Here is a 228,206-nt window from a genome sequence, read left to right as displayed (position 1 = left end):
GAGATGCGGGAGATCTTCACGGGCGAGAAGGGTGTCTTCCGCGGCTCGATGCGCGGTCGCACGATGTACGTCGTCCCGTTCTGCATGGGCCCCGTCGGCTCCCCGCTCTCCGCGATCGGCGTCGAGATCACCGACTCCGCGTACGTCGCCGTCTCCATGCGCACCATGACCCGCATGGGACAGGCCGTCCTGGACGAGCTCGGCACCGACGGCTTCTTCGTCAAGGCCGTCCACACACTGGGCGCACCCCTGGAGGAGGGCCAGGAGGACGTTCCGTGGCCGTGCAACTCCACCAAGTACATCTCGCACTTCCCCGAGGACCGCGAGATCTGGTCCTACGGCTCCGGCTACGGCGGCAACGCCCTGCTCGGCAAGAAGTGCTACGCCCTGCGCATCGCCTCCGTCATGGCGCGTGACGAGGGCTGGCTCGCCGAGCACATGCTGATCCTCAAGCTCACCCCGCCGCAGGGCGAGGCGAAGTACGTTGCCGCCGCGTTCCCGAGCGCCTGCGGCAAGACCAACCTCGCCATGCTGGAGCCGACGATCCCCGGCTGGACCGTGGAGACCATCGGCGACGACATCGCCTGGATGCGCTTCGGCGAGGACGGCCAGCTGTACGCGATCAACCCCGAGGCGGGCTTCTTCGGCGTCGCGCCCGGCACCGGTGAGCACACCAACGCCAACGCGATGAAGACCATGTGGGGCAACTCCGTCTTCACCAACGTCGCGCTCACCGACGACGGCGACGTGTGGTGGGAGGGCATGACGGAGACCGCTCCGGCCCACCTCACCGACTGGAAGGGCAACGACTGGACGCCCGCGTCCGACACCCCGGCCGCCCACCCCAACGCCCGCTTCACCGTCCCGGCCGGCCAGTGCCCGATCATCGCGCCCGAGTGGGAGGACCCGAAGGGCGTGCCGATCTCGGCCATCCTCTTCGGCGGCCGCCGCGCCTCGGCCGTCCCGCTGGTCACCGAGTCCTTCACCTGGCAGCACGGCGTCTTCCTCGGGGCCAACGTGGCCTCCGAGAAGACCGCCGCCGCCGAGGGCAAGGTCGGCGAGCTGCGCCGCGACCCGTTCGCCATGCTGCCGTTCTGCGGCTACAACATGGGCGACTACATGAACCACTGGGTCAAGGTCGGCGCCGACAAGGACCAGGCCAAGCTCCCGAAGATCTACTACGTGAACTGGTTCCGCAAGAACGACGCGGGCAAGTTCGTGTGGCCCGGCTTCGGCGAGAACAGCCGCGTCCTGAAGTGGATCGTCGAGCGCCTCGACGGCAAGGCCGAGGGCGTCGAGTCCCCGATCGGCATCCTGCCGGCCAAGGGCTCCCTCGACACCGACGGCCTGGACCTCTCCGAGTCCGACCTGGACTTCCTCCTCAACGTCGACAAGGAGGTCTGGCGCGAGGAGGCGGCGCTGGTCCCCGAGCACCTCAACACCTTCGGCGACCACACGCCGAAGGAGCTGTGGGACGAGTACCGCGCGCTGGTCGAGCGCCTGGGCTGACGCCCCCAGGGCGCACCCCGCGCGGGTGCGCCCCGCACGCCCCGCGGCCGGGCTCTCGGACATCCGCCCTGACCTGTGGGGGTCAACAGCCCGCCGCGGTACGGCCCCCGGAATCCCCTCACGATTCCGGGGGCCTCCCCATGTTCCGCCCCGCGCCCCGTCCTTTTCCTGCCGGTTTCATGAAGAACGGCCCGGCATCGCCCGGCCCTTGCGCACGGCACCTCCACAAGATTCTATGTTCCTTCACATGTCTCCGGCTCGGTCGGCCGGGGACCAACCGAGCCTGTGGGGGACTCAGTTGAGAAGGAATCAGCACCGCATACGTATCGCGGCGACGCTCGCCGCGCTGACGCTCGGCACCGCCGGGCTCACCGCCCTCGCTCCGTCCGCCGCCCTCGCGGCCGACGGCCCGGTGCCCGGCGACACCGTGGCCAAGCTGCCGATCTCGTCGTACTCGGCGATGGTCGTCGACTCGGTGCACGAGCGGGTCTACATCACGGACGACCGCCGGAACCAGTACGCGAACCAGGTCCACGTCTACAACTTCCAGGGACAGAAGGTGGGTTCGCTGCCCACCGGCTCCGCACCCTCCGGGATGGCCCTGAGCGTGGACAGCGGCACGCTCTACGTCTCGCAGTCCTCGGGCATCCTCGCGTTCGACACCGCGACGCAGGAGCGTGCCGGTGTCACGTACACCGCGTACGACGTGCCCTGCCCGCGCGACATCGCCTTCGCGGGCGGCAAGGAATGGCACACCGAGACGCCGTACCTCACCACCGAATGCGACAACCGCCAGACCTGGCTGTACGGCACGGCGGGCAACCAGAGCACCGACACCGGATGGAACGCGGCGGGCCGGCTGCGGCTGACGAGCGGCCCCGAGGTCCCGGACCGCATCGTGATGGCGCAGACCCGCAGCACCGGCGAGGCCAACCCCTTCCTCACCACGCTCGACGCCGGCGGCGACACACTCGTGCGCGGCCCGGAGCGCCGGTTCGCGGACGCCGAGGGCCAAGGCGCCCTCGACATGAAGGACGTGGCGCAGTCCCCCGACGGCCGGCGGATCGCCGTCGCCGACGCCGCGTACGGGACCCGGCTCCTGGACGCCACCGACCTGTCCGACGCGCCGGCCGCGTACCAGCCGCTGCCGGAGGGGGCGAAGGCGTCCGCGGTCGCCTTCAGCGGCGACGGCACCTACATCGCGCGCGGCGCCGCCGCGACCGGGAGCACGGCCGACCTGCTCGTGCAGCCGGCCGACCCGGCGGCCGGTACGGCCCCGCTGGAATTCGCCTTCGAGGGTGCGCTCGACGGGGACCGGATCGCGCCGCGAGGGCTCGGCTGGTCGAAGGACGGCTCGCGTCTGTTCGCCGTCACCGCCAACACCTCCGGCAACGAGTTCTGGCTGCATGTCATCCAGCCCCCGGCCGCCCAGTACGACTCCCGCTTCACCGGCACGCTCTCCACCACCCCGGGCCGGCCCGTCGTCGGCGAACCGGTCGGGATCAGGGGCCGGCTGGAGCTGGACGGGCCCGCGCCCGCCGAACCGGTCAGGGTGACGGCGGTACGGCACGACGCGAACGGCGACCGCAGGCTCGCCCCCGTCGAGGTCGATGCCGACGGATCGTTCACCGTCCTCGACGTCCCGTCGGTGGTCGGCGACGCCACCTACACCGTCTCGTTCACCGGTGACATCACCCACCGCCCGGCCGAGGACACCGCGCTCACCGTCACGGTCGACAAGGCCCCGACCACCATCGCCCTCACCGCACCGGCGGAGGCGACGAAGAGCGCCGGGCTGACGATCACCGGCACCCTCACCGGTCAGGGGCGGGCGCTGCCCGCCGGGATCACGGTGTCCGTGGTGCGCACCGACCGGAAGGGCACCGGCACCCTGACCTCGGCCGCCGTCGCCGCCGACGGCACGTTCACCATCGACGACCTGCCCCGGGCCACCGGCCAGGTGACGTACGAGGTCGGCTACGCCGGTGACGCCCTGCACAGCGGCTCGACGGCGTCGGCGACGGTACGGGTGCGCGTCTGACGAGAGCCGTTCCGCCACGCACGTGTGCCGTGCCCCGATCACCCGGGGCACGGCACACTTCAGATGGATCCTGACAGGGTCAGACCGCTACTGGCTCTTCGAGAGTCCTTTCTCGGCCTCGGCACCACGCAGGACGGTGCCCGGCGTCAGCCCGAGATCGAGGTTGAGGGCGTCCAGGTACTGCTGCGCCGTGTTCTCGCTGCCGGCCGTCTGGTTGGCGTCCGGCGGGTTCTGGGTCACGAACGGTCCGCTCGGCACCTCGGTGAGGTCGAGGGGGTTCCAGGGCACCGGGTTCTCGGGGCTGCCGCAGTTGAGGGTCACCCCGTTGGATGCGCACTGGAGCTCGTAGACGAAGCTGTCCGTGGTGATCACCTTGAAGTTCGTCACCTGGCCCAGGGACGAAATGGTGGCGGCACAGACAGTGGCGGGGTCGGGGTAGCCGGGGTTCTGCTCCGGCGTGGTGAGGTCCTCGAACTTGTAGGTTCCCGTCTGGGGGTCGTCACGGTGGCCCCCGTACGTGATCCCCTGAGACAGGAAGACGCTGAATTCCTCGGTGCTGTTGGAGAGGATGGAGTCGATGTCCTGACCGCACCCACTGGGACCGGTGTCGCCGGTGTCGCCCTTGGCCCCGGTGTCGCCGGTGGCCCCGGTGGCTCCCGTGGCTCCGGTGGCTCCGGTGGCTCCGGTGGCCCCGGTGGCCCCGGTGGCTCCCGTGGCTCCGGTGGCTCCGGTGGCTCCGGTGGCCCCGGTGGCCCCGGAGGCTCCCGTGGCTCCGGTGGCCCCGGTGGCTCCGGTGGCCCCGGTGGCCCCGGAGGCTCCCGTGGCTCCGGTGGCTCCGGTGGCCCCGGAGGCCCCAGTGGCCCCAGTGGCCCCGGTGGCTCCGGTGTCGCCCTGCGGGCCGGTGTCGCCGGTGTCGCCCTGCGGGCCGGTGTCGCCGGTGTCGCCCTTGGGTCCGGTGGGACCGGTGGGGCCGGTGGGGCCGGTGGGGCCCTTGCACTTGTCCTTGTCCTTGCCCTTGTCGGCCTGGACGTCGGGAGCGATGGAGCGCTTCCCTCCGTCCCTGCACTTGTCGCCGCCCTGCGCGCCCACCGTGGTCACCGTGGCCGAGTGCGAGCTCGCGGTGGTCGCCAGCGCGGGGCTGGCGAAGCCGAGCGTCACGATGGCCAGCGATGCCACCGCACTGCCGGCGAGCCACTTGCTGCGCCGGGGAAGCGGGCCCAGCCCCGACGGGGTCCCGTTTTCAGGACTCATCTGCACTGCTCCTTGGGGAAATGATTGGATTCTTCGGAAGCTCCTTCGAGCCTTCTTGGGGATCTTTCGACAGTGCACGCAATGCGGTTGAGCGGTACGCAAGTTGATCAACGCAATGGCCCAATGCAAGTGCGCCATAAGAGTTCCATTGGTGTTCCGTTGCTACTCCGGTCGGTGCACGAACTGGATTCTCGGTTTGTGAGCGTCCCGCCTGGAGCCGATCAGGCGAATGGCGGCATTCTCCGTCCGTGGTTTCCCTGGTCGGCAATGCGGTGGCGATATGACTGTATCCGGGTGGTGGCACCGGGAAATGATCCGGATCTGCTGAATAAGACCCTCCGCCGCGGGATGGCCCCGCGGGTCCATCCCGCGCCAACTCGGCGTGGCGGCATGACTCGTGTCGTGCAGTCAAGTACCTGTCCCTTTCGGCTATTTAACTCGCAGAGTCGGTGAAACCTGTGAAATCAACAGTTTGTCTGAACATGATCGTCAAGGACGAGGCCCCGGTCATCCGGCGCTGCCTCGAATCCGTGCGCCCTTTGATCGACACCTGGGTCATCCTGGACACGGGGTCGACCGACGGCACCCAGGACGTCATCCGTGACGTCTTCAGTGATCTGCCCGGCTCCCTGCACGAGAGTCCCTGGAAGGGATACGACGGGAGTCGCAGTGAGGCGATCGATCTGGCGCGCGGCGAAGCGGACTATCTGCTGTTCATCGACGCCGACGATCTGATGGAGGTGGAGCCCGGCTTCCGCATGCCTGAGCTGACTCATGACGCCTACCGCGTCGCAGTGCACAACGCGCCCATCATCCATTGGCGCCCTGCGCTGGTCTCGACCCGGCTCCCCTGGCGCTACGTCGGCGTCCTGCACGAGTACATCGACTGCGGAACGCCGTACAGCCGCGGGACGTTGAAGGGCGCCAACATCCTCTCGGTGGGCGGCGGCGCACGCCTGAGGGGGGAAGGCCAGCGGAAGAAGTACCTGCGCGATGCCGAGACCCTTCAGCAGGGTCTGATCAAGGAACCCGACAACTCCCGCTACGTCTTCTACCTCGCCCAGAGCTGGCGCGATGCCGGAGAGCCGGAAAAGTCACTCACCACCTACGACCGCCGGGCAGGCATGGGCGGTTTCGCCGAGGAAGTCTTCTGTGCTCATCTCTACGCCGCACGGCTCGCGGCACAGCTCGACCGGCCGCCGGCCGAGGTGATCGACCGCTACCTCCGCGCACACGAAAGCCGCCCCTCGCGCGCCGAGGCCCTTGGTGAACTCGCGCGCCTGTGCCGAACGGACGGAGAACGCTGGCCACTTGCGTACATGTTCGCGCGGCAGGCGGCGCGGATTCCGTACCCGAACGACATTCTGTTCGTCGAGTCCGAATGGTACGACTGGCGCGCACTCGACGAACTCGCCGTAGCCGCCTACTGGATCGGCGAATACGAGGAGTCGCAGCGCTGCGGCGAACGCCTCCTCGAAGGCGGCAAGCTGCCCCGTGACCACTACGACCGTGTGGCCCGCAACCTCGAATTCGCGCGGAGCAAGCTGAGCTCGAAAGTACTCGCGAACGCCTGACTGCGGCCGGGCCGGGGGCCGCGCTGCCGGTCGTGGGCGGCACATGGGTGGCACCCGGCCCGCGCGCCTCGACGGCGCGCGGACCGGGGCCGTCAGTGGGCGCCGACCAGCGGGGCGGCGGGGGCGGCGGCGAGCGCCGCGGTGTGCGCATCCATGCGCTCGGCCGCGAGGATCGCGACGGCCGTGTCGGCGCGGGACGCGGCCACCACCAGTGCGCGGCCCGCGAGGGCGTGGGCGCGGCGGTGCAGTGCCGGTGCGGGCGCGGCGGTCCGGCCGGCGGGCCGGGCGGGCGGCGCGCCGCGCAGCCTGGCGACCTGCTCGGCGATGCGGTCGCCCGCCTCGCCGAGGTCCAGCTCGTCGGTGACCGCGAGGAGCGCGGCCAGATGCCCGGCGAGCTGGATGTCCAGCTCTTCCCCGCGGGAGCGGTGCGGGAAGTCGTCGGCGTGGTCGGCCGGTGTGTGGACCGATTTGGTGCGGATCGGTTCGTACATGGATGGCCTCCTGGTGTTGCAGTGGGACCATCCTACCTTGGATTCAGTCTAAAGTTGTCTGCGATCGATTCTGGTGTCCGTGGAATTGTCGGCGGGCGGGGATCAGGGCTGGCCGTACCCGTCCAGGAAGTGCGCGATCCGGTTCACCGCGTCCGTCAGGTCCTCGGTCGACGGCAGCGTCACGACCCGGAAGTGATCGGGCTCCGGCCAGTTGAACCCCGTACCGTGCACGACCATGATCTTCTCGGCCCGCAGCAGATCGAGCACCATCTGCCGGTCGTCCTTGATCTTGTAGACCTTGGGGTCGAGGCGCGGGAAGAGATACAGCGCTCCCTTCGGCTTCACACAGGTCACGCCCGGGATCCGCGTCAGCAGATCGTAGGCCGCGTCGCGCTGCTCCAGGATCCGCCCGCCCGGCAGTACCAGGTCGTCGATCGACTGCCGCCCGCCCAGCGCGGTGGCCACGGCGTGCTGCGAGGGCATATTGGCGCACAGCCGCATATTGGCGAGGATCGTCAGCCCCTCGATGTACGAGGACGCGTGCGCCTTCGGGCCGCAGACCGCCAGCCACCCCGACCGGTATCCGGCCACCCGGTAGTTCTTGGAGAGCCCGTTGAAGGTGAGCACCATCAGATCGGGCGCGATCGTCGCGGTCGGCGTGTGGGTCGCCCCGTCGTACAGGATCCGGTCGTAGATCTCGTCGGAGCAGACCACCAGATTGTGGCGCCGGGCGATCTCCGTCAGCCCGCGCAGCATCTCGTCGTCGTACACCGCACCCGTCGGGTTGTTCGGGTTGATGATCACGAGGGCCTTGGTGCGGTCGGTGATCCTCCGCTCGATGTCGGCGAGGTCCGGCATCCAGTCGGACTGCTCGTCGCACCGGTAGTGCACGGCCGTGCCGCCGGCCAGCGACACCGAAGCGGTCCACAGCGGATAGTCCGGAGCCGGTACGAGAACCTCGTCGCCGTCGTCGAGCAGCGCCTGCATCGACATCTGGATCAGCTCGGAGGCACCGTTGCCCAGGTAGATGTCCTCGACGTCGAGGTCGATCCCCTTGGTCTGGTAGTGCTGCATCACCGCCCGCCGCGCGGACAGCAGCCCCTTCGCGTCGCCGTAGCCGTGCGCCCCGGAGAGGTTGCGCAGTATGTCCTCGAGAATCTCGGGCGGGCACTCGAACCCGAACGCGGCAGGGTTGCCGGTGTTCAGCTTGAGGATGCGGTGACCGGCCGCTTCCAGCCGCATCGCCTCCTCGAGCACGGGGCCCCGGATTTCGTAACAGACGTTGGCGAGCTTCGTGGACTGGATGACCTGCATGTCTGGGAGCTTACGACCGCCCCCCGCGCACCGCCCGGCCTTTCCCCTCCGGTTGCCCCACCCGGGTACCCTCCCCGTCTTCCATCGCCATGCCCCCACCGCCCGGCACCGTGGGAACGCCGGGCGGGGACGGCGATGGGGCTTCGAATGCGGTGGAACAGGGGCGTGAGGACACGGACGGGTGAGATGCGCCACGACGCGGGAGGCGTTCGGGGCGTGCGGGCGTGACTGTGTTCCGTAAGACCAGGCAGCACGAGCAGGGACAGATCGACCATGCCGTGCGCGCCCAGAAAGTCTGCGAAAGCGCGCATCATGAACCGGTGACCGCGACGTATGGGAGGAAGGCGTGATGGCCGGACAGCACAGCCGCTGGATTGCCTCGGGTGTCCGGACGGAGGATCCGGAACGGATTGCCATTCGAGAGGCCCTGGCCTTCGGTAAAGCTCTCTACGACCGCCGCACCGCGCTTGGGCGCAGCGTGGCCGAGCTGGCCGGACGTACCGGCATGGAGGAGGACGACATCGAGTGCATCGAGGAGGGCGGTACAGCGCCGACGATCGAACTCCTCAGGAGCCTCGCAGCCGCCCTGGATGCCGATGTGCGCCTCACGCCCGGCCATGACCTCGGCTCTCTCTGGTTCGAAGCTCACGCGGCCTGACCGAGGGACATACGGGTGCGGAAGGCGGAACGGAGGGGTCTTCGGGACCCCGGTGCCTCCTCCGTACCTCAGATGTGGCTCAACCCGGGTGAGAGAGCAACTCCTCCCGGGGACCATGACCGCATGATCGGAAACGGGAAGCAGGATATGGCCGTGGTCGTGGTGCGCGACGCGGAAGCCATCGGTGCGGTGCTCCGGCAGGCGCTGGAGTCGGCGGGCGCGGAGGAACGCCCCGGCCTGGAGCGGGCCCTCGCCGTGGTCGCCGGCGCGGCCGGCGCACCGGACGCCGAGGTGCGGGGCCGCTGGGCGGGGCGCCGGATCAGGGCGGGCGGTCACCAGGGTCCGCTCGACGCGGTCGCGGCGGTCAAGGCACTGCGCAGGGCCGAGCCGGGCCTGAGCCTGCGCCAGGCGGTGCGGCTGTCCAGGGAAGCGGCCGCGACGGAGGCCGCGTAGCCCTGTGGCGGCCGGTCCCGCCGCACGGGGGCGACGGCCCCGGCAGAACTCGCATGACGTGCCCGGCACCCCGTCGTAGGGTCCCCGCCATGGACTGGCGGGCCTGGCACGACGCGTACGGCATCCCCGATTCATGGCTGGCGCGGCGGCTGCGGGCCGTCCGGGGCCGTGACCTCATCGACGTACTGGCGGACCACTCCCGGCGCGACGGCGTCCGGGCCCGGCTGGTGGAGCTGGACCCCGGAAACACCGCACCGGCCCGGGAGCCGGCCCGCAGGGCCGGGCTGACGCGGGTGGAGGTGGTGACGGGCGACGCCTCGCTCGCCGACCACTACGCCCAGGCCGCGAGACCCTGATGCGCGACACCACCACATCACCGCACACCGGCCCGTCCCCTCAGGGCCGGGCACTCGGTCATGTCGCGTCCCTCTCGTCGGGCCGGCCGGTCGACGCCTCGCTGCGGCTGACGCTGAACTTCCATCCCGACCGCGAGGCGGCGGGCAGACCGGCTCTGGTCGCTCTGGCACAGGACGGTGTCTACCGCTCCCAGTTCGTGACCGGCACGAGCAACGGCGGTCTCACGGCATACCCGGGCGGGGACAGATGGCGTTGGGAGAGCCGGATCTTCGACGGCGCCTACGACGGGGTGCCCGGCGAACAGCGGCCGGTCTACGGGGCGTTGAACTTCCGTGACTCCACCGTCGGGGCCGCCCCCAGGTTCGGCTCCGCGTATTTCCGGCTGACCGCGGACACCCTCCCGCGCGCCACATTCTGCTACCCGGACAGCGCGGCCGAGCCGGTGGACTTCGGTGTCGCGTCCGGGATGCATCTCATCGAGCTGGCCGAAGCCGACGAGCGGGACGCGCTCGACGACTACGTCGAGGCGCAGATCCACGGCCCGGTCGTCCTCGGCCGCCATGTGGAGGCCCTGGTGCTCGACCCCTGCTACCGGTCCACCCCGGTCGAGGAGGCGGCCCGCCGGCTTCCCTGCCGGACTGAGTGGCACGCGGGATTCCGGCTGACCGTCGAGCAGTTGCGGCGCCATCCCGGCTACCGGGGAGCGGAGTTCGTCGAACTCGGCGCCGAGATCGCCGAGGACGGCCTCCTCGATCCGCGGATCATCGGTGACGCCGCCCGCTCCGGCCGCCACGATCCCCAGGCGCTGAAGAAGGTCTGGCACTGCCTGGCCCGCTTCGGCGCACCGCCGCGCCCGACCCGACCGCACCGGGCACAGGATGTCGGGCCCGCGGGGGTGCGCGGTTCCTAGCGTGGGTGCTCGTAAGGGAAGGAGGCCGGGGTGCTGGAGAAGCTGAACCAGGCCATGGAGTACATCGAGGGCCGTCTCGGTCAGCGGATCGAGGCGGCCGAGCTGGCCCGGATCGCCATGACGTCGGAGTACCACTTCCGGCGGATGTTCTCGGCGCTGGCCGGGATGCCGCTGTCGGAGTACGTACGGCGCAGGCGGCTGACGCTCGCGGGCGCCGAAGTGCTGCACGGGGAGCGGACGTTGCTGGAGGTCGCCGTGCGCCACGGCTACTCCTCGGGGGAGGCGTTCGCGCGGGCGTTCCGTGCCATGCACGGCGTCGGTCCCGGCGAGGCCCGGCGGGCCGGTGCGGTTCTGCGGTCGCAGCCCCGGATGTCCTTCCGTCTCGTGGTCGAAGGGAGCAGCAGCATGGAGTACCGGATCGTGACGAAGGACGAGTTCCGGGTGGTCGGCAGGAGGGCGCGGGTTCCTCTTGTGCACGAGGGGGCCAACCCGGCCATCGCCGAGTTCGTCCGGGGCATCGACAAGGAGACCGTGGCGCGCATCGCCGCGCTGTCCGACCAGCAGCCGGAGGGCATCGTCCAGGTCAGCGACAACCTCGCGGAGAGCCGTGCGGAGGGGACCGAACTCGACTACTACCACGCCGTGGTGACCGGTGCGGACGCTCCGGACGACCTGGACGTGCTGGTGGTCGCGGCCGGCACATGGGCCGTCTTCGAGAATTCCGGGCCCTTCCCGGAGGCGCTCCAGTACCTGTGGCGGGACGTGTTCACCCAGTGGTTCCCGTCCAGTCCGTACCGGAGCAGGCCGGGGCCCGAGATCCTGCGCGTCCGGGTCTCGGAGGACGGTGCGCAGGGCGATGCGGAGCTCTGGATCCCGGTGGAGCCGACCACCGCCTGAGGCCGACGGCTTGAAACCGCCCCTTGTGGGGGTCCCTTCAGTGCGCCAACATGCGCATGTCAAATCCGAAGGAAACTTCGGTGGACGGGGCCATCGGGGCCCTGTCCTGGCTACTTGAGGGGACCCCCACATGAAGAAGCCTCTCGTCGGTGCGCTGTTCGCCGTCCTGCTCCTCGGGGCAGGTGTCGCGCCCGCAACCGCGGCAACCGGCCACGAAGCGGCGGCGCCCGCCGCGGTCAAGGAGAAGGTCAGGCCGAAGGCGGTCAACTTCGCCGGGACCGTGGCGCTCAGCAACTGTTCCGGCTCCGTCGTCCGCACCCCGGACTCCCAGCCCGGCGACCCCGCGCTCGTGCTCTCCAACGGGCACTGCATGGAGACGGGATTCCCGGGCCCCGGTGAGGTCGTGTTCGACCAGCCGTCCACCCGTGGCTTCACCCTGCTGAACGCCTCGGGCAGCGGTGTCGGCACCCTGCGGGCGAGCAAGATCGCGTACGGGACGATGACCGACACCGACATATCGGTGTACGAACTCACCAGCACCTACGCCCAGATCGAGAGCAAGTACGGCATCAAGGCGCTGGAGCTCAACACCGCGCACCCGGTCCAGGGCACCGCGATCACCGTCGTGTCCGGGTACTGGAAGCGCACGTACGCCTGCAACGTCGACGGCTTCGTCTACCGCCTCAAGGAAGGGGAGTGGACCTGGAAGGACTCGGTCCGCTACACCTCCGCCTGCCGGACCATCGGCGGTACGTCCGGCTCCCCGGTGATCGACAACGCGACCGGCAAGGTCGTCGCCGTCAACAACACCGGCAACGAGGACGGCCAGGAGTGCACGGACAACAACCCGTGCGAGGTCGACGAGAACGGCAATGTGACGGTGCGCGAGGGCATCAACTACGCCCAGGAGACGTACGGCATCGTGCCGTGCATCGGCACCGGCAACAAGTTCGACCTCGACCGTGCGGGGTGTGCGCTGCCCAAGCCGTGACCGTGTGAGAGTCCCGTCGCCGCCGCGATGCCCGCCACCGGGTGCCGCGGCGGCGATTCGCGGTTCACGGGGTCGCCGTGCGTCCGATCGCCGCCTCGATCCCGTCCAGCAGCACCCCGAGTCCCACGTCGAACGTCTCCCTCGCCTCCCGCTCCGGGTACGGCACCGCCTCCTCGCCGGGCGCGGGGGCCGGGGCCGGTGGCTGCGGGGCGGAACCGGTCTCCATCGCCATCAGGTCCGGATAGCGCTCCGCGAAGTCCGGGGCCACCTCGCCCAGCAGTGCCGAGCGGGCGAACCACCACTCCTCGTCCGACTCGCCCGTCGCCGCCGCGGCCTGCCGGGCCTCGGCGACCGTGCCGGCGCAGCCGCGGACGAAGTGGGACAGCGTGCCGACCAGCCGCCGCAGCAGCCGCGCTTCGAGCCCGGTCGTTCTCAGCAGGTGTACGAGGGTGTCCAGTCCCGCGTACTCGTGCGGGCCGAGGACCGGGCGGGCCTGCGAGACCTGGAGCACCCAGGGGTGGCGGAGTTGGAACTCCAGTGTGTCCCGCGCCCAGTCGGTCAGCCCCGCACGCCAGTCGCCGGTGTCGTCGTACTCCATGGGCAGCTCGGCGTGGACCGCGTCGTACATCAGGTCCAGCAGCTCGCTCTTGCTCGGGACGTAGGTGTAGAGCGCCATCGCGGTGCGGCCGAGCCGCTCGCCCACCGCGCGCATCGACAGCGCGGCCATGCCGTCCTCGTCCGCGACGGCGACGGCGGCGGTCACGATCGCGTCGACGCTCAGCCCCGGCCGGGGGCCGGGACCGGGGCGCCGGTCCTGCTGCTCCGGCCGGTCGGAACGCCAGAGCAGGGACATCGAACGGCGGGCGTCGCCCTGTCCGGCAAAGACCACCACTTGCGACTCCTTACGTCGTAAAGTAACTTCGCCCGGATAATTCCTTACGACGTAAGCTATCAGTCGGAGAGGGCGGGAGCCGCGATGGGTCAGGCGTTGGCCGTTTCGTATGTGCGGGTCGTCGGCGTGGAGCGGATCACTCCGCGGACGGCGCGTGTCACCTTTGCCGGTGACGCACTGGCGGGGCTCATGGAGGACCGGCCCGACCAGCAGATGAAGCTCTGCTTCCCCCGGGCGGGGCAGGCGGTGCCCCGGCTGCCGGAGCCGGACGCCGACGACACGTACGGCATGCGGTGGTACGAGGCGTACCTCGCGATCCCCGAGCCCGAGCGGCCGCTGATGCGGAGCTTCACCGTTCGCGGGTACGACCGTCGGCTGGACGTGATGGCGGTCGACTTCGTGCTCCATGGCGACGACGGGCCCGCCACCCGCTGGGGACGGGCCGCGCGACCCGGTGATGTGCTCGGCATGGTCGGCCCGTCGTCGCTGTACGCCCGGCCGCTGCCCGCCGCCGGCTGGCTGCTGCTGGCCGGCGACGAGACGGCGCTCCCCGCCGTCGCGACCCTGCTGGAGTCCCTGCCGGCCGGGGCGCGGGCGCTCGTCTGCGCCGAGGTCGCCGACGTGGCGGAGGAGCAGCCGCTCGGCTCGCCCGGCGACGTGACCGTCCACTGGGTGCACCGCGACCGGGGCGGGTCGTTGGCGGACGCGGTGCGGGCGGCCCGGCTGCCCGACGGGTCCGGGGCCGCGTGGCTGGCCGGTGAGGCGGGGGCGGTACGGGCCCTGCGCCGCCATCTGGTCGAGGAGCGCGGGCTGCCCCGGGCGGCCGTGCAGTTCAGCGGTTACTGGCGGCGCAGCCTCACCCAGGACGACGCCCCGACCGGCGTCGAGCGTGCGGGGGGCACAGGGGCGCGGGCCGGAGGAGTCCTCGGGGTGGATCTCGGCGATCCGGCCGTCGGTGATGGCCACATCGGCACGGTGGCGGGGGGCGCCGGTGCCGTCGACGACGTGGGCGTTACGGATGACCAGGTCCATGAGGGGCTCCACTTCAAGCCCCTCCGGTGGCCGATAGGCAGTTCGAGCCCCTCCGGCGATTGAGGAGCGGGGGGTCCGGGGGAGGAGCCCCCGGTTACGGGAAGGGGCGGGGCAGGGGAGCAGCCCCGCAGGGCAGCTCCCCCACAGGCATCAGAAGAACGTACGGATGTAGTCCGTGACCGTCCCGTCCGCCGCGACCAGCGGAATCAGCTGCCACTTGTCGAAGCTGGTGCACGGATGCGACAGGCCCATTCCCACCCAGTCGCCGACCTCCAGCTCCGCACCCGGCTCCGTACGCACCCAGGTGTGCTGGTCCGACAGACCGGTCACCGAGACACCCGCCGCGGGCCGGACCGTGCCGTCCCGGCCGGACCGCACGACCTGCGCCTCGGGAAGGTCGAGGTCGTACGCCGCGTCCCGCTTGCCCGCGTTGAGGAAGGCCTGCTCGGCCGTCGGGCGTGACACGACCTGCGCCCACAGCCGGAAGGCGGGCTGCAGAACCCCCTCCTCCGGCACCCGGTTGAACGGGGTCAGATGGCGGTAGTGACCGTCGTCGTGCGAGACATAGGCGCCCGAGCGCAGCAGCTTCAGGACCGGCGCGGACAGCTCCGGGATCTGTGCGAACACGTCCGCCACCGCGTCGAACCACGCGCTGCCGCCCGCACTGATCAGGATCTCCTCGCCGGCCGCGAAGCGCCCCGCGCGGTCGAAGCCGACGGCCAGCGCGACGAGCCGGCGCAGCCAGTCCCGTACCCGCTCGCCGGACGCCTCCGGCACCTCGCCCTCGTAACCGGCCACGCCCACCAGGCGCAGGGTCCCGGTCGCCGCCACCGCGTCGGCCACCGCCGCGCACTCGGCCTCGGTGCGGACACCGGTGCGCGCACCCTCGCCCGCGCCCAGTTCCACCACGACGTCGACGGGGCGGGAGGCGCCCGCCGCGCGCAGCGCCTCGTCCATCAGCTCCACGCCGCGCACCGAGTCGACGTAGCAGACGAAGCGGAACTCCGGGTCGGAGTCCAGCTCGGCGGCGAGCCAGCGCAGGGCCGCGGCGTCGACGAGCTCGTTGGCGAGGAAGATCCGCCGGATTCCGTACGCTCGGTAGACCCGCGCCTGGTGCGGCACGGCCGCGGTGATGCCCCAGGCGCCGTGCTCCAGCTGGCGGGCGAAGAGCTGCGGGGACATGGAGGTCTTGCCGTGCGGGGCGAACGCGAGCCCGTGGCGCTCCGAGTACGTCTCCAGGAGGGCGAGGTTGTGCTCGACCGACTCGGCGGACAGGGCGAGCACCGGGGTGGTGAAGCCGCCCGTGAAGAGGTTGCGCCGCTCGGCGGCGAGGGCGCCGACGGTCAGGCCCTCCGCGTCGGGCGGGAGCGCCTTGAAGCGGTGGTCGACCGGCTCGTCGGCGAGTCCGGACACAGGACGGTCGGCGGCCAAGGGGGCCTCCTCGATCGAAGTCGTCGTTGCATCGTGCGCAACACCCATTGCGTATATCGCTTGACGCTGTCTAACATCCGAGCCGACGCCGGGTCAATGGCGTGCACCCCCCGCCGCGCCCCGAACCGCATCACCGAACCCGCGAGGAGCCCCGAGTGTCCGGAACCCCGGCCAGGACCACCGACGCCGCCACGGCCGCCGAAGTCGTGTGCCTCGGCGAGTCCATGGTGACGTTCCTGCCGTCGCAGCCCGGACGCCTCGCCGACGTACCCTCCTTCGGCCGTGGCATCGGCGGCGCCGAGTCCAATGTCGCCTGCGCGCTGGCCGCCGTCGGACACCGGACGGCCTGGGTCAGCCGGGTCGGCGCCGACGGCTTCGGCGACCACCTCGTCGAGGCGATCGCCGGATACGGGGTCGACACCTCCGGAGTGCGGCGCGACCCCTCGCGGCCCACCGGGATCTACTTCCGCACCGCCACCGACCGGGCCACCGATGTGCACGAGGTCGCCTACTACCGGGCCGGCTCCGCCGCCTCCGCGATGTCGCCCCGGAACATCCCGTACGAGACGCTGCCCGCGACCCGGGTCCTGCACCTGTCCGGCATCACCGCGGCGCTCTCCGCCGACTGCCTGGACCTGCTCCACGACCTGACCGCGCCCCGGCCCGGCCGCCCGCTGATCTCCTTCGACGTCAACCACCGGCCCGGCCTGTGGCGCGACGCCGACGCGTCCCCCGAGGTGCTCCTCGAACCGGCCCGCCGCAGCGACCTGGTCTTCGTCGGCGAGGACGAGGCGGAGGAGGCATGGGGAGTGACGGGCGCGGAGGCGATCCGGGCGGCGCTGCCGGAGCCGTCCGTCCTGGTCGTGAAGCGGGGCGCGGAGGGCGCGACGGTCTTCTCGGGCACCGGTGACGTCACCACCGTCCCCGCCCTGCGCGTGGACGTCGTCGCACCCGTCGGCGCCGGCGACGCCTTCGCCGCCGGGTTCCTCTCCGCCACCCTCCGCGACCTCCCCGTACGCGACCGCGTCCGGCACGGCCACCTCATGGCCGCCGCCGTCCTCACCGTCCCCGGCGACCTCACCGCTCCACCGGCCCGCGCGCACGCCGACTCCCTTGCCGCACTGGACGACGACGCCTGGGGGAGACTTCGTCTCGGCCCCGGGTGGACGGGGGACGACCAGGAGGTACGTACGACATGAGTCAGACCGTCGACCGGGCGCTGAGCATCCTGCCTCTGCTCGCCCAGGGACCCGCCGACCTCGGCCAGGTCGCCGAGCGGCTCGGTGTCCACAAGTCCACGGCGCTGCGCCTGCTCCGTACGCTCCACGAGCACGGACTCGTCTACCGCCAGCAGGACCAGCGCTACCGCCTCGGCGCCCGCCTCTTCGCCCTCGCGCAGGAGGCCGTCGAGAACCTCGACGTACGGGAGATCGCCCACCCCCACCTCGTCGAACTCAACGAGAGCTGCGGTCACACCGTGCATCTCGCGGTGTACGAGGAACAGGAGGTCCTCTACATCGACAAGGTCGAGAGCCGCTACCCGGTCAGGATGTACTCGCGGATCGGCAAGCCCGTCGCGATCACCGTCGCCGCCGTCGCGAAGCTGCTCCTCGCCGACCTCTCCGAGCCCGAGCGGCGCGCCGTCGCCGAGAAGCTCGACTACCCCATGTACACGTCCCGTTCGACCCCGAACGCCGGTGCCTTCCTCAAGGAGCTCACCGTCGTCCGCGAACAGGGCTGGGCCACCGACCTCGGCGGCCACGAGGAGTCCATCAACTGCGTCGGCGCCCCCGTCCGAGGGGCGGACGGGCGGGTCGTCGCCGCGATGTCGGTCTCCGCGCCCAATGTCGTCGTCACGGCCGAGGAACTCCTCACCCTGCTCCCGCTGGTGCGCCGTACCGCCGACTCCATCAGCCGGGAGTACTCCGGCACCACCCGACCCAGGAAAGCCTGAACAGCCATGACCGAGAAGATCGCCCTCACCCCGAGCACCCACACCACGCCCCCCGCGAAGTTCTCGCACGGGGTGAAGAAGGGGAACATCCTCCAGGTCGCCGGCCAGGTCGGCTTCCTGCCCGCCGTCGAGGGCCGGGCCCCGACCCCCGCCGGTCCGACACTGCGCGAGCAGACCCTCCAGACCTTCGCCAACGTCAAGGCGATCCTGGAGGAGGGCGGCGCGAGCTGGGACGACGTGATGATGATGCGCGTCTACCTCACGGACGTGGACCACTTCGCCGAGATGAACGAGATCTACAACTCCTACTTCGCCGAGCAGAACCTCAAGGCGGCCCCCGCCGCCCGTACGACGGTCTACGTCGGCCTCCCCAAGGGCCTGCTGATCGAGATCGACGCGCTCGCGGTGCTCGGCTGAACCAGCTGATCCACTTGCCGCACCGTTCCACCGCACCACCGCACACGGCACGGCGCTCCACCCCATGGGGACGTCGAGCCGCGTCCGGTCAGGCCGCCGAGGCGCAGATGATGCTCCGGCCGTTGTTCACCTGCCAGTACCAGAACCGCTCCCCGCGCCCGGCCGGGCAGGTCCAGTCGGTGCCGGCCGAGGGCGCCCGGTAGTACCCGGTGATCCGGAGGATCGACTGGCCGGCCCGGGGGACGGTCGACGAGTTGCAGGACAGCACCACCGTCACGGCAGGGTGCCGTGTGCGTACCGGCCGTTCGTCATGTACCGGCTGCCGGTCACCCACCGGCCGTCGGTTACGGCAGGCCGTGCACGTGCGGCGCCACCGCGTTCGACCAGGCGTTGCCCGACTTGGCGTCCCAGTTGGTCGACCAGGTCATCGCGCCCCGGATGCCGGGGTACGTCTTCGAGGGCTTGAACGTGCCGCAGTCGGTGCCGGAGGCCAGGCAGTCCAGGGCCGCGTTCACGACCGAGGGCGAGACATAGCCGCCGCCCGCGCCGCTCGTGGAGGCGGGCACCCCGAGGCCGACCTGGGACGGGTCGAGGCCGCCCTCCAGCTGAATGCAGGCGAGCGCGGTGAGGAAGTCCACCGAGCCCTGCGAGTAGACCTTGCCGTCGCAGCCGAGCATCGAACCGCTGTTGTAGTACTGCGTGTTGACGACGGTCAGGATGTCCTTGATGCCGAGTGCCGTCTTGAAGTACTCGCTCCCCGTGGACTGCATGTCGATGGTCTGCGGGGCCATCGTGATGACGAGGCCCGAGCCCGCCTTCTGCGACAGCGAGCGCAGCGCCTTCGTCATGTACGTGGAGTTGAGGCCGTTCTCCAGGTCGATGTCGACACCGTTGAAGCCGTACTCCTGGATGAGCGAGTGGACCGAGTTCGCGAAGTTGGTCGCGGAGGCGTCGCTGTTGACCGAGATGGAGCCCTTCTCGCCGCCGACCGAGATGATGACGTTCTTCCCGGCCGCCTGCTTCGCCTTGATGTCGGCCTTGAACCGGTCGACGGTGTAGCCGTTCAGGCCCGCCGTGTCCAGGTTGAAGGTGACGGCGCCCGGCGTGCTCGTGGCGTCGGCGAAGGAGACCGCGATGATGTCGTAGTTCGCGGGTACGTCGCTGAGCTTCTGCACGGTCGCGCCGTTTTTGAAATTCTGCCAGTAGCCGGTCACCGCGTGCTTGGGGACGGAGGTGCCGGGGTTGGGGTTGCCGCCGCTCTCCTTGGCCGTACGGCCGCTGACCGTCGTCGACTTGACGGACTCGCCGGCCGCGTTGGTGGCGGTCACCGCGAACTGGTACGCCGTGTCGGCGGCCAGCCCCGTGACCGTCGCCGAGTTCCCGGTGGTCGTGGTCGCCTTCTGACCGTCCCGGTAGACGGTGTAGCCGGTCGCGCCGGACACCGCGTTCCAGGACAGGGCCACGGAGGAGGAGGTGGTCGCGCCGACCGCGAGCCCGGCCGGGGCGGACGGGATGGTCGGCTCCGGGTCGGTGCCGCCCCCGCCGTCGGGGCCGTTGACCGAGACGTCGTCCACCAGATAGGCGGACTGCCCGTACCAGCCGTGCGTGTAGACGTCGACCGAGGTGGTGTTCGGGCCGGTCTTGAAGGTGGTGGTGAGCTGCGTCCAGTCGCCGGAGCCGGGGGACCAGGTCGACACGTCGGTGGTTCCGGTGCCGCTCGCGCCGAGGTACGCGTACCCGCCCTGCACCCAGGAGCTGAGCGTGTACGTCGAGCCGGGCTTCACGGCCACGGTCTGCCTGCACCGCGCGGTGTCCTGGCCGGACGGCGTGGCCTTGAGGGCGGCGGTGCCACCGTGCACGGGGGAGGAGACGGTGGTGCCGCCGCTGCCCGTACAGGACCAGTTGGCGAGCCCGGACTCGAAGCCCGCGTTCTTGGCGACGTTGATGTCGGCGGCCTGGGCGCTTCCGGCGAGACCTGTGGCGGTCAGCGCGCCGGCCGCGAGGACGGCCATGGTGGCGCCGAGCCGGATTCGGCGGCGCCCGTGGATTCTGTGGCCGCTGAGGGGGGAACGTTCCACTTGCTGCCTCCGTGGGGGAGTTGGGGATACCTGCCGGGAGTGCCCGGGGACGAGCCGGCGGGGGACCGGCGGTGCTCCGGACCGTCCGGGAGGTGACGGGGAGAAGAAAGGGGATGTGGAGTTGAGGAACGGTGGCCACCGTTGGCCGATAAGCTGGTCCAGACCAATCGAGTTGTCAAGACCTCTGGCAGCGAGACCTGCGGTGATCGTGTCCGTCGGATGGGTCCGTTCGCGCTCCGCTTGTGCCCCGCGATGCCCTCCGTGGGCCGCCGAAGTCCAGTCGGCGCGCCTGTGAATTGACGTTTTGTTGACCTCTCGGGGTCACGTGCGGGTGAAGGGGCGGAGTGCTCGGACAGTGACGATCCGGCCCCCGGTGCGAGGCCGGTGCGCAAGGTTCCGCATCCGTGCTGACGTGCGCGGATGATTTCCCGGCGCAAGGTGGCCGGGAGGTGGATCCGTAACCCTCCGCAGTTGTACAGAAGTTGACGATTTTCGATTTGATCCGATTTAGCACTCCGGTGTAACGCGGGCGCCTCGCACATGTTGTCGGACTGGCCTCCGAAAAGTGTTCTCTGCCAGGTAAGACGTGGATAAAGTGCTGAGGCAGAACCGCGGAGCAGGAGCGATTGCGGCCGACGTCATGACCGGCGTCCGGCCGGAGCCGAAACGGGGAACAGCGTGCCGACCGCAATAGCAGTGACCAGTGCTGACTTGGTACTACCTCCGACCGATCAGCAGACACCGACAGCCGCCCTGCTGCAGGCACCCGATGCCCAGGCGCTGGAGCTGGCCATCGGTGACATGCACGTGCTGCTCGAACAGCACGGCTATGTAGTCGCCGTCTACCCGTCCGGCATCTCGCCCGCGCACGAGCGCCGGCTCTACTCCGTGCGCTCGGTCCTGGAGAGCGACCGCATCGCCCTGGTCAAGGTGGACCTCCCGCCGCTGGGCGTCGCCGTACTCGTCAGGCAGCTGCGCCAGTTGTCCATCTGTGACTTCAGCCCGGGAGTGGTCGCCTCCGCCGCCCGGCTGCTGACGCACTACATCCACGCGGGCGCCCTGCTCCACTCCGTCACCAAGTTCGACCGGGTCCCGGTCGACCTCAGGACCCATGCGAAGTCCTGGGTGCCCGGTTCGCAGTTCGCCGTGGTCGCGGGGCCCGAACCGCAGCTCGTCAGGGTCGGCCCGAAGGCCGACCCGCCGACCGGTCCGGAATTCGGCACCCATCTGATGACCGCCAAGGGGCAGTCCCAGTCGGAGTGGGTGAAGGAGACCCTCGCACCCGCGTGGCAGGTCCAGTCCATTCATGAGTCCGCACTTCCGTCCGAATCCCCGGCATGGTGGGGAACCGGAAAACTGGTGGAATTCGCCGCCTACCTGCCAGACATCTCCGTCCTGTACCAATTGGTGGCCTCCGTACGCCGTGAGAACTGCCGCTGGTGCCGAATGGAACTCATCGGTGACCGCTGCGGGTTCTGCTCCTCCCCGCTACCCGCGGCCGAGAACCGAATGCACTCCGCCGGTGTCCTCAGCCATGGAGCGCTCGCACCACCGCAGTCCTAGCGCTTCCGCTTTCCTCCGTAGACGCCCTTCTGTCCGCTGCCCCAAGCATCCGAATCGAACGAGGTTGTCCGGCCCATGAACTCCCGTCAGCGCCGCGGCGTGATACTCCTGCTTTTGTCGGTTCTGTGCGCCTTCGGCGCCTTCGCCGGCGTGCTCTCGGTGATCAGCGATGTCAACTCCAAGGTCGGGCCGGAGGTCTCGGCCTACCAGCTGAAGTCCGACGTAGCCCCCTATACCGCCCTGTCCTCCGGGCAGTTCGAGAAGATCTCGATGCCCAAGCGCTGGCTCTCCACCAACGCGGTCACCGATCTCTCCGAGGTGAACGGCAAGATCGCCGTCACCCAGCTGCGCAAGGGTTCGCTGCTCCAGTCCGACATGATGCAGCGGCGTCCCGAACTGCAGCCCGGGGAGCAGGAGATCGCCATCATGATCGACGCAGCGACCGGTGTCGCGGGCAAGATCACCCCCGGCGCCACGGTCAACATCTACGCCACCTTCGAGAGTGAGAAGGACGGGGAACCGTCCCAGTCGAAGGTCATCGTCTCCAACGCCAAGGTGCTGGACGTCGGCAAGCTGACCGCCCTGGAGCCCAGCAACGACGGCAAGTCAAACATGGGTACCGAGGCTGTCCCGATCACCTTCGCGCTCAACACGCTCGACACCCAGCGCATCGCCTACGCCGAGTCCTTCGCGGCGCACGTACGCCTCGCGCTCCTTGCCTCCGGCAGCGACAGCACCATCCGTCCGGGCGACCGCACCTACACGCTCGACAAGGACAAGTGAGGATCGAATGACCACGAGGATCCTCCCGGCCGTCGGTGACGTCGACGCGGCCAGATCCGTCACCACCCTGCTCAGCCAGCTCCCCGACGCGGAGCCGGCCGCTCCGGTCAGCGACTCGACCCAGCTCATCGACACCCTCGCCCGCCTCGCGGGCGAGTCGCTCGACGATCTGCCCGAGGTCGTGCTGGTCCACGAGCGGATCGGACCGGTGCCGGCCCTGGAACTGATCCGGGAGGTCTCCCTGCGCTTCCCCGCCATCGGGGTCGTGCTGATCACCGCCGATGTCACCCCCGGTCTGTTCTCGTCCGCGATGGAGTCGGGTGCGCGTGGTGTCGTCACCCTCCCCCTGAGCTATGAGGAATTGGCCAGCAGGGTTCAATCCGCGGCCCAATGGTCCGTCGGAGTCCGACGCCACCTGACCACCGGGGCCGATGTCTTCACCGGTCCCGGCGGTACGGTCATCAGCGTCAGCGGCGCCAAGGGCGGCGTCGGGACCACCGTCACCGCCGTACAACTGGCCCTGGCGGCCCAGGCGTCCGGGCGCACTGTCGCCCTGGTCGACATGGACCTCCAGGCCGGTGACATCGGCTCGTACCTCGATGTGCAGTTCCGGCGTTCCATCGTCGACCTGTCGTCGATCACCGACATCTCGCCGCGCGTCCTGTCCGACGCCGTGTTCAGCCACGGCACCGGTCTGGCGCTGCTCCTGGCACCCAGCGAGGGCGAGAGCGCCGAGGAGGTCAGCGACCGCTCGGCCCGGCAGATCGTCAGCGCCATGCGCTCGCGCTACGAGGTCCTGATCGTCGACTGCGGCAGCCAGCTCCAGGGCGCCAGCGCGGCGGCCATCGAGATGGCCGACACGGCACTGCTGGTCACCACACCCGATGTGATCGCGGTGCGCGGAGCCAAGCGTGTCGTACGGATGTGGGACCGGCTCCAGATCCGCAAGGCGGAGGAGACGGTCACCGTCGTCAACCGCTTCATCCGCAACACCGAGATCCAGCCGCAGCTGATCGAGAAGATCACCGGCACCAGCACGGCCAACACCGCGATTCCGGCGAACTTCAAGGAACTCCAGGCCGTCGTCGACGCCGGCCGGCTGCACGAACTCGACTCCAAGAGCACGGTCAAACAGGCCCTCTGGGCCCTTGCGGGCGAGCTCGGCATCGTCAAGGTTCCTGAGAAGGAGAAGAACGGCGCGAAGACCGGCGCGAAGTTCAAGAACGACCGAGGCTCGATCGGGCGCCGACGCGACCGCGACGGCGACTCCAGGAAACGGCCGACGACCTAGGGGGCAAGTTGACCAATGGCACTTACCGAGACGAAAGACACGGAGATACGGGGAAGGCGTTATGGTGACGCCGCCCCGGTCGGGGACGGGATGCGCGCCCGCCTCCTCGGCCGCGGGCGAGACCGCGGCCAGACCGCGATCGAGTTCCTGGGCGTCACACCGCTGATCATCCTGCTGCTGATCGCGCTCTGGCAGTGCGCGCTGATCGGCTACACGTTCTCCCTGGCGGGGAACTCGGCGGACCAGGCGGCACACAAGGGCGCCATCGCGCAGGGCACGCGCGGACAGGCGTGCCGGGACGCGGCCAAGGAGGACCTGCCGACGGTCTGGCGGAAGTCCATGAAGCGGACGAAGTGCGAGAGCTCCGGCGCGCTGTACAAGGCCACCGTGAAGCTGCGGGTGCCGGTCCTGGTGCCCGGAGTACTCAACTGGCCGATGACCATCGAGGGCAACGCCGCGTCGCCGCTGGAGGCCGAGCGATGAGCATGCGCGTACACACACCGGGCCGGAAGGCCGCCGCGAACCGCCGGGACCGCGGCCAGGTCGCCATCGAGTACATGGGCTTCATCCCGCTGCTGCTCCTGGTGGGCCTCTTCGCGATTCAGCTGGGGGTCGCCGCGTACGCCGCCAACCAGGCGGGCACCGGTGCCCGTGCGGCCGCGCGTACCGCCACCCAGGACGTGCCGCGCGGGGACTCGGAGCGGGCGGGGCGCGACGCGATGAGCGACTGGCTCGGCAGCTACAAGAACTCGAAGTTCAGCAGCGACGACGGGACCGGCGAAGTGACGTACACCACTCGCGTGAGGATCCCCTCCGTTGTGCCCGGAATCGACGACTGGGGCTGGGCCAGTCGCAGTTCCACCATGCCGCGAGGGTGAGCGGGGCCCGCATCGCAACACCGGAGCACCACTAGCACGTCTGAGCGAGGAGTTACGCAATGAGTCTGCGGGCACGCATGACCGCCCCCGAGAAGAACGGCGGGGCGCGGGAGGACAGCCACATGGTGGCCACGTACCGCGCCAAGCTGCTCGAAGAGATCGACCTGGCCGAGATGTCGTCGCTCGCCGCCGCAGACCGGCGAGCGCGGCTGGAGCGCGTGCTCAGCCACATCATCAGCCGCGAAGGGCCGGTCCTCTCGACCGTCGAACGCACCCAGCTGATCCGCCGGGTCGTCGACGAGGCCCTCGGGCTCGGCATTCTGGAACCGCTTCTCGAAGACGCGTCCATCACCGAAATCATGGTGAACGGACCGGACCAGATCTTCGTCGAGCGCAGCGGCAAGGTCGAGAAGCTGCCGATGCGTTTCAGTTCGCACGAGCAGCTGATGCAGACGATCGAACGCATCGTGTCGACGGTCAACCGCCGCGTCGACGAGTCAAACCCCATGGTTGACGCGCGTCTACCCAGTGGTGAGCGTGTCAACGTCATCATCCCGCCGCTGTCGCTGACCGGTGCGACGCTCACCATCCGACGGTTCCCGAGGGCCTTCACCCTCCAGGAAATGATCAACGTCGGCTCGCTCGACGAGCAGATGCTGATTCTGCTGTCCGGGCTCGTCCAGGCAAAACTCAATGTGATCGTCTCCGGAGCCACCGGTACCGGGAAGACGACCCTCCTCAACGCGCTCTCCGGTCTGATCCCCGACAGCGAGCGCATCGTCACCATCGAGGACTCCGCGGAGCTCCAGCTCCAGCAGAGCCACGTCATCCGGCTGGAGTCCCGGCCGGCGAACGTCGAGGGGAAGGGCCAGATCAGCATCCGTGACCTGGTCCGCAACTCCCTGCGTATGCGCCCCGACCGCATCGTCGTCGGTGAGGTCCGTGGTGGTGAGTCGCTCGACATGCTCCAGGCGATGTCGACCGGTCACGACGGCTCGCTCGCCACCGTCCACGCCAACAACGCCGAGGACGCGCTCATGCGTCTGCAGACCCTGGCCTCGATGTCCGAGATCGAGATCCCGTTCGAGGCGCTGCACGACCAGATCAACAGCGCCGTCGACGTGATCGTCCAGCTGACCCGCCACGCCGACGGTTCCCGCAAGATCACCGAGATCGCCGTTCTCGACTCGCACGGCAGGGACCCCTACCGCATCGTGTCCGTTGCCCGGTTCGACGCCCAGCCCATGGACGCCGAAGGACGGATCAACGGCGAGTTCAAGTACCTCCCGATCCCGCGCAAGATCGCCGAGCGCCTCTACATGGCCAGCCAGCCCGTCCCGCAGGCCTTCGGGGTTGCCGAATCCGCCGAACAGCTCGCCACCCGAGAGGCCAACTAGGTACCGAGCCATGACGAATCTCCCTCTACTCACCATCGGCGTCACGCTGCTCGCCGGCGTCACCGGCGTCGCGGGTCTGCACGCCTACAGCGGTGGCAGGGCCGACCGGGACGCCCTGGTGGACCGGCTCTCACACACCGGGCACATACCGGAGACGGGCCGCCGTCGCCGGTTCCGGGCACTGGACAGCCGGCTGCGGAAGACCGGCCTGGGCCGGAAGCTCGAACTGAAGCTGGCCGCCACCGGCCTCGACATCACCCCGGGCGAGTTCTTCGTCTACGCCTTCGTCGCCATGGCGGGGCTCTGGATGATCGCTTCGTCCCTGCTCGCCAGCTTCTTCGGCCCGGTCGCCGCGCTCATCGGTCTCTGGGGAACCAACGCCTTCCTGAACTGGCAACGGACCAAGCGCACCGAGCACTTCATCAATCAGCTTCCCGAGCTCGCCCGCATCCTCGCCAACGCCACCCAGGCCGGCCTGGCGCTGCGTACGTCCATCGGCATGGCGGCCGACGAGCTGGAGGATCCGGCGGGCGAGGAACTGGCCCGGGTCGCCCGTCGCCTCGCCGTCGGTGAATCCCTTGATGACGCGATGAGCGAACTCACCGACCGGCTGCCCTCCCGCGAGCTCGTCGTCCTCGTGACCACCCTGGTCCTTTCCAACCGGGCCGGCGGTACGGTCGTCAGCTCGCTGCGCAACCTCACCGAGACCTTGGAGGAGCGCAAGGAGACCCGACGAGAGGTCAAGACCCAGCTGTCCCAGGTGACGGTCACGGCCTATGCCGTTCCCGCTTTCGGCCTGGGCGCCATGCTCCTGATGAACGCGGTCATGCCCGGCGCTCTCGACCGTATGACCGGTGCACTCATCGGCCAGGTCGCGGTGATCGTCTCTCTTGCCCTGTACGCGATCGGATTCCTCGTGATCCGACGCCTGTCCAAGATCGACGTCTGATGGGTGGCGCATACATGGATCTGCTGTTGGCGGGCGTCGTAGGACTCGCGGTCTTCGGAGCCATCGCGGGTGTCCGCATGTACCGGGCCGATGCGAAGCTCCCTGGTGACCTCGCGATCGCTCTGGAAGTCGGCTCGACCCGTACCGGTGCGGTCGGCTCCGGTATCGACCGTCTCGGTATGCGCTGGGCCCCCGCGGTTCTGCGGATGATGGGCCCCAAGGCCGTCAACAAGAAGCGCCGCCAGATCGACATGGCGGGTAACCCCGGCGGTCTGACCATCGACCGCTACGCTGCCCGCCGTGCCGTCTACGGCGCACTCGGCCTGCTCGGCGCCTTCTCGATGATCATTCGCGGGCAGATCTTCCTCTCCCTGGTGCTGATCGCCTTCGGACTGTTCTGGGTCGAGGTCGGCATCTGGTCCGCGGTCCGCATCCGCCGTGACCACATCGACCGGACGCTTCCGGACTTCCTCGACGTGCTCGCTGTCGTGGTCTCCGCCGGCCTCGGCTTCCGGCAGGCCCTGGCCCGGGTCGCCGACAAGTACGAGGGGCCCTGGGCCGATGAACTCCGCATCACCCTGCGTCAGATGGACATGGGCGTCAGCCGCCGCGAGGCGTTCGAGCAGCTGCGCAAGCGCAATGACTCGGAGCAGGTCGCGATGTTCGTGACCACGCTCCAGCAGGGCGAGGAGCTCGGTGCGCCGATCGTCGAGACGCTGATCCAGATAGCCAACGACATGCGGCGCACGGATGCCCAGAACGCCCGCCGGAAGGCGGCCAGGGCCGTTCCCAAGGCGACCTTCGCGGTCACCACGTTCCTTCTCCCCGGAACGCTCGTGATGCTGACGGTCGGCTTCGTCTACGGGGTCAACGTCGACTTCAGCACCCTCATGGGCGGATGACGTGAACGAGGCGGACGGTGGGCAGAACCGCCGAGGGGAGGTGAGACGCTCATGTCGTTCCAGCTCGGCAGCATCCAGACCGGACTGAATGCGCAGGTACGTCAGGCGATCGCCGATCCCGGAGCACGCCCTGCGTTCGCGATCCAGGTCAACGCACTCCAGGCTATGTGCCGCCAGGTCTTCGGCTTCCGGCTCGCCATGATCGCCGTCGCCACACCGTTCGCCATTGATCACACGGCCTCGGGCCTGGCCACCTGGCTGATCGGCTCGGCCATCCTCGTCACCTTCATGGGCAGCTACGTTCTGTTCCGTGACTGGGAGCGGTTCGGGCCGGTTCTGCTGCGCCACCCCTGGCTGCTCGGCATCGACGCCTTCTTCGGCGCCCTGCTGCTGATCACCGCCTCACCGGAATCCACTCTCGCCTACGTCACCGTGTGCACCCCGATGCTGGCCGGGCTGGTTCAGGGCTGGCGGGGCGCCGCCATCTTCGCGGCGCTCCAGACGGCGATCGTCCTCGGTGTGTACGGGACCGATCCGAGGCTGGAAGTTGCCGGCGCGACGGCGTTCCTCCTTCCGGGCTTCTGCGTGATAGCGGGAGCGGTCGGAGTCACGTTGCGCAACCTCCTCCTCCGCTTCGGCTCCGCCAGCCAGGCTCTCACCGAGACCAAGGCGCGGCTCGCCGTCAGCGAGGCGGTGGAGGGCGAACGCGCGCGCCTCGCCCGGGAAATGCACGATTCGGTGGCCAAGACCCTGCACGGACTGGCACTGGCAGCCGACGGCCTGGCGGTGTCCTCCGACCGGATGGACCCGCTCACCGTCAAGCACCAGGCCGAACTGGTCGCACGCGCCGCCCGCCGGGCCGCCGCCGAGTCCCGTGAACTGCTCTCCGACCTGCGCCGCGAGTCCGGACTGGACGGAGGCGTGGATGTGACACGCGAGCTCCGGGCCCGCGCCGACGACTTCACCCGACGCCACGAGCTCACCGCAACCTTCCGACTCCTCAACGACGTCCCGATCCCACAGGTCCCACAGGTGGTCGCCCGCCAACTGCTCACCATCGCCTCCGAAGCGATGGAGAACGCCCACCGTCACGCACAACCCACCTACCTCGTCGTACTCGCAGGTGTGAAGGGCGACGTCCTGCGCGTCAGCGTGTACGACGACGGGCGCGGCCTGCCCCCTGGCACGACGCTCGACGACCTCCGGCACGCCGGGCACTTCGGCCTGGTCGGAATGGTCGAGCGTGCCGCGTCCATCGGTGCCCGTATCCGTATCGGAAAGGGGCAGGCGGCCAAGGGCACCGAGGTCCGCCTGGAACTCCCGATCGCAGCTCTGCTCGCCACTGCCGGCGCGGAGCAGCCCGACTGAACCGCTCCGTTTTCACCCTCACCCCCCATCAGACCCTTGAGAGGAGGTCGCAGATGCCGGACGACGTCTCCCGCGCTTCGGGCCAGAACAGGGCCGCACAGCACCACGCGTCCCAGCACACGTCCCCGCACGTCACACCGCTGACCTCGGAGCCCAGCTCCAACGCGTCCCCTGTCTCCCAGCAGCCCGCGGCATCCGAGTCCATGCCCCCCTTTCCCGCAGCGGCACCCATGGCCGTTCCCGGCGCCCTGAGGGTTGTCGTCGCCGACGACAACCCAGTGGTCCGGGCCGGCCTCGGCGTCCTGCTCTCCGGCCGCGACGACATCGAAGTCGTCGCGGAGGCCGCAGACGGGCGCCAGGCCTATGACATGGCCGTCCAGCACCGTCCCGATGTCGTCCTGCTCGATGTCCGGATGCCCGGCGTGGACGGCATCTCCGCACTGCCGCACCTCGTACAGATCGCACCCGTGATGATGCTGACCTACAGCCGTGAGAACGAGATCGTGCACGAGGCGCTGCGCCTGGGCGCGAGCGGCTATCTGGTCCACGGCGAGTTCACGGCCGATCAGCTGGTGCAGGCCGTACGCGACACGAAGGACGGCCGGGCCCACTTCACCGCCACCGCGGCCAACGCTCTCCTCGCCCACATGCGCCAGGGCCCGGGGCCGCAGTCGCGACCGCTTCCGGAGGGGCTCGGAACGGCGCTGACCACAGGCGTTCCCTACCAGGGGCCCGGGTACGACGGACACCCCCCGAGTTCCGTTCAGCAACACGGTGCGCCTGCACACGCACCCAAGCCCGAACCGTCTCCACCTGCGCCGCGCCCCGTCCGGTCATCGCAGGGTCTTTCGCATCTGCAACCAGTTGTGGCACAGTCTTCCATGACCGGGGAACCGGGCACGAAGCTCAACAGGCAGCAGTACGGGCTGAGTTCACGGGAGGTGGAGGTCATGGAGCTGATCGCGTCCGGCATGAGCAATCAGCAGATTGCCGCCACCTGCTTCATCAGCGAGAAGACGGTCAAGAACCACATCAACCGCATCTTCACCAAGCTGCACAGTGCGAGTCGCAGTGAGGCCATCGCCCGCTGGCTCGGCACGGCCCCCTCCACGGGCAGTGGGGTTCGCGAGGTCGGTGGTCACCGTGGCTGAGCGAGAGAGTTCGAACGCGAGTGTGGCCGCGACGGGACATGGGCCCTTCCGGCGCGCATCGGGGGCAGAGGCCCAACTGACGCTTTGGGCCCGGGAATGGGCCCTGGGACCCTCCGGCGAGCAGGACGCGCCGCCGTATGTTTCTCATGTCGCCAGCGGCACCGGCCAGGAGGAAGCCGGTACCGCAGGCGGCACCCAAGAAACGTGCGAGTCGGCCGACTACCGGTCGGCCGAACCCGGAGGGGAACACCATGTCGGACATCACCCTGAAGACCGCCGTTCGCATCAACGGCTGGGCCAACACCGCTGTGAGCCGCATCCAGAAGCGCTACGAGAACATGGACCGCGGCCAGACGGCGTTCGAGTACCTGGGCATCATCCTGGTGGTCGTGGCGATCATCGGCGCGATCGCGGCCTCGGGTATCGGTGGCTCGATCTCGGGCAAGATCTCCAAGCTGGTGGACCAGATCAAGGCCGGCTAATGACCGCGAAACTCCGCGGCGAGGCAGGGCAGGCTTTCCCCATCTATGTTGTGATGGTGGCGGGCCTGCTCTTCCTCGCGTTTGCCTTCTTTACCGTCGGCAAGGCCTCGGCCTTGCGCAACGGGGCCCAGGGGGCAGCGGATGCTGCCGCACTCGCTGCCGCCCAGGAATCCCGCAAGCTGTTCGAGGCTCCGTTCCTCGCTTCACTTCCCGAGAGCATGTTGGACATGTTCCTGCAGGCGCACCCGGTTCTGGGGTGTCCTGCGGCCCACGCAATGGCCGCAGAGAACGATGCGAAGCTCACCCCGCCCGGATGCGTCGCTACGCCCGGCGGCGAGCGGGACAAGATCAGGGTTGACGTCAAGACGCTCAAGCCCGTGGGCGCGTCTGTGGTTCCTGGCATGAAGCGGAAGTTCGCCAAGGGACACGCCACTGCTGTCATCGAGTGGCGCTGCCCCAGGTGGAGGTCCGTCGACTACAACGACGACACCGTCCAGGACATGTACTTCTTCTCGTGCAGGGGAGGAGAGATGCTCGCAATCAGTCCGAGCAGCCCCCCTCCCTGGGAGCAGGTGAGCAAGATTCTCTTTGACGTGCACCTGGTCGACAGTTGACAGTGAACGACGAGTAAAGGAATCAGAAGCGATGAGCATTCGGCGCTCCATCAAGTCCCGAAGGGTAGTGGCAGCCGTCTCGATGACGGCGGCACTGGCCCTGGCCGTCACCGGCTGCGGTGCCGACGACGGCGGAGGAACAAAGGACACCGGTTCGCCGTCTTCCCCCGCGTCCCCGGAGTCCTCCGACGAGGGCAAGGGAACGAAGCAGGAGGACACCGCGGCCGGGGAGAACGTGGACCCGAATGTGAAGCTCGCCGAGGCCAAGGGCGAAAAGGACATGCTCTTGGTCGTCAATCAGGTGAAGAGGGACTCTGGTGGGTTCGTCACGGTCCAGGGTGAGCTGAAGAATCAGGGTGACGTCGCCGTCAACCCGTCCGTATGGGCCGGAAACGAAAACGCGATTGTCACTAACAACCTCAACTCCGTCGGTGGCGCGACACTCGTGGACAAGGCGGGCAAGAAGCGCTACTACATCCTTAGGGACACTGACGGGCGCTGCCTCTGCACGACGGGGATGTCTGCGGTTCAGCCCGGAAAGTCGGTGCCGGTATTCATGCAGTTCCCGGCGCCGCCGGCCGCGACTACCGAGGTCGACTTCAATCTGCCGACCTTCGCCACCACGTCGCTGAAGATTTCTGGGTGACTGGCGATATGACATACACCTGCATGAGGCGTGGCCCGATTCAACTGGCAGGCATGGCCATTGCGACAGCCGTGCTGCTGGCCGGGACGTCTGTCATGGGCGCCTCGGCAGCTCGGGCCGATGACGGACCGAGCGTGCCGCCTGGCACCGAGGCATCCGAGACTCCACCTGTCGCTGTGGACGGCAAGGATCCCGACCTGAAGATGGTCGACGGCGCCACGCTCGCCCCCGCCCGGGTCCTCGACGTCATCCAGGTCGTCGAGGACATGGGCGGCGAGGAGCGTCGTGAGGACAGCAACGCGAACGTCAAGTTCGCGCTCCAGGCCGAGGTTCTCTTCGGCAAGGACAGCGCGAAGCTGAGTTCCGCGGCCAACTCCCGTATCGCCGCCATCGCCGCCGAGATCAAGAAGCAGAACGCCACCAAGGTGCGCGTCTTCGGCTTCACCGACAACCTCGGCTCGTCGGCCCACGGTGACGTGCTGTCCAAGCAGCGCGCCAACGCGGTGCAGGCGGTGCTGGTGAAGGATCTCGGCTCGACCGTCACCTTCGAGATCCGTGGCTACGGCGAGCAGTACCCGATCGCCGACAACAGCACGGAAGAAGGCCGGAAGAAGAACCGGCGCGTGGAGGTCTCCTTCCCGCGCGGTACGTCTTCCTGAGGAAACGCGCCACAACAGGGCCCGTGTAGGGTCTCAAAAGCCTTGGCAGAATCTCACGGCAGTTGGCAGATGGATGGCAGAAATGCCACTGCCATGAGACTTGCAGTTCAGGGGCTTCACTCGTTTGGGTGGCTCGGGCGGTAGTCCGGGTCACCCAGGACGGGCGCTCAGCGCCTCGTCTCGTACCTGGTCAGGATCACGCCGCAGGGAAGCGTCCGCGTCTCCACCAGGCTGAGGTTCACCCAGTTGTCCAGCGCGGTGAAGAACGGCGTGCCGCCGCCCACCAGGACCGGCGCGGTGGCCAGCACGTACTCGTCAATCAGCCCGGCCCGCATGGCCGCCCCGGCGAGCGTCGCGCCGCCGATGTCCATCGGGCCGCCGTCCTCGGCCTTGAGCCGGGTGATCTCGGCGACCGCGTCGCCGGTGACCAGGCGGGTGTTCCAGTCGACCTTGTCGATCGTCGAGGAGAACACCACCTTCGACATGTCCCGCCAGCGGCGCGCGAACTCGATCTCCGCCGGGGTGGCGTTGGGCTGCTGGTCGCCGGTCGGCCAGTAGGAGCTCATCGTCTGCCACAGCTTGCGCCCGTACAGCGACAGGTCGGTCGCCTGCAACTGGTCGGACCAAAACTGGAACAGCTCGTCGCTCGGCACGCTCCAGCCGATGTCGTCGCCGGGCGCGGCGATGTAGCCGTCCAGGGTCAGGTTCATGCCGTAGATCAGTTTCCGCATGGCGCCAGCCTTCCGTGAGTCGGTCTCACGCGTACAGACCGGCGCGGCGCGGGAAACTCATCGGTGCGCGATCTGAGCTCGCATGTAGTCCTCGTGCTCGGTGGCTCAGCCGCAGACTCATCGTTCCGCCGAGGAAATGGCATCGATCTGAGACTGATCTCGGGTGACATCGCGGTGAGACAACAGAGAACCAGCAGGTCACAGAAGATCGACATGTCATCGGCGGCGAGACCCTACAGCCCGGCACCGCGAGCACGTCGCGGTGCCGGGCCCTTGGCGCTTACAGCAGGTGGTCGGCCTTGCCGGCCTTGATGTCGCGGATCATCTGCACGAGCGCTTCGCGGCTGTCGGTGAGGAAGTGCTCCTCCGTGCCGCTGACGGCGATGTAGCTGTTGCCCAGCTCATCGGTTCCTATCCGGTAGCAGGAGTTCCCTTCGCCGCAGAACGCGTCTTCCCAGTTGACGTCCGGCATGTGTCATCTCCTCAGAGTTGGCGTGCGATGGTGTGGATGAAGTCCCGCGACTTGTCCGGCGGCAGCGCGATCTCTTCCATCCAGTCCAGGTGGGCTCGGTACTTGGTCAGTTGGGCTTCCGAGTGGACGAACAAAGGCCCGTGGGAGTTGTCGATCTGTACGGTGTCGAGCTGAGACACCGGCCCCTCCGCGTAGAGAACGGTCTGCCCGGCACCGGGGAAGGCTCCTGCTTCGAAGGGGATAACCAGCAGCGTGATGTTCGTCTGCTCGGACTTCTCCAGCAGGTGTTCGAGTTGAGCGCGCGCCACAGTGCGACCGCCGAACCGCATGCGGAGTGCCGCCTCGTGCACGATTCCTGTGAACGGCGTCGGTGTGCCCCCGTCCAGAACCTCCTGGCGTTCCACGCGATGTGCCAGTCGCAGCGCGATCTCCCGCTCCGGAAGTTGGGGGATCACCACTCGGAAGAGGGCCAGTGCGTGGTCCGAGGTCTGGAGCAGGCCTGGAATATGCATGGAGTACGCAGCTCGCATACGTGTTGCGTGCATCTCCAACTCGGCGATGTCGAGCAGCCCTTGGGGCAGCAGTCCTCTGTACCTCTCCCACCATCCACGCCCGCTTGGCTGGGCCATGTCGACCAGCGCATCAACGTATTTCTCGTCGGTGCATGCGCAGTTGCACGCCAGCGTACGGAGGCGGTCCGAGCTGATGGGACGTGTGCCGGCCTCTATGTTCGAGATCTTGCCCCGGTCCACGCCGAGCAGTCCGGCCGCGAACTCGGCGGACACGTCGGCCGATGTGCGCAGCTTCCGCAGTTCGGCGCCGAGCCGCTTCTGACGTTCGGTAGGGGAGGTTCTTGCTGCCATTCCCGTTCCTTTCCGCATGCGGTCACCGGCAGTCTGCCGCGTGTGCGCGCCTCGCTGCCACGAAAGGGTTCATTTGCTGGATGAGTGGGGTAATTTTCCCCCACTGCGCTACGTTAAGTGGTGCACCGCTCACGCAACGCCGACGAGCCGGAAGTGCATCACGCGGTCCTGCCCGCAACCTCCTGCCCTGGGAGGGGCGGTCCCGCGTCAGGGAGACAGGCCACTGCTCGTCCACAGCACAACAACGTGAGCCACCCGTGCGCGCCCACGCGAAAGAGAGACACCGCCAACTCGCCACCCGTATCGGGGGAGTCAGTCATGCCTTCATCTCCACGCGTCGCACTCTGTCCGGCCGCCGCCGAGGCGCGTATGCCGGTCCCGTACCCATACCCCACCCTGCAAACGAACCCGCAGTCGTACCCCCGGCCCTACCTGCGCCCCAAGGGGCACTCGGGGCGCGGGCTCGCCCTCAGTTTCACGCTTCCCGGCGACATCCGCAGCGCGTTCATCGGCCGTACCGCCATCTCCGCCGCGCTGGAGGCGCACGGGCTCGCCCCGTACGCCTGGCCCACCGCGCATGCTGTCGCCGAACTCGTCGCGGTCACCGCCAGGATGAGCCCCGGCAAGGAGTTCTACGTATCCCTGCGCCACCGGGACGACGCGGTCCGCCTGCTTGTCTGGGACCAGCACCCCCGCCATGGAGACCCGGACGTGGCCGCCCTCTGCGAGACGCGTCGTCGGCGGGCGCTGTGGCTGCTCGCGGCTGTTGTGGACGACTGGGGTGGGGAGTGGGGCGTCAGCGAGGCCTCTTCGCCGCACGCAGGCATCAAGTCCTGGGTGGTGCTGCCGCGCTGACGGCCACGGGGCGGTCGGGGGAGCGGACGGGAGGCTGCCCGTCGGGCCGGCGGCAGGGGCTCACCGGTGTCGCCGTCGCCGACCGTGTGCGGCTGCGGGGCTTCTGTGTGACTGGCTCCGCCGTCGGAGCCCCCGGCGAAGGCGAGCAGCCTCTGGCCGAGGGGGTCCCGGCTTCCGCCCTCGCTGCGACAGACGGAGTAACGCCGATCTGTTTGCTGCAAAGTAGTGAAGGGATTTCAGGGTGGGTGAAATTTGGCCAATGATTTGGACATCCTCCCTTGTTTGCCGGTCAGCAGGTACCGGCGGCGCGATAAGTGTCGGACATGCCTCCTGGCGAGCAGGAGGAGTGCTGATGCACAACAAGATGCGCACGGTCAGGCGCGTCGAGTTTCGGCTCCTCGGCCGATGCCGGTTCGGCATTCCCTGGTACGCAGAGAGATGTCGGATCGAAGCGCATCGGCGGCGCGGCCAAGAAGGCGGTCAAAAAGATAGTCAAGAGCAGGTACGGAAAGGCTGCGATCAAGGCGCGCCCGCATACGCGATCGACGAGGATATCTCGTAATTGATCAGCAACTTCTAGCTAGTAGAGCCGTAGGGAGATCGTGTCCCCCTCCAGTAGCGAGAGGGGCGCGATCTCATTGATCCAGGAGGGTTTCGTTGTCGGAACGCCAGGAAGTGATCGAGCGCAACCTGTGGGCCACGCCGGCACTTTTTGTGTTTGTGGCATGGGCGCTGTTCAAGGTGGATACCAGTCCATTGATGCTGAAAATCGCCTGGATCGTTTATGCGGCTGGTTGGGTTCCGGTTCTGGGGATGCTTGGCCGGTCCATCGCGCAGCGCAGAAATCCTGGGATCGGTGCGGTCTTCGGCTGTGGCATCCTCTTGATCACGGGGGGCTTGTTCTGGGCAAACCATGGCTGATTCCTTGGCCTCGGCGAAAAAAGTTCCCCGTGAGCGGGCGGACCGGGAACCGCTTGTGCAGGCAACGGACGGGACTCATGACGCACGTATGGCGACCATGCGGCTGTGGATGGTGTGCGGCTGTCGCTGACCGGCGGAACGGTTACCGGTTTTCTTGGTGCGAACGGGGCCGGTAGGGCGGCGGCCGTCCGCGTCATGCTGGGCCTCATCCGAGGAGGAGGCCGGAGGACCCGGACAGCCGGGTGTACGAGTTGACGCTTACAGCAGGTGGTCGGCCTTGCCGGCCTTGATGTCGCGGATCATCTGCACGAGCGCTTCGCGGCTGTCGGTGAGGAAGTGCTCCTCCGTGCCGCTGACGGCGATGTAGCTGTTGCCCTGTTCGTCGGTTCCTATCCGGTAGCAGTTCGCTGCCTCTCCGCAGTACGGGGTCTCCCAAGTGATCTCAGGCATGGCGAGTTTCCCTAAAGGTCGTTGGCGATGGCGAGGATGAAGTCGCGGGACTGGCTTGGATTCAGGGCCACTTCACGCATGGCGCCGAGCTGGGCCCGGTACTTGCGCAACTGTTGGTCGGAGTCGTAGAACTCTGGGCCGTGGGTGCTGTCGAGCTCTACGGTGTCGAGTTCCGGCACCGGGCCCTCGGCGTAGATCACCGACTGCCCTGCGCCGGGGAATCCTCCGGCGCTGAAGGGAATGGCGTGCACGGCCACGTCGTGGCGCTCAGACATCTCCAGGACGTGGTGGAGCTGCGCCTTCGCCACTTTCGGCCCGCCGAACTGGGTGCGCAGTGCCGCTTCGTACATGATCAGCTCGATCGACGGAGGATGAGCCTTGTCCAGGACTTGGCGGCGCTCCAGGCGCAAAGCCATGCGTACTTCGACGTCGTCCGGGGAGAGCGGCGGAATGACGTGTTCGAAGACGGCGCGGGCGTGTTCCTCGGTATGGAAGAGGCCCGGCATGTGAACCGTCAGGGCGATCCTCAGGCGGCGGGCGTGCCACTCCATCTCAGCCACATCGAGGAAGCCTGCGGGGAGTGAATTTCGGTACGCGGCCCACCAGGGCGAGCGGTGTCGAGACGTCATGGCGGCCAGAGCGTCGATCAACGCCTCGTTACGGCAACCGTAGGTCGCGGCCATGGCGCGGACACGCGCGGCGCTGATTCCGGAGCGGCCGGATTCCATGTTCGGGATGTTCGTGCGTGGCACGGCGAGAGCGCGAGCCGCAGCCTCCGTAGTCATGTCGGCGGCTGTGCGCATCTTCCGGAGCTCCGCCCCCAGGCGGCGCTGACGTTCGGTCGGTGCGTTTCTCGGCGGCATCCTTGTCTCCCCTGCTGCCCGGAATTGCTCACAGTCTGCCCCTCCGGTCGGTTGAAGGTCCACCGGTCGGCGATGCGCCGAAACGTAGTACACGTACTCCCGAATGCCCTACAGTTAGTAACGTACCGCTCACACAGCGCCGACGAGCTGGAAGTGCATCACGCGGTCCTGCCCGCAACCTCCTGCCCTGGGAGGGGCGGTCCCGCGTCAGGGAGACAGGCCACTGCTCGTCCGCAACACACAACGTGAGCCACTCGTGCGCGCCCACGCGAAAAGAGAGACACCGCCAACTCACCGCCCGCATCAGGGGAGTCAGCCATGCACTCATCTCCGATCGCCGCACTCTGTCCGGCCGCCGCCGAGACACGTATGCCGGTCCCGTTCACGCACCCGTACCCGCATCCCACCCTGCGAGCGAACCCGGAGCCGCACCCCCGGTCCTACCTCCGCCCGAAGGGCCGTTCCGGGCGCGGGCTCTCGTTGAGTTTCACGCTTCCCGGTGACATCCGCAGCGCGTTCATCGGGCGGACCGTGGTCGCCGCCGCGCTGGAGGCGCACGGGCTCGCCCCGTACGTCTGGCCGGCCACGCACGTCGTGGACGAGCTGGTCGCGGTCACCGCCAGAATGAGCCCGGGGAGGGAGCTCTACGTATCCCTGCGTCACCGGGAGGACGCGGTCCGTCTCCTCGTCTGGGACCAGCACCCGCACCACGCCGACCCGGACCTGGCCACGCTCTGCGAAACACGGCGTCGGCGGGCGCTCTGGCTGCTGTCGGCCGTGGTGGACGACTGGGGCGGGGAGTGGGGCGCCGGCGCGGCCGACCCGCCGCAGCGTGGCACCAAGTCATGGGTTCGGCTGCCCAGGTGACGTCGTGAGGTGTGGTGCCCGGTCCGGCCCCGCTCGAACTCCGGGTCGGACCAGGTGGCCGTGCCGTGGCGCTCCGTCGAAGCATGAGGTGTGGATGAACGTGACACTCTGGTGGTCAGGTGTCACGTTGCGGAGCAAGGGTCTGTCCCGGCGGGGGCCGGCGGGCAGGTGCGGGCCGTGCGGATCAGTGGGCGCCGCATTCGATGAGCGGTACCTCGGTGAGGATGAGCCGAGGCCAAGGGGCACTGAGCGGCTCAGTCGTGCTTGCCGGGCGGCGGACCGTACCGTCGTTGTGCCGTGGTCGTGCATGACCAACACCAGCCCCCGCGCCTGTCCGCGCGACCTCATAAGGTGGTCCGCATGGACCGCACGCAGGATGGAAAGCCCCGTAGAACCGCAGCTCGTGGCAGCTACGCCGTGGGTGACGAGCGCCGTGCCCGGATTCTGGACGCCGCCGTCGAGCACTTCGCGCAGTGGGGGTTCCATGCCTCGTCGCTCGCGCGGATCGCGAAGGACGCGGGGATCACACAGGGTGGGCTGCTGCACCACTTCCGCAGCAAGGAGGATCTGCTGATCTCGGTGCTGCGGCGGACCGACGAGCAGGGCGGGGTACGGCTCTTCGCGCGCGAGCCGCAGTCCGTCGTCGAGACCTTTCAGACGCTGCTCGGCCTCGCGGCGTACAACGCCGAACGGCCGGGCCGCACCAAGATGTTCAACGCGCTGGTGGGGGAGGCGGGCGAGCGGGGCCACCCCGCGCACGACTTCTTCGTCGGCCGCTACCGCATGGTCATCGAGGGGATCGGCAGGGAGCTCCGGGACGCCGTCGAGCGTGGTGAGGTCAAGCCCGGCACCGACCCGGAGGCGCTGGCCGCGGAGATCGCGGCGGTGATGGACGGGCTGCAGCTGCAGTGGGCGCTCGCCCCGGAGACGTACGACATGGTGGGGCGGCTGCGGGCATACTTCGACCGGTTGCTGCGGTCGGTGACGGTGGACGGGGTGGGGCTGCCGGAACGGTCCGGTGGCGAGGAGGACCGGTCGGAGAACTGACCGGCCCGCCCCGCCGCTCGGGTCAGCCCAGCCAGATCCCGCGGACCGGGCCCAGGGGGTCGGACTCCGTGTGCGGCTCGGCGTCCCAGATCATCGTGGAGCGCTGTGAGGTGGTGTAGCGCGGCCAGCCGGCACCCGGGTCGAGATCGGTCACGAAAGCGACCCAGGCGGAGTGCATGGCGTCGGTCAAGCGCTGCGGCGGGTTCTCGCCCAGAGCGGCGGTGACACCCTCGGCGTCGGCGGGCAGGCCGAACGCGAAGGGCAGGTCGAGGCAGTGGCTCGCCAGGCCCGCGTAGGTCGCGGCGGTGGACGTGTACTCGAACTGGTACAGCCAGGTGGGGAGTTGGCGGGCGGCGCGGGCCTCGGTGATGGCAAGGGAGGGGGCGCGGAAGGTGGTGTCGGTGGCCGCCTGGCCGAGGAGGGCGCCCGGGGTGTCCTTGTTGAGGTCGAGGAAGCGCTGGGTGCGGTCCGGGTCCAGGCCCATGGCGGCCAGTGCGGCGCGCAGCATCTCCTCGCCGCCGTCCGGGGCGGGCATGAGGTTGAACTCGTGGGCGGTGAAGCCGAGCATCAGCGAGGTACCGGTGCCCGCGTCGCCGGTGGTGAGAGCGTCCATCACCGGGGCGGGGATCAGCTCGCCGTCGGCGAAGGGGGCGAGGACGACCAGCGGCAGCGACTCGCGCTCGGGGCCGGGCGCGTTCAACGCGTCCATGAGGGCGAGGTGTTCGTCGTCGGACTTGTCGCGGAGCGCGGCGGCGGTCGCCGGGACTCCGGTCCGCTCGGTGAACAGGCGGGAGATGGTCAGCGCCATCTCACGCCCCTGCGGCTGCATCACCGCTCCGGACACCGAGATCGCGCCCCGGAACAGGCCCTGCGCGGCAGGCGTCGCGAGCAGTGTCTGGACCGCGCCGCCGCCCGCCGACTGACCCGCGACGGTCACCTTGGACGGATCGCCACCGAAGGCCGCGATGTTGTCACGCACCCACTGAAGGGCCGCGATCCAGTCGAGCACGCCACGGTTGTCGGGCGCGTCCGCCAGGTGCAGGAAGCCCTCGATGCCCAGCCGGTAACCGAACGAGACCACGATCACGCCGTCCCGGTTGAAGGCCGCCCCGTCGTACCAGGGGCTGGCCGCCGAACCGGCCACGTAACCGCCGCCGTGGATCCACACCAGGACCGGGAGACCGCTCCCGGCAGGGGAGGCGACGTCCGGGGTGAACACATTCAGGTTGAGGATCGACTCGCCCGGAACGGTCGGCTCGGGAATGGTCGTGACCTCGCCGAACGGACGGCGCTGAGCGGTCGGCCCGTACGCCGTCGCGTCCATCGCCTCGGTCCACGGCTCGGGCGGAACCGGAGCCGCGGACCGCAGCTCACCGACCGGCGGCGCGGCGTACGGGATGCCGAGGAACCGCACCCCGCTCTCGCGGCGCTCGCCGCGCACGGGGCCGCTGCTGGTCAGGACGGTGGGGCTGGTGGTCATCAGGGGTGACTCCTGCTCTGTGGGGTGGAGGGCGGGGATCCGGGTGCCCGAAGCGTCTCAGAGGTCCAGTCCGGCCCCGAAGGGAAAGACCGGATCGGCGGTGTCGTGGGGCACGTCGGACCGGGACGCCTCGACAGCGGCCATCGAGCGCGGCAGCTCGTACGGCAGCCGGCCCTCCGCCCCGGCCCGCCCGAACGCCACGTCGAGCAGCGCCTCGTCGCTCGCGCCGAAGTCGACGATCAGCGCCGCCGACCGCTCGGCGATCTCCGGGATGACGGCGGGCCGCTCCAGGTTCAGACAGACGACGGTCGGTACGGCGTCGAGGAGGTCCAGGACCGGCTTCAGCTCCTCCTCGGTGAAGTCCAGGCGCCCCGAGTGGAAGAGCTGTTCGAACTTGTTCTCCCGGAACTCGTACGGGGTGAACAGGCGCAGCACCGCGAGGTCCGCGTCCGCGGGGTCGTCCACCAGCTCGCCGAACCGGGCCGCGACCCGCGCGTCGAGCCCTTCGGCGTACAGCTTCGGACGCTCGTCGGCAACCGGCAGTGTCCGCTCGTGGTTGACCAGGACGGTGAGTGAGCGGCGCTGGGCCGACTGGCCGGCCGCGCGGAACTCGCTGTTGCCGACGATCTCCTCGGCAGCGGCGGGGTCGACGTACGGGCTGTCGAAGAGGCCGAGGACGAACTTCTCGCGCAGCAGACGTCGTACGGAGCGGTCGATGCGGTCCTCGGAGAGGCGGCCGGAGCGGACCAGGTCGACGATCACCTCGGGGCAGGACTCGCCGCCGAACTGGTCGGCGCCCGCGTCGATCGCCTTCGCGGCGCGTTCGGCGACGGTCAGGTGCTCGACGCCCCAGGCGCGGGCCTGGTGCATCTCGCCGAAGATCGCCTCGTCGTTGAGCAGGCCCCAGTCGGTGCAGACGATGCCGTCGAAGCCGAGCTGTTCGCGCAACAGCCCTGTGATCACGCCCTTGTTGAAGCCGAAGCCGACCTCTTCCCAGTCGGTGCCGACCGGCTGGCCGTAGTACGGCATCATCTGCGAGGCGCCGGCCGCGATGGCCGCCTTGAACGGGGCCAGGTGGTGCTCGCGCATTCCGCCCGGGTAGATCTGCTCCTTGCCGTGCGGGAAGTGCGGGTCCTCGCCGTCCTTCTGCGGGCCGCCGCCGGGGAAGTGCTTGACCATGGTGGCCACGCTGTCCGGGCCGAGACGCTCGCCCTGGAAGCCGAGGACGTACGCCTGGACCAGCTCGGCGGTGAGTGCGGCGTCCGCGCCGAAGGTGCCCATCTGGCGGGACCAGCGGGGCTCGGTGGCCAGGTCGATCTGCGGGTGCAGGGCGACGCGGAGGCCGACCGCGAGATATTCGCGGCGGGCGACGTCGGCGAAGCGGCGGACCAGCTCCGGGTCGCGGGTGGCGGCCAGGCCGGTCGGCTCGGGCCACACAGAGAAGGCACCGGCCTCGATGGAGGCGCCGATGTTCGCGGTGAAGGAGTGACGGGGGTCGGTGGAGACGGTGACCGGGATGCCGAGACGGGTGCTCGCGGCCATCTCCTGGAGGGTGTTGTGCCACTCGGCCATCTGGCGTGGGCCCGCGGTGCCGAAGAGGTTGAAGTGGCTCATGAGCTTGGAGCGCACCATGCCGGTGGTGTCCGTGGGGGCCATGGAATCCTCGCCGGCCTCGACCGGGCGGCCGTCGGGGTGCATGGTCAGCATGGTCTGGAAGAGCAGACCGGCCTTCTCCTCCAGGGTCATCCGGGAGATGAGGTCGGCGACGCGCTCGGAGCTGGGGAGGGACGGGTCCTGGTAGGGGTGGCCGTCGTTACGGGGGGTGGGGGTGGTGCTCATGTGGTTCTCCAAGAGGGGGACCGGCCCGGCCGGGACGGTCAGCGCACGCTGCGGATCGGGACGACGGACAGGGCGCCGAGGGCCGTGACCACGGCGGCGACCACGAACAGGGCGTCGTAGCCGCCGAACGTGCCGACCACCAGGGAGGCGACGAACGGGGCGATGATCTGCGGGCCGGCGTTGGCGATGTTCAGCACGCCCATGTCGCGGGCGGCGTCCTCCGCGCTCGGCAGCACCAGGGTGACCAGGGCGGTGTCCACCGCCATGAAACAGCCGAAGCCGAGCCCGTTGATGACGGAGAAGACCAGCATGCCGGTCCAGTCCGGGCTGACCAGCGGCACCACCATGCCGACCGCGGTGAGTACGCAGGAGGCCGCGATGAACGGCTTGCGGCGGCCGATCCGGTCGGAGAGGACACCGCCGGCGACCGTCGCGAGCAGCATCGCGATCGAGTTCACGGGCGTCATGATCGTGATCGCGTCGGTCGGGCTCAGGCTCTTCGGCAGCTCGATGTGGTCCTGGAGGATGTACAGCTGGTACACCACGATCACGAAGTAGCCGAGCGTCAGCAGGAACCGGCCGACGAACGCCCACCGGAAGTCCGCCACCCGCAGCGCCGCCGCGAACGCGGCCAGCTGCTTGCCCAGCGGCACGGTGTCCTGCTCGGGCAGCTTCCGTTCCCGCGCCAGCGAGGTGAACAGCACCGCCGCGCCCGCGATGACCGCGCCGAGCACCAGATACCCGGTGGGCACGTCGTGCGGCACGAACATGGTGGCCAGCGCGACACCGACCATCGAGCCGACCGGGATGCCGATGCCCACCGTCGCCGAGGCGAGCCCGCGGCGCTCGATCGGCACCCGGTCGGGCACGACCGCGGTGATGGCCGCCTGGTAGACGTTCATCGTCGCCTGCACCAGGCACCAGCCGATGGTGACCAGGAGGATCGACTTCATCGCACCGAGCAGCGCGAGCGCGCCCAGGGCCGCGATGCCGCCGCCGAGGATCCAGGGATTTCGCCGCCGGGATCGGTCCGAGAGGACACCGGCGAGTGGGTTGAAGAGCGTCGCGAAGATCGCGGAGATGCCGGAGACCAGACCGAAGTTGGCGACCTTGTCAGCCGGGTCGATGGCCTCCACCTGGAGCGGCAGCAGAACCTGCCCGACCCCCATGTAGACCATGTACATCGCGATGTTGCCGACGGCGAGCAGCGAGAGCAGCCCGCCCAGGTTGCCGCGGCGTCCGGCCGGCGGCGTGTCCTGCGCTGTGTCCGTGACGACGTTCCGCGGGGGGTCGGACGCGTGCCGGGTCTCGGATGTGCTCATGACCAACTTCCTTGGTGGCCGTGCCCCTGCGGGGCGAGAGGGGGTGCACCTGAGCCGCGGGCCGGGCGTTCGACCTGCGGGCAAGCACAGAAAAGCACGAAAACCGAGTGGGCGCTAGGTTTGTTCGATGTGGCGAGGGTTACGCCCGTGGCGCGGGTCATATCGGGTGTTCGGGGTGATCCAGGGCGTTGCCCGGCGGGCTGGGCCTTCGCCTTCGGGCCGCCGCCCTCGCGTTCGACCTGGCCGGCCTCCATGGCCTACATGGCGCCGTTCCGTCGTCCGGCCGTCTGGTTCAGCTGCCTCGCCGAGGCTGCCCGCCGAACAGATCGGCCAGTGTCCTGGGCGAGGCCGCAACGGTGGTCGTCCGCGCCCGCTCCGGACACACGCAAGCGGGGGCCGGAGCGCTCTCGCTCCGGCCCCCGCTGTGCGATCGGGAATGCGCTCAGCTCTTCGGCTGGGTGAAGCGGATGCGGTTGCCGAAGGGGTCGCGCAGGCCGCAGTCGGTTCCGTACGGGCGGTCGGTGGGCTCCTCGGTGAACTCGACGCCCTGGGCCAGCAGCGTCTCGTACGTCTTGCGGCAGTCGTCCGTGGTGAAGATGAGCCAGCCGCCCATCGCGCCCTTGGTCACCAACTCCCGTACCTGCTGGGCCGTTTCCTCGGACATGGCCGGGGCGCCCGGCTTCTCCAGCATGATCTGGCGCTCGGGGTGGCCGGGGATGCTGACGGTCAGCCAGCGCATGAAGCCCATGTCCACATCGGCGCTGACCTCCAGGCCGAGCTTGCCGACGTAGAAGTCGAGGGCCTCGTCCTGGTCGAGGACGTAAATCTGCGATTGCGTGATGGCGTTGAACATGTGCATCACGCTACGGGGCACGCTCGAAGAAAACTTATCCAAATCTGCTCAGGTGCTCGGCCGCATCCATGTCATGGTGAAACACGTCGGGACGCCCGTGGCCGTCGCTTCCTTGCGGTACGTTCTCGGCGACCGGCCGACGATGTCGTGGAACGTACGGCTGAACGTCCCCGAGCTGCCGAAGCCGACTTCGTAGCAGATGTCCGTCACGCTGCGGTCGGTCTCCCGCAGGAGGAACATCGCGCGCTCGACACGGCGGCGTTGCAGGTAGCGGTGGGGTGTCTCGCCGAACGTGGCCCGGAACGTACGGGTGAAGTGTGCCGGGGACACATGCGCGATCCGGGCCAGGGCCGGGACGTCCAGCGGCTGCGCGTAGGCGCGGTCCATCGCGTCCCGCGCCCTGAGCATCCGGCGGTTGGTCTCCTCCACGGCGCGGCTCACGGGGTCATCACACCACACGGCATGCGCGTCTACAGACCGAAGTCTTCCTGGCGGGCCCTTGCCCACTGTTCCTCGAAGTCGTGGCGGCTGATCTCCTGGCCCGGCAGCGCCGGGTCGAAGAGGTCCACGACCGGCGGGTTGAACAGCCAGTCGTCGGGGCTGCTGCGTACGGCGGTTCCGTCCTCGGCCACCTCCACCTGGCGGAACCGGCGCCCGTCGGGGCCGACTTCCACCAGCTGGTCGACCGGTTCGCCGTCCTCGTCGTCGCCACGGAGACGCAGGTGGACGATGTCCCTGTCGGCGAGCGCGCCGAAGTTCGTACGGCCGCGTTGGGCGGCGCGCTCGGCGTGCAGGCCGTCCAGTCCCGGCGGCATCCGGGACGCGTCGATGTCGACCTCCTCCAGACCCTCGTCCCTGAACCCGGCCAGGGTCTCCGGGTCGGTGATCACCTCGACCCAGGCGAACGTTTCGAGCACCTCCCGCGCGGACCGTGCACGGACCCACCACCACAGACCGCCCATGCCGTAGTCGTGCAGCACGAGGAAGGGCTGCTTGTGTGCGACGTCTGTACCGGCCATGGAGGGTGATCCTAGCGAGGCCCGGCGCGGGGCCGGGAGGAGGCTTCAGCGGACGACGTCGAAGACGTTCTTCTGCAGGCCGTTGGAGTACGCCTCGTGCTCGACGAGCTTCAGCTTCTGGGTGTCCTTGTCCGCGTCGCTGAACAGGCGCTTGCCCGCGCCGAGGAGCAGGGGGAAGACCAGGAGGTGGTAGCGGTCGATCAGGCCGGCGTCGGAGAGGGCACGGTTGAGGGTGGCGCTGCCGTGGATGATGACCGGGCCGCCGTCGGTCTCCTTCAGGGCGGCGATCTCGTCGAGCGAGCGCAGGATCGTGGTCTCGCCCCAGTTCTGGACCAGGTCGTCCTCGGTGAGGGTGGTGGAGACGACGTACTTCGGCATCACCTTGTAGTCGGCGAAGTCCGCCATGTCCGGCCAGACCGGGCTGAACGCCTGGTAGCTGACCCGGCCCAGCATCATCGCGGTGGCTTCCTGCTGCTCGCGGCCCTTGATCTCGAAGGCCTCCGGGACGAACTCGATGTCCTTGAAGGTCCACCCCGCGTTCCGGTAGCCGGACTCCCCGCCCGGGGCCTCCACCACGCCGTCGAGCGAGATGAAGGCGGTGCTGATCAGGGTGCGCATCTGAGGTCTCCCAAGGTCTTCGCGGGTGCGGTGCACCAATCTATTGCTCAATGACCGACCGCGGAACGTGGAGAAACTCATCGGTCGTCGCCGAAACGATCAGGGCCCCATCCCCTTGGGCCAAAGGGATGGGGCCCATCGAACACACGTGCTGGTGCTGGTGCTGGTGCCGGTGCTATTAAGACGCTCCGGCGCCTTGCGATGCACCGCACCAGACGCCGCGCCCTGTCCGACCCTGATCCGCCGGACAGGCCCTGGGTCAGTCCCCGGACCCGGGGCGGGTGGCGAACGAATCGGGAAGGGAGTCGGGGAGGGAGTCGGGAAGGGTTCTGGAAGGCTGCCGCGTCGAGAGTGGCGTCTTGCCGCAGAACTCCGCCTCGATCGCGTTGACGTAGAGCGATCCGTCCTGCAGCCAGTCGCCGTTGACGTTGAACGTCAGCTGGTGCTTCCCGTCCGGCGTGCCGACCATCGCGGACAGCGAACCGTTCGTACGGCCGCTCTTGCCCACCACCTTCACGCCGCAGGACAGCTGAGCGAACTCGACCCCGAGTCCGTAGCCGGTCCCGTCGCCAGAAGGCACCTCGTCGAGCATCTCCTCCATCTGCGCGGGAGGCAGCAATTCGCCGCGTATCAGAGCGCGTTGGAAACGGTTGAGATCGCCGGTAGTGGAGATGATGTCGCCGGCCGCGCCCAGCCAGGTCATGTTCTGCTCGGTGGCGTCATGGATCTCGGCGTCCGGGGCGTCCTGGTGGAAGCGGGAGTACGCGACGGGGTGCGGGTCCGGCATCTGCGGCGACGTGCCGGGGAACGACGTACCGCGCAGCTTCAGCGGCCGGATGATGCGGCGGGTGACCTCCTGCGCGTACGAATGGCCCGTCGCCTTCTCGACGACCATCCCGGCTATCACGAAGTTGGTGTTCGAGTACGACGGCGCCTTCTCCGGATCGGGCTGCGGCGGGTACTTCAGCGCGATCGCCACCAGTTCCTCGGGCGTGTGGGTGTCGTACCGGTGCTCGGGGAAGCCGGGGCCCGCGGCGTTGTGCACGAACTCGGGGTCCGCGGTGTAGTTCGCGATGCCGCTGGTGTGGTTGAGCAGCCGGCGCAGGGTGATCCGGCTGCCGTCGTACCCGTTGCCCCGCACCAGGCCGGGCAGCCATGTCTCGACCGTGTCGTCCAGGCTCAGCCGCCCCTCCGCCTCCAGCTGGAGCAGGACGGTCGCGATGAACGTCTTGGTGATGCTGGCCCCGCGGAAGTGGTCGCCGGGGGAACGCTCGCGGCCGGTGGCGGTGTCGGCGTAACCGGCCGCCCCGTACCAACTGCCCCTGCTGTCCATGGTCTTGGCGGCGACTCCGGGCTGTCCGCCCTTCTCGACCAGATCACGCAGCGCCGACCGGGTCGCCTCGTGGCCGGGCGTCGACTGCGCCGCGTGCGGTGACCGCACCGCGTGTGCGGACGGGGCGAATGCGGATGCTCCCACGGCCGCGGTCACCGCCAGGGCGAGTGCGGAGATGCGTACAGACCGTTGCCTCATGCGTCTTGCCTCCAGGTCGCCGAGGGGGCAGGGGCTGCCCCCTCGGTGCCAGTGACGCACAACTGCGGCCTCAGGGTTGATCGTTGGGATGGTGCGCGGGGCCGCCCGCCCGGGGCGTCACCGCTTGGGAGCCCTGGCCGTGATCATCAGGCCGGCGAGCAGGCTCGCGAGCAGGGTGAGGCCGGCCGTCCACCAGAGGGCGACGGAGTACCCGCCCACGACCGCTTCGTTGACCTGGTCCAGAGTGCCGGAGAACGATGCCGGCAGGCTGTGCCTGCTGAGCGGGAATCCGGCCTTGGCCGCATTGACCAGCGGTGCGGGAATGCCCGACGCATCGGACAGCCGCGCGGAGATCGCCGATGCGAGGACGGTGCCGAACACGGGCCAGGCGGCCCAGCCGCCCAGATTCTGGGCCGCGAGGACCACCGCCGAGGTCCCGCCGGAGTCCTGCGGGGCGATTGAGCCGGTCGCGGTGGTGAAGAGCGGCGTGAAGGCCAGACCGGCACCGAAGCCGATGAGCAGCGTGCCCGGCAGCACCTGCGCGGTGTACACGAAGCTGTCGGCATCGATCCCGGTCAGGATCGCCAGGCCGACCGCCGTCAGCAGCAGGCCCGGCACGATCAGATTGCGGGGTGCCAGCCGGTCGCAGAGTCGGGCGGCGACCTGGGTGGAGGCGATGACGGCCGCTGCGGCCATCGGCAGCAGAGCCATTGCGCTCCGGCCCATGGGGTAGTCGACGACGCCCTGGAAATACCTGGTCAGGGTCAGGAACGTGACGAGCAGGACCAGGCCGAGGAAGAACAGGGCGAGGAGGGAGCCCACCCGGTTGCGGTCCCCCAGGACGTGCGCCGGGACGAGCGGGCTGGGTGAACCGGTCTGCCGCCGCACGAAGGCCACCAGCAGGAGGGCGCCGCCCACGAGGAGGATCAGGGTCAGCGGGGTGGTCCAGCCCGCCGTCCTGGCCGTGTCGCCGTCGTAGACCACCCCGGCCCTGTCGAAGCCGAGGGCGAGCGCGGTGAGCCCGCCGGTGCCGAGCAGCAGGCCCGGCACGTCGGGGCGGGCAGGGGTGCGGACCGGGTGCGGGTCGTGCACCAGCGGGGCCGCGCAGACCGCGATGAGCAGAGCGAGCCCGGCAGCGGCGTACATGCACACGCGCCAGCTCAGGGCCTCGATCAGCCATGCGCTCGTGAACATGCCGAACGTCATGCCGCTGCCGACGACCGCGGCGTAGATCCCGAAGGCCCTGCCGCGCTCCTTCGGATCGCTGAATCCGGCGGTCACCAGGGCCAGCGCGGACGACGAGAGCAGCGCGGCGGACATGCCCTGCAACGCGCCGGCGAGGATGAACAGGGCGGAGGAGGGTGCCAGGCCCGCGATCACGAAGGCCGCCGCGAAACCGGCCGAGCCGATGATGAACACCCGTTTGCGGCCCGCGAGATCACAGAGGTGCCCGCCGAGCAGCAGCAGTACGCCGAAGGCCAGCATGTTGGTGGTGGAGAACAGGCGCAGGTCGTCGGAGGAGGCGCCCAGCTCGGTGTAGATGGCCGGCAGCGCGGCGTTCGTGATCGCCGTGCCGGTCAGCACCAGCAGCTGTGCCAGCGCGGCCATCCCCAGCCCCCACCACCGCATGGGGTGCGGAGCCTGGACACCGGCCGGGAACGACGGCACCGGCGGGCCCGGGGGCGGTCCGAACCCCGCGGACGGGTGGCGGTCCGCCGGCGTCGTCGGGGTGTACGCGGGCTGCGGGGGGAGCGGCCGGGGCCGGTCGGCGTACTGCGGCTGGGCCGGGACGCGCGGGTCCGGCTGTGCGGTCCTCGTCTCCGGGGCGAAGTCAAGCAACTGGGCCGCATGACGGCCGAGTTGGGCGAGCACCGAGCCCGGAAGCCACTCGCCGCCCGGTTCGGCGGCCGTGCGCGCGGCTATGTCTGCGGGCGTGGGCCGCTGTGCCGGGTCCTTGTGCAGACACGCGCGTACGAGGTCGAGGAGCGACTCCGGTACGCCGGTCAGGTCCGGTTCCTCCTCCGCGATCCGGAAGAGGTGGGCGTTCAGGCCGGTCTCCGTGGCGCCGAAGAGAAGGCGGCCGGTGGCGGCGTGGACGAGGACCGCGCCCAGGCAGAACACATCGCTGGCCGGGGTGAGTTCGAGTCCGCGCACCTGCTCGGGCGACATGAAGCCGGGCGAGCCGATCAGCATCCCGGTGCGGGTGTGCAGGCTGTCCCCGGCGAGGCTGTCCATGGCCCGCGCGATGCCGAAGTCGATCACGCGCGGCCCGTCGACCGTCACCAGTACGTTGGACGGTTTCAGGTCGCGGTGGATCAGGCCCGCGTCGTGCACCGACTGGAGGGCCACGGCCAGGCGGTTGGCGAGGGTGCGGACCGAGTGCTCGGGGAGCGGCCCGAAGTCCTTGGCGACCACGGTGGTGAGGTCGGGCCCGGGGATGTACTGGGTCGCCACCCAGGGCACCTCGGCCTCGGTGTCGGCGTCGAGCACGGCCGCCGTCCACGTCCCGCCCACCCGGCGGGCGGCCGCCACCTCGCGTGCGAACCGCTTGCGGAATTCGGGATGCTGGGCGTGTTCGGCCTGCACCACCTTCACGGCCACGGTCCGTCCGGCCTCCGAACGGCCGAGGTACACCAGGCCCATGCCGCCCGCGCCCAGTCGGGCTATCAGACGGTACGGGCCGATGTGCAGGGGATCTTCGGTGATCAACTGGTCCACGGCAATAAGATAGTTGAGGTATCCAAGCCGTGGGGGCGAGTCGCGGTGAACGATCGGTGTATGTGTCTGCCGGGGCGCGCCCTGAACTGCGGGTCGCAGACGTGTTCCGTGCACGAGGATCCGGACCTGACCGGTCTGCCCGCGAGCCTCCTGCCCCTGGCCGCCGGCTGCCTTGCGAACGTGCTCTCCCCCTGCTGGGGGAGCGGGACCCGGAACGCTCCGAGCGGATCGCCCGGAGCCTGCCTCGTGAACACAACCGGGCGAGGGCCCTGTAGGCACGGTTCCAGGCGGGGGTGCAGGCACTGCGGCGCGGCCGGCTGACGGCGCAGGGCCTCCCGGTGCACGCCGGGCCCGGCCGCGGACCCCGTCATTCCGGCGCATCGCCCGACATGCCGACGACCGGCACCCCGCGTAGCGTGAGCGCCGACTACGCAAGGTGGTCGACGGCGTCGGACGGGAGGCGGGACATGAAGCTCGGTCTGCACTACTGGAACTACTCGACACCGGCCGACCCCGCACTCATCGCGCCCACGCTCGCGGAGTCGGTGCGGATCGCCGAGCAGGCGGAGATCGCGTCCTTCACCGTGATGGACCACTACTTCCAGATGGAGACCGGGCAGAGCGTCGCCGACGAACCGATGCTGGAGGGCTACACCACGCTCGGCTACGTGGCGGCGGTGAGCCAGCGGATGACGCTCGGCCTGATGGTCACGGGAGTGATGTACCGGCACCCCGGCCTGCTGGCGAAGATCGTCACGAGCCTCGACGTGCTGTCGGGCGGCAGGGCCAGGCTGGGCATCGGCGCCTCGTGGTACGAGCGGGAGCAGTACGGGCTCGGGGTGCCGGTGGTCCCGGTCGCCGAACGGTTCGAGCGGCTGGAGGAGGCCATCCGGATCTGCCTCCAGATGTGGAGCGACGACAACGGCCCGTTCCGGGGCAGGCACTACCAGCTGGCCGAGACGCTGTGCGTGCCCGAACCGATCGGCGGGCACCCGCCCATCATGATCGGCGGCGGGGGCGAGCAGAAGACCCTGCTCCTGGTCGCCCGCTACGGAGACGCCTGCAATCTCTTCGCCACCGGCCAGGAGGAAGTGGCCCACAAGCTCGACGTGCTGCGCGCCCATTGCGCCGCGGAGGACCGCGACTACGACGCCATCATCAAGACCGTGATGTACAACGGCCCGGTGCTGGACAAGCCGGCCGCGTTCCTCGCCGACGCCGAGGCGTACGCCGCCCTGGGCATCAGCGAGATCCAGGTGCTGCCCGACCGGCACCCGGTCAGTTACACCCACCAGATCGCCGAGCGCATCGCACCCGCCGTCGCCGCGATCGGCTAGCCGGCGGGTGCAACGCGCCGGGCGGTCCTACACGCCGGTGGTGCCGTCGACGATCTCCCGGATCAGGTCGAGATGGCCGTTGTGCCGGGCGGTCTCCTCGATCAGGTGCAGGACGATCCAGCGCAGATCGGGGTGGTCGCCGTCGCCCCGCGGACGCTTGGCCGGGGTGTCCAGGTCGTGGGAGGCGACCAACTCGCGGTAGCGGGTGGTCCGTTCCTCGTACAGCGACAGCACATCGGCGAGCGGCATGTCCACCGCGATGCGCATCTCGCGGTCGGGGTCCTCGTCCGTCCACGGGCCTTCGTCCGCACCGCCGAGGAAGGCCACCTCGAACCAGTAGTACTCGACCCAGCTGAGGTGGTTGATCAGCCCGGCGATCGTCATCAGGGGAGAGCCGGGCAGCGGGGCCCGGCGGGCGTCGTCCGGCGAGATGCCCTCGCATTTCGCGCGTGCGGTGTCGCGGACGTAGTCGAGGAAGGTGGCCAGCTGGGTGCGCTCGTCCCGTGCGGGAGGCGAATCGGTGCGTGTCATCGACGTACACGATCTGCGACGGGACGCCTCCTGTCCATCGCATTGTCCAATGGGGCCCGCCCCTGGGTCCCTGGGCCCACGCCCCGGGGGCCGGGCCTCATTAGGCTCGTGCACGACCAACTGCGAGCCACCTGGCCGGCGCCCGGAACGAGCGCCTGTCCGGCATGCCCGCACGCATCTGGAACTTCACGCTCCACCTGTCTCGCATGGGGTGATGTGTCGATGAGTGACGGATTCTTCTACTCGTACCACCTCGGCTGGAGTCGCCCGGACTCCGAGTCGCTCTTCAATGATCTCGACGCGGCGGGGCTGCGGCTCGCTCACCCGGTCACGAGGCGGGTCACGCTCCTCGGCCCGGGGCCCGGTCCGAGGGGCACCCCGTCGTGGGTGACCAGGGAGCAGATGGTGCTCCTGGCCGGACTGCAAAGGCTCGACAGCGTCGAGTTCCTGTTGTGGGTGAACAGCGGGACCGACGTGCCCGCACGGGTCCGCCGGATGCGGGACGGGGTCGTCGCGCTGGAATTCGGCTTCGGGCGGCTGACCCCGGACGAGCAGGAGGTGGCCGCGAGGGCGATCAGGGAGGCGATAGGGCGGGCCTCCGTCCTCTGCATCGGCTTCGTCGTCGACCGCGAGGGCGCCTCGGTGGCGACCGACTGGAGCGGTGTCGTCATCAACGGTACGACGTACTTCGACAGTTGGCCGGACACGCTGGCCGTGCGGCACGAGATCGCCGCGATGCAGCCGCAGTTGGCGGGGGTGGCCTCGTACGACCAGTCGCCCTGGATGCTCTTCGGGAGCGAAGTGCCCGTCCGGTAACGACGGTTCCGCCGCCCGCTGCTCCACTCCGCGACTTCCGTCGTATTCGGCAACTTTGAGCCTTGCATTGGGTCCTGAGGCCCATGCCCCGAAGGGTGCCGGTGTGGTCGGATGCGTGGAGTGGCTGAACTGTGGCCGTACACCGGCAAGCTGGGGGACTCGTCGTGTCTGGCATAGGCGGATTTGCGGTTTCGGGCGGTGCCGGCGGAGATGTCGCCGGCGGGGGCACCGCCGTGGGCCGGGCGGGGGGCAGGCAGTCCCTGCCGCGTCCGCTGCAGGCGGTGCTGATCCTCGTACGGCTGCTCTTCGCGGCCGCCGCTCTGGGCGGCATCGGTGTGCTGACGGTGGCGTCGGCGGTCGACGAGGTCGACGGCCGGCTGCTCGGGCTGCTGCTGTACGCGGCGCTGCCGAGCGTGTTCGCGTTCGTGCTCTCGCTGTATGTGCGTACCGGCGGCGTCTGGATCCGGCGCGGTCTGCTCGCCGTACACGTCTGGCTCGTCCTCGGCGCGCTGGCGACCTTCGGTGGGGACGGGGGCGGCCGCGGTGTCACGCAGCTGGTGATGCCGGTCGCCGTCGTCGTCCTGCTGTTCCGGGCGAGCTCGCGCGAATGGTTCGAGCTGCCCCTGGAGCAGCGGTTGCCGCACCGGCGGTTCAGCATCGCGCGCATGATCAGGTGGCGCCGGGACGACGCCGGTCAGACCGCGATGGAATACCTCGGCATGGTCCTGGTGGTCGTGGCCCTCATCGGCGGGCTCGTCGTCACGGGGATCGGCGCCCAGCTGACCGGCGGGATGCAGGACGCGATCTGCCGGCTCACCGGCAGCGCCTGCCCCGCGCCCGGCAGCAATGTGGAGGCGGGACACGGCAAGGACTCCGGCGGTTCGTCCGCCTCCGGCGGCACGGACGCCGGAGGTACGGAAGCGGGCGGATCGGTCGCCACGGGCGGCACGGACTCCGGGGGCTCCAACGCCGCCGGGGGTTCGGACACGGCCGGAGGCTCCAACGCGGCCGGGGGCTCCAACGCCGCCGGCGGGACCGACGCCGCCGGCGGAACCGGCTCGGCGGGCAGCGCGGGCAACGGCTCGGGCGGCTCCGGAGGCTCCGGCGGGGACGACACCGTCACCCAGGTCGACGACGGCGGCGACGACGTGGACAGCTCCGGCGAGCCGGACGGCGGCGACGGCCAGGACGACGGCGGCGGCAGCGGCGACGACAAGCCCGGCGAGAGCTGCACCTCCGGCGTCGGCGCGTTCTTCTCCTGCGCCGCGCACCAGACCGGCGGCTTCTTCAAGGGCCTGGTCGGCGACGGGCTGTGGGGCGACATCACCGGCACGATCGACACGATCTTCCATCCCGTCAAGGCGTGGGACGGCCTGAAGGACTACGGCAAGAGCCTCGGCGACAAGTGGAGCCAGGACTCCAAGGGCGCCGGGGACAAGTGGTCCAAGGGCGACTACCTCGGCGCGGTCTGGGACTGGACCAAGGCATCCGGCGACACCGGCCTCAAGGTCCTCGACGACGTGTTCATCGGCGACGACGTCCGGGACATGTGGAAGAACGGCAACGAGGGCCAGGCGATCGGCACCGGTCTCTGGAACATCGGCTCGCTGTTCATCCCCGGCTACGGCGAGGGCAAGCTCGTCGGCAAGCTCGGAAAACTGGGCAAGCTCGGGAAACTCGGCAAGCTGGGCGAGTTCGCGGAGAAGGCCTCGGAGGCCGCGAACAAGGCGAAGAAGGCCGCCAAGGCGGGCGATGTCACGGCCGCGGAGAAGGCCGCGAAGGAAGCACAGCAGCACGCCGACGACGCCGCCGAGCAGGCCGGACTCAAGGGCTGCACCGTCGGGATGGGCGGTCGCCTCCGGGTTCCGTACGGCAGCGGTGCGGGCGTCGGACTGCCCGGCTCCGGCACCGGCCTCCTGGCCGCGCCGCCCGTCTCCGTACCCGTCGGCTTCCTCATGGGGAAGTGCGACGAGGTCGACCCGGAGAAGAAGGCCGCCGCCGACGAGGCCCAGAAGCTGGCCGACGAGGCGAAGAAGGCCGCGGACGCGGCCAAGCGCCGGAAGGCCCTGGAAGACGCCCAGAACCAGCCGAAGCCGGCCTGGTACAAGGACCTCAAGGACCCGCCGGCCGGGGCCAAGGACGGCGGCGCGGGCAACTGGCAGGAGATCAAGCCCGGCGTCTGGAACTACCCGACCGAGATGGGCGCCCGCTACCAGGAGCAGATCTCCAAGGTGGGCCGCGGCAAGGAGTACCGGGTGCCGCTGGACAAACTCACCGGGAAGCCGGTCGACTTCGACGGCTGGGACGCCTCGCGGGGCACCTACCTGGAGGCGAAGTACGGGTACAAGGGCAAGGACTTCTACAACGCCGACACCGGGACGCTCACCACGAAGGTCGCCGACCGGTGGGCGGACCAGGCAAGCCGGCAGGTCGACGCGGCACGCGGCAAGCCGGTCGAGTGGCACCTGTCCGACCCGGACGTCGCCGAGGCGGCGCGAGAGATGTTCGAGGACCGGGGCATCCCGGTTAAGGTGATCCACACCCCGGGGGACGTGACCGGCTGACCGCCGGACGGGGTGTGGAACCGCAGACCGGAGCCCGAGGAGAACGTGTCGTGCTGAACGTCGTAGTCAACGGTTTCTGGGGCCTCCGCGGGGAATCGGTGCCGGGCATCGCCGAGCGCTGGTCCGGCACGCTCACCGCGCTCAAGGACATCGACGGCCCGACGTTCGACGTATGGCACGAGGCCGGTGACGACCTCCCGTCCGATCCCGTGCTGGAGCCCTCGGTCCCCGCACTGGCGGAGTACATCGAGCGGAAGAACACGGGCCCCGACCTCGACGTGGTGGGCTACACGACATCGCTGTGGGTGCAGAACCCCGCTGCGGCGCGGGTGTCCATGGCCATTCACGCGGGCAGTACCTCGCACTACGCGGTGAACTCCGTCTCGCTCGCCTTCCGGTCGCGCGAGGTGGACGAAACCGCGGAGGTGATCCGGCGCGCCCCGGAGATCCTGCGCCTCCTCGCGGAGAACTGGGAGATCGACGCCGGGCAGGTGTACGACAGGCCCCAGTACCGGGCGGTGGCCGAGCGGTTCGACCTGGCGAACAGCGACCCCCGCTGCGGCCGGGCGGTCTTCCTCTCCGCCGGCCGTGCCGCCCTCGCCCCCGAGGGGCTGCCCGGAACGTACGTCCGCACCGCACACGGTGGACTGGTCATCGACCTCACCCGTGGCGGTACGGAGTCCCCGGCCATCGAGACGATCATCGAGGCGAACACGCGGCTGCGGGAGGCCGGGGCGCTGGAGAAGCTCCCGATGCCGTTCGACCGGGCCACGTTCTGACACCCGCGCGCCCGTGAGCGGCGTGTCTCAGAGCCAGCCCCGCATCGCCGCGAACCCCAGCAGCAGCCCCACCGCGAACACCCCGAGCCCGAGCGCGAACACCGCGGGCATCACCACCGGACCCCACGCCCCGGGCCCGGCCACCGTGGCGTTCCCCGCCGGGTCCGCCGGGTCGTAACTGACCCGGACCGGCGCCCCGACCTCGAAGCCGAACGGGCCCGGGGCATGGTCGGTGAACTCGATGTCGCGGCCGTCGCGGGTGCGGAACGCGAAGACGTACTCGGTGGCGTAGCTCCGCTCCATGCCCGGACCCCGGTCGACCGTGCGGCGGTCCGCGCACCGCCCCTCGGCGTGTTCGCCGTGCCGCACCAGCCGCAGCACCCGGTTCAGGCGCAGCGCGGAACGGACCGCGAACGCGCCGAGGAACAGACCGAACAGCAGCAGGAACGTGGCCGTGCCGCCGGGCAGGATCTGCATGGAAGAGCGCTCCCGGTCCGCTACTTGACCGTGATCGAGTCGACGAACGCGTCGAGGTCCTGCGCGCTCAGCGAGCCCTTCACCGCATTGATCCGGACCGCGAACGGCACGTCCTTCGAATCGACCCCCGCCACCACGACCCCCGTCATCCGGGTGCCGGGCGCGGGCGTCCGCTCCTCGCCGCTCGACGTGAACTCGTAGTCGATCCGGTGTGCGTCACGGGCGCTCTCCGCACCCGCGAGCCGCACCTCCTCGGTCCCCTTGCGGGTCGCCCCGAGACCGATGCCGGCGCCCGCCGCGGAAGCCGCCTCGGCGGCGCTGTCCACGCCCGTGGCGAAGTCGAGCTGCACGGAGACCATTCCGGTGCGCAGCCCGCCCTCCTCCTTGAGCGCGACGGCCGCGTTGGCCTTGGCCCGGTCGGCCGCGGGCTGCTCCTTGTAGCCCTTGTCCCCGGGGTAGCCGACGGAGAGGCTCTTGGTGTCGAGCTTGCTCCAGCCCTCCGGGAGTGCGGCGGAGTCCCCGCCGCAGCCGGTGAGCAGGGCGAAGCCGATGGCGGCGGCAGCGGTCGCGCCGATCGTCCGGTACGTCTTCTTCGTCGTCATCGCCTATCGCCTCTTCGTCGTGCCCGGTCGGTGCTTCCCGTACCGCTACTTCGCGCAGTAGCTGTACGGAAGGTACGAGCGCTTGTCGCCCTGCGGAGCCCCGAGGAACTCCGCGTCCGTCAGTGTCTCCTTCTTGTGCTCGTCGGAGATGGAGAATCCCAGACTCATGCCGAGCGAGACCTCGAAGCCGAACTCCTGGGCGTCCGTCTGACCGTTGTACTTCATCTTGCTCGACAGGCCGTCCTGGTACATCAGCTGGTCGAAGGGGTCGGTTCCGGTGGGCTTCTGCTCCAGGGAATGATCGCCGAACATGTACTCGAACGGGGCGGTGTTGTTGCCGGAGCCGTCCAGCCACTGCTCGGCGATGGCCCGCTTGTCCTCGGTGGCCTTGTCGGTGTCCTTGCCGAAGACGATCGAGTTCGTCCGGACCTCGATACCGGTGTCGCCGGAGGAGTCGGAGCCGCTGACCTTGCCGCCGCGCTTGTCCTTGCCCTTCTCGCCGTTGTCGCCGCTGACGTCGCCCTTGTCGGTCGTCGAGCCGTTCTCGATGGTCTGGGTCATGTCGATGCGGACGATCTTGCCGGTCTTCTGGTCACGGGTGACGGTGACCGCCCCGGTCCGGCTGTCCTTCGCGGAGGCCGTGCCGCCCAGCGGACCGGCCGAACCGCCGACCTTGCCCTCCAGTTCGAGCTTGGCGGTGTACGTGTACGACTCGTTGCCGTTGACGTCGTCCTTGGTGATGGTGACCTCGGGGGAGAACTTCGCCTTGCCGCCGAGCTTCGCGCCGAGCTTGGCCTCGTCGCCCGAGCTGATGGAGAGTCCGCCGTCCGCGTAGACGTTGAGACCGATGGTCGAGTAGGAGATCTTCTTGTCCCCGATCTTCTTCTCGACGTCCTTCTTCTTGTCGGCCCACTTCATCCCGGAGTACCAGCCGCCGCCGTAGCCGCCGCTGTACTTCGTGGAGGTCTCCCACATCTTCATTTCTTCGATGTCGTCCCGCATCTTCTTGGCTTCTTCCTCGCTCTTGAAGACCCAGGTGTCACCGTTGGTGATCTTGATGCCGCCGCCGACGTCCACATCCGCCTTGCCCAGGTTGCCGAGCTTGACGCCGGGGGTGCTGGCGGTGGCACCGGCCGAGGCGGCGTCCGTGAACGTCATGTAGACCAGCTTGTCGTTCTCGTCGACCTTGCCGTCCTCGTTCACATCCGTCTTGGCCTGGCTGACCTTCTGCTGGAAGCCGTACTCGTTGCCCCACTCGAACCAGCCGATCTTGACCTTGTCGCCGACGGTGTCGGAGACGCTGGAGACCTGGCACATCTTGGGCTCGTAGTCGGCGTCCGTCTTCGGCTTCGCGGTGGTGTCGCCGCCGCCCGTGGAGCAGCTGCCACCGCTGCCGCCCAGCGAGCTGATGGCGCAGCGGATGCGCTCGCCGATCTGGCCGCCGACACCCGCCATGGACATCGCGCCGATCAGCGTGACGACGAGGACGACCACCCCGAGGTACTCCATGGCGGTGGCGCCGCCGTCCCGCCAGGAGTACGGCCGGTACGGAGCGGGCTCCGGCTCGTCCGCGCGGTCGTCCAGGAGCCGGTCGACGGCCAGCCCCGCCGCCGCGCCGGTCGCCAGCGCGACGAACGGCATCAACGTGCCCTCGACGTCCACGAGATGCCAGGACACGGCCAGCCCGTAGACGAGCGCGGCCAGCGGGACGGTGAGGGCGGCGGCGAGGGTCAGCAGACGCGACTCGCGGTGCTCGTCGGGCAGCACACGGGCGGAGGCCAGGACCGTGAGGACGGTCGTGATGACGCTGGGTACGTGGATCAGGGCCAGGCGCCAGCCGAAGCTCGTCAGCCGCTCGTCGGAGGCCAGCAGCTCGACCAGTCCGCGCGACACCAGATACCCGGCGGCGATGTAGACCAGGGCGCCGGCGGCCCAGCTGCGGGTCAGTGCGAAGAACACGCCACTGCTCGCGCCGGAGCCACCACCCCCGTTCCGCGGTGGTATGTGGCCCGCGCCTCCGCTTCCCCAGCCCCCGCCACCAGTCACGGTTCTTCCTCTCCGACGCCCACTTGCCATGCCTGTGCCCGCAGTTCCGCATTCGGGTCGACGTGAGCGTACGGGTGTACGAGCCGGGTGACCTGGGCCCTTGGCCCCAAACTCGGGCCCAACGGGCAATACCCCGCCCCACCCGCGGGGTGCGGGGGAGCAGGGCATCGGGGGAGGGGAGGGAAGGAGGAAGGAGGGCCGGATCGCACTCGAACCCACGGCAGCGCAGGTGCGTTGAGAGCGGTCGCGCTCCTCCTGACGCTCTTCTGCCTCCTCACCGTCTACTTCGTCGCCCGTTCCTGGATCTCGGCCCGGCGGGCCGTCGTGGTGGTCCTGCTGGTCCTCAGCGGCATGGGATTCCTGCGCAGGGTCCTGGGCGTCCAGCAGCTGGCCGACCTGAGCCGGAGCCGGGCACCCCTCATGCTCACCCTCACCGCCGCCATGGCCGTCGTCACCACGCTCGCCACCGCCCAGGTCGTCGCGTACGGGGCCATGCCAGGACCCGGCCGGCTGAGCGCGTCGACGGTGCCGGTCGCACGCCGGCTGAAGTCCGACGGCCCCTGCCTCCTGGTCACCGGGTACGCCCCCGAGCTGGGCTGGTACCCGGGCTGCGACACCGCCTCGTACGCGCACTTCCGCCGCACCCCACCGCCCCCCGGCACACGGGTCACCCTCGTGCTGTTCGAACGGGGCCGGCTCCAGCCGGACGAGGCGTCGCTGAAGCGCCTGATCGGCGACCGCGCGAGCGACACCCGGACGATCCCCACCACGGGGGAGATCGGCGACGCCACCGTGATCACACTGCGGTGAACGGCCGCACGCCGTGCGCCCGCCCGCTCATGTCCGGTCGATCCCGCTCTGGACGACCGCCACCCGGACCCCCGGCCGGATCCCCCACTTCTCCATCGCCCCGGCCTCCGCCTCCACCACGTGCCGGGCCCGCAGCCGGGGCATGCCGAGGCGGCCGGGCTTCATCGTGTGGACCGCCACGACCTTGAACTTCCGGTCCAGATAAGCCACATCGATGGTGAACCGCATCCGGAAACTGTGCACACTCCCGCACGGGGTGATCAGGAGAGCACCGTCGATCCCGTCCTGCCCGAGCAGTCCGCGACTCCGGGCCCGGTACGAGGCCGCGATCCGCAGCGGTATCTCCTCCCCCTGCCCGCCCTGTCCGTCGGTGACCGTCAACGTGCCGTTGCCATTGCGCCATTGAGCCATGGCCATGAAGGTAGCGCCAGGTGACGGCCACTGGGTCCGGAACGGGTGGCAGTGGGCCCCAGGACCCATGACCGGTGCCGGGCGCCCGCCTAGGGTCGCACCGTGGACGCCATGCTGACAGTGCTCGCCGCACTCTGGGGCGCAGCGGCCGGACTGCTGGTCCCGCGCGCCGCCTACCGGTTCTCCGTCGAGCCGGAGGACCCCTGGCGCGACGCCTGCCCCGAGGGCCACGCCCTGACCGGGGCCGCCCGCGGCTGGCTCGGCTCCACCCGGTGCGCCCCGTGCGCGGCGGTGCCGGTGACCACCACCCCGGGCGATGCGCCGGGAGACCCGGACGGCGGGACGGACCGCACGCCGCCCGCCGCGCGCTACGCCCCCGGCGTCCTCGTCCCCGTCGTCACCGCGCTCTCCTGCGCGGTCCTCGCGGCGGCCACCGGACTCCGCCCCGAACTGGCCGTCTGGCTGCTGCTGGCACCCGTCGCCGTACTCCTGGCGACCGTCGACCGCCGCGTCCACCGGCTGCCCGACCGGCTGACCCTGCCCGCCGCCGGGGCCCTCGCCGTGCTCCTCGGCGCCGCCGCGCTGCTCCCCGAGCACGCCGGATCCTGGCTGTCCGCCCTGCTCGGCGGTGCCGCCCTCGGCGGCTTCTACTTCCTGCTCTTCGTCATCAACCCGAACGGAATGGGCTTCGGGGACGTCAAGCTCGCCCTGTCACTGGGCATGGCCCTCGGCTGGTACGGCTGGGCCGTGGTGTTCGCCGGAGGCTTCGCCGGCTTCCTGCTCGGTGCGGCGTACGGGTTCGGGCTGATGGTCCTGAAGCGGGCCGGGCGCAAGACCGGCATCCCGTTCGGCCCGTTCATGATCACGGGCGCGCTGCTGGGCATGCTGCTCGGCGCCCTGGCCGCCTGACCCCGCCGCCCCGCCACAATACGGTCGCGCCGCCCGGCACCCGGCTGACACCATTCCCGCATGTCCGAAGCAGCCGAAGCAGAACGCGCGCGATTCGAAGCCCTCGTCTCGGAGGCGGCTGCCGTCTCCGTCGACGGCTGGGACTTCTCCTGGCTCGACGGCCGGGCCACCGAACAGCGCCCCTCCTGGGGCTACGCCCGCGCCATGGCGGACCGGATGGGGCGGGCCAGGGCCGCGCTCGACATCCAGACCGGCGGCGGAGAGGTCCTCGCCTCCGTACCGAAGCTGCCGCCGCTCACCGTCGCCACCGAGTCCTGGCCGCCGAACATCGCCCGCGCCACCGCACTCCTGCACCCGCTCGGCGCGGCCGTGGTCGCCGACCCGGACGAGCCGCCGCTGCCGTTCGGCGACAACGCCTTCGACCTGGTGGTCAGCCGGCACCCGGTGACCACCTGGTGGACGGAGATCGCGAGGGTGCTCGCCCCCGGCGGCACGTACTTCTCGCAGCAGGTCGGCCCGGCCAGCGTCTTCGAGCTCGTCGAGTACTTCCTCGGCCCGCAGCCACCCGAGGTGCGCGGCTCCCGCGACCCCGAACAGGCGCGGGCGGCGGCCGAGGCGGCCGGGCTGGACGTCGTCGCTCTGCGGGCGGAGACCCTGCGCACCGAGTTCTTCGACATCGGTGCCGTCGTCTACTTCCTGCGCAAGGTGATCTGGATGGTGCCGGGCTTCACCGTCGAGGAGTACCGGCCGCGACTGGCCGAGCTGCACCATCTGATCGAGACCGAGGGGCCGCTCGTCGCCCACACCACCCGATTCCTGATCGAGGCCCGCAAACCGGACGCCTGACCCCGAGTCGCACCCGCCGCTCACGGCCGGAGGATGCGACCCTGGGCGGTGAACTCCTGGGGAAGGATCTGGCACATGAGGGTGGGGAACGGAGAGGGCGCACCGCGGGTCCCGCGGCAGGGAAGGGCCGACTGGCTCAGAGGCGCGCGGATCATCGGAGTGCTCGGTGTCTTCTACCGCCCGGAGGGACGGCTGGGGGAGCCGGAGGCGGTCGAATTCCTGCTGGCCGACGGCCAGTCGGTGCTTCTGACCTGCGCCTCCGACTGGACGCTGCGCGTCGGACCCGGCGCCTGGCCGCGGCTGCCCGAGTGGTGCGTACCGTCGGGGCAGTGGGAGTTCGCCACCGTGCCGACCCTGCCGCAGCCTCCCGAAGGCGGCTGGACGGTCACCCGCACCGAGGAACGCGGGGACGAGAACGGCCAGGTCCGCGAGGCCGTCATCCGCTGCGAGGGCGGCAGCTTCGTGGTCGTCGGCGGCGACACCATGGCGATCCGCTTCACCCGGGGCCACCGCGGCGCACCGGCCACCACCTGAGAGCCCCGCGCATCCGCCCTACGCGTGCGCCCCCACCGTCACCTCGCCCACCGTCAGCTCCGCGTTCCCCTCCAGCACCTCGCCGACCCGTGCCACCTCCGCCTCAAGCTCCCGCAGCCGCCCGGCCGTCAGAGGCGCCAGCGGCTCCACGGTGACCGCGATCCGGCGGCCCGAACGCCGCTGGTGCCACACCCCGGCGGCCGTGCCGTCGACCAGCAGCACCGGGAAGTTCCCCGCCTGGCCGCCCGCCAGCGCCCGGGTGTACGCCGCACCGGGGAAGAGCTTCTCGCGCGGCTGGGACGCGATGAGGAACGCGTCGAAATAGGGGAGCAGCCGCACTCCGCGGACCGGCTCCGCCGAGAAGCCGGTGTCGCCCGCCACCACCCAGGCCGGCCCGCCCTCGTACGTCACCTGCTCGATCTCCCCGCGCGCGGCCGTCCCCGCGAACAGCTCCGCCGCCCAGCCGGGAGGCATCGCCAGCCACTTCGCGAAGTGCGCGGGCGTGGCGGGCCCGTACGCGTGCAGATAGCGGCGTACGAGGCCGGCGAGTGCCTCGGGTCCGTCCAGCGGTACGACGCCGGGGCGGGTGTAGGTGACCTTGCGGCCGCGATCCGGCGCGAAGCACAGCACCCCGCGGTGACCCGCCAGATGCATCACCTGCCGCCAGCGCGGCCACATCCCCTGGAACGCGGGCATCACCAGGTCCCCCGCCCACGCCCCGGCCCGCTCCACCACCGCCTCGGACAGCTCGTCGACGGTCAGCTCGGCCCCGGTCAGCGCCTCCTCGATCGCGGCGAGCACCGCCTCGACCTGCTCCGGGGTCATCCGGGCATCCTTGGCGAACGGATTGCGCCCGGTCGGCAGCGCGGACAACGCCCCCGTCCACATCGGGAGTTCGGCCATCGGCAGCAGATGGACGGTGCCGCGTGGCCCGAAGGTCTTGACCAGGGTGCGGTCCTTCCACAGCGCGTCGCGCACATCGGCACGGGTCACGCCCGTCGTCCGCATCCCGACGGAGAGCCCGGCGGCCGAGAGCACCTGGGCGTGTGCGGCCGGCAGCGTACCGACCACCTCGGCGGGGGCGAGGCGGCCGGGAGCGGTGAGTCCCTGGCGTGCCATCCGACGGGCATTCGCGGCGGACCAGGTCACAGTTGCGGTTCGGCTTGTCATGACCGGGAAACTAGCGCCCCGTCAGGTCAGCTCCTGTCCCATACTCGGCCCATGACCTCCGCGAGACGTACCGCCCGCATCCTCGCCGCAGCGGCGGGCCTCGTCCTCGTCCCCGTCCTCGCCGGCTGCGGGACGGAGCGGTCCGGGTCCGGGGCGGCGGCCGAGGGGCCCGGCGCGAGCAGCGGCCCGCCCTCCGAGGGCGCCTCCCCCCAGGACGACCCGGTCGACGGCAGCGACGCCTCGAAGTACCGGGAGAACCACGCCTTCCAGTCCACCGCCGAGCTGACCCCGGCCGACCGGGCCCGGGGCGAGGCCGAGGTGAAGAAGGTCAAGGCCGGCCTGGCCGGGATCGCGGAGGGCCGGAAGGCCGGCGAGCCCCGGATCCGGGCGGCCCTCGCCGATCTGGGCTACGCCCCCGGCACCATCACCACCGGTACCTTCGGTCCGCACCGCAACACCTTCGTCCTCGACCTCGGCACGATCTGCGTGGAGGGTGCGCTGGACGGCGTGGTCAACGGGCTGGTCACGGCCGAGGCGCACGGCAAGTACCTCGAAGGAACGGGCTGCGTGAAGCCGGTCGGCGGCCACTGAGAGACCGGCGGGGCGTCAACCGGACGACATGCGCGCAACGGAGTCCGGTGAACTCGCAGAGTGATTGTGGAGTGGCGTGGCGCGCAGCATCACTTACGAAGGGTTATGGTGGAAACCCCCCCTCGGGCCGGTCCGTATCCCCCCCCCACGGACCGGCCCGTTTTTTGTCGGCCCGCAGCGCCGGCCGCGAACCGGCCCCACGCGGCCGCCTCTCCCGTCAGCCCCGTCCGGCCCAGATGTTGGTGCCCGCGGTGTCCACGGCGAAGGTGTCGATCTCCTTCAATTCCTCAGCTGTCAACGGCTGTCCGGCGAGCGCCGCGACGTTCTCCTCCAGCTGCTTCACGCTCGACGCACCGATCAGGGCGGACGTCATACGGCTGTCGCGCAGCACCCAGCACAGCGCCAGCTGGGCGAGCGACTGACCGCGCCGGTGGGCGATGTCGTTCAGCCCGTTCAGCCGGCGCACCACCTCGTCCGAGAGCAGACCGGGGTCCAGGGACTTGCCCTGGGTGGCGCGGGAGCCCTCCGGGATGCCCGCCAGGTACTTCCCGGTGAGCAGCCCCTGGGCGAGCGGCACGAAGGAGATGCAGCCCATGCCGGCCGTCTCCAGGGTGTCGAGCAGGTCGTCGTCCTCGATCCAGCGGTTGATCATCGAGTAGGACGGCTGGTGGATCAGCGCCGGTACGCCCATCTCCCTGAGCAGCCCGGCCGCCTCGGTGGTCTGCTCCGCGTTGTACGAGGACAGCCCCACGTACAGCGCCTTGCCCTGCTGGACGGCGGAGGCCAGTGCCCCCATCGTCTCCTCCAGCGGGGTCTCCGGGTCGAAGCGGTGGGAGTAGAAGATGTCGACGTAATCCAGCCCCATCCGGTTCAGCGAGGCGTCGAGCGACGACAGCAGGTACTTGCGGGAGCCCCATTCGCCGTACGGGCCGGGGTGCATCTCGTAGCCGGCCTTGGTGGAGATGATCAGCTCGTCCCGGTACGGGGCGAAGTCCTGGCGGAAGAGCTTGCCGAAATTGAGCTCGGCGGAGCCGGGCGGCGGCCCGTAGTTGTTGGCCAGGTCGAAGTGGGCCACCCCGAGGTCGAAGGCGCGGCGCAGGATCGCCCGCTGGGAGTCCAGCGTGCGGTCGTCGCCGAAGTTGTGCCAGAGACCGAGGGAGACGGCGGGAAGCTTGAGACCGCTGCGGCCGCTGCGGCGGTACTCCATGGAGTCGTAGCGCGAACCGGCGGCGCGGTAGTGGAGAGGAGAATCAGTCACGTTTCTCTCCTTATCACGGACTTGTGACAGGCCGGGTTGGGTCGGTGCCCCGCCCGCGCAGTAATGTGGCGGCTTCGGGGACTGCCACGGCACGGCGGGGCGATGGACTCTGTGGACCAGTGCGGCGATCCCCAGGGGGACGACCCCGGACCCCGGGCAAGGGGGCGGGTGGGCCCGCACGGAACCGAGAGGTGAACTCAGTGAACTTGCGCGACCTGGTGTACGGGCTCTACGCGCGCCGGGTGGAGGCCCGCCTCGACCACACCCAGGTGCCCAAGCACATCGGCGTCATCCTCGACGGAAACCGGCGCTGGGCGAAGGCGTCCGGCGGCACGGCCGCGCAGGGGCACCAGGCCGGCGCGGACAAGATCAAGGACCTGCTCGGCTGGTGCAGCGAGACGGATGTGGAAGTCGTCACGCTCTGGCTGCTCTCCACGGACAACTTCGACCGCCCCGAGTCCGAGCTGACGCCGCTCCTCGGGATCATCGAGAACACCGTGCGCGACCTCGCGGCGGACGGCCGCTGGCGGGTCCACCACGTCGGCACGCTCGACCTGCTGCCCGCCCGCACCCAGACGGTGCTCAAGGAGGCCGAGCAGGCCACGGTCGGTGTCGACGGAATACTGGTCAACGTCGCCGTCGGCTACGGCGGGCGCCAGGAGATCGCCGACGCGGTCCGCTCGCTGCTGCTGGACCACTCCGCCAAGGGGACCTCGTTCGAGGACCTGGCGGAGATCGTCTCCACCGACATGATCTCCGAGCACCTCTACACCCGGGGCCAGCCCGACCCGGATCTGGTCATCCGCACCAGCGGCGAGCAGCGGCTGTCCGGCTTCATGCTCTGGCAGACCGCGCACTCCGAGTACTACTTCTGCGAGGTCTTCTGGCCGGCCTTCCGCAAGGTCGACTTCCTCCGCGCGCTGCGCGACTACGCGGCCCGGGGCCGCCGCTACGGCGGCTGACTCCCGAAGGCTCTCCGGCCCGGCATGGCCGGCCCGTCCGGCGACCACTCCCAGCCCGTCCGGCGTTTGAGGACGGAACCGAGCAGGTGGTGAGCCCGACCCCACGTGCCCCGGGAAACCAATCCCAGCTCACCGCCCGCCCCAGGGCGGCATGGCTTCGCGTCTTCGAGGGAATACCCCTGACAGGTCGACGTCCGGTCAGGAACCAGGCGGACGTCGTGTCCAAGTGAGCGGCATGGAGTCCGCTCGCCCGGGAGGCCCTTTGCACACGAAGGACCGTACGAACAGCACGGCCGACGCGGAGGGCCGGTGCCCGGCCCGCGCATCGGGGCCCAAGCCCGGTCCGTCCTCTCCCATTGGGATGCTCCGCGACGCCGTCGCACCCCAACCTCGTCCGAGGGGGTACGTCCTTCCGTGGTGACCAGCACCAAGCGCCGCATGTCCGACAGGCGCACCTATGTTCTCGACACCAGCGTCCTGCTGGCCGATCCCAACGCCATGGCCCGGTTCGACGAGCACGAAGTCGTGCTCCCGATCGTCGTGGTCACGGAACTGGAGGCCAAACGGCACCACCCGGAGCTCGGCTACTTCGCCCGGCAGGCCCTGCGCCTGCTGGACGACTTCCGGGTCCGGTACGGCCGGCTCGACGCCCCGATCCCGCTCGGGGATCTGGGCGGGACGCTGCGCGTCGAACTCAACCATTCCGACCCCGGCGTACTGCCAGCCGGCTACCGGTTGGGGGACAACGACTCACGGATCCTCGCGGTCGCGCGCAACCTCCAGGCCGAGGGGTACGACGTCACGGTCGTCTCCAAGGACCTGCCCCTGCGCATCAAGGCGTCCTCGGTCGGCCTCCTCGCGGAGGAGTACCGCGCCGAGCTCGCCATCACCGACTCCGGCTGGACGGGTATGTCGGAGCTCTCCCTCGGCGGCGAGCAGGTGGATCTGCTCTACGGAGAGGAGACGCTGTACGTCCCCGAAGCCTCCGAACTGCCCGTGCACACCGGACTGGTCCTCCAGTCCGAGCGCGGCAAGGCGCTCGGCCGGGTCACCGCCGAGGGCAATGTGCGCCTGGTGCGCGGCGACCGGGAGGCCTTCGGCATCCACGGCCGCAGCGCCGAACAGCGCATCGCCCTCGATCTGCTCCTCGACCAGGACGTCGGCATCGTGTCGCTGGGCGGCCGGGCCGGCACCGGCAAGTCGGCGCTGGCGCTCTGCGCCGGGCTCGAAGCCGTCCTGGAGCGCAGACAGCACCAGAAGGTGATGGTCTTCCGCCCGCTGTACGCGGTCGGCGGGCAGGAGCTGGGCTATCTCCCCGGCACCGAGGCCGAGAAGATGAGCCCCTGGGCGCAGGCCGTCTTCGACACGCTCTCGGCGGTCGCCGGGCGCGAGATCATCGAGGAGGTACTGGGGCGCGGGATGCTGGAGATCCTGCCGCTCACCCACATCCGGGGCCGCTCGCTCCACGACGCCTTCGTGATCGTCGACGAGGCCCAGTCGCTCGAACGGAACGTACTGCTGACCGTGTTGTCCCGGATCGGGGCGAACTCCCGGGTGGTGCTCACGCATGACGTGGCCCAGCGTGACAACCTCAGGGTCGGCCGGTACGACGGAGTCGTCGCCGTGGTCGAGAAACTGAAGGGTCATCCGCTCTTCGCGCATGTCACCCTCACCCGCTCCGAGCGCTCGCAGATCGCCGCACTGGTGACCGAAATGCTGGAGGAAGGCCAGATCTGATACGGGATACGGCAGTTGGTGCCGCCCGGTGAGCGAAGCAGCTTAGCCGGGCGGCACCGTGTTGCGGCACCATTTCCGTAAATCACTTGCTCCAAACGAGGTGTGAGCTTTCACACGCAACAGAGAATTGCTTCGCGGCGTGCCGTTCCGGCAGAGTCTTGCTTCCGTCAGGCCCCGCATACGGCACACCCGCACCTCCCCAGGTGCCACGCACCACACAACTCAACAATCGACGTCCGTATGCCGCCCGCGAGCACCACGCGGCGCTCCCTCCGGGGAGTCGCCCACCGGGTCCGTGCCTCCCGTGACCCAAGCAGTAGGGAGGCCAGCGCCAGGGGCACGATTGCGTCCGCGAGGTCACCTAAGCGGGCGATGCTGGAAGGACACCGTGTGAGCCGGATCTCGGTCCGGGGGTTCGCCGTGGCATCCGCCACTGCCGTAACCACCGTTGGCGCCGTCGTTGGCGTTGCCTCGGGCAGCACTCCCGCTGTCGACGACAACAACTTCGAGGCGACCGCAGCCGACACCACGCTGCTCGCAGACATCCCCGCGGGCCAGCAGGCCCAGGTGCAGACCGCCTCGCTGACGCAGCAGGCCGACGCCCAGGCGTCCGCGGCCGACACCGCGGCGAAGAAGTCCGTGGAGGAAGCGGCCCGCATCCAGGCCGCCAAGGACGCCAAGTCGAAGAAGGCGGCGGCCGAGGACAAGCTGGAGCAGGAGCGCAAGGCGAAGAAGGCAAAGGAAGCGGAGGAGCGTGCCAGCCGCTCCTCGGTCCGCAGCGCCTCCTCCTTCGCCCAGCAGGGCTCGTACACCGTGGCGGAGATCCAGGCGATCGCGCGGCAGATCGTGCCCGCCGACCAGTTCCAGTGCTTCAGCAACATCGTGAACGTCGAGTCGAGCTGGAACTACCGGGCGAGCAACCCGTCTTCCGGTGCCTACGGACTTGTGCAGGCGCTGCCGGGTTCGAAGATGGCGAGCGCCGGTGCCGACTGGCAGACCAACCCGGCCACCCAGATCAAGTGGGGCCTCAGCTACATGAACGGCGCCAAGTACGGCAGCCCGTGCGGCGCCTGGTCCTTCTGGCAGGCCAACCACTGGTACTAGAACCCCCCGAGGTTCCGGTCCCGATCGTGCAGAGCCCCTCGCCGTCCTACGGTGAGGGGCTTCGTGCGTGTACGGTCGGTCCGCACGGCTCGGCGGGGGAGCGGTGGGGAGAGAAAACGGGGGAAGAGGAACCATCATGTCGAAACTTCCGGGGTGGCTCGGCCGGCTGGGCGCCGAACTGACCGAACTGGGCGATCGGCTGGAGCAGCGCCGGGCCGAGGCCGAAGGGGACGGGACCGCGCGTACCGAGCTGCCGGTGACCGCCTCCGCCGCGCCCGCTGCGACCGTTCCCTCCGCGACCGTTCCTTCCGCGACCATTCCGCCCGGGGCCGTTCCGCCCGGGGCCGTTCCGTCCGGGGCCGTTCCGGGTGAGGAGGCCCGGCGCGGTGCCGGGGTCGGCCATGTGCCGCCGCCGCCCTCGTACGCCCCCTCCGTCGCCGCTCGGCCCGATCCGGTCGCGGCGATTCCCTGGGGGATGCGGGTCGCGGCCGAGGCGGGCTGGCGGCTGCTCGTCCTGGCGGGCACTCTCTGGGTGCTGATGAAGGTCATCAGCGCCGTGCAGCTGGTGGTCCTGGCCTTCGTCGCCGCGCTGCTCGTCACCGCGATGCTGCAACCGACCGTCGCCCGGCTGAGGCACTACGGGCTGCCGCGCGGCCTGGCCACCGCCGTCACCGCGATCCTGGGCTTCGTTGTCATGGGCCTGGTCGGCTGGTTCGTGGTCTGGCAGGTCATGGACAACATCGACACCCTCTCCGACAAGGTGCGGACGGGTATCGAGGATCTGAAGAACTGGCTGCTCGACAGCCCCTTCCATGTCACCGAGCAGCAGATCAACGTTGTCGCGAAGAACCTCAGCGACACCATCGGCACCAACACCGAGCAGATCACCTCCGCCGGACTGCAGGGCGTCACCGTGATGGTGGAGGTCCTCACCGGGATGCTGCTGGCGATGTTCTCGACGCTCTTCCTGCTGTACGACGGGAGGCGCATCTGGCACTGGGTGCTGAAGCTGGTGCCGGCCCAGGCCCGGCCGGGCGTCGCGGGCGCCGGGCCGCGCGCCTGGCGGACGCTGACCGCCTATGTGCGGGGCACCGTCATAGTGGCGCTGATCGACGCGATCTTCATCGGGCTCGGGATCTTCTTCCTCGATGTGCCGATGGCGGTGCCGCTGGCCGTCTTCATCTTCCTCTTCGCCTTCATCCCGCTGGTCGGCGCCGTGATCTCCGGGGCGCTGGCGGTGGTCGTCGCGCTGGTCACCCAGGGCGTGTTCGCCGCCCTGATGGTGCTGGCGGTGGTGCTCGCCGTACAGCAGATCGAGGGCCATGTGCTCCAGCCGTTCATCCTGGGACGCGCGGTGCGGGTGCATCCGCTCGCCGTCGTCCTCTCGGTCGCCGCCGGCGGCATGATCGCCGGCATCGGCGGCGCGGTCGTCGCGGTGCCGCTGGTCGCGGTCACCAACACGGTGGTCGGCTATCTGCGGGCGTACGGACAGGAGCAGGCGTTGCGCTACGCGCCGTCCCCACGCGGGGCGACCGCGGTCGATGTCGCTCCGACGCCCGCGCCGGGATCGCAGCCCGAGGACATCGACCACGGCGACGACGACGAGGACCGCGCCGACGGGGACACGAAGAAGAACGGGCCCGGCAAGTAGGCCCACAGGCAGAAGAGAGAAGGGCCCCGGGGACGGTCGGTCGTCCCTGGGGCCCTTCTCGTACAGGGGGTACTGCTGGTCCTACTCGGCGAGCACGGCCTCGGCATCGAGGGTCACGCCGACCGCCTGGATCACCGAGGCGATCTTGACGGCTTCCTGAATGGTCTCACGGTCCACGCCGGCCTTGCGCAGCACCTGCTCGTGGGAGTCCAGGCACTGGCCGCAGCCGTTGATCGCGGAGACGGCGAGCGACCACAGCTCGAAGTCGATCTTCTCCACGCCGGGCTTGCCGATGACGTTCATCCGCAGACCCGCCCGGAGCGTCCCGTACTCGGGGTCCGACAGCAGGTGCCGGGTCCGGTAGAAGACGTTGTTCATCGCCATGATGGCGGCGGCCGACTTCGCGGCGGTGTAAGCCTCCGCGGAGAGGTTGGCCTTGGCCTCCGGCTCCAGCTCGCGCAGCACCTTCGGCGAGCGCGAGGCGATCGCGCAGGCCAGGACGGTGCCCCAGAGCTGCTGCTGCGGAAGTTCGCTGTTCCCGATGACCGAACCGAGGTTCAGCTTCAGGTCCTTGGCGAAGTCCGGAACGGCTGCCTTCAGTTCGTCGAGTGCCATGTCGCTGTCAGCTCACTCGCCCGAGAGGAGGGCGACCGGGTCGAGGGTGTTCTCGCCCTTGGTCCAGTTGCACGGGCACAGCTCGTCGGTCTGCAGGGCGTCCAGGACCCGCAGGACCTCCTTGGGGTTACGGCCCACGGAACCGGCGGTCACCATCGTGAACTGGATCTCGTTGTTCTGGTCGACGATGAAGACGGCGCGCTGGGCGAAGCCGTCCTCGCCCTCGATGCCGAGGTCACGCATGAGCTCGTGCTTCGAGTCGGCCATCATCGGGAAGGGCAGGTCGGTCAGGTCCGGGTGGTCCTTGCGCCAGGCGTGGTGCACGAACTCGGAGTCACCGGAGAAGCCGAGGATCTGGGCGTCACGGTCGGCGAACTCGTCGTTCAGCTTGCCGAAGGCGGCGATCTCGGTGGGGCACACGAAGGTGAAGTCCTTCGGCCACGCGAAGACGATCTTCCACTTGCCCTCGTAGGTCTTGTGGTTGATCTGCTCGAACTCCTTGCCGCTCTCCAGCGAGACACAAGCAGTCAGGTCGAACTCGGGGAACTTGTCACCGACAGTGAGCACGCGCTCTCCTTGTAGCGTAGGAATTCCCTTTTGGGGTTTTCCTGAGGGTTGGACGGAGTCCACCTTGGCACAGAGTGCATTGATCACGGAAATAGCTACACTCGGTCGTGATGATCGGAGGTGCCTATCAGTGGCCCAGGGCAATCCGGGCAGTCGGCCCAAACAACCCAGCCTGTCGCAGCTGCGCGCCTTCGTGGCCGTCGCGGAGTACCTGCACTTCAGGGACGCGGCGGCAGCAATCGGGATGAGTCAGCCGGCGCTCTCCGGGGCGGTCTCGGCGCTGGAGGAGGCACTGGGTGTCCAGCTCATCGAGCGTACGACGCGCAAAGTGCTGCTGTCGCCGGCCGGCGAGCGGCTCGCGGTACGGGCCCGGGTGGTGCTGGAGGCCGTCGGCGAGCTGATGGAGGAGGCCGAGGCGGTCCGGGCGCCGTTCACCGGGGTGCTCAGGCTCGGTGTGATCCCGACCGTCGCCCCGTACCTGCTGCCGACCGTGCTGCGCCTGGTCCACGAGCGCTACCCGGAGCTCGACCTCCAGGTGCACGAGGAGCAGACCTCCTCGCTGCTGGAGGGGCTGGCCGCGGGACGGCTGGACCTGCTGCTGCTCGCGGTGCCGCTCGGGGTGCCCGGGGTGACCGAACTCCCGCTCTTCGACGAGGACTTCGTGCTGGTGATGGGCAAGGACCACTGGCTGGGCGGGCGCGCCGACATTCCCCGCGAGGCGCTGCGCGAGCTGCCGCTGCTGCTGCTCGACGAGGGGCACTGCCTGCGCGACCAGGCGCTGGACATCTGCCGGGAGGCGGGCCGCACGGAGGGGGCGCCGGTCACCACGACCGCGGCCGGGCTCTCCACGCTGGTCCAGCTGGTGGCCGGCGGGCTCGGTGTGACGCTGCTGCCGCGGACCGCGGTGACGGTCGAGACCAGTCGCAACGACGCGCTGGCCACCGGGTACTTCGCGGAGCCGGCACCGTCGAGGCGGGTGGCGCTGGGGATGCGGACGGGAGCGGCGCGGCACGAGGAGTTCGAGGAGTTCGCGGCGGCGCTGCGGGAGGCGATGGCGGTGCTGCCGGTCCGAGTGACGACCGGTACACGAAGCGACTGAGAGCGGCGAAGGGGTGCGGCCCCGGCGGACCGCACCCCGTGTTCCGTGTTCCGTCACTCCGTACGCAGGCCGTCCGGGCGCATCATGCGCCACAGCGGCGGCAGCGACACCAGCGTGACCAGCAGGATCAGCGCCGCGCCCACGCCGGTCATCGGCAGGAACAGCCACCAGTCGGTGACCTCCTTGTCGAGCATGGCGATCAGCGTCGCGCCCAGGCCGAGCCCGCCCGCCACGGCCACCGTCAGCCCGATGACCACCGGCACGGCGGTCTGCCAGAGCACCGACCAGGCGAGAGTGGACCGCCGGGTGCCGAAGGCGACCAGCACCGAGAGCAGCCGCTTGCGCTCGCGCAACTGCTCCAGCTGGGCGACCAGCATCGCGGCGGCGATCAGCAGCAGCGTCGCGGTCGCACCGACCTGGAGGCCGCGCTGCACACTGGCGTACTTCTCGTCACGCGCCACCGACTTGAGGGACGCGACCCGCATCGCCGGGTCGAGCCTGGCCGCGGTGTTGCGTACGTACTCCGCGACGTCCTCGACGCTCTCGTCGACCCGGATCTGCGACTGGGTCGTCGCGCCCGGCAGCGTGCTCGGGTCGATCGCGCCGGTGGTGGCCATGATGCCCCAGGAGTCCTCGCCCAGCGGATCGTGGCGGGCGACCACCGTCGGGGAGTCTGCGGGCAGGGTCCACCGCATCGTCTTCCCGCCGGGAGCGTTGCCGATCTCGACCTCCTTGCCCTTGCGGGCCGTCTGGTCGACCCAGTCGGACAGCTCCTTGTCGTTCCTGGGGTGGACCACGAAGGTGTCGCCGTCCTCGCAGGAATCGATCCGGGCCAGTTCGCGCAGGGTCCCGCAGTCGCCGACGATCAGACTGGTGGTGGGCTGGAGGTCGTCCTCCGCGTACTTGCTGGGCCGGGTGACGTACACCTCGACCTTGCCGATGACGGCTTCGACCCCCTTGGTGGCCTTGAACTCCTCGATGGTCCGGGCGGCCGCCTCCGGGGTGACCTTCTCGGAGAACGTGTAGAACTGGGCCCGCGACGGGTCCTGTCCGGTCATCCTGTTGAACTCGTCGCCCACCGCGGCGAACAGCATCTGCAGCGCCACCGCACCCGCGACCGCGACCGTGATGCCACTGACCGCGCGGGAGGCCGCGCCGCTGCTCAGCTGGAGCCTGCGGGTGGCCAGCTGCCAGGGCACCGGACCGCCGTGCAGCCGGTTCACGCATGCCTCGACCAGCCACGGCAGCAGCAGCGCGAGCCCGACCAATACCAGCACGGCACCGCCCGCGATCGGGTACGGATTGACCGGGGAGAACTCGTCGACCTTGCCGGTCATACCGAGCACCGCCAGGCCCGCGACCGGCATCACCAGCCGCCACCAGAACCGGCGCCCGCGGTCGCGGCCGCCCCGTACGACACCGAGCGGCTCGATCACCACCGAGCGCAGGGCGGCCAGTGTGACCACCATCGCCGTCAGCGGAACGGCGACCACGACCAGCGCCGTCAGCCGGAGGTCGGGCACCAGGTCGGACGGGAAGACGCTGACGTTCCACATCTCGATGTGACCGACGAAGCGACGCCCCACCAGGAAGAGCACCACACCGGTCAGCAGCCCGAGGAGCGCCCCGAACACGGCCTCGCCGGCCGCGATCCGGCGGGTCATCCGGATGTCCGTGCCGACCAGGCGCAGCGCGGCGAGCCGGCGGTCGCGGCGGTCGCCGCCGAACCGCACCGCCGTCACGATGAAGATCGCGACCGGCACCAGCAGCACCACGCAGATCATGATGATCAGCACGATGAGGACGGGCGGCATCTCCTCGCCCTCGCCCGGATTCCCGTAACCGGCGATCCGGTGACCGCCGCTGGCGGGGGTCAGGGTGGCGCTGCCCGCGTAGTAGACCAGGTCCCCCGGCGAGACCAGGCCGGAGTCGGCGATCGTGCCGGTGATCCGGTACGGCAGCCGTTCCCTGAGGAGGCTGCCCTCCGAGGAGTCCAGCAGCTCCTTCAGCGCGGGGGAGACCACCATCTCGTCCGCGCCGGGGAAGCGCGCGATGCCCGGTGGGACGACCGGACGCGTGCCGTCCGCGCGCATCAGCCAGCCCTCGACGGTGCGGCCGCGGTACTCGGTCTCCGCGTTGACCCGGAGCACCGAGGTGTCGGACTTCTTGGCCCGCGCGTCCGGCCCCCCGGGGACGGCGCTCTCGGCGCGGGCCTGGCTGCGCGCGGAACGCTCCTGGAGCAGATGCGGCGCGGAGGCGGCGGTCAGGAGCAGCGCCACACCGAGACCGACGCCGACGGCGGTCAGTACGGTGCGGACCCAGCCCTCGCGCCCGCCGCCCGCGGCGAACCGGACGCCGAGACCGAGGTCGCGGAGCCAGGCGGCGATGCCGGTGGGCGGGGTGGGCCCCGGCGGGGCCTCGGCCGGTGCGTCCTTGTGGTCGAGCAGGGTCATGCGGCGTGCTCCAGGTCGCGGGTCCGGCCGTCGCGCACGGTGACGTCGCGGTCGGAGTACGCGGCGACCCGCGCCTCGTGGGTCACGAGGACCACGGCGACATGGGTGGCCCGGGCCGCCTCGGTGAGCAGCTCCATGACCCGCTCGCCGTTGAGGGAGTCCAGGGCGCCGGTCGGCTCGTCCGCGAAGATCACCTTCGGGGAGGCGGCCAGCGCGCGGGCCACGGCGACGCGCTGGCCCTGGCCGCCGGAGACCTCGCCGGGGCGCTTGGCTCCGACGGTGTCGACCTCCAGGCGCTCCAGCCAGTGGCGGGCGGTGCGCTCGGCCTCCTTGCGCTTGGTGCCGGCCAGGCGGAGCGGCAGGGCGACGTTCTCGACGCAGGTCAGCTCCGGGACGAGCTGGCCGAACTGGAAGACGAAGCCGAACTCGGTGCGGCGCAGGGAGCTGCGCTCGGCGTCCGACATGGCGGAGAGCTCGCGGCCCGCGTAGGTGATCGTGCCCCGGTCGGGCGTGACGATTCCGGCGAGGCAGTGCAACAGGGTCGACTTGCCGGAGCCGGAAGGGCCCATCACGGCGACGACCTCACCGGGGTGGATGGAGAACGAGGCGCCGTCGAGCGCGGGCGTCTGGCCGTACGTCTTGTACAGGCTGTCGGCGCTGAGCAGGGAGCCGGCGGGGGTCACGCGCCCACCTCCGCGGCGAGACGGTCGAGCCGGGCGGCGGTCAGTTCCAGCCAGCGCAGATCGGCTTCGAGGTGGAAGAGCGCGTGGTCGCAGATCAGCTGATCGGCGAGGTCGCCCTTGCGCTTGCGGTCCGTGAGGATGCGCATGAGGCGCAGGTGCTCGGTGCGCTGGGTGTCCAGCAGGGCCTCGGCGCTGCGGCCGGTGAGCAGGGCCAGGACGATCTTGGTGTAGAGCGTCGACTGGAGGTACGGCTCGGGTTTCTCCGGCTGCGCCAGCCAGGCGCCGACATCGGTGATCCCGGCCTCGGTGATGGCGTACCGCTTGCGCTCGGGGCCGCCGCCGCTCTCCACGCCGTCGACCTCGACGAGGCCGTTCTTGAGCAGCCGGGACATGGTCGAGTAGACCTGGCCGTAGTGCAGGGGGCGGTCGTGGCCGAACTTCTCGTCGAACGCGCGCTTGAGGTCGTAGCCGTGGCGGGGGCCGGACTCCAGGAGTCCGAGCAGGGTGTGGCCGATAGACATGCCGAGCACTGTACACGGCGTGTATACCTCTGGTGTATACCCGGGTCCCCGCCCCGGGGTCCCCGGCGCTCAGTCGCCGGACGGGCCCGACGCGTCCTTCGGCGGCCGCCCCCGGCGGGGGATCGGCCGCGCCGTACCCGGCAGGCGGCCCGCCTCCGCCAGCGCCCTGCGCAGCAGGAACTCGATCTGGGCGTTCGCGCTGCGCAGTTCGTCGGAGGCCCAGCGGGCCAGCGCGTCGTGCACCGCCGGATCCAGCCGCAGCAGCATCTGCTTGCGCTGCGGCGGGGTCCGGCGTGCCGGGGTCTGTTCGGTCACTGGTAGAGAGTGCCCGTGTTCAGGACCGGCTGCGCCGCGCGGTCACCGCACAGCACCACCATCAGATTGCTGACCATGGACGCCTTGCGCTCCGCGTCGAGTTCGACGATGTCCTGCTCGGCGATCCGGGTGAGCGCCATCTCGACCATGCCGACCGCGCCCTCGACGATCTGCTGCCGGGCCGCGACCACCGCGCCGGCCTGCTGGCGCTGGAGCATCGCGGAGGCGATCTCGGGGGCGTACGCGAGATGGCTGAAGCGCGATTCGATGATCCGTACGCCGGCGGCCTGCACCCGGGCGGTGAGCTCCACGGCCAGCTTCTCGGTGATCTCCTCCGCGTTGCCGCGCAGCGAGAGGCCGCCTTCCTCGTGGGCGTCGTACGGGTACTCGATCGCGATGTGCCGGACGGCCGCCTCGGTCTGGGTGGCGACGAACTCCAGGAAGTCGTCGACCTCGAAGAGCGCCTGCGCGGTGTCCTCGACCTTCCAGACGACGATCGCCGCGAGCTCGATCGGGTTGCCGTAGGCGTCGTTGACCTTCAGGACCGCGGTCTCGTGGTTGCGGACCCGGGTGGAGATCTTCCGGCTGCTGGTGAGCGGGTTGATCCAGCGCAGGCCGTCGGTGCGGATCGTGCCGACGTAGCGGCCGAAGAGCTGGATCACCCGGGCCTCGCCCGGTGCGACCATCTTCACACCCGTCATGCAGAAGAACGAGGCGATGACGAGCAGGACGCCGAAGATGCAGACCGGGACGCCCAGGCCGTTGTTCCCGTTCGAGCCGACGACGCCGCCGATGATCGCGAGGCCGATGCCGGCGATCACCCCCAGTACGGTCAGCAGCAGGCCGAGGCCGCCGGGGATGCTGTGCGCCGTCACCTCTCTCACCTGCGGTTCGGGCATCTGCGGGGCGTCGGGCGTGAGGTCGGCGGCAAGGGTGGCCACTTCGTGCGGATTGCTGTGGTCGGGCATGGAATCCCCCGTTTCGAAAGGCTGACTCGGTGCTAGCAATGTGATTACACATTACCTGCGTTCGCAACCTTGGGCATCCTTCATGAGTCGGTTCCCTTGGGAACGGGTGCTGATTGTCACGTCCGTAAAAGACCGCAACGCTCGCTTTTTGTCCTTGCCGACGGTGTTAGCTGGTTCGGCTGAGCGGATCTGGTCGAGCAGAGAAACAGGAGCAAAACAGCGATGGGTCGAGCGGATGCGCGACGAGCCCAGCGGCGCGGAGCGCGGCGGGCCGCGAAGAGCGGCGGCATACGCAGACTCTTCACCTGGAAGAAGATGCTGGGCGCCTTCTTCGGGCTCTGCCTGCTGATCATGGGCGCCTTCGTCGCGCTCTACATGTACGTGGACATCCCGAAGGCCAACGCCCTGGCCGAGCGGCAGAGCAACGTCTACCAGTACAGCGACGGGTCACTGCTGACCCGGACCGGCAAGGGGGTCAACCGCCAGATCGTGGACCTGGCCGAGGTGCCCCTGGAGGTGCAGCACACCTTCGTCGCCGCCGAGAACAAGAGCTTCTACGACGACCAGGGCGTCGACCTGAAGGGCACCGCGCGCGGGCTCTTGAGCACGCTCAGCGGCAAGGGCAAGCAGGGTGGCTCGACCATCACCCAGCAGTACGTGAAGAACTACTACCTGACGCAGGACCCGACGATCAGCCGGAAGCTCAAGGAACTGGTGATCTCGCTCAAGGTCGACAGCAAGAAGAGCAAGGAATACATCCTCGCCGGGTACATCAACACCGCGTACTACGGGCGCGGCGCGAGCGGCATCCAGGCCGCCGCGCAGGCCTACTACGGGGTCGACGCCAAGGACCTCACCGTCTCCCAGGGCGCCTACCTGGCCTCGGTGCTCCAGGCGCCCAGCCAGTACGACTGGCAGACCGCGAGCAAGACCGGCAAGAAGCTGGTCAAGGAACGCTGGGGCTACACCCTCGACAACATGGTCGAGATGCACTGGCTCGACAAGGCCGAGCGCGACAAGCTCGAGTTCCCGGTCCCGGGCAAGGCCAAGCCCGCCAAGGGCATGGAGGGCCAGACCGGATACCTCGTCGAGGCGGCCAACAACGAGCTGGAGAAGCAGGGCATCACCGCGGAGATGCGGCAGGCCGGCGGCTGGACCTTCACGCTCAACATCGACAAGAAGCGGCAGAAGGAGCTGGAGAAGTCCGTCGACCGCCAGCTGGAGTCCAAGCTGGACCGCAAGAACAACAAGGTCGACGCGACCGTCCAGGCCGGTGCCACCTCGGTGGACCCGAAGACCGGCGCCGTCGTCGCGCTCTACGGCGGCGTGGACTACGTCAAGCACTACTACTCCAACGCCACGCGCCAGGACTACCAGCCCGCCTCCACCTTCAAGCCCCTGGTGCTCGCCTCCGCGCTGGAGAACGAGTCGAAGACCCAGAACGGCGACCTGATCGGCGTCAACACCCGCTACGACGGCACCAGCAAGCGGCCCGTGGTGGGCAGCGACACCCCGTTCGCCCCGGAGAACGAGGACGACCAGAGCTACGGCAACGTCACCGTGCAGAAGGCGATGAACGCGTCGATCAACTCGGTCTTCGCGCAGATGGTCGTCGACGTCGGCCCGCCCGCGGTGAAGGAGACCGCGCTGGCCCTCGGCGTACCGGACAAGAACTTCCCCGAGCGCCCCGCCATCACGCTCGGCACGATGAACGCCTCGACCTGGGACATGGCGGGCGCGTACGCCACGCTCGACAACCACGGCAAGAAGGTCACCCCGTTCATCGTGAAGTCGGCCAAGCACCGCGATCGGACGGTCGAGCCGGTCGAGGGCATCGGCAGCCAGGTGATCAGCCGCAAGTCCGCCGACACCGTGACCTCCGTCCTGACCGGCGTGGTGGACAGCGGCTCCGGCCGGGCGGCCAACACCTCGGCGTACGAGGCGGCGGGCAAGACGGGTACGTCGGAGAACAACAAGTCGGCCTGGTTCGCCGCCTACACCCCGGAGCTCACCACGGTCGTCGCGCTCTTCGGTGAATCGCCCAAGGAGGGCGGCGGCCAGGTCAGCCTGACCGGCACGGCCAACTCCGGCCGGGCCAACGGTGGCGGCTTCCCGGCGCAGATCTGGGCGGACTACACCCTCGGTGCGCTGGGCGGCGGCTCCCGTGCCCAGTTCGATCTGGAGGACGTCGAGCGCGGCGAGGTCACCGTGCCGACCACACCGCCGACGACCCCCTCGCAGTCGGCGAGCAGCGACACGACTCCGTCCCAGTCGCCGGACGGGCCCTCGCAGAGACCGAGCCAGTCGCCCGATGTGCCGCCGAGCCAGTCGCCGGACGTGCCGCCGCCGAGCAAGTCCCCGGACGTGCCGCTGCCGAGCCAGTCCCCGGGCCTGCCGGGCGGCGGGGGACCCGGCAAACCGGGCGACGGCAACGAGAACAACGCTCCTCCCGCGCGGTGAGCGCCTGAGCCGGCGGTGAACACATGAGTCAGGGGCGGTGCCGGCCGGCACCGCCCCTGATCTGTTTCCCGTGCGTCAGCCGCCGTCGACCTTCTTGGCGATCCGGTCGCCGAGGTCCTTGTCCACGTTGCGCCAGTACTGCAGCGAGCGCTCCAGGACCGGGGCGCTCACACCGTCCAGCAGATGGCCGGAAATGTTCCCTACCAGCCGCTCGCGGGCCGCGTCGTCCAGGACCTTGCGCACCATCGTGCCCGCCTGGCCCCAGTCGTCGTCCTCGCTGTGCAGCTTGTACGCCTCGTGGACCATCTCGCCCGCCGTCGCCCAGCCCGCGGGGTCGCCGTAGCGCTCGGTGTCCGCCGCCGGGCCGCCGTAGGAGTTCGGCGCGTAGACCGCTCCGGTACGGCTCGGCTCGTACCGCATCGGGCCGTCCTTCGCGTACGAGTTCCGGCCGAACCGCGGGCGGTTCGGGGGCAGCTGCGCGTAGTTCGGGCCGATCCGGTACCGGTGGGTGTCCGGGTACGAGAAGAGCCGGCCGAGCAGCATCTTGTCGGGCGACGGACCGATGCCGGGCACCAGGTTCGACGGCTCGAAGGACGCCTGCTCGATGTGGACGAAGAAGTCCTCCGGGTTCTCGTTCAGCGTCATCCGGCCGACTTCGATCTCCGGGTAGTCGCCGTGCGGCCACACCTTCGTGAGGTCGAACGGGTTGAACCGGTAGTCCGGCGCGTCGTCGAACGGCATCACCTGGACGTACAGCGTCCAGCTCGGGTGGTCACCGCGCTTGATCGCTTCGAACAGGTCACGTCGGTGGACGTCGCCGTCCACACCGGCCATCCGGTCGGCCTCGTCCTGCGTGTAGAAATCGATGCCCTGGTCGGTCTTGAAGCGGTACTTCACCCAGAACCGCTCGCCGCCCGCGTTGACCCACATGTAGGTGTGCGAGCTGTAGCCGTTCATGTGGCGGTACGTCTTCGGGATGCCCCGGTCGCCCATCAGCCACGTCACCATGTGCGCGGACTCGGGGGACAGGGACCAGAAGTCCCACTGCATGTCGTGGTCGCGCACCGCACTGTCCGGGCGGCGCTTCTGCGAGCGGATGAAGTCCTGGAACTTCATCGGGTCACGCACGAAGAAGACCGGCGTGTTGTTGCCGACCATGTCGTAGTTGCCCTGCTCCGTGTAGAACTTCAGGGCGAATCCGCGGGGGTCCCGCCAGGTGTCCGGGGAGCCCTGCTCGCCGGCGACCGTGGAGAAGCGGGCGAGCATGGCGGTCTGCTTGCCCGGCTGGAACAGGTCGGCCTTGGTGAACTGGCTGACGTCATTGGTCACCTTGAAGGTGCCGTACGCGCCGGATCCCTTGGCGTGGACCACTCGTTCGGGGACCCGTTCACGGTTGAACTGGGCCATCTTCTCGATGAGGTAGTGGTCCTGGAGCAGGATCGGTCCGTCGGCTCCGACAGTGAGCGAGTGTTCATCGCTCTCCACCGGGATTCCGGCGTTGTTCGTGGTGTAGGGGGTGTTTCTGGTCTTGGGTTCCTCGGACACGAGCGTCCTCCCGTCGGTGGGGGTTTCGGTCAGGTCGTCTCGTTCACGACTGAAGTCAAACCCGCCGACAGGAGGTCGGCAACATTTCGCTACCCTGCGTACAGGGCTCTGCCCCGTGTCCGCTCCGGACCCCTTCGCCGGGCCCTGTTACTGGCCTCGCGTCGGCATCTCGAACCAGACCACCTTGCCGGTGGAAAGGCGCGTCGCCCCCCACCGCCTGGCCAGCCGGTTCACCAGGAACAGGCCGCGACCGCCCTCGTCCATGTCACGCGCCCGGCGCTGCCGGGGCAGCTGCGGGGAGTCGTCGCCGACCTCGCAGCGCAGGATGTCGGTACGCAGCAGCCGCAGCGTCACCGGTCGCTCCGCGTAACGCACCGCATTGGTCACCACCTCGCTGACCAGCAGCTCCACCGAGTCGGAGAGATCGTCGAGACCCCAGCGGCCGAGCGCGCGGCGGGCCAGCCGGCGGGCCCGGCCCGGTGCGGTCTCCTCCGGTTCGAGGTGCCAGTACGCGACGTCGCTCGGCGCGATCCCGTCGAACCGGGCGGCGAGCAGCGCGATGTCGTCGTCCCGGTCGCCCGGACCGAGCATGTCCAGGACGTCGTCGCACAGCGCCTCCAGCGGCGGCGAGTGGTCCGGGCCGGTCAGCCGGGCGGTGGCGGCGAGCCGTTCGCGCAGCTGCTCGATCCCGGTCCAGACGTCCCGCAGCCGGGACTCCACCAGACCATCGGTGTACAGCAGCAGCGTCGCGCCCGCGGGCGCGTCCAGCTCGACGGCCTCGAAGTCCACCCCGCCGACACCGATCGGGGCGCCCGGCGGCACCCGCAGTACCTCCGCACGGCCGCCCAGATGGAGCAGGACGGGCGGCGGATGCCCGGCGTTGGCGATGGTGATCCGGTGCGCGACCGGGTCGTACACCGCGTACAGGCAGGTCGCCATGCGGTCGCTGCCGAGCCGCTGCGCCTGCTCGTCGAGGTGGTGCAGCACCTCCTGCGGCGGCAGGTCGAGCTGGGCCAGGGTCTGCGCGGTGGTGCGCAGCTGGCCCATGATCGCCGCGGACGTCATGGAGTGGCCCATGACGTCGCCGACGACCAGGGCGACCCTGCTCCCGGGCAGCGGGATCGCGTCGTACCAGTCGCCGCCGACCCGGGCCGTCTCGGCGGCCGGCAGATAGCGGGAGGCGAGCCGGACGCCGGTCGGCTGCGGCAGCGAGTCGGGCAGCATGGTGCGCTGGAGCTCGTCGGCGATGTACGCCTCGCGTCCGTACAGCACGGCCTTGTCGATGCCGAGCGCGGTGTGCGTGGCCAACTGGGCCGCGACCAGCAGGTCGTTGGACTCGAAGGACGGCCGTTCCGTCCCGCGCAGGAAGACGGCGGCGCCGATCACCCGTCGCCGGCCGCGCAGCGGGGCGAGGATCGCGCGGTGTCCGGTGGGTACGGTCCGGCCGACGCCGAGCAGCTCGGGCAGCGCGGCGCGGGCCGCCGCGGAGTCCCCGAAGACCGGCCGCACCCCGCGCAGCACCTCGGCCAGCGCGCCGCCCGAACGGACCTCGCACAGCTCGGCCGCGGGCGTCAGGTCGCCGTGCGGATCGATGACCGGCAGCCGCAGGCGCTCGGTCTCCGGCGCACTCTCCGTCTCCTCCTCGCTCAGCCGCAGCCGGTCGGACCGGCGCAGCCGCAGCACGAAGGGAGAGACCGGCCGCTCGTCGCCGACCGGGAGCGGGTCGCGGAGGTAGACCAGTATGGCGTCGGAGAACGTGGGCACGCTGGCCCGGCAGAGGCCCAGCACGATCTCGTCCAGGTCTATGCCGCGGGCGATCCGCCGGGTGGCCGCCCCGACGAAACGCAGCCGGTCGCCCTCGCGACGGGCCGCGGCCTGTGGATCGAGTCCTGCGGGGGCGGCGCTCGCCGCGGGGCCGGCTCCCGCTCCCGGCGCCACGGCCGGGTTGGGGATCGCGGCGGTGGCAGGGGAAGCGGCCGGCGCGGCGTCCTGCTGCCGCGGCCGGGTGCGTTCCTGCGACCGGGCGGCGAGAGGCTGCCGGCCTTCGTGGGAGGTGGGATGCTCCGTCACGCGTGGGGTTCCGTCCGTCCGGGCCGGTTGTATGAGGCAATCACCTGTTGGGGCGTTACTGTGCCCCGGCAGGAGCGGCGATCACAACGGCTGTCACCGGATGCCCCGGAACGAGGGGCTGAAACCGGATGCTTGCGAGGTGGGCCGGTGACAACGTTTCCGGCGACGGGGCGGGCAACAGCGAGCACGTCTCCACCCCCTCGTAGTGGTTCATACGATTCATACGACTGATGTGGCTCATACAGCTCATTCAGTGCGTGGTGCTCGTGCGGTGACTTGTGGTCAGGTCCGCTGCCGCGCAATCCGGTTGGACTGGAGCGGCACTCCGGAGGACGATCCTACGTTTGTCCCCCTGGGGTGCATCAAGGGTCTCACGACGGCATATGCGAGGGGGTGCGGTCCCAGTCATCCGGAAGCGCGGGAACCCGCCATTGTGGATCGGGCCGCCAGTTCTCCCAGCCGTCGCGGAACGGGGCGCCCCAGTCCTGGATCAGTTCGACGGCGGCCCGGCCCGCCTCCCGCACCCGCTGCGCGGTCCGCGGGGCCATCAGACCGGCCCGCTGCGCCATGGCGAACTCGTCCTCGTCGCGCCAGACCCAGCTGCGGTCGGGGTAGACGGAGATGTCGAGAAAGTGATCCTCGGAGTCGACGCCGCCCTGCCAGCGGGCGTGCGGTTCCTCCAGATTCACGTACCAGCTGCGGAACTGCCAGACCGGCTCCCAGAACAGCCAGACGGACCAGGGGTCGCCGGGCCGGGCGAGCTTCAGCACACCGTTTCCCAGCCAGGGGGAGCGGGCGGTGGTGCGCGGGGCGGTGTAGCGGGTGGCGAGCGGCTCGGCGTGCACGTCCCTCCCGTTCGCCAGCACCGGCTTCACGCACTCGGTGCCGGGTGCCACCCACACCGCGAGCAGCTCCTCGGTGTCCTGGACCACGGTGACGGGGCGGCAGATGTGGAACGGGTCCGGGGCGCGCTCCGGCGCCCCGGACCCGCCCGGCGCGCCGTTGCGGCGGTAGCGCCACAGGATCTGATCACCCGGCGCCCAGTGCTCGATGTCTCCCTTGCCTGCCATGGACGGATCTTAGAGGGCCCCGGAACCCCGCGGCTGCGGCGCAGGGCCTCTCGTTCGGATCAGGCCGGACCGGGGAGCGGGGTCCGGCCTGATCCAACCGAAGGACCCCAGGTCACGGGTGGGTCATGCGCAGCACGTCCAGGGCCTCGTCGAGCTGTTCCACGGTGAGGTCGCCGCGCTCGACGTACCCCGAGTCCAGGACCACCTCGCGAATGGTCCGGCGCTGTGCGAGGGACTTCTTGGCGACCTTCGCGGCCTCCTCGTAGCCGATGTACTTGTTCAGCGGGGTGACGACGGAGGGCGAGGACTCGGCGTACTCCCTGGCCCGTTCCACGTTCGCCGTGATCCCGTCGACCGTGCGGTCCGCGAGCAGCCGGGAGACGTTGGCCAGCAGCCGGACCGACTCCAGCAGGTTCTTCGCGATGACCGGAAGCATCACGTTCAGCTCGAAGTTGCCCGCCGCGCCCGCCGTGGCCACCGTCGCGTCGTTCCCCGTCACCTGGGCGGCGACCATCAGCACGGCCTCGGGGACGACCGGGTTCACCTTTCCCGGCATGATCGACGAGCCCGGCTGGAGGTCGGGGAGGCTGATCTCGGCCAGTCCGGTGCGCGGTCCGGACGCCATCCAGCGCAGATCGTTGGAGATCTTGGTGAGCGAGACGGCGATGGTGCGCAACTGGCCCGAGGTCTCCACGAGCCCGTCCCGCGCGCCCTGCGCCTCGAAGTGGTCCCGGGCCTCCGTCAGTGGCAGCCCGGTGGTGCGGGCGACCTCGGCGATGACGGCGGCGGAGAAGCCGGGCGGCGTGTTGATGCCGGTGCCCACGGCCGTGCCGCCCAGGGGCAGCTCGGCGAGGCGGGGGAGGGAGGCGCGCAGCCGCTCGGCCCCGTACCTGATCTGCGCCGCGTAGCCGCCGAACTCCTGGCCGAGGGTGACGGGCGTGGCGTCCATCAGATGCGTACGCCCCGACTTCACGACCGTCGCGAACTCGGCGGACTTGCGCTCCAGTGCGGAGGCCAGATGGTCCAGCGCCGGGATCAGGTCGCCGGTGACAGCCGCCGTCGCGGCGATGTGGATGGAGGACGGGAAGACGTCGTTGGACGACTGCGAGGCGTTGACATGGTCGTTCGGATGGACCTCGCGGCCCAGGCGCTCGGTGGCGAGCGTGGCCACCACCTCGTTGGTGTTCATGTTGGACGAGGTGCCCGAGCCGGTCTGGAAGACATCGACCGGGAAGTGGTCGTCCCAGCGTCCCTCGGCGACCTCGGCGGCGGCCTCCTGGATGGCCGCGGCGATCTCCGGGTCGAGCACCTTCAGCTCCGCGTTCACCTTGGCGGCGGCGGCCTTGATCCTGGCCAGGGCCTCGATGTGGGCCCGCTCCAGGCGCTGCCCGGAGACCGGGAAGTTCTCCACCGCGCGCTGCGTCTGGGCCCGCCACTTGGCGTTCGCGGGCACCCTCACCTCGCCCATCGAATCGTGCTCGATACGGAAATCCGTGGAGCCCGCGGGGGGCTGTGCGCCGGTCTGTGACACGTCCATCTCGTTCAACCTCCTGAAAAAGTTGAGCACTTGTCTCGTTCTGTCTATTCCCAAGTCGCCTACCGGCCAGTAAATACCGGGGGTAACCACAACCCGGGGAGGCGCAATGAGGCGCACCAGGCACAGACTTCGCTGTACGGTCGCGGCCGCCGCGGCCATGGCGGCGGCACTCGGTGGGATGGCCGCCGCCGCAGGACCGGCCGGCGCGACGGACCGGTCCGGTTCCAGCACTACCGCATCCACCCCCCTGTCGCCCGAACTGGAGGCCATCCGCGCCGCCGAGGCCACCCAGCTGTACGGCGACCCGGCCGAGCGCCCGCTCGCCGAGCGCAAGACCGGGCTGATCTCGCTCGGCGACAGCGAGATCTCCGGCGAGGGCGTCGGCACGTACGAGGCCGGCACCAACGGCCCCGACAACTGGTGCCACCGCTCGCCCGACTCGGCCATCCACCGCACCGGCATCCCGGCGGACGTCACGTACAACGTCTCCTGCTCCGGCGCGTACACCGGCAACATCGTGATCGGCGGCTCGAAGCAGTACGCGGACGAGCTGGTGCAGAGCGACAACCTCGCCATCAAGGCCCGCAACACGCGCATCAAGATGATCGTGCTCGTCGCGGGTGCCAACGACGACCTCCAGTTCGGCCCGGTCATGACGGACTGCGTCACGCGCTGGGTGCTCTCCCAGGGCACCTGCGAGCCCAAGTACGACGGCGGCTGGCAGGCCCGCGTCGACGGGCTCGTCCCCAAGGTCGAGAAGACGGTGCGCGACCTGAAGACCGTCATGTCCGGGGCCGGCTACGCCGACAGCGACTACAAGCTCGTGGTCATGGGCTACCCGAGCCCCATCGGCCCGGACTTCTACGACAACCCGGACTTCCCCGGGAAGCTTCCCGGGGGCTGCGCCGGATACGACTCCGACGCCTCCTGGGGCCGCAACACCGCCGTGCCCGCCTTCGAGCGCGGCATGCGCAAGGCCGCCTCGGACACCGGGGCCGTCTACCTCGACAACTCCCGGCTCTTCCACGGGCACGAGGTCTGCAGCGAGTCCACCTGGGCCCGCGGCCTCTACATCGACCTCGGGCACTTCCCGCCGGACTCCAACTCCCTGCGGCAGTCCTACCACCCGAACGAGCGAGGCCACGGCGCCTTCGCGTCCTGCCTGACCCAGATCTACAACTCCAGCCTGCGCGAGGCCGGCTGCGCCGACCCGGCGAGCACCGGGAAGCCGGTCCTGCAGGCCGGGGCGTGGGACGATCTGTTCAAGCCCCTGAAGAACGAGGCCACGGGCACCTGCGTGGACGCCCCCGGCTCGGTGACCCGCAATGACACGGAGGTCGGCGGCTGGGACTGCCACGGCGGCCGCAACCAGGGATGGTGGTACGACTCCGGCACCAGGACCCTCCGTACGGCGCTGAGCCACGACCGGTGCCTGGACGTGCCGGGCGCCGACTACAAGGCGGGCACCACGCTCATCCTGTACAACTGCTCGGGCGCGGCCAACCAGCAGTTCGTGAAGCAGTCGGGCACCCTGCGCCCGGCGGCCTCGACCGGGCTGTGCCTGACGCTGGCCGGTGCGAAGGAGCCGCTGAAGCTGCAGAGCTGCGACGGCGGCGCGCAGCAGCGGTTCGCGTAACGGGGCCGTTCCACCAGCGCGTGGAGGGGCAGGGCGGCTTCGGCCGCTCCGCCCCTCCGGGCTGTTCGGCGCAGATCAGCCGGACGTCATGAACGCGCCCAGCGCGGCGGCCAGATGACCGGGGTCGTCCGCCCCGCACAGCTCGCGCGCCGAGTGCATGGAGAGCCCCGGCACCCCCACGTCGACCGTCGGCACACCCAGCCGGGCCCCGGTGATCGGGCCGATCGACGTGCCGCACGGCATCGCGTTGTTGGAGACGAAGGGCTGCCACGGCACGTCCGCCCGCTCGCACGCCGCCGCGAACACCGCCATGCCGGTGCTGTCGGTGGCGTACCGCTGGTTGACGTTGACCTTGAGCGCGGGGCCGCCGTTCGGCAGCGGACGGTGCTCCGGGTCGTGCCGCTCCGCGTAGTTGGGGTGCACCGCGTGGGACATGTCGGCGGAGACGCAGAAGGCACCGGCCAGGGCCCGCGACCAGTCCTCCGGGCTGCCGCCGCGGGCGGTGACCGAGCGGCTCAGGACCCGCTCCAGCAGCGGCCCCTGCGCGCCCGTCTCCGAGCCGCTGCCGACCTCCTCGTGGTCGAAGGCGGCCAGTACGGGGATGTACGCGGGCGTCCCGGCCACGGTCGCCGCACCCGTCAGGGCCGTGACGCCCGCGTGCACGGACACCAGGTTGTCCAGCCGCGCCGACACCACGAATTCCCGGTCCGCGCCCAGGTATCCGGGCGGCTGGATGTCGTGCAGCATCAGGTCCCAGCCGAGCACCTCGTCCGGCTCCGCCTCGGCGGCAGCCGCGACCCGGCGCAGCAGCGCGCCCTCCTCGCGCTCGCCGAGCGCCCATACCGGGGCGAGGTGGCGCTGCCGGTCGAGCGCGAGCCCCTCGTTGACCGTACGGTCCAGGTGGATGGCCAACTGGGGCACCCGCAGCAGGGGTTCGTCGATCCGGACGAGCCGGGAGCCGGTGCCGCCTCCCGGGGTGCGCAGTGCGAGTCGCCCGGAGATGCCGAGGTCACGGTCGAGCCAGGTGTTCAGCGGAACGCCGCCGTAGATCTCCACACCGATCTGCCGCCAGCCCGCGGAGGAGGTGTCGGGGGCGGGCTTGACCCGCAGGTTCGGGGAGTCGGTGTGGGCGCCGGCGATCCGGAAGGGGGTGTGCGCCGGGGCGCCCTCGGGGGCGTACCAGGCGATCAGCGCACCACCGCGGGCGACGAAGCTGCCGCCGGTCGTGCCCGTCCAGTCGTCCGTGCCCCGCAGTTCGCGGAAGCCGGCCTTCTCCAGGCGCTGGGCGGCACTGGCCACCGCGTGGTACGGGGAAGGGCTGGTGCTGATGAAGGACAGCAGGTCGTCGCTGTGGCTGCGGTGGGGAAGCGGCGTCATTCGGCGTCCGCCTTTCCGGTGTTCGACGGTGAGGGTGGGGGTACCCACGCCGGGCCGCCGGGTGCGGCGCGGTGCGGGCGGTGTTCGAGGCGAGGGCGGAGTGCTCCAGGAACGTCCGACAACCCACCAAAGCGGCCCGGTACGCCGCAAGTCCGCCGCGCGGCCCGCTGCGTGAAAGCGGCGGTGGCGGACCGGCCGCGCCGAGGGCGGGCTCCGTGGCGGGCGGGGGCGCTCCGGGAGCGTGCGGGACGGCGGGCCGGGCGCCCGGCCCCGCGGCGATCGCCGCAAAATTGGCTGAATAACGTCGTACCTGAATCCGGTGAATCCCGTGAGCCGTCACGGCACCGGCCCGTCGTGATCGGCGGCGGGGACACCGGCCCGCCCGCGCGGCCCGGACACCCTGATGAGGAACACCACCGCGACCACGATGGCCGCCCCGTGCGACCAGGCGACGACCGTCAGCGGGCTGTACCTGTCGAGCGCCGCCGCGACCAGGATCATGCCGACGCCGAAGCCGAGGTTCTCGACGGTCGCGGAGAGCCCGAAGCATGACCGCGCAGATCGGCGGGGAGCGTCTGCAGATGGGAGGTGTACGAGACCTCCGTGAGCCCGTCGGCCGCCCCCGCCACCAGGGCGATCACGACGGTCGCCGCCCATGGGAACCCGGCGAACGCCAGGACGAACGCCCCCGACATCAGACAGGTGCCGTACCCGAATCCCGGCGCGCCCACCGTCCGCCCGGCGCGTTTGACGTACCGCTGGATCACCTGCTGCGCGGCGACGTTCCCCAACGCCCACAGACACCAGAACGCGCTGACGAACACGGCGGGGTGCGCGGCGTCGAGCGCGGCGGAGTGGACCGGCAGCGCGGCGTTGTGGGAGGACGAGCCGAAGGCGTCCACACTCCGCGGCACCACCATCAGACCGAGACCGGGCGCGGCGGCCGACGCCAGGAACGCGCCCGGCCGCCGCCACCGGCCCGGCCGCCCCTTCCGCGTACCCCGGCCGGAATCCCCCTCCGAGTCCGGCCGGGTGTCCTTTCCCCCGGCCCCGCCCGGGATCGGCAGCAGTGCCACCGTCACGGCGCAGACCACGAAGGTGGCCAGGTCCACCACGAACGCGGCGGTGTAGCCGACGAGCGAGACCACCACGCCCGCGGAGGCGAAGCCGGCCACCATCGCCAGCGAACGCCCGCTAATGGAAAGGGAGTTCGCCCAGGAGTGCCGGTCCTCGCCGACCATCTCCGGAATGGAACTCCGCAGCGCCACCATGAAAAGCGTTCCGCAGCCGCCGACCACCACGGAAACGGCCGTCAACGCGGCCGTCCGCATCCCCTCCGGTGCGAAGACCAGCGGCAGCATCACCGCCGCCTGCGCCACATTCGTCCACAGCATCACGCTCTTCGCGCAGAACCGCGCGAGGAGACCGCCGGCGATCAGTCCGGCGACAAAGCCGGACGCCAGACGTACGGCCATGAACAGGCCCAGAGCGAGCGCTCTGCCCGTCGTCTCGTAGACGAACAGATTGAGCGCCACCATATTCAGGAAGGTGCCGTACGAGGACAGTGCGTATCCCGCGACGAGGAATCGACAGCGGCGCTCCACGTCGGGCCGGCTGGAGGCATGAGAACGGCCCCACGGGGGCGCTCCGGCCGGAACGCCCACGCGGGGCCGTGACGTCATGCGCGCCCCGTACGGCGCGGCGCGTCAGGCGAGACCCGGGCCCCGCACCGGAATGCTGGTGAACGTCGGTGCCGGGGCGGGCTCGGTGAAGAAGTCGTTGCCCTTGTCGTCGACGACGATGAACGCGGGGAAGTCCTCGACCTCGATCTTCCAGACCGCTTCCATGCCGAGCTCCTCGTACTCGACGACCTCGACCTTCTTGATGCAGTCCTGCGCGAGCCGGGCCGCCGGTCCGCCGATCGAGCCGAGGTAGAAACCGCCGTGCGCGTCGCACGCGTCGGTGACCTGCTTGGACCGGTTGCCCTTGGCGAGCATCACCTTGGAGCCGCCCGCCGCCTGGAACTGCGCGACATAGCTGTCCATGCGGCCGGCCGTCGTCGGGCCGAAGGAGCCGGAGGCGTACCCCTCGGGCGTCTTCGCCGGACCCGCGTAGTAGACCGGGTGGTCCTTCAGGTACTGCGGCATCGCCTCGCCCGCGTCCAGCCGCTCCTTGATCTTGGCGTGCGCGATGTCGCGGGCCACGACCAGCGGGCCGGTCAGCGAGAGCCGGGTCTTGACCGGGTACTTGGTCAGCTCGGCGAGGATCTCGTCCATCGGCCGGTTGAGGTCGATCTTCACGACGTCCCCGGCCTCGTCGAGGTGCTCGTCGGTGGTGTCCGGGAGGAAGCGGGCCGGGTCCTTCTCCAGCTGCTCCAGGAAGACGCCCTCGGCGGTGATCTTCGCGGTGGCCTGGCGGTCCGCAGAGCAGGAGACGGCGATCGCGACGGGCAGCGAGGCGCCGTGCCGGGGGAGGCGGACGACGCGCACGTCGTGGCAGAAGTACTTGCCGCCGAACTGGGCGCCGATACCGATCTTCTGCGTCAGCTCGAAGACCTTCTCCTCCAGCTCCTTGTCCCGGAAGCCGTGGCCGGTGGGGGAGCCCTCGGCCGGCAGCTCGTCGAGGTAGTGCGCGGAGGCGTACTTCGCGGTCTTGAGCGCGAACTCGGCCGACGTACCGCCGACGACGATCGCCAGGTGGTACGGCGGGCAGGCGGCCGTACCCAGCGAACGGATCTTCTCCTCCAGGAACTTCATCATGGAGGCCTCGTTCAGCACGGCCTTCGTCTCCTGGAAGAGGAACGACTTGTTGGCAGAGCCGCCGCCCTTCGCCATGAAGAGGAACTTGTACGCGCCGCCGTCGGTGGCGTACAGCTCGATCTGGGCGGGCAGGTTCGAGCCGGTGTTCTTCTCCTCCCACATGGTGAGCGGAGCCATCTGCGAATAGCGGAGGTTGAGCTTGGTGTAGGCGTCGAAGATGCCGTGCGACAGCGCCTCCTCGTCACCGCCCTCGGTGAGGACGTTCTGCCCGCGCTTGCCCATCACGATCGCGGTGCCGGTGTCCTGGCACATCGGCAGCACGCCCGCCGCGGCGATGTTCGCGTTCTTCAGCAGGTCGAGCGCGACGAACTTGTCGTTCGACGACGCCTCGGGGTCGTCCACGATCCGCCGCAGCTGCGCCAGGTGGGCGGGGCGCAAATAGTGCGAGATGTCGTGCATGGCCTCGGCGGCCAGGGTGCGCAGCGCCTCCGGGGCCACCTTGAGGAACGTACGACCGTCGGCCTCGAAGGTGGAGACACCCTCGGAGGTCACCAGGCGGTACGGCGTGGTGTCCTCGCCCAGGGGGAGCAGATCGGAGTACGCAAACTCTGGCATTACGGCCATTCCTCACTCGGCAGACAGCGGCTGACCTCCCTTGGGCAGCGCACCCACCAGGTTAGAACGCCGCACGGGTGCCGAAGTTGTGAGGTAAGGCTCAGTTCGACCGCCCGGAGCCGCCGGCGCGGCGGGGGCGGGACAGCCACTAGTCGCGATCTATCGCGTTTGGGTACCCTGGGCCGGTGGACCTCGAAAAGCAGCCCCAGCAGCCAGCGGCCCCGGTGGAGCCGGCCGGTATCCGTGCCTCCGACGCGGACCGCGACCGGATCGCGGACATCCTGCGGGAAGCCATGGCCGAGGGCCGGCTCACCGTCGACGAGCACGCAGAGCGGGTCGATGCGGTCTACCGTGCCAAGACCGTCGGCGAGCTGGAGCCGCTGGTACGGGATCTGCCCGCCCCGGCGGGCACCGCCCGCCCGGCCGCCCCCGGCGCCTACGGCCAGGAGAGCCCCACGGGCCCCGCCGAGAACCTGGTGGCGATCTTCAGCAGCTCGACCCGCAAGGGCCGCTGGCGGGTCGGCAGCCGTACGAACGCCTTCGCGCTCTTCGGTAGCGTGGAGGTCGATCTGACCGAGGCGCTTTTCGGTCAGAGAGTCACCGTCATCAATGCGACTTCCGTCTTCGGGAGTGTGGACGTCAAGGTCCCCGAGAACATCTCGCTGCGCGGCAGCGGAACGGGCATCTTCGGTAATTTCGAAGTCGCCACACTGGAATCCGCGGACCCCGAAGCGCCGGTGGTCGTCGTCAACGGCTATTCCGTGTTCGGTAGCGTCGAGGCGAAGCCCAAGCGCGGGAAGTTCATCGCGGATCTCCAGGACCGGCTGCGTAAATACCTCGGATAGGGGCGCCATTCTCCGGCGCGCTCTTCGCCGCACTCCCCACCGCGCTCTTCGTCGCGTTCGCGACAACCACGAGAACTCGCGGAAACTCCTGCGAAACCCGACCGGCCCCGGCTAAGCCCTTCGAAAACAAGCCAAATTCCCGGTCGACGGGAATTGCACCCCTGGAACCGGGTGCCACTCAGTGCATGGGCGCGCGCACAGCGGGTAGGGAATGCTGCATCGTCTCTCGCTCGCGAAGCCGTCGTCAGGAGTAGACCGTGCTGCCACTGCCACATCAGCCCCTGCAGGTCGCCGTCGTCCCTTCCCAGCGCACCCCCGCGCGGGAGGACCAGGCCGGCCCCTGGCACTCGGAGGCGGTGTGCCGCCGGGACGAGGCCGGGCTGTTCTTCGCCCCGTCGAAGGAGCCGACTGCTGCCAGACTCGCGCGCGAGGAGTCCGCGAAGCGGGTCTGCGCGCGCTGCCCGGTGATGATCGAATGCCAGGAGCACGCGCTCATACAGCCGGAGCCGTACGGGGTGTGGGGCGGGCTCACCGCCGCCGAGCGCCGTGTGGTGCTCGCCCGCCGCAGACGGCGCGAGATGGAACTCAAGGCCTCGTCCGCGTCCGCCGGCGCTACCGGCCGCGTCGCCGCGGCGGGCTGACCGCCCCGGCGGTCCCGGGTGCGGCCCGGGTCCGTACGGCCGGCAATCGCGCGCACTGCCTCGACGGCGGCTACGCGAAGAGGCGCCCCCACCGCACATGGGGGGCGCCTCTTCGTGTTCCGCCTCTTCTGCTGCCGGACCTACTTCGCGCGGTCGAAGTCGATCGCGCTGTAGGCACGCAGCTTCGAGAGCCGGTGCGTGGAGTCGATCTTCCGGATGGTGCCGGACTTGGACCGCATGACGATCGACTCGGTGGTCGCCGTCTCCGCGCGGTACCGCACGCCGCGCATCAGCTCACCGTCCGTGATGCCGGTAGCGACGAAGAACACGTTGTCGCCGCTGACCAGGTCGTCGGTGGACAGCACCCGGTCCAGGTCGTGCCCGGCGTCCAGCGCGCGCTGCCGCTCGGCCTCGTCCTTGGGCCAGAGCTTGCCCTGGATGACACCGCCGAGGCACTTTATGGCGCAGGCCGAGATGATGCCCTCGGGGGTGCCGCCGATGCCCATCAGCAGGTCGACGCCGGTCCCTTCGCGGGCGGCCATGATCGAGCCCGCGACGTCGCCGTCGGAGATGAACTTGATCCGGGCGCCGGTCTCGCGGATCTCCTTGACGATGCCCTCGTGGCGCGGGCGGTCCAGGACGACGACGGTGACGTCCTCGGGGGCGGAGTTCTTCGCCTTCGCGACACGGCGGATGTTCACCGCGACGGGGGCGTCGATGTCGACGAAGTCGGCGGCCTCGGGGCCGGTGACCAGCTTGTCCATGTAGAAGACGGCCGACGGGTCGAACATGGCGCCGCGGTCCGCGGCGGCCAGTACGGCGATCGCGTTCGGCATGCCCTTGGCGTTCAGGGTCGTGCCGTCGATCGGGTCCACGGCGATGTCGACCTCGGGGCCGGTGCCGTCACCGACGCGCTCGCCGTTGAACAGCATGGGGGCTTCGTCCTTCTCACCCTCGCCGATGACGACGACGCCGTTCATCGAGACGGTGGAGACGAGGGTCCGCATGGCCTTCACGGCGGCGCCGTCGGCGCCGATCTTGTCGCCGCGGCCCACCCAGCGCCCGGCCGCCATGGCGGCGGCCTCAGTGACCCGGACCAGCTCCAGGGCGAGGTTGCGGTCGGGGGCCTCGGGGGAGACCTCGAGCTGAGACGGCAGATGATGCTCGGACATCGGAGCGCACCTTTCTGTACGGCGACGACCGGAAGAGGGTGCTTCGACTCTATCGTCAGGTCGACAAAATGAGCAGACCGGGTCACTTTTGAGCGGCTGCCCCCGGGTCGGGCCCATCGGGGCCAATGCGACCATGGACCCGTGGCTAGCAAGCGAGGCAAGCAGACGGTGCGGGACATGTTCCTGTCGATGGCGGTCATCTCCGCTGCGGCAGGGGTTGTTTACATCTTCGTTCCGCACGACGAGAACGCCAACCCGGTCAAGGCGGTCGACTACCGGGTGGAGCTCCTGACGGCCCGGCGTGCGGCGCCGTACCCCGTGGCCGCGCCGGACGGACTGACCGAGAAGTGGAAGCCGACCTCGGTCAGCTACGACCGCGAGGCGGGCAACAGCTGGCACCTGGGCTTCCTCGCCCCGGAGGGCAAGTACGTCGCGGTCGAGCAGTCCACGTCCCCGGCGAAGAAGTACGTGACCGAGGTCAGCCAGGACGCCAAGGACACCGGGCGTACGCAGCAGGTCGCGGGCGAGACCTGGCAGCACTGGAAGGGCCCGAAGTACGACGCCCTCGTGCGCCACGACAAGGAATCGACCACGGTGGTCACGGGTTCCGCCTCGCTGGAGCGGCTGGCGGAGATGGCCGCCGCCCTCAAGACCTCCTGACGCCGCCGCCGGGGCCTGCCGTCCCGGTGCCGCTGCGGCCCGTACGGCGAAGGCCCTGGAGACTGGCGAAGGCCCTGGAGCACCGAGTGCTCCAGGGCCTTCCGCATGCGCGTGGCGACGGTCAGACGGTCGTGACGACCTCGTCGTAGGCGAGGCGCGGCAGACGCGGGAACCAGGCGTCCTCGCCCGGCTTGCCGATGTTGACGACCATCAGCAGGCTGTGGTCGCCGTCCAGGAACTCCTTCTCGATGCCCGCGGCGTCGAGACCGGTCATCGGGCCCGCGGCCAGGCCGGCGGCGCGGACGCCGATGATGAAGTAGGCGGCCTGCAGCGCGCCGTTCAGCGCGGCGGCCGACTCGCGGACCGGGCGCTCGGAGAAGAACGCGTCCTTGGCCTGCGGGAAGTGCGGCATCAGGGCCGGGAGCTCCTCGTGGAACTCGTTGTCGGTGGCCAGGATCGCGACCAGCGGGGCGGTCGAGGTCTTCGGCTGGTTGCCCTCGGCCATGTGCTTCACGAGACGCGCGCGGGCGTCGTCGGAGCGGACCAGGACGACGCGCAGCGGCGACTGGTTGAACGCGGTCGGGCCGTACTTGACCAGGTCGTAGATCGCCTGGACCTGCTCATCGGTCACCGGCTCGTCGGTGAAGGTGTTGGCGGTGCGGGCCTCACGGAAGAGGAGGTCCTGGGCGGCGGGGTCAAGAGCGAGGGACATCGTGCGTATTACCTTCCGACGTACACGTGGATCGAGCAACGCGGATCACCGTAACGGAGAGGTAGGTTAACTTTCAACTAAAAGGGAGGTGTAGTGATTCGTTCCACAGCGCTCCTTGATCGTTGCAGGCAGCGCTCTCAGCGATTGCCGGAGGCGGCCTCAGCCGTTGTCGGCCGCCGTGCCGCCCCTCTCCGGCGAGTCGGCCGGGCCCGCCAGGGCCGCGTCCAGCCGGGCGCGCGCGCCTTCCAGCCAGTGCCGGCACACCTTCGCCAGCTCCTCGCCCCGCTCCCAGAGCGCGAGCGACTCCTCCAGCGTCGTACCGCCCGCCTCCAGGCGGCGCACCACCTCGATCAGCTCGTCGCGGGCCTGCTCGTAGCCGAGCGTGCCCGTGGCACCGGCCGCCGTAGTCGCGTCGTCCGTCATACGTCCCACCCTACGTTCCGGCCCACCGGGGGCCATTGACCTACACCTGCGGGGGCGGTCACTCGCCGACCCGAACGGCGAACTCGCCGCCCGAGACCCGGGCCCGGAGCACCTCGCCGGGCGCCCCCGCGTCCCCGGGATTCCGTACGACATGGCCGTCGGCCCGCTGCAGCACCGCGTAGCCGCGCTCCAGCGTCGCCGCCGGTGACAGGGCGACCACCCGCGCCCGGGTGTGGGCGAGCTCCGAGTCCGCCCGGTCCAGCAGATGCCCCAGCACCCGCCGGCTCCGCCCGATCAGCGCGTCGGTCTCCGACGCCCGCTCGTCCACCATCCGCTGGGGATGCTCCATCGACGGCCGGCCCAGGGCGTGCGCCAGCCCCCGCTCCTCGCGGTCCAGCAGCCCCCGTACCGTCCGCAGCGCACGGTCGCGCAGCTGCCCCACCCGGTCCAGTTCCTCGCCCACGTCCGGTACGACCTTCTTCGCCGCGTCCGTCGGCGTGGAGGCGCGCAGGTCCGCGACCAGGTCGAGCAGCGGCGAGTCCGGCTCATGGCCGATCGCCGACACCACCGGCGTACGGCAGGCGGCCACCGTCCGGATCAGCTGCTCGTCCGAGAACGGCAGCAGGTCCTCCACGCTGCCGCCGCCCCGCGCCACCACGATCACGTCGACATCCGGGAGGTCGTCCAGCTCCTTCACCGCCTGGACCACCTGATTCACCGCGTGCACACCCTGCACCGCCGCGTTGCGCACCTCGAAGCGGACCGCGGGCCAGCGCCGCCGGGCGTTCTCCAGCACATCGCGCTCGGCCGCCGACGCCCGCCCGCAGACCAGACCGATCAGCTGCGGCAGGAACGGCAGCGGCTTCTTCCGGTCGAGCGCGAAGAGCCCCTCGGAGGCCAGCGACTTCTTCAGCTGCTCCAGCCGGACCAGCAGCTCACCGATGCCGACCGGCCGTATCTCCGTGGCCCGCAGGGACAGCTGGCCGCGCGGCGCGTACCACTCGGGCTTCGCCAGGACGACGACCCGCGCCCCCTCCGTCACCACGTCCGCGATCCGGTCGAAGACCTGCCGGAAGCACGTCACGCTCACCGAGATGTCCTGCGACGGGTCGCGCAGCGTCAGGAACACCACCCCGGCGCCCGGCCGCCGCGACAGCTGGGTGATCTGCCCCTCGACCCAGACCGCCCCGAGCCGGTCGATCCAGCCCCCGATGAGCCGCGACACATCACCTACGGGCAGCGGAGCTTCCGCGGACGTTTGGAGAGCCATGCGAGCGAGCGTATCCGCCCCCGCCGACAATCGGGCGGCCACGACGAAGGCCACCCCGGCCCGGCCGCTCCCCGCTCAGGCCGTACGCCGTCCCCACTGCAACGCCAGCACCACCAGCCCCACCCCGAACCAGCACACCCCCACCACCTGGGCGCTCCAGGTCGCCTCCACGATCACCGCGATCAGCGCCCCCGCACCCACCACCGGCACCAGCACATGCCGCCACCAGCTCGGCGGCCCCTCCATCCGGCGTACGGCGAACCAGCCGACCACCGACGCGTGCAGCAGCACGAAGGCCGTCAGCGCGCCGATGTCGACGACCGACACCAGATGGTCCAGCCCGTCGGAGCGCAGGGCCGCCCACACCGCGGCGATCAGCGTCACCGTCGCGGCCAGCAGAATAGCGAGCCGCGGCACCCCGGACCCCGGGTCGACCCTGGCGAGCAGCCGGGGCAGCCGCCGTTCCCTGGCCATCGCGAAGAGCAGCCGGCCCGCGGCGGCCTGCCCGGCCAGCGCCGCGAAGGCCGCCCCGATCGCCTTGCTCACCGCCACCAGATCGTGCAGCCAGCTCCCGACCGCCGAGTCGACCGTGTCGTAGAACGCCGACCCCTGCGCGGCCGGATCGGCGGCCAGCTCCGCCGACGTCATCGGTTCGAGCAGCGCCGCCAGATACGCCTGCGCCACGAACAGCACACCCGCGAGCACCAGACAGAACAGCAGCGCCCGAGCCACCTTCGCCGAGCCCCCGGTCACCTCCTCCGCGAACGTGGCGATCGCGTCGAAGCCCAGATACGACAGCACCGCCACCGACACCGCCCCCAGCACCGCCGAGGTGGAGAAGCCGGAATCACCGGTGAGCGGAGTCAGCCAGCCGCGCTGCGCCCCGTCCCGTACGAGAACCACCACCGCCGACACCAGGAACACCAGCAGCACCACGGTCTCCATCGCCAGCACCGCGAAACCGACCCGGGCGGCGGCCCGCACGCCCCAGAGGTTGAGCAGCGTGGTGACGACGACGGCGAGCGCCGTCCACACCCACCGCGACACCGACGGCACCAGCGCGTTCAGCGCGATCCCGGAGAAGAGATAGGCGACCGCCGGGATCAGCAGATAGTCGAGCATCGCCATCCACCCGGCGATGAACCCCGCCTCCTCCCCGAGCCCCTTGCGGGCGTACGCGAAGACCGAACCCGCCAGCGGGGCGACCCGCACCATCTGGGCGTAGCTGAACGCCGTGAACGCCATCACCACCGTCGCCGCCACATAGACCAGCGCGACGGCGCCGTCCGACTTCGCGTCGAGCGTTCCGAACACCCCGACGGGTGCCATCGGCGCGATGAACAGGAGCCCGTAGACCACCAGATCCCGGAAGCCGAGCGTCCGCCGCAGCCTCCCGCCCTCCTGGTGCGCCCCCGCCGCCTCCGCGACCCCGCCCCTGCCACCGCTGCCGCTGCCGCTCTCCGACATGAGCCCTCCCTGGGGGTCGCGTACGGATCAGTCCCGCCGGACCGCGTACGGATCAGTCTCGCCACCCGGCCGATCTTCCGCGCGTTCGACTCGGCCTTACGATGGGTCGCATGACTGCTACGACACCTCGCCGCGTCCTGCTCGCCGCTCCCCGTGGCTACTGCGCGGGCGTGGACCGTGCCGTGATCGCCGTGGAGAAAGCCCTGGAGCAGTACGGCTCCCCGGTGTACGTACGCCACGAGATCGTCCACAACAAGTACGTCGTACAGACCCTGGAGAAGAAGGGCGCGATCTTCGTCGAGGAGACGGCGGAGGTCCCCGAGGGCTCGATCGTGATGTTCTCCGCGCACGGCGTCGCGCCGACCGTGCACCGGGAGGCGGCCGAGCGGAAGCTCGCCACGATCGACGCGACCTGCCCCCTGGTCACCAAGGTCCACAAGGAAGCCGTCCGCTTCGCGCAGGACGACTTCGACATCCTCCTGATCGGCCACGAGGGCCACGAGGAGGTCATCGGCACCTCCGGCGAGGCCCCCGACCACATCACGCTGGTCGACGGCCCCGAGGACGTCGCCGGTGTCGAGGTGCGCGACCCGTCCAAGGTCGTCTGGCTCTCCCAGACCACGCTCTCCGTCGACGAGACGATGGAGACGGTCGGCGCGCTCAAGGAGAAGTTCCCGCTCCTGATCTCGCCGCCCAGCGACGACATCTGCTATGCCACGCAGAACCGCCAGATCGCGGTGAAGCAGATGGGCGAGGACGCCGACCTGGTGATCGTCGTCGGCTCCAAGAACTCCTCCAACTCGGTCCGCCTGGTCGAGGTCGCCCTCGGCGCCGGCGCGAACGACGCCCATCTGGTCGACTTCGCCGAAGAGATCGACGAGGCCTGGCTGAAGGGTGTCTCCACGGTCGGCGTCACCTCCGGGGCGTCGGTTCCCGAGGTCCTGGTCGACGGCGTCCTGGCCTGGCTGGCCGAGCGCGGTTTCGAGGACGTGGAGATCGTGAAGGCGGCCGAGGAGTCCATCACCTTCTCGCTGCCCAAGGAGCTCCGCCGCGATCTGCGCGCCGAGGCCGCCGCGCTCTCGGAGCAGTAGCCCCGGGCATCGGGACGTTCCGCTTTCGGGAAGTGGGCCGGGCGGCCTGCCCGTACCGTGGACTGCATGCAGATCTTCGGCGTGGACATCGGCGGATCCGGGATCAAGGGCGCTCCCGTGGACCTGGACCGCGGAGACCTGGCGCAGGAGCGCCACAAAGTACTGACACCGCACCCGGCCACGCCCAAGGACGTGGTCGAGTGCGTGGCCGAGGTCGTCGGCCATTTCGACTGGTCCGGCCCGGTCGGCGTCACCTTCCCGGGCGTCGTCACCGGCGGTTTCACCCGTACCGCGGCCAATGTCGACAAGGGCTGGGTCGACACGGACGCCCGCGGCCTCCTCGGTGACCGGCTGAACCTCCCCGTCACCGTGCTGAACGACGCGGACGCGGCCGGTGTCGCCGAGATGACGTTCGGCGCGGGCCGGGGCCGCAAGGGGACCGTGATCATGCTGACGCTCGGTACGGGCATCGGCAGCGCCCTCTTCGTCGACGGCCGGCTCGTCCCCAACACCGAGCTCGGTCATCTGGAGCTGAACGGCCACGACGCGGAGACGCACGCCTCCACCAAGGCCAAGGAGGACGAGGACCTGAGCTGGCACCACTGGGCGCACCGGGTGCAGAAGTACCTGAACCATGTGGAGATGCTGTTCTCGCCCGAGCTCTTCATCATCGGCGGCGGGGTCAGCCGCAAGGCCGACAAGTTCCTGCCCCTGATCGAGCACGTACGGGCCGAGATGGTGCCGGCGGAGCTGCAGAACAACGCGGGAATCGTGGGCGCCGCAATGGCGGCCGCGGGCCGCTAGGCCCTGTCGGCCCAGGGGCCGCTCTTCACCGTCGCGGCCGGCGCGGCCCCCGCGAGGAGGGGCGTGCCGACTGCGCGGCGGGCAGTGTGCGGCGATGCCGCTGACGCATCAGCCGTACCTTCCGCACGGTCGCGATGAGCCCGGCGATGAGCGTCCCGCCGTACAGCCAACCGGCGTGCAGGGCGAGCGCGGTGACGACCGCCATGGTCCGGCCGCCGAAGCCGCCCGTACCACCGGCGATCGGTACGACTCCGACGGCGAACGCGATCGGCACGATGATCGGCGCGATCACCAGGTCCGCGGGCCGCACCCACAGCGCGGTCAGCGCGCAGACCGGCAGGAACAGCACCCCGAACACCACCGGCGAACCGTCGAGGGCCAGCAGGTCGAGGCAGGCGATCACGAACATGGTCGCAGCGGCGAAGAGCCCGGCCCCGACGCCGGTCAGCCGGGGATTGGGCAGCCTGCGCAGCGCGAGCACGACGGGCGGCACGGGACGGGAGCGGCCCTCCGGCGCGCTCACCACCCGGTAGACGGCCGCGGTCTCCTCGATGGTGCCTTGCGGGGACAGCGGGGCCTGGCGAGACTGCCTGCGCTGCGGGGGACGTGTCCTGTGCTGCTCCACCGGGACAACGTAGGTCGCCGGGCGGGAGGAAACAGGTGCGGGACACGCCCTTTGGGCGACCTAGGGGATGAGTTCGATGCCACACGGCCGAACGGGAACCGGACCGGACCCGTGGTTACCCGGTTGCCCCCGCCCGTAAACTGGAGAATCGGCCCACCCGGGCCCGCAGCGTTCCCGCCCACCGCCTCACTCCTCAGGAAGTCGCCAACGTGTCGCTCACGATCGGAATCGTCGGCCTGCCGAATGTCGGCAAGTCGACCCTGTTCAACGCCCTGACCAAGAACGACGTGCTGGCGGCCAACTACCCGTTCGCCACGATCGAGCCGAACGTCGGCGTCGTCGGCGTCCCGGACGCCCGCCTGAACAAGCTGGCCGAGATCTTCGGCTCCCAGCGGCTGCTCCCCGCGACGGTCGACTTCGTCGACATCGCCGGCATCGTCCGCGGCGCCTCGGAGGGTGAGGGCCTGGGCAACAAGTTCCTCGCGAACATCCGCGAGTCCGACGCGATCTGCCAGGTCATCCGTGCCTTCAAGGACGAGAACGTCGTCCACGTCGACGGCAAGGTCTCGCCCAAGGACGACATCGAGACGATCAACACCGAGCTGATCCTCGCCGACCTCCAGTCCGTCGAGAAGGCCGTCCCGCGCCTCACCAAGGAGTCCCGCCTCCAGAAGGAGAAGGTCGCGGTCCTCGCCGCGGTCGAGGAGGCCCAGAAGATCCTCGAAGCGGGCGACACCCTCTTCCACGCCGGCATCACGGCCTCCACCGAGAAGGGCCGCCTCCTCCACGAGCTGCACCTCCTCACCACCAAGCCGTTCCTCTACGTCTTCAACGTCGACGAGGACGAGCTGGTCGACGAGGACTTCAAGAACGAGCAGCGCGCCCTGGTCGCCCCCGCCGAGGCGATCTTCCTCAACGCCAAGATCGAGTCCGAACTGATCGAGCTCGACGACGACGAGGCCCTCGAACTCCTCCAGTCCATGGGCCAGGAAGAACCCGGCCTCGCCACCCTCGGCCGCGTCGGCTTCGACACCCTGGGCCTGCAGACCTACCTCACGGCAGGCCCGAAGGAAGCCCGCGCCTGGACGATCAAGAAGGGCGCCACGGCCCCCGAGGCGGCCGGTGTGATCCACACCGACTTCCAGAAGGGCTTCATCAAGGCGGAGATCGTCTCCTTCGAGGACCTGGTCGAAACCGGCTCGGTCGCCGAGGCCCGCGCCAAGGGCAAGGCCCGTATGGAGGGCAAGGACTACGTGATGCAGGACGGGGACGTGGTGGAGTTCCGCTTCAACGTGTGATTGGACGTGAACAACGGCCTGACCTTCGAGAAGGCAGGTCAGGCCGTTGTGCTGTCCGCAGTAGTCCGCAGAACCTGAAGCGGCTACGTGTCGTAGACCGTGGAGCGGTGTCCGACGTGTACGACCCACACCACTAGTTCCCCGTTGTCGATGGTGTAGAAGACGCGATAGTCGCCGACTCGTAGGCGGCGGCGCTCAGGCTGGGATACAAGTGCCGTGGTGTTGAAGCCGAAAGGGTCGCTCTCCAGCTCTGTCAGTTTGGCCAGGATACGAAGCGCCATGTCGCGAGGGATTTTGCGGAGCTCGGCCTGGGCCTCGGGTCGGAACACCGTGCGGTAGTCACTCACTGCGTGCCAGCGTCTCCCTCATCACGTCCTCGATCGGGACGCCGGCGGCCGGGCTCGCCATGCGTTCGTCGATGATGCGGTTGATCTCGCGCTCTTCCCACTCCTGGTACTTGCGCAGCACCTCGATCGAGACCACGGCGGCGACCTGCTTGCCGCGGCGGGTGATGACAGTGGGCATGTCGTCGCGGTCGGCCCGTTCGACGACTTCGGCCAAGTGAGCGCGTACGTCGCGAATGGACTCTATGGGCAGCGGCTGAGTCATGCCCCGAGGGTACCGAGTGTGCCATGTGTACACAATCTGGGTTGCATGCACTCGTTGGGATGAGCTGCCGATTGGGTGGCTGATTCCGGGACAGAGATCCGGGGGCAGTTCTTTCCATTACCCACGCCGGCGCGGTCCGGGTCTTCAGCGCCCAGGATCGATGCGCCGTGCCCCGTTCGGTGCTGTCGGGTTGCCACCACCGAGGCGGGGCTGACGCCGTCAGCTTTCCCAGTCGACGGAAACCACGGCCCCGTCGCGGGACATCTTGACGGCAAGGAGTTCGTCACTGGCCGCAGCGTCGATCGTGTAGTCCATGACGATCCGGGCCTTGGCCTCGCCGATCAGGTGCCACAGCCCGATCCGAACGGGGTGCATGGCTGCAGTGAACGCGTCGGCGCTGATCGCTTCGCCGTTCGCTTCCCGGGTGAGGCGTTTGATCACCTCGATGTCGTCGAGTTCGGCGGCGTGGTGGTCGATGAAGTAGCGATCCTGCTGCAGGTCCTCACGGATTGCCGCGCGAGCCGCGGTGTCCAGAGCCGGCAGGTGGGCCAGGTGCGTCGCGAACGCATCCAGTTCTCCCGTATCCAGCCCGGAGCTGGGTTCGGCCCACAGCCGGACTTCGACCTCACTGCTTCCCAGTGCGGCTGTGCCTTCCCAGATGACTTCCGTCTCGTCCACCGGCGGAACCTCAAGGTGCCCGAAGTAAGGGTGATCGATACTCTTCATGGGGCCTGTCATCTCGATGGGCGGGGGCGGCTTGAGAAGCAGTGAACGTTCCTGGTCCAGGTTACGACCTCGATCATTCCGTGTGCGGGTACCGGTTCTGTCGGTACAGCGCCTCCGGTGTCACCTGCCCGCTCCGGAGCCCCTTTCTTGTTCTTCGCTGCGACTGGTGCATCCCCCAGGGATGATCTGGCACGGCTGGCCAGGGACGCCCAAGTGCCGACGCTGCCGTTGGCGGGGCTGGTGGCCGCCGCGCGGCAGCTGGCGTGGTCGGGCCGTCGAGCCTCTTGTCCGTGAGGCCCTGGCGCGGATACTGCCCGACGACCGGCTGCCCGCGGCCCCCGCAGTGGGCGGCTACTGGACCCGCACCAACGACATCGAGATCGATATCGTCGGGGCCGACCGCGCCCCCATCGCCAAGGAGCTGTTCTTCGTCGGCTCCATCAAGTGGCTGGAGCAGTCGCCCTTCGACCGGCATGACTTGGCCGCTCTGCATCGGCACCGGGCTGCCCTCACCGACGAACCTGTTCCGGTCGTGGCGGTTTCGCGTAGTGGAGTCGACTGTCCGGGGCTCGACGCCACCTACGGCCCCGGCGATTTGCTGACCGCCTGGCCGCTGTGAGTGGCGGATGTCAGGTGAGGTACGGGAGTCGGTGAGGCCTCGGTCGCTTACCGGCGCTGTTGTGCAGCGTTGGCGGTCCCGAGCCTCCTCGTGCCCAGGCCCCGGGACAGGAAAGGCTCCCCCGCCGCGGTGTGCGGTGAAGGGGGAGCCTCGGAGGACCGACCGTCTACCGGATCAGCTCCTGTCCTCGTCGTCCTCGTCCTGCGCGCGAGGTGCGGCGGGCCGGCGCGGGCTGTGCGAGGTGTCCCAGAAGTAGGGAGGCGCCATGTCGTCCTCGCTCGTCTCCTGCCGGTCTTGGTTCCGTTCGCCTGCGCCGCTCTCCGCGGACCCCGGCGTGAACGTGTCCGCGTCGGCATCCGGGTCCGCGGCCGCGTCGGTGAACGGCGCGCCCTCGGGGGCTTGGAAGTGCGGCGACCAGGGCCCGGTGGTGTCCCCCTCGCTCGGAGGCTCACCCTCCGGCCCCTCGTCGGGCGCCGGGAGAAGGGTCCGCCTGATCTCCTCGGCGGCCTCGTCCAGCCCGGCCGCCTCCAGGCTCCGCACCACACGGTGCACGAACACCGTGTACTCATCCATGTCCGGCTTCAGGCCCACCGCCGCCAGCAGCAGGAGCAGCCGATCCGAAACCCCCACTTCCTCCTCGCGGTCGAACGTCCCTCCTCCCTGGGCGTGTCCGTCCCACAGCGGGCCTCCGACGGTTGCTTCGGTCCGCGCGTCCACGGGCGGGACGAGCAGGTGCCGGAAGATCTCGGGCACCTCCTCGTTCTTGGCCGCCGCCGAGATCTGGGCGAGCGGACCGATCATGTCGACTGCCTTCTCGATGTCGTCCTCGTGACGGGCCAGCCACCACACCACGGCGCTGCCCGTGCTCTTGAGCACGTCGTCACCGAGGTAGCCCCGTTTGTTGCGCTCGTGCTGACGCTCGTACTCCCAGAGCTCCTCGTCCTTGCGAAGGTCGTTCAATTTCCGCAGGCGCTCGCGGTCGGCGGGGGCGAGGGTCAGTGTCACATCGGCCGCCAGGGCCTTCACCCGTCCGCTCCGGTCCGGGAGCGGGGCGCCCAGCTCCCCTTCCAGGAGATACCGTGCGAAGCTCGCCCGGCCGGGCTCCTCGTGGCGGACGACCTGCAGGGCCCGGCCGACGACCGAGGAAACGGCGAGGGCTGGGGAGGCGCCGTCGGACCAGTCGGCGTGGTCGGGGACCGGCCTCCACCACACGGTGGCGGAGAAGAGGAAGTCGTAGCCGTCCGTTGCGCTCGGCAGCGCCGCGTCGACCACCCGAGTCTCCTGGTACGGCTGCTCCGTCGGCGCCGCGGGCGGCTCAGCTTCCTCGGGCTCGTACGGATCGGCCGACGCGCGGCCACCGCTGAGGACCGTCATCACGAGCAGCAGGGAGCCCGAGGATGTGACCACGGACATGAAGCCCCACAGCCACGCCGACCAGTGCAGGAGGTTTCCGAGCACAGCCGGTGCGAGGCCGCAGAGAGCGACGAACAGCAGGCTGGGAAAGCGGTGTTTCATCGTGCCTCTTCCGTGGTCCGTGGTCCGGCGCCCGCACGCTTCGCACTCTCCGTGCGGACGTACTGCGCGTTGTCGATGTGCTGCCAGAAGAGGGCGGCGACGGCCGCCCGGGACGGGTGGTGCCTGGGCCCCGCCCAGTCGCAGGCGATGGCGTAGAGGCGGTGCAGAGCGGCCGTGCGGCCGTGTGTCGCCCCGACCATCACGCCCAGCGCCATCTCCCGCGTACTGTCGCCCGCCGCGGCGTTCAGCCAACTGCTCACCAGCGGGTTCCAGAGCTCCGTCGGCGGATGGGAGAAAACCGTCTCCCAGCCCAGGAACAGGTCCGGCCACGGCGGCGGCTCCGGTGCCCGGTCGCTCCTCAACAGTTCAGCGAGCAGCTGGAGATGGAGCTCTGCCCCGCGCGGCTCCCGACGCGTCCGGTCCCGCAGGCGGTCGATCAGTAGCCGGTAGGGCCGACGGTCGCGGCCGACGAGGTCGAGAAGTACTTCCCGGGCCCCGCGTGCCGCCTCCCCCTTCCGTACGGCGAGGTAATGGAGCCGCACCATCGCCTGATCCGGGTGCGTCGCGCCGAGGCTCTGGAGGCAGGCAGCGGTCAGGACGCGAACGAGACCGTCCGACAAGGGGCCGGACCTCGCGCACTCGTACATCCGTCTGCGGAACCATCCCCCGAACCTCTCGTGGCTGAGACCGAGTTCGAGGGCCGCCACGGCTCGTGGGTCGCAGGACGCCCCGGTCGCGTGGTCCGCCCAGCGGACCACAAGGTCGAAGAGGTGGTCGGGCCGCCCGACGGCCAGGGACCGCTCGCCGAAGCGGACGACGACGTTCACCCGGTCGTCGGTGGTCAGACCGCGGAGCCCGGCGGCATGGCCGATCCAATTCCTGAGGTCGTCGCGCGTCCCGGGGAAGTTCGCCCAGAAGTACGTCCGTACCGCGTCGGCGTAGGCCAGCCGCCCGAAGTGGAGCCGCCCTTCCAGGTCCCGCTCGATCCCGAGCGTCGCCAATCGCTCCCCGAAATCCGTCCGTGCGAGCTCGGTTGTCGTCTCTTCCTCGTGCCGCACCGTCCTCATCAAGCCGTGCCACGCCTCGTAGACGGTGTCGGCGCGGGCCTCCTCGAACACTGCCGCCGCAAGCAGCAGGGCCCGCTCGGGCGCGGTGCGGACCGTGGCCACCTGCCGGCCCACCTCACCGGCACGGTCGGTCACCGCGTGCATCGCCTGGTCGAGCCATCCCGCGAAGTCGACGCCGAACCGGCCGCTGTCGCGAGCAGACCTCACCAGCCCCGCGAGCCGCGCCAGTTCCCGCATGGGGGAGCGTTCGCACAGGCGCTGGAGGTCGTAGCTCCCCAGGTCCGTGGAGTGGAAGGCCATCCGGTCCATACGGAGGTACCGGGTGACGACGGCGATCCCCCGAGGGCGCCCCAGCGCCACCGTGTGCGGTTCGAGCTCCGGCGCGTGGGCGTGCTCCATGTCCGACGGCAGGACGACCACCATGTGGGCCCCCGCCTCCTGGACCTGTGACCGGCGTACGACCAGGAGGCGCTGGGCCTTGGCATACGCCTCCTCGTCGGCGATCCCGGAGAGGTCGAGGAGGAAGCGGTCCCCCTCGCCGGGGGCGAGAGTGGCCTCGTCCTTGTCCGTGGCGGGAAGCTCCTCGAACCGGTCCTCCTCCTGCTCCTCCTCAGCGCCTGCGTCCTCACCGAGCTCGTGCAGCAGCATGATCGCTGCGGCGCGCCGGCCGCTGCCGGGCGCAGCCTCCAGCAGCACCACCGATCCGGGCTTCTCCAGGCAGTCGGCGGCGATGCGATAGCCCACCGGCCGAGCGAACCGGTCGGCCAGGCGCACCCGGTCCTCTCGGACGATCCGGAGGGACCCGACCCCTTTGCGGATCATCCAATCCGCGCCGCCGTAGAAGACGTACTGGGGGCCTACGCCATTGTTCACCGGGCCACGCGGATCGTTGACGGTGACGCGGTCCTGCTCGGTCATCGTCCGTCGTCCGAGCGCCGACGCTCGCGCTCGAAGCGTTGGTGGACCGTACCGCTGTTGTCGCCCGCGGTGAACTGGACTCCGGTGTTGTCGCCCTCGAAGTGGGGAGCGTTGTACTGGTGCCCCCCACCGGTGTTCACGGGCCCCTGCGGTTCGTTGACGAAGGTGCCGGACAGATCTCCGTTGAGGTTTCCGATGCCGCGCACGCGCTGCTCGACGTCGCGCGTCCGCATCCTGGTGTGCCTGGCATCCTTGGCCGACTTCTTGCGGGACTTTGCCTCCGCCCGCTCCCGCGCCGCACGGGCGTCGCGGTCCACCGCACCCAGCTCGGGCAGGAGCCGGGCGAGGGTGTCGCCGAGCGCCGTCAGGTCCGATTCGGCGTTGCGGTGGTCGAACCGCCTGTACTGGCAGTCCGCCAGCTCCAGCAGATCGTCCGGAAGGACGGAGCGGTCGATCCTCGTGGCCTTTCCGACGAGCACGGGGATCACCAGGACCCCGCGGTCGAGCGCGGTCTGGATCTCGCGACGGGTCCAGTCCTGCTCGGCTTCGAGGGCGGGGCGGCCGTCGGCCCCCCGCACCTCCGCCCAGCGCGGGCCGATCACGGCGAGGAGAGCCTCGCACTCCTCCACCGCCCTGACCAGTTCCACTGGGAAACGGCGTCCGGGCTCGATCGAGTTGCTGGCGAAGAAGATCCGCTCGTCGCCGAACCGACGGGCGAGTTCCCGAGCGATCATGGTCGCTGCGGACTCCTCGTCGCCTGTGCGGTAGTTGACGAAGACGTCGGGCATGAAGGTTCCCTTCGTGAAAGGAAGGCGGGGTGAACGGGCACGGGGCTGTGGACCGGGGCTCCGGTCCGCCCGGGCCATGAGGTCCCGACCGCGTGGACGGCATGGCGCATCCACGGGAGGGCGTGCGGATGGAGGGGCGCCGCCTGGTGCGTCACTGGTTGCGGGCAGCCCGAAGAAGCCGGGGGCGCGATGCGACGCGTCGAGCGGTGATCAGAAGGTTCCGCCGGGATCGTGGGATCCGGAGGGGCGGAGGGCCGGAGGGACCGGGTAGTCCGGCGAGCCGGGCGGCTCGAGTCTGTGTCGGTCGTGGAGGGGCTGTCAGTCGTGCGCGGGGGCGAGCACGCGTGCCAGCGCGGGCTGCAGATCACGTACGGCGCGGCTGCTCCGGAACCGGGAGAGTTCCCGTGCGAGACGCCGGACGTCGCTGTTCACCGTCGCCGAGGGCACGGCCGGCATCACTTCCAGGAGATCCCCGGCGATCGAGCACGCGTGCTCGACCTCCCCGGAGGCGGCATGGGCCAAGGACCGGCGGAAGCCGTACCGGGCGCGGGTACGTAGCGCGTGCGGCGGGAGGCGGCGGTACTCCCGGTCGAGTACCTCGGCGGCGGCCTTGGGACGGCCGAGGTCGTGCAGGCACCAGCCGGTCGACATCGCCGCCGGATCGCTCACATGGGAGGTGCCGATCACGGGCTCGGCGCCATTGCGGGCGTCGTCGCTGGCGAGCAGTTCCCGCGCCCTGTCGAGGCTGCGGAGGCAGTCGACTTCGTTGCCGACGAGCGCGTGCCCCTGGGCCTCCCGCTGGGCCGCGAGTCCCCGGATGCGCGGCGGGAGTTCGCTGCTCTGGGCGCGGCGGGCCAGGGCGACGGTGCCAGCGGCGTCCCCGCCGTACATTGTGACCAGGGCGCGTCGCACCAGTGCGTAGGAACCGAGGTACGGGTCACCCCCGGCGCGCGCCAGTTCGGCGGCCTCGCCGGTCCAGCCGAGTGCCGCGTCGCTGTCCCCGGCCTCCTGGGCCATCCAGCCGGTGAACTCCGCGAACCGCGAGGCGAGCAGGAGCGCAGGGGCCCGAGAAACGGACCGGGCGTCGGCGGCCAGCCCGGCGATCATGCGAGTCTGCGTCTCCAGCAGGGGCAGCAGGACCTTGGGTGCGGTGGACTGACCGAGCTTCCGCAGCTGGTCGAACTGCATGCGGAAGGAGGGCAGGAGGGGGTCGTCGGCGGAGGACAGCGCCTGACTGCCGAGTTTCAGGCCGAGGTCGATCAGCGCTCCCGTACCCGCCGAGAGGACCGCCCGGCGCCCGACGAGCCAGCGGCTCGAACCGGCGGGGGATTCGGCGGTGCCCGACTCCGAGTCCGCCTCGGGTCGGGTGACCAGGCGCTGCAGCTCGCCGTCCGCGCCGAGGAAGGCGTCGCACCGCCGGGCTAGTTCGGGGGACGCGGAACGCTCCCCGCGCTCGACCTTGCTCATGTGCCCCTTGTCGTAGTTGAGCGCCACGGAGAACTCAGTCAGAGTCAGCCCCGCTTCTACTCGTAAACGGCGAAGTTCCGGGCCAAAACGTAAAGTCGTGCTCATCATCAACCTCCCCTTGAACAGCGACCGCGAGAGCCGTCCGCCCTCACGGGAGCCGTCATCCGACGATCACCGGTCGACACGAAACCCGACGGCGAACACCTGCTGTGACGGCGTCGTTTCGGTCCGCATCCGAAAGTGAGTCTGGCACGACGCGCGCCTGGAGAATCGGGGTTCGGCGGTGTTGCCCGTTGCCTCTTTCGTCCTCCGTTGTTTCCCGTCCGTTTCTTGGAGTGACCGGGGTCGACCGCGATCGGTACATAGCGATCGAGAATGACAGGATCACGGGCGGGGTCCAGTCGTTCACGAAGTCGCAGCGCTCGTCGATCCAGGTGGGGGCGACGAAGATGTTGTCGCCGGCGGGAGCTTCGGAGGCTTCCAGCAGGGGCCAGGTGCGGGACTCTTCGACCAGGTGCTCCCAGGGCTCAGCCCAGTCGAGTTCCCACTCCAGGCCGGTGCCGGAGACGCCGTACGTGCGGCCGGCGTCCGCCTGCCAGAACTGGGAGTGGAGGATCACTTGGGCGTGGTCGGCCAGGTCGTTGATGGATGAGGGAGACCTTGTTCGCCCCGCCATCCATGGTGGGCCACCGGAACTGGATGGCGTCGTCCTCCCAGAAGCAGACAGGGTAGATGGCGTACGCGCCGGGCGTCTCGTCCAGGACGAGACGCCCGCAGCAGGGACAGGGGTAGCGGTCGCTCACCTGCGCAGTCTCGTTGCAGGCCCTGCGGGTGCGTCATGGATTTCTCTGCCGCGGCGCCCCCGGCCAGTCCGCAGGACACTCGTAAACAGCCATCGGGACCCAACGCATGTCAACTGAGAAATGGCTGGTCAGAGCCCTGGAGGGGGCTCCGCCGCAGGTCAGGGTCAGTCCGCAGACATTCCGCTTCAACGTGTGAGCGGGTGAAACAACACCACGTTGGCTGCCTGGTAAACATGCAGGTCAGATGGGGTCGGCTCCTCCGGGAGTCGACCCCATGCTGCTTCCCGTGCTGGGATGGTGCTGGCAGACCTGACCCCCCGTCGCCTCTCATCACCCCAGCTCACCCCTACCGCGCTGGGTTTTCGGTAGCGCTCATATGCTGAGTGGCCGCCGCTTCACAGACGGCTTTGACCAGCCTGGCCTTGATGCTCCGTTTCCAGAGATCCCTTTGCCGTGGCCTGTAGCGAGGCCCATTCCTGGACCGCCACGAGGTGTGCCCTCTGAAGTCCGATGTACGGGTCCGGCTGGATGAGCAGCGTGGGGTGGCCACGGGCAGTCCGTTCGGAGGCCCAGGCGTGGTCGAGGTCGGTGAAGTCGTCGTCGACCCAGACGACAGCCGATTCACCGAGCCATGGTTCGACATGGTCGCGCTTCCACAGGTAGCCGCTGGGGTGGCTGGTGGTGATCTGGGGGCGGGGGAGGTCGAGGTGGGGGAACTCCGGCAGCCTTAGGAGAGGCCCGACGACGGTGGCGGCGTCCCTGCGCCAGCTCGTGCACCACACGGGGGCGACGAGATCGCCGGCCAGGAGGGCGGCGAGCAAGGAGCCGTGGGTTGGGTTGAGCCAGATGGGCACAGGGTCGTCGGGGTTGCGGCCCGCGGGCAGAACACTGTGTCGGATATGCGTGGACGGGGTGCTGCCGTCGGCCGCCGGGAACGGTGCGAGGACGCCGTCAATGTCCAGCAGGAGGTAGGGCAGGAGCATCGTTGCCTCCGTCGGTCAGCGTTTGCGGGCGGTGATCAGGAGAGTGGTGGGCCACGCGGCGAGGCGAGGGTGCCGGAGTTCGACAGCCGAGGTGATTCGCAGACCGATCCGGGAGAGATGGGCGGCCCACCGGCGGGAGCCGAACTCCCAGCGGGCGATGGGCAGCCTGGTGCGGTCGGGCATGGTGACGTAGTCCTCGCGGGGACAGTCGTCTTGCGAAGGATGTCTTCCGGCCCGTGTCGGGTGCGGCACGGAGAAGGCCAGTACGCCGCCTGACACCAAGCGGCGGGAGATCGCGGCGAGTAGGAGCTCTGGGGCGACCAGCCCGACGGCGCCGAAGACCGAGTAGATCGCGTCGAAGGTCTGGCCGGTGGCCTGAAGGTGGTGCAGGGCGTGGCCGGCGGCGAAGGTTGCGCCGTCGATGTGGCCGTAGTGGGAGCGGGCCCGGCGAATCTGGAGGCCGACCAGGTCAACGCCGGTGACGCGGGTCTGGCGATACTTCGCGAGGTGGGCCACGTTGTGGCCGGGGCCGCAGCCCAGCTCCAGGACGCGCTTGCCGCAAAGATCCCGTCCCAGAATCTCAGCTCCGGGACCGACGCCCGCGTGGGTGCTCCATTCCATCCGGGCCGGTGCGGTGAGGGCGTGCGCGGGGGCAGCGGCTATGCGCTGGGCTGCGTGGGCGTACCAGGGGGAGACCTGGGCGAGCACCTAGACCTCCAGGAGTTGGACCACGTCGTTCAGGTGGCGGCGGACGACGGGGATGTACGCGGGATCCTTGGCCGGGTCGTCGATCCAGCGGATGGCCTGCTCCATGAACCACTCCACGGCCCACATGCGATGCCAGCCCAGGGCCCATGCCTCGGCGGCCAGGCCGCCCCGGGCGGCGAGGGCGTCCTCATGACCGCCTGCGGTGACGTACTGCTCCAGGAACACCCGCAGTCGGAAGGGGCTCGGCACGTCGGTGGTGCCGTGGTACGAGGCGAGGTCGATCAGGCCGGGCCCGGTGAAGGCGCGTGCGAAGTCGAGGAGATGCCAGCCGTTCTCCCCGATGTGGACGCTCGTGGGGTGTAACTCGGAGTGGACCCAGCCGAACGGGTCGAGCGTCGCACCTTGGACACGGGCCTCGGCCGCGGCGGAGATTTTCCCCAGCGCGGTCTCGATGTCGTCGCAGTCCGTCCAGCGGTCGGCCTTCCGCAGCCGCTGGAGGTGATCGAGGGCTCGGCCGGGCAGGGCCGCAAGGCCCGCACCGTCGAGGAGGGGCAGACCACCCGCCGGGCGGGCGGCGTGGAGCATGACGGCGGCGGCGACGCCGTCGAGGTCGTCGGCGTCCCGTACGGGGGTGCCGAGGTCGTCCATGAGCATCCCGAGCCACTTGTCCTGCATGGTGGTGGCGTGGAGCGCGGGAACCGGGAGCCCGCGCTGATATGCCACCCGCAGGGCCTGGGCCTCGCGGTCGAAGGGCTCCTTGGCGTACTTGAAAACGGCCGTGGTGCCGTCGGGGAAGGTGACGCGTTCGACGCCGGACATGCCCCAGACACGAATCTCGGCACGTTCGGGGAGGGGCTTGCCGACGAGGGTGCACAGGTCGTCCAGCAGGGTGGCGGACAGGCTCTGGTCCATGGGAGTCTCCAGGGGACTGGTGGGCTCCGGGGCGGGCGCGCGAGCTGGCCCGCCCCGGAGCCGTACTGGGGTGGGGTTACTCGGCTGCGGTCACGCGGTGGGCGTAGACCTGCTCGATCCAGCCCGCCTTGAACTCGGCCAGGTCGTCACGGAAGCTGGCCATCGAGGCACCGTAGGGCGCGACGACGCCGCCGGACTGGTCGGGCACGGACCGGCAGCCGTGCACGAGCCGGCCGCCGAGCGCGGCGTGGGCCTTGATGGACTCGATCCGGCGGTGCTCGTTGAACCAGCCGCCGTGGTAGGCCTCGTCGAGCATTCCGCCCGTCGCGTCGTCCAGGTCGAAGACGACGGAAGTGGCGGCGGGGAAGAACCAGCACGGGCCGACGTTGGAGATGTGCCCGTCCAGCTCGACCTTGTTGAGCGCCATCAGCGTGGCCGCCTCGCGCAGCATGCGCAGGTGGTCGGCGGTGATCTGCGGGAGGCCGAGGCCGGCCAGGTGCTCCTCGCGGAAGAGGTACGAGTACACCCCGTACGCCGTCGCCAGCACGCGGGCCGCGTCGGAGGTGGACTCGCCGTGGTTCTTGATGAAGTCGAGCGCGAGCTGCTCGACCGCGCTCTCGGTCGTCTCGTCCACGTCCAGGAGCTGGGCCTTCACCAACTCCCAGTCGGCGACGAGCCAGGTGCTGGACTCGAAGCGGAAGAAGTACTCGGCCGGGTCGATGGTGATGCGCCGGCCATCCACCTGGATGCCGGGCAGGCGGTTCCAGCGCGGGTCGAAGGCGTCGGGCAGTTCGACCGTGATGGTCGAGGTGTCGATGGTGGTCACCGTGTCTCCGTCTCTGATCGTCCGGGCCAGGGCACAGGAATGCCCGAGCCCGGTGGGGCGTACGGAACTTGGGGGCCGCCCGGCCCGAGAGTGGGGCGGCTGTCGATAAGTGAACCGCCCGCTACGCAGAGTGGGTACGGTGTGACCGAGGTCAAGCGGTATACACGGTTTACAGATCCGGAGCGGAGGCGATCGTGCCGACACCGACCGGCGCCAACTCCCGCCTGCGCGACACGATCAACGCAGCCGGGTGCACATACGACGCGCTCGCCAAGGACGTACGCCGCATCGCCGCCGAGAACGGCGAACTGCTCCAGACCAACAAGTCGGCCATCTCCCACTGGGTGGGCGGTGCCCGCGCGCCGTCCGGCCGAGCAGGGCAGTACCTTGCCGAAGCCCTCTCTCGGCGGCTGGGCCGCGTCGTCACCCGAACCGAACTCGGTCTCCACTCACCCGACGCGGAGTCTCCACCGGACACCGACCCCGTCACTGCGGTCACCGACCTCGGCCGTGCGGACGTCGAACGCCGCCGCTTCCTTGCCATCGCCGCCTTCACCACGGCCGGCGTGGCCATGCCGCTCCTGCACGACCACGAAGCCACCTCGCGAATGCTCCGCGCCCGCACCGCCCGCTCGCTCGTGGGCAGCGACGACATCGACGTCCTACGGCAGATCACGGCAGCCTTCAGCGCCGCCGACGAACGGCTCGGCGGCGGGCACGGCCTGACCACGGTCACCGCGTACCTTGCCGACACAGCAGCCCCTATGCTCCGCGGACGCTTCCCTTCTGAAGCCTTACGCCAGGCCGCCTTCGGCGCTGTCGCCGAACTCGCCTACCTCGCAGGCTGGAAACACCACGACCTCGGCCACGAAGGTGCCGCCCAGCGCTACTACCAGGCCGGCTACCAACTCGCTTGTGAAGCCGACCCCCACGGCCACGCCGCCTGGGTGATGCGTGCCCTCGCCCATCAATCCCTCAGCCTCAAGCAACCCCACCACTGCGTGGACCTCGTCGAAGGCGCCCTCACCCGCGGCCTCGGCCACGTTGACGGACAGACCGAAGCCCTCCTCCACATCACCCACGCCCGCGCCTACGCAGCCGTCGGCGAGAACCCATTGGCCGCCCGCGCTCTTCTCGCCGCCGAAGACGCACTTCTGCGCGAGGACGGGCCCCAGCCCAGCTTCTCCCGCGTCAGCGGCCCTGCCGCCGGCACCGTGGCCAGCCACACCGCACGCACGCTGACCGACCTCGCCGACCACATCGGTACGGAACAGCAGCACCGCGACGCCCTCACCCGCTGGGACCCGGAGAAGTACAAGCGCGTCCACGCCCTCACCCACGCCGACCTCGGCGACAGCCTCGCCGCCCAGGCCCGAGCCGACGAGGCGGTTGCCGCCTGGACTCAGGCCCTGGTCCTCATGGAGGGCATGACCTCCGACCGCACCCGCAAGGCAATCACCTCGATCCGCTCCACGCTCGCGGTCTACCAGCGCCGCCGCGTCCCAGGCGCCGCCGATCTCGCCCGCCGAGCCCGCGAGGCCCTCGCCTAACATGCCCAACAATCCGCTCGACGAAGGGAACCCCGTGGCTCAGCAGACCAACGACCGCCCCCAAGCCCTCAAGCCGGCGCTCGACTCGATGACGCTGCTGGTCGCGGCCGTCATCGTCCACGACAAGGCCACCAACCGCGTCGTGCTTCTCCAGCGCAGCGAGAACGCCAAGTTCGCCCAGGGCCTGTGGGACCTCCCCGTCGGCAAGAGCGAACCGGGGGAGCCCATCACCGAGACCGCGGTCCGCGAGCTCTACGAGGAGACGGGTCTCACGGTGAAGCCCGAGTCCCTCAAGGTCGCCCACATCATCCACGGCGCCTGGGGCGTCGAGGCTCCCAACGGCTTCCTCACGGTCGTCTTTGCGGCCCACGAGTGGACTGGCGAACCCGAGAACCGCGAACCCCGCAAGCACTCCCAGGTCCGCTGGGTCGACGCCGACGCCATCCCTGAAGCCTTCGTCGATACCACCGACAGCGCTCTCCACCACTATCTGAACAACGGTGCCGCAGTCTCCGTGAACGGTTGGCGAACAGTGTGAACATCATGTTCCTTAGGCCCAGTCCCCTTCTTCGCAGCGGATGCCGTCGGAGCGGAATGCGCAAAGGTTGAACGCTGTCGTTCGTCGTTTTCCTCAAGTGGGATGAGGTAGCCGCAGCTTTTACAGCTGATGAGTTCATCCACGCGAAGTCGGGCGCTACAGCTGAGGCAGTAGAGGGCCTGGCCGCCGGTCGAGGCTGAGAGAGTCGGATCTTGTCGGAGAGGGTGGTCGCGGTGCATTTGATGCCGCAATCAGACTCTCCACTCAAGTCGGTGGATCCTGGTTCAGCCGACGAGGGGCTGTACGTTGCCGAACTCGTCCACGCTGAACGGTGCTGCCCCCGATTCGAAGCAGTCCAAGGCCGATTCGGTTACCCCTTGCCATCCGTCAAGGACTGCATGTTCGAGCTGGGTGAGACGTAGACCAGCTGCCAGTTTTTGGATCACCGTGGTGTGCGCCATCAGCTCTTCGTGGGTGAAGGAGACAGCGTATTCGGCACCGTTGAACACGGATTTCACAGGCGTCCTCTCAGTTGCTTTGGCTGGGCTGTTAATTCCCTGCCACTCGATGCTGGCGGCCCACGGCCAGCGTGGGACCAGCATAGTGCGGTGGCATCGAATCCGGTCCTGGTTACAGCAGGCGCCCCACATCGTATGAGGAGCTGGCCGCGCATGCTGATCCACAGCGGATCGGGTGGGACAGGGTGGGGCGGTCGATGAAGTCGGCAGCCCCCTTCACGTGCAGCTTTCCAAGCTGCGAAAAGCCGTTGATGCAGGCCCGTATCTCGCTCGGAAACCGATCACGGGTTTCAATACCGTTGCAGGATCATTGAGTGTTTTCAGCGTCGCCTCTGCAGGGTGAGGGCGGCTGCGGTGATTGACGTCAGCGCCTTTACCGGCCAAGACCCAGTCGGCCGTGCTGGTCGTATGCGCCGACAGAAGTCCTGGTAGTTATGCTGGGCCTCGATCAGGGATGCCTTGTTCGCCCCGCCGTCCATGGTCGACCAGTGGAACTGGATGGCATTGTCCTCCCAGAAGCAGATGGGGCAAATCGCGTACGACCCGGGCATCTCGAGGTAGGGATAGTGGCGGCTAGCCCGGGCGGTCTCATCGATGGGACGGTTCCGGGGCCATGTATTTCCAGGCCGGTGGGGGCCCGCCAGTCCGCAGGAAGTCCGTAGAACATTCGTAAACGTCCGTCGGAGGCCAACGCAGCCAAACGGCGAAACCGTAGGTCAAAGCCCTGAGTGAGGCTCCGCCGCAGGTCAGGGTCAGTCCGCAGACATTCCGCTTCAACGTGTGAGCGGGTGGGACGACTCCCGTCACCGCGTATTTCCGGCCGGGCGGGCCTCGTGGGGGAGGCCGCCCGGCCGGACCGTGTGATTACCGGACGTCGTAGGCGCGGGTGATCGTCTGGGTGACCGCGTTGCCGTTGGCGTCGGTGAAGGTGGCCTTCAGCGTGACCTGCTTGCCCGAGGCGCCGGTGTGGTCGACGACGGCCGTCCAGCGGCCGTCATGCTGCTCGGCCGGTGACTGGGTCCAGGTGGTGCCGCCGTCGTAGGAGTAGGACAGTGTGGCCGCCGTGATCGCGCCCGGGGCGTATCCGGCGTGGCCCTCGACCGACAGGCCGACCTTCAGGCCCTTCTCCGCGGGAAGAGTGTTCATGCCGTCCACCGGCACGTCGTACGCCGGGAAGAGGAGCGGCAGGCCGCGTGAGAAGACGTCCGGCTCCCTGTGGGAGCGGAAGGACCAGGAGGTGGTGACGGCGGTGGAGCGCAGCCAGTTCGGATCGGAGGTGGGGATCTTCTCCAGGTTCTGGGTGAGTTCGTAGGCGGAGTCCTCGTCCGGCACCTTGAACGCGTCATAGGGATAGGCGCTGGTGGCGATCTGCTCACCGTTGCGCTTCAGTACCAGGTTGCCGAGGTCGCCGAACGATCCGCCCGAGGACCAGTGGTCGCCGGATCCGTCGAGCCAGAGCGCGGTCTGAATCCCGATCAGGTCGCCCTGCCGCTCGGCGGCCAGCACGGGCTTGCCGTCGGCGTCACGCATCGCGGCCGGTTGCAACGGGCCGCGGTACCACTCCTCGGCTCGCCGCTGTCCGGTCCGGTAGGTGCGCTCCTGGTCGCCCATGAACGCGGCGAACGGGAAGCTGGTCATCGCGCCGTGGTACCAGACGTCGTCGCCGGTCGTGTAGTAGGCGGTGCGGGTCGCGGGCACGTGCACCGTGCCGAACGGGCTCACGGGGATGTAGTCGCTGCCGCTCTCGGGGCGGCGGACGAACAGGGCGTCGAGGTAGTCCGCCTCCTTGCCCATGGCGTTCCAGGTCTCGGTGACCCGCGCCAGCCGGGAGTCCTTGGGGCGGTAGACCTGGTCGGCGTGGAGCGGTCCCGGGGTCGGGAACGTCAGGTTGTAGACGTACGGCGAGCCGCCCTCGGAGCCGGTGGCACGCCAGGTGGGCCGGAACTCGAAGGTGCCGTTCGTGGCGCGTGCGTCGATGTCCGCGTAGAACTTCTGGACGGTGCCGGGCGCCGTGACCGAGCCGGAGACCAGCCAGGTGTCGTCCCAGGTGCGGGCGTAGCTGATCGTGGTCGTGTTCACCGTCGCCGGCCGGTCGGTCTCCAGGCTCAGCCGGTGGGCCTGCCGGGCGTCGAGGACGACCGTGGTGTCCCGGGTGATCCGGAGCTGCGGCCGCGCGAGATAACTGACCGATTCGGCTGCGCCGTTCGCGCCGTACGTCGTCATGAAGCCGCTGACGGAGTAGCTGCCCGGGCGGACGCGGTACGTCTGGTCGGGCGCCCCGGAGTTGCCGCGGCGCTCTCCCTTGTCGGTGTCCAGGCTGACGAGATCCAGGGAGGAGCTGCCGGTCGCGGGCTTGCCGTCGCGGTCCACGGCCTTGACCCGGAGGGTGACCGTCTCCGGCTCCACGTAGAGCGTGACCGGCACCGAGACGTGCACGTCGTCGCCGGTGGCCAGGATCCGGCCGGTGACCGCACCGTACTGGGAGTCCTGGAGACGGGCGGTGGGGTCGATCCGCACCGGCACCTGAGCGGTGGCCCCTGCGGGGATCGTCACCTTGCGCTGCGCCGGCTCGACGATGCCGGAGCGGACATCGCTGCCGTCGTTGCCGTGTACGCCGCTGACCTTCAGGCTCAGGGTCAGGTCGCTGTCGCCGGTGTTGGTGAAGGGCACCTTCACGGTGGTGCGGTCCGACGCGTCCTGCGGCCAGTTGTAGCTGCCGCCCTGGACGGCGGGCGCGGCGAGCACCTTCTGGTTCACCGCGGCGAACACGTCGAGGACGCCGGCGCCGGTCCGGTCGGCGCCGTCCACCTTGCCGCCGGTGCGGGCCGAGGAGACGAGCGCGGACTTGAGCTGCTGAGCGGTCCAGTCCGGGTGGGCCTGGCGGAGGACGGCCGCGGCTCCCGCGACGTGCGGGGTCGCCATCGAGGTGCCGGACATCGACCGGTACGCGTAGACGCCGCGGCCGCCCGCGCTCGCCGCCGAGATGTCGACGCCGGGAGCGGCGATCTCGGGCTTGAGCGTGTGCGTGACGGCCACGGGGCCACGGCTGGAGAACCAGGCGGTGCTGTCGTCACGGTCCACGGCGCCGACGGTCAGCACACTGGGCACGCACCCGGGCGAGGAGACGGTCTCGGTGCCCGGGCCGGCGTTGCCCGCGGCGACGACGAACAGGGTGTGCGTGTTCTGCGCGAGCTGCTCCGTGGCCTGGGCCACCGGATCGGCGCAGTCCCCGATCGCCTGGCTGCCCAGGCTCATGGAGACGATGTCGGCCTTCTGGCCGACAGCCCACTGCATCCCCGCGATGACCCAGGAGTCCTGGCCGTACCCACTGTCGTTGAGGACCTTTCCGACGAGCAGGGAGGCTCCGGGGGCCACGCCCTTCCTGCGGCCTCCGCCGGCGGCACCGGACCCGCCGACCGTGGAGGCGGTGTGGGTGCCGTGCCCGACACGGTCGTCGGTGGTCCTGGAGTCCGTGAAGTTCTTGGAGGTGGCGACCCGGTCCACGAGATCCGGGTGCTCGGCGTCCACGCCCGTGTCCAGCACGGCGACCTTGGTGTTCCTGCCGTCGTAGCCGGCCGCCCAGGCCTCCGGCGCGTGGACCTGCCTGGTGGACCGGTCCAGCGTGGCCTCGACCCTGCCGTCCAGCCACAGCTTCTTCAGCACGGAGGCCGAACGTGAGCGCGGGGTGGTGACGTCCTGCCAGAACGTGGCGGCGGTGTCCTTGCCCGCCTTGAGGGCGACGCCGCCCACAGCGGGGAGGAGCAGGCTCCGTTCGGAGCCGCGAGGGGCCGCAGGCGCGCTCCTGGCGACGTTCACGCCGTTCCCGTAGGTGGCGATGAGCGGCAGCGTGTCGGTGTGTGCGTCGTCGTATCCCTGACGGATGAGCCCGGTGACGTTGAACAACTGCTCGTCGACCCTGCCCTCGGCGACGGCCCGGGAGGCGCCCTCGGGGTAGACGTAGAGGTCCTTGCCCGACTGATAGGTCTGGACTGTCGGCAGGGTGCCGTCCTCGTGGGGCAGCACTGCCGCAGAGCTGCGGCCCGACTTGTCCGTGGTCACGAGGACCTTGTCGCCGGTGACGAGCGTGACTGCCGTCTGCTTGCCGCCGGTTGCCGTGGACCCGCTGCCGATGACGGGCCTTTTCCCCGAGGCACCGTCAGGCGGTGCATCCGCCGCCCCGGAAGGAGTTACCGCGGTGAAGGCCAGGGCAGCGGCGGACGCCGCGCCCATGGCTATACGCGTTATGGGGCGCATGAATCTCCCTACTCGACGCAGTGAAATGCCGTGGTGCGGCTGCAGCCTGGCAGACAGGCGGGTGACGTAGGGACGCCTGCGCGTGACGGGTTTCCCGCATGTCGGCATTCCGCCACATGACCGTATCCATGGCGTCGGCGGTGCCCCGGACGCGGGAGGGGGCGCCGTCCGGACCGCCACCCCGGACGGTCTCGCCGAGGGGGTGGCGCGTTCCGGTGCTCCTTGACCAAGGGCCGGCTCGCGGTTCTCCCTCTCAGGGGGACGAACAGGTCACAGCCAGCCCGCGCGTGCGGCGTGCCAGCCGAGTTGCAGGCGCGAATCCGCTCCGGCAAGGTCCATCAGGCGACGCGTCCGTCGCTCCACGGTGCGGATGGAGACGCCGAGTTGGGAAGCCGCACGCCGGTCGGAGATCCCTGCCAGCAGCAGTGCGAGGACCTCGAGTTCCCCCTCGGTCGGCTGCTGCTCCGCTCTCGCCTGTACCCGCACACCCGTGGGGGTGGGGTACAGCGGCCGGGCCTGGGCCCATTCCTTCTCGAAAAGCTGGACCAGGGCCGCGAGCAGGCCGCTGCGGTGCACCACGATGGCGCTCGGCTCGCCGCCGGATTCGGCCACGTCCAGGGGCACCATGGCACGCTCCCGGTCCGACACGACCATCTTCAGCGGCAACGCCTCGACCAGGCGCAGTTCCAGCCCCGCCGTGATCGCCGCACGCATGTCCTGCGCCACCTCGTGGCCGTCGAGATAGTCCTTCGTGGCCACGACCCGGAAGTCCACTCCGCGGTCCAGCGCGGCACTCTCCGACGTGTCGGTGTCCTCGCGCGGCACCGCGATGGGCGCGCCGACGAGGAAGACGAGCAACTCCCGCTGTGCGCCGCGCTGCAGTTGATGGAACCGGTGGGCGACCTGCTCCACGCCGACGACCACCTCCACGACGCTGCCCGCCGGGTGCGCGGCGGTACTGCGGTACTGCTCGGTCAGCATCGAGAACGCGGTCTCGGCCCGGTGCAGGGCGTTGCGCTGCTCGACGAGGAGCGGGGCCAGGGCCACGGACGGCGGCGTGAGCCGGTAGCGGGTGGTGGACCCGTCGCCGGCCCCGCAGCCGACCGGGGCGGATGCCCCGCTGCCCGCCCCGGCGTCAACCGCCACCAGCCCACGTGCCGTCAGGTCGTGGAGGATGTGGGCGGTGTCGCCCTTCTCGAGCCCGGCCTGCCGGGCGAGGTCCTGCGCAGAGGCTGTCGGTCGGGCCAGCAGCGCGGTGTAGACGGCCTCCTCGGCCGGGCTCAGCCCCAACGCCTGCAGCATCCAGCTCCCTCTCGGGCGGCCGCCGTGTCCGTCCCCCGGCGCAGTTCGACGGACCGGGCGGACTCTCCTGGGCCGAACCCTATCCCGCTGTCGGGCCGTGGCCACCGGCTGCTGTCCGTAGTGCACCGGGCCCGCTCCGCACGGGTGCTGGGACGGCGTCCGGCGGGGCGTGGCCGACCCACGGCCGAGCTTGCCTACGGTACGAGGGAATGCACCATTTGCCCCGGAGGTCCCGTGCCCCGCAAAAATCGGAAGAAGTTCGCTCGACCCGTTGAGGCGATCGAACCACCGAGCACAGCCGAAGTAGTGATCGCCGTAGCGACGGTGACGATCCTGGTGGGGGTCCTGGGAGCCCTGGCCGAGTCCCCGGTGTGGCTTCTCGGGCTCCTCGTGTTCCTGCCGGGGGCGGCGTCGGCGCTGTGCACCGTGCGCCAGACGGAGTTCGTGTTCGCCTGGACCGCGCTCGTGGTCATCGGCACCATGCTCCTCCGGCACGGTGACGGGAGGCCGTGGCTCGACAGGATCCTCATGATGCTGCTCACCCTCGTCCTGGGCGCGGCCTCCGTCTACGCATGCCACCGTCGTATCGGCCGCGAACAGGAGACGCTGCGGCTGCGCTCCACCGCTGCCGCGATGCAGCGCCACATCCTGCGCCCGCTGCCCATGCTCACCGACGACGTCCTGGTCGACGGCGTGTACGAGCCCGTACAGGAGGAACGGCTCGTCGGCGGAGACATCTACGACGTCGTCGCCTCTCCATGGGGAACGCGGGTGCTGATCGGCGACGTCCAGGGCAAGGGCCTGCCCGCGGTCGGTGCCGCTTTCGCCGTCATCGGCGCCTTCCGCGCGACAGCCCACAGAGAACCCACCCTGACCGCGCTCGTCGAGGCCCTGGACGCCTCTGTCGTACTGCACAATTCGTACGCCACGCAGACCGGCGACGACGAACGGTTCGTCACGGCGCTCATCGTCAACGTCGACGCGCACGAAGAGGTACAGGCCATCAACTGCGGACACGTCCTGCCGCATGTGCTGCAGGACGCCACCGTCACCACGCCGACCCTCACATCCGGCGTCCCCCTCGGCCTCGCCGAGCTGTCCGCCGAGCCCGCGACCGTCGACTGGTTCGCCTTCCCGCCCGGCGCGACACTGCTGTTGACCACGGACGGGCTCACCGAGACCCGCGCTGCCGACGGTGCGTTCTATCCCGTCACCGAGAGTCTTGTCCGGCGCGTATCGCTCCCCCCCTACCGATCTGCCACGTGCTCTCTACGACGACGCGCGCGCGTTCGCCGGGCAGGGGGGCCAGCACGACGATGTGGCGATCCTGTCCGTGCGACGGTCGCCGTACAGCTGAGTGCGGCACCACCACACCGCGCGGCCGGCCATGTGCCCGTGCCGGGCCGGTGCCCGGCACGGCCGGGAGGCGGTGCTACTCGCCGGCCCGTCGCCCGGGGCGGGGCCCCCGGGCGCGGCCGACGTGCGATGAGGGCCGGTGCGCGCTCATTCCCTTGGCGGCGGCCTGGGTGATGTTGCGGGCCATGCCCCCGAAGACCACGGCGTGGAAGGGGGACACGGACCACCAGTAGGCGTGGCCCAGCAGGCCGTGCGGGTGGAACAGCGCTCGTTGCCGGTAGCGGGTGCGGCCATCGGGGCCGGTCTCGGCGTACATCTCCAGCCACGCGAGGCCCGGCAGCCGCATCTCCGCGCGCAGCCGCAGCAGCCGTCCGGGCTCGATCTCCTCGACCCGCCAGAAGTCCAGCGAGTCCCCCACCCGCAGGTGCTCGGCGTCGCGCCGCCCGCGGCGGAGCCCCACACCACCGACGAACCGGTCCAGCCACCCCCTGACCGCCCAGGCGAGCGGAAAGGAGTACCAGCCGTTGTCGCCGCCGATCCCCTCGATCACCCGCCACAGGGCCGTTCGGGACGCGTCGACCGACAGCTGCCGTTCGTCCTGGTAGAGGCTGCCTCCGGCCCAGTCCGGGTCCGTGGGCAGCGGATCGCTGGGCGCTCCCGGCAGGGCCGCGGACGACCAGCGGGTGGCGACCTGGGCCTCACGCACCCGCCGCAGCGCCAGGGCCAGTGCCTCGTCGAACGGCAGCGGCAGGCCCGGAGGGTCGGGCACGTACCGGGCGATGTCGTGCTCCTGGCAGACGACCTCGTGACGCAGTGACTCCGTCAGCGGCCGGGCCAGGGAGGCGGGCACCGGGGTGACGAGACCGACCCAGTGGCTGGACAGCCGCGGGGTGAGAACCGGAACCGGAACGATGAGCCGCCGGGGCAACCCGGCGACGGCGGCGTAACGGCACATCATCTCCCGGTACGTGAGGACGTCGGGCCCGCCGATGTCGAACGCCCGGTCGACGTCGGCCGGCATGGTGGCCGAGCCGACGAGATAGCGCAGGACATCGCGTACCCCGATGGGCTGGGTACGGGTGTGCACCCAGCTGGGGGTGACCATGACCGGCAGCCGCTCGGTCAGATACCGCAGCATCTCGAAGGACGCCGATCCCGAGCCGATGACGACCGCCGCCCGCAGCACGGTGGCGGGCACCGGTGCGTCGAGGAAGATCTGACCGACCTCCGCCCGGGAGCGCAGATGCGGGGAGAGCGACCCGGTCGGTACGCCCGGTGGAGTGAGCCCGCCCAGATAGACGATGCGTCGTACGCCGGCGGAGTGCGCCTGCTCGGCGAAGACGCGGGCCGCCCGGCGGTCGGTGTCCTCGAACGCGGAGCCGGTGCCGAGGGCGTGCACCAGGTAGTACGCCACGTCGATCCCCTGCATGGCCGCGGCGACCGAGCCCGCGTCCGTCACGTCGCCCCGCACCGTCTCGGCGTCCTCCGCCCAGGGATGGTCACGGAGCTTGCGGGGGGTGCGGGCCAGGCACCGCACCCGGTGGCCCGCCCGCAGCAGTTCCGGGACCAGACGCCCGCCGATGTACCCGGACGCCCCGGTGACCAGGCAGTGCAACCGTTCCGCGTTCCCGTCCCGCTGTCCGTCCGTGCCCACGACCGTGCCTCCATGTGCTCGCCCCGACAGCCCCCATACCGACCGATCATGGCCGAAATTCGCATGCCGGAGGCCCACTTCCCGGTGTGTCGTCGAGCTCGCCTGTCTGCACTAACCCGGCGCGCGCGGCGGACCGGGCGCCGTAAAGCTGTGGGCATACGCGCTCCCGCCGGCATCCCGGCGAAAGACGAAGGCGAAAGAAGAAGAAGGTTTCTCCTGTGCGTCTGTACCGAATGCGTCTGTACCGAATAGCGCTGTGGGTCACGGTTCCCATGGCGCTTCCCCTGCTGGCGGCACCTGCCGGACTGACGGCGGTCCGAGCCGCCCGGGACACGGCCCCCGAAGGGGCACCTTCCGTGTGGCGGCCCGGAGTGACCGCTCAGCCCGTCGACGCCGGGCGGCCGTTCCCGGCCCTCGGAGCGGCCTCGATGGCTCTGCGCCGCATGGTCCCCCGGCCCGCGATCGTGTCGCGTGCGCAGTGGCGGGCCGACGAGACCAAGCGCGACAGCCACGCGCACTACGCGGGAGGGGTCAGGGCGGTCTTCATCCATCACACCGACACCCCCAACGGCTACGACTGCGCGGACGTCCCCCGTACCCTGCGCAATCTGTACACCGGCCAGACACGCGACCGGAGTTGGGGCGACCTCGGCTACAACTTCCTCGTCGACAAGTGCGGCACCGTCTACGAAGGCCGCGCCGGCGGTGCCGACCGGGCCGTCGTCGGCTCCCACACCCTGGGGTTCAACCAGGGCACCACGGGGATCGCGGCCATCGGCACCTTCGGGCCGGGGACGCCGGTGCCGGCAGCCATGGAGCACGCGATCGCGGCTCTCGCCGCCTGGAAGCTCGGGCTGAGCGGGGTCGACCCGACCGGCAAGGTGCGGCTCACGTCCACGAACGGCAAGAGCCGCTACGCCAGGGGCACTTCGGCCGAGTTCGACGCCATCTCCGGCCACCGCGACGGCTTCGCCACCAACTGCCCCGGGGAAGCGCTGATCGCACGGCTCCCCGCGATCCGGGGACTCGCCGCGGAGATCCAGGGCAGGTACGCACGGGCAGTCCCGTTCCCCCGCCTCGCCGCGACCCCGGGGAACACCCACCGCGGGTAGTCGTCGACGGTCCGCCCGCTACTTCCATCCGCAGGGCTGAGAGCCTGTCGGGTGACCTTCGATCGGGAAGCGTGAGTGCCAGGGCGTGACCGCCCGATCAGAGGTCACCCGACAGGCTCTGAGGCGCCGGGGCCGCAGCCGGGGCCGTTCCCGGCGGTGGGCGGCGTGCTGCCCGGCCTGTACTACGGCCTCGGCAACAGGCTCCGCGCCCGCGGCCGATCTTTCCGTACGGCCGCGTGCTCATGGTTGAGTGACTCTCAACTCCCTTACCCCTGCGGGCTTCCGCGCGTCCTTGGACTTGACCGTCAGCCGTACCAGGCGGGCCCTGCCTCCCGCACGGTACGGCTGCCAGTGCGTGCCGTCGGCCGATGTCTCCAGGATGTACGAGGACGGTCGCACCTCCGTCCACTCCGGTTCGGCCGAGGTCACCGCGGCCGCGCGCCCCAGGTCCACCGTCAGCGCGCCCGTCGCGCCGTCCGGGGACCAGGCGGTGGCCGGGCTGCCGTCCACCGCGGCCGCCGCGTACAGGCCGGGGGATTGCGAGGTCGCCGTCGCCGGCCGGCAGCGGGCCGCGTCGGTGGTCCGGGCCAGGTCGGGGCGGCGGGTGGGGAGCGTGAGCGTACGGGTGAGCAGGCGGGATCCGATGGGGGAGTGGACGGTGAAGGGGGCGCCGGAGGTCAGCCGTACCGTCGTCGTCCGGGGGCCGATCGCGAGGTCGTACGTACGGCCCCGGTAGTGCAGTCCTGTCAGTGTGACGCCGCTGCCCAGCTGCGGCGGCAGCAGCGGATCGAGGCGAACCCCGTCCTCCCGCAGTCGCAGCCCCGTCAGGCCGTGCGTGAAGACCTGGAGGAACCCGCCCTTCCCGGTGAGGAAGTCCTCGGCGGGGAAGCCCGACAAGGGGTCGTGGGCGCCCGCCTTCGCGCCCCTGGCCTCGCTGAACAGGGCGTACGGGCCGCGCATGAACGGGCGTACGGCGCGTTCGAGATAGGTGTACGTCGCGCAGCCGGGTTCCCCGATGGCGGCCGCGTCGATCGCGTGGACCGAGTCGGTCATGGCCGGACCGTCCGGATCGGTGCGCGCCGCGTAGTAGTTGAGCGTGGACGCGGCGGCGCCCGGTTCCATCGGCCACTCCAGCGGATGGATCAGCAGCACCGTGTCGGCCTGCTTGATCGTCGAGCCGTCGTAGCCCGCGTACTGGAGGAAGATCTTGCGCGCCGGGTCGTACGGGATGCGCAGGCCGTCCGCGACCCGCGCCCACTCGGGCGGCGCGGGATGTCCGAGCAGTCGCGCAGCGCGGGTGGCGTTGCGCAGGGAGGTGGCCGCGACCGCGTTGGTGAAGACCCCGTCGGTGACGCCGTTGCTGTACTCGTCGGGGCCCGCGACCTCCTTCACCGAGTAGCCGCCGTCTTCGTCGGCAGTGGCCCGCGAGGCCCAGAAGTCGGCGATCCCTTCGAGCAGCGGCCAGCCGCGCCGGGCCAGCCAGTCGCGGTCCCCGGTCGCCAGGTAGTACTGCCAGACGGCCAGCGAGACATCGCCCTGGAGGTGGTTCTGGGTGATGCAGTGCGGGGGGTTCCAGCTCTGGCACTCGGACCACAGATCGCCGCCGCTCGCGCTCGTCCACGGATAGAACAGGCCCTGGAACCCGAGCTTCCGGGCGTTGGCGCGGGCGGCCTCGCGGGTGCGGTAGCGGTACTCGACGACCGAACGGGCCAGCTCGGGGCGGGTGGCGAGCAGCCCCGGGTACATCCAGGTCTCGGCGTCCCAGAACACCATTCCGGCGTAGTTGTCGCTGGTCAGGCCGGCCGGTGCGATGCTGTCGCGGGAGCCGGTCCGGGTGGACGCCAGCAGCCCGTACTGTGCCGCCCGCAGCCACTTCTGGAGGTCGGGACCGCTCGGTACGGAGATGTCGGCCGCCCAGTCCCGCCGCCAGGCGGCCGCGTTCGCGGCGAGCACCCCGGACCAGCCGCGCCGGGCCGCGCGCCGGGAGGCATCGCGGGCCGAGGCGCGGGGGTCGGGGGAGGTGAGCGCGGTGTCGACGCCGACGTACTTCTCGAAGGTGTACGTACGCCCGGCGCGCACCCGGTGCGTGCTCCGCGCCGCGACCGGTGCTCCGGGCCCCGGCCCGCCGGAGCGCACGGTCTGGACGATCGCGCCCTTGATCCCGGTGCCCCGGGTGCGGAACGTTCCGTCGTCGTCGAGATCGAGCCGGCGCGCGCCCCTCGGGTCGAGGCGGCCGGTGACGGTCGCGGTGCCGTTCCAGTGCGGTGTCATGCGCAGCCGTACGGCGCCGGTGTGCACATCGGAGCGGTCGGCGAGCACCTCGTACGTCAGGTCGGTCGCGCGCCCGTCGGCCGTGGTCCAGCGCAGCGACGTACGCACCAGCCCGCAGCGCAGGAAGAGCGTCTGGCGGTAGCGCGAGATCCGGCCGCCGGGGGTGCCGGAGCCGTAGGTCTCGTCGCCGACGCGTAGGTCGAGGTTCGTCCAGCTCGGCAGTGCGGCGGCCACCTCGCGGCCGGCGGCGAGATCCTTGTCGCGCCCGAACAGGCCGGAGACGAACGCGCCGTCGTAGCGCGGGGTGAACAGCGGCCAGCCGGTCTTCTCGCCGGACGCGGCGTATCCGGCGCCCGCGGCGGGCACCCGGTGGCCCAGGTATCCATTGCCGGTGTAGGGGTCGTATCCGGCCGCCTCGCCGAACCGGGTGGAGGCCGGCGCCCAGGCGGGACCGGTGTCCCGGCCGCAGGCGGTGGCCGCCGCGGCGGGAGCGGCAGGGGGCACCGCGGCGTACGAGGCGGGGCCCGGAGGCACGATCAGGGCGCCCGCGACCAGGGATGCGAAGGACGTGAGAAGGAGGCTGCGCGAGAGGCTCACCGTACGAAGGTAGGGAAGCGCGCGCCGCGCGGCGGTGCGCGGCGCGCGGGGTGATCGGCTGATGGAGCGGCAGGCGGGGTGGCGGGCGCCGGTGGCCCGCCGCGTCAGGGCGCGAGACCGGTCTTGAGCCCGGCGCCGCACAGGGGGACGACGACGCTCCGGTCGGTCCAGCCGCCGACCGCTGCCCAGCAGGCCACGCCCGTCGTCTCCACGTAGAACCCGCGGGCGGCCAGATCCAGCTGCGCGGCGCGGATCTGATCCTCGGTCACCGTGAGGAAGGTGCCGCCGGACTCCCGGACCGCGGCCAGGATGGCACGGGCGCGCGGCGGGCGGGGGATGGCGATGCCCTCGGCGAGGGTGGCGGCGGCGGGGCCGGCCGCGGCGTCGGGCAGATCGTCGGCGCCCGCGCGGAAGGCGGCGGCCAGCGGGGAGACGGCCTCGGCCTGCACGGCGATCAGCGCCGGGCGCCGGTCGATCAGCCCCTGGGCGTGCAGTTCGGCGGTGGCCAGGGCCGCGCCGAGCAGAAGGGTGCCGTTGCCGACCGGTACGGCGATGGCGTCCGGGAGACGGCCGCCGAGGTCCTCCCACAGCTCGTACACATAGGTCTTCGTGCCGTGCAGGAAGTACGGGTTGAAGACGTGCGAGGCGTAGAAGGTGCCGGGGACGTCGGCGGCGGTACGAGCGGCGGCCGCGGTGGCCTCGCGGTCGCCGGGGACGATCTCCAGGCGGGCGCCGTGGGCCCGGATCTGCTCGGTCTTCTTCGGGGACGTGCCCTCGGGGACGTACACCGTGCAGGGCAGCGAGGCACGGGCGCAGTACGCCGCGACGGCCGTGCCGGCGTTGCCGCTGCTGTCCGCGACGACGCGCTCGGGCGACAGACGGCGGGCCAGTTCGGCGAGCATCACCGCGCCGCGGTCCTTGAAGGAGAGCGTCGGCATCAGGAAGTCGAGCTTGGCCGAGACCGTGCCGGTGAGCGGGACGAGCGGGGTGCGGCCCTCGCCGAGCGTGGTCGTGGGCGCGGAGAGGGGCAGCGCCTCCTCGTAACGCCACAGTGAATTGACCCGCCCGGCCAGGGAGTCGAGCGAGAGGGGGCCGGCGGCTTCGAATGCGAGGTCCCAGGGGCCGCGGCAGACCGGGCAGCACCAGGTGAGAGCGGTGGTGTCGGCGCGGGTGCCGTCCTGCGGGCAGATGTATGCGGGCATGCCCGTCAGCATGTCAGGCGTGTGGCCGCCCCGTGGCGAAGGTACTGCAGAGCCCAGTGCACCCTTGTGCGATTCCCAAGAATCGGTCAATCTTTCGCTGTCGGCAGGGTCGTGGGCAGCGCGGAACCGGCAGGAATTGCTTGTCATGCCCATGACGTCTACCCCTTGCTCCGTCTCGACAGCACGTGTAACCCCCCACCAGAGCACCGCAATCGAGGAGGCCCCCCACATGTCAGTGACGCGTCACACCCCCCATGCACGCCGAAGACTCGCCGCGGCGAGTGTCATAGCCGGAGCGGCCCTCGCGCTCTCCGGCGCCGCGGTGTTCCCCGCCTCGGCGACCGGGCAGGCGGCGGAAGGCCGGATCCAGAACGCGGGTGCCCCGGGCACCATCAGCGGCAGCTACATCGTCACGCTCGACGAGTCGGCGGCCGACGCGGGTTCCGCGAAGGGCAAGGCGCTCGCCGAGGAGTACGGCGCCAAGATCAAGAAGACCTACCGTGCGGCCGTCAACGGCTACGCGGTGGAGCTCTCGGAGAGCCAGGCGAAGAAGTTCGCCGCCGACCCGGCCGTCGAGTCCGTGGTGCAGAACCGGACCTTCCGGGTCACCGGCACCCAGCCCTCGCCGCCCTCCTGGGGGCTCGACCGGATCGACCAGAAGTCCCTTCCGCTGAACCAGAGTTACACCTACCCGGACAACGGCGGCCAGGGCGTCACCGCGTACATCATCGACACCGGTGTGCGGATCACCCACAGCGACTTCGGCGGCCGGGCCTCGTACGGCTACGACGCCATCGACAACGACAACACCGCGCAGGACGGCTACGGCCACGGGACCCATGTGGCGGGCACCGTCGCCGGTTCGGCGTACGGCGTGGCCAAGAAGGCGAAGATCGTCGCCGTCCGGGTCCTCGACGACAGCGGCTCCGGCACGACCGCGCAGGTCGTCGCGGGCATCGACTGGGTGACGGCGAACGCCGTCAAGCCCGCGGTGGCCAACATGAGCCTGGGCGGCGGGGCGGACTCGGTGCTCGACGCCGCGGTGCGCAAGTCCATCGCGTCCGGCATCACCTACGCCGTCGCCGCGGGCAACGAGTCCACCGACGCCTCCACGAAGTCCCCGGCACGGGTCACCGAGGCCATCACGGTCGGCTCCACCACCAGCACCGACGCCCGCTCCAGCTTCTCCAACTACGGCAGCGTGCTGGACATCTTCGGCCCCGGCTCGTCGATCACCTCGGCCTGGAACACCGGCGACAGCGCCACCAACACGATCTCCGGTACGTCGATGGCGACCCCGCACGTGGCCGGCGCCGCGGCCCTCTACCTGGCCGACCACCCGAGCGAGAGCCCGGCCCAGGTCTCCGCCGGACTGGTCGCCGCGGCCAGTACCGGAGTGGTGACCAACCCGGGTACGGGTTCGCCGAACCGCCTGCTGAACGTCGGCAGCGGCTCCACCACCCCGCCGGGCGGCAAGAAGTTCGAGAGCACGACGAGCTACACCATCGCCGACAACTCCACCGTCGAGTCGCCGATCACCGTCACCGGTGTCACCGGCAACGCGCCGGCCACGCTGAGCGTGCCCGTGAACATCACGCACACCTACAGCGGCGACCTGAAGATCGACCTGGTCGCGCCCGGCGGCTCGGTCTACAACCTGAAGGCGTACGGGAGCGGTGGCAGCGCCGACGACGTGAACACCACCTACTCGGTGAACGCCTCCTCGGAGGTGGCCAACGGCACCTGGAAGCTGCGGGTCAGCGACAACGCGTCGGCGGACACCGGGAAGCTCAACTCCTGGGGCCTGCAGTTCTGATGAGCCGGTTCTGATCACGCGGTTCCGATGACATCGCGTCCGTGACGCGTTGAACAGGCGGGGCGGCTGCGGAGAGGCGGGGCGGCTGCTTCGGCGGCCGCCCCGCTTCTGTGCGGAGAGGGACGCGGTTGCGGTGAACCGGGGAGGGGACAGTACGTGAGAAGAGCTGAGATCCCCCTGGTGGCCGACGGCCGGATATGCATGGGGCAGAGTGAATCATCACATCGAGTGAATCCTTGGCCCGTGCTTGCGGTACACAACCGACGGTTGTCACGCTGTTGCAGACTGTCAACCTGTTGGGAGTGGCCTGTGACTTTCGGTGAGCAGCCCGCATATCTGCGCGTTGCAAGCGATCTGAGAGAGAAGATCGTCAACGGTTCGCTGCCGCCGCATACGCGCCTGCCTTCGCAGGCCCGTATCCGCGAGGAGTACGGAGTCTCGGACACCGTCGCGCTGGAGGCGCGGAAGGTGCTGATGGCCGAGGGCCTGGTGGAGGGGCGCTCGGGTTCCGGCACCTATGTGCGCGAGCGCCCCGTCCCGCGGCGGATCGCCCGCTCCGGCTACCGGTCCGCGGCCGGCGCCAGTCCGTTCCGCCAGGAACAGACGGCGGAGGGGGTGCACGGGACGTGGGAGTCCCGCAGCGAACAGGAGGGGGCGAGCGCGGAGATCGCCGAGCGCCTGGGCATCGAGCCGGGCGACCGGGTGATGCGCACGAGATACACCTTCCGCGAGGCCGGGGAGCCGATGATGCTCTCCACCTCCTGGGAGCCGCTCGCCGTGACGGGGCGTACGCCGGTGATGCTGCCGGAGGAGGGCCCGCTGGGCGGCTGCGGGGTGGTCGAGCGGATGGCCGCGATCGACGTCGTCGTGGACAACGTGGCCGAGCAGGTCGGCGCGCGCCCGGGGCTGGCGGAGGAGCTCCTGGCGCTCGGCGGTGTGCCGGGGCATGTGGTGATGGTGATCGAGCGGACGTACTACGCCTCGGGCCGCCCGGTCGAGACGGCGGACGTGGTGGTGCCCGCCGACCGCTTCCGGGTCGCCTACCACCTCCCGGTCCGGTGACCGGTGCGCGCAGAGCGCCGTCCGGCGTCGGTGACGACACGTTGACGCCCGGCCGGTTCCCGTGATCGACGGGCAATCACCGGCCGTATGAGGTTGTCATGTCCCGCTCCTGTCGTCCGGTCCGTACCCGCACACCGGACGGCAGGAGCGGGAAGTCGCCGATGACGGACACGGTCACACCGAGGGCGGCCCGGGCCCCGGCCGCGGATGCCCCGGCCGGGGCCGACGCCCCGGCCCCGGCCCGCAGTTGCGCGAAACTCACAGCCGGCGAGGGCCGGGACGACTGCTCCCTCCGCCATGCCCCGCACTCCTTCCGGCGCTGCTCGCCTTCGTCGCGGCCGGACCGGCCTCGACGCCCCGCCCGTCGACCGCCTGGGTGACGAAGGGGACGTACTGCCTGGCGCGGCCCAACCGGGTGAACGGTCCGGGTGCCGAGGTCGCGGACATCACCGTCACCCATACCTGCGCGGTCTGCGGAACCGCCTGCGGGCCGCCGGACATCGCCGACCGCCCCGTGCGGTCCGGGCCGATCTGCTCGCCGGCCACGGGCGCAGGGGGCGCATCCAGTCGGGTGCGCCCCTCTTGCCGACCGGATCGGTACCTCTTTGTGTAATTACGTATCCGTTGAGTAAAGGTCAGGCGTACGCTCGGGCATATGCGTACTGCGGTTTCCTGGGGATCTTTAGTGACGTGCACGACGTTCGAGGGAGGGGCGCGATGCTGGGGAGGGACACGATGAGCGACGGTGCGGCCGCTCTTCCGTGGCTGGTGATAAGGCAGGACGACAACGGCAATCGCTACCGCGTCGGCAGGTACGCCACGCAGGGCGAGGCACAGAAGGTCGCCGACAAGCTCGATGAGCACGGACACGAGCAGCTCTACTGGGTGGAGCGGGTCGGGCAGAGCACCCGGCCCTGAGGTGATCACGAGGAGTACGACGGGGCGGCGGTCGTGCTCCGGCGCGTGACCGGGGGTGCGTCCGTCGGGCCGTCCGCCCCGCCCCGCTAAGGTCCTGTCCGTCCGGGTTGCACATGAACGAAGGCGGAATGATGTCGGTCCTGATCGACACGGTGGCATGGGTGCGGGTGGAGAACGGCAGGATCCTCTGCGCGCGGCCACGGGGCAAGGACGTCTTCTACATCCCCGGCGGCAAGCGGGAGGGCGCGGAGACCGACCTGCAGACCCTGCTGCGTGAGGTCGAGGAGGAGCTCGCCGTGGCCATCCTCCCGGCGACCGTCTCCCACATGGGTACGTACGAGGCGCAGGCGCACGGCCATCCGGACGGCGTGGTCGTGCGCATGAGCTGTTACGCCGGCGAGTACCGCGGGACGCTGGCCGTCAGCAGCGAGATCGAGGAGATGGCGTGGTTCTCCTACGCCGACCGGCCGCTCGTCCCGCCGGTCGACCAACTGCTCTTCGATGACCTCAAGGCCGCGGGCACACTGGCCTGATTCGGCCCCGACCGCGTCTTTTGCCGCCAAGTGGCCAGGGGGGCTGGGGCACTTCACCGGCAACCGTCGCCGGCGCCGGCGATCCGCCCGGTCGCGGGCTCTCGCCCGTGGCCGGCGTGCGTACGTCAACTGCGCACGGCCCGACGTGACTTCGGGGCCGGGTGCGGCCGCCGTGCGGTGCTGTCGGAACACCGGCGCGCGGCGGGGCGCCGGGGAGGTGGTTGACCGGGGCAAACGCCGGGGCGGCGGCGCGTGCCGATCGGCTCGTGCGCCCCTTCTCCCGGTGCGCATCTGTTCGTGTGCGCGGTCGTACACCCGTACGCCCCACGTGTCGATCCTGGCGGTAGTTCACCCCAAATATCGGGTATGTGCTGAATAACCCTTGTAGACAGGGTGTTCCCCGCTGCCGGCCCCGGGAAGTGATCGGCGTGATCGACAGTGAAGGCGACTGCGCCGAGTGGACCTTTCCGGCTGTGCCGGGCGCCGTGCGATCCGCGCGGCACGCAGTCCATGAGGCGTTGAGTGCCTGGGGGCTCGACGCGGTTGTCGGGGATGTGACGGTTCTGCTGGTCAGCGAGTTGGTGACCAACTCGATGCGGTATACATCGGGCCCCATCGGCGTACGTCTGGTGCGCCCTCATCCCAACGGTGACGGCCCCGCCGCGCACCCCGGACTGCTCGTGGAAGTCTCCGATCCGCTTCCGGATCCGCCCACCGAACGCATGGCTGGCCCCGAGGACGAAGGCGGCAGAGGACTGCAGCTGGTGGCGTGTTCCGCCCGCCGCTGGGGGACCAGGCGGGGAAAGACCGGCAAGACCGTGTGGTTCGAGCTGGCTCTGCCTGGTTAGGAGTGGGGTGGGACGGACAGCGATCACCAGGGGTCGGCCAGAAGCTGGCTGAAATGGACTGAGACCGTGCTGTGATCGTGAACGCCGTGTCGGTTGGGGCCGGAGTACTGAATACTGCGGGCAGGACCGGTCCGGTGTGTGAGCTGGAGGGGACGGTCGCGTGAGCGAAATACCTGGGACAGCGGGCGAGATCGTGTGGCAGAGCAGCCCGCCTGGCTCGATCTACGACTACATCAGGGTCGCCTCCTTCTCGATCGGCCCCGATGGCCTGATCGAGCAGTGGAGCCGCCGGGCCGCCGGCCTCTTCGGCATTGCCGCGGACAGAGCGGTGGGCATGGATCCGGTCGAGGCATTCATGCCCGCCGAACTGCGCACCGACGGGCGGCGCAGGGTCGGCGAGATCCTCGACGGCAAGGAGTGGACGGGCCTCGTCCCCTTCCGGATACCGGGCGAGGACGGCGTGCACGGGCTCGCCGAGATCTATGTGATGCCGAGCGGGACGGCGAGTGGCGAACGGGCCGCGCTCTGCATCGTCGTGGACGTCCGGGCCCTGCGCCACATCGAGACGGACCTCGCCGCCTCACAGGCCATATTCGGCCAATCTCCCTTCGGCTTCGTGCTGTTCGGTACGGACCTCTCGGTCGTCCGAGCCAACCAGCGCTTCGCCACCGTCTTCGGCGGCCGGGCCGAGGACCACCGCGGCCGCACGGTCGAGGACTACCTCTCCGGCCCCGAGGCCGACCGGCTCACCGCCACCATCGAACGCGTCCTGGAGACCGGGACCTCCGTCACCGATCTCCAGGTCATCGGCACCGCACCCGGCGAACCCGGCAGCCGCCACTGGTCCATGAACCTCTACCGCGTGCACAGCGGCTCCGGCCGCCCCATCGGCGTCGCCGGACTGGCCACCGACGTCACCCGCAGGCACATCGCAGCCCGCGAGGCCGCCAGCGCCCGCCGCAACCTCGCCCTGCTCAACGAGGCCAGCGCCCGCATCGGCAACTCCCTCGACCTGGAGACCACCGCCCGCGAACTCCTCGACGTCGCCGTGCCCGGCTTCTGCGACCTCGCCTCCGTCGACCTCTACCAGGGGCTGCTCACCGGCGACGACGCACCGCCCGGAAGCTGGGATTCACTCCGTCAGGAATCCGTCGGCACCTCCGCCGAACTGCGCCGCGTGGCCCTGGCCAGCGCGGTGTCGGACGCCCTGCCCGACATCGCCGCGGACACCGGCTCGCCCGAGCTCGGCTCCGTACACCGCTTCTCGTTCAACTCGCCGTGCGCCATCGCCCTGCGCACCGGCCACGTCGAGGACGTGCCCGGCGACGACCGGGGCTTCGTCCAGTCCACGCTCGCCGTGCCGATGGTCGCCCACGACACGGTGGTCGGCCTCGTGCAGTTCTCCCGTACGAAGGGCAGCGAGCCCTTCGGCGAGCGGGACCGGGCCCTGGCCACCGAGCTCGCCGCCCGCGCCGCGGTCTGCATCGACAACGCACGCCTCTACCGGCGCGAGCACGAGCGCGCGCTGATCCTCCAGCGCAGCCTCCTGCCGCCCGGCGACCCCGTCGCCGCGGGCCTCGACATCGCCTGCCGCTACCTCCCCGGCAACACGGCCACCGAAGTGGGCGGCGACTGGTTCGACGTGATCGAACTCCCCGGCCACCGCACCGCCCTCGTCGTCGGCGACGTGATGGGCCGCGGGCTGCGGGCCGCCGTCGCCATGGGCGAACTGCGCACCGCCGTACGGACCCTGGCCCTCCTGGACCTGGAACCCGCCGAGGTGCTCTCCGCGCTCGACGAGGTCGCCCGCGGACTCGGCAGCCCCGGCGGGGGCAACGCCTCCGGCGGCGGCTCCCAGTGGCCTTCGCGGGCCGCCCACAAGTCCCGTGAGGCGGACCTCTCCGAGGTCTACCTGGCGACCTGCGTGTACGCGGTCTACGACCCGGTCACCCGGCGGTGCACCTTCGCCAACGCGGGCCACCTCCCACCCGCCGTGGCCGAACCCGGCGAGGCCGCCCTGCTGCTCGACGTCCCGCCCGGAATGCCGCTCGGCGTCGGCGGCGAACCCTTCGAGGAGGTCGAGATCGAGCTCAAGGAGGGCTCCGTACTCGCCCTCTACACGGACGGGCTCGTCGAGTCCCGCGACCACCCGCTCGACGAGGGGCTCGACGCCCTGCGCGGCGCGCTCGTCGATCCGCACCGGCCGGTCGAGGACCTCTGCGACCACGTGCTGACCACCCTCGACACCCGGCACGGCGAGGACGACATCGCCCTGCTGGTGGCCCGTATCCAGGGACTGCGGGCCGACGCGGTCGGCGACTGGCGGCTGCCCCGCGAGCCCCGCTCCGTCGGCCGCGCCCGCGAACTGGCCCGTGGCCGGCTGCTCGCCTGGGGCCTGGACGACCTGGTGGACACGACCGAACTACTGGTCAGCGAGCTGGTCACCAATGCCCTGCGGTACGGGGAGGGCGAGATCCGGCTCAGGCTGCTGCGCGACCGCACCCTGGTGTGCGAGGTGTGGGACTCCGGACTCGTCCAGCCCCGGCGGCGGCGGGCCCGCGACACCGACGAGGGCGGGCGCGGACTCCAACTGGTCGGGCTGCTGAGCGTGGCCTGGGGGTCGCGGCGGATGCCGCGCGGCAAGACCGTCTGGTTCGAACTGGACCTCCCCGACGGGGAGCCCACCGCCGAACTCACGGTCGAGCAGCTGCTGAGCATGTACTGAGCGGGCCGCCGGGGCCCGTCCGGCAGCGGTCACGAGGCCGACTTCAGCGCCGCCAGCCGGGCATCGGCCTCGGCGCTGTCACCCAGGCTGTCCAGTTGCTCGAACTGCGCGTCCAGGGACGACGCGGGGGATCTCCGTATGCGTTGCCTGTGGATGAAGCCTTGGGCCGGTGCCCGTGCCGGCAGCTCAGAAACGGCCGCCGCCACCGCGCCGGCCGCGCGTGCCCCCGCCGCCGAAGCTGCCGGGCCCGGCGGCCCCTCCGTGTCCCCCGCCGCCGAACCCTCCGCCGTGAACGCCGCCGCCGCGCCCGCCCCCGCCGCCCAGGAGGCCGCCGAGGATGATGCCGCCGAGCACCGCGCCGCCGACCCCGCCGCCCGTCCCCCGCGCACCGCCCGGACCGTTCCGGTTCCCGTACGCGCGCACATCCTGTTCGGCCAGGCTCCGGGCTTGCCCGGCCAGGGAATCCGCCTGCTGCGCCTCGGCCAGCGCCCCCTGCGGATCCTTCGACCCGGCCAGCTCGCGGGACCGCTCCAGCCGCCGCTGGGCCTCCGCCAGCCGGGTCCGGGCCTGGCTGCCCACCGCCCCCCGGTTCGTGGTGATGAAGTCGGCCGCCGCGGCGATCGCCGAACGCGCCGTGAGCACCGCCCCGTCCAGGAGGGAGCGGGCCCGCCGGTCGCCCGCTTCCCGCTCGCGGACGCCGGCCAGCGCCGCGTCGAGCGCCGCGTCCGCCTCCTCCACCCTGCGCAGCGCGTCGATCGGGTCGTACGGGCCGGCCCGCATCTCCGCCCGCACATCGCCGAGCACCGACTTCGCGCGGGCGATCCGGCCCCGCAGGTCCGCGGTCGGCGCACCCTCCCCGGTGCCTTCGAGCAGCCCGCCCGCATCGGCCAGATCGGTCTCCGTCTCGGTGAGGGCGGCGGGCAGCCGCCCCGCCGCCCCCACGAGTTCCCGGCTCCGCCGCTCCACCGCGTCGACGAGGGTGGTCGCCTGGTCGACGGCGCCCTCGGTGGCCCGGATGTACACCGCAGCCGCGGAATGGTTGGTGCTGTCCACCGACTGCCGGCCCCGGTTGAGGCTCGACGTGGCGAAGACGAGCCGGTCCTTGGCCTGCTCGATGTCTCCGGCGACGGCGGCGAAGGCCGACTCCGCGTACTCCTCGCGCATCGTGGTCAGGGTGGTTTCGGCCGCCGAGACCCGCCCGGCGAGTGCCCGGAACGCCGCCTCGGCGGTGGCCAGGGCCTGCGGGGCGTCGCGTTCCAGGGCGCGCAGCCGGTCGAAGTCCCCGGACACGGCGTCCAGGCGGGAGCCCGCGTCCGTGCAGCGGCCGATGATCTCGTCGAGCATCCGGCGTCTGGTCGCGTCGTCCTCGGGAAAGGCGTCGTCCAGCTGCTGGCGCAGCCGGAACGCGGCCGTCAGCTCGCCCTTCGCGTACCCGACGGCCTCCGTGAACGGGGCCGCGGCCTCCTCGCCGAACTGGGCGGTGGCGAACCCCAGTTCCTCCTCGCTGGTGCGGACCGCGTCGTCCGTCTCCACCAGCGCCTCCTTCGCGCGGGCGTCCAGCTCCGGCAGCGGGGTCGGCGCAGGCGAGCCGCCCGGCCCGGCGGAAGCGGGACCCCAGCCCTTCGCGCCGGGCGTGGTACGGGTCGTGGCGCGCCGCCTGCGCCGGGTGTACGCGTAGCCGGCCGCCGCTGCCGCCCCGCCCACGACGACCACCGGAAGGATCAGGTCCGTGGCGCTCGTTCCGCCGGAGCCGCTGGTTCCGGGATCGGCGACCCCGGGGGTGACGGCCGGGGTGGGCACGGCCTTGCCGGCCAGTACGGCGGAGTAGCCGATCGCCGCACCGGCCCAGTCGTTCTCCCGGAGCGCGGGCTCGATCGCCGTGCGCGCCACGTCGTCGAGCTGTGCGTCGGTGAGCCGGGAGCCCTGTTCGACCGTGTACGCGTAACTCCGGTCGTGGGTGGCGACGGCGAGCAGGATGTCGTCGCGGCCGAGGCCGTTGCGGTCGGCCGTCGCATCGGCCCAGCTCTGCGCGGACCGCCCGGAGAAGTCCCGCACGTACACGACGAAGAGCTGGACGCGGCGTTCCCCGTACAGCCGGTCGAGTGCGGCGCGCACCTGGTCCCTGCGGTCGCCGAGCGCCCCCGCCTTGTCGGTGATCTGCCCGTCCCGGGACAGCGTGACGGGATCGTCGGCGCGAGCGGCCGGCGCTGCGGGAAGGGCCAGCCAGCACACCGCCAGCAGCGCGGCGAGAAGGGCCCGGCCCGGTACGGGTATCCGGGTACGGCTCACGAGCGGCATCACCTTTGTGAGGCTATGTCCACCCTCCGTGACCCGCGACCCGGCGACCCGGCCCGCCGTCGCCCCCGAGGCGGTGCGCCATGATGCCCTTCGTACGGCTACGGCACACCGGCACACAGGGGGAGACGGACGTGCTCACAGGGATCAGGCGCATGGCCGGGGAGATACGGGGACGGGCGGCCCGGTTCCGCTGGACCTGGCCGAGACGGATCGCGCTGGGAGCCGTCCTGGTGATCGTGGTGCCGGTCCTCACCGCGGGAGTCGCCCTGCGGCTCAACTACTCCGGCGACCCCGGCGACGGCACCCGCACCCGGGGCCGCGACGCCATCTGGCTCGGCCACGCCTGGGTCGACGGACGCAAGGACGCCGCCGACCTCGCCGCCTTCGCCGCCCGGATCGAGGGGACCGGGATCAAGGACCTGTACGTCCACGCCGGACCGCTGGAGCACGACGGAACCCTGCCCGCCACGGGCTACCCGAGGGCCCGGTGGCTGATCGACGCCGTGCACCGCACCCTGCCCGGCATCCGGGTCCAGGCCTGGCTCGGCGACGTACTCGCCACCGAGGGGCCCGACGGGCTGCGCCTGGAGCGGGCCGCGTCCCGCACCGCCGTGGTCGCCTCGGCCCGGCAGATCCTGGACGCCGGGTTCGACGGCGTCCACTTCGACCTGGAACCGCTGCACTCCGGCGACCGCCACTACCTCTCGCTCCTCGACGACCTCGGCGCGCTCACCGGGGCGCGCGGGGCGCAGCTGTCGGTCGCGGCCCACCAGATCGACCCGCTGCCGGCGGCACACAGCGTGATCGGCGCGCTCAGCGGCAGCGAGAAATGGTGGTCGCAGAAGTTCTTCGGACAGGTCGCGCGCCGGGTCGACCAGATCGCCGTCATGTCGTACGACACCTGGATGCCCCTGGAGGGGATGTTCGGCGGCTATGTCGCCCACCAGACGGCGCTCGCCCTCGAAGTGACGCCGAAGGACACCGATCTGCTGATGGGGCTGCCGTTCTTCCACGAGAACGACCTCGGTCACCATGAGTCGGCCGAGACGGTCGCGGCCGCGGTCCGCGGCACCCGGCTGGGACTGGGGCGCACGGACCGCGGCCGCGAACGGTTCGGGGTCGCGCTCTACGTCGACTTCGCCGCGCGGGACGGCGACTGGGTGGCGTACCGCGCGGGCTGGAACTGAGCGGACCGGAACCGGGCGGTGGCGTACCGGGCCGGGGCCGGGCCCCGAGCGCTCCGCCCCGGACCGGTACGCCACCACGTCTCGATGGGATCCGGATCGTCAGATCGAGAACCGCTCCTTGGCGAGCAGCGGTCGCACCTTCGACTGGAATCCGCCGGTCCGGAACGGCCGCTGGAGCAGACCGGGGCGGATCGCCTGGGCCAGCGCCGCGGCGATCATGCCCTGGTCGAGCGCGAGCAGATAGTCGCTGACCCGCCCGGTGCCGACATTGACGGAGTCCCGGAAGCCGTACCCGGCGTGGTAGGCGCCGAAGTCGCGGTCGAGCGCGCGCAGGTTGGCGATCGCCTCGTCCGGGGCGTAGGGCAGCGCGAGGAAGGAGGCGTGCGGCGTGACCACACCGTTGGTGAACGCCGAGGCGGGCGGCAGCGGTTCGCCGTCCTTCGTGTACGTGCGGTCGGTGTTGGAGGCGTAGCCGTCGACCTGCATCCCGATCGCGTCGACGCCGTACTCCTGGTACCCGCCCTCGGGGATGTCGGCGGGGGAGAAGCCCCAGTACCCGTACCCCGCCTCCTCCATGCCGTGCTCGATCTGGCTGCGGACGTACCGGCGGTGCGTGAGGCCCCAGGACCTCGGCGACCACTCCGCCTCCGGTACGAACAGAGGCACCATCAGGGCCTCGAACATCGACCCGCCCCAGCTGGGCACGATCTTCCGGCCGCGATGGGTGTAGTGCCCCTGCCAGACCCGCACGCCGTCCATGGCGACGTGACTGCCCTGCGGGTGCTGCTCCTGCTCGTGCTCGGGGAGCATCGTGCGCAGCAGGTGCCAGTAGTGGTCGGCGGGCAGCGAGCCGTCCGCGATGCCCAGGTAACTGGCCATGCGCGGCTCGGTGTTGAGCGCGCCGTAGTGGTGCCCGGTGGGCTCCTCGGTGTCGGGCCAGAACCCGCCGCGCAGCTGTCCGGGGCCGGCGACCGGGTCGGCCGGGTCGTACGGCGTGTAGTAGTACGACCAGTCGGCGGTGGCCAGGATGCGGGCGACGCGGGGACGCAGCGCGGGCGAGGCGTCGGCGGCGATGCGCAGGCCGGTGATCAGCCAGGCGTTGTCGACGGAGGAGAGGAACGGGCGGACCGGGTCGCCGGTGCCGGGCCACTCGGTGAGGACCGAACCGTCGTGCGCGTCGTACCAGTTGAGCCAGAAGCCGTGGTGGCGCTCCAGCTTCTCGACGGCCCGAACGGTGTGCTCCAGCCGTCGGCGCATCGTGTCGTCGTCGATCACCCCGAGCCCGGCGGCGGCCACGGCCGACCAGAGGCCGCAGCCGATGTTGGTGGGGGAGGTCTGACGCGACTGCACGGGAGTGCCGGGCCCGCTGACGTCGATCTTGTCGACGGCGAGACCGAAGTCGGTCGTCATGGCCTCGATCGAGCGATACGTGTCGCGGAACCAGCGCAGGAGCAGCGGGGCGTGCGAGCCGCGCACGGGCTGTGCGGCGGCGCCCGCCGGGGGCGCGGCAACGGCGCCGAGCGACAGGGCGGCGGCCCCTGTCCCCGCTGCGGTGAGAAACGTACGACGGTCCATCAGAACCCCTCGAAGAAGAGCCACCGGCTGTGGGCGGTGGGCGGATTTCGTTCGTCGGTCGTGATTGCGGGCGCGGGGCGCCGTGCTGTGTACGGCACCGGCGTGCGCCGCCGCTCGTGAGCAGGGCAGGACACGAGCGGCGCCGTACGCGGGCACAGGGTCGAGAGACCCTGCTGCACGGGAACCGGCGTCCGTCAGGTGGCGCCGGTTCCCGTACGGGCGGGAGCTGTCAGGTCGCTCCCGGTCGGGGGGAGCCGAGGTGGGTCGGCCCGGGGTGCCGAGGTCAGTCGGCGATGCGCGGCAGTGCGCGCGTGCGGCCCATCTCGCCCAGCCAGACGGCGGACGGCTTGGGCAGGCGCTCGAAGGTCTCCGGGTCCCAGCCGATCAGGCCGAAGGTGGGCTTGTAGGAGCCCCACTCGTAGTTGTCGAGCGCGCTCCAGGCCAGGTAGCCCTGGATGTTCAGGCCGTCCTGGATCGCGGAGGCGACCTCGTTCAGGGCGCCGGTGTAGTAGTCGACGCGGCGGCTGTCGTCGTCGGTCGCGATGCCGTTCTCGGTCACGATGAGCGGGATGCCGTTGCCCAGGACCTCGGCGGTGTGGCGCAGCGCGTAGCCGACCGCGGAGGGGTAGTACTCCCACTGCGTGAGGGTGCGCTCGACGCCGTCGGCGGTGGGTATCGGGCCGTCGGTGCCGATCTTGGTCCGGGTGTAGGACTGCACACCGATCCAGTCGTCGCCGCGGGCGGCCTCGATGAAGACGTCCTCGCGGGGGTGACGGTAGGCCGCGGTGACCTCCTCGGCGCCGGGCAGGGCCTGGTAGACCTGGTTGGCGATGGTCCAGCCGACCTTGATGTCCGGGTTGATCGCCCGGACCTCCTTGACGGCCGCGTGGTGCGCGGCGATGACGGCCTCGGTGGTCTCGTCGTCGGGGGTCGGCAGGCCGGCGGGCGGGAAGCTGTTGTCGCCCCGCTTGGCCTGGCCGGCCATGACGGCGATCATGTTCGGCTCGTTGATGGTGCAGACGTGGCCGACGCCCTCGGCGATCACCGGCGCGCAGGCCGCGACGTAGCGGGCGAAGAGCTCGGTCGCGCCCTCGGCGGTCCAGCCTCCGCGCGCCTCGAACCACTGCGGCACGGTGAAGTGGTGCAGGGTGATCATGGGGCGCAGGCCGCGCTCGATGGCGCCCTCGACCATGCGGCGGTAGTGGGCGAGCTCGGCGCGGGAGAACGTGCCCTCGACCGGCTCGATGCGCGCCCACTCGATGGAGAACCGGTAGTCGGTGAAGCCCAGACCGGCCAGCACGTCCATGTCCTCGTGCCAGCGGTGGTAGCTGTCGCAGGCGTCCAGGCTGGGCTCCTGGATGTGGGTGCCCGCGGCGTGCTCCTTGACCCACCAGTCGCTGTTGATGTTGTTGCCCTCGATCTGGTGGGCGGCCGTGGAGGCGCCCCACAGGAAGCCTTCGGGGAACGGGACCTGGGTGTGCGTCATCGCAAACCGTCTTTCTGACGAAGGGGTGTGGCCGACGGGGTGTGGGGCCGTGGCCTCGTACGTTTCGGTGGGCCCGCGGGGGCGGGCCGGGGCCCGGCCGGCCTACTTCATGCCGGCCGTGGCGATGCCCTGGGTGAAGTGCCGCTGGAGCGCGATGAACAGGACCACGACGGGCAGGACGACCAGCAGGGAACCGGCCATCAGCATGCCGTTGGAGCCGCCCGCCTTGTTGGGGTCGGTGGCGAAGGTGGCCAGTGCGACCGGCAGGGTGTACTTGTCGGGGTCGTTGGTCGCGATGAGCGGCCAGACGAAGTTGTTCCAGGAGCCCAGGAACGTGAAGATCGACAGCGTCGCCAGAGCGGGCTTCACCAGCGGCATCACGATGCGCCAGAAGATGTACCACTCACCGGCGCCGTCCATCCGGGCCGCCTCCAGCAGCTCGTCCGGGATCGACTGCATGAACTGCCGCATCAGGAAGACCCCGAAGGCTCCGGCGGCGAACGGCAGCACCAGACCGGCGTACGAGTCGATCAGCTGCAACTTGCTCATCAGCACGAACAGCGGCAGCAGCATCAGGTTGCCGGGCACCATCAGGGCGCCGAGGACCAGGCCGAAGATCTTGTTGCGGCCGGCGAAGTTCAGCTTGGCCAGGGCGTACCCGAGCATCGAGCAGAACACCAGGTTCGAGATGGTGACCAGCACCGCCACGATCACCGAGTTCATGAAGTACAGCGGCAGATCGAGTTTTTCGAGCAGCTCCCGGAAGTTCTCCAGGGTCCACTCGGTCGGGAGCCACACGGGCGGGCTGGCCGTCAGGTCCTGTGGCGTCTTGAAGGCCGAGAGGGCCATCCACAGGAACGGTGCCGACATGATCAGCAGGCCGACCGACAGCAGGACGTAGACCAGGACGCGCTTCGGGTTGCGGGCCTTCTTCGGCGCGGACGGCCGCGTGTCCCCGGGCTTCTTCGACGGCGCCGTCGAGACGGCGCCCGGTGCACTGGTGGCGCTCATTTCGTGTTGTCCTTCAGCAGTCGGAGCTGCAGCACCGTGATGCCCATGATCACTACGAAGAGGACATACGCCATGGCACTCGCATAGCCCATGTGGAAGAAGTTGAAGCCCTCGCGGTACATGTTCAGCGAGACGGTGAGCGTGGAGTCCGAGGGACCGCCCCGGGTCATCACGAACGGCTCCTCGAAGACATTGAGGTAACCGATGGTCGTGATCACCGTGGCGTAGAGCAGCGTGGGCCGCAGCAGGGGCACGGTGATGCCCTTGAACTCCTGCCAGACACCGGCACCGTCCAGCCGCGCGGCCTCCCGCACCTCGGTGGGGATGGCCTGCAGACCCGCGATGAAGAGCACCATGACCGTGCCGAGGTTGCGCCAGACCGCCATCGCGATCATCGACGGCATGGCGAGCGTCTCGGAGCCCAGGAAGTCGGGCGAGGTGAGGCCCACTTCGGAGAAGAGCCCCGCGATGAGCCCGTCGCTCGGGTCGAGCACGAACCGCCAGACCACGGCGACCGCGACGATGGTCGTGACCACCGGGGCGTAGAAGCCGACGCGGAAGAAGGTCCGCGCCCGGTCGATGCCGTTGTTCAGCAGTACGGCGACGACCAGCCCGAGGAAGATCGTCAGCGGTACGCCGACCACCACGAAGTACGCCGTGTTGAAAAGCGACTTGAGGAACTTGTCGTCGCTGAACAGATTGACGTAGTTCTCGAAGCCGATGAAGTTCGCGTCCAGCGGGTGCGTGACATTGCGCAGCCCGAAGTCGGTGAAGCTCATCACCAGCGTGGCGAGGATCGGGAACGCCATGAAGACGAGGAACAGGACGAGGAAGGGAGTGGAGAACAGCCAGCCGGCCACGTTCTGCACGCCCATCGACTTCTTGCGGCCCCGGCGACCCGCGGGCCCGGTGGCCGGGGACCCGGAGGCCCCCGGCCCGGCCTGCACCTTGGCCGTCTGCGCGGCCTTTGAGGTCATGGTGCGCATGACTCCTACTTCACGAGGCCTTCGATTTGGGACTGGGCCGTCTTGAGCGCGTCCTCGGCGGACGCCTTGCCCTGGGTGACCTTGGCGATGGCCTGGTCGACCTTGTCGGTGATCTCCGTCCAGTTGGACAGCGACGGCGACGACTTGGCGGTGTCCATCTGCTTCTTGAACACCTGGAGGTTGGTGTCGTCGGCGAGGTCGCCGGAGGTCCAGGCGGAGGTGTTGGCCGGCAGGTCCTTGGTGCGCTTGTACCAGTCGGCCTGGCCCTTGGTGTCCGTCAGGTACTTGATGAACTCGGTGGCGGCGGCCTTGTGCTCGCTGTCCTTGGAGATTACGAGGGAGGACCCGCCGGCCATGGAGACGGAGGACTTGTCGGCGGGCACGTTGGCCACCGCCCACTTGCCCTTGACCTGCGGCTGGCCCTCGTTCAGCAGGGTGACGTGCCAGGGGCCGCCGAAGAACATCGGGACGCGGCCGTTGCCGAAGTCCTTCACCACGTCGTAACCGGGCTGCACGGACTTGTTGGAGAGCCCCTTGTCGAAGTATGAGCCGTACTCCTTGAGCGCCTTGACGGCCTCGGGGCTGTCGATGACCGCCTCGCCCTTGGCGTTGACGATCTCGCCGCCGGCCGAGTACAGGAAGGAGTAGAAGTTCTGCACCGTGTCCAGGCCGCTGGGCTGGATGGACAGGCCCCACTTGGTTCCGGCCTTCTTCTGGTAGGCCGTGGCGAGGTCCTGCATCTCCTTCCAGTTGGTCGGAGCCTTCGTGATGCCGGCCTTCTCGGCCAGGTCGGTGCGGTAGTAGAGGACGCGGGTGTCGACGTACCACGGCACGCCGTACGCCTTGCCGTCGACCTCGCCCTGCTCCCAGCCGGACTGGAAGTAGTCCTTCTCGTCGAAGGTCTTGGTGTCGACCGGCTCCAGCACACCGAGCTCGGCGAACTCGCCCATGTAGCTGCCGCCCATCTGCGCCACGTCCGGCAGCGTGCCGGCGGCGGCCGCGGAGACCAGCTTCTGGTGGGCGACGTCCCAGCCGACCGGGGTCACCTTGACGGTGATGTTCGGGTTGGCCTTCTCGTACACCTTGGCCACATCCGCGAGCTTCTCGCCCTCGGCCCCCATGGCCCAGACGGTGAGCGTCTGCTTCTTGTCCGCGGCGACGTCGTCGCCACCGGAGCTGCCGCACGCGGTGAGACCGAGAGTGAGCGCAGCCGTGACTGCGATGCCGATCGAGGCGTTTCTGGCGGTGCGGGACATGGAGGGCTCCTCCTTGAGCAATCCGGATGTATGCGCTGCCTGTAAGCGCATACATCACTCTGCGGCAGAGATTCGGGAATCCGCAAGAGGGTGCTAGGTCACACTCGTGCAACGTGCTGGACATCTGAATGTTCAACTTGGCACGGTAAGTGTGTTGTTTGCGAAATTGGGGATGATGTGACCGATTTCGCTGAGGGCTCCATGATCAACGGCCTGTACCGCCGCGGACGGGGCCGATACGGTCGGGGCCATGGCTTCGTTCGAACACGACTTCCCCTTCGATCCCGCGTACGGGCGCACGCTCCAGGACCTGCTGGACGTCCCCGCTCCCGCCGCTCCGGACGACTTCGACGCCTTCTGGCAGGCCCGCCACGAGGAGGCCCGCAAGGTCGCCACGGAGCCGGAGCTCGGGCCGTTGGAGGAGGAGCGTGATGGGGTGCGGATCCACGGCGTGACCTTCACCTCGGTGGGCGGGGTTCGGCTCGGCGGCTGGGTGGCGCTGCCCGTCGAGGGGCCGGCGGAGTACGGATTCGTCATCGGACACGGCTACGGCGGCCGGGGCGAGCCGGGCCCCGATGTGCCGCTGCCGCTGCCCCGGGCCGCGGCGATCCTGCCGTGCGTACGGGGCATGGGGTCGCGCGGACTGCACCCGGGTATCCCGGACGTGTCCGCCGCGCATGTGCTGCACGGCATCGAGTCGCGCGACACCTATGTCATCGGCGACTGCGTGGCGGACCTGTGGTGCGCGGCGTCGGCGCTGGGCGAACTGGTGCCGGAACTGGCGCCGGGGGAGGGCGGCCCGCGGCTCGGGTACCTCGGGGAGAGCTTCGGTGGCGGGCTGGGCGCGCTGGCGCTGCCCTGGGACGACCGCTTCGGGGCCGGGCAGCTGACGGTGCCCACCTTCGGCAACCACCCGCTCCGGCTCACCCTGCCGTGCATCGGCAGCGGGGAGGCGGTGCGGGAGTACCGTCAGGGACACCCCGAGGTCACCGAGGTGCTGCCGTACTTCGACGCCGCCACGGCCGCGACGCGGCTGGAGACGCCCACGCTGGTGGCCGCGGCGCTCTTCGACCCCTCGGTGCCGCCGCCGGGGCAGTTCGCCGTGCACAACGCGCTGGCCGGTGAGCACGAACTGCTGGTGCTGAACGCGGGGCACTTCGAGTACGAGGGCACGGCGGCGGAGGTGGCGGAGCTCCGGGCGGCCCGGCAGCGGTTCTTCGGGGAACGGCTGGGCCGCCGGGCCTGAGGGGCGGTACGGGGGCCGGCCCCCGTCAGCCGCAGCCGCAGCTCGCGCGGCGGGCCAGGGAGACGGGCAGCATCAGGGAGACCGGGTCGCGGTCCCGGTCGGCGAGCCGCTGCACCAGCAGTTCCACGGCCTCCTCGCCGAGGCGGCGCATGGGCTGCCGTACGGTCGTCAGCGTCGGGCGCACGAGCCGGCCCAGCGGAATCCCGTCGAACCCGGTCACGGCGATGTCCTCCGGGACCCCGAGCCCGCGCCGTTCCAGCGCGTGCAGCCCGCCGACGGCCATCTGGTCGTTGGCGAACAGCATCGCCTGGGGCCGTTCCCCGCCCCGGTCGAGCAGCGCTTCCGCGACCCGGAAGCCCTCGGCCTGGGTCATCATCGTGGCGCGCATGGTGGGCGCGTCCGGCATCGGGAGCCCCGCCTCGCGGCATGCCTGCTGGAAGCCCGCGAACCGTGCCTCGGCGTCCGGGGACGCGGCCTCCCCGCCGATGAAGGCGAGGCGGCGCAGCCCGTGGTCCTCGATCAGGTGGCGGGTGACCGTCCGCTGCCCGTCGGTGTTGGCGACGACGATGTGGTCGAGATGGTCGATGCCGCGCCGGCCCGCCACCATGACCACCGGCAGCCGCCGCGAGATCACTTCGAGGTCGGCGGTGGGGACGGTGCCGGCCAGCACCGCGAAGCCGTCCACCCGTCCCGCGACATTGGCGACCAGGCTCTCCGGACCGCCCTTCAGCGAGGCCGCGATCAGCAGGGCGTAACCGTGGCGGCGGGCCGCCCGTTCCATGCCCCGGATGATCTGGTCGGAGTAGAGCATGAAGGCGTGGTCGTCGTCCTCGTCGGTCGCGGCCGCCTCGTTCTCGGTGTCCGGGTCCGAGTAGTCGGGGAAGCAGAGGCCGAGCACGCCCGTGGTCCGGCTGGCCAGGCCCCGGGCGTTCCCACTGGGTACGTAACCGAGCTGGCGGGCGGCTTCGAGGACCCGCTCACGGGTCTGGGCGCGTACCGAATCGGGGGTGCGGTAGACCCGCGAGACCGTGGCAATGGAGACGCCCGACCGCTCGGCGACGTCGTACACCGTTGGCGCGCTCACTCGACCGACCGTCCGCTTCTTCTTCCGTGCCGAAGCACCTGCTGTTGCATGTACCGACCCTCTTCTGAAAGCGCATTCACCCTAGATCGCGCGCCGCGTGACGGGCAAGACCGCCCAGCGCTCGGTGCTCGCCGGGCCGGATCGTGAGGGGCCGGCCACCACGGCCGCGCCGGCCGGCGCGGAGTGACACGACGGAGGCGATCGTGACGCTGCTCGGCCGAGAGGTCCACCGGGTGGCCTCTGAATCCTCCTGGCCGGCCCGGTCCTCGTGGCCGGTCCTCCTCGTCCGTGCGGCGCGGCAGCCGGGGCCGCTGCGCCGCACGGGTGAGGTTTTGGGCCGTCGCGCCGTGTCTGCGCCGCCTCTCGCGCGGGGGCGCTTTCAGTGGATGGGCGGAACCAGTGTGATCAACTGCAAATGCCACCAAAACGCACAATCTGGCGCACCCGCTGACGGGTGGGTCGGGCCGGCCCCGGAGGTATCAGCCATGTCCCACGTCGGCGTCCCGCGGGGGATGGCCCGAAAGCGCCGCTCCCTCGCACTCCTCACGACGGGTGTGCTGACGCTCCCCGTGCTGGCGGGCTGCAGCTCCGGCGACGACGGCTCCGCCGCCGGGGTCGTTCCCCAGGACATCGCGGTCACCGGCCGCGACCTGGTCGCCGTGGGCGGCACGGTCGACTGGGCGATCGACTCCGTGCCCGCCACCCTCAACGCCTTCCAGGCGGACGCCGACAGCTCCACCACCCGGATCACCGGCGCCCTGCTGCCGACGCTCTTCCCGCTGGACGCCAAGGGCAGGCCGCAGCTGAATCCGGACTATCTGGAGTCAGCGAAGGTGGTCGAGAGCGAGCCCAGGCAGGTGGTGCTCTACCGGCTCAACCAGCAGGTGGTGTGGAGCGACGGCCGGGAGATCGGGGCGCCCGACTTCGTCGCCCAGTGGCGGGCGCTGAGCGGTCAGGACTCGGCGTTCTGGACCGCCCGCAACGCCGGCTACGACCGCATCGAGAAGATCGAGCGCGGCGCCGACGACCTGGAGGTACGGGTCACCTTCGCCAAGCCGTACGCGGACTGGCGCTCGCTGTTCTCCCCGCTGTACCCGAAGGAGGTGACCGGTTCCCCGAACGCCTTCAACGACGGAGCCCGGACCACCCTCAAGGCGACCGCCGGTCCGTTCCGGCTGCGCGGGGTGGACAAGAAGACGGGCGAGGTCACCCTGGTCCGCAACCCGCGCTGGTGGGGCAGCCCGGCCAAGCTCGACTCGCTGGTCTTCCGGGCCGTGGCGCCGCGGGACCGGACCGAGGCGCTGGCCGCGGGCAAGGTCGATGTGGCCGACGTCGACGCCGCGGCCGCGCACCGGATCGCGCAGGCGGCCGGCGGCAAGGGCGTGAACGGGCAGCCGCTCGCCCAGGGGCCCGGCGCCGCGACCGATCCGGCCGCCGCCCTGCGCTCCTGGGCCGCGGCACACGGCTCGAACGCCGAGCAGGCGGCCGCCGCGCGGGCGGCCAGGGAGAAGAGCCGGGCCGCCGCCGAGGCGTATGCCGCCGAGCAGGGCGGGCTGAGCGCCTACGTGGTGCGCAAGTCGCTGGAGCCCGCCTACACCCAGCTCGCGCTGAACGGCGAGTCCGGGCCGCTCGCCGACGACCGGGTGCGCCGGGCGGTCGCCCGCGCCCTGAACCGCCAGGAGCTCGTCGACACCGTGCTGGGGCCGCTCGGCCTGCCCGCCCGGCCGCTCGGCAGCCACCTGGCCCTGGCCGGACAGCCGGCGTACAAGGACAGCAGCGACGCGCTCGGCGGCCAGGACACCGAGGAGGCGCAGGCGCTGCTGGCCGACGCGGGCTGGACGCCGGAGGGCGCGGTCAGCAAGCCGGACGGCACCAAGGCGGGCAGCGAGGCCGGGAAGAAGGGCGGGAAGGACGCGGAGAAGGAGAAGAAGAGCACGGGCCCGGCGGCCGGGAAGGAGGGCGGCACGGACGGCAAGACCGGCGACGCCGCGGACCGGCGCGAGCCCGCCCCCGACGACGGGCTGTACAACGTCGGCGACGACGACGGCAGGCCCGGCGACGGCGACCCGGCGGGCGGCGCCGCCACCCACGTACTCGCCCCCGCCCCCGCCGCCGCGTTCCACAGCTCCGCCCTGCTGCGCCAGGCCGGATACCTCTCCGAGTCCGGTACGTCGGAGGACATCCCCTCCCGGGTCTCCGCCCAGGACAAGCGGCCGGGCGGTGCCGCCGGTGCGTACGCCCCCGCGGGCACCGCGGCCCCCGCCCCGGGAGCCGACGGGCGCCGCGGTCCGCTCGGCAAGGACGGCAAGCCGCTGACCCTGCGCTTCGTCCTGCCGTCCGGCCCCGGGGCGGAGCCGTTGCGCAGCGTCGGGGACAAGATCTCGGCGATGCTCGATTCGGTCGGCATCCGTACGGAGATCACCAAGGTGTCCGACGAGAGCTACTTCCAGGACCACATCGCCTCCGGCGACTACGACCTGGCCCTGTACTCCTGGCCCGCGACCGCCTACCCGGCGACCGACGACCGCCCGATCTTCGCCAAGCCGGTGCCCGCCACCGACGGCTCGCTGCTGGTCGAGCAGAACTACACCCGCGTCGGTACGGACCACATCGACCAGCTCTTCGACCAGGCGGTCTCGGAGCTGGACGAGGGCACCGCCCAGGATCTGATGAAGCAGGCCGACGCCCGGATCTGGGCCGCCGCAGGATCGATTCCGCTCTATCAGCGCCCGCAGCTCGTGGCGGCGAACCGGAAGCTGGTGAACGTCGGCGCCTTCGGTTTCGGGGCACCCCACTACCAGGACATCGGTTTCAAGGCTCCGCAGGCCGCCGGGGCCCCGGCGAACGAGAAGAAGCACATGGACGAGAAGCTGCGGTAGCGAGGAAGAACCAGCAGGTCAGAAAAGCGCCGAAAGCTCAGAACTGGCTCAAATCCCTTGCCCGCCGGATTGCCCGGCGGGCAAGGTCGCTTCTGCCCGTCGACCCGGGCAGCGCTCAATCCCCCACCTCCGAGACCCCCCACCCCGGAGCCCCAGGGGCTGTCCGGCCCCGATCCGCAGGACAGCCCTGCTCCGGTTCTCCCGGAGATTCCGCTTCGGAGCCCCACCTCCGAAGCCGCGCGATCCCGCGTCCGCCTCCGCCGCCTGCCGTGCCGCGGCCGTGCCACCGGTGAAATTCACCGGAAGAACCGGCCACCGGGGCAAGAACGCGAGGCGGACGCGGGTTCTCACCGCCTCGGCCGTGCTCGTCGGCACTCGGTGCGACCACCGCCCGCTCCGGCTCGGCGGACCCGGCGCAGGCCCGTCCCGAGGCCGGTGAGAATTGCCCGGGAAGCCGCTGCGGCGCCAGCCCCGTACCATTGGACGAGCCGTGGCGTGTCCGCCCGGCGGGCGTACGAGGACTTGAGACCGACTTAGACGCCTGATCCCACGATCCGAGAGAAGCGCAAGCCACCCATGCCCACGCGCCACGACATCCGTAACGTAGCCATCGTCGCCCACGTCGACCACGGCAAGACCACGCTGGTCGACGCCATGCTCAGGCAGGCCGGCGCCTTCGCCGCGCACGCCGCCGAGAACCTCGACGAACGCATGATGGACTCGAACGACCTGGAGCGTGAGAAGGGCATCACGATCCTCGCCAAGAACACGGCGGTGAAGTATCACCCCAAGGACGGCGGGGACCCGATCACGATCAACATCATCGACACCCCCGGCCACGCCGACTTCGGTGGTGAGGTCGAGCGAGGTCTGTCGATGGTGGACGCGGTCGTGCTCCTGGTCGACGCTTCTGAGGGCCCGCTCCCGCAGACCCGCTTCGTGCTGCGCAAGGCGCTCTCCGCGAAGATGCCGGTCATCCTCTGCATCAACAAGACCGACCGCCCCGACTCCCGGATCGCCGAGGTCGTCGACGAGACGTACGACCTCTTCCTGGACCTGGACGCGGACGAGGACCAGATCGAGTTCCCGATCGTCTACGCCTGCGCCCGTGACGGCGTCGCCTCGCTGACCAAGCCGGAGGACGGCACCGTCCCGGCCGACAGCGACAACCTGGAGCCGTTCTTCTCCACGATCCTGGCGCACGTCCCGGCCCCGGAGTACGACGACGAGGCCCCGCTCCAGGCCCACGTCACCAACCTGGACGCCGACAACTTCCTCGGCCGTATCGCGCTCTGCCGCGTCGAGCAGGGCGAACTGCGCAAGGGCCAGACCGTCACCTGGATCAAGCGCGACGGCACGATGTCCAGCGTCCGCATCACCGAGCTCCTGATGACCGAGGCGCTCACCCGCAAGCCGGCCGAGGTGGCGGGCCCGGGCGACATCTGCGCCATCGCCGGTATCCCGGACATCATGATCGGCGAGACCCTGGCCGACCCCGAGAACCCGATCGCGCTGCCGCTGATCACGGTCGACGAGCCGGCCATCTCGATGACCATCGGTACGAACACCTCGCCGCTGGTCGGCAAGGGCGGCAAGGGCCACAAGGTCACCGCCCGCCAGGTGAAGGACCGCCTGGACCGCGAGCTGATCGGTAACGTCTCGCTCCGCGTCCTGGACACCGAGCGCCCCGACGCCTGGGAGGTCCAGGGCCGCGGCGAGCTCGCGCTGGCCATCCTCGTCGAGCAGATGCGCCGTGAGGGCTTCGAGCTCACGGTCGGCAAGCCGGAGGTCGTCACCAAGCAGATCGACGGCAAGACGCACGAGCCGATCGAGCGCATGACGATCGACTCCCCCGAGGAGCACCTCGGTGCGATCACTCAGCTGATGGCGACCCGCAAGGGCCGCATGGAGACGATGACGAACCACGGTTCGGGCTGGGTCCGCATGGAGTGGATCGTTCCGTCCCGCGGCCTCATCGGCTTCCGTACGGAGTTCCTGACGCAGACCCGGGGTACCGGCATCGCGCACTCCATCTTCGAGGGCCACGAGCCGTGGTTCGGCGAGCTGCGCACCCGTCACAACGGCTCTCTGGTCGCCGACCGCGCGGGTTCCGTGACGCCGTTCGCCATGGTCAACCTCCAGGAGCGCGGTGTCATCTTCACCGAGGCCGGCACCGAGGTCTACGAGGGCATGATCATCGGCGAGAACTCCCGCGCCGACGACATGGACGTGAACATCACCAAGGAGAAGAAGCTCACCAACATGCGTGCGGCTTCCGCCGACACCACGGAGAACGTGGTGCCGGCCCGCAAGCTCTCCCTGGAGCAGTCCCTGGAGTTCTGCCGCGAGGACGAGTGCATCGAGGTGACCCCGGAGACGGTCCGTATCCGCAAGGTCGTCCTCGACCAGAAGGAGCGCGGCCGCGCCGCGTCGCGCGCCAAGCGCTGATCTGCAGATCTCCTGGAGCAGGACGGCCCGTTGCCTCAACTTGGTTGAGGCAACGGGCCGTTGCCTTGTTGAGCTACGGAGTCCCACTGCACCAAACTGAAGCTCAAGATTTGCTCAATCCCAATGTGTTTGTGTACGCACAGCGGTAACTTCTCCGTATCGCCGTTCCTCAAGGGGGCGGCCGATACGGGGAGGGATTGCATGTCGACTCTTACGCGACGAAAGACGGCTCTGACCAGTGCCGCAGCAGCCTCAGCGCTACTTGTACTCTTCGGGGCAGGGACCGCGAGTGCGCGTATGCTTCCTGGGACCACCACGTATGCCAAGGTGAAGTCGGGGAAGCAGACACTCCGCTCGGGCATAGCTGGAGTGGACCCGGACGGTTGTAAGCCGGGCGCCGGCTGGAATGCCATCGTCACCTGGAATCTGGGCAAGGTGACGAAGGACTCCATCCGCGTCAACAGCATCAACATCCGGCATTCCAACGGCCGGACGCTGAACGTGGGAAGCCTGTCGATAGTCGATGACACCAAGACGGTGTGGAACAAGGGGTACGGCTGGTATCTGCCGAAGGGGGCGGTCAACAAGCCATACACCATCAACAAGACGCTGAAGGTCAAGAAGCACAAGGCGTACCTCGTCATCAGGGGGCAGATCGCAGACGCGCCGAATGAGCGCATCGAGTGCCACCAGATCTCGCGCGTGTACTTCTACCTCAAGCAGAAGTCGTAGCCTTGTGGCGGCAAGGCGTGTCAGCAAGCGCTGCGGCTGACACGCGCACAGACTCCTGAGGCCTGGCCTCGCCCAGCAATGGGCGAGGCCAGGCTGCTGTCTGTCGCGGCCGAGGAGTGGGGTGCCGCGACACCGACGGAAAGCCTCGCCGTCAAATCGATTTCGGGTGCCATGTGTCCGGAAAACGGGCGTCGCTCTCCGGAACACGTGCTAACGGTCCGTTTCGGGAGTGTCTGTCTGAGATCGCTTTGTCCGGATTTCGATCAATCATGCCGTACTGATGTTGTCAAACCGAGACCCTTTAAGTGTGGTTTACGGCCCGGGTGTACTTAATAGTTGGCTCCATTGAGCTCGGGTCAATGGGTCACGCACTGTGGGGAGTGCCGACTCACGAGCACACTAGGGGCACTGAAACGATCACCGTCAGGGGTGTCGGTGTATCACTCCAGTGCCCTTCTTGTAGTCAAAAGTGGACTCATGAGGAGGAAACCCATGCGTGGTGCCAAGAGCGCCAAGTGGGTCGCGGGAGCGGCCATCATCGCCCTGGCCGCGACCGCTTGTGGTGGTAACGACAAGGACAGCGACAGCGGCATGAACTCCGGCAAGGCGGACCCGAACGGGATCCTGACCGCCCAGCTGAGCGAGCCGCAGAACCCGCTGCAGCCGGCGAACGCCAAGGAGAGCCAGGGCAGCCGTGTCCTGCGCACCATCTTCTCCGGCCTGGTCGACTACGAGCCCGGCACCGGCAAGCTCGTCTACGTGAACGCCGAGTCCGTGACGCCCAACGCGGACTCGTCCGTGTGGACCGTCAAGCTCAAGCCGGGCTGGAAGTTCCACGACGGCACCACGGTCACCTCCAAGTCCTTCGTGGACTCCTGGAACTGGTCGGCCAACGTCAAGAACAACCAGACCAACTCCAGCTGGTTCCAGGACATCAAGGGCTACGAGGACGTCCACCCGGCCAAGGGTGCGCCGAAGGCCGACAAGATGTCCGGTCTGAAGATCGTCGACGACAACACCTTCACGATCAGCCTGACCGGCTCGGTCTCGTACTTCGCGTACAAGCTGGGTTACGACGTCTGGGCGCCGCTGCCCGAGTCCTTCTTCAAGGACCCGGCCGCCGCCGGCCAGAAGCCGATCGGCAACGGCCCCTACAAGTTCGTCTCGTGGGACCACAAGAAGCTGATCAAGGTCCGGAAGTTCGACGGTTACCAGGGCCCGAACAAGGCCAAGAACGGTGGCATCGACTTCAAGAACTACACCACCGCCGAGGCCGCCTACTCGGACCTGCGGTCGAACAACCTCGACTGGATCGAGCAGATCCCGACGACGTCGCTGACCAGCTACAAGCAGGACCTCGGCGACCGTGCCATCGACGCCGAGTACTCCGCGGTGCAGTCGATCGTCCCGGCCTTCTACACCAAGCAGTTCAAGGACATCAACCCCAAGGTCATCCAGGGTCTGTCGATGGCCATCGACCGTGACACGATCACCAAGACCGTGCTGCACGGCACCCGTACCCCGGCCGACTCGTACGTCGCCCGCGGTGTGATCGGCTACAAGCCCGGCGCCCTCGGTGACGTCACGAAGTTCGACCCGGCCCAGGCGAAGAAGCTCATCAAGGACGGCGGCGGCGTCCCGGGCAACAAGATCTCGATCCAGTTCAACGCCGACCAGTCCCACAAGCCGTGGGTCGACGCGGTCTGCAACAGCATCCGCAAGGCCACCGGTGTCGAGTGCGTCGGCGACTCCAAGCCTGACTTCCAGGCGGACCTGAACGCGCGTGACAACAAGCAGGTCAAGTCCATGTACCGCGGTGGCTGGGTGCTCGACTACCCGGTCAACTCGAACTTCATGCGCGACCTGTACGGCACCACCGCCGCCGGTAACACCTCGGGCTACTCCAACAAGGAGTTCGACGAGCTCGCCGCGAAGGCCGACAAGGCCAAGACGCTCGACGAGACCGTCAAGATGTACCAGGAGGCCGAGCAGCTCCTGAAGAACGACATGCCGGCCATCCCGCTGTGGTTCTACAAGAACAACTCGGGCCAGTCGGAGAAGGTCTTCGGCAAGATCGTCTACGGCCAGGACGGCGACCCGATCTTCACCGACGTCCAGGTGAAGGCCAAGAAGTAATCATCGGGATCCGACGGCCGGTTCCGCCGCTCCTCTCCGAGGACGGCGGAACCGGCCCGTAGGCGTAGGCCCCGGGGCTCTCCCCCCACACCCCCGCGGCGGAGACCACTCTGAGAAGGCCATCGCCGACCCCTCACGGCATGGAGGCATGATGGGGCGTTACGTCGCAAGGCGACTGCTCCAGATGATCCCGGTATTCATCGGGACCACTCTGATTATTTTCCTCATGGTCCACATCCTTCCCGGCGACCCAATCCGGGCGATGTGGGGAGACAAGGCGGCAGACCCCGCACAGGTCGCGTCGCTCCGCCATGAGTTCGGACTCGACCAGCCCCTGTGGAAGCAGTACGTCGACTACATGGGCAATCTCTTCCAGGGCGACTTCGGCAAGACCTTCGGTGGTCGCGAAGTCATCGACGAGATGTCCGAGTCCTTCCCGGTGACCCTGCGGCTGACCGCCGTGGCGATGATCATCGAGATCATCGTCGGCATCGGGCTCGGCGCCTGGGCAGGCCTGCGGGCCGGCAAGGCCGCCGACACCGGCGTACTGATCTTCACCCTGATCGTCATCTCGATCCCGGTGTTCGTGCTCGGCTTCCTCGCCCGCTTCGTCCTCGCGGACCAGCTCGGCTGGGTGGCCCCGAACGTCCAGGACTCCACGGACTACGCGCAGTTGTTCCTGCCGGGCTTCGTGCTTGCCATGCTCTCCATGGCGTACGTGGCACGGCTGACCCGCACGACCTTCGCGGAGAACCTGCGCGCCGACTACATGCGCACCGCCATGGCCAAGGGCCTGCCGCGGCGCCGCATCGTCGGCGTCCACCTGCTGCGCAACTCGCTGATCCCGGTCGTCACCTTCCTCGGAACGGACATCGGCGGCTTCATCGGCGGCGCGGTCGTCACCGAGGGCATCTTCAATGTCCAGGGTGTCGGAAACCTGCTCTTCAAGGCGCTGCAGCAGCGCGAGGGTTCGACGATCGTCGGCGTCGTCACGGTCTTCGTCCTCGTCATCCTTGTGATCAACCTGCTCGTCGACCTGCTGTACGCGGTCCTGGACCCGAGGATCCGTTATGCCTGACGCGACCAAGACCGAGACCGAGACCGAAGCGGTGGCGGACGCCACCGCCGCTCCCTCGGCCGCCACGGGCAAGACCCAGGACAAGCCGCGCAGCCTCTGGGGCGACGCATGGTTCGACCTGCGCCACCGCCCGATGTTCTGGATCTCCTCGATCCTGCTGCTGACCCTGCTGATCGTCGCGGCGTTCCCGGGGCTCTTCACCAGCGCCGACCCGAGCGACGGCGACCTGACCAACCACTTCCTGACCAAGCCGGAGCTGGGGCACTTCTTCCAGCCCGACTGGTTCGGCTACGACGGCCAGGGCCGCTCGATCTACGCGCGTGTCATCTATGGCACCCGCGCCTCGATCATGGTCGGCGTCGGCGTCACCGCCGCGGTCACCCTGGTCGGCGGCCTGCTGGGCATGCTCGCCGGTTACTTCGGCGGCTGGCTCGACTCGATCATCTCCCGGGTCACCGACATCTTCTTCGGCATCCCCTTCCTGCTCGGTGCGATGGTCGTGCTGAACTCTTTCACCGACCGCAAGGTGTACGTGGTGATCCTGGCCCTCGCCTTCCTGGGCTGGACCTCCATCTGTCGTGTGATGCGGGCCTCCGTGATCACCGCCAAGCAGGCGGACTACGTGACGGCGGCGCGCGCGCTCGGCGCCGGCACCTCGCGGATCCTCTTCCGGCACGTCCTGCCGAACGCGCTCGCCCCGACGATCGTCGTGGCCACCATCGCGCTCGGCGGGTACATCTCGGCCGAGGCGACGCTCTCGTTCCTCGGACTCGGGCTCGGGGAACCGACGATCTCGTGGGGCATCGACATCGCCCAGGGCAGCCAGGCCATCCGGGACAACCCGCATGCGCTGCTGTTCCCGGCCGGAATGCTCAGCCTCACGGTCTTCGCGTTCATCATGCTCGGCGACGCGGTACGCGACGCCCTCGACCCGAAGCTGCGCTGAGGAGGGCGTACGACGTGACCATCATGGACAAGACAGCAGACATCCCGGCGCCCCGCGCCGGGGGGCCGGACGACGCCAGGCTCCTCGAGGTGCGCGACCTGCACGTGGAGTTCCACACCCGTGACGGGGTCGCCAAGGCCGTCAACGGTGTGAACTACAGCGTCGACTCGGGCGAGACCCTGGCCGTGCTCGGTGAGTCCGGCTCCGGCAAGTCCGTGACCGCTCAGGCGATCATGGGCATTCTCGACATGCCGCCCGGCAAGATCCCGCAGGGCCAGATCCTCTACCGTGGCCAGGACATGCTCACCATGAGCAACGAGGAACGGCGGAAGATCCGTGGCCAGAAGATCGCGATGATCTTCCAGGACGCGCTCTCCTCGCTCAACCCCGTGCTCTCGGTCGGCTACCAGCTCGGCGAGATGTTCCGTGTCCACCAGGGACTCTCCAAGAAGCAGGCCAAGGCCAAGGCCATCGAGCTGATGGAGCGGGTCAAGATCCCCGCAGCCAAGCAGCGGGTCAGCGACTATCCGCACCAGTTCTCCGGCGGTATGCGCCAGCGCATCATGATCGCCATGGCACTGGCGCTGGAGCCGGACCTGATCATCGCGGACGAGCCGACCACCGCGCTCGACGTGACGGTCCAGGCCCAGGTCATGGACCTGCTCAAGGAGCTCCAGACCGAGTTCAACATGGGTCTGATCCTGATCACCCACGACCTCGGCGTCGTCGCCGACGTCGCGGACAAGATCGCGGTCATGTACGCGGGCCGGATCGTCGAGACGGCACCGGTGCACGAGCTCTACAAGCGGCCCGCGCACCCGTACACCCGCGGTCTGCTCGACTCGATCCCGCGCCTCGACCAGAAGGGCCAGGAGCTCTACGCGATCAAGGGGCTGCCGCCCAACCTGCTCAAGATTCCGTCCGGCTGCGCCTTCAACCCCCGCTGCCCCAAGGCGGAGGACATCTGCCGCACGGAGATTCCGGCCCTGGTGCCGGTCTCCGAGCAGGACGGCAGCGAACTGCCCGGACGCGGCAGCGCCTGCCACTTCTGGAAGGAGACGATCCATGGCTGAGCTCGACAAGAATGACGGTTCCATGGACGCCACCCCGAACGTCACCGATGTCGTCGCGGTCGACGCCGCCGACGAGACGGCGGCGGTCGCGGCCATCGAGGCCCCGGTGGAGCGCGGTGAGCCGATCCTCCAGGTGCGCAATCTGGTCAAGCACTTCCCGCTGAGCCAGGGCATTCTCTTCAAGCGCCAGGTCGGCGCGGTCAAGGCCGTGGACGGGGTCTCCTTCGACCTCTACCAGGGTGAGACGCTCGGCATCGTCGGCGAGTCCGGCTGTGGCAAGTCCACGGTCGCGCGGCTGCTGATGGCGCTGGAGACGGCCACGTCCGGCGAGGTCTTCTACAAGGGCCAGGACATCACCCGGCTGTCCGGCCGCGCGCTGAAGGCGGTCCGCCGGAACATCCAGATGGTGTTCCAGGACCCGTACACCTCGCTGAACCCGCGCATGACGGTCGGCGACATCATCGGCGAGCCCTTCGACATCCACCCCGAGGTGGCCCCGAAGGGCGACCGGCGGGCCAAGGTCCAGGAGCTGCTGGACGTCGTCGGCCTCAACCCGGAGTACATCAACCGCTACCCGCACCAGTTCTCCGGCGGTCAGCGCCAGCGCATCGGCATCGCCCGCGGCCTCGCGCTCAACCCGGAGATCATCATCTGCGACGAGCCGGTCTCCGCGCTCGACGTGTCGGTGCAGGCGCAGGTCATCAACCTGATGGAGAAGCTCCAGGACGAGTTCAACCTCTCCTACGTCTTCATCGCGCACGACCTGTCGATCGTCCGGCACATCTCCGACCGGGTCGGCGTGATGTACCTCGGCAAGATGGCCGAGATCGGGACGGACGCGGAGATCTACGACCACCCGACGCACCCCTACACCCAGGCGCTGCTGTCGGCGGTCCCGGTCCCGGACCCCGAGGCCCGTGAGCGCGGCGAGCGGATCATCCTGACCGGTGACGTCCCGTCGCCGGCGAACCCGCCGTCGGGCTGCCGCTTCCGTACGCGGTGCTGGAAGGCCCAGGACAAGTGCTCCACGGAGCTGCCGCTGCTGGCCGTCCCCGAGCGCTTCAAGGGCTCTGACAGCCCCGCGGCGCACGAGTCGGCCTGCCACTTCGCCGAGGAGAAGGACATCGTCGGCGCCGCTTCGTAGCACGACCCGAACGACGCGGAAGCGCCCGGAACCGATCGGTTCCGGGCGCTTCTTCCTTTTCCCGGAGCCGGGCGTGCAGGTGGCTCGGGTCAATGGGCTCACGTGCTCGGCTCCGCGGGACCGGGGAGCCCCGCGTCCGGGGACCGGTCGGGTCCCTGTCCGCGAGGCGCCCCGGGGCCGGGGCAAGGGGTGTCAGGCCCCGGCCTTGGGGTCTTCGGTGGTCTTGTCGAGCTTCGGCCCGGACGAGGCGTCACGGGCCTTCGGGACGGCCGGGACGGTCTGGGTGTCCTCGGGGTAGTGGCAGGCCGTCAGATGGCCTTCCCGGCTGCCCTCCACCCGTACCAGCGGCGGGGCCTCGCTCGCGCACTTGTCCGTCGCCTTCCAGCAACGGGTACGGAAGCGGCAGCCCGACGGCGGGTTGACCGGGGAGGGCACGTCGCCGACGAGGCGGATGCGCTCACGGGCCGGTGTGTCGTCGGCGGTCGCCTCGGGCACGGCCGAGAGCAGCGCCCGGGTGTACGGGTGACGCGGGTTGCCGTACAGGTCCTCGCGGTCGGCGATCTCCACGATCTTGCCGAGGTACATGACCGCGACGCGCTGCGAGAAGTGGCGCACGATGGCCAGGTCGTGGGCGATGAACAGGAACGCGATGCCGAGTTCCTTCTGCAGCTTCTGCAGCAGGTTCACCACCTGGGCCTGGATCGACACGTCCAGCGCCGAGACCGGCTCGTCGGCCACGATCAGCTTCGGCTCCAGGGCGAGCGCGCGGGCCACCCCGATGCGCTGGCGCTGGCCGCCGGAGAACTCGTGCGGGAAACGGTTGTAGTGCTCCGGGTTGAGCCCGACGGTCTCCAGCAGCTCCCGCACCCGCGCCTCGCGGCCGCCGACGGGGTTGATGTCGTTGATCTCCATCGGCGCGGTGATGATCTTGCCGACGGTCTGCCGCGGGTTCAGCGAGGCGTACGGGTCCTGGAAGATCATCTGGATCTCGGAGCGGACCGGCGCCAGCTCCTTGCGCGTGGCGTGGGTGATGTCCTGTCCGCGGTAGGAGATCGTGCCGGCCGTCGGCTCCAGGAGCCGGGTGATCAGCCGGCCCGTGGTCGACTTGCCGCAGCCGGACTCGCCGACCAGGCCCAGGCTCTCGCCCTCGGCGACGGTGAAGTCCAGCCCGTCGACGGCCTGGACGGCGCCGACCGTCCGCCGGATCGGGAAGCCGCCCTTGATCGGGAAGTGCTTGGTGAGTCCGGAGACGTCCAGGAGGGGATCTTTGCTGCTCATGGTGGGGAAGTCCCGTCTCTTGTACGTCAGTTGGGCCGGGTGCCGGCGAAGTCCGTGAAGAACTCGGCGCGCTGCTCGGCGGTGAGGTGGCAGGCGGCGCCGCGCCCGGCGGTGAGCTCCAGCGGCGGCTGGTCGGTGGCGCAGCGCTTGCCGCCGACCTGCTCGGTGAACGTGCACCGGGGGTGGAAGCGGCAGCCGGTCGGCGGGTTGAGGAGGCTCGGCGGGGAGCCGGGGATCGGCGACAGGGGTACGTCCACCGGCCCTTCGAGACTCGGCATGGAACCCAGCAGGCCCCAGGTGTACGGGTGCTGGGGAGCCCGCAGCACCTCCTTCTTCGTACCGCGCTCCACGCAGCGACCGCCGTACATCACCAGCACGTCGTCCGCGATGTCGGCGATGACCCCGAGGTCGTGGGTGATGAAGATGATCGAGGTGCCGGTCTCCTGCTGGAGGTCCTTGAGCAGGTCCATGATCTGGGCCTGCACGGTGACGTCCAGCGCGGTGGTCGGCTCGTCCGCGATCAGCAGTTCCGGGTCGCAGACGAGCGCCATGGCGATCATCGCGCGCTGGCGCATACCGCCGGAGAACTGGTGCGGATAGTCGTCCACCCGCAGATCGGGCTGCGGGATGCCCACCTTGGTGAGCATCTCGACCGCCCGCGCCCGGGCCTCCCGCTTGGAGGCGCCGGTGTGCTTGCGGTACGTCTCGCCGATCTGCCGGCCGATGGTGTGGTACGGCGAGAGCGAGGCCAGCGAGTCCTGGAAGATCATGGCCATCTTGTTGCCGCGCAGCCGCTCCAGCTCCCGCTCCGAGGCGGCCAGCAGATCCTGCCCGTCGAGCAGGATCTCGCCCTCGATCTCGGTGTGGTCGGGGTGGTGCAGGCCGAGGATGGTCAGGTTGGTGACGGACTTGCCGGAACCGGACTCGCCGACGATGCCGAGCGTCTTGCCCTTCTCGATGTCGAAGGACAGCCCGTCGACGGCCTTGACCATGCCGTCTTCGGTGGAGAAGTGCACGCGCAGATCGCGTACGGAGAGGAAGGGGGTGCTCACTGGATCTCTCCCTAGGCGAGGCGGACGCGCGGGTCGATGAGGGCGTAGACGGCGTCGACGATGATGTTGAACACGACGATCGCTCCTGCCGCGACCAGCACGACTCCGAGCAGCAGGGGCAGGTCGTTGTCGCCGACCGCCTTGACGGAGAGCGCGCCGATGCCGTGCAGACCGAAGGTCTTCTCGGTGATGATCGCGCCCCCGAACAGCACGCCGAGGTCGAGGCCGAAGATGGTGACGATCGGGCCCATGGCCCCGCGCCAGGCGAATCTGAAGAACACCGTCCGCCGGGAGAGGCCCTTGGCGCGTGCGGTGCGCACATAGTCCTCGCTCAGCGTCTCGACGAGCTGGGAGCGTGCCATACGGGTGTAGTTGGCGGTGAAGATCAGCGCCAGCACCAGCCAGGGCAGCAGCAGCCCGGTGAACCAGCCGGACGGGCTCTCGGTGAAGGGGACTTCCTTGGGCCGGCTCAGGATGTGCCACTGGTCCGCGAGGTAGTACATGGCGACCACGCCAACGATGTAGATCTGCATCGAGGAGCCGATCAGCGACGCCGAGGACGCCACCTTGTCCAGCATCTTGCCCTGCTTGACCGCGGCGAGCATGCCCGTGCCCACACCGAAGATCACGAAGACGACCGCGCTGCCGAGGGAGAGGGAGAGCGTCGTCGGGAAGCGGTCCAGGATGGTGCCGAGGACCGGCTCACGGTTGTGGAAGGAGTAGCCCAGGCACGGCGCGGGGCAATTCCCGAAGGAGCTGTAGTCCCGGCCGACGAACACGGCCTGGAGCCAGTGCCAGTACTGCACGGGCAGCGGGTCGGCTATGCCGAGGTTGCGTTTGACCAGCGCCAGCGTCTCGGGTGTGCACACCTTGCCGCAGGCCACACGCGCTGGGTCGCGGGGCGCGACGTAGAAGAGGACGAAAGTGATGGCACTGATGATCAGCAGGATGACCAGTGCGCCGATTGCCCGGCGGATGAGGAAGCGGAACATGGCGATGGATTTCCCTGGCAGACGCCGACGAGGGGGAGTGGAGCGGGCGGGGCGCCGCAGGGGCGCCCCGCCTCAGGAGTGTCGGCGTCAGGCCTTCACGAACAGCTTGTAGAAGACGGCCGAGGACCACAGCGGGTGGAACGTCGCGCCGCCGACCTTCTCGCCGTAGAGGTAGAAGCGGCGCTGGAACGTCTCGGGGATGATCGGCGCCTCCTCCGTCATGATCCGCTTGTCCAGGGCGGCCCACGCCTTGCCGGCCTCGTTCGGGTCGGCGATGACGACGTTCTTCTTGATCGCCTCGTTGACCCAGTCGACGTTCAGCTGCGAGATGTTGTTGGCGCCGTTGGCGATGGTGCTGCCGTCGAACAGCGGCTGCATCAGCGTGTAGCCGGTCGGCCAGTCCGGGGACCAGCCGAACCACATCACGTCGAACTGGTTGTCGATCTGCTGGACCTGGTCGTAGTAGCTGGTGGAGTCCAGCGGCTTCATGACCGGGGTGAAACCGGCCGCCTTGAGGGCGTTCTCGATGACGACCTTGGTCTTGTTGTAGGTGTTGCTCGTGGGGAAGGCGTAGACGACCTTCTGGCCCTCCTTGCCGGCCTCCTTCAGCAGCTTCTTCGCCGCCTCCGGGTCGCCCTGCGGCTTCTTCAGCTTCCCGTAGACGTCGTCCTTGGCGTAGCCGACGATGTCGGGGCTGAGGATGGACGTCGCGTAGTCACCGGCCGAGGGGCCACCGTAGATCTTGCGGATCTGCTCCAGCGGCCAGGCGTGGATGATGGCCTGACGGACCTTCAGGTCGGTGATCCGCTTGGTGTTGATCGCGTAGTAGTAGATGCCGGTCAGCAGGCCGTTGAAGGTGCGCTTCTTCAGCTCGGGGTCGGTGAGGACCTTCTGGATGCGCTCGGCCGGGACGCCGCTGTACGCCATGACCGCGTACTTGTCGTCGCCGTCGTCGGCGATCAGACGGTCGGCCGACTGCAGGGCCTCGGGGCCGAACTCGTAGACGAAGCTGTCCGGGTACGCGTTGCGGATCGAGTCCGTGTTGGGGTCCCAGTGCGGGTTGCGCACCAGCGTCATCGACTTGTCGATGGAGTGTGCCTTGATGCGGTACGGGCCGCAGCTGACCGGGTCCTTGTCGTACTTGTCCTTGGTGTCGCCCTTGACCGGGACGGCGCCGTAGGAGGTCATCGCCAGGGTGAAGTTGAGGTCCGGGCGGGCCTCGGCCAGCTTGAAGGTGATCGTCTTCGCCTTGGCGTCGGTCACGACCGAGTCGAGGTGCTTGCCGCCGAACGGGCCCTTGTACTTCGAGCGGAAGTCGGCCGTGCCGGTCAGTGCGGTCTGGGCGTAGCCGGCGCCCTCGGTGGTGAAGCTGGCGAAGCCGCGCTCGATGCCGTGGCGCACGTCATCGATGGTGAGCTCCTTGCCGTCCTCCCACTTCAGACCGTCCTTCAGGGTGAAGGTCCAGGTCTTGCCGCCGTCGGACATGGTGCCCGCGTCGGTGGCGAGGTCGCCGACCAGCTTCATCGAGCCGTCCGCCGCGATCTTGTAACCGGTCAGGGCGCGGATGAAGAGGTCGCCGATCGCGGAGTTCCACGAGAAGTAGATGCGCTGCGGGTCCAGGTGCGAGAAGTCGTCCGGGGCTATGCCGCGGATCGTGCCGCCCTTCTTCGCGCCCGGGATCTCGGCGGCCGGGCCGGTGGAGTCGGCCTTCGTGCCGACGACGACCGAGCCGGTGTACTTGTCGGCACCGCCGTGTCCGGCGCCGCCGCCCTTCTTGCCGGTCGAGCTGCCGCTGCTGCACGCGGAGAGGACCATCGAACCGCCGGCTGCGACCGACGTGGCGATGACGAAGTTTCTGCGGGAAAGGGACATGGTTTCCTGCTCTGGTCGATGGAGAGAAACGTTCGATCCGGTGGGCCCCGTCGCCCGGCCGGAGGAAGTGCGGTTCAGCGCTTGGTCTTCGGGTCCAGTGCGTCACGCACCGAGTCACCCAGCAGATTGAAGGCGATGACGAAGATCACCATCGAGACGCCGGGGAAGAGCATGAACGTGATGTCGCTCTGGTAGACGTCCGATCCGCGCTGGATCATCACGCCCCAGTCGGGTGTCGGGTCGGTGAGACCGACGCCGAGGAAGGCGAGGCCCGCTTCCGCAGTGACGTACGCGGGCAGCGCGAGCGTGGCCTGGATGAGGATCGGCGTCCAGAGGTTGGGCAGCAGTTCCTTGAAGATGATCCGCGCCGGGGAGGCGCCGGTCACCCTCGCCGCCTCGACGAACTCGCGTTCGCGCAGGGCGAGTACCTCGCCGCGCAGCAGTCGGGCGATGGACGCCCAGCCGAAGGCCGTCATGACCGAGATGAGGCTGACGACGGTCAGCCAGACCGGGGTGTTCTCGTCCGGAGCGACCAGGATCGAGAGCATCACCGGCCAGAAGGCGATGAAGAAGAGCGTGGAGGGGAAGGCCAGCAGGATGTCGATGACCCGGCCCACGAGGTAGTCGGTCTTGCCGCCCAGATAGCCCGCGGTGATACCGACGGCGATGCCGATCACCGTCACCAGCAAGGTGGTTGCCGCGGCGATGAGCAGCGAGTTGCGGATGCCGTAGAGCAGGAAGGTGAAGACGTCCCGGCCGAGTCCGGGCTCGATGCCGAACCAGAAGTCGCCGCTGATACCGCCGTTGGGCAGAATCGGCGAACCGAAGTCGTCCAGCAGGCTGGGATCGTTCGACCCGTATGTCGTGTACGGGTCCTTGCCGTACAGCTTCGCGATCAGCGGCGCGCAGATGGCGATCACGAAGAAGAAGATGACCACATAGGCCGAAATCACGCCCGTACGGTCGCGCTTGAAGCGCAGCCAGGCCATCTTGCCCGGTGAGCGGCCGTCGCCGCCCTTGACCGCGGACGGGCCGGATATGGACTGCGGCTTCGCTTCCTCCACCTCAACGGGGGTGGCGGCTTGCGGCGTTGGAATCGTCATGGTGCTCCTGGCCCGGAGGGTCGAAGGACTCCGCAGGGCAACACCTACGGGCTACCCGGACTTTTTCAACGCAATTCATGCAGGGTCAATGAATGTCCGACGCCCTTGGCATGCTCTTTGGAAATTTGACCAATCCATAACCCTCCTTAGGGCGTGGCTTTGCTTCCGTTTGACATTTTCGAAGGTGTGTTCGCGACTTAACGGGTGAAGTCCGGCAATGAGTCCGATATGCGGGCGTGGTTGTCTCGGAATTCGTACATCCGATCAGACCGGCTCGCGGTCGATGCGCATTCGATGCGTAGCCGTTATCGCTCCGGTGCCTGTCGGGTCCGCGTCCGGATCTCCTCCGCTCGCGAACTGCCACTCGAATCGGCTCCGGTGCGCCCGAATGGGTGGAGCGAATGTGCGTTATGTCTCTTGTGCGGTGATATTTGACCGTAAGTGAGACGCAGCACTATGAGGAGGCACTCCATGCGCGGAGCCACACAGGCCAAGTGGGCCGCATGTGCGGTGGTCGTCGCCCTGGCGGCGACGGCATGCGGCGGCGGGGGCAGCAGCGGCGGTGGCGGCGGTGGGGCGAACGGAATCGTGAGCTCTTCCTGGGGTGACCCGCAGAACCCGCTCGAACCCGCGAACACCAACGAGGTGCAGGGCGGCAAGGTCCTCGACATGATCTTCCGGGGGCTCAAGAGGTACGACCCGAAGACCGGCGCGGCCACCAACATGCTCGCCGAGAAGATCGAGACCAAGGACAACCAGAACTTCACGGTCACCGTGAAGGACGGCTGGACCTTCAGCAACGGCGAGAAGATCACCGCCAAGTCGTTCGTGGACGCGTGGAACTACGGCGCCCTGCTGAAGAACAATCAGAAGAACGCCTACTTCTTCGGTTACATCGACGGCTACGACAAGGTCCACCCGGACACCGGCAGCGCCACGGCCGACAAGCTCTCCGGTCTCGAGGTCGTCGACGGCAGGACGTTCACGGTCAAGCTGTCGCAGAAGTTCTCCCTGTGGCCCGACACCCTCGGCTACCCGGCCTTCGCCCCGCTGCCCCAGGCCTTCTTCACCGACCACGCCGCCTGGGTGTCCAAGCCGATCGGCAACGGCCCGTACAGCATCGACAAGTACACCAAGGGCTCGTCGATGAACCTGCGCAAGTGGGACAAGTACCCCGGGGCCGACAAGGCGCAGAACGGCGGGATCGACCTCAAGGTCTACACCGACAACAACACCGCCTACACGGACCTGACGGCCGGCAACCTCGACCTCGTCGACGACGTGCCCGCCTCGCAACTGAAGAACGTCAAGGCGGACCTCGGCGACCGCTACATCAACACCCCGGCCGGCATCATCCAGACCCTCGCCTTCCCCTTCTACGACAAGAAGTGGGACACCCCGAACGGTGCCAAGGTCCGGCAGGGCCTGTCGATGGCGATCAACCGCCAGCAGATCACCGATCAGATCTTCCAGAAGACCCGTACCCCCGCCTCCGACTGGACCTCTCCGGTCCTCGGCGCGGAGGGCGGCTTCAAGAAGGGGCTGTGCGGCGCGCCCTGCGAGTACAACGCGGCGAACGCCAAGAAGCTGATCCAGGAGGGCGGCGGCATCCCCGGCGGCCAGCTCAAGATCTCGTACAACGGTGACACCGGCTCCCACAAGGAGTGGGTCGACGCCGTCTGCAACAGCATCAACAAGGTGATGGGCAACAACAAGGCGTGCGTCGGTGCCCCGGTCGGCACCTTCGCCGACTTCCGCAGCCAGGTCTCGCAGCAGAAGCTGACCGGTGCCTGGCGGGCCGGCTGGCAGATGGACTACCCGCTCATCCAGAACTTCCTCCAGCCCGTGTACTACACCGACGCCTCGTCCAACGACGGCAAGTGGAGCAACAAGCAGTTCGACGGGCTCGTCGACAAGGCCAACGCCGAGTCCGACAAGGCCAAGGCCGTGACGACCTTCCAGGACGCGGAGAAGGTCCTGGTCGCGCAGATGCCCGTCATCCCGCTCTGGTACCAGAACGGCAGCGCCGGCTACTCGGACCGGATCACCAATGTGTCGCTGAACCAGTTCAGCGTTCCGGTGTACGAGCAGATCAAGGTCAAGTGACCCGTGGAGGGTCTTTCGCCTGCATCAGGCCGGACCCCGCGAGCCCGGCCTGATCCGAGCGAGAGGCCCTGCGGCCGGGTGGCCGGTGCGTTCCTGGCACCGGCCGCCCGGCTTCCCCGTCCCCCGACGCGTCACTCCCCAGCCCCGAGCCTCTGACCCCCGCGACCCCCGGAGCCCTGCATGGGACGTTATGTGATCCGGCGGCTGCTGCAGATGATCCCGGTCTTCTTCGGCACCACACTGCTGATCTTCCTCATGGTGAATGTGATGGGCGACCCCATCGCGGGTCTCTGCGGCGACCGCCAGTGCGACCCGGCGACCGCAGCCCAACTCCGCTCGGAATTCGGCCTCGACAAGCCCGTCTGGCAGCAATACCTCACCTACATGGGCAATGTCTTCACCGGCGACTTCGGTACCGCGTTCAACGGGCAGAAGGTCACCGAGCTGATGGCCACCGCCTTCCCCATCACGATCCGGCTCACCGTCGTCGCGATCGTCTTCGAGATCGTCATCGGCATCAGCCTCGGCGTCGTCACCGGCCTGCGCCGCGGCCGCCCCGTCGACACCACCGTGCTCATCCTGACCCTGGTCGTCATCTCCATCCCGACCTTCGTCACCGGCCTGCTGCTCCAGCTCCTCCTCGGAGTCGAGTGGGGCATCATCAAGCCCTCCGTCTCACCGGAGGCCCCCATCAACGAGCTGCTGGTACCCGGGCTCGTCCTCGCCTCGGTCTCCCTGGCGTACGTCACCCGGCTCACCCGGACCTCGATCGCCGAGAACGCCCGCGCCGACTACGTCCGCACCGCCGTCGCCAAGGGGCTGCCCAGGCGCCGCGTCGTCATCCGGCACCTGCTGCGCAACTCGCTGATCCCGGTCGTCACCTTCATCGGTACGGACGTGGGCGCCCTGATGGGCGGGGCGATCGTCACGGAGCGGATCTTCAACATCCACGGCGTCGGCTACCAGCTCTACCAGGGCATCCTGCGCCAGAACTCCCAGACCGTCGTCGGCTTCGTCACCATCCTCGTCCTCGTCTTCCTGGCGGCGAACCTGATCGTCGACCTGCTGTACGCCGTTCTCGACCCGAGGATCCGCTATGCCTGAGCAGACACCGGACGAGGCGATCTCGTCGGCCGGAGCAGGAGGCGTGATGGATCTCGCGCTGGAAGAGGGCACGACCCTCGAAAGGACACCGGGCGGCCCCCAGGGCACCGGCCCCGCCGAGAAGCCGCGCAGTCTGTGGTCCGACGCCTGGCGGGACCTGCGCCGCAACCCGGTCTTCATCATCTCCGCCCTGATCATCCTCTTCCTGGTGATCATCTCGATCTGGCCGTCGCTGATCGCCGACCAGGACCCCCTCGACTGCAACCTGGGCAAGGCGCAGGAGGGCTCGCAGCCCGGACACCCCTTCGGCTTCGACGGGCAGGGCTGCGACGTCTACACCCGTACCGTCTACGGAGCACGGAACTCGGTGACCGTCGGCGTCTGCTCCACCTTCGGCGTCACCCTGCTCGGCGGCGTCCTCGGCGGCCTCGCCGGGTTCTTCGGCGGCTTGTGGGACTCGGTCCTCTCCCGCGTCACCGATGTCTTCTTCGGCATCCCGGTGGTCCTCGGCGGGCTGGTCTTCCTCTCCGTGGTCACCAGCTCCACCGTCTGGCCGGTGATCGGCTTCATCGTGCTGCTGGGCTGGCCGCAGATCGCCCGCATCGCCCGCGGCTCCGTGATCACCGCCAAACAGAACGACTACGTACAGGCGGCACGGGCGCTCGGCGCCTCCAACACGCGGATGTTGCTGCGCCACATCACCCCGAACGCCATCGCGCCGGTGATCGTCGTCGCGACCATCGCGCTCGGTACGTACATCTCGCTGGAGGCGACGCTCTCGTTCCTCGGCGTCGGCCTGAAACCGCCGGCCGTCTCCTGGGGCATCGACATCTCCGCCGCGTCCCAGTACATCCGCAACGCCCCGCACATGCTGCTCTGGCCCGCCGGAGCCCTGGCGGTCACCGTGCTCGCCTTCATCATGCTCGGCGACGCGGTGCGCGACGCCCTCGACCCCAAGCTGCGCTGAGGAGCCCGCTGCCATGTTGCTCGAAGTGCGCGATCTGCACGTGGAGTTCCACACCCGCGACGGTGTCGCCAAGGCCGTCAACGGGGTCAACTACTCGGTGGCCGAGGGCGAGACGCTGGCCGTCCTCGGCGAGTCCGGCTCCGGCAAGTCCGTCACCGCCCAGGCCGTCATGGGCATCCTCGACATGCCCCCGGGAAGGATCAGCGGCGGCGAGATCCTCTTCAAGGGCCGCGACCTGCTGAAGATGAAGAAGGACGAGCGCCGGAAGATCCGCGGCCAGGAGATGGCCATGATCTTCCAGGACGCGCTCTCCTCCCTCAACCCCGTGCTCAGCGTGGGGGAACAGCTCGGCGAGATGTTCGTCGTGCACCGCGGGATGTCCCACAAGGACGCGAAGGCGAAGGCCGTCGAGCTGATGGACCGGGTCCGCATCCCGGCGGCGAAGGAACGCGTCGGGAACTACCCGCACCAGTTCTCCGGCGGCATGCGCCAGCGCATCATGATCGCCATGGCGATGGCGCTGGAGCCCTCGCTGATCATCGCGGACGAACCCACCACCGCCCTCGACGTGACCGTCCAGGCCCAGGTGATGGATCTGCTCGCCGAGCTCCAGCGCGAGCTGAACATGGGCCTGATCCTGATCACCCACGACCTGGGCGTGGTCGCGGACGTGGCCGACAAGATCGCCGTGATGTACGCGGGCCGGATCGTCGAGTCCGCCCCGGTCCACGAGATCTACCGGGCGCCCGCCCACCCGTACACCAAGGGCTTGCTCCAGTCGATCCCGCGCCTGGACCAGAAGGGCCGGGAGCTGTACGCGATCAAGGGCCTGCCGCCCAACCTGCTGCACATCCCGCCCGGCTGCGCCTTCAACCCGCGCTGCCCGATGGCCCAGGAGATCTGCCGGGGCGAGGTGCCGCCGCTGTTCGAGGTGGCCGAGCACCGCGAGAGCGCCTGCTACTTCTGGAAGGAGACGCTCGATGCACGCTGACCACTCGGGGCGCAAGGAAGCGCGCGAAGAGGGCGAGAAGGCCCGCGCGCTGCTCGCCAAGTCACGGGCCGGGTCCGCCGCGGCGGGCGACGAGCCGATCCTGGAGGTCCGCGATCTGGTCAAGCACTACCCGCTGACCCAGGGCATCCTGATCAAGAAGCAGATCGGCGCGGTCAAGGCGGTCGACGGGGTCTCCTTCGACCTGGCGGCGGGCGAGACGCTCGGCATCGTGGGGGAGTCCGGCTGCGGCAAGTCGACCGTGGCGAAGATGCTGGTGCATCTGGAACAGCCGACGGCCGGCGCGATCAAGTACAAGGGCGAGGACATCACCAAACTGTCGGGGCGCGCCCTGAAGGCCGTGCGCCGCAACATCCAGATGGTCTTCCAGGACCCGTACACCTCGCTCAACCCGCGCATGACCGTCGGCGACATCATCGGGGAGCCGTACGAGATCCACCCCGAGGTGGCCCCGAAGGGGGAGCGGCGCCGCAAGGTCCAGGACCTGCTGGACGTGGTCGGGCTCAACCCGGAGTACATCAACCGCTATCCGCACCAGTTCTCAGGCGGTCAGCGCCAGCGCATCGGCATCGCCCGCGGGCTGGCCCTGAACCCCGAGATCATCGTCGCCGACGAACCCGTCTCCGCCCTCGACGTCTCTGTACAGGCGCAGGTCGTCAACCTGCTGGACCGGCTCCAGGCGGAGTTCGGGCTCGCTTACGTCTTCATCGCGCACGACCTCTCGATCGTCCGGCACATCTCCGACCGGGTCGGAGTGATGTATCTGGGCCGGATCGTCGAGATCGGCTCCGACGAGCAGATCTACGACCACCCCACGCACCCGTACACCCAGGCGCTGCTCTCCGCCGTCCCGGTGCCGGACCCGGCGGCCCGGGAGCACCGGGAGCGGATCATCCTGCACGGCGACGTCCCCTCGCCCGCCAACCCGCCCTCCGGCTGCCGCTTCCGCACCCGGTGCTGGAAGGCGCAGGAGCGGTGCGAGCTGGAGGTGCCGCTGCTGGCGGTCCCGGCCGTCTTCCGGCTGGCGGACACACCGGCCGGGCACGACTCGGCCTGCCACTTCGCGGAGGAGAAGCAGGTGGTGCCGCCGGAGGGGCTGCTGGAGGCGCCGGGGGAGACGACGGCGGAGGAGGACGGTCCGTCGCAGGGCGTGGACGGGGAGAACGGGCCCGCCCCGTCCGGGAGCACCCGGGCACGTTAACGCGTGGGCAACCCGGCCGTCTCACGTCCGATATACGGACCGGCCAGCATGTCCGGGTACGGCCGTGCGGGTGCCGTGTCCCGGCCGGGAGGCCGCCAAGTCCTCCCGGCCGGTTGCCCGTTCGAGCACCACGCCGGTGAACCCCTTGTCCGGCGGACAGGCACGGTGGAGTATCGCTCGGGTGATACTCACTCGGGGGGCAAGGGTCACCGGTGCCGTTCTCTGCGCCGTGCTCGCGCTGATCGTCGCGGGCTGGCTCGTACGGGACATCAGAGCGGCCGACGACATCGGGGCGCTCTGGCGCTACTGGGCCGGCTACTACGACGCGCGGCTCCCGATGCTGCCCGCCACCTCGGCGTACGACGTGGTGCTGCTCGTGGTGTATCTCCTCGCCTTCGTCGCGGCGCTGCGCTCGTCGGCGGCCGCCGCGGTGCTGGTCGCGACCGGAGTGGTCACGATCGTCCTGCGGCTGCCCGGGCTCTGGAACATCGGCGAGTCCCGGATGAACGCCCGGTTCACCGACGACCTGCGCACCCGCGCCCTGCTCTGCGCCTTCGTGGCGCTTGCGGCGGGCATCGCGCTGGTCATCACCGCGGGGGCCGGCCGCAGGCCGGCACGTGACTTCTCCGAACGCCTCCCGGCCCGGCCGGGGCAGGGCGCGGGCGTGATCGCCTTCCTGTTCCTCGGCGCGGCGGGGGCGGTCGTGATCGCCTGGGAGATCCGCCAGGCGGTGCGGATCCCCGACATCTACCCCGACTGGCTCGTGGGCGGGGACCGGGTCATGCAGGGGCTGATCGACCCGCCGCCCGGCTGGTTCTCGGCGGTTTTGATGCTGCTCTGCCTGTTCGCGGGGGTGAGCGGGCTCCCGCGTGCCGTGCACGCGCGGCCGTTCGGCCTGATCGCCGCCGCTCTGCTGCTGGTCGGCGGAGTGCTGGGGGTGGTCCGCGCGGTGCACTACGAGCTGCTGGACCACTTCGGTGATCTGCACGTCGAGGACCAACTCATCGTGCTGACCGGGTTCTTCGAGGTGATCGCCGGAGCCGTGGTGCTGCTGGTGCTGGCCCGGCCGGGCCCCCAGGAGCCCCCCGCCCTGCCCGACCAGGGCTACGGGCAGGGGTACGGGCAGGGGTACGGGCAGGGCTACGGTCATCCGCAGCCCGGCGCCTTCGGGCCGCCGCCCCCGTCCCAGCCGCCGCCCGGCTGGTGACGGGGAGGCCGGCCTGATCAGCCGTCGAGCCCCAACGACCGCTTCAGGAAGTCGACCTGGAGCAGCAGAAGGTTCTCCGCCACCTGCTCCTGCGGCGTCATGTGCGTCACCCCGCTGAGCGGCAGCACCTCGTGCGGGCGCCCGGCCGAGAGCAGCGCCGACGACAGCCGGAGCGAGTGCGCGACCACCACGTTGTCGTCCGCGAGGCCGTGGACGATCATCATCGGCCGCACCTGGTCGGCGGCCTCCGAGAGGCCCTCGTCCGTGATCACCGAGTTGTGTGCGTACACCTCGGGCTGCTCGGCCGGGTCGCCGAGGTAACGCTCGGTGTAGTGGGTGTCATAGAGCCGCTGGTCGGTCACCGGGGCGCCGACCACCGCCGCGTGGAAGACATCGGGCCGCCGGGTCACGGCCAGGGCCGCCAGGTACCCGCCGAACGACCAGCCGCGGATCGCGACCTTGCCGAGGTCCAGCGGGAACCGGTCCGCGAGGGCGTGCAACGCCTCGACCTGGTCGTCCACGGTGAGCACCATGTTGTTCTTGACCGCCTTCTCCCAGCCCGGCGAACGGCCCGGTGTGCCCCGGCCGTCCGCGACCACGACCGCGAAGCCCTGGTTCGCGAACCACTGCGACGTCAGATGCGGATTGTGCGCGGCGACCACCCGGCGGCCGTGCGGTCCGCCGTACGGATCCATCAGTACCGGAAGCGGGCCGTCCGACTCCTTGTACCCCTCGGGGAGCAGCACGGCGCACGGAATTCGCCGTGCGCCCCCCTCCGTGAAGTGCACCCGCGCGGAGAGCACCGGCTCCTCGGCACGGCTCGCCACGGTGGCGACCGGCTTGCCGTCCCGGAACACCTCGGCACGGGCCCCCGGCCGCTCCGGGGAGTGGCTGACCAGCACCGTCACCGCGCCCGCGCGGACCGCCGAGTGCACCCCGGCCCCTTCGGAGACCCGCTCCACGCCCAGCTCGTTGACCCGGTAGACATGGGTCTCGCCGATCTCCGGTTCCGCCGCCTCCTCGCCGGCCATGGCCGCCACCAGGATGTCCGACTCACCGATGTCCAGCACCGCCCGGAGCTGCAACTGCGCCCCGGTCAGCAGCCGGTCGCCGACCGCGAGCACCCGCGCCCCGCCCTCGTCCGCGATCCGCACCAGCCGTCCGTCCGGGGTCCAGGCGGGCACCCCGGGGAAGATTTCCAGCCATACCGGGTCCTCGTCGGCATGCACCGTCCGCGTCGAACCGGTCTCCGTGTCCACCGCGAGGAAGAGGTGGCTCCGCTGGTCGCGGGACTGCACCAGCAGCAGCGGCGCCCCGTCCGACGACCAGTGCACCTGCGCCAGATACGGGTGGCGTGCCCGGTCCCAGACCACTTCGGTACGGGTGCCGTCCAGGCCGAGCACGAAGAGCCGCACCTCGGCGTTGGGCGTCCCCGCCGCCGGGTACGCGACCTCGGCGGGCCTGCGGTCCGGATGCGCGGGATCCGCGATCCACCAACGCCGCACAGGGCTGTTGTCGACCCGGGCGACCAGCAGCCGGTCCGACTCCGGCGACCACCAGAAGCCCCGCGAACGCTGCATCTCCTCGGCCGCGATGAACTCCGCGAGACCGTACGAGACGTCCTCCGCCTCCGGCTCGGCGAGCGCCCGGTCCCCGTCGCCCTCCGCGCCCACGACGCGCAACGCACCCTTGGACACATATGCGATGTGTCGTCCGTCCGGTGAAGGCCGCGGGTCGATCACCGGGCCCGGAACCGGCAGCGCACGTGCCGTACCCGCCCGCAGTTCGGCGACGTACACCTTCCCGGAGAGCGCGAAGGCGGCCAACTCGGCCGCCGCGTCGACCGCGTAGTCAACGATCCCCGAGGAGCCCTCGCGGCTGCGCTCGCGGCGGGCCCGCTCCTGCGCCGACAGCCGCTCCGCCGAACCCCCCAGCAGGGCCTCGGGATCCGCCACCACCCGCTCCTGAGGCGATCCGTCCTTCGGCAGGTCGAGCACCCACAGCCGGCCCGAACGGTCCGTACCGGAGCCCGACCGCAGGAAGATCACCCGCTCCCCGTCGGGGGAAACGGTGAACGACCGAGGGGCGCCGAGAGTGAACCGCATGGTCCTGGCGTGCTGACGGGGAAAGGAAATCTGCTGCGAAGTCATGTGCCGAACCTAGTCCCCGACCGCCCGGTCGTGCGCCCCTCGTGCTGCTGTGCCCCGATCAATGCGTTACGACGGATAGTTATGATCCGTAGCGCTCGGTGGGTATGAAACCTGCTGGCTCCATGTGTGCTGCCCGTCCCGACCGTACCGATGGAGGTGAACCGCCGTGGCACTCAAGATTTCGGCGGTGGTGCTGCTGGCGATCGTCGTCTTCCTGCTGATCCGGAAATCCGGACTGAAGGGCGGACATGCGGTGGTCTGCGCACTGCTTGGTTTCTATCTTGCCGACTCGTCGATCGCGCCGAGCATCTCGAACCTGACCACGAATGTGGCGGACATGGTCGGAAGCCTCAAGTTCTGAGGCCCGGCTCGTCGGCGAAAGGAGCGCGGGCGGTGATCGGTGCGCCCGGCTCGTAGGGTGGTCCCCATGACGGACCATCCCGCCCGGCGCCTCCTCCTGGTGCACGCGCACCCCGACGACGAGTCGATCAATAACGGCGCCACCATGGCCAAGTACGCGGCCGAGGGTGCCCAGGTCACCCTGGTGACCTGCACACTCGGTGAGGAGGGCGAGGTCATCCCGCCCTCCCTCGCCCATCTCGCGGCCGACCGGGACGACACCCTGGGCCCGTACCGCCGGGGCGAACTCGACGCGGCGATGAAGGAGCTGGGGGTCACCGACCACCGGCTCCTGGGCGGTCCCGGCCGCTTCCGCGACTCCGGGATGATGGGCGCCGAGCAGAACCACCGCCCCGGCGCCTTCTGGGCAGCCGACGTGGACGACGCCGCCGGGCACCTGGTGGAGGTCATCCGCTCGGTGCGCCCGCAGGTCCTGGTCACCTACGACCCCGACGGCGGTTACGGACACCCCGACCACGTCCAGACGCACCGCGTCGCGATGCGCGCCGCCGACCTCGCCGCCGACCCCGCGTACCGTGCCGGGTCCGGCGCCCCGCACCGCATCGCCAAGATCTACTGGAACCGGGTGCCCCGCACGGTCGCCGAGGAGGGCTTCGCCCGCCTCCGGGCCACCGCGCCGGACGCCTTCCCGGGCATCGCCGCCATCGACGACGTACCGGGTGTGGTCGACGACTCCAGGGTCACCGCGCAGATCGACGGCGCGGCCCATGCCGCCGCCAAGAGCGCGGCGATGCGGGCCCACGTCACCCAGATCGCCGTGGACGGCCCTTTCTTCGCCCTCTCCAACGACCTGGGCCAGCCCGTCTTCACCACCGAGTACTACGAGTTGGTGCGCGGCGACTCCGGAGCCCCTCAAGGCGTCCGGGAGGACGACCTGTTCGCGGGTGTGGCGGGGGCGGAGCGGTGAGCGGCGGCAAGCAGGGCGCACCGCGCCCCTCCAGGGACGCCGCGGCCACCGGCCTCGCCGCGCCCCTCGACCCCGGGCGGATCGCCGCCCATGCGGGCCTCGCCGTGCTGGGCGCGCTCGTCGGGATCGCCGGGGCGCTCGTCCAAGCCGCCTGGTTCCCCGCCGGGTTGCTGCTCGCACTGGTGGCCGCCGCCGGGCTCTTCTACGGCGGACGCCTGGTCTTCGGCACCCAGCTCGGCGCCCTGGCGCCCGCTGCGGGATGGCTGATTTCGGTCGTTGTTCTGCTCGGCGGACGCCCGGAAGGCGACTATGTCTTCGGCGACGAACTGGGTCTCACTCTTTTTATGCTGGGCGGGATGGTCGTCGCTGTGATCTGTGCCACCATGTTGCGGTCGCCCCAACAGGGCGCCGACGGCGGGCGACCTGGCAAGTAATGTGCCACGTCCGACCCTGTAATGCCCCTTGTCCGTTCGGTGGCCGCACCGCCGTTTCCCCCGGTCGCGGGGTGTCCGTCGGCAGCGGCCAGTATGGTGGTTCGCGCGCCTAGTCGGGTGCTGAAGATCTTGGCCGGGCTCGCGACGCCTGGCACGCACATCTGCGGCGTTACCGAAACGCCCTAATAGCTCCGCTATGAGGACGCTCCGGCGCCTTGCAGCTGCACGCGCCAGGCGCCGCTCCCTGATCCGGCCAAGATCTCCAGCACCCTCCTAGCCGTCCCCAGGCCTGCGGCATGGGGGAAGTACGGGCGGCGGAGCCAATCGGGAGAACCTGCTTTGAGTCGTGAAACTGACAGTTCGTCCTCCGGGCCCCAGGGGCGCGGAGGAGCCGCGTACCCCTCGGGGACGCCGCCGTACGGATCCCGCCAGTATCCGTCGCTGCACCCTTCGCAGGATGCCCCGGAGGGGGCCCCGGAGCCTGCGGACCCGTCCCAGTCCGAGGAGCCGAGGACCGAGACGACGCTGACCACGCGCATCCGGATCAACATTCCGGGCTCGCGTCCCATCCCGCCCGTCGTCATGCGTACGCCCGTGGGTGACACCGACGGAGCCGACGCCGAGCGCACGGGCAGCATCCCGCGCCCCGGTTCGCCCGCGACGGACGGTGCGCCGGCCGGGCCGGACAGCGCGCCGGCCGCCGAGGCCCGGACCGAGTCCGCGGACCCGGCCGCCGAGAAGCCGGCCAGGGAGAAGAGCGGCAGCGACTGGTTCGCCCCGCGCAAACCCCCCACGAGCACCTCGGTCGCCGGTGGCGGTACAGTGGGCGGCGCCGAGGGCATCAGGGGTGCCGCGCCCACCGCACCGAACCCGCCCCGCCCCGATCTGCCGTACTTCTCGGACGGTCCGCAGCACACGGGCGACCAGGGCGCACCCCGCCCCGACGACTTCGGCGGCCCCGCGTCCGGTGGCCCGCGTCCCACGCCGAACCTCGGAGTGCGTACGCCCGGCCCCTCCGGACCCACCACGGGCCCGGCCACCGGCACTTCGTCCCTGACGCCGAACCTCGGCGGACCGGGCGGCACGGGCTCCGGCCCGCTGGGCTCGGGCGGTCCCGCGGGCCCGCAGGGTCCCGGTGCCCCCGGTGGTCCGCCGCGGATGTCCGACGACACGGCGGAGCTGACGCCGCAGTTCGCGGGCCCGGCACCCTCCGGCCCCGGCGGCAACGTCTCCGGTGACACGCTCACCAGCGGCATCCCCGTCATCCCGTCGGAGAACCGGCCGGCGTCCCTGTTCCCGGGCACGCCCCCGGGCGGGCGCCCCGACCCGGCGTCCCGTGTCCCGGGCGATCCGATGGGCACCGGACCCGCGGGACCCGGCGGCCCCGCCGCCGCGTCGGCCCCGCGCCCCGAACCGGCCTCCGCGTCCGCTCCCGCCCCCGCGAAGAAGCAGGGCCGCTCCAAGCTGGTCCTCCTCGGCGTCGGTGTCGTCGGGCTGCTCGGTGTCGCGTACGGCGCCGGGCTGCTGATGAACCACTCCGACGTCCCCAAGGGCACCACCGTCCTCGGCGTCGACATCGGCGGCGGCACGAAGGAGGAGGGCGTCACGAAGCTGGACGCCGCCCTCGGCAAGCGCGCCGTGACCCCCCTCCAGCTGTCCGTGGACGGCAAGAAGACCGAGCTCGCGCCGGACAAGGCGGGGCTCGCCCTGGACAGCCAGGAGACCGTGCGCTCGGCAGCGGGCAGCGACTACAACCCGGTCTCCGTCATCGGCTCCCTGTTCGGCAGCAAGCGCGCCGTCGACCCGGTGATCCCGGTCGACGAGGAGAAGCTCGGTGTCGCGCTGACGGACCTGGCCGGTGTCTCCGGCTCGGCCAACGACGGCACGATCAAGTTCGAGCCGGGCAAGGCCGTCGCCGTACCCGGCAAGTCGGGCAAGGCGCTGGACGTCAACCAGTCGATGTCCTCGGTGCGCGACGCGTACCGCGCCCAGGTGCAGACCGGCCGGACGAAGATCGTCCAGCTGCCCGTCACCACCCGCGAACCCACCATCGGCCAGGCCGAACTGGACCGGGCGATGAAGGAGTTCGCGAAGCCCGCGATGTCCGGCCTGGTCACCATCAAAGCGGGTACCAAGCAGATCCAGTTCGGCCCCGCCAGGTCGCTGCCGCAGATCCTCTCGATGGTGCCGGTCAACGGCCGGCTGGTCGAGCACTACGACAAGAAGGCCATCGAGACCCTCTGCGACGGTGTCTTCGACGGCATCCTGATCACCAAGGGTGACGGCAAGAAGCACCAGCTCAGCGCGGACGACGTGGCACAGGCCATGCAGACCGCGCTGCTCGGGAAGACCCCTGCCGAGCGGACCGCCACCATCAGCCTCACCGGCAACGGCTGACCGTAGCCGCACCGCACCGCACCGCACCGCACCGCCCCCGACCGCGTCCCGGCCGGGGGCGGCGCCGTTTGCGGACACCGCCCCCGGCAGTGGAGTCATACGCCCGGCATGACATCTGTCATCCCGTTTCCACGACCCGCGGCCCTGCCGCGCGCACCCCGCCCTCCGCCACGCTCGACGCATGACAACGACAGCCGCCGAGGCCACCGGGGCGAAGACCGCCGCGGTCCGCTTCGAACAAGTCAGCAAGGCATACGGAGCGGTACGCGCCGTCGACGGGCTCACCCTCGACCTGCACCCCGGCGAGACCGTGGCGGTCCTCGGCCCCAACGGTGCCGGGAAGTCCTCCACCCTGGATCTGCTGCTGGGCCTGCGCACCGCCGACTCCGGCACGGTCCAGGTCTTCGGCACCACCCCGCAGAACGCCATCGCCGCGGGCCGCGTCGGCGCGATGCTCCAGACCGGCGGCCTGATGGAGGACGTCACGGTCAAGGAACTGGTCGGCCTCGCCTGCGATCTGCACCCCAGGCCCTACCCGGTGACGGAGGTGCTCTCCCGCGCCGGTGTCGCGCAGATCGCCGACCGGATGGTCAACAAGCTCTCCGGCGGCCAGGAGCAGCGCGTCCGCTTCGCGCTGGCCACCGCGGGCGCCAACGACCTGATCGTCCTCGACGAGCCGACCACCGGCATGGACGTCACCGCCCGCCAGGCCTTCTGGGCCACCATGCGGGAGCAGGCCGAGCAGGGCCGTACCGTCCTGTTCGCCACCCACTACCTCGAAGAGGCCGACGCGATCGCCGACCGCGTCCTCGTCCTCCACAAGGGCCGGCTGCTCGCCGACGGCACCGCCGCCGAGATCAAGGCGAAGGCCGGAGCCCGCCGGATCTCCTTCGAGCTGGAGGGCCCGGTCGACGAGGCGGCCCTGCGCGGCCTGCCGTTCCTCGCCACGCTCGACATCACCGGCAACCGGGTCCGGATCCAGTCGCACGACGCCGACGCGACGGTCCACGCCGTCTACGGACTCGGCCTCTGCCCGCGCGAACTCGAAGTCGCGGGACTCGGCCTGGAACAGGCCTTCGTCGCCATCACCGAGGCCGAGGAGGCCAGGACCGCGTGAAGACCCTCATCAGGCTCGAAGTGACCCGCACCCTGCGGAACAAGAAGTTCATGTTCTTCTCGGTCATCTATCCGTCGGTGATCTATCTGCTGATCTCCAACACCCAGAACACCTCCGACCGGATCCCGCACACCGATCTCACCTTCCAGGCCTTCTTCATGGTCTCGATGGCCTCCTTCGGCGCGCTGACCGCCGTCCTCATGGGCAACAGCGAACGCATCGCCAAGGAGCGCGAGAAGGGCTGGGTCCGCCAGCTGCGGCTCACCGCACTGCCCGGCCGCGGCTACGTCCTGGCGAAGATCGCCGGCGCGGCGATGGTCACCCTGCCCTGCATCGTGGTGGTCTTCCTGGTCGCCGCCGCCGTCAAGCACGTACGGGTGGAGACCTGGCAGTGGTTCGCGCTGGCCGGGGTCATCTGGGCCGGTTCACTGGTCTTCGCCGCGCTCGGGGTCGCCATCGGCTACCTCGCCAGCGGCGACGCGGTCCGCCCGCTCACCATGATCATCTACTTCGGGCTCTCCATCCTCGGCGGCCTGTGGATGCCCAGCGCGACCTTCCCGCAGTGGCTCCAGAACATTTCCGAGTGGCTTCCCACGCACGCGTACGCTGCTCTCGGCCAGGCGATCGAGACGGGTGGTTCGCCGCATGCCAAGGACGTCGCCATCCTCTGCGCCTACTTCCTGGTCTTCGCGGGCGGCGCGGCCTGGCTCTACCGGAAGGACACCTTGAAGGCGTGAACGACGACGAGACGTCCGTGGGCATCGGGCGCCCGCCCACGAACCGCAAGCAGGTCTGGATCAAGCTGCTCTGGATCGGTATCTGGCTCGCGTTCATGAGCGCCCCGGTCAAGGACCTGACCGACGGCAACCACACCCCGTGGGCGACGGTGCTCGGCACGCTCGGCCTGCTGACCTTCGTCGGGGCCTATCTGCTCCTGGTCTTCCGCCACACGTCCAAGCCCCTGGACAGCCGTCTCGTCCACTCCGCGATCACCTTCCTCGGCGTCCTGTCCGCCGTCCTCATCCTGACGCTCGGCACCTCGTGGCTGGTCCTCTTCGTGTACGTGGCGGTCTCCGTCGGCGCCACCCTGCCGCTGCGGACGGCCCGTTGGCTGATCCCTGCCGTCACGGGGGTCATGGTCCTCATGGGCCTGGCGGGCGACCACCCCCGCGAGATCATCACCGCCCTGATCTTTCCCGCGCTGCTGGGCGGGTTCTCGATGACGGGGGTGAGGCAGCTGATCCGTACGACGATCGAGCTGCGCGAGGCCCGCGCCACCGTCGCCCAGCTCGCCGCCAACGAGGAACGGCTCCGGCTCGCCCGCGATCTGCACGACCTGCTCGGCCACTCGCTCTCCCTGATCACGCTCAAGAGCGAGCTGGCAGGCCGGATGCTCCCCGACCACCCGGAACAGGCGGCCGCCCAGGTCGCGGACATCGAACAGGTCAGCCGCCAGGCCCTGATCGATGTACGCGGCGCGGTCACCGGCTACCGCCGCCCGACCCTCCCCGGCGAACTCGCGGGCGCCCGCACCGCACTCGCCGCCGCGGGCATCACCGCCGACGTCCCGGCCGAGTCCCCCGACGGCCTCCCCGAGAAGCCGGAGGAGGTGCTCGCCTGGGCGCTGCGGGAAGCCGTCACCAACGTCGTACGCCACAGCGGGGCCCGCCACTGCACGGTCACCCTCGCCCCGCGCCAGACCCTGGACGGCAAGGTCCTCGAACTCACCGTCTCCGACGACGGCGTCGGTCCCTCGGGCACGAAGCCGGGCAACGGCCTCACGGGCATCGGCGAACGCCTCGCCACCGTCGACGGCACGCTGATCACCTCGACGGGCAACCCCGGCTCCGGTTCCGGTAAAGGCTTCGCCCTGACCCTGACCGTTCCGCTCGATTCCGGCCTAGGATCCACGGAATGAGCGTGATCAGACTCCTCCTCGCCGAGGACCAGTCCATGGTGCGCGAGGCCCTCGCGGCACTCCTCGGCCTGGAACCCGACATCGAGGTGGTGGCCCAGGTCGCCCGCGGCGACGAGGTGCTGGCCGCCGCCCACGAGCACGACATCGACGTGGCGCTCCTGGACATCGAGATGCCGGGCATGACGGGCATCGAGGCAGCGGCGGTCCTGCAACGCGAACTCCCGGCCGTGAAGGTCGTCGTCGTCACCACCTTCGGCCGCCCCGGCTACCTGCGCCGGGCCATGGAGTCGGGCGCCGACGCCTTCCTGGTGAAGGACGCCCCGGCCTCCCAACTGGCCGAAGCGGTAAGGAAGGTGCTCGCCGGCGAACGCGTCATCGACCCGACCCTCGCGGCAGCGGCCCTGGCCGACGGCGCCAGCCCCCTGACCGACCGCGAACGCGACGTACTGCGCACGGCGGCGGACGGCTCCACCAACGCGGAGATCGCGACCGCCCTCCACCTCTCCCAGGGAACGGTCCGCAACTACCTCTCCATGGCCATCCAGAAACTGGCCGCCCGCAACCGTGCGGAGGCGGTCCGCATCGCCCGCGAGAAGGGCTGGCTGTAGTTCGCTCCCCGCGCACGATCGGCCTCCTCGACATGGACTGCGGAGTCCACTGCAGTTGTGTCGGTACGGCCCAACTCCCCGATGCGGCACCGCCGGAGTCGCTACGGTGGAGGCGTCGCCCCGTCTCCGTGCCGATGCGGGACGTGCCCTCGGCGCAGGGACGTACGGAGCCATGAGGAGTGGATGGATGAGGGGTCGGGATCTGCTGGTCGCCTGCGTCGCGCTGATGAGCGCGTGCGGCGTACTCACCGCCTGTTCGTCCGACGACCCGGCGCCGCCTGCGCCGCGCCCCTCCGGCATCGCGGAGATCAAGCCGTGCGACTTCTTCACCCAGGACGAACTCGACGAGTACGAGCTCCATGACCCCGGGCCACTCACCTCGCCGTTGGTCGGCTGCATGTGGCAGGGCTCGAAGTTCTTCGAGGACGCGAGCACCGTCCTGGTCCTGACGCTCCAGGACCGGTCCGCCGACGCCGAGTCGGTGGCCCTCGGGTCGTCCTCCGGGGAGAGGATCTCCGAGCGGAAGGCCGTCAACGGCCGCCGGGTCTGGCGGGACACGACGCCCGGCAAGGATGTCACGTGCGGGCTGATCTTCGAGATCGACGGATCTTCGTCCGCCGAGCTGAAACTCTCGGAGTTCCTGGGCGTCTCCGACGCCGAGCCCACTCAGCAGGACCTGTGCAAGGGCCTCGACGAACTCGCCCCACGGGTCGAGGAGAAGCTGCCCGCCGTCCGCACCTGACGGAGTCTCGCGTGCGCGGTGCCCGGGGCGGCGGCAGCAGGCGCTGCGCCACCCCGTCGCCGGTGAGCCGACACTCGACCGGAACGCACTCGCCTGCGTGAACGACCCCGAACAGCAACTCGTTGTCCGGACCGTCGAGCCGGGGACCCCTGCCCACGACGCCCTGCGCATTCTCACCTCATGGGTCGCGGACGCCCCCGAAAGGTCTCCGGGGCCCCGACTGACGCCGGACCGTCCACGGCCCGGCCCCCGGACGGGCTGCCTTCCGCGCTGCCGTGTCGGTCCGTCAGTCCGTCAGTGTCTCGCCGAAGCGGGACGGGCCCGTCGGGGCGCCGATCGTGGCCGCTCCGAACGAGACGGAACCCTTGGCGATGACGCCCGTGGCATCCGTACCGAAGATCCACAGGGCGCCCCTGCTGCTGTTCTCCGTCGGGGCGCCGACCACCATCTCCGTGCGTCCCTTGCCGTCGTAGTCGCCCAGCGCGAGGGCCTGGCCGAACTGGTCGCCCGCCTCGGCGGCCCCCGGAACCCCGGCCGTGTACTGGCCGAACTCCTTGGAACCCGCACCGCTCACGCCCTTCGGGCCGCCCTTGAACACCAGGACCCGGCCGGCGTCGGCGATGCCGTTGATCTTCTCGTGCGGCAGGCCCGTGGCGATGTCGGGGTAGCCGTCGCCGTCCGTGTCGCCCAGCGCCAGGCTGTAGCCCATCCGGTCGTGGAACTCGGCCGTTCCCGAGACGCCTTCGGTGTCCTGGTTGATCCAGACGGGCTTGCGGGTGGTGCTCTGCCCCTCGGGGCCGCCGTACGAGATGAAGAGCGCGCCGCCCTTCTTCACGGGGGTGTCCTGCCCCGACCACTCGCTGCCGCGCCCGATGACGATGTCCCCGCGGCCGTCCTTGTCCAGGTCGGCGATGCCCACGGCGGTGCCGCCGACGCCGACGCCGTCCGCGTCCTTGATCTCGACGGGGGCGGCGAAACCGGTGCGGCTGCCCTTCAGCAGGTACGTGTGCTGCTGCCACGGGTCGTCCCGGCCGAAGCCGAGGATCACCAGATCGCCCACGCCGTCGCCGGTCACGTCACCCACGGCGATCTCCGAGGTGTCGAGGACCGCCGTGCCGTCGACCGTGAAGGAGCTGACCCTGCTCCACTCGCCGGTGCGGCTGACCGGGCCGTGCAGGACGTGGCCGCCGCGCCGTACGTCGCCCACCGCGATGTCGGGGATGCCGTCACCGTCCACGTCGCCCACGTCCAGGTCGCCGGTGGCGTCGCGCTGGTCGCCGGGGACGGGCTTGAGGATCGTGACGTTCTTCGAAAGGCCGGACGCGCCACCCCAGTTGACGGCCAGCACCGTGCCCTGGTCGCCGTCCGTCGTCGTCCCCCAGAGGCGGCTGACGAGATCCGCGTAGCCGTCACCGTCCAGATCGGCGCTGCGGAGGGTCATGCCGTAGCGCGCGTCCCCCGGGTTGTTGATGCCCGAGCGGTCCGGCCAGGTCAGCACCTGCTTGCGGGCGGAGGACAGGCCGCCGGGGCCGCCGAAGAGGACGCTCACGGCACCCGCACCCTCCGAGCCGCCGACGGTGGCCATGGGGGCGCCCACGGCCACGTCCGGGTAGCCGTCGCCGTTGAAGTCGTCGCGCAGCCGCTTGCTGCTCGGCGCGCTCGCCGCCTGGGCGGACGGCTGCGCCGCCGGGGCGGACGACGGCGCGGCGGCATGGCCGGCCGGAGCGGCCACGGCTCCCGCGACCAGGGCGATTCCGGTTGCGATCGCCAGCCGGCGGCGTTGGGAAAGGACGGGCACGTCGATCAACTCCGGTGCTCGGGAAGCAAGTCGGGGCAGTACGGAATCGGCTCCCGTACTGCCCCGTACGACCTCGCGGCCCGGCGGATGGTTGTGCCGCACCGCCGACGAGTGCCGGTGGTCAGCCGTTCTTGAAGGAGTCGAGATGGGCGAACGCCACCACATTGTCCTCGTAGTCCTTCGCGGTCTTGTTGTACGCGCCTCCGCAGGTGATCAGGCGCAACTGGGCGGAGTTGGTCTCGGCGTAGACCCGGTCGTCAGGGAACTTCGCCTTGCTGAACTGCTCGACGGAGTCGACCTTGAACGTGGCGACCGAGCCGTCCGCACGGGTGATGTCGACCTTGGCTCCGGGCTGGAGGTACCGGAGCTGGAGGAAGACGGCCGGCCCGGTCAACGTGTCGACGTGGCCCGCCACGATCGCGGCACCGCGCTCGCCGGGGGTCACGCCGTCCTTGTACCAGCCGACCAGGTTGTTGTCGTTGGGAGGCGGCGCGTTCAGCTGGCCGGTGGGGCCGAGGGACAGATCGGTGAACGGCGTATTGACGCCGATGGCCGCGATCTGCAGCCGCTGCGGGACGGAACGGGCCATCGCCGGGCCGACGGTGGCCTTCGACGAGGTGACGGGGGCGGGGGCGGCATGGGAGCCCAGGACCTCGGGGGCGGCGGACGAGGCGGCGGCGGACGAGACGGCGGCGGGCGGGGTCGGCGGCTTGTCGTCGACCGGGGTGCCGAAGGAGTTGTAGATGAGAACCATGCCGAGCCCGGCTGTCACGGCGGGCCACATCAGGGCGCGGCCCAGTGTGGTTCGGGGGGCAGTCCGGGTGGGGGTGGAGCCGGTCGACTGCGGGGCGGCCATGGGAACGTGCCTTTCGATTGTGCGGTGTTGAAGGGGATGGGGAGGAGGAGGGAGGGGGAGGGGGAGGGGGAGGGGGGAGAGGAACGGAGGGGGGAGGAGCGGGGGAGCGGAGGGTCGGTCCGTGGCTTATCCGGGATTTATCAGGGGGGAAAAGCAGCCGCCGCGGCCGCCGCCCCGAGGGGCAGCGGCCGCGACAGCGAAACGACCGGCTGGATCTGGCCCGGTCAGGCCATCGCGCCACCCGTCGACTGGCGGCGGCGCAGCTTGTACGCGCCGACGCCGACACCGCCGAGCAGCAGCGCCGAGCCGGCGGCCAGACCGCCACCGGTCATCGCCATGCCGCCACCACCGGCGTGCACACCACCACGGGGCCGGTCGCCGCCGCGGTCGCCGTAGCCACCGCGGTCGCCGCCCCGGTCGCCGCCGCGACCGCCTTCGTCGCCGCCGCGGCCGCCTTCGTCGCCGCCGCGACCGCCTTCGTCGCCGCCACGGCCGCCTTCGTCGCCGCCGCGGCCGCCGCCGCGGCCGCCCTCGTCGTCGGCGATCACGGAGGCCATGAATCCGCCGCCGGCGCGGACGCCGCCGGACGGACGGTCGTGGTCGCCGCGACCACCGCGGTCGCCGCCGCGGCCGCCCTCGTCGCCGCCGCGGTCGCCGTAGCCACCGCGGTCGCCGCCGCGGCCGCCTTCGTCGCCGCCCCGGTCGCCGCCGCGGCCACCTTCGTCGCCGCCACGGCCGCCTTCGTCGCCGCCACGGCCGCCTTCGTCGCCGCCCCGGTCGCCGCCGCGGCCGCCTTCGTCGCCGCCCCGGTCGCCGCCGCGGCCACCTTCGTCGCCGCCACGGCCGCCTTCGTCGCCGCCACGGCCGCCTTCGTCGCCGCCCCGGTCGCCGCCGCGGCCGCCTTCGTCGCCGCCCCGGTCGCCGCCGCGACCGCCCTCGTCGCCGCCACGACCGCCCTCGTCGCTGGTGAACACGGCCGCCATGAAGCCGCCGCCGGTGTGGACACCGCCACGCGGACGGCCGTGGTCGCCGCGACCGCCGCCGCCCTCGCCACGGTCGCCGCCACGACCGCCTTCGTCGCCGCCACGGCCGCCTTCGTCGCCGCCACGGCCGCCTTCGTCGCCGCCCCGGTCGCCGCCGCGGCCGCCTTCGTCGCCGCCACGACCGCCGCCGCGGCCGCCTTCGTCGTCGGCGATCACGGAGGCCATGAATCCGCCGCCGGTGCGCACGCCACCGTACGGCCTGTCACGGTCGCCGCGGTCGCCGCCGCGGTCGCCGTGGTCGCCCCGGCCGCCGCGGTCGTCACCGCGGTCCCCGCGGTCACCGCGGTCGCCGCCGCGGTCGGACTTTCCGTAGTCGTCGCCGTGCGAGGACGAGTAACCGTTGTCGTGGCCCGAGTCGCCCGACGCGACCATGGCGTACGCGGACGGGCCGGTGATGGCGAGGACCGCTGTGACAGCGGCCGAAGCGAACAGTGTGCGGGCAGAGCGCATCTGAACACATTCCTTCCGCCGCAACTGCGAAGAGTGACGGGATGTCGACTCAGTGTGGCGCAGTGGCGACGTGATCCACCGTCAGCCCGAATTCGAATTTGCGCCATCGGGGAGTGCAGCATTGGAGCTACGCCGTGGGGCTCTTCGGGTGGAGTGGAGCCGATAATCACCCGTTGGACTGCACACGGCGACGCGTGAGGTTTGGGTGGCGCGGTCCCACCCGTCTGCCGACCCCTTTCGTGCGGCGGCGCGGTCGTCGCGCGCCTCGTGGCGGCCTCTCGGATCCACTGAACCTGCTTCGCCAGAAAGGGAGTTGACGGATGCCGCTCGGCGCGCCGGTCGGACGGGGCGAGTCCGGCGGTCTGCCGGATTCCCCGCGAGGGCACCTCGGATTCGGGTCGACGTCGTAAGCGGCCGCTAAATCGGTTGTCGAGGGGTTTGCCCCTCTGATGTACTCGCCACTGAAGTCGACCGACAAAGGAGCGGGTCATGCGAGGAACTCTCATGTTCATTCAGGCGGGAATTGCCACCGATCTTGAGGACATGGAGTTTCGTGCACACGCTGAATCTGGGAATTCTGGCGCATGTCGACGCCGGTAAGACGAGCCTGACCGAGCGGCTGCTCCACACCGCCGGTGTCATCGACGAGATCGGCAGCGTCGACGACGGCAGCACCCAGACCGATTCCCTGGCACTCGAACGGCAACGCGGCATCACGATCAAGTCCGCCGTCGTCTCGTTCGCCGTCGACGACACCACCGTCAACCTGATCGACACCCCCGGTCACCCGGATTTCATCGCCGAGGTGGAGCGGGTGCTGAGTGTGCTCGACGGCGCCGTGCTGGTCATTTCCGCGGTGGAGGGCGTACAGGCGCAGACCCGCGTTCTGATGCGGACACTGCGGCGCCTGCGCATTCCGACGCTCATCTTCGTGAACAAGGTCGACCGCGGCGGCGCGCGCGGCGAGGCCGTGCTGCGGAGCATCGCCGAGAAGCTGACCCCGGCCGTGGTCGCCATGGGCTCGGTCGACGGACCGGGCGGCCGGGACGCCCGCTGCACGGCGTACACCGGAGCCGATACCGGCTTCACCGACCGGCTGACCGAACTGCTCGCCGACCACGACGACGCCCTTCTGGACGCGTACGTCGAGAACGCCGCGCCGCTCCCTTACGGCAGGCTGCGCCAGGAGCTCGCGGCGCAGACCGGGCGGGCGCTGGTGCATCCGGTGTACTTCGGCTCGGCGATCACCGGCGTCGGGGTGGACGCCCTGATCGGCGGGGTCCGGGAGCTGCTGCCCGCGAGCGGGGGCGATCCCGGCGGGCCGGTCTCGGGCACGGTCTTCAAGGTGGAGCGCGGACAGGGAGGCGAGAGGACGGCGTACGTCCGGATGTTCTCGGGCACGCTGCGCATCCGCGACCGGCTGCCGTTCGGCCGGGGCGACGGGCGTGCCGAGGGCAAGGTGACCGGGATCAGCGTCTTCGACCGCGGCTCGGCCGTGCGCCGGGCGGAGGTCGGCGCGGGCCGGATCGCGAAGCTCCGGGGGCTCGACGGTATCCGGGTCGGTGATCCGGTCGGCGCGCCGGACCGGGCCGCACCGAGCCGGTCGTTCGCTCCGCCGACGCTGGAATCGGTCGTGGTGCCCTGCCCTCCGGCGAGCCGGGGCGAACTGCACTTCGCGCTTGCGCAACTCGCCGAGCAGGACCCACTGATCAATCTGCGTCAGGACGACGTCCGGAAGGAGGTCTCGGTCTCGCTCTACGGCGAAGTGCAGAAGGAGGTCATCCAAGCGACGCTGGCCGACGGATTCGGAATCGGTGTCACCTTCCGCGAGACCAAGACCATTTGCCTGGAACGGCCGAACGGCAGCGGAGCGGCGTACGAGATCATCGATCAGAACGGGAATCCCTTTCTGGCGACCATCGGCCTCAGGGTCGACCCCGCCCCTGTCGGCAGCGGAATCGCGTACCGGCTTGCGGTGGAGCTCGGATCGATGCCCTTCTCCCTGATGCGGGCGGTGGAAGAGACCGTGACGGAGACCCTGCGGCAGGGAATTCACGGCTGGCAGGTCACCGACTGCGTCGTCACCATGACGCATTCCGGCTACTGGTCCCCGTTGAGTACCGCGGGCGACTTCCGCAATCTGACCCCGCTGGTCCTGATGAGCGCGCTCAAGCAGGCCGGCACCACGGTGCACGAGCCGACCCACCGCTTCCGCCTGGAATTCCCCGCGGACCTGCTCGGCCCGCTCCTGCCCGTGCTCGCCCACCTGGGGGCCGTGCCGGGGACACCGGCCGTGCACGGTTCCGCATGCGTGCTGGAGGGCGGGATCCCGGCGGCCCGCGTCCACGAACTCCAGCAGCAGCTTCCGGCCCTGACGCGCGGCGAAGGGGTCCTGGAGTCCGAATTCGACAGCTACCGCGCGGTCGTCGGTACGCCCCCGGACCGGCCGCGCACCGACCGCGATCCGCTCAACCGCAAGGAGTACCTGCTGCGCACGGTACGCAGGGTCGTCTGAGGGGGCCCGCAGGGCGGGGCGGCGCTCAGTTCAGCAACGAGCGGGCCGCCCGGGCCCGGTACCGGATGGCCTCCGCCGCCGCGGGCTCGACCCGGTCGACCACGTCCGCGTACTCCTCCATCTCCGCCGCCCCGCGCAGGAACTGCCCGCTCTGGACGAGCAGCTGCGCACGCTCGTAACGGAGCCTGGCGGGATGCGAGGGGAGCAGCAGCGACAGGTCCACCGCCCACAGCGCCACATCGGTGTGCTCGGGGCGGGTCGCCGCCCACGCCCTGATGTTGTTCAGGATCCGCAGCACGATCTCCAGAAGCCGCGCGGGCGCCAGCATCGACTCCTCCAGCGGTTCCCCGGTGGCCCCGGCGACCAGCAGCTCGGCGTCCTGCCCGGTCATCGGCCGGCCCCCGTCGAAGGGGTCGGCCAGCACCCGCTCGGCCGGATCGCCGAAGCCGACGACGAAATGGCCGGGCAGCGCCACCCCGTACACCGGAGCGCCCGCCCGCCGCGCGACCTCGATCCACACCACGGACAGCAGGATCGGCAGCCCGCGCCGCCTGCGCAGCACCTCGTGCAGGAGCGACGACTCCAGCCGCTGGTAGTCCGCCGACGAGCCCGCGAAGCCGCACCGTTCACCCAGCAGTTCGGCCAGTGCCGAGGCCCAGGCCCGGCCGCCCCGGATCCCGTACGGAAGCCGTCCCGCCAGCTCGTCCAGCTCGATCTGCGCCGCGTCGATCCCGTGCGCGTCGAGCGCCGGATCGGCCACCGCGCCCAGCAGCAGGCAGAGCAGCGCGAGGTCCGGCCGCTCGGCGCGCGCCTCCTCGGCGAACTGCCGGCGCAGCTCGTCCCGGTCCGGGCGCTCAGCGGGTTCAGGGTTCATCGGGCCCGCCCGTCCCCGTCACGCCGACCGGAAGTGGTGGTACAGGTGATGGACTGCGAACCCCATGCCCTCGTACAGCGCCCGCGCCCCCTCGTTGTCCGTCTCCACCTGGAGCCACGCCGCCGAAGCGCCCTCCTCCAGGGCCTTGCGGGCGAGCGCGGTCATCACGGCGGAGGCGAGCCCCCGGCGCCGGTGCGCGGGATCGACCTCGACGGCCATGAAGCCGGCCCACCGCCCGTCCACCACGCACCGCCCGATCGCGGCGGGCGCCGCGTCCTCGCTGTCGCCGGGCACCGAGGCGAACCACACCGAGGGGCCGCCGCGCAGCACCGCCAGGACGTGCGGGCCCGGGGTCTCGAAGCGCTGGTAGCGGGAGAGCCAGCTCTCGTCGAGGTCCCGGCTCAGCCGCACCCGGGACACGTCCGCGTCCAGATCGCCGATCGGGGCGAGCCCGGCGGTGCGCACCTGAGCCGTCACCTCGCGGCGCCATCCGCGCTCCTCCAGCTCCGCGCAGAGCAGCTCCTGGGTGCCCTCGGCGCCGGTCGCGGTCTGGATGTACGCGGGCAGGTCCCGTTCCCCGTACCACTGCCGGACATGCCCGAGCGCCTCGTCGAGCGGGACGCCCGGATCGCCGAGCGGCAGCACGGAGTTGGCGCGCCGGGTGAACCCCCGCGCCGCGCGCAGCCGCCAGTCGCCCAGCGGTTCGCTCTCCACCGGCTGCCAGGCACGGGCACAGACGGACGCGAGCTCTTCGAAGGAGGCCGCAGGACCGCGCCGCCGGGCCGGAGCCGCGGGCACCACCTTGCCCGCCACCAGAACCGATTCCGGGATGCGGACGGATTCACCGCTCTTCGGTGTGATCGAGAGCACACCATCGTCCCACGATGTGAGAACCCCTACCGTGTCGGCAAACGTCGCTCCTTGTGGGTCGGTCTCGCACACACGCCGGACTGATACCCGTTTGCCCACGTCAGCAGGTGTGATTCGGACCCTGAGCTGTCCGCCGATGGTGAATTCCACAGCTCTGTACGCCCCTCCTGTTCGGTTCGTGCCCCGGAACGGAGATACTAGGGGCGGGCATCGACGACGCCGCGCTCCCGCGCGAGAGCCAACGCCCTACCGAGGAGGAACGACAGCGTGACCTACGTCATCGCGCAGCCTTGTGTCGACGTAAAGGACAAGGCCTGCATCGAAGAGTGCCCCGTCGACTGCATCTACGAGGGCCAGCGGTCCTTGTACATCCACCCGGACGAATGCGTCGACTGTGGCGCCTGTGAGCCGGTGTGCCCGGTCGAGGCCATCTTCTACGAGGACGACACCCCGGAGGAGTGGAAGGACTACTACAAGGCGAATGTCGAGTTCTTCGACGACCTCGGGTCGCCCGGTGGTGCCTCCAAGCTGGGCCTGATCGAGCGCGACCACGCGTTCATCGCCGCGCTGCCGCCGCAGAACCAGTAGTCGGCGGCCAGCACGTGCGCCGCCCCGGTCCCGTACGGCTCGTCACCGTGCGGGACCGAGGCGTTTTTGCACCCGGGTGACGAGCGGTCCGAGACCCCCCGCGACCCCGTGCGTGTCCCGCGTGACCCCCGTACGAGAAAGCAGAGATCCGTGTCCGCAGTCTCCTCCCGTCTCCCGGTCTTCCCCTGGGACAAGCTCGAGCCCTGCAAATCGACGGCTGCGGCCCACCCGGACGGCATCGTGGACCTGTCCGTCGGCACCCCCGTCGACCCGGTGCCCGAGCTGATCCGGCGGGCGCTGGTCGCCGCGGCGGACAGCCCCGGCTATCCGACGGTGTGGGGGACCACCGAGCTGCGCGACGCGATCGCCGGATGGGTGGAGCGGCGGCTCGGCGCGGTCGGGGTGACGCACGGGCACGTACTGCCGGTCGTCGGCTCCAAGGAGCTGGTGGCCTGGCTGCCGACCCAGCTCGGACTCGGCGCGGGCGACAAGGTGGCCTACCCGCGGCTCGCCTACCCGACCTACGAGGTGGGCGCCCGGCTCTGCGGCGCCGAGCCCGTCGTCTACGACGACCCGACCGAGCTGGACCCGGCCGGGCTGAAGCTGCTCTGGCTCAACTCGCCGTCCAACCCGACCGGCCGCGTCCTGGCCAAGGACGAGCTGACCCGGATCGTCGCCTGGGCCCGCGAGCACGGCGTGCTGGTCTTCAGCGACGAGTGCTACCTGGAGCTGGGCTGGGAGGCCGAACCGGTCTCCGTGCTGCACCCGGACGTCTGCGGCGGTACGTACGAGGGCATCGTCGCCGTCCACTCGCTCTCCAAGCGCTCCAACCTGGCCGGATACCGCGCGGCATTCATCGCGGGCGACCCGACGGTGCTGAGCGAGCTGCTGCTGATCCGCAAGCACGGCGGCATGATGACGCCCGCCCCGGTCCAGGCGGCGACGGTCGCGGCGCTCGGCGACGACGAGCACGTCGCCGAGCAGCGGGCCCGGTACGCGGAGCGGCGCGCGGCCCTGCGCACCGCGCTGGAGGCGCACGGCTTCCGCATCGAGCACAGCGAGGCGAGCCTCTACCTGTGGGCGACGCGCGACGAGCCGTGCTGGGAGACCGTGGCGCACCTGGCGGAGCTGGGCATCCTGGTGGCGCCGGGCGACTTCTACGGACCGGCCGGCGACCGCTTCGTACGGGTGGCGTTCACGGCGACGGACGAGCGGGTGGCGGCAGCGGTCAAGCGGCTGTCCTGAGAGCGGCGGTACACGCGCGGGGCCCCGGGAGTGCGCACTCCCGGGGCCCCGCGCGTGTGTGTGGTGCTGCCGGCCGGTGGCCGGGCCGGGTCAGCCGAGCGGCAGGCCCTGGGTGGGCAGGCCGCCCTGGGTCGCGGCACCGGCGGCGTCGCCGAGGACCTCGCCCGCGCTGCCGGCGGCGCCGCCCGCGGCCTTCTGCACGGCGGGGGCGGTCTTGCCCGCGGCCGGGAGGGTCGTGCCGACGATCTTGCCGCCGGTGTCGCCCGCCGCCTCGGTGCCCTGCTGGGACGCGCTGTCGACCGTCTTGCCGAGACCGGCACCGTCGACGGTGGTCAGACCGCCGAGCTCCGGGGTCTGCGGGAGCTCCGCGGCACCCGCGGCTCCGGCCGCACCGACCACGGGGGCCGCACCCGCGGCGATCAGCAGCGCGGCACGGGCGATCCGGCGGGTCAAGGGGAGGGACATGATGCTCCTTCGACGGGATGAGGAATAGGTCTGTCCGTTGATCGGACGCAAATGACAACCGTCGAAAGGGCGGGGGAGGTTGCGGTGGGTCGAGGTAAAGAGTCGGTAATGCGTCACATGATCTGCAACGGAGGAACCCGGGCGGACGCGGCATTCCCAGGGTAGTCGATGAACCGTCACTTCTCTTTGGTCACAAGGGAATTGAGGCGCCGAAAGGCAGTGCCGGGAAGGGGGCGCACGAGGGCGCGCACGAGGGGCGCTCGAAACGGACCGGAAGACACCTGCGGGTGATCGGGTGAACTAGTGCGCGAGCCGGATCCGGACGTCGGTGGTGCCCGAATCCTTGCGTTCCGTCCGCCAGCCCGACCCGGCCTCCCAGACCCGGCCCGCGTACGAGACGTCCGCCAGCCGGAGCGCCTCGGACTGCGCGACCGCCCAGTGCGCGAGCTCCCAGCCGCGCCGGGCCGCGCCGTCGTCCCCGGCCGTCCGGGCCGCGGGCACCGGCACCGAGACCGTGCTCGACGCCGCCGCACCGGCCGCCGGCCTGCCGTCCCCCGGCGCCGTCGTCACCGTGGGCAGCACGTCCTTGCCGAAGGCGCGCACCAGCTCCGCCCGCACCTTCGCCGGGTCGGGGCCCGCCGCCGTCGCTCGCGGCGGCGCGCAGTTCAGCGAGGCGGGCGTACGACCGGTCAGCGCCGCCGCCAGCAGGGCCGCGTCCGGCTCGTGCTTCGCGTACGCCTGCGGGAAACCGCTGCGCTGGACCCGCTGCGCGGCGACCGTCAGCGGCAGCCGCGAGTAGCCGGGGACCTCGGCCAGATGCCGGTAGAACTCCCCGGCGGAGTAGACCGGGTCCAGGATCTGCTTCTCGGTGCCCCAGCCCTGCGAGGGGCGCTGCTGGAACAGCCCCAGCGAATCCCGGTCGCCGTGCTCGATGTTGCGCAGCCCGGACTCCTGCAGCGCGGTCGCCAGCGCGATCGTCACGGCCCGCTCCGGCATCCCGCGCGAGGTGCCGACCGCGGAGATCGTCGCGGCGTTGACGGCCTGCTCCGGGCTCATCCGGTAGGTACGGCCCTCGCCGTCCGAACCGTCGGCCGACTCGACGGTGCACCCGTCGATGATCTTGCTGCCGGTTATGTGCTGAACGGTCAGATAGCCGCCGAGTGCGGCGAGCACGACAAGGGCGACAGCGATACGCAGGAGGCGGCTGCGGCCGGTGTGTCGGCGGGCGGGGGAGGCGGTCCGGGGCACGCGCCCACCGTACTGGAGTACCCGTCCGGGGCCGAGGGCCCTGTCCCTTAGGGTCGGTGCCATGCCCGAAACCACACTCGACCTCACCCTGGACGGTCCGGCGCTCACCGCCCGGCTCGTCGACTTCCCGTCGGTCAGCGGTCAGGAGAAGGACCTCGCGGACGCGATCGAGGCGGCCCTGCGGGCACTCCCGCACCTGACCGTCGACCGGCACGGCAACAACGTCGTGGCCCGGACGAACCTGGGCCGCGCCGAGCGGGTGGTGCTCGCCGGGCACATCGACACCGTCCCGATCGCCGACAACGTGCCGTCCCGGCTCGACGACAACGGGGTGCTGTGGGGCTGCGGCAGCTCCGACATGAAGTCGGGCGTCGCCGTCCAGCTGAGGATCGCCGCGACCGTGCCCGAGCCCAACCGCGACCTGACCTTCGTCTTCTACGACAACGAAGAGGTCGCCGCGCATCTCAACGGGCTCGGCCACATCGCCGACGCCCACCCCGACTGGCTGGCGGGCGACTTCGCGGTCCTGCTGGAGGGCTCCGACGCCGAGGTCGAGGGCGGCTGCCAGGGCACCCTGCGGGTCTTCCTCCGTACCGAGGGGGAGCGGGCCCACTCCGCGCGCGGCTGGATGGGGTCCAACGCCATCCACGCCGCCGCCCCGATCCTGGCCCGCCTCGCCGCGTACGAACCGCGCCGCCCGGTCATCGACGGCCTCGAATACCGCGAGGGCCTGAACGCGGTACGGATCGAGGGCGGCGTCGCCAACAACGTCATCCCGGACGCCTGCACCGTCGTGGTCAATTTCCGGTACGCACCCGACCGGACCGCCGAGGAGGCGCTGGCCCACGTCCACGAGGTCTTCGCGGACTGCGGCGTCGCCGAATTCGTCGTCGACGACCACTCGGGCGCGGCCATGCCCGGCCTCTCCCACCCGGCCGCCGAGGCGTTCATGGCGGCGGTGGGCGGCACCGCCCGGCCCAAGTTCGGCTGGACGGACGTCTCCCGCTTCGGCTCCCTCGGCGTCCCCGCGGTGAACTACGGACCGGGCGACCCGCTGTTCGCCCACAAGCGCGACGAGCACGTGGTGGTCGAGCGGATCACCCACTGCGAGGAACGGCTCCGCTCCTGGCTCACCGGCTGACCCATGGCATTCCCCTGTCCGTAACCTCCATGGATCTACCCTGACCTGACACGGATGACCATTGATCCCCCGGGATCCACCGGTCATCGATCGTCGTCGGAGGGAGCAGGTCATGGGCAACCCCGAGGGGGCACGCGTCCCGGAGGAGCAGCGGCTCGGACCGGTACTGCGCCGCAGGGAACAGGTACAGCCCGGCACCACCGATCAGCGGTTGCTGGACACCGAGGGCGACTCCGAGTGGGTGCACACCGACCCCTGGCGGGTGATGCGCATCCAGTCGGAGTTCGTCGAGGGATTCGGCGCGCTGGCCGAGCTGCCGAGCGCGATCAGCGTCTTCGGTTCGGCCCGCACCCCGGCCGGCGGACCCGACTACGAGGCGGGCGTACGGATCGGCAAGGCCCTGGTCGAGGCCGGCTTCGCGGTGATCACCGGAGGCGGGCCGGGGGCGATGGAGGCGGCGAACAAGGGAGCGCGGGAGGCGAAGGGCGTCTCGGTCGGACTCGGCATCGAGCTGCCCTTCGAGTCCGGCCTCAACCCGCACGTCGACATCGGCGTCAACTTCCGCTACTTCTTCGTCCGCAAGACGATGTTTGTTAAGTACAGCCAAGGGTTCGTCGTTCTGCCCGGCGGGCTGGGCACCCTGGACGAACTCTTCGAGGCGCTCACCCTCGTCCAGACGGGCAAGGTCACCCGCTTCCCGATCGTGCTGTTCGGCACCGCGTACTGGAGCGGTCTCGTGGACTGGCTGCGGGACACGGTGGTGGCGCAGGGCAAGGCGTCCGAGCACGACCTGCTGCTGTTCCACGTCACGGACGACGTGGACGAGGCCGTTGCCATGGTCTCGAAGGAGGTCGGCCGGTAGGAACCGTCCGGGGGGCGGGGCCCGGCGCGTGCCCCGCCCCCCGGTCACGCCAGTCCGCGCCGCGCCACGGCCGGCTCGCGGTGCCCCGCGATGGACGCCACCATGTCCAGCACCTGCCGCGTCTCCGCCACCTCGTGCACCCGGTACACCTGTGCCCCGAGCCACGCGGAGACGGCCGTGGTCGCCAGCGTCCCGATCACCCGCTCCTTCACCGGCCGGTCGAGCGTCTCGCCGACGAAGTCCTTGTTGGACAGCGATACGAGCACCGGCCAGCCGGTCTCCGTCATCTCGCCGAGCCGGCGCGTCGCCTCCAGGGAGTGCCGGGTGTTCTTCCCGAAGTCATGACCGGGGTCGATCATGATCCCGTCGGGCCGCACCCCGAGCGCGACCGCGCGCTCGGCCAGCCCCACCGTCACCCGCAGGATGTCCGCCATCACGTCGTCGTAGGCGATCCGGTGCGGCCGGGTGCGCGGCTCGGCGCCGCCAGCGTGCGTGCACACCAGACCGGCGCCGTACCGCGCGGCGACCTCGGCGAGCTTCGGGTCGACGCCGCCCCACGCGTCGTTCAGCACATCCGCGCCGGCCTCGCAGACCGCCTCGCCGACATCGTGGCGCCAGGTGTCGACGCTGATCACCACGTCCGGGTGGCGGCGGCGCACCTCCGCGACGAACCCGACCGTGCGACGCGCCTCCTCCTCGGCGGTCACCTCCTCGCCGGGGCCCGCCTTCACACCCCCGATGTCGACGATCGCCGCACCGTCCGCGATCGCCTGCTCGACCCGGGCGAGCGCCGGTTCGTCCCGGAAGGTCGCGCCCTGGTCGTAGAAGGAGTCCGGGGTACGGTTCACGATCGCCATGATCACCGGCTCGTGCGCACCGAATTCGCGCCGCCCCAGCCTGAGCGCACCGCTTCGCATCCCGCGTTTCTCCTCTGGTAGATCGCCACGTGAGTCACCTGCGACCCTAAGGGCTGTCCGGGCGGCCACCGGCTGTCGGCGCCGCATGGCACGATCGGACCCGGACAGGTTTCCGCTCCCGGGGAGATGCGCGTGTTCTGGTTCTTGCTGGTGACGATGGTCGTGGTGGTGGCCGCGGTCACGCTCGCGGTGGTCGGCGGGGGGAAGAGTGCCGTCCTGCAGGACGTGGCGCCCGAGCAGCCGGTCGACCCGCTGCCCGCGACGAGACCGGTCGGCCGCGCGGACGTCGACGCGCTGCGGCTCCCGGTGGCCGCGCGCGGCTACCGGATGACGGATGTCGACGAGGCGCTCGACCGGCTCGGCGCCGAGCTCGCCGAGCGGGACGCGCGGATCGCGGAGCTGGAATCGGCGCTGGCCGGCGCACAGGCGACCGCGGCCGGCGGTCCCGGCCTCATCGAGGGACCGGCCGAACGGCCGGAGCAGGAGTGGGAGCAGCCCGAGGACCGCCCGAAGGCGCCGTGGGAGCCACCGGAGCAGGACCCGCGGCCCACGGAGCACCCCGGAGAGGAGCCCCGGCGATGAGCGGCGGCGCGGAAGCGGCCCCGGACGGCGGACTGCGCTGCCCCTGGGGACTGTCCACCGAGGACTACCTCACGTACCACGACACCGAATGGGGCCGGCCCGTCCACGGCGACGACGCCCTGTTCGAACGGCTCTGCCTGGAGGCCTTCCAGTCGGGCCTCTCCTGGCTGACGATCCTGCGCCGACGGGAGGGTTTCCGCTCCGCCTTCGCCGGGTTCAAGATCCCTGCGGTGGCCGAGTTCACCGACGCCGACAAGGAGCGCCTCCTCGCCGACGCCGGCATCATCCGCAACCGCGCGAAGATCGAGGCGACCCTCGCCAACGCCAAGGTGCTGGCCGGCTGGGGCGCCGACGAGCTGGACGGACTGATCTGGTCCTACGCCCCCGACCCGGCCGGCCGCCCCGTCCCGCGCACCCTCGGTGACGTCCCGGCGATCACGCCGGAGTCCACGGCGCTGGCCAAGGACCTCAAGAAGCGCGGAGTGCGCTTCGTCGGGCCCACGACGGCCTACGCCCTGATGCAGGCGTGCGGCCTGGTCGACGACCACCTGGCCGACTGCGTGGCGCGCGGCGGCGGGGCATAGGGCCGTACCGCAGTGAAACGTCCGGGCGGCTACCGGCCGAGGTACTTCGGCTTCTCCTTGTTCAGGAACGCCTGCACCGCGATCGTGTGGTCCTCGGACGCGCCCGCCCGGGTCTGGAGCTCGTCCTCCTTCTCCAGCGCCTCGCTCAGCGTGTGACCGGCGCCGTACGCCAGGGACTCCTTGAGCGCGGCGTACGCCACCGTGGGGCCGGACGCCAGGGTGCGGGCCACGGCGGCGGCCTCGGCGGCCAGGTCGGCGGCGGGCACCAGCTTGTTCACGATGCCCAGCTCATGGGCGTCCTGCGCGGAGATCGAGCGCGGGAAGAGCAGCAGGTCGGCGGCGCGGCTCTGCCCGATCAGGCGCGGCAGCGTCCAGGAGACGCCCGAGTCGGCGGTGAGGGCCACACCGGCGAAGGAGGTGTTGAACGAGGCGGTGTCCGCGACCACCCGGTAGTCGCAGGCGAGCGCGAAGCCGAAACCGGCACCGGCGGCGACCCCGTTGACCCCGGCGACGACCGGCTTGGGCATCCCGGCGATGGCCCGCACGATCGGGTTGTAGTGCTCCTGCACCGTGCTCAGCGCATTGCCGCTGCCCGACTCGCGGGTGCTTTCGAGCGTGGCCACGTGCTCCTTGAGGTCCTGGCCGACGCAGAACGCCCGCCCGGTCGCGGTGAGCAGAACGGCGCGTACGGCGGGGTCGGCCGCCGCGGACCCCAGTGCGTCACGGAGCGCCACCTTGGCCGCGGTGTTCATGGCGTTCATCGCGTCGGGACGGTTGATCGTGATCGTCGCGAGTCCGTCGCTCACTTCGTAGAGCACGCTGTCCGCCATGTGGTCGGCCATTTCGTTGTCCCCTTCGCACCTCGGGCAATGCCTGTCCAGGCAAGCATGGCCGACTCGGGCGGGAGCCGACATGTGACCTGCGTCTAACAATTGGGCCCCGAAGCGGGGGTGCGGGCGGCGGAGTATCGCAGGCCGATCGCCGAATTGGGTGGTTTTGAGAGAGCGCGTTGCGCAAGAGATGCCGACCGATGTTGGTCATCGGGGTCTGTGATGCGGGATAATGGCTTGGAAGCAATGTGTTCGATGCCGGTGACACAGCGCCTGTCATGGGGCCGCCGGTTGCGATGAGCTGGTTTCAGGAAGGGGAACGAGCATGGCGGCCATGAAGCCGCGGACGGGCGACGGCCCGCTCGAGGTGACAAAGGAGGGGCGGGGCATCGTCATGCGCGTTCCGCTCGAAGGCGGCGGTCGGCTTGTCGTGGAGCTGACTCCGGACGAGGCCGATGCACTCGGCGATGCCCTCAAGAAGGTCGTCGGCTGAGCAGAGGCGCCCACACTTCATCACTGCCCCGGCACGGTGTCCGTGCCGGGGCAGTGATGCGTTCACGCCCCTTCACGCCCGGCCGGGAACCCGCCCGGGCCCCGCCCGGGTTCCCGGCCCCGTAGCGGCGGGCCTCAGCCCCTGCGCACCGCGCAGAGCAGCCCGTCGCCCACCGGCAGCAGCGCCGACATCAGCTCCTGGCTCTCGCGCACCGCGCGCAGCAGTTCCCGCAGCCGCAGCACCTCCGCGGGCTGCGCCGCGGAGTCGACGGTACGGCCGTCCGCGAAGACGCCCTCGAAGCAGACCAGGCCGCCGGGGCGCAGCAGGCGCAACGATTCAGCGAGACAGTCCAGGCTCTCCAGCCGGTCGCCGTCGCAGAACACCAGGTCGTATCCGCCGTCCGCGAGCCGGGGCAGTACGTCCAGGGCGCGGCCGGGAATGAAGCGGGCCCGGTTGGCGGCGTACCCCGCGGCCCGGAAGGCCTCGCGCGCGAACTGCTGGCGCTCGGGCTCCGGGTCGACGGTGGTCAGCACGCCGTCGGGCCGCATTCCGTGCAGCAGATAGAGTCCGGACACGCCCGTCCCGGTGCCGATTTCGGCCACCGCTTTGGCGTCCGTCGTGGCAGCGAGCAAGCGCAGCGCGGCGCCGGTACCTGGCGACACCGAGCGGAGCCCCGCCTGCCGGGCCCGGTCACGGGCCCAGTGCAGTGCTTCGTCCTCGGCGACAAAGGCGTCGGCGAACGCCCAGCTCGTCTGCCGGTTGGCGGTAATGACCCTCTCCTGTCCCCGTAGTTGGCGCAACGGTGACTGTATCCGCTGCACCCGGGAACCCGCAGATGGGACCGGGCGTTATGAAGAGGCAGGGGAGAGCCTGTGGAACCGGCCCGCGGATCGGGTCCGGGAGCCACGGGCGGCGGTTCCCGGGGCGATCCCCGGCCCCAGCAGGAAAAAGGCTTATCCGGAGCTAACGGGCGAGGTCGCTATGGTAGGGGCTCCACTGGACACCACCAGAGCCGATAGGGGAGGTGCGGCTGCGCCTGTGGATCGGGGAGGAGTGCTGCGGCGCTTTCTCAGGTCGGCGGGTGAGCCGAAATCCGTGACCAACATTGCTGACCGTTCTTCCAACGACTCCGCACCGACCGCGACCTTCGCCTCAGATGCGGACTCCCAGGCGTGGACGCCACCTTCATGGGAAGAGATCGTCAGCACGCACAGCGGCCGGGTCTACCGCCTGGCCTACCGGCTGACGGGCAACCAGCACGACGCCGAGGACCTCACGCAGGAGGTCTTCGTCCGGGTGTTCCGGTCGCTGTCGACCTACACGCCGGGCACTTTCGAGGGCTGGCTGCACCGCATCACGACCAACCTGTTCCTGGACATGGTCCGTCGTAAGCAGCGGATCCGCTTCGACTCCCTCGGCGACGACGCCGCCGAGCGGCTGCCGAGCCGTGAGCCGTCCCCGCAGCAGGTCTTCAACGACACCCACTTCGACGCGGATGTGCAGCAGGCGCTGGACACCCTCGCGCCCGAGTTCCGTGCCGCCGTCGTGCTGTGCGACATCGAGGGTCTTTCGTACGAGGAGATCGCCGCGACGCTCGGCGTGAAGCTCGGCACCGTGCGCAGCCGTATCCACCGCGGTCGCTCGCATCTGCGCAAGGCGTTGCGGCACCGTTCGCCCGAGGCCCGTGCCGAGCAGCGCTCGCTGGCGGGCGCGGTCCTGGCAGGGGAGGGCGGAACGGCGTGAGTGGCACAGGTCCGACCCCCGTGGAACAACACCTGGGGGACCGCCTCGCCGCGCTTGTCGACGGCGAGCTGAAACACGACGCCCGCGAGCGGGTGCTCGCCCACCTCGCGACCTGCGCCAAGTGCAAGGCCGAGGCCGCGGCGCAGCGGCGCCTGAAGAGTGTCTTCGCCCAGTCCGCCCCGCCGTCGCCGTCCGAGGGGTTCCTCGCCCGGTTGCAGGGCCTTCCCGGGGGTCCGGGGGGTGACGACGACAGGCAGGACAGACCATTCGGCGGCTCCGGGCGCCTCGGCGACGGGCTCTTCCCCGTGATCCAGCCGTCCGGCAGCCGCCCGGATTCGCCCGGGGACCGGCCGCTCGGCGGCTTCGGCTTCCTCTCGACCCCGCACGGCTCGACGGCCGTGCTGGGGGGCTCCTCCCGTTCCGCCTTCCGGATCCACGAGGTGGGCCGCGAGGGAGAGCGCTCGCCCTGGCGCGGCCGGAGATTCGCCTTCGCGGCGGCGAGTGCTGTCTCGCTGGCGGCCATCGCCCTCGGCGGTGCCCTGCCGACGGGCGCGGGCCCCAGCTCCGCGGCCCGGGCCTCGGGCGCCGGAAACGCGGTGACCCCGCTCGACGCGCCCTCGCGCGGGGAGAGCAGCGGCTCGGTCAGCCGTCGCGGCGGCGGCAGCCACGGCACGCTCGCCGCCAGAGGGACGGGCGACCGCTCGACCGCCACGGCCCCGTCGGCCGTGTCGAGCGCCGCGCCGGCGGTGCCCTCCGCCACTCCTGCGGTGGTCGCCACCGCGAGCCTCGCGGGAAACCCCTTCGCCGCTCCTCTCCTGACCCATGTGTCCGCGTCACCTCTGATACGCCCGACCGGCACCACCCCGCTCTTCGCCGAGGTGTTCGGGCGGCTCGCCGCGCAGTCGCCGACGCCCTCCGTGCCACCGGCCGGGACGCAGCCGTCGCCACCGCCCTGGGCACAGTCCTCGGCCTCGGCCGTTCCCACGCCCACCGATCGCGGTCTGCCGCTTTCGTCCCGGCGCTGAGCCGGAGCCTGCGCAAACATTCGCAAACCTGGTTGAATTCCGGGAGCAGTTCCGGGAGGGACGCCCCGGCCGGGGCGTGCAGAGGCCAGTTGCGGCGGTTGCGGGGAGAGCATGGAAGACGGGAAGTCCACCGGGCCGAAGGCGAAGTGGTGGAGCCGGCCCACGGCGGGAAGTACCACCCGCACAGCGCCGGACGAGCCGTCCCCCGCCGAACACACGGCGTCGGCAGCCGACCCGGCGGAGTCCAGGACACCCCCGGCCGACGCGCCGCCCCAGGCCCCGGCCTCCGTACCGTCGGCCTCCGTGCCCGCCGAGGCGCCGCCCGCAGCACCGGCCGCGCCGCCGGTGACGCCGCTGCACGAGCCCGACCAGTACAGCACCCCGCCCTACGGCGGCCCCGGCCCCTGGGCACCCGCACCGCCCGTACAGCGGCCGGTCCCGACCCCGGCGCACGGCACCCCCGTACCCCCGCAGTACACGGGGACGAACGGCGCGGGCATCCCCACATCGCCCGCCCCCACCCCGCCGCCCCACGTGCCCCAGCAGCAACCCCAACTCCAGCAGCCCCAGAGGGCGTCGACGCAGTGGCTCCAGTACGACCCCTGGGGCGCGCCCAGGGGTCCGCTCACCAACCCGGGCCCGCCGCTCGGTGCCGACACCGGCCGCAAGAAGAGCCGGCGCGGCTCCCTCCTCGTCGGCGCGGTGCTGCTCGCGCTGGTGGCGGGCGGAATCGGCGGCGGCATCGGGGCGTACATCGAGCGCAACGGCGGCCTCACCCAGGTCGAGCTCCCGCAGGCCGGCCGCAGCAGCGGCGGCCGGGCCCCCGACAGCGTCGCCGGCATCGCCGCCAGCGCCCTGCCCAGCGTGGTCACCCTCCACGTCAGCGGCGCCACCGAGTCCGGCACCGGCACCGGCTTCGTTCTCGACGGCTCCGGCCACATCCTCACCAACAACCACGTCGTCGCCCCGGCCGGCCAGGGCGGCGAGATAACCGTGACGTTCAGCGGCGGGGAGACCGCGCGCGGCGAGGTCGTCGGCAAGGACAGCGGCTACGACCTGGCCGTGGTCAAGGTCACCGGTGTCTCCGGCCTCAAGCCGCTGCCGCTGGGCAACTCCGACAATGTGCGGGTCGGCGACCCCGTGGTGGCCATCGGCGCCCCCTTCGACCTCTCCAACACCGTGACCTCCGGCATCATCAGCGCCAAGGACCGGCCGATCACCGCGGGCGGCGAGAAGGGCGACGGCAGCGACATCAGCTACGTCGACGCGCTGCAGACCGACGCGCCGATCAACCCGGGCAACTCCGGCGGTCCGCTCGTCGACACCGACGCCCATGTCATAGGCATCAACAGCGCCATCCGCGCCGCGGACAGCGGCTCGGCCGAGGAAGGCGGCCAGGCGGGTTCCATCGGCCTCGGCTTCGCCATCCCGATCAACCAGGGCAAGCGGGTCGCCGAGGAGCTGATCAACACCGGTAAGGCCACCCACCCGGTGATCGGCGTCACGCTGGACATGAAATACGCCGGGGACGGGGCCAGGGTCGGCTCGAAGGGCGCGGCGGGCAAGCCCGCCGTGACGCCGGGCGGGCCCGGGGCCAAGGCCGGGATCAGGCCCGGTGACGTCATCACCGAGGTCGACGGCCGGCGGGTGCACAGCGGCGAGGAGCTGATCGTGAAGATCCGCGCGCACCGCCCGGGAGACCGTCTGGACCTCACACTGACGCGCGGTGGTAAAGACCTGTCCATCTCTTTGACGCTCGGCTCGGCGAGCGGCACGTGACAGCCCCGTGACGCTACCGCGCGGACAGTTTCGACGGGTACCGTGGGCGGGTCCGGACCTCGACCGACATGGTCTCGGAGAACACGAGGAGCAACAGGGTGTTCAATGACATAGGCGCACTCGAGCTGGTGACGCTCGCGGTTCTGGGCGTGCTGATCTTCGGTCCGGACAAGCTGCCGAAGGTTATCCAGGACGCCTCGCGCTTCATCCGCAAGATCCGTGAGTTCTCCGAGAGTGCCAAGGAGGACATCCGGTCGGAGCTCGGCCCGGAGTTCAAGGACTTCGAGTTCGAGGACCTCAACCCCAAGACGTTCGTCCGCAAGCAGCTCATGGACGGCAATGACGACCTGGGGCTGAAGGAGATCCGCGAGAGCTTCGACCTCCGCAAGGATCTGGCCGAGGTCACCGACGCGGTGAACGGCCGGGAGAGCAAGGACCTGGAGTCCGTGGACTCCAGGAGCGGTGTGTCGGGCGCCTCGGCGATCACCGCCGCCAACGGCTCCCCCGGTGCTCCGGACCTGCTCAAGAAGCGTGACCAGCCCGGCAAGGACGACCGGCCGCCGTTCGACGCCGACGCCACCTGACCCCCCCCCGCCAATCCCGGCTCGTCCGGACGGTATGGCTATTCTCCATCTGTCCGGTTGTGAGTACGCCCGCTGGGGGGCGGGCCGCTCCGGACCCAACGGATCGAGGAGGCGGCCGGGCAGATGGAGACGACAAGTCGGGTGGGCGCGGAAGATGTGCCGGGCACAGTCACCGCAGAGGGGGCGCCGACGGCCCGGCGTACTGTCGACGGCTATCTGGCGGCCACGTTTCCCTGGTACGGACTGGACGAGGCCTTCACCGGGCCGCGCCGGCTGATGCAGGTGGGCACCGCGGCGGACGGCACGGTGCAGCACGGTTCCATCGGTCACGGTGACGAACCGTCGGTCCGGGCCGAAGCGGGCGCCGAGAAGCAACGGTTCGCCGTCGTCGTGTCGATGGCCAGCAGCCCGGTGCGGCGCAGCGGCGACGGCACGGGGGTGCTGGACGCGACCACGGTGTCCTCCGCGGCCTGGCTGGCCGGGTCCGGCCTGCTCTCCTGTACGTGGCCCCCGCAGCTGGACCACGCGCTGCGCGACGACTGGCTGGACCAGCAGACGGAGACGGCGTTCGAACTCGCCGACGACCTGGAAGGCCCCGCGTGGTCGGCGCTGTCGCTGCCGGTGGACGGTGTCCCGGTGCCGTTCCATTACCGCGAGTCCGAATTCGGCTGGGTACTGGCGGGATCGGCGCGCGGCGGGGTGCACATCGGGGCGTACGGGCGGGGGATGAGCGCGTACGGGCTGGGGTTCTCGGTGATCGGCGACATCACGTCGTACGCGTAGCAAGCAGACGCGGGCGTACGCGCAGACGTGCGCGGAACACGGAGCGGTGACCGGCCCCGGGCCGGTCACCGCTCCGTCGTCTCAGAACTTGTTGCGCGGGGTGATGCCCAGCGACATGCCCGACAGGCCGCGCTGACGGCCGCCCAGCTTGTCCGCGATGGTGCGCAGCGCCTTGCCGGCCGGGGAGTCGGGGTCGGACAGGACGACCGGCTTGCCCTCGTCGCCGCCCTCGCGCAGCCGTACGTCGATCGGGATGGAGCCGAGCACCGGTACCTCCGCACCGGTCGTCCTCGTCAGGCCCTCGGCGACCTTCCGGCCACCGCCGGTCCCGAACACGTCGACCATCTCGTCGCAGTGCGGGCACGGCATGCCCGACATGTTCTCGACGACGCCGACGATCTTCTGGTGGGTCTGCACAGCGATCGAACCGGCCCGCTCGGCGACCTCGGCCGCCGCCTGCTGCGGGGTGGTGACGACCAGGATCTCGGCGTTCGGCACGAGCTGCGCCACCGAGATCGCGATGTCGCCGGTGCCCGGCGGCAGGTCGAGCAGGAGAACATCGAGGTCGCCCCAGTACACATCGGCGAGGAACTGCTGGAGCGCGCGGTGGAGCATCGGTCCGCGCCACACCACCGGGGCGTTGCCCGGGGTGAACATGCCGATGGAGATGACCTTCACGCCGTGCGAGGACGGCGGCATGATCATGTTCTCGACCTGGGTCGGCTTGCCGTCCGCGCCGAGCATCCGCGGCACGCTGTGCCCGTAGATGTCCGCGTCCACGACACCGACCTTGAGGCCGTCGGCGGCCATCGCGGCCGCGAGGTTCACCGTGACGGACGACTTGCCGACGCCGCCCTTGCCGGACGCGACCGCGTAGACCCGGGTCAGCGAGCCGGGCTTGGCGAACGGCACCTCGCGCTCAGCCGTGCCGCCGCGCAACGAGGAGGCGAGCTCCTTGCGCTGTTCGTCGCTCATCACGTCGAGCGTGACGTCGACCCGCGAGACGCCCTCGACGCGGGCGACCGCGTCCGTGACGTTCTTGGTGATCGTCTCGCGCATCGGGCAGCCTGAGACCGTGAGATAGACCGTGACAGCGACCGCACCGTCAGCATCGATCTCGACCGATTTCACCATGCCGAGTTCGGTGATCGGACGGTGGATCTCCGGGTCGTTCACTGTCGCCAGTGCCTCAAGCACCGCGTCTTCCGTAGCCATACCTCGATAGTACGGGTGCGCGCAGCGCTCCTTGAGGGTGGTGGTGGGCGACGGGACGGTGTTACGGCGCTCGCTGCTACCCGTGAGTAGCACCCGTCAGCGGTCTTCGTCGCTCTCGGCCGGCAGCAGGGGGCGCCGGTCGTCGATGTCCTTGACGAGGTCCTCCAGTTCGGAGCGGATCCAGTCGCGGGTGGCGACCTCGCCGAGCCCCATCCGCAGTGCCGCGATCTCGCGGGTGAGGTACTCGGTGTCCGCGATGGAGCGCTCGTTCTGCTTGCGGTCCTGCTCGTAGGTGACCCGGTCGCGGTCGGCCTGCCGGTTCTGCGCGAGCAGGATCAGCGGGGCCGCGTACGAGGCCTGGAGCGAGAGCATCAGCGTCAGGAAGATGAACGGGTACTGGTCGTACCGCCATGCCGTCGGCGCGAAGATGTTCCACAGCACCCAGACGATGATGACCAGCGTCATCCAGGAGATGAAGCGCCAGGTGCCCAGGAAGCGGGCGATCCGCTCGGAGAACCGGCCGAATGTCTCGGGGTCGTACTCGGGCAGCAGCCGCCGCCGCGGGGCCTTCGGCTGGTCCAGCCGGGAACGGGGCGGGCGCGCGATGCCCGAGGCCCCCACCGGCGCCACCTTCGAGCGGTCCTCAGCGGCCATCGGCCACCCTCTCCTCGCTGTGGAAGTCCGTCTCGCGCCAGTCCTCGGGCAGCAGATGGTCGAGCACGTCGTCGACCGTCACCGCGCCGAGCAGCGACCCGCTCTCGTCCACGACGGGTGCCGAGACCAGGTTGTACGCGGCCAGATAGCTCGTCACGGCCGGCAGCGGGGTGTCCGGCGTGAGGGGGACGAGATCGCTGTCGACGATCGAGCTGACCAGGGCGTACGGCGGATCCCGCAGCAGCCGCTGGAAGTGCACGGTGCCCAGGTACTTGCCGGTCGGTGTCTCGTCGGGCGACCGGCACACGTACACCTGGGCGGCGAGCGCCGGGGACAGGTCGGCCTGCCGGACCCGGGCGAGCGCGTCGGCGACCGTCGCGTCCGGCCGGAGGATGATCGGCTCGGTGGTCATCAGGCCGCCCGCGGTCCGCTCCTCGTACGACATGAGGCGCCGCACATCGGCCGCGTCGTCCGGCCGCATCAGTGTCAGCAGCCGCTCCTTGTCCTCCTCGGGCAGCTCGGACAGCAGGTCGGCCGCGTCGTCCGGGTCCATCGCCTCCAGGACGTCGGCGGCGCGCTCCTCCTGGAGCTTGCCGATGATCTCCACCTGGTCGTCCTCGGGCAGCTCCTCCAGGACGTCGGCGAGCCGGTCGTCGTCGAGCGCGGCGGCGACCTCGGCCCGCCGCTTCGGCGACAGATGGTGCAGCGCGTTCGCCACGTCCGTCGGGCGCAGCCGCTCGAACGTGGCGACCAGGGTCTCGGCGCCCTGCCCGACCTCCTCCAGCGAGAACCCGCTGACCGCCGACCACTCGACCGTCAGGGCCTCGCCCTTGCGGCGCAGCGCCCCGCCCTTGCCCTTGCGTACGAAGTACTTGTCGATCTCCCAGTCGCGGCGGGCCGGGAGCTGCTGGATGGAGACGTCGAGGACGGTCACCTCCTCGCCGGTTTCCACGAGGCGGACCCGCCGGTCGAGGAACTCCCCGAGCACCAGGCGTTCGGTGGGCCGCTGTTCGAAGCGCCGCATGTTGACCACGCCGGTGGTGATGACCTGGCCGGACTCGATCCCGGTGACCCGGGTCATCGGGAGGAAGATCCGGCGGCGGCTGAGCACCTCGACGACGAGCCCGAGCAGCCTGGGCGCCCTGCCGCCGACCCGGAGCATCGCGACCAGATCGCGGACGCGGCCCACCTGGTCGCCGTTGGGGTCGAAGACCGGTACGCCGGCGAGATGGGAGACGAACACCCGGGGGGCGCCTGCCACCATCCTGCGCCTCCTTCTTCCGTGTGCGACTTCTCCGGCTTGTTCGTTTGGCAGTCAATCAACCGATATGACGGGATCAGGCTAGCCCGTACCGCTCCGGGTTGCCCCGGTGGAGCCGTCCGTACGGCTCCCTGCCGGAAGGCGTGAACGGCACGGGTACGCTGCCGTCTGCCACCCCCGCGATGCAGATGAGAGGCAGTGCGCCCGTGACCTCTTCCGTTCCGCCCGTCCGGGCCCGACGCCGGACCGCCCTCGCCGCCCTGCTCTGTGCGGGCCTGGCCGCAGCCCTCACGGCGTGCGGCGAGGACCCGGACCAGGGGACCAACGGCGTCGGCAAGCTGAACGCCACGGAGATCGAGAAGAAGGCACAGCGCGCGGCGGACGCCGCCGACGCGGTGCGCCTCGCCGGGACGCTGGTCAGCAAGGGCGGCACGTACAAGCTCAACATGCGGCTCAAGGAGAAGGGCGGCACCGGCTCCGTCGTATCGAAGGACAGCACCTTCGAGCTGCTGCGGATCGGCGACGAGCTCTATCTGAAGGCGGACTCCGGGTTCTGGAGCCACGAGGAGAAGCCCGGCGCCGACGGCGGGGCGGGCGGCGCGGCCGCGGACAAACTCCAGAACAAGTACGTGAAGGTGCCCCAGGACGACCCCACGTACAAGCAGCTGCGCGGCTTCACGGACAAGAAGACCCTGCTCGACGGGATGCTCACGCTGCACGGCACCCTCAACAAGGGGGATCGGCAGACGGTCGGCGAGACCCGGACCGTCCAGATCATGGGCGGCAAGGGCGAGGGCGGCACGCTCGACGTCTCGCTGAAGGGCACGGCGTACCCGCTGCGATTCGCGCGCGGCGGTGGCGGGGGGACCGTCACCCTGTCGGACTGGGGCAAGGACTTCGCCCTGGAGCCCCCGACGCGGGGGGACACCGTCGACTACGGGAAGCAGCTGCCCAAGACGTCGTCCTGACGGCGGGCCGCGCCGCCCCGGTCAGCCCTTGCGCCCCTGCTTCAGCAGTCGCGGCAGCCCCGCGGGCACCGGCCGTCGGGTGGTCGCGGACGTCGGCAGCGGCGCCGCGGCCAGGGAGCCGTCCGGCAGCTCCGTACGGAACTCGCCGGGCGTCAGCCGCAGCACCCGGCACTCGCGCGCCCAGCGCTCCGTCATCCGCTCGGCGTCCGGTGCGTTCAGCCGCTTGCCCTTGAGCTCGGCGACCGCGGCCTCCCACTGCTCGGAGTGCGGGGCGAGTTCCGTCACGGCGGCCGTCCAGGCGACCAGCCGGCCGCCCTTGTCCTTGCTGCGCACGGTCACCTCGGCGGCGGACCCGTCGGTGAGTCCGGCCGGGAGCGGCTGCTCGCCGGGGCCGTCCCCGACGAGATGCGCCGCACCCTCGTGCCATACGTGCCACAGCGCCCGCGCGGGCCCGGTGCCCCGCACCCAGATGAGGCCCGACTTCTTGGTGGCCTCCTCGACGAGGGCCCGGCCCAGCGGCACGTCAGCGGCAGCAGCAGTCATGCCCCGAACTCTATTGGACCGGCCGGGGGACGGTGCTCAGAGCCAGCCGTTGCGCTTGAGGGTGCGGTGGATGGAGAAGCAGACCACCCCGATGACGCCCAGCACCATCGGGTAGCCGTACCGCCAGCCCAGCTCGGGCATGTGCTTGAAGTTCATGCCGTAGACGCCGCAGATCATCGTCGGCACGGCGACGATGGCCGCCCAGGACGTGATCTTGCGCATGTCCTCGTTCTGCGCGACGGTCGCCTGGGCCAGGTTGGCCTGGAGGATCGAGTTCAGCAGTTCGTCGAAGCCGACGACCTCCTCGTGCACCCGTGCCAGGTGGTCGGCGACGTCACGGAAGTACTTCTGGATGTCGGGGTCGATCAGCCGCATGGGCCGCTCGCTCAGCAGCTGCATCGGCCGCAGCAGCGGAGACACTGCCCGCTTGAACTCCAGTACCTCGCGCTTCAGTTGGTAGATCCGGCCCGCTTCCGAGCCGCGCGAGCTGCCCTTCGCCGGGGTGGAGAAGACCTCGATCTCCACCTCGTCGATGTCGTCCTGGACGGCGCCGGCGACCGCGATGTAGCCGTCGACGACATGGTCGGCGATGGAGTGCAGGACCGCCGAGGGACCTTTGGCGAGCAGCTCGGGGTCGTCCTGCAGCCGGTGCCGCAGCGCGCGCAGCGAGCCGTGGCCGCCGTGCCGCACGGTGATGACGAAGTCCCGGCCGGTGAAGCACATCACCTCGCCGGTCTCGACCACCTCGCTGGTGGCGGTGAGCTCGGTGTGCTCGACGTAGTGGATGGTCTTGAAGACGGTGAACAGCGTGTCGTCGTACCGCTCCAGCTTCGGCCGCTGGTGGGCGTGGACGGCGTCCTCGACGGCGAGCGGGTGCAGCCCGAACTCCCGGGCGATACCGGCGAATTCCTCCTCGGTCGGCTCGTGCAGGCCGATCCAGGCGAAGCCGCCCTCCTCGCGCACCTGGAGCATCGCCTCGTGCGGCGTGCGGCAGGTGCCGCTCTCCAGGCGCCGTCCGTCGCGGTAGACCGCGCAGTCGACGACCGCGCTGGAGGCGGAGGGGTCACGGGTGGTGTCGTAACTGTTGTGCAGGGCGTTGCTCTTGCGCAGGGACGGGCGCACGGCGGCGCGCAGGTCACGGATCATCGACATGGCTGGCTCCTTCACGGAGGGCCGTCGTCGGGCACGTGGAACAGCCCGGAATGGGGACGTGTGCTCACGTCCGCAAAGCGGGCGGCACCGCGGCGGCGCGATGACGGCGTTCGCTACAGACAGGCAAAAAGGAGTGCTCTTCCGTCGTGCGCAAAGCCGTGGGCCTCGACCGGGAGGCTTCAGATCACCTGGAAAGGTGGAGTGCGGAAGAGCGGTTGGTACTGCACGATCGACTTCGATCCATTGCAGCCCCACCTCCTCCAGCCGGTCCCCCTTGGGGGATGACGTGTCGTCGGGGCTGAGAGCGACGCTTCTGCGTGCTGCCCCGACCAGCGGCCAAGACTATCAGCCGACTGACGGCCAATCCCTTACTTTGCCCATTCCATACGCGACCTATGCTCGCTGGATGGGAGAAATTCTTGCTCTGGTCGAGGCCCGGCTGCTGACGGCCCTCGGTGAACCGGACGCGCGCGCTGCAGTGACGTTTCTCGGTACGGACCGGATCGAGGTACTGCGCTTCGTCGACGGCGATGTGGTGCGCTACGCCACGCTCGGTATGTCGGCCCAGCCGATGGCCGACCCGACCGCGGCCCTGGTGGACCCGGTGAAGGGCCCGCGCGCCGAGCTGGTCCTCTCCGTGCGCGCCGGACTCGCCGACACCGACAAGGTGCTGCGCCCGCTCGCCGTGCTCGCCGCCTCCCCGCAGGTCGAGGGGGTGATCGTGGCGCCGGGTGCCTCGCTGGACGTCGGCGAACCGCTGTGGCCCGGGGCGCCGTTCAGCTCCGTCCTGGTCGCCGAGCCGGGGGGGCTGGTGGAGGACCTGGAGCTGAGTGAGCCTGCGCCGCGCAGCGGCTCGGTGGGGGGTGGCGGCCGGGAGACGGGCGGGCCGATGGAGCCGGTGCGGTTCCTGCCGCTGCTGCCGATGACGCACAACGAGGCCGCGTGGAAGCGGGTCAGGGGCGCGCAGGAGCTCCAGGAGCGGTGGCTCTCGCACGGTACGGACCTGCGTGATCCGCGGCGCGGCTCCGTACCCCTGGACTGAGCCGGTACGCCGGAGTGATCCGGCCGGGCATGCGGAAGCCCCGCCGCGCGGCCAGGAGGGAGAGCCGCGGGCGGGGCGGTGCGGGGGCTGGCGGGGTCAGTCGGCGAAGACCGTGACGCTGTCCTCGGTGGCGTGCTTCGGCTCCAGCTCCACCGCCTCGTGGGTCAGCGCCGCACGCCGGATCCAGACGACGACCGCACCGACCACGGCCGTGGCCGCGGCGACCACGAACGGGATGTGGATGTTGCTCCACTCCTCGATCTTCGGGGCGAGGTACGGGGCGGCCGCCGCGGCGAACCAGCGGACGAAGTTGTAGCCCGCGCTCGCCACCGGGCGCGGCGCGTCCGACACACCGAGCGCCAGCTCCGTGTAGACGGTGTTGTTCATGCCGATGAAGGCGCCGGAGACGATCGTGCAGACGATGGCGGCGGTGTGGTTGCCGTACCCCAGGATCAGCAGGTCGACGGCGAGCAGCACCAGCGAGGCGCCGAGCACCTTCAGCGAGCCGAAGCGCTCCTGGAGCCGCGGGGCGACGAGCACCGAGAAGACCGCGAGCAGCAGACCCCAGGCGAAGAACACCGCACCCGACTTGTACGGCGTCATGTTCAGCACGAACGGGGTGAACGCCAGGATCGTGAAGAACGCGTAGTTGTAGAAGAACGCCGAGGTGGCGACCGAGGCCAGACCGCCGTGGCCGAGCGCCTTGACCGGGTCGAGCAGCGAGGTCTTCCGGGCGGGCCTGGGCTGTTCCTTCAGGAACGCCGTGATGCAGATGAAGCCGATCGCCATCAGCGCGGCCGTGCCGAAGAAGGGGTAGCGCCAACTGGCGTCACCGAGCAGGGCGCCGACCAGTGGCCCGCAGGCCATGCCGAGGCCGAGTGCCGACTCGTAGAGCAGGATCGCCGCGGAGCTGCCGCCGGCCGCGGCGCCGACGATCACGGCCAGCGCGGTCGACACGAAGAGCGCGTTGCCGAGCCCCCAGCCGGCCCGGAATCCGACGAGTTCGCCGACGGACGACGAGGTGCCGGAGAGCGCGGCGAAGACGACGACGAGTGCGAGGCCGGCCAGGAGCGTCTTGCGGCCGCCGATCCGGCTGGACACGAATCCGGTGACGAGCATCGCCACGGCAGTGATCAGGAAGTACGAGGTGAAGAGCAGGGACACCTGGCTCGGCGTCGCCTCCAGGCCCTTCGCGATGGACGGCAGAATCGGGTCCACCAGGCCGATTCCCATGAACGCGACAACAGAGGCGCCCGCCGTGGCCCAGACGGCCTTCGGCTGGCGCAGGATGCTGCCCGCGCCCTGCTCGAACGGATCCTTTCCCTGCATGGGTCTTCTCGCTCTCCACTAGATCGTTGCGATATGCATAGAATAAGTTAGAGAACCTAATGAATGCAAGTTACATCTATCTCTGCGGGTAGGGGCCGCGCTGCGGACGGGTGATCTTCCTTGACGCGGCGACGGTCCTGGAGGACCGTTGGTCGCTATGAGGGGCGAACCCAGTTGCCCGAAGTGCGGAGGCCGGGTCAGAGCGCCCGGTCTGTTCGCCGACACCTGGCAGTGCGAGGTGCACGGCAGCGTGCAACCGCTGCAGCCGGTGATTCCGCCCAGCGTCGAAGCGCTGGGGGTGGTGGTGCGCCGGGCCGAGGTCCCGGTGTGGATGCCCTGGCCGTTGCCGGTCGGCTGGCTGTTCACCGGCGTGGCGAGCGCGGGCGACGACCGCAGCGGCGGCCGGGCCACGGCGGTCGCCTGCTCCGGCCCCGGTCCCGTCGGCGGCATCGGTGAGCTGCTGCTCGTCACCGAGGAACTCGGCGTCGGACTCGGCGCGCGCTACGCCGGGATCGACGGCCCCGACCCCGGCCCCCACCTGGATGTCGACAGCCCGCCGGACGTCAAGATGCTCGCCGCCGGCCGCCCCACCCCGCTGTGGAACGTCAAGGGAGTCCCCGAGGACCGGGCGGTCTTCGCGGGCGAGGCGCGCGGGCTCTGGCTCTGGGCGATCGTCTGGCCCGAGCAGTCCGGGCTCCTGATGTACGACGAGCTGGTGCTCGCCGATCTGCGCGAGGCCGGGGGAGAGATGGACCTCGTACCGTGCGGGGCGCTCACCCCGCGCCTGCTCTGAGCCCCGGAGCCTCCGCGCCCGGCCGGGCGCCGTTCAAATGCCGGTTATCCTGAGACGTCCCCTTTTCCGGCCCCGAGTACTGGAGTACGCGTCGTGCGCATCGACCTGCACACCCACTCCACCGCTTCGGACGGCACGGACACCCCTGCCGAGCTGGTGCGCAACGCCGCCGCCGCGGGCCTGGACGTCGTCGCGCTCACCGACCACGACACCGTGCGCGGCCACGCCGAGGCGATCGCCGCCCTTCCCGAGGGGCTCACCCTCGTCACCGGCGCCGAGCTCTCCTGCCGGATCGACGGAGTGGGCCTGCACCTGCTGGCGTACCTCTTCGATCCCGACGAGCCCGAGCTGGCCCGCGAACGCGAACTCGTGCGCGACGACCGGGTGCCGCGCGCCCGGACCATGGTGCGCAAGCTCCAGGACCTCGGAGTGCCCGTCGAGTGGGAGCAGGTCGCGAGGATCGCCGGGGACGGATCGGTCGGCAGGCCGCACGTCGCCACCGCGCTCGTCGAGCTGGGCGTCGTCGAGAGCGTCTCCGATGCCTTCACGCCCGAATGGCTCGCGGACGGCGGACGCGCCTACGCCGAGAAGCACGAACTCGACCCCTTCGACGCGATCCGGCTGGTCAAGGCCGCCGGCGGCGTCACGGTCTTCGCACACCCGGCCGCCGTCAAGCGCGGCGAGGTGGTGCCCGAATCCTCGATCGCGCGGCTCGCCGCCGCCGGCCTCGACGGCATCGAGGTCGACCACATGGACCACGACGAGCCGACCAGGGCCAGGCTGCGCGGGCTCGCTCAGGACCTGGGGCTGCTGACCACCGGGTCCAGCGACTACCACGGCAGCCGCAAGGCCGTCGGGCTCGGCGAGTACACCACCGACCCCGAGATCTACGGCGAGATCACCCGGCGCGCCACGGGAGCCTTCCCGGTGCCGGGAGCCGGCGGGCCCCGCCCCGCGTAACGACGCACGCGAAGGGGCCGGTCCACGGACCCCGTACGCGTACCGCCCCTTCCACCTTCACGTTCCACTTCCGCGCACCCGGCCGTCGGGCCGCCGTCATGGCTTCGGGGTGCGCTCCTTCAGGCCGTTTCTCTCTTCTCGCAAGGCTCACTGTGTTCGACGTCGCTGTCTTCGGATCCCTTTTTCTCACGCTTTTTGTGATTATGGATCCCCCCGGGATCACCCCGATCTTCCTCGCCCTCACCGCGGGCCGCCCCGCCAGGATGCAGCGCAGGATGGCGCTGCAGGCGGTCGCCGTCGCCTTCGGCGTGATCGCCGTCTTCGGTCTGCTCGGCCAGCAGATCCTCGACTACCTGCATGTCTCCGTACCCGCCCTGATGATCGCGGGCGGACTGCTCCTGCTGCTGATCGCGCTCGATCTGCTGACCGGCAAGACCGACGAGCCGACGCAGACCAAGGACGTCAATGTGGCGCTCGTACCGCTGGGCATGCCGCTGCTCGCCGGGCCCGGTGCGATCGTCTCGGTGATCCTGGCGGTGCAGCACGCCGACAGCGTGGCCAGTCAGATCTCGGTCTGGTCGGCCATCCTCGCCATGCACATCGTGCTCTGGCTGACCATGCGTTACTCGCTGCTGATCATCCGGGTCATCAAGGACGGCGGAGTCGTGCTCGTGACCAGGCTCGCCGGAATGATGCTGTCCGCCATCGCCGTACAGCAGATCATCAACGGCGTCACCCAGGTCATCCAGAACTCCTGACGGCGCCGGGCGGCACCACAGCGCCCCCGTACGGACCTTCCGTACGGGGGCGCTTCGTCTTTGTGCGTCGTCGTGCGTTACGAAGCCGAGGTCTCGGCCGGGCGGATATAGATGCGCTGGCCTATGGCTGCGGCCTGCTGCACGATCCGGTTGACGGAGGCGGCGTCCACGACGGTGCTGTCCACGGCGGTACCGTCGACATCGTCGAGTCGCATGATCTCGAAGCGCATAAGGCTTCCCTTCGTCTGATCCTCCTGCTGGAGAACTACTGGGAGGACGGATGACCCGTCCGCAAGGATGAGAGCACCGGACACCGCTGTCCCGTGCTCCACGAGGGGTATAACGGCTTGCCTCGGGCAAACATTCCCTACGCTAAGGAAATTTTTTGGATGTCTAAGTATCAGCAGGTCACCGAGCACGACCGGTCGACGAGGTCCACGACGAGGCCCGAATGAACGAGGCAGAGATCCGCGAGCGCCTGGACCGCACCAACGAGCTGCTCCAGCGCATGCTCGCCGAGGTGTCGAAGACCCCCTCGACCCACGCGATCTTCGTGGACGCGGGCTATGTGTACGCCGCGGCCGGACTGCTCGTCACCGGCACCGAGGACCGCCGCTCCTTCGACCTCGACGCGGAAGGGCTGATCGAGGCCTTCATCGACAAGGCCCGGACGATCTTCGCGGACAGCAGGCTGCTGCGCGTGTACTGGTACGACGGAGCCAGGCGGCGCATCCACACCGCCGAGCAGCAGTCCATCGCCGAACTCCCCGACGTCAAGGTCAGACTCGGCAACCTCAACGCCAACAACCAGCAGAAGGGCGTCGACTCACTCATCCGCACCGACCTCGAATCGCTCGCCCGGCACCGTGCCATCAGCGACGCCGCACTGGTCGGCGGCGACGAGGACCTGGTCTCCGCGGTGGAGGCGGCCCAGGGGTACGGGGCCCGGGTGCACCTGTGGGGCATCGAGGCGGGGGAGGGGCGCAACCAGGCCGAACCGTTGCTCTGGGAGGTCGACAGCCAGCGCACCTTCGACCTGGACTTCTGCCGCCCGTACGTCACCAGACGCCCCGTCACCACCTACGAGGACGACACCCCCGCGCCCGCGCGCGAGGACGTCCGCTTCGTCGGTGCGCAGATCGCCGCCGCCTGGCTGGCCGCCCGGGGCCGTGAGTCCCTCGCCGACCTGCTGCCCGGACACCCCTACCTGCCGGGCTCCGTCGACCAGGACCTGCTGGTCGAGGCCGAACGGCTGCTCCAGCACTCGCTGCGCGGCCACGCGCATCTGCGGCGGGCGCTGCGCGACGGCTTCTGGCAGCACCTCCAGTCGCAGTACTGAGCCCTCCCGGCGTCGTCTACAGGCCGTCCCAGAACGCGGCGATCGCCGTCGCGGTCTGCTCCGGGCGGTCCGTGTTGGGGGAGTGCTCGGCGCCCGCGATCCGGGTGCGGTGCGCGCCGAGCCGCCGCGCCATGTCGTCGAGCAGCGGCACCGGCCAGGTGTCGTCGCGCTCGCCGGAGAGCACATGGACCGGCAGCCGTACGGCGGCGAGTTCGGCCACCCGGTCCGGCTCGGTCACCAGCTGGCGGCCGGTGGCGATCAGCTGGGCGGGCCGGTGGCGCAGCCAGCGGCGGCGCAGGGCCTCACCGTCCGTCGCCGCCTCCTCCGGCGGGTCGAGGGCGCGCATCGCCTCCCACACCTCGGCCATGCTCAGCGTCGCGAGCGCGTCGCTGAGCACCTTCACCTTGAGCTGCTGGGCCTCGACGACCTCGGCGGGCCCGGAGGACATCAGCGTCAGCGAACGGAACGGCGAGGCGTCGAGCAGTACGGCGGCGCGGGCGATCTGCCCGCCGAGCGAGTGCCCCAGAAGATGCACGGTGCCTTCGCCGCCCGCTTCGAGGGCGGCCGCCTGGGCGAGCACATCGAGGGCCAACTCGCCCTGTGCGTAGGACTCCTGACGGTCCGCCCCCTCGGTCTCGTACTGTCCGCGGCCGTCCACGGCGACGATCCGGTACCCGGCGGCCGAGAGCGGTTCGAGGAGCGCCATGAAGTCCTCCTTGCTGCCCGTGTACCCGGGCAGCAGGAGGGCGGTGGCGCGCACGGCACCGGGCGGCGAGGCGTCCAGCACGGCGAAGTCGCCGCGCGAAGTGCGCAGCTGACGGGCGTGGGCGCAGGGGGGCGGGGTGAAGGTGTGCGGCCGGCTCATGGGACGAGGTTATGCCGCGCAGGCCGGATGGGCAGAAGCGAGGCGCCGGAACGCCGGACGGGCCCGAGGATGTCCTCGGGCCCGTCCGGCGGATCAGGCTGCTGAGCGGTGGCCGCTCAGCCCTCGGTCTTCGCGGCGGCCGCGCGCGGCGCCCGGCGCCTGCGCGGCTTCGCCTCGCCCTCGGCGGCCGGGGTCTCGGCCACGGCCTCCGTCTTCGGCTTGGCGGCCGCACGGGTGCGGCGGCGCGGCTTGGTCTCCGGGACGGGCTCGGAGATCGGCGCGATCTGGAAGTCGACCTCGTCCTCGGCCGGCTTGACGACGCGGGTGCGGCGACGCGGCTTGGTCACCGTCCTCGTCTCGGCCACCGGCTCGGAGACCGGCGCGATCTGGAAGTCGACCTCGTCCTCGACCGGCTTGACCACGCGGGCGCGGCGGCGGCGCGGCTTGGTCTCGGCCGCGGGCGCGTCCTCGACCGGGGCCTTGGCGGCCTTCGGTGCCACCTCGACCTCGACCACGGCCTCCACCGCGTTCATCACGGCCTCGGCCGCGGCGTCCGCGGCTCCGACCCGGGTGCGGCGACGGCGACGCGGCGTACGCGGCTCCGACGGGGCGTCGGCGGCCTCGGCTGCCGGGGCCGGCACCGCGGCGGTGGTGGCGGGCGCCTCCTGGACGGCGGCGCCGCCCCGGGTGCGGCGACGCTGACGCGGCGTACGCGGTGCGCGCTCCTCGCGGTCGGCGGGCGCCGGGGCGGACTTGCGACCGCGGCCGCCCGTCTCGCCGAGGTCCTCGATCTCCTCGGCCCGCAGGCCCGCACGGGTCCGCTCGGCCCGCGGCAGGACACCCTTGGTGCCGGCCGGGATGTCGAGCTCCTCGAAGAGGTGCGGCGAGGTG

207 protein-coding genes and 5 pseudogenes (2 of these 212 running past the window's edge) are annotated in these 228,206 nt (G+C 70.2%); 110 read left to right on the top strand and 102 right to left on the bottom strand.

From position 1 onward, the window contains the following. Window positions 1–1,509, top strand: partial view of a phosphoenolpyruvate carboxykinase (GTP) gene (locus BT364_RS06185; RefSeq protein WP_072484057.1) — the 3' portion only. 315 nt of this gene lie to the left of the window's left edge; 1,509 of the gene's 1,824 nt are visible here — the last part of the coding sequence; its start codon lies off the left edge, out of view; the stop codon is at window positions 1,507–1,509. Window positions 1,510–1,807: 298 nt separating this feature from the next. Continuing rightward, the gene (locus tag BT364_RS06180; RefSeq protein WP_256259600.1) at window positions 1,808–3,550 is read left to right on the top strand and encodes an Ig-like domain repeat protein; all 1,743 of its coding nucleotides are present in this window, start codon (window positions 1,808–1,810) and stop codon (window positions 3,548–3,550) included. Window positions 3,551–3,637: 87 nt separating this feature from the next. On the opposite strand, the gene BT364_RS41370 is transcribed toward BT364_RS06180, so the two are convergent. Then, window positions 3,638–4,801, bottom strand: coding sequence for a hypothetical protein (locus BT364_RS41370; RefSeq protein ID WP_177328033.1), 1,164 nt, complete (start codon window positions 4,799–4,801; stop codon window positions 3,638–3,640). A 482-nt stretch (window positions 4,802–5,283) separates the two neighbouring features. Here BT364_RS41370 and BT364_RS06170 point away from each other — a divergent pair, with 482 nt between their 5' ends. Beyond that, the gene (locus tag BT364_RS06170; RefSeq protein ID WP_072484056.1) at window positions 5,284–6,375 is read left to right on the top strand and encodes a tetratricopeptide repeat-containing glycosyltransferase; all 1,092 of its coding nucleotides are present in this window, start codon (window positions 5,284–5,286) and stop codon (window positions 6,373–6,375) included. Between the two features lie 92 nt (window positions 6,376–6,467). Here BT364_RS06170 and BT364_RS06165 read toward each other — a convergent pair whose 3' ends face one another. Together BT364_RS06165 and BT364_RS06160 are read right to left on the bottom strand one after the other, a co-directional pair. After that, the gene (locus BT364_RS06165; protein ID WP_072484055.1) at window positions 6,468–6,866 is read right to left on the bottom strand and encodes an SCO4983 family protein; all 399 of its coding nucleotides are present in this window, start codon (window positions 6,864–6,866) and stop codon (window positions 6,468–6,470) included. A gap of 102 nt (window positions 6,867–6,968) precedes the next feature. Beyond that, window positions 6,969–8,180, bottom strand: a complete 1,212-nt coding sequence (locus BT364_RS06160; protein ID WP_072484054.1) for a pyridoxal phosphate-dependent aminotransferase — start codon at window positions 8,178–8,180, stop codon at window positions 6,969–6,971. Window positions 8,181–8,529: 349 nt separating this feature from the next. On the opposite strand from BT364_RS06160, the gene BT364_RS06155 reads away from it, so the two are divergent. The 6 genes from BT364_RS06155 to BT364_RS06130 all read left to right on the top strand — a co-directional run bounded on the left by BT364_RS06155 (window position 8,530) and on the right by BT364_RS06130 (window position 12,446). Then, window positions 8,530–8,838: a helix-turn-helix domain-containing protein gene (locus BT364_RS06155; RefSeq protein WP_072484053.1), complete on the top strand. Its 309-nt coding sequence runs from the start codon at window positions 8,530–8,532 to the stop codon at window positions 8,836–8,838. A gap of 123 nt (window positions 8,839–8,961) precedes the next feature. Next, entirely contained in the window at window positions 8,962–9,291 is a 330-nt protein-coding gene (locus BT364_RS06150; protein ID WP_072484052.1) for a hypothetical protein, read from the top strand. An 89-nt stretch (window positions 9,292–9,380) separates the two neighbouring features. Then, window positions 9,381–9,647, top strand: a complete 267-nt coding sequence (locus BT364_RS06145; RefSeq protein WP_072484051.1) for a hypothetical protein — start codon at window positions 9,381–9,383, stop codon at window positions 9,645–9,647. Further along, on the top strand, window positions 9,647–10,558 hold the full coding sequence (locus tag BT364_RS06140) for a DUF3626 domain-containing protein (RefSeq protein WP_072484050.1): 912 nt from the start codon (window positions 9,647–9,649) through the stop codon (window positions 10,556–10,558). The genes BT364_RS06145 and BT364_RS06140 overlap by 1 nt, the downstream gene beginning before the upstream one ends. Window positions 10,559–10,588: 30 nt before the next feature. After that, the gene (locus tag BT364_RS06135) at window positions 10,589–11,455 is read left to right on the top strand and encodes an AraC family transcriptional regulator (protein WP_072484049.1); all 867 of its coding nucleotides are present in this window, start codon (window positions 10,589–10,591) and stop codon (window positions 11,453–11,455) included. A gap of 130 nt (window positions 11,456–11,585) precedes the next feature. Continuing rightward, window positions 11,586–12,446 carry a S1 family peptidase gene (locus BT364_RS06130; protein ID WP_072484048.1) on the top strand — a complete coding sequence of 287 codons (861 nt, stop codon included), beginning with the start codon at window positions 11,586–11,588 and terminating at the stop codon, window positions 12,444–12,446. Between the two features lie 64 nt (window positions 12,447–12,510). On the opposite strand, the gene BT364_RS06125 is transcribed toward BT364_RS06130, so the two are convergent. Further along, window positions 12,511–13,338: a TetR/AcrR family transcriptional regulator C-terminal domain-containing protein gene (locus BT364_RS06125; protein ID WP_072484047.1), complete on the bottom strand. Its 828-nt coding sequence runs from the start codon at window positions 13,336–13,338 to the stop codon at window positions 12,511–12,513. A gap of 84 nt (window positions 13,339–13,422) precedes the next feature. Here BT364_RS06125 and BT364_RS06120 point away from each other — a divergent pair. Beyond that, window positions 13,423–14,217 (top strand): annotated as a pseudogene (locus BT364_RS06120) (siderophore-interacting protein); the annotation flags it as partial. Between the two features lie 303 nt (window positions 14,218–14,520). On the opposite strand, the gene BT364_RS06115 reads toward BT364_RS06120, so the two are convergent. Next, the gene (locus BT364_RS06115; RefSeq protein WP_079179331.1) at window positions 14,521–15,849 is read right to left on the bottom strand and encodes an alanine racemase; all 1,329 of its coding nucleotides are present in this window, start codon (window positions 15,847–15,849) and stop codon (window positions 14,521–14,523) included. Between the two features lie 107 nt (window positions 15,850–15,956). Here BT364_RS06115 and BT364_RS06110 point away from each other — a divergent pair, with 107 nt between their 5' ends. The 3 genes from BT364_RS06110 to BT364_RS06100 are packed head-to-tail and all read left to right on the top strand — an operon-like array spanning window position 15,957 to window position 18,172. Continuing rightward, entirely contained in the window at window positions 15,957–17,000 is a 1,044-nt protein-coding gene (locus BT364_RS06110) for a sugar kinase (protein WP_072484045.1), read from the top strand. Further along, entirely contained in the window at window positions 16,997–17,755 is a 759-nt protein-coding gene (locus tag BT364_RS06105) for an IclR family transcriptional regulator (protein ID WP_072484044.1), read from the top strand. The genes BT364_RS06110 and BT364_RS06105 overlap by 4 nt, the downstream gene beginning before the upstream one ends. A 6-nt stretch (window positions 17,756–17,761) precedes the next feature. Beyond that, a complete protein-coding gene (locus BT364_RS06100) occupies window positions 17,762–18,172 on the top strand; it encodes a RidA family protein (RefSeq protein WP_072484043.1) in 411 nt (136 codons plus the stop codon). A gap of 88 nt (window positions 18,173–18,260) precedes the next feature. On the opposite strand, the gene BT364_RS06095 is transcribed toward BT364_RS06100, so the two are convergent. Further along, the gene (locus BT364_RS06095) at window positions 18,261–18,449 is read right to left on the bottom strand and encodes a hypothetical protein (protein ID WP_072484042.1); all 189 of its coding nucleotides are present in this window, start codon (window positions 18,447–18,449) and stop codon (window positions 18,261–18,263) included. 67 nt (window positions 18,450–18,516) lie between these two features. Continuing rightward, entirely contained in the window at window positions 18,517–20,184 is a 1,668-nt protein-coding gene (locus BT364_RS06090; RefSeq protein ID WP_072484204.1) for a chitinase, read from the bottom strand. 762 nt (window positions 20,185–20,946) lie between these two features. Between BT364_RS06090 and BT364_RS06085 the strand changes: the two genes are divergently transcribed. The 14 genes from BT364_RS06085 to BT364_RS06020 all read left to right on the top strand — a co-directional run bounded on the left by BT364_RS06085 (window position 20,947) and on the right by BT364_RS06020 (window position 32,933). After that, entirely contained in the window at window positions 20,947–21,813 is an 867-nt protein-coding gene (locus tag BT364_RS06085; RefSeq protein WP_072484041.1) for a hypothetical protein, read from the top strand. A gap of 75 nt (window positions 21,814–21,888) precedes the next feature. Next, entirely contained in the window at window positions 21,889–22,596 is a 708-nt protein-coding gene (gene cpaB / locus BT364_RS06080; RefSeq protein ID WP_072484040.1) for a Flp pilus assembly protein CpaB, read from the top strand. A 7-nt stretch (window positions 22,597–22,603) separates the two neighbouring features. Further along, window positions 22,604–23,887 carry a CpaE/TadZ family protein gene (locus tag BT364_RS06075; RefSeq protein WP_072484039.1) on the top strand — a complete coding sequence of 428 codons (1,284 nt, stop codon included), beginning with the start codon at window positions 22,604–22,606 and terminating at the stop codon, window positions 23,885–23,887. Between the two features lie 15 nt (window positions 23,888–23,902). Then, window positions 23,903–24,370 carry a TadE/TadG family type IV pilus assembly protein gene (locus BT364_RS06070; protein ID WP_072484038.1) on the top strand — a complete coding sequence of 156 codons (468 nt, stop codon included), beginning with the start codon at window positions 23,903–23,905 and terminating at the stop codon, window positions 24,368–24,370. Next, complete coding sequence (locus BT364_RS06065) at window positions 24,367–24,765, top strand: TadE family protein (protein WP_371268199.1); 399 nt, start codon at window positions 24,367–24,369, stop codon at window positions 24,763–24,765. Before BT364_RS06070 ends, BT364_RS06065 begins: the two co-directional genes overlap by 4 nt. A gap of 59 nt (window positions 24,766–24,824) precedes the next feature. Further along, complete coding sequence (locus tag BT364_RS06060) at window positions 24,825–26,162, top strand: TadA family conjugal transfer-associated ATPase (protein WP_072484036.1); 1,338 nt, start codon at window positions 24,825–24,827, stop codon at window positions 26,160–26,162. 10 nt (window positions 26,163–26,172) lie between these two features. Continuing rightward, window positions 26,173–27,111, top strand: coding sequence for a type II secretion system F family protein (locus tag BT364_RS06055; RefSeq protein WP_072484035.1), 939 nt, complete (start codon window positions 26,173–26,175; stop codon window positions 27,109–27,111). 14 nt (window positions 27,112–27,125) lie between these two features. Then, window positions 27,126–28,013 (top strand): DUF5936 domain-containing protein, encoded by an 888-nt coding sequence (locus BT364_RS06050; RefSeq protein WP_072484203.1) that lies wholly within the window; start codon window positions 27,126–27,128, stop codon window positions 28,011–28,013. A gap of 51 nt (window positions 28,014–28,064) precedes the next feature. Next, window positions 28,065–29,381, top strand: coding sequence for a sensor histidine kinase (locus BT364_RS06045; protein WP_072484034.1), 1,317 nt, complete (start codon window positions 28,065–28,067; stop codon window positions 29,379–29,381). 53 nt (window positions 29,382–29,434) lie between these two features. Next, window positions 29,435–30,532, top strand: a complete 1,098-nt coding sequence (locus tag BT364_RS06040) for a response regulator transcription factor (protein WP_072484033.1) — start codon at window positions 29,435–29,437, stop codon at window positions 30,530–30,532. 251 nt (window positions 30,533–30,783) lie between these two features. Continuing rightward, window positions 30,784–31,014 (top strand): Flp family type IVb pilin, encoded by a 231-nt coding sequence (locus BT364_RS06035; protein WP_072484032.1) that lies wholly within the window; start codon window positions 30,784–30,786, stop codon window positions 31,012–31,014. Next, window positions 31,014–31,628, top strand: coding sequence for a pilus assembly protein TadG-related protein (locus BT364_RS06030; RefSeq protein WP_072484031.1), 615 nt, complete (start codon window positions 31,014–31,016; stop codon window positions 31,626–31,628). Before BT364_RS06035 ends, BT364_RS06030 begins: the two co-directional genes overlap by 1 nt. Window positions 31,629–31,659: 31 nt before the next feature. Further along, window positions 31,660–32,274 (top strand): hypothetical protein, encoded by a 615-nt coding sequence (locus tag BT364_RS06025; protein WP_072484030.1) that lies wholly within the window; start codon window positions 31,660–31,662, stop codon window positions 32,272–32,274. Between the two features lie 53 nt (window positions 32,275–32,327). After that, window positions 32,328–32,933: an OmpA family protein gene (locus tag BT364_RS06020; protein ID WP_256259599.1), complete on the top strand. Its 606-nt coding sequence runs from the start codon at window positions 32,328–32,330 to the stop codon at window positions 32,931–32,933. A 167-nt stretch (window positions 32,934–33,100) separates the two neighbouring features. On the opposite strand, the gene BT364_RS06015 is transcribed toward BT364_RS06020, so the two are convergent. From BT364_RS06015 to BT364_RS06005, 3 genes are all read right to left on the bottom strand, one after another. Further along, window positions 33,101–33,664, bottom strand: a complete 564-nt coding sequence (locus tag BT364_RS06015; protein WP_072484029.1) for a dihydrofolate reductase family protein — start codon at window positions 33,662–33,664, stop codon at window positions 33,101–33,103. Between the two features lie 280 nt (window positions 33,665–33,944). Continuing rightward, a complete protein-coding gene (locus BT364_RS06010) occupies window positions 33,945–34,136 on the bottom strand; it encodes a hypothetical protein (protein WP_072484028.1) in 192 nt (63 codons plus the stop codon). Window positions 34,137–34,147: 11 nt separating this feature from the next. Next, a complete protein-coding gene (locus BT364_RS06005) occupies window positions 34,148–34,999 on the bottom strand; it encodes a helix-turn-helix domain-containing protein (RefSeq protein WP_072484027.1) in 852 nt (283 codons plus the stop codon). Window positions 35,000–35,317: 318 nt separating this feature from the next. Here BT364_RS06005 and BT364_RS06000 point away from each other — a divergent pair, with 318 nt between their 5' ends. From BT364_RS06000 to BT364_RS05995, 3 genes are all read left to right on the top strand, one after another. After that, window positions 35,318–35,854 carry an ATP-binding protein gene (locus tag BT364_RS06000; RefSeq protein WP_143166452.1) on the top strand — a complete coding sequence of 179 codons (537 nt, stop codon included), beginning with the start codon at window positions 35,318–35,320 and terminating at the stop codon, window positions 35,852–35,854. 352 nt (window positions 35,855–36,206) lie between these two features. After that, complete coding sequence (locus BT364_RS40885) at window positions 36,207–36,416, top strand: hypothetical protein (RefSeq protein WP_143166451.1); 210 nt, start codon at window positions 36,207–36,209, stop codon at window positions 36,414–36,416. A 95-nt stretch (window positions 36,417–36,511) separates the two neighbouring features. After that, complete coding sequence (locus BT364_RS05995) at window positions 36,512–36,775, top strand: hypothetical protein (RefSeq protein ID WP_072484025.1); 264 nt, start codon at window positions 36,512–36,514, stop codon at window positions 36,773–36,775. Window positions 36,776–37,033: 258 nt separating this feature from the next. Here the strand turns inward: BT364_RS05995 and BT364_RS05990 are convergent, their stop codons facing one another. Together BT364_RS05990 and BT364_RS05985 are read right to left on the bottom strand one after the other, a co-directional pair. Further along, window positions 37,034–37,225 carry a hypothetical protein gene (locus tag BT364_RS05990; RefSeq protein ID WP_072484024.1) on the bottom strand — a complete coding sequence of 64 codons (192 nt, stop codon included), beginning with the start codon at window positions 37,223–37,225 and terminating at the stop codon, window positions 37,034–37,036. Between the two features lie 11 nt (window positions 37,226–37,236). Continuing rightward, window positions 37,237–38,028, bottom strand: a complete 792-nt coding sequence (locus tag BT364_RS05985; RefSeq protein ID WP_371268194.1) for a helix-turn-helix domain-containing protein — start codon at window positions 38,026–38,028, stop codon at window positions 37,237–37,239. Window positions 38,029–38,406: 378 nt separating this feature from the next. On the opposite strand from BT364_RS05985, the gene BT364_RS05980 reads away from it, so the two are divergent. Together BT364_RS05980 and BT364_RS05975 are read left to right on the top strand one after the other, a co-directional pair. After that, a complete protein-coding gene (locus tag BT364_RS05980) occupies window positions 38,407–38,955 on the top strand; it encodes an ATP-binding protein (RefSeq protein WP_079179329.1) in 549 nt (182 codons plus the stop codon). A 417-nt stretch (window positions 38,956–39,372) separates the two neighbouring features. Continuing rightward, window positions 39,373–40,002 (top strand): TetR/AcrR family transcriptional regulator, encoded by a 630-nt coding sequence (locus BT364_RS05975; protein ID WP_072484022.1) that lies wholly within the window; start codon window positions 39,373–39,375, stop codon window positions 40,000–40,002. A gap of 22 nt (window positions 40,003–40,024) precedes the next feature. On the opposite strand, the gene BT364_RS05970 is transcribed toward BT364_RS05975, so the two are convergent. The 9 genes from BT364_RS05970 to BT364_RS39025 all read right to left on the bottom strand — a co-directional run bounded on the left by BT364_RS05970 (window position 40,025) and on the right by BT364_RS39025 (window position 51,382). Continuing rightward, window positions 40,025–41,482 carry a carboxylesterase/lipase family protein gene (locus tag BT364_RS05970; protein WP_072484021.1) on the bottom strand — a complete coding sequence of 486 codons (1,458 nt, stop codon included), beginning with the start codon at window positions 41,480–41,482 and terminating at the stop codon, window positions 40,025–40,027. A gap of 57 nt (window positions 41,483–41,539) precedes the next feature. Continuing rightward, complete coding sequence (locus BT364_RS05965) at window positions 41,540–43,321, bottom strand: glycoside hydrolase family 3 protein (RefSeq protein ID WP_072484020.1); 1,782 nt, start codon at window positions 43,319–43,321, stop codon at window positions 41,540–41,542. Window positions 43,322–43,359: 38 nt separating this feature from the next. Beyond that, window positions 43,360–44,643: an MFS transporter gene (locus BT364_RS05960; protein WP_079179328.1), complete on the bottom strand. Its 1,284-nt coding sequence runs from the start codon at window positions 44,641–44,643 to the stop codon at window positions 43,360–43,362. A 442-nt stretch (window positions 44,644–45,085) separates the two neighbouring features. Further along, the gene (locus BT364_RS05955; RefSeq protein ID WP_072484200.1) at window positions 45,086–45,496 is read right to left on the bottom strand and encodes a VOC family protein; all 411 of its coding nucleotides are present in this window, start codon (window positions 45,494–45,496) and stop codon (window positions 45,086–45,088) included. A gap of 48 nt (window positions 45,497–45,544) precedes the next feature. Beyond that, window positions 45,545–45,937, bottom strand: coding sequence for a helix-turn-helix domain-containing protein (locus tag BT364_RS05950; protein WP_177328031.1), 393 nt, complete (start codon window positions 45,935–45,937; stop codon window positions 45,545–45,547). Window positions 45,938–45,966: 29 nt separating this feature from the next. After that, window positions 45,967–46,515 (bottom strand): hypothetical protein, encoded by a 549-nt coding sequence (locus BT364_RS05945; RefSeq protein WP_218172407.1) that lies wholly within the window; start codon window positions 46,513–46,515, stop codon window positions 45,967–45,969. A gap of 45 nt (window positions 46,516–46,560) precedes the next feature. Continuing rightward, window positions 46,561–47,133: a dihydrofolate reductase family protein gene (locus tag BT364_RS05940; RefSeq protein WP_072484019.1), complete on the bottom strand. Its 573-nt coding sequence runs from the start codon at window positions 47,131–47,133 to the stop codon at window positions 46,561–46,563. A gap of 259 nt (window positions 47,134–47,392) precedes the next feature. Then, window positions 47,393–48,664, bottom strand: a complete 1,272-nt coding sequence (locus BT364_RS05935; RefSeq protein WP_072484018.1) for a serine hydrolase domain-containing protein — start codon at window positions 48,662–48,664, stop codon at window positions 47,393–47,395. 117 nt (window positions 48,665–48,781) lie between these two features. Further along, window positions 48,782–51,382, bottom strand: coding sequence for a bifunctional serine/threonine protein kinase/MFS transporter (locus tag BT364_RS39025; protein WP_079179327.1), 2,601 nt, complete (start codon window positions 51,380–51,382; stop codon window positions 48,782–48,784). A 467-nt stretch (window positions 51,383–51,849) separates the two neighbouring features. Here BT364_RS39025 and BT364_RS05920 point away from each other — a divergent pair, with 467 nt between their 5' ends. Further along, on the top strand, window positions 51,850–52,719 hold the full coding sequence (locus BT364_RS05920) for an LLM class F420-dependent oxidoreductase (RefSeq protein WP_072484017.1): 870 nt from the start codon (window positions 51,850–51,852) through the stop codon (window positions 52,717–52,719). 27 nt (window positions 52,720–52,746) lie between these two features. Here BT364_RS05920 and BT364_RS05915 read toward each other — a convergent pair whose 3' ends face one another. Further along, on the bottom strand, window positions 52,747–53,250 hold the full coding sequence (locus BT364_RS05915; protein WP_072484016.1) for a DinB family protein: 504 nt from the start codon (window positions 53,248–53,250) through the stop codon (window positions 52,747–52,749). 222 nt (window positions 53,251–53,472) lie between these two features. On the opposite strand from BT364_RS05915, the gene BT364_RS05910 reads away from it, so the two are divergent. The 3 genes from BT364_RS05910 (at window position 53,473) to BT364_RS05900 (ending at window position 57,409) form a co-directional block, all read left to right on the top strand. After that, window positions 53,473–54,066 carry a hypothetical protein gene (locus tag BT364_RS05910; RefSeq protein WP_072484196.1) on the top strand — a complete coding sequence of 198 codons (594 nt, stop codon included), beginning with the start codon at window positions 53,473–53,475 and terminating at the stop codon, window positions 54,064–54,066. A gap of 281 nt (window positions 54,067–54,347) precedes the next feature. After that, window positions 54,348–56,630: a Tox-REase-5 domain-containing protein gene (locus BT364_RS05905; RefSeq protein ID WP_256259598.1), complete on the top strand. Its 2,283-nt coding sequence runs from the start codon at window positions 54,348–54,350 to the stop codon at window positions 56,628–56,630. Window positions 56,631–56,680: 50 nt separating this feature from the next. Then, window positions 56,681–57,409, top strand: coding sequence for an Imm52 family immunity protein (locus tag BT364_RS05900; protein WP_072484014.1), 729 nt, complete (start codon window positions 56,681–56,683; stop codon window positions 57,407–57,409). A gap of 27 nt (window positions 57,410–57,436) precedes the next feature. Here BT364_RS05900 and BT364_RS05895 read toward each other — a convergent pair whose 3' ends face one another. The 3 genes from BT364_RS05895 to BT364_RS05885 are packed head-to-tail and all read right to left on the bottom strand — an operon-like array spanning window position 57,437 to window position 60,534. Then, window positions 57,437–57,886: a DUF3592 domain-containing protein gene (locus BT364_RS05895; RefSeq protein WP_072484013.1), complete on the bottom strand. Its 450-nt coding sequence runs from the start codon at window positions 57,884–57,886 to the stop codon at window positions 57,437–57,439. 20 nt (window positions 57,887–57,906) lie between these two features. Further along, window positions 57,907–58,488 (bottom strand): hypothetical protein, encoded by a 582-nt coding sequence (locus BT364_RS05890; RefSeq protein WP_072484012.1) that lies wholly within the window; start codon window positions 58,486–58,488, stop codon window positions 57,907–57,909. Between the two features lie 45 nt (window positions 58,489–58,533). After that, window positions 58,534–60,534 carry a hypothetical protein gene (locus BT364_RS05885; RefSeq protein ID WP_072484011.1) on the bottom strand — a complete coding sequence of 667 codons (2,001 nt, stop codon included), beginning with the start codon at window positions 60,532–60,534 and terminating at the stop codon, window positions 58,534–58,536. Between the two features lie 234 nt (window positions 60,535–60,768). Between BT364_RS05885 and BT364_RS05880 the strand changes: the two genes are divergently transcribed. Next, window positions 60,769–61,344 carry a hypothetical protein gene (locus tag BT364_RS05880; RefSeq protein WP_072484010.1) on the top strand — a complete coding sequence of 192 codons (576 nt, stop codon included), beginning with the start codon at window positions 60,769–60,771 and terminating at the stop codon, window positions 61,342–61,344. Between the two features lie 27 nt (window positions 61,345–61,371). Here BT364_RS05880 and BT364_RS05875 read toward each other — a convergent pair whose 3' ends face one another. Further along, the gene (locus BT364_RS05875; protein WP_079179326.1) at window positions 61,372–61,755 is read right to left on the bottom strand and encodes a DUF192 domain-containing protein; all 384 of its coding nucleotides are present in this window, start codon (window positions 61,753–61,755) and stop codon (window positions 61,372–61,374) included. A gap of 102 nt (window positions 61,756–61,857) precedes the next feature. Between BT364_RS05875 and BT364_RS05870 the strand changes: the two genes are divergently transcribed. The 3 genes from BT364_RS05870 to BT364_RS05860 all read left to right on the top strand — a co-directional run bounded on the left by BT364_RS05870 (window position 61,858) and on the right by BT364_RS05860 (window position 64,044). Next, a complete protein-coding gene (locus BT364_RS05870) occupies window positions 61,858–62,664 on the top strand; it encodes a prepilin peptidase (protein ID WP_072484008.1) in 807 nt (268 codons plus the stop codon). A 60-nt stretch (window positions 62,665–62,724) separates the two neighbouring features. Beyond that, window positions 62,725–63,510 (top strand): class I SAM-dependent methyltransferase, encoded by a 786-nt coding sequence (locus BT364_RS05865; RefSeq protein WP_072484007.1) that lies wholly within the window; start codon window positions 62,725–62,727, stop codon window positions 63,508–63,510. A gap of 75 nt (window positions 63,511–63,585) precedes the next feature. After that, window positions 63,586–64,044 carry a hypothetical protein gene (locus BT364_RS05860; RefSeq protein WP_072484006.1) on the top strand — a complete coding sequence of 153 codons (459 nt, stop codon included), beginning with the start codon at window positions 63,586–63,588 and terminating at the stop codon, window positions 64,042–64,044. Between the two features lie 18 nt (window positions 64,045–64,062). Here BT364_RS05860 and BT364_RS05855 read toward each other — a convergent pair whose 3' ends face one another. Beyond that, entirely contained in the window at window positions 64,063–65,214 is a 1,152-nt protein-coding gene (locus tag BT364_RS05855; protein ID WP_072484005.1) for a winged helix DNA-binding domain-containing protein, read from the bottom strand. 51 nt (window positions 65,215–65,265) lie between these two features. On the opposite strand from BT364_RS05855, the gene BT364_RS05850 reads away from it, so the two are divergent. Next, the gene (locus tag BT364_RS05850; RefSeq protein ID WP_072484004.1) at window positions 65,266–65,805 is read left to right on the top strand and encodes a hypothetical protein; all 540 of its coding nucleotides are present in this window, start codon (window positions 65,266–65,268) and stop codon (window positions 65,803–65,805) included. A 217-nt stretch (window positions 65,806–66,022) separates the two neighbouring features. Here the strand turns inward: BT364_RS05850 and mgrA are convergent, their stop codons facing one another. Beyond that, window positions 66,023–67,063, bottom strand: coding sequence for an L-glyceraldehyde 3-phosphate reductase (mgrA, locus tag BT364_RS05845; RefSeq protein WP_072484003.1), 1,041 nt, complete (start codon window positions 67,061–67,063; stop codon window positions 66,023–66,025). A 200-nt stretch (window positions 67,064–67,263) separates the two neighbouring features. Between mgrA and BT364_RS05840 the strand changes: the two genes are divergently transcribed. The 4 genes from BT364_RS05840 to BT364_RS05825 all read left to right on the top strand — a co-directional run bounded on the left by BT364_RS05840 (window position 67,264) and on the right by BT364_RS05825 (window position 72,517). After that, window positions 67,264–68,025 carry an isoprenyl transferase gene (locus tag BT364_RS05840; protein WP_072484002.1) on the top strand — a complete coding sequence of 254 codons (762 nt, stop codon included), beginning with the start codon at window positions 67,264–67,266 and terminating at the stop codon, window positions 68,023–68,025. 414 nt (window positions 68,026–68,439) lie between these two features. Next, on the top strand, window positions 68,440–69,762 hold the full coding sequence (locus BT364_RS05835) for a PhoH family protein (RefSeq protein WP_072484001.1): 1,323 nt from the start codon (window positions 68,440–68,442) through the stop codon (window positions 69,760–69,762). A gap of 390 nt (window positions 69,763–70,152) precedes the next feature. Then, complete coding sequence (locus tag BT364_RS05830; protein ID WP_072484000.1) at window positions 70,153–70,866, top strand: aggregation-promoting factor C-terminal-like domain-containing protein; 714 nt, start codon at window positions 70,153–70,155, stop codon at window positions 70,864–70,866. Between the two features lie 136 nt (window positions 70,867–71,002). Then, window positions 71,003–72,517 (top strand): AI-2E family transporter, encoded by a 1,515-nt coding sequence (locus BT364_RS05825; protein ID WP_072483999.1) that lies wholly within the window; start codon window positions 71,003–71,005, stop codon window positions 72,515–72,517. 81 nt (window positions 72,518–72,598) lie between these two features. Here the strand turns inward: BT364_RS05825 and BT364_RS05820 are convergent, their stop codons facing one another. Further along, window positions 72,599–73,132 (bottom strand): alkyl hydroperoxide reductase, encoded by a 534-nt coding sequence (locus BT364_RS05820; protein WP_072483998.1) that lies wholly within the window; start codon window positions 73,130–73,132, stop codon window positions 72,599–72,601. 12 nt (window positions 73,133–73,144) lie between these two features. After that, entirely contained in the window at window positions 73,145–73,699 is a 555-nt protein-coding gene (locus BT364_RS05815) for a peroxiredoxin (protein ID WP_031083404.1), read from the bottom strand. Window positions 73,700–73,829: 130 nt separating this feature from the next. Here BT364_RS05815 and BT364_RS05810 point away from each other — a divergent pair, with 130 nt between their 5' ends. Beyond that, on the top strand, window positions 73,830–74,798 hold the full coding sequence (locus BT364_RS05810) for a hydrogen peroxide-inducible genes activator (protein ID WP_072483997.1): 969 nt from the start codon (window positions 73,830–73,832) through the stop codon (window positions 74,796–74,798). A 53-nt stretch (window positions 74,799–74,851) separates the two neighbouring features. Here BT364_RS05810 and BT364_RS05805 read toward each other — a convergent pair whose 3' ends face one another. The 5 genes from BT364_RS05805 to BT364_RS05785 all read right to left on the bottom strand — a co-directional run bounded on the left by BT364_RS05805 (window position 74,852) and on the right by BT364_RS05785 (window position 79,738). Next, complete coding sequence (locus BT364_RS05805) at window positions 74,852–77,251, bottom strand: FtsX-like permease family protein (protein ID WP_072483996.1); 2,400 nt, start codon at window positions 77,249–77,251, stop codon at window positions 74,852–74,854. Continuing rightward, window positions 77,248–77,934: an ABC transporter ATP-binding protein gene (locus BT364_RS05800; protein WP_072483995.1), complete on the bottom strand. Its 687-nt coding sequence runs from the start codon at window positions 77,932–77,934 to the stop codon at window positions 77,248–77,250. Before BT364_RS05800 ends, BT364_RS05805 begins: the two co-directional genes overlap by 4 nt. Next, a complete protein-coding gene (locus BT364_RS05795) occupies window positions 77,931–78,455 on the bottom strand; it encodes a PadR family transcriptional regulator (RefSeq protein WP_072483994.1) in 525 nt (174 codons plus the stop codon). The genes BT364_RS05800 and BT364_RS05795 overlap by 4 nt, the downstream gene beginning before the upstream one ends. 69 nt (window positions 78,456–78,524) lie before the next feature. After that, the gene (locus BT364_RS05790; RefSeq protein WP_072483993.1) at window positions 78,525–78,770 is read right to left on the bottom strand and encodes a type II toxin-antitoxin system antitoxin; all 246 of its coding nucleotides are present in this window, start codon (window positions 78,768–78,770) and stop codon (window positions 78,525–78,527) included. Beyond that, window positions 78,767–79,738, bottom strand: coding sequence for an SPFH domain-containing protein (locus tag BT364_RS05785; RefSeq protein ID WP_072483992.1), 972 nt, complete (start codon window positions 79,736–79,738; stop codon window positions 78,767–78,769). Before BT364_RS05785 ends, BT364_RS05790 begins: the two co-directional genes overlap by 4 nt. A 222-nt stretch (window positions 79,739–79,960) precedes the next feature. Here BT364_RS05785 and BT364_RS05780 point away from each other — a divergent pair, with 222 nt between their 5' ends. Continuing rightward, window positions 79,961–82,198: a transglycosylase domain-containing protein gene (locus tag BT364_RS05780; protein ID WP_072483991.1), complete on the top strand. Its 2,238-nt coding sequence runs from the start codon at window positions 79,961–79,963 to the stop codon at window positions 82,196–82,198. A gap of 75 nt (window positions 82,199–82,273) precedes the next feature. On the opposite strand, the gene BT364_RS05775 is transcribed toward BT364_RS05780, so the two are convergent. The 4 genes from BT364_RS05775 to BT364_RS05760 form a co-directional block, all read right to left on the bottom strand. Next, window positions 82,274–83,743 carry a catalase gene (locus BT364_RS05775; RefSeq protein ID WP_072483990.1) on the bottom strand — a complete coding sequence of 490 codons (1,470 nt, stop codon included), beginning with the start codon at window positions 83,741–83,743 and terminating at the stop codon, window positions 82,274–82,276. A 147-nt stretch (window positions 83,744–83,890) separates the two neighbouring features. After that, a complete protein-coding gene (locus BT364_RS05770; protein WP_072483989.1) occupies window positions 83,891–85,813 on the bottom strand; it encodes a SpoIIE family protein phosphatase in 1,923 nt (640 codons plus the stop codon). Window positions 85,814–86,184: 371 nt separating this feature from the next. Then, window positions 86,185–86,883, bottom strand: a complete 699-nt coding sequence (fomD, locus tag BT364_RS05765) for a cytidylyl-2-hydroxypropylphosphonate hydrolase (RefSeq protein ID WP_072483988.1) — start codon at window positions 86,881–86,883, stop codon at window positions 86,185–86,187. Window positions 86,884–86,995: 112 nt separating this feature from the next. After that, window positions 86,996–88,420: a class II fumarate hydratase gene (locus BT364_RS05760; RefSeq protein WP_072483987.1), complete on the bottom strand. Its 1,425-nt coding sequence runs from the start codon at window positions 88,418–88,420 to the stop codon at window positions 86,996–86,998. A 106-nt stretch (window positions 88,421–88,526) separates the two neighbouring features. Between BT364_RS05760 and BT364_RS05755 the strand changes: the two genes are divergently transcribed. Continuing rightward, a complete protein-coding gene (locus BT364_RS05755) occupies window positions 88,527–90,056 on the top strand; it encodes a ricin-type beta-trefoil lectin domain protein (RefSeq protein ID WP_072483986.1) in 1,530 nt (509 codons plus the stop codon). A 75-nt stretch (window positions 90,057–90,131) separates the two neighbouring features. Here BT364_RS05755 and BT364_RS05750 read toward each other — a convergent pair whose 3' ends face one another. The 3 genes and pseudogenes from BT364_RS05750 to BT364_RS05740 form a co-directional block, all read right to left on the bottom strand. Further along, a complete protein-coding gene (locus BT364_RS05750) occupies window positions 90,132–91,433 on the bottom strand; it encodes a M18 family aminopeptidase (protein WP_072483985.1) in 1,302 nt (433 codons plus the stop codon). Window positions 91,434–91,769: 336 nt separating this feature from the next. Continuing rightward, window positions 91,770–92,971: pseudogene (locus tag BT364_RS05745) on the bottom strand (MFS transporter). Between the two features lie 168 nt (window positions 92,972–93,139). Further along, entirely contained in the window at window positions 93,140–94,816 is a 1,677-nt protein-coding gene (locus tag BT364_RS05740; protein ID WP_072483984.1) for a fumarate hydratase, read from the bottom strand. A gap of 176 nt (window positions 94,817–94,992) precedes the next feature. Between BT364_RS05740 and BT364_RS05735 the strand changes: the two genes are divergently transcribed. Beyond that, complete coding sequence (locus BT364_RS05735; RefSeq protein WP_072483983.1) at window positions 94,993–95,652, top strand: DUF1707 SHOCT-like domain-containing protein; 660 nt, start codon at window positions 94,993–94,995, stop codon at window positions 95,650–95,652. A 257-nt stretch (window positions 95,653–95,909) separates the two neighbouring features. Further along, window positions 95,910–96,293 carry a WhiB family transcriptional regulator gene (locus BT364_RS05730; protein ID WP_072483982.1) on the top strand — a complete coding sequence of 128 codons (384 nt, stop codon included), beginning with the start codon at window positions 95,910–95,912 and terminating at the stop codon, window positions 96,291–96,293. A 140-nt stretch (window positions 96,294–96,433) separates the two neighbouring features. Here BT364_RS05730 and glpX read toward each other — a convergent pair whose 3' ends face one another. Continuing rightward, complete coding sequence (gene glpX / locus BT364_RS05725; protein WP_072483981.1) at window positions 96,434–97,465, bottom strand: class II fructose-bisphosphatase; 1,032 nt, start codon at window positions 97,463–97,465, stop codon at window positions 96,434–96,436. A gap of 141 nt (window positions 97,466–97,606) precedes the next feature. On the opposite strand from glpX, the gene BT364_RS05720 reads away from it, so the two are divergent. After that, window positions 97,607–98,125, top strand: a complete 519-nt coding sequence (locus tag BT364_RS05720; RefSeq protein ID WP_072483980.1) for a DUF4245 domain-containing protein — start codon at window positions 97,607–97,609, stop codon at window positions 98,123–98,125. A gap of 121 nt (window positions 98,126–98,246) precedes the next feature. Here the strand turns inward: BT364_RS05720 and BT364_RS05715 are convergent, their stop codons facing one another. The 4 genes from BT364_RS05715 to BT364_RS05700 form a co-directional block, all read right to left on the bottom strand. After that, window positions 98,247–98,837, bottom strand: a complete 591-nt coding sequence (locus BT364_RS05715; RefSeq protein ID WP_072483979.1) for a malonic semialdehyde reductase — start codon at window positions 98,835–98,837, stop codon at window positions 98,247–98,249. A gap of 159 nt (window positions 98,838–98,996) precedes the next feature. Next, window positions 98,997–99,260, bottom strand: a complete 264-nt coding sequence (locus BT364_RS05710) for an exodeoxyribonuclease VII small subunit (protein ID WP_072483978.1) — start codon at window positions 99,258–99,260, stop codon at window positions 98,997–98,999. A gap of 58 nt (window positions 99,261–99,318) precedes the next feature. Beyond that, window positions 99,319–100,530, bottom strand: coding sequence for an exodeoxyribonuclease VII large subunit (xseA, locus tag BT364_RS05705; protein WP_072483977.1), 1,212 nt, complete (start codon window positions 100,528–100,530; stop codon window positions 99,319–99,321). Between the two features lie 75 nt (window positions 100,531–100,605). Further along, window positions 100,606–101,997, bottom strand: coding sequence for an APC family permease (locus BT364_RS05700; protein WP_072483976.1), 1,392 nt, complete (start codon window positions 101,995–101,997; stop codon window positions 100,606–100,608). A 101-nt stretch (window positions 101,998–102,098) separates the two neighbouring features. Here BT364_RS05700 and BT364_RS05695 point away from each other — a divergent pair, with 101 nt between their 5' ends. Together BT364_RS05695 and ppgK are read left to right on the top strand one after the other, a co-directional pair. Next, window positions 102,099–103,088: a 4-hydroxy-3-methylbut-2-enyl diphosphate reductase gene (locus BT364_RS05695; protein WP_371268179.1), complete on the top strand. Its 990-nt coding sequence runs from the start codon at window positions 102,099–102,101 to the stop codon at window positions 103,086–103,088. A gap of 66 nt (window positions 103,089–103,154) precedes the next feature. After that, window positions 103,155–103,892: a polyphosphate--glucose phosphotransferase gene (gene ppgK / locus BT364_RS05690; protein WP_072483974.1), complete on the top strand. Its 738-nt coding sequence runs from the start codon at window positions 103,155–103,157 to the stop codon at window positions 103,890–103,892. A 25-nt stretch (window positions 103,893–103,917) separates the two neighbouring features. Here the strand turns inward: ppgK and BT364_RS05685 are convergent, their stop codons facing one another. Continuing rightward, complete coding sequence (locus BT364_RS05685) at window positions 103,918–104,463, bottom strand: DUF6542 domain-containing protein (protein WP_072484195.1); 546 nt, start codon at window positions 104,461–104,463, stop codon at window positions 103,918–103,920. 263 nt (window positions 104,464–104,726) lie between these two features. On the opposite strand from BT364_RS05685, the gene ychF reads away from it, so the two are divergent. Next, window positions 104,727–105,815 carry a redox-regulated ATPase YchF gene (gene ychF, locus BT364_RS05680; protein ID WP_072483973.1) on the top strand — a complete coding sequence of 363 codons (1,089 nt, stop codon included), beginning with the start codon at window positions 104,727–104,729 and terminating at the stop codon, window positions 105,813–105,815. Window positions 105,816–105,898: 83 nt separating this feature from the next. Here the strand turns inward: ychF and BT364_RS05675 are convergent, their stop codons facing one another. The 3 genes from BT364_RS05675 to BT364_RS05665 all read right to left on the bottom strand — a co-directional run bounded on the left by BT364_RS05675 (window position 105,899) and on the right by BT364_RS05665 (window position 107,150). After that, window positions 105,899–106,162, bottom strand: coding sequence for a type II toxin-antitoxin system RelE family toxin (locus tag BT364_RS05675; protein ID WP_072483972.1), 264 nt, complete (start codon window positions 106,160–106,162; stop codon window positions 105,899–105,901). Continuing rightward, window positions 106,155–106,424 carry a type II toxin-antitoxin system Phd/YefM family antitoxin gene (locus BT364_RS05670; RefSeq protein WP_072483971.1) on the bottom strand — a complete coding sequence of 90 codons (270 nt, stop codon included), beginning with the start codon at window positions 106,422–106,424 and terminating at the stop codon, window positions 106,155–106,157. The genes BT364_RS05675 and BT364_RS05670 overlap by 8 nt, the downstream gene beginning before the upstream one ends. Before the next feature lie 219 nt (window positions 106,425–106,643). Further along, window positions 106,644–107,150 (bottom strand): DUF2004 domain-containing protein, encoded by a 507-nt coding sequence (locus BT364_RS05665; protein ID WP_072483970.1) that lies wholly within the window; start codon window positions 107,148–107,150, stop codon window positions 106,644–106,646. A gap of 256 nt (window positions 107,151–107,406) precedes the next feature. On the opposite strand from BT364_RS05665, the pseudogene BT364_RS41365 reads away from it, so the two are divergent. Beyond that, a pseudogene (locus BT364_RS41365) lies at window positions 107,407–107,769 on the top strand (DUF234 domain-containing protein); the annotation flags it as partial. Between the two features lie 174 nt (window positions 107,770–107,943). On the opposite strand, the gene BT364_RS05655 reads toward BT364_RS41365, so the two are convergent. From BT364_RS05655 to BT364_RS05615, 10 genes are all read right to left on the bottom strand, one after another. Further along, the gene (locus BT364_RS05655) at window positions 107,944–109,284 is read right to left on the bottom strand and encodes a hypothetical protein (RefSeq protein ID WP_072483969.1); all 1,341 of its coding nucleotides are present in this window, start codon (window positions 109,282–109,284) and stop codon (window positions 107,944–107,946) included. Next, on the bottom strand, window positions 109,281–111,269 hold the full coding sequence (locus BT364_RS05650; protein WP_072483968.1) for a hypothetical protein: 1,989 nt from the start codon (window positions 111,267–111,269) through the stop codon (window positions 109,281–109,283). The genes BT364_RS05655 and BT364_RS05650 overlap by 4 nt, the downstream gene beginning before the upstream one ends. Then, window positions 111,266–112,057, bottom strand: coding sequence for a toll/interleukin-1 receptor domain-containing protein (locus BT364_RS05645; RefSeq protein WP_072483967.1), 792 nt, complete (start codon window positions 112,055–112,057; stop codon window positions 111,266–111,268). The genes BT364_RS05650 and BT364_RS05645 overlap by 4 nt, the downstream gene beginning before the upstream one ends. A gap of 318 nt (window positions 112,058–112,375) precedes the next feature. Then, on the bottom strand, window positions 112,376–113,629 hold the full coding sequence (locus BT364_RS05640) for a helix-turn-helix domain-containing protein (protein WP_072483966.1): 1,254 nt from the start codon (window positions 113,627–113,629) through the stop codon (window positions 112,376–112,378). 55 nt (window positions 113,630–113,684) lie between these two features. Continuing rightward, window positions 113,685–114,143, bottom strand: coding sequence for a hypothetical protein (locus BT364_RS41360; RefSeq protein WP_177328016.1), 459 nt, complete (start codon window positions 114,141–114,143; stop codon window positions 113,685–113,687). Next, a complete protein-coding gene (locus BT364_RS39015; RefSeq protein WP_079179323.1) occupies window positions 114,052–114,327 on the bottom strand; it encodes a CPCC family cysteine-rich protein in 276 nt (91 codons plus the stop codon). Before BT364_RS39015 ends, BT364_RS41360 begins: the two co-directional genes overlap by 92 nt. Window positions 114,328–114,722: 395 nt before the next feature. Beyond that, on the bottom strand, window positions 114,723–115,310 hold the full coding sequence (locus BT364_RS05630) for an HAD domain-containing protein (RefSeq protein WP_072483965.1): 588 nt from the start codon (window positions 115,308–115,310) through the stop codon (window positions 114,723–114,725). 15 nt (window positions 115,311–115,325) lie between these two features. Beyond that, on the bottom strand, window positions 115,326–116,018 hold the full coding sequence (locus tag BT364_RS05625; protein ID WP_072483964.1) for a class I SAM-dependent methyltransferase: 693 nt from the start codon (window positions 116,016–116,018) through the stop codon (window positions 115,326–115,328). Continuing rightward, window positions 116,019–116,930, bottom strand: coding sequence for a phosphotransferase family protein (locus BT364_RS05620; protein ID WP_072483963.1), 912 nt, complete (start codon window positions 116,928–116,930; stop codon window positions 116,019–116,021). A gap of 76 nt (window positions 116,931–117,006) precedes the next feature. Beyond that, window positions 117,007–117,756 (bottom strand): hypothetical protein, encoded by a 750-nt coding sequence (locus BT364_RS05615; RefSeq protein WP_072483962.1) that lies wholly within the window; start codon window positions 117,754–117,756, stop codon window positions 117,007–117,009. 194 nt (window positions 117,757–117,950) lie between these two features. Between BT364_RS05615 and BT364_RS05610 the strand changes: the two genes are divergently transcribed. After that, on the top strand, window positions 117,951–119,306 hold the full coding sequence (locus BT364_RS05610; protein ID WP_072483961.1) for an NsdA family TPR-like regulatory protein: 1,356 nt from the start codon (window positions 117,951–117,953) through the stop codon (window positions 119,304–119,306). Between the two features lies 1 nt (window position 119,307). Then, window positions 119,308–119,844: an NUDIX domain-containing protein gene (locus BT364_RS05605; protein ID WP_072483960.1), complete on the top strand. Its 537-nt coding sequence runs from the start codon at window positions 119,308–119,310 to the stop codon at window positions 119,842–119,844. A 284-nt stretch (window positions 119,845–120,128) separates the two neighbouring features. On the opposite strand, the gene BT364_RS05600 is transcribed toward BT364_RS05605, so the two are convergent. The 4 genes from BT364_RS05600 to BT364_RS05585 form a co-directional block, all read right to left on the bottom strand. Next, the gene (locus tag BT364_RS05600) at window positions 120,129–120,362 is read right to left on the bottom strand and encodes a hypothetical protein (protein WP_072483959.1); all 234 of its coding nucleotides are present in this window, start codon (window positions 120,360–120,362) and stop codon (window positions 120,129–120,131) included. Between the two features lie 320 nt (window positions 120,363–120,682). Continuing rightward, window positions 120,683–120,913, bottom strand: a complete 231-nt coding sequence (locus BT364_RS05595) for a CPCC family cysteine-rich protein (RefSeq protein WP_256259597.1) — start codon at window positions 120,911–120,913, stop codon at window positions 120,683–120,685. A gap of 313 nt (window positions 120,914–121,226) precedes the next feature. After that, window positions 121,227–124,616, bottom strand: coding sequence for a S8 family serine peptidase (locus tag BT364_RS05590; RefSeq protein WP_072483958.1), 3,390 nt, complete (start codon window positions 124,614–124,616; stop codon window positions 121,227–121,229). A 270-nt stretch (window positions 124,617–124,886) separates the two neighbouring features. After that, window positions 124,887–125,918: a helix-turn-helix domain-containing protein gene (locus BT364_RS05585; protein ID WP_072483957.1), complete on the bottom strand. Its 1,032-nt coding sequence runs from the start codon at window positions 125,916–125,918 to the stop codon at window positions 124,887–124,889. A gap of 234 nt (window positions 125,919–126,152) precedes the next feature. On the opposite strand from BT364_RS05585, the pseudogene BT364_RS05580 reads away from it, so the two are divergent. After that, window positions 126,153–127,275: pseudogene (locus BT364_RS05580) on the top strand (PP2C family protein-serine/threonine phosphatase). 75 nt (window positions 127,276–127,350) lie between these two features. Here BT364_RS05580 and BT364_RS05575 read toward each other — a convergent pair. After that, the gene (locus BT364_RS05575) at window positions 127,351–128,928 is read right to left on the bottom strand and encodes an SDR family oxidoreductase (protein WP_072483956.1); all 1,578 of its coding nucleotides are present in this window, start codon (window positions 128,926–128,928) and stop codon (window positions 127,351–127,353) included. 428 nt (window positions 128,929–129,356) lie between these two features. Between BT364_RS05575 and BT364_RS05570 the strand changes: the two genes are divergently transcribed. Next, complete coding sequence (locus tag BT364_RS05570) at window positions 129,357–130,040, top strand: peptidoglycan recognition protein family protein (RefSeq protein ID WP_371268272.1); 684 nt, start codon at window positions 129,357–129,359, stop codon at window positions 130,038–130,040. A 240-nt stretch (window positions 130,041–130,280) separates the two neighbouring features. Here the strand turns inward: BT364_RS05570 and BT364_RS05565 are convergent, their stop codons facing one another. Both BT364_RS05565 and BT364_RS05560 read right to left on the bottom strand, forming a co-directional pair. Next, window positions 130,281–132,908 carry a discoidin domain-containing protein gene (locus BT364_RS05565; protein ID WP_072484194.1) on the bottom strand — a complete coding sequence of 876 codons (2,628 nt, stop codon included), beginning with the start codon at window positions 132,906–132,908 and terminating at the stop codon, window positions 130,281–130,283. 104 nt (window positions 132,909–133,012) lie between these two features. Beyond that, window positions 133,013–134,110, bottom strand: coding sequence for a threonine synthase (locus BT364_RS05560; protein ID WP_256259596.1), 1,098 nt, complete (start codon window positions 134,108–134,110; stop codon window positions 133,013–133,015). A 229-nt stretch (window positions 134,111–134,339) separates the two neighbouring features. Here BT364_RS05560 and BT364_RS05555 point away from each other — a divergent pair, with 229 nt between their 5' ends. Continuing rightward, entirely contained in the window at window positions 134,340–135,926 is a 1,587-nt protein-coding gene (locus tag BT364_RS05555; RefSeq protein ID WP_072483953.1) for a S8 family peptidase, read from the top strand. Window positions 135,927–136,235: 309 nt separating this feature from the next. Continuing rightward, window positions 136,236–136,988 (top strand): GntR family transcriptional regulator, encoded by a 753-nt coding sequence (locus BT364_RS05550; RefSeq protein ID WP_072483952.1) that lies wholly within the window; start codon window positions 136,236–136,238, stop codon window positions 136,986–136,988. Between the two features lie 76 nt (window positions 136,989–137,064). Here the strand turns inward: BT364_RS05550 and BT364_RS41355 are convergent, their stop codons facing one another. Together BT364_RS41355 and BT364_RS44070 are read right to left on the bottom strand one after the other, a co-directional pair. Next, window positions 137,065–137,250: a hypothetical protein gene (locus tag BT364_RS41355; RefSeq protein WP_072483951.1), complete on the bottom strand. Its 186-nt coding sequence runs from the start codon at window positions 137,248–137,250 to the stop codon at window positions 137,065–137,067. Then, window positions 137,247–137,534, bottom strand: coding sequence for a hypothetical protein (locus tag BT364_RS44070; protein WP_177328028.1), 288 nt, complete (start codon window positions 137,532–137,534; stop codon window positions 137,247–137,249). The genes BT364_RS41355 and BT364_RS44070 overlap by 4 nt, the downstream gene beginning before the upstream one ends. Window positions 137,535–137,723: 189 nt before the next feature. On the opposite strand from BT364_RS44070, the gene BT364_RS05535 reads away from it, so the two are divergent. The 4 genes from BT364_RS05535 to BT364_RS05520 all read left to right on the top strand — a co-directional run bounded on the left by BT364_RS05535 (window position 137,724) and on the right by BT364_RS05520 (window position 142,012). Beyond that, window positions 137,724–137,906, top strand: a complete 183-nt coding sequence (locus BT364_RS05535) for an SPOR domain-containing protein (protein ID WP_256259595.1) — start codon at window positions 137,724–137,726, stop codon at window positions 137,904–137,906. 128 nt (window positions 137,907–138,034) lie between these two features. Continuing rightward, the gene (locus BT364_RS05530) at window positions 138,035–138,439 is read left to right on the top strand and encodes an NUDIX hydrolase (RefSeq protein ID WP_177328046.1); all 405 of its coding nucleotides are present in this window, start codon (window positions 138,035–138,037) and stop codon (window positions 138,437–138,439) included. Between the two features lie 419 nt (window positions 138,440–138,858). Next, a complete protein-coding gene (locus tag BT364_RS05525; RefSeq protein WP_072483949.1) occupies window positions 138,859–139,287 on the top strand; it encodes an ATP-binding protein in 429 nt (142 codons plus the stop codon). Between the two features lie 193 nt (window positions 139,288–139,480). After that, on the top strand, window positions 139,481–142,012 hold the full coding sequence (locus tag BT364_RS05520) for a SpoIIE family protein phosphatase (RefSeq protein ID WP_107408173.1): 2,532 nt from the start codon (window positions 139,481–139,483) through the stop codon (window positions 142,010–142,012). A gap of 29 nt (window positions 142,013–142,041) precedes the next feature. On the opposite strand, the pseudogene BT364_RS42560 reads toward BT364_RS05520, so the two are convergent. Next, window positions 142,042–142,137, bottom strand: a pseudogene (locus BT364_RS42560) (PspA/IM30 family protein); the annotation flags it as partial. Between the two features lie 61 nt (window positions 142,138–142,198). Beyond that, window positions 142,199–144,301 (bottom strand): TPM domain-containing protein, encoded by a 2,103-nt coding sequence (locus BT364_RS05515; protein WP_072484192.1) that lies wholly within the window; start codon window positions 144,299–144,301, stop codon window positions 142,199–142,201. 161 nt (window positions 144,302–144,462) lie between these two features. On the opposite strand from BT364_RS05515, the gene BT364_RS05510 reads away from it, so the two are divergent. Continuing rightward, window positions 144,463–145,497 (top strand): glycoside hydrolase family 18 protein, encoded by a 1,035-nt coding sequence (locus BT364_RS05510; RefSeq protein ID WP_072484191.1) that lies wholly within the window; start codon window positions 144,463–144,465, stop codon window positions 145,495–145,497. 99 nt (window positions 145,498–145,596) lie between these two features. Here the strand turns inward: BT364_RS05510 and BT364_RS05505 are convergent, their stop codons facing one another. The 5 genes from BT364_RS05505 to BT364_RS05485 form a co-directional block, all read right to left on the bottom strand. After that, window positions 145,597–147,072: a glucoamylase family protein gene (locus tag BT364_RS05505; protein ID WP_072483947.1), complete on the bottom strand. Its 1,476-nt coding sequence runs from the start codon at window positions 147,070–147,072 to the stop codon at window positions 145,597–145,599. 283 nt (window positions 147,073–147,355) lie between these two features. Then, window positions 147,356–148,558, bottom strand: coding sequence for a glycoside hydrolase family 1 protein (locus BT364_RS05500; RefSeq protein WP_072483946.1), 1,203 nt, complete (start codon window positions 148,556–148,558; stop codon window positions 147,356–147,358). Between the two features lie 102 nt (window positions 148,559–148,660). After that, the gene (locus tag BT364_RS05495; RefSeq protein ID WP_072483945.1) at window positions 148,661–149,569 is read right to left on the bottom strand and encodes a carbohydrate ABC transporter permease; all 909 of its coding nucleotides are present in this window, start codon (window positions 149,567–149,569) and stop codon (window positions 148,661–148,663) included. Continuing rightward, entirely contained in the window at window positions 149,566–150,555 is a 990-nt protein-coding gene (locus tag BT364_RS05490) for a carbohydrate ABC transporter permease (protein ID WP_072483944.1), read from the bottom strand. The genes BT364_RS05495 and BT364_RS05490 overlap by 4 nt, the downstream gene beginning before the upstream one ends. 5 nt (window positions 150,556–150,560) lie before the next feature. Then, entirely contained in the window at window positions 150,561–151,811 is a 1,251-nt protein-coding gene (locus BT364_RS05485; protein ID WP_072483943.1) for a sugar ABC transporter substrate-binding protein, read from the bottom strand. Between the two features lie 250 nt (window positions 151,812–152,061). Here BT364_RS05485 and BT364_RS05480 point away from each other — a divergent pair, with 250 nt between their 5' ends. Next, window positions 152,062–153,057, top strand: a complete 996-nt coding sequence (locus BT364_RS05480; RefSeq protein ID WP_072483942.1) for an acetylxylan esterase — start codon at window positions 152,062–152,064, stop codon at window positions 153,055–153,057. Window positions 153,058–153,082: 25 nt separating this feature from the next. Here the strand turns inward: BT364_RS05480 and BT364_RS05475 are convergent, their stop codons facing one another. Then, on the bottom strand, window positions 153,083–154,141 hold the full coding sequence (locus BT364_RS05475) for a LacI family DNA-binding transcriptional regulator (protein ID WP_072483941.1): 1,059 nt from the start codon (window positions 154,139–154,141) through the stop codon (window positions 153,083–153,085). A 485-nt stretch (window positions 154,142–154,626) separates the two neighbouring features. Here BT364_RS05475 and BT364_RS05470 point away from each other — a divergent pair, with 485 nt between their 5' ends. The 8 genes from BT364_RS05470 (at window position 154,627) to BT364_RS05435 (ending at window position 166,577) form a co-directional block, all read left to right on the top strand. Continuing rightward, window positions 154,627–157,020, top strand: a complete 2,394-nt coding sequence (locus tag BT364_RS05470; RefSeq protein ID WP_072483940.1) for an ABC transporter family substrate-binding protein — start codon at window positions 154,627–154,629, stop codon at window positions 157,018–157,020. Window positions 157,021–157,596: 576 nt separating this feature from the next. Further along, window positions 157,597–159,468, top strand: coding sequence for a translational GTPase TypA (gene typA, locus BT364_RS05465; RefSeq protein ID WP_072483939.1), 1,872 nt, complete (start codon window positions 157,597–157,599; stop codon window positions 159,466–159,468). A gap of 297 nt (window positions 159,469–159,765) precedes the next feature. After that, window positions 159,766–160,200 (top strand): hypothetical protein, encoded by a 435-nt coding sequence (locus tag BT364_RS05460; protein ID WP_143166450.1) that lies wholly within the window; start codon window positions 159,766–159,768, stop codon window positions 160,198–160,200. A gap of 492 nt (window positions 160,201–160,692) precedes the next feature. Continuing rightward, window positions 160,693–162,336, top strand: coding sequence for a peptide ABC transporter substrate-binding protein (locus tag BT364_RS05455; protein WP_072483937.1), 1,644 nt, complete (start codon window positions 160,693–160,695; stop codon window positions 162,334–162,336). A 151-nt stretch (window positions 162,337–162,487) separates the two neighbouring features. Further along, the gene (locus tag BT364_RS05450; protein ID WP_072483936.1) at window positions 162,488–163,414 is read left to right on the top strand and encodes an ABC transporter permease; all 927 of its coding nucleotides are present in this window, start codon (window positions 162,488–162,490) and stop codon (window positions 163,412–163,414) included. Then, window positions 163,407–164,360 carry an ABC transporter permease gene (locus BT364_RS05445; protein ID WP_072483935.1) on the top strand — a complete coding sequence of 318 codons (954 nt, stop codon included), beginning with the start codon at window positions 163,407–163,409 and terminating at the stop codon, window positions 164,358–164,360. The genes BT364_RS05450 and BT364_RS05445 overlap by 8 nt, the downstream gene beginning before the upstream one ends. Window positions 164,361–164,374: 14 nt before the next feature. After that, window positions 164,375–165,433 carry an ABC transporter ATP-binding protein gene (locus tag BT364_RS05440; protein WP_072483934.1) on the top strand — a complete coding sequence of 353 codons (1,059 nt, stop codon included), beginning with the start codon at window positions 164,375–164,377 and terminating at the stop codon, window positions 165,431–165,433. Further along, the gene (locus BT364_RS05435) at window positions 165,426–166,577 is read left to right on the top strand and encodes an ABC transporter ATP-binding protein (protein ID WP_072483933.1); all 1,152 of its coding nucleotides are present in this window, start codon (window positions 165,426–165,428) and stop codon (window positions 166,575–166,577) included. Before BT364_RS05440 ends, BT364_RS05435 begins: the two co-directional genes overlap by 8 nt. A 192-nt stretch (window positions 166,578–166,769) precedes the next feature. Here BT364_RS05435 and BT364_RS05430 read toward each other — a convergent pair whose 3' ends face one another. The 5 genes from BT364_RS05430 to BT364_RS05410 form a co-directional block, all read right to left on the bottom strand. Further along, the gene (locus tag BT364_RS05430) at window positions 166,770–167,855 is read right to left on the bottom strand and encodes an ABC transporter ATP-binding protein (protein ID WP_072483932.1); all 1,086 of its coding nucleotides are present in this window, start codon (window positions 167,853–167,855) and stop codon (window positions 166,770–166,772) included. A 26-nt stretch (window positions 167,856–167,881) separates the two neighbouring features. Continuing rightward, entirely contained in the window at window positions 167,882–168,847 is a 966-nt protein-coding gene (locus BT364_RS05425; RefSeq protein ID WP_256259611.1) for an ABC transporter ATP-binding protein, read from the bottom strand. A 71-nt stretch (window positions 168,848–168,918) separates the two neighbouring features. Further along, window positions 168,919–169,899, bottom strand: coding sequence for an ABC transporter permease (locus BT364_RS05420; RefSeq protein WP_072483930.1), 981 nt, complete (start codon window positions 169,897–169,899; stop codon window positions 168,919–168,921). 87 nt (window positions 169,900–169,986) lie between these two features. Further along, complete coding sequence (locus BT364_RS05415) at window positions 169,987–171,771, bottom strand: ABC transporter substrate-binding protein (RefSeq protein WP_072483929.1); 1,785 nt, start codon at window positions 171,769–171,771, stop codon at window positions 169,987–169,989. Window positions 171,772–171,845: 74 nt separating this feature from the next. After that, entirely contained in the window at window positions 171,846–172,874 is a 1,029-nt protein-coding gene (locus BT364_RS05410; RefSeq protein WP_072483928.1) for an ABC transporter permease, read from the bottom strand. A 471-nt stretch (window positions 172,875–173,345) separates the two neighbouring features. Between BT364_RS05410 and BT364_RS05405 the strand changes: the two genes are divergently transcribed. From BT364_RS05405 to BT364_RS05380, 6 genes are all read left to right on the top strand, one after another. Beyond that, entirely contained in the window at window positions 173,346–174,980 is a 1,635-nt protein-coding gene (locus BT364_RS05405) for a peptide ABC transporter substrate-binding protein (RefSeq protein ID WP_072483927.1), read from the top strand. A gap of 180 nt (window positions 174,981–175,160) precedes the next feature. Next, window positions 175,161–176,084, top strand: a complete 924-nt coding sequence (locus BT364_RS05400) for an ABC transporter permease (RefSeq protein WP_072483926.1) — start codon at window positions 175,161–175,163, stop codon at window positions 176,082–176,084. Next, entirely contained in the window at window positions 176,077–177,051 is a 975-nt protein-coding gene (locus BT364_RS05395) for an ABC transporter permease (RefSeq protein ID WP_072483925.1), read from the top strand. Before BT364_RS05400 ends, BT364_RS05395 begins: the two co-directional genes overlap by 8 nt. A 13-nt stretch (window positions 177,052–177,064) precedes the next feature. Next, a complete protein-coding gene (locus BT364_RS05390) occupies window positions 177,065–178,042 on the top strand; it encodes an ABC transporter ATP-binding protein (RefSeq protein WP_072483924.1) in 978 nt (325 codons plus the stop codon). Then, the gene (locus BT364_RS05385) at window positions 178,032–179,261 is read left to right on the top strand and encodes an ABC transporter ATP-binding protein (RefSeq protein ID WP_072483923.1); all 1,230 of its coding nucleotides are present in this window, start codon (window positions 178,032–178,034) and stop codon (window positions 179,259–179,261) included. The genes BT364_RS05390 and BT364_RS05385 overlap by 11 nt, the downstream gene beginning before the upstream one ends. Before the next feature lie 181 nt (window positions 179,262–179,442). Then, complete coding sequence (locus BT364_RS05380; RefSeq protein WP_072483922.1) at window positions 179,443–180,468, top strand: hypothetical protein; 1,026 nt, start codon at window positions 179,443–179,445, stop codon at window positions 180,466–180,468. 17 nt (window positions 180,469–180,485) lie between these two features. Here BT364_RS05380 and BT364_RS05375 read toward each other — a convergent pair whose 3' ends face one another. Next, a complete protein-coding gene (locus BT364_RS05375; protein WP_072483921.1) occupies window positions 180,486–182,618 on the bottom strand; it encodes a prolyl oligopeptidase family serine peptidase in 2,133 nt (710 codons plus the stop codon). Window positions 182,619–182,784: 166 nt separating this feature from the next. Between BT364_RS05375 and BT364_RS05370 the strand changes: the two genes are divergently transcribed. The 9 genes from BT364_RS05370 to BT364_RS05325 all read left to right on the top strand — a co-directional run bounded on the left by BT364_RS05370 (window position 182,785) and on the right by BT364_RS05325 (window position 191,161). Then, window positions 182,785–182,979 carry a hypothetical protein gene (locus BT364_RS05370; RefSeq protein WP_072483920.1) on the top strand — a complete coding sequence of 65 codons (195 nt, stop codon included), beginning with the start codon at window positions 182,785–182,787 and terminating at the stop codon, window positions 182,977–182,979. A gap of 66 nt (window positions 182,980–183,045) precedes the next feature. After that, window positions 183,046–183,945: an N-acetyl-1-D-myo-inositol-2-amino-2-deoxy-alpha-D-glucopyranoside deacetylase gene (gene mshB / locus BT364_RS05365; RefSeq protein WP_072484190.1), complete on the top strand. Its 900-nt coding sequence runs from the start codon at window positions 183,046–183,048 to the stop codon at window positions 183,943–183,945. Beyond that, window positions 183,942–184,379 (top strand): DUF6113 family protein, encoded by a 438-nt coding sequence (locus BT364_RS05360; protein WP_072483919.1) that lies wholly within the window; start codon window positions 183,942–183,944, stop codon window positions 184,377–184,379. Before mshB ends, BT364_RS05360 begins: the two co-directional genes overlap by 4 nt. Before the next feature lie 339 nt (window positions 184,380–184,718). Continuing rightward, on the top strand, window positions 184,719–186,776 hold the full coding sequence (locus tag BT364_RS05350; RefSeq protein ID WP_177328027.1) for a peptidoglycan binding domain-containing protein: 2,058 nt from the start codon (window positions 184,719–184,721) through the stop codon (window positions 186,774–186,776). A 181-nt stretch (window positions 186,777–186,957) separates the two neighbouring features. Then, a complete protein-coding gene (locus BT364_RS05345; protein ID WP_072483918.1) occupies window positions 186,958–187,893 on the top strand; it encodes an ABC transporter ATP-binding protein in 936 nt (311 codons plus the stop codon). Further along, complete coding sequence (locus tag BT364_RS05340) at window positions 187,890–188,630, top strand: ABC transporter permease (protein WP_072483917.1); 741 nt, start codon at window positions 187,890–187,892, stop codon at window positions 188,628–188,630. The genes BT364_RS05345 and BT364_RS05340 overlap by 4 nt, the downstream gene beginning before the upstream one ends. Beyond that, window positions 188,627–189,811 (top strand): sensor histidine kinase, encoded by a 1,185-nt coding sequence (locus BT364_RS05335; protein WP_072483916.1) that lies wholly within the window; start codon window positions 188,627–188,629, stop codon window positions 189,809–189,811. Before BT364_RS05340 ends, BT364_RS05335 begins: the two co-directional genes overlap by 4 nt. After that, window positions 189,808–190,419 (top strand): response regulator transcription factor, encoded by a 612-nt coding sequence (locus tag BT364_RS05330; RefSeq protein ID WP_072483915.1) that lies wholly within the window; start codon window positions 189,808–189,810, stop codon window positions 190,417–190,419. The genes BT364_RS05335 and BT364_RS05330 overlap by 4 nt, the downstream gene beginning before the upstream one ends. Before the next feature lie 187 nt (window positions 190,420–190,606). Beyond that, window positions 190,607–191,161 (top strand): DUF3558 family protein, encoded by a 555-nt coding sequence (locus tag BT364_RS05325; protein ID WP_072483914.1) that lies wholly within the window; start codon window positions 190,607–190,609, stop codon window positions 191,159–191,161. A 286-nt stretch (window positions 191,162–191,447) separates the two neighbouring features. Here BT364_RS05325 and BT364_RS05320 read toward each other — a convergent pair whose 3' ends face one another. Next, the gene (locus tag BT364_RS05320) at window positions 191,448–192,959 is read right to left on the bottom strand and encodes an FG-GAP-like repeat-containing protein (protein WP_177328026.1); all 1,512 of its coding nucleotides are present in this window, start codon (window positions 192,957–192,959) and stop codon (window positions 191,448–191,450) included. 121 nt (window positions 192,960–193,080) lie between these two features. Beyond that, window positions 193,081–193,815, bottom strand: coding sequence for a class F sortase (locus BT364_RS05315; protein ID WP_072483913.1), 735 nt, complete (start codon window positions 193,813–193,815; stop codon window positions 193,081–193,083). Window positions 193,816–194,168: 353 nt separating this feature from the next. Between BT364_RS05315 and BT364_RS41345 the strand changes: the two genes are divergently transcribed. Further along, window positions 194,169–195,506: a hypothetical protein gene (locus BT364_RS41345; RefSeq protein ID WP_072483912.1), complete on the top strand. Its 1,338-nt coding sequence runs from the start codon at window positions 194,169–194,171 to the stop codon at window positions 195,504–195,506. Window positions 195,507–195,861: 355 nt separating this feature from the next. Further along, on the top strand, window positions 195,862–197,823 hold the full coding sequence (locus BT364_RS05305) for an elongation factor G (RefSeq protein WP_072483911.1): 1,962 nt from the start codon (window positions 195,862–195,864) through the stop codon (window positions 197,821–197,823). Window positions 197,824–197,848: 25 nt separating this feature from the next. On the opposite strand, the gene BT364_RS05300 is transcribed toward BT364_RS05305, so the two are convergent. Both BT364_RS05300 and BT364_RS05295 read right to left on the bottom strand, forming a co-directional pair. Continuing rightward, complete coding sequence (locus BT364_RS05300; RefSeq protein WP_072483910.1) at window positions 197,849–198,697, bottom strand: transglutaminase family protein; 849 nt, start codon at window positions 198,695–198,697, stop codon at window positions 197,849–197,851. A gap of 18 nt (window positions 198,698–198,715) precedes the next feature. Continuing rightward, window positions 198,716–199,717, bottom strand: coding sequence for a GNAT family N-acetyltransferase (locus tag BT364_RS05295; protein WP_072483909.1), 1,002 nt, complete (start codon window positions 199,715–199,717; stop codon window positions 198,716–198,718). A gap of 117 nt (window positions 199,718–199,834) precedes the next feature. On the opposite strand from BT364_RS05295, the gene fdxA reads away from it, so the two are divergent. Together fdxA and BT364_RS05285 are read left to right on the top strand one after the other, a co-directional pair. Further along, window positions 199,835–200,155 (top strand): ferredoxin, encoded by a 321-nt coding sequence (fdxA, locus tag BT364_RS05290; RefSeq protein ID WP_018956287.1) that lies wholly within the window; start codon window positions 199,835–199,837, stop codon window positions 200,153–200,155. Between the two features lie 150 nt (window positions 200,156–200,305). Beyond that, window positions 200,306–201,400, top strand: coding sequence for a bifunctional succinyldiaminopimelate transaminase/glutamate-prephenate aminotransferase (locus BT364_RS05285; RefSeq protein ID WP_072483908.1), 1,095 nt, complete (start codon window positions 200,306–200,308; stop codon window positions 201,398–201,400). 90 nt (window positions 201,401–201,490) lie between these two features. On the opposite strand, the gene BT364_RS05280 is transcribed toward BT364_RS05285, so the two are convergent. Continuing rightward, window positions 201,491–201,865 carry an ATP-binding protein gene (locus BT364_RS05280; RefSeq protein WP_072483907.1) on the bottom strand — a complete coding sequence of 125 codons (375 nt, stop codon included), beginning with the start codon at window positions 201,863–201,865 and terminating at the stop codon, window positions 201,491–201,493. 300 nt (window positions 201,866–202,165) lie between these two features. Continuing rightward, the gene (locus tag BT364_RS05275; protein ID WP_079179319.1) at window positions 202,166–203,113 is read right to left on the bottom strand and encodes a hypothetical protein; all 948 of its coding nucleotides are present in this window, start codon (window positions 203,111–203,113) and stop codon (window positions 202,166–202,168) included. Between the two features lie 61 nt (window positions 203,114–203,174). Here BT364_RS05275 and dapE point away from each other — a divergent pair, with 61 nt between their 5' ends. Together dapE and BT364_RS05265 are read left to right on the top strand one after the other, a co-directional pair. Then, window positions 203,175–204,254, top strand: coding sequence for a succinyl-diaminopimelate desuccinylase (dapE, locus tag BT364_RS05270; RefSeq protein ID WP_072483906.1), 1,080 nt, complete (start codon window positions 203,175–203,177; stop codon window positions 204,252–204,254). Window positions 204,255–204,366: 112 nt separating this feature from the next. Beyond that, a complete protein-coding gene (locus BT364_RS05265) occupies window positions 204,367–205,116 on the top strand; it encodes an LOG family protein (RefSeq protein WP_072483905.1) in 750 nt (249 codons plus the stop codon). 44 nt (window positions 205,117–205,160) lie between these two features. Here BT364_RS05265 and folP read toward each other — a convergent pair whose 3' ends face one another. Beyond that, window positions 205,161–206,033 (bottom strand): dihydropteroate synthase, encoded by an 873-nt coding sequence (folP, locus tag BT364_RS05260; RefSeq protein ID WP_072483904.1) that lies wholly within the window; start codon window positions 206,031–206,033, stop codon window positions 205,161–205,163. Between the two features lie 132 nt (window positions 206,034–206,165). On the opposite strand from folP, the gene BT364_RS05255 reads away from it, so the two are divergent. Both BT364_RS05255 and BT364_RS05250 read left to right on the top strand, forming a co-directional pair. Next, window positions 206,166–206,615 carry a DivIVA domain-containing protein gene (locus BT364_RS05255; RefSeq protein WP_107408177.1) on the top strand — a complete coding sequence of 150 codons (450 nt, stop codon included), beginning with the start codon at window positions 206,166–206,168 and terminating at the stop codon, window positions 206,613–206,615. Further along, window positions 206,612–207,199 (top strand): DNA-3-methyladenine glycosylase I, encoded by a 588-nt coding sequence (locus tag BT364_RS05250; protein WP_072483903.1) that lies wholly within the window; start codon window positions 206,612–206,614, stop codon window positions 207,197–207,199. Before BT364_RS05255 ends, BT364_RS05250 begins: the two co-directional genes overlap by 4 nt. A gap of 29 nt (window positions 207,200–207,228) precedes the next feature. Here BT364_RS05250 and BT364_RS05245 read toward each other — a convergent pair whose 3' ends face one another. Continuing rightward, complete coding sequence (locus tag BT364_RS05245; protein WP_072483902.1) at window positions 207,229–208,041, bottom strand: 2-cyclohexenylcarbonyl CoA isomerase; 813 nt, start codon at window positions 208,039–208,041, stop codon at window positions 207,229–207,231. Window positions 208,042–208,354: 313 nt separating this feature from the next. Here BT364_RS05245 and BT364_RS05240 point away from each other — a divergent pair, with 313 nt between their 5' ends. Continuing rightward, entirely contained in the window at window positions 208,355–208,522 is a 168-nt protein-coding gene (locus BT364_RS05240; RefSeq protein ID WP_003966491.1) for a DUF3117 domain-containing protein, read from the top strand. Window positions 208,523–208,656: 134 nt separating this feature from the next. Here BT364_RS05240 and BT364_RS05235 read toward each other — a convergent pair whose 3' ends face one another. Then, a complete protein-coding gene (locus tag BT364_RS05235; RefSeq protein ID WP_072483901.1) occupies window positions 208,657–209,322 on the bottom strand; it encodes an O-methyltransferase in 666 nt (221 codons plus the stop codon). A 181-nt stretch (window positions 209,323–209,503) separates the two neighbouring features. Between BT364_RS05235 and sigE the strand changes: the two genes are divergently transcribed. The 5 genes from sigE (at window position 209,504) to BT364_RS05210 (ending at window position 214,436) form a co-directional block, all read left to right on the top strand. Further along, on the top strand, window positions 209,504–210,265 hold the full coding sequence (gene sigE, locus BT364_RS05230; protein WP_177328024.1) for an RNA polymerase sigma factor SigE: 762 nt from the start codon (window positions 209,504–209,506) through the stop codon (window positions 210,263–210,265). Continuing rightward, complete coding sequence (locus tag BT364_RS05225) at window positions 210,262–211,290, top strand: zf-HC2 domain-containing protein (protein ID WP_072483899.1); 1,029 nt, start codon at window positions 210,262–210,264, stop codon at window positions 211,288–211,290. The genes sigE and BT364_RS05225 overlap by 4 nt, the downstream gene beginning before the upstream one ends. 111 nt (window positions 211,291–211,401) lie before the next feature. Beyond that, window positions 211,402–213,069, top strand: a complete 1,668-nt coding sequence (locus BT364_RS05220; protein WP_072483898.1) for a S1C family serine protease — start codon at window positions 211,402–211,404, stop codon at window positions 213,067–213,069. A gap of 98 nt (window positions 213,070–213,167) precedes the next feature. After that, window positions 213,168–213,653 (top strand): sec-independent translocase, encoded by a 486-nt coding sequence (locus BT364_RS05215; protein WP_072483897.1) that lies wholly within the window; start codon window positions 213,168–213,170, stop codon window positions 213,651–213,653. Between the two features lie 123 nt (window positions 213,654–213,776). Beyond that, window positions 213,777–214,436 carry a hypothetical protein gene (locus tag BT364_RS05210; RefSeq protein WP_072483896.1) on the top strand — a complete coding sequence of 220 codons (660 nt, stop codon included), beginning with the start codon at window positions 213,777–213,779 and terminating at the stop codon, window positions 214,434–214,436. An 81-nt stretch (window positions 214,437–214,517) separates the two neighbouring features. Here BT364_RS05210 and BT364_RS05205 read toward each other — a convergent pair whose 3' ends face one another. The 3 genes from BT364_RS05205 to BT364_RS05195 all read right to left on the bottom strand — a co-directional run bounded on the left by BT364_RS05205 (window position 214,518) and on the right by BT364_RS05195 (window position 217,569). Beyond that, on the bottom strand, window positions 214,518–215,651 hold the full coding sequence (locus tag BT364_RS05205; RefSeq protein WP_072483895.1) for an Mrp/NBP35 family ATP-binding protein: 1,134 nt from the start codon (window positions 215,649–215,651) through the stop codon (window positions 214,518–214,520). Window positions 215,652–215,747: 96 nt separating this feature from the next. After that, the gene (locus BT364_RS05200; protein ID WP_072483894.1) at window positions 215,748–216,305 is read right to left on the bottom strand and encodes a DUF1003 domain-containing protein; all 558 of its coding nucleotides are present in this window, start codon (window positions 216,303–216,305) and stop codon (window positions 215,748–215,750) included. Further along, window positions 216,295–217,569, bottom strand: a complete 1,275-nt coding sequence (locus BT364_RS05195) for a magnesium transporter MgtE N-terminal domain-containing protein (RefSeq protein ID WP_072483893.1) — start codon at window positions 217,567–217,569, stop codon at window positions 216,295–216,297. The genes BT364_RS05200 and BT364_RS05195 overlap by 11 nt, the downstream gene beginning before the upstream one ends. Window positions 217,570–217,772: 203 nt before the next feature. Here BT364_RS05195 and BT364_RS05190 point away from each other — a divergent pair, with 203 nt between their 5' ends. Continuing rightward, on the top strand, window positions 217,773–218,534 hold the full coding sequence (locus BT364_RS05190; RefSeq protein ID WP_072483892.1) for a YceI family protein: 762 nt from the start codon (window positions 217,773–217,775) through the stop codon (window positions 218,532–218,534). 21 nt (window positions 218,535–218,555) lie between these two features. On the opposite strand, the gene BT364_RS05185 is transcribed toward BT364_RS05190, so the two are convergent. After that, window positions 218,556–219,077 carry a hypothetical protein gene (locus BT364_RS05185; protein ID WP_072483891.1) on the bottom strand — a complete coding sequence of 174 codons (522 nt, stop codon included), beginning with the start codon at window positions 219,075–219,077 and terminating at the stop codon, window positions 218,556–218,558. Window positions 219,078–219,113: 36 nt separating this feature from the next. Further along, on the bottom strand, window positions 219,114–220,229 hold the full coding sequence (locus BT364_RS05180; RefSeq protein ID WP_072483890.1) for a magnesium and cobalt transport protein CorA: 1,116 nt from the start codon (window positions 220,227–220,229) through the stop codon (window positions 219,114–219,116). Window positions 220,230–220,635: 406 nt separating this feature from the next. Between BT364_RS05180 and BT364_RS05175 the strand changes: the two genes are divergently transcribed. Continuing rightward, window positions 220,636–221,271 (top strand): suppressor of fused domain protein, encoded by a 636-nt coding sequence (locus BT364_RS05175; protein ID WP_072483889.1) that lies wholly within the window; start codon window positions 220,636–220,638, stop codon window positions 221,269–221,271. Window positions 221,272–221,367: 96 nt separating this feature from the next. Here BT364_RS05175 and BT364_RS05170 read toward each other — a convergent pair whose 3' ends face one another. Continuing rightward, complete coding sequence (locus tag BT364_RS05170; RefSeq protein WP_072483888.1) at window positions 221,368–222,600, bottom strand: MFS transporter; 1,233 nt, start codon at window positions 222,598–222,600, stop codon at window positions 221,368–221,370. Window positions 222,601–222,757: 157 nt separating this feature from the next. Between BT364_RS05170 and BT364_RS05165 the strand changes: the two genes are divergently transcribed. The 3 genes from BT364_RS05165 (at window position 222,758) to BT364_RS05155 (ending at window position 225,111) form a co-directional block, all read left to right on the top strand. Then, entirely contained in the window at window positions 222,758–223,393 is a 636-nt protein-coding gene (locus tag BT364_RS05165; RefSeq protein WP_072483887.1) for a DUF6758 family protein, read from the top strand. Between the two features lie 93 nt (window positions 223,394–223,486). Then, window positions 223,487–224,353 (top strand): PHP domain-containing protein, encoded by an 867-nt coding sequence (locus BT364_RS05160; RefSeq protein WP_072483886.1) that lies wholly within the window; start codon window positions 223,487–223,489, stop codon window positions 224,351–224,353. 152 nt (window positions 224,354–224,505) lie between these two features. Next, complete coding sequence (locus BT364_RS05155; RefSeq protein ID WP_072483885.1) at window positions 224,506–225,111, top strand: MarC family protein; 606 nt, start codon at window positions 224,506–224,508, stop codon at window positions 225,109–225,111. A 77-nt stretch (window positions 225,112–225,188) separates the two neighbouring features. On the opposite strand, the gene BT364_RS41340 is transcribed toward BT364_RS05155, so the two are convergent. Then, window positions 225,189–225,341: a hypothetical protein gene (locus BT364_RS41340; protein WP_177328023.1), complete on the bottom strand. Its 153-nt coding sequence runs from the start codon at window positions 225,339–225,341 to the stop codon at window positions 225,189–225,191. 221 nt (window positions 225,342–225,562) lie between these two features. Between BT364_RS41340 and BT364_RS05150 the strand changes: the two genes are divergently transcribed. After that, complete coding sequence (locus tag BT364_RS05150) at window positions 225,563–226,450, top strand: NYN domain-containing protein (protein WP_072483884.1); 888 nt, start codon at window positions 225,563–225,565, stop codon at window positions 226,448–226,450. 16 nt (window positions 226,451–226,466) lie between these two features. On the opposite strand, the gene BT364_RS05145 is transcribed toward BT364_RS05150, so the two are convergent. Further along, window positions 226,467–227,315, bottom strand: coding sequence for an alpha/beta fold hydrolase (locus tag BT364_RS05145; protein WP_072483883.1), 849 nt, complete (start codon window positions 227,313–227,315; stop codon window positions 226,467–226,469). 116 nt (window positions 227,316–227,431) lie between these two features. After that, window positions 227,432–228,206 carry the end of a DEAD/DEAH box helicase gene (locus BT364_RS05140; protein WP_072483882.1) on the bottom strand. The gene runs 1,070 nt beyond the window's last position, so the window shows 775 of its 1,845 coding nt (coding positions 1,071–1,845); the start codon falls outside the window, past its right edge; its stop codon occupies window positions 227,432–227,434.

The sequence above is a fragment of the Streptomyces atratus genome (assembly GCF_900119365.1).
Classification (GTDB): domain Bacteria; phylum Actinomycetota; class Actinomycetes; order Streptomycetales; family Streptomycetaceae; genus Streptomyces; species Streptomyces atratus_B.
This window is presented reverse-complemented; position numbering and strand designations above follow the sequence as displayed.

What these genes read in the sequence shown, in the direction of transcription:
- BT364_RS05570 (WP_371268272.1), top strand. Translation starts at nt 129,357, where the DNA reads ATGGCTCTGCGCCGCATGGTCCCCCGGCCCGCGATCGTGTCGCGTGCG.
- BT364_RS05390 (WP_072483924.1), top strand. Translation starts at nt 177,065, where the DNA reads ATGTTGCTCGAAGTGCGCGATCTGCACGTGGAGTTCCACACCCGCGAC.
- BT364_RS05850 (WP_072484004.1), top strand. Translation starts at nt 65,266, where the DNA reads ATGACCTCCGCGAGACGTACCGCCCGCATCCTCGCCGCAGCGGCGGGC.
- BT364_RS05385 (WP_072483923.1), top strand. Translation starts at nt 178,032, where the DNA reads ATGCACGCTGACCACTCGGGGCGCAAGGAAGCGCGCGAAGAGGGCGAG.
- BT364_RS05820 (WP_072483998.1), bottom strand. Translation starts at nt 73,132, where the DNA reads ATGGCACTCGACGAACTGAAGGCAGCCGTTCCGGACTTCGCCAAGGAC.
- BT364_RS05345 (WP_072483918.1), top strand. Translation starts at nt 186,958, where the DNA reads ATGACAACGACAGCCGCCGAGGCCACCGGGGCGAAGACCGCCGCGGTC.
- BT364_RS05590 (WP_072483958.1), bottom strand. Translation starts at nt 124,616, where the DNA reads ATGCGCCCCATAACGCGTATAGCCATGGGCGCGGCGTCCGCCGCTGCC.
- BT364_RS05495 (WP_072483945.1), bottom strand. Translation starts at nt 149,569, where the DNA reads ATGAGCGCCACCAGTGCACCGGGCGCCGTCTCGACGGCGCCGTCGAAG.
- BT364_RS06010 (WP_072484028.1), bottom strand. Translation starts at nt 34,136, where the DNA reads ATGCCGGACGTCAACTGGGAAGACGCGTTCTGCGGCGAAGGGAACTCC.
- BT364_RS05805 (WP_072483996.1), bottom strand. Translation starts at nt 77,251, where the DNA reads ATGACCCTGCTCGACCACAAGGACGCACCGGCCGAGGCCCCGCCGGGG.
- BT364_RS06075 (WP_072484039.1), top strand. Translation starts at nt 22,604, where the DNA reads ATGACCACGAGGATCCTCCCGGCCGTCGGTGACGTCGACGCGGCCAGA.
- BT364_RS05910 (WP_072484196.1), top strand. Translation starts at nt 53,473, where the DNA reads ATGAGTGACGGATTCTTCTACTCGTACCACCTCGGCTGGAGTCGCCCG.
- BT364_RS05175 (WP_072483889.1), top strand. Translation starts at nt 220,636, where the DNA reads ATGGGAGAAATTCTTGCTCTGGTCGAGGCCCGGCTGCTGACGGCCCTC.
- cpaB (WP_072484040.1), top strand. Translation starts at nt 21,889, where the DNA reads ATGAACTCCCGTCAGCGCCGCGGCGTGATACTCCTGCTTTTGTCGGTT.
- BT364_RS05825 (WP_072483999.1), top strand. Translation starts at nt 71,003, where the DNA reads ATGTCGAAACTTCCGGGGTGGCTCGGCCGGCTGGGCGCCGAACTGACC.
- BT364_RS05865 (WP_072484007.1), top strand. Translation starts at nt 62,725, where the DNA reads ATGTCCGAAGCAGCCGAAGCAGAACGCGCGCGATTCGAAGCCCTCGTC.
- BT364_RS05935 (WP_072484018.1), bottom strand. Translation starts at nt 48,664, where the DNA reads ATGAGGCAACGGTCTGTACGCATCTCCGCACTCGCCCTGGCGGTGACC.
- BT364_RS05220 (WP_072483898.1), top strand. Translation starts at nt 211,402, where the DNA reads ATGGAAGACGGGAAGTCCACCGGGCCGAAGGCGAAGTGGTGGAGCCGG.
- BT364_RS05670 (WP_072483971.1), bottom strand. Translation starts at nt 106,424, where the DNA reads ATGACTCAGCCGCTGCCCATAGAGTCCATTCGCGACGTACGCGCTCAC.
- BT364_RS05965 (WP_072484020.1), bottom strand. Translation starts at nt 43,321, where the DNA reads ATGAGCACCACCCCCACCCCCCGTAACGACGGCCACCCCTACCAGGAC.
- BT364_RS06105 (WP_072484044.1), top strand. Translation starts at nt 16,997, where the DNA reads ATGAGTCAGACCGTCGACCGGGCGCTGAGCATCCTGCCTCTGCTCGCC.
- fomD (WP_072483988.1), bottom strand. Translation starts at nt 86,883, where the DNA reads ATGGCAGGCAAGGGAGACATCGAGCACTGGGCGCCGGGTGATCAGATC.
- BT364_RS05860 (WP_072484006.1), top strand. Translation starts at nt 63,586, where the DNA reads ATGAGGGTGGGGAACGGAGAGGGCGCACCGCGGGTCCCGCGGCAGGGA.
- xseA (WP_072483977.1), bottom strand. Translation starts at nt 100,530, where the DNA reads ATGGCTCTCCAAACGTCCGCGGAAGCTCCGCTGCCCGTAGGTGATGTG.
- BT364_RS06155 (WP_072484053.1), top strand. Translation starts at nt 8,530, where the DNA reads ATGGCCGGACAGCACAGCCGCTGGATTGCCTCGGGTGTCCGGACGGAG.
- BT364_RS05980 (WP_079179329.1), top strand. Translation starts at nt 38,407, where the DNA reads ATGCACTCATCTCCGATCGCCGCACTCTGTCCGGCCGCCGCCGAGACA.
- BT364_RS05620 (WP_072483963.1), bottom strand. Translation starts at nt 116,930, where the DNA reads ATGGACCAGAGCCTGTCCGCCACCCTGCTGGACGACCTGTGCACCCTC.
- BT364_RS05205 (WP_072483895.1), bottom strand. Translation starts at nt 215,651, where the DNA reads ATGGCTACGGAAGACGCGGTGCTTGAGGCACTGGCGACAGTGAACGAC.
- BT364_RS05405 (WP_072483927.1), top strand. Translation starts at nt 173,346, where the DNA reads ATGCGCGGAGCCACACAGGCCAAGTGGGCCGCATGTGCGGTGGTCGTC.
- BT364_RS05460 (WP_143166450.1), top strand. Translation starts at nt 159,766, where the DNA reads ATGCTTCCTGGGACCACCACGTATGCCAAGGTGAAGTCGGGGAAGCAG.
- BT364_RS05650 (WP_072483968.1), bottom strand. Translation starts at nt 111,269, where the DNA reads ATGACCGAGCAGGACCGCGTCACCGTCAACGATCCGCGTGGCCCGGTG.
- glpX (WP_072483981.1), bottom strand. Translation starts at nt 97,465, where the DNA reads ATGTCCGAGCATCATCTGCCGTCTCAGCTCGAGGTCTCCCCCGAGGCC.
- BT364_RS05605 (WP_072483960.1), top strand. Translation starts at nt 119,308, where the DNA reads ATGCCCAACAATCCGCTCGACGAAGGGAACCCCGTGGCTCAGCAGACC.
- BT364_RS05940 (WP_072484019.1), bottom strand. Translation starts at nt 47,133, where the DNA reads ATGCGCACCCTGATCAGCACCGCCTTCATCTCGCTCGACGGCGTGGTG.
- BT364_RS05535 (WP_256259595.1), top strand. Translation starts at nt 137,724, where the DNA reads ATGAGCGACGGTGCGGCCGCTCTTCCGTGGCTGGTGATAAGGCAGGAC.
- BT364_RS06005 (WP_072484027.1), bottom strand. Translation starts at nt 34,999, where the DNA reads ATGGCAGCAAGAACCTCCCCTACCGAACGTCAGAAGCGGCTCGGCGCC.
- BT364_RS05455 (WP_072483937.1), top strand. Translation starts at nt 160,693, where the DNA reads ATGCGTGGTGCCAAGAGCGCCAAGTGGGTCGCGGGAGCGGCCATCATC.
- typA (WP_072483939.1), top strand. Translation starts at nt 157,597, where the DNA reads ATGCCCACGCGCCACGACATCCGTAACGTAGCCATCGTCGCCCACGTC.
- BT364_RS05890 (WP_072484012.1), bottom strand. Translation starts at nt 58,488, where the DNA reads ATGACGACGAAGAAGACGTACCGGACGATCGGCGCGACCGCTGCCGCC.
- BT364_RS05665 (WP_072483970.1), bottom strand. Translation starts at nt 107,150, where the DNA reads ATGAAGAGTATCGATCACCCTTACTTCGGGCACCTTGAGGTTCCGCCG.
- BT364_RS05185 (WP_072483891.1), bottom strand. Translation starts at nt 219,077, where the DNA reads ATGACTGCTGCTGCCGCTGACGTGCCGCTGGGCCGGGCCCTCGTCGAG.
- BT364_RS05695 (WP_371268179.1), top strand. Translation starts at nt 102,099, where the DNA reads ATGGGTCGCATGACTGCTACGACACCTCGCCGCGTCCTGCTCGCCGCT.
- BT364_RS05760 (WP_072483987.1), bottom strand. Translation starts at nt 88,420, where the DNA reads ATGGACGTGTCACAGACCGGCGCACAGCCCCCCGCGGGCTCCACGGAT.
- BT364_RS06020 (WP_256259599.1), top strand. Translation starts at nt 32,328, where the DNA reads ATGGCCATTGCGACAGCCGTGCTGCTGGCCGGGACGTCTGTCATGGGC.
- BT364_RS05875 (WP_079179326.1), bottom strand. Translation starts at nt 61,755, where the DNA reads ATGGCTCAATGGCGCAATGGCAACGGCACGTTGACGGTCACCGACGGA.
- BT364_RS06140 (WP_072484050.1), top strand. Translation starts at nt 9,647, where the DNA reads ATGCGCGACACCACCACATCACCGCACACCGGCCCGTCCCCTCAGGGC.
- BT364_RS05165 (WP_072483887.1), top strand. Translation starts at nt 222,758, where the DNA reads ATGAGGGGCGAACCCAGTTGCCCGAAGTGCGGAGGCCGGGTCAGAGCG.
- BT364_RS05425 (WP_256259611.1), bottom strand. Translation starts at nt 168,847, where the DNA reads ATGGTCAAGGCCGTCGACGGGCTGTCCTTCGACATCGAGAAGGGCAAG.
- mshB (WP_072484190.1), top strand. Translation starts at nt 183,046, where the DNA reads ATGACGGACCATCCCGCCCGGCGCCTCCTCCTGGTGCACGCGCACCCC.
- BT364_RS05645 (WP_072483967.1), bottom strand. Translation starts at nt 112,057, where the DNA reads ATGCCCGACGTCTTCGTCAACTACCGCACAGGCGACGAGGAGTCCGCA.
- BT364_RS05445 (WP_072483935.1), top strand. Translation starts at nt 163,407, where the DNA reads ATGCCTGACGCGACCAAGACCGAGACCGAGACCGAAGCGGTGGCGGAC.
- BT364_RS05170 (WP_072483888.1), bottom strand. Translation starts at nt 222,600, where the DNA reads ATGCAGGGAAAGGATCCGTTCGAGCAGGGCGCGGGCAGCATCCTGCGC.
- BT364_RS05945 (WP_218172407.1), bottom strand. Translation starts at nt 46,515, where the DNA reads ATGGCCGGTACAGACGTCGCACACAAGCAGCCCTTCCTCGTGCTGCAC.
- BT364_RS06040 (WP_072484033.1), top strand. Translation starts at nt 29,435, where the DNA reads ATGCCGGACGACGTCTCCCGCGCTTCGGGCCAGAACAGGGCCGCACAG.
- BT364_RS05375 (WP_072483921.1), bottom strand. Translation starts at nt 182,618, where the DNA reads ATGACTTCGCAGCAGATTTCCTTTCCCCGTCAGCACGCCAGGACCATG.
- BT364_RS05595 (WP_256259597.1), bottom strand. Translation starts at nt 120,913, where the DNA reads ATGCCCGGGTCGTACGCGATTTGCCCCATCTGCTTCTGGGAGGACAAT.
- BT364_RS05555 (WP_072483953.1), top strand. Translation starts at nt 134,340, where the DNA reads ATGTCAGTGACGCGTCACACCCCCCATGCACGCCGAAGACTCGCCGCG.
- BT364_RS05955 (WP_072484200.1), bottom strand. Translation starts at nt 45,496, where the DNA reads ATGTTCAACGCCATCACGCAATCGCAGATTTACGTCCTCGACCAGGAC.
- BT364_RS05325 (WP_072483914.1), top strand. Translation starts at nt 190,607, where the DNA reads ATGAGGGGTCGGGATCTGCTGGTCGCCTGCGTCGCGCTGATGAGCGCG.
- BT364_RS05430 (WP_072483932.1), bottom strand. Translation starts at nt 167,855, where the DNA reads ATGAGCAGCAAAGATCCCCTCCTGGACGTCTCCGGACTCACCAAGCAC.
- dapE (WP_072483906.1), top strand. Translation starts at nt 203,175, where the DNA reads ATGCCCGAAACCACACTCGACCTCACCCTGGACGGTCCGGCGCTCACC.
- BT364_RS05250 (WP_072483903.1), top strand. Translation starts at nt 206,612, where the DNA reads ATGAGCGGCGGCGCGGAAGCGGCCCCGGACGGCGGACTGCGCTGCCCC.
- BT364_RS05755 (WP_072483986.1), top strand. Translation starts at nt 88,527, where the DNA reads ATGAGGCGCACCAGGCACAGACTTCGCTGTACGGTCGCGGCCGCCGCG.
- BT364_RS06165 (WP_072484055.1), bottom strand. Translation starts at nt 6,866, where the DNA reads ATGTACGAACCGATCCGCACCAAATCGGTCCACACACCGGCCGACCAC.
- BT364_RS05630 (WP_072483965.1), bottom strand. Translation starts at nt 115,310, where the DNA reads ATGCTCCTGCCCTACCTCCTGCTGGACATTGACGGCGTCCTCGCACCG.
- BT364_RS06025 (WP_072484030.1), top strand. Translation starts at nt 31,660, where the DNA reads ATGAGCATTCGGCGCTCCATCAAGTCCCGAAGGGTAGTGGCAGCCGTC.
- BT364_RS06170 (WP_072484056.1), top strand. Translation starts at nt 5,284, where the DNA reads ATGATCGTCAAGGACGAGGCCCCGGTCATCCGGCGCTGCCTCGAATCC.
- BT364_RS05435 (WP_072483933.1), top strand. Translation starts at nt 165,426, where the DNA reads ATGGCTGAGCTCGACAAGAATGACGGTTCCATGGACGCCACCCCGAAC.
- BT364_RS06090 (WP_072484204.1), bottom strand. Translation starts at nt 20,184, where the DNA reads ATGGCCGTCCTCGCGGCCGGCGCGCTGACCGCCACAGGTCTCGCCGGA.
- BT364_RS05970 (WP_072484021.1), bottom strand. Translation starts at nt 41,482, where the DNA reads ATGACCACCAGCCCCACCGTCCTGACCAGCAGCGGCCCCGTGCGCGGC.
- BT364_RS05315 (WP_072483913.1), bottom strand. Translation starts at nt 193,815, where the DNA reads ATGGCCGCCCCGCAGTCGACCGGCTCCACCCCCACCCGGACTGCCCCC.
- BT364_RS05785 (WP_072483992.1), bottom strand. Translation starts at nt 79,738, where the DNA reads ATGCCCGACCACAGCAATCCGCACGAAGTGGCCACCCTTGCCGCCGAC.
- BT364_RS05920 (WP_072484017.1), top strand. Translation starts at nt 51,850, where the DNA reads ATGAAGCTCGGTCTGCACTACTGGAACTACTCGACACCGGCCGACCCC.
- folP (WP_072483904.1), bottom strand. Translation starts at nt 206,033, where the DNA reads ATGCGAAGCGGTGCGCTCAGGCTGGGGCGGCGCGAATTCGGTGCGCAC.
- BT364_RS05480 (WP_072483942.1), top strand. Translation starts at nt 152,062, where the DNA reads ATGGCTTCGTTCGAACACGACTTCCCCTTCGATCCCGCGTACGGGCGC.
- BT364_RS41340 (WP_177328023.1), bottom strand. Translation starts at nt 225,341, where the DNA reads ATGCGCTTCGAGATCATGCGACTCGACGATGTCGACGGTACCGCCGTG.
- BT364_RS05655 (WP_072483969.1), bottom strand. Translation starts at nt 109,284, where the DNA reads ATGAAACACCGCTTTCCCAGCCTGCTGTTCGTCGCTCTCTGCGGCCTC.
- BT364_RS05795 (WP_072483994.1), bottom strand. Translation starts at nt 78,455, where the DNA reads ATGTCTATCGGCCACACCCTGCTCGGACTCCTGGAGTCCGGCCCCCGC.
- BT364_RS05280 (WP_072483907.1), bottom strand. Translation starts at nt 201,865, where the DNA reads ATGTCCCTCCCCTTGACCCGCCGGATCGCCCGTGCCGCGCTGCTGATC.
- BT364_RS05145 (WP_072483883.1), bottom strand. Translation starts at nt 227,315, where the DNA reads ATGAGCCGGCCGCACACCTTCACCCCGCCCCCCTGCGCCCACGCCCGT.
- BT364_RS06145 (WP_072484051.1), top strand. Translation starts at nt 9,381, where the DNA reads ATGGACTGGCGGGCCTGGCACGACGCGTACGGCATCCCCGATTCATGG.
- BT364_RS05470 (WP_072483940.1), top strand. Translation starts at nt 154,627, where the DNA reads ATGTCCCACGTCGGCGTCCCGCGGGGGATGGCCCGAAAGCGCCGCTCC.
- BT364_RS05510 (WP_072484191.1), top strand. Translation starts at nt 144,463, where the DNA reads ATGGCCGGGGAGATACGGGGACGGGCGGCCCGGTTCCGCTGGACCTGG.
- BT364_RS05420 (WP_072483930.1), bottom strand. Translation starts at nt 169,899, where the DNA reads ATGTTCCGCTTCCTCATCCGCCGGGCAATCGGCGCACTGGTCATCCTG.
- BT364_RS05210 (WP_072483896.1), top strand. Translation starts at nt 213,777, where the DNA reads ATGGAGACGACAAGTCGGGTGGGCGCGGAAGATGTGCCGGGCACAGTC.
- BT364_RS05150 (WP_072483884.1), top strand. Translation starts at nt 225,563, where the DNA reads ATGAACGAGGCAGAGATCCGCGAGCGCCTGGACCGCACCAACGAGCTG.
- BT364_RS05265 (WP_072483905.1), top strand. Translation starts at nt 204,367, where the DNA reads ATGGGCAACCCCGAGGGGGCACGCGTCCCGGAGGAGCAGCGGCTCGGA.
- BT364_RS05400 (WP_072483926.1), top strand. Translation starts at nt 175,161, where the DNA reads ATGGGACGTTATGTGATCCGGCGGCTGCTGCAGATGATCCCGGTCTTC.
- BT364_RS05710 (WP_072483978.1), bottom strand. Translation starts at nt 99,260, where the DNA reads ATGACGGACGACGCGACTACGGCGGCCGGTGCCACGGGCACGCTCGGC.
- BT364_RS05895 (WP_072484013.1), bottom strand. Translation starts at nt 57,886, where the DNA reads ATGCAGATCCTGCCCGGCGGCACGGCCACGTTCCTGCTGCTGTTCGGT.
- BT364_RS05410 (WP_072483928.1), bottom strand. Translation starts at nt 172,874, where the DNA reads ATGACGATTCCAACGCCGCAAGCCGCCACCCCCGTTGAGGTGGAGGAA.
- BT364_RS05985 (WP_371268194.1), bottom strand. Translation starts at nt 38,028, where the DNA reads ATGCGCACAGCCGCCGACATGACTACGGAGGCTGCGGCTCGCGCTCTC.
- BT364_RS05560 (WP_256259596.1), bottom strand. Translation starts at nt 134,110, where the DNA reads ATGCCCGCATACATCTGCCCGCAGGACGGCACCCGCGCCGACACCACC.
- BT364_RS05200 (WP_072483894.1), bottom strand. Translation starts at nt 216,305, where the DNA reads ATGGCCGCTGAGGACCGCTCGAAGGTGGCGCCGGTGGGGGCCTCGGGC.
- BT364_RS06070 (WP_072484038.1), top strand. Translation starts at nt 23,903, where the DNA reads ATGGCACTTACCGAGACGAAAGACACGGAGATACGGGGAAGGCGTTAT.
- BT364_RS05415 (WP_072483929.1), bottom strand. Translation starts at nt 171,771, where the DNA reads ATGTCCCTTTCCCGCAGAAACTTCGTCATCGCCACGTCGGTCGCAGCC.
- BT364_RS05240 (WP_003966491.1), top strand. Translation starts at nt 208,355, where the DNA reads ATGGCGGCCATGAAGCCGCGGACGGGCGACGGCCCGCTCGAGGTGACA.
- BT364_RS05915 (WP_072484016.1), bottom strand. Translation starts at nt 53,250, where the DNA reads ATGACACGCACCGATTCGCCTCCCGCACGGGACGAGCGCACCCAGCTG.
- BT364_RS05490 (WP_072483944.1), bottom strand. Translation starts at nt 150,555, where the DNA reads ATGCGCACCATGACCTCAAAGGCCGCGCAGACGGCCAAGGTGCAGGCC.
- BT364_RS05640 (WP_072483966.1), bottom strand. Translation starts at nt 113,629, where the DNA reads ATGAGCACGACTTTACGTTTTGGCCCGGAACTTCGCCGTTTACGAGTA.
- BT364_RS06130 (WP_072484048.1), top strand. Translation starts at nt 11,586, where the DNA reads ATGAAGAAGCCTCTCGTCGGTGCGCTGTTCGCCGTCCTGCTCCTCGGG.
- BT364_RS05300 (WP_072483910.1), bottom strand. Translation starts at nt 198,697, where the DNA reads ATGAACCCTGAACCCGCTGAGCGCCCGGACCGGGACGAGCTGCGCCGG.
- BT364_RS06065 (WP_371268199.1), top strand. Translation starts at nt 24,367, where the DNA reads ATGAGCATGCGCGTACACACACCGGGCCGGAAGGCCGCCGCGAACCGC.
- BT364_RS06100 (WP_072484043.1), top strand. Translation starts at nt 17,762, where the DNA reads ATGACCGAGAAGATCGCCCTCACCCCGAGCACCCACACCACGCCCCCC.
- BT364_RS05450 (WP_072483936.1), top strand. Translation starts at nt 162,488, where the DNA reads ATGGGGCGTTACGTCGCAAGGCGACTGCTCCAGATGATCCCGGTATTC.
- BT364_RS41370 (WP_177328033.1), bottom strand. Translation starts at nt 4,801, where the DNA reads ATGAGTCCTGAAAACGGGACCCCGTCGGGGCTGGGCCCGCTTCCCCGG.
- BT364_RS06150 (WP_072484052.1), top strand. Translation starts at nt 8,962, where the DNA reads ATGATCGGAAACGGGAAGCAGGATATGGCCGTGGTCGTGGTGCGCGAC.
- BT364_RS05530 (WP_177328046.1), top strand. Translation starts at nt 138,035, where the DNA reads ATGATGTCGGTCCTGATCGACACGGTGGCATGGGTGCGGGTGGAGAAC.
- BT364_RS06015 (WP_072484029.1), bottom strand. Translation starts at nt 33,664, where the DNA reads ATGCGGAAACTGATCTACGGCATGAACCTGACCCTGGACGGCTACATC.
- BT364_RS06045 (WP_072484034.1), top strand. Translation starts at nt 28,065, where the DNA reads ATGTCGTTCCAGCTCGGCAGCATCCAGACCGGACTGAATGCGCAGGTA.
- BT364_RS05960 (WP_079179328.1), bottom strand. Translation starts at nt 44,643, where the DNA reads ATGAGCACATCCGAGACCCGGCACGCGTCCGACCCCCCGCGGAACGTC.
- BT364_RS05195 (WP_072483893.1), bottom strand. Translation starts at nt 217,569, where the DNA reads ATGGTGGCAGGCGCCCCCCGGGTGTTCGTCTCCCATCTCGCCGGCGTA.
- BT364_RS05740 (WP_072483984.1), bottom strand. Translation starts at nt 94,816, where the DNA reads ATGGCCGTAATGCCAGAGTTTGCGTACTCCGATCTGCTCCCCCTGGGC.
- BT364_RS05395 (WP_072483925.1), top strand. Translation starts at nt 176,077, where the DNA reads ATGCCTGAGCAGACACCGGACGAGGCGATCTCGTCGGCCGGAGCAGGA.
- BT364_RS05485 (WP_072483943.1), bottom strand. Translation starts at nt 151,811, where the DNA reads ATGTCCCGCACCGCCAGAAACGCCTCGATCGGCATCGCAGTCACGGCT.
- BT364_RS05245 (WP_072483902.1), bottom strand. Translation starts at nt 208,041, where the DNA reads ATGGCCGACCACATGGCGGACAGCGTGCTCTACGAAGTGAGCGACGGA.
- sigE (WP_177328024.1), top strand. Translation starts at nt 209,504, where the DNA reads ATGGTAGGGGCTCCACTGGACACCACCAGAGCCGATAGGGGAGGTGCG.
- BT364_RS06035 (WP_072484032.1), top strand. Translation starts at nt 30,784, where the DNA reads ATGTCGGACATCACCCTGAAGACCGCCGTTCGCATCAACGGCTGGGCC.
- BT364_RS06000 (WP_143166452.1), top strand. Translation starts at nt 35,318, where the DNA reads ATGCCTTCATCTCCACGCGTCGCACTCTGTCCGGCCGCCGCCGAGGCG.
- BT364_RS06050 (WP_072484203.1), top strand. Translation starts at nt 27,126, where the DNA reads ATGGATCTGCTGTTGGCGGGCGTCGTAGGACTCGCGGTCTTCGGAGCC.
- BT364_RS05500 (WP_072483946.1), bottom strand. Translation starts at nt 148,558, where the DNA reads ATGACGCACACCCAGGTCCCGTTCCCCGAAGGCTTCCTGTGGGGCGCC.
- BT364_RS05715 (WP_072483979.1), bottom strand. Translation starts at nt 98,837, where the DNA reads ATGTCCCTCGCTCTTGACCCCGCCGCCCAGGACCTCCTCTTCCGTGAG.
- BT364_RS06060 (WP_072484036.1), top strand. Translation starts at nt 24,825, where the DNA reads ATGAGTCTGCGGGCACGCATGACCGCCCCCGAGAAGAACGGCGGGGCG.
- BT364_RS05330 (WP_072483915.1), top strand. Translation starts at nt 189,808, where the DNA reads ATGAGCGTGATCAGACTCCTCCTCGCCGAGGACCAGTCCATGGTGCGC.
- BT364_RS05855 (WP_072484005.1), bottom strand. Translation starts at nt 65,214, where the DNA reads ATGACAAGCCGAACCGCAACTGTGACCTGGTCCGCCGCGAATGCCCGT.
- BT364_RS05180 (WP_072483890.1), bottom strand. Translation starts at nt 220,229, where the DNA reads ATGTCGATGATCCGTGACCTGCGCGCCGCCGTGCGCCCGTCCCTGCGC.
- BT364_RS05700 (WP_072483976.1), bottom strand. Translation starts at nt 101,997, where the DNA reads ATGTCGGAGAGCGGCAGCGGCAGCGGTGGCAGGGGCGGGGTCGCGGAG.
- BT364_RS40885 (WP_143166451.1), top strand. Translation starts at nt 36,207, where the DNA reads ATGCACAACAAGATGCGCACGGTCAGGCGCGTCGAGTTTCGGCTCCTC.
- BT364_RS06055 (WP_072484035.1), top strand. Translation starts at nt 26,173, where the DNA reads ATGACGAATCTCCCTCTACTCACCATCGGCGTCACGCTGCTCGCCGGC.
- BT364_RS05990 (WP_072484024.1), bottom strand. Translation starts at nt 37,225, where the DNA reads ATGCCTGAGATCACTTGGGAGACCCCGTACTGCGGAGAGGCAGCGAAC.
- BT364_RS05780 (WP_072483991.1), top strand. Translation starts at nt 79,961, where the DNA reads ATGGGTCGAGCGGATGCGCGACGAGCCCAGCGGCGCGGAGCGCGGCGG.
- BT364_RS05505 (WP_072483947.1), bottom strand. Translation starts at nt 147,072, where the DNA reads ATGGACCGTCGTACGTTTCTCACCGCAGCGGGGACAGGGGCCGCCGCC.
- BT364_RS05750 (WP_072483985.1), bottom strand. Translation starts at nt 91,433, where the DNA reads ATGACGCCGCTTCCCCACCGCAGCCACAGCGACGACCTGCTGTCCTTC.
- BT364_RS05585 (WP_072483957.1), bottom strand. Translation starts at nt 125,918, where the DNA reads ATGCTGCAGGCGTTGGGGCTGAGCCCGGCCGAGGAGGCCGTCTACACC.
- BT364_RS06030 (WP_072484031.1), top strand. Translation starts at nt 31,014, where the DNA reads ATGACCGCGAAACTCCGCGGCGAGGCAGGGCAGGCTTTCCCCATCTAT.
- BT364_RS06115 (WP_079179331.1), bottom strand. Translation starts at nt 15,849, where the DNA reads ATGGGTGTTGCGCACGATGCAACGACGACTTCGATCGAGGAGGCCCCC.
- BT364_RS06160 (WP_072484054.1), bottom strand. Translation starts at nt 8,180, where the DNA reads ATGCAGGTCATCCAGTCCACGAAGCTCGCCAACGTCTGTTACGAAATC.
- ppgK (WP_072483974.1), top strand. Translation starts at nt 103,155, where the DNA reads ATGCAGATCTTCGGCGTGGACATCGGCGGATCCGGGATCAAGGGCGCT.